The organism is Polynucleobacter sp. SHI8, from assembly GCF_027944005.1.
GTDB lineage: Bacteria > Pseudomonadota > Gammaproteobacteria > Burkholderiales > Burkholderiaceae > Polynucleobacter.
This window is the reverse complement of sequence record NZ_AP027204.1, coordinates 1,901,369-2,132,054: the sequence shown is the minus strand read 5'-3', so window position 1 is coordinate 2,132,054 and position 230,686 is coordinate 1,901,369. Positions and strand designations below refer to the sequence as shown.

Sequence of the window (230,686 nt, the reverse complement as noted above, 5' to 3'; positions counted from 1 at the left end):
AATCAAAACCATCTGTATTTGGCAAGTCCAAATCTAAAACAATCATTTGAGGCTCTAAGTTTTTTGTAAGAGTTAGGCAAGACTCACCATCATGTGCAAGTCCGAGAATATCGAAAGGCACTTGTTGGCTAAAAAGCGTTCGTAGAGCGAGTAACATCGTTGGATGATCATCTACTAGTAATACTTTTGTAAGCATTGTTATTTCCCATGGTGAATATTCTTTCTGGGGGAAGATTGAAATGATTGATTGAGTTGGCTAATCGTAATTTTTAAAAGTTGGTGTTTCGATACAGGCGGCATCATTAGTGGACCATAACAAAATTGAACCTCATTTTTATTTGCAAAGTTGAAATCATGAACTAAAGAAATACCCTCGACATAAGTATGGTGATTTTGACCCTTGCAAGTGATCATTAGATCATCGAATCTTTCTTTAGAAAGCGTCGTCATCATGGCTGCTCTGACAAAGCCAATGGAGATATGTACACCGCTAAAATAATTTGAATTGAGCCAAATCATTTCTGAATCGCTACCTGAAAAATTCTTAAGTTCTAAAATCAGTCCGAGACGTTGAAGTTGTTGTAATTGATTTTCCAGTAGTTTTAAGTTTAAATTTTTGTAGTCTAGAAAAGGCACTCTTATTAAACCAACTGGCAGTTGAGATGCCATTAAATTTTCCTCATACTCCAATAGAAAATCTTTACTTAATAACAAGGAGGTTGGTAGCGGTAAATATGTTGGTATTGCTCTTCCATGACAATGCCAATAGGCAATACTATCAAGGGCATTTTTAAATTGCTTTAAATATAAAGATGGATTATTTTGTAAAAGATCATTACATACTGCGCCAACGAATTTTTGAGATTGACATTCAAAAATAGGGTCAAGGTAAACGAGTTGCTCTTCAAAAGTTATGTCTTTATTTTGCGGCTGCTCAATATGCATTTTTTTTGTAAGCCAAAGTTTAAGATAATGGTAAATACCTTGATGATCTTTCATATGCTTCCTGAGTCGTGTTGATATAGGTCTTTGAGTCTAGACCACGAAACTATCCTCAGAAAAGAGGCGCATGCTGATAATTGGGTAGGTAAATTCTTAAAATAGACCTTATATTCACAATGGCTTTATGAATTACGTATGATTATATTTTTATATTTAGAGTTAAACAAATGAGTCAATATATTCTTGCAGCAGTAGTAGGCATTATGATTTTTTTTACTGTTGCGGTTGCACCAACAGTCTTTTCTGTTTTACCAAAAGAGTGGTCTAGCGCTTACGTCAGAAAATTTTTCCCCAAATATTATCTAATTTTGGGTTTACTTTGCTTGATTGCCGCACTTCTTAGTACGGATCAAATGATTACATTTGGTGCTTATGCCTGTAGCGTTTTATTTGCATTTTCATTATGGGTTTTAACCCCACGCATTAATCATGCCAAAGATAATGATTTAAAAAAACGTTTTGGTTATTTACACGGATTAAGCGTGGTAATTAATTTGATTCAACTAGTGGTTCTCATTTATATTTTGTTGAAGAATATGATCTAGTGGCTGGGCAAATAATTTTTGACTCCAATCTATTCTTCAATTTTTCCGATAAATTTAACTGTATCTTGAAGTTTTTTAACTTCGACTTTCCAAAAATTATTAAATTCATCTCCATCCAAATAATATTGGATGGAGTTACCCTTTAGCATTGCTTGTTTAAATTGCTCATCTTGTACAGCTTCCCTGACAGATTGGGTTATTTGTTGTTGTATTTGGGGTGGCAAATTGGCTGGAGCAAACAATGAGGTCCATAAAGAATATTCAACATTGATATTGCTCTCTTTTAATGTTGGGGTATCTAAAAACGGTGCTGATCTTTTGCTACCAGTTTGTGCAATGGGAATAAGTCGATTAGACTGAACTTGGGGGTAAGCTACGCTAGGTGCTGATGCTAATGCATTGACATGACCACCAATGGCTAAAGTAATTGCAGGTGCTCCCCCACTTGTAGGTATATGTTTTAATTTAATGCCAGTGGCATTTTCTAGCATTGCCATTGGTAAGTGCGTAGCCCCATAAGTACCTGAAGAAGCAATGGCGAGATGATCTTTGCTGGTTGATGCTTTTTTAATGAATTCTTGAATTGTTTTTACTCCGGTGTCTGGGTTAACCAAAATAATTGCTGGATCTGAAGTAATCTGAGCGATTGGAACAATTTTATTGAGTGAATAAGCTGCTGGACGATTAAAGAGAGCATCAATTGCAGGTTGAGTAGCTAGCGAAGGTGAGGTTAATAAGAGTGTATATCCATCTGGAGTGGCATTTGCGACGAAGGCATGCCCGATGGCACCATTTGCTCCTGGCTTATTAACAATGAGGACAGGTTGCTTGAGGGTTTTTTGTAACGCTACGGCAAGACTTCTTCCCACATTGTCAACAAAACCACCCGGTGGGTTGGGATTGATAATGGTAATTGGTTTATTGGGATAGGCTTCTTGGGCATTGACAGGTATATGTAAAGAAAGAATAAGAAATATAAAACTTAAAATATTTTTCATGAATGGCGTCCCCTTTTTTAAGTACTCAGGTATTTACCTTGCACTTTTTATTTAATTTGTCACAACATATTTAAAGTCATTTAAGATTACCACTACTGCTAGCTTATAGAGCATTCTTTTGTTTTAAAACTTTATCAACCCACGAATCGTCATAGCTTCCATTGAGAATAGCGGCAATAGTGATTTCTTCCTGTTTTTGTTTTTCTTTTCCAAGAAGAATAGCTTCTTTGGCTAAATGTCTTGGTATGGCGATAACACCATCGATGTCGCCAACAATAATATCCCCCGGATTTACCATCATTCCACCGATATGGACAGGTTGATTAATTGTTCCTGGGCCATCTTTGAAAGGACCTCTTAAAGAGATGCCTTTCGCCCAACATGGAAATGATTCGCGATCAAAGGCATCTACATCACGAACTGCACCATCGACGACTGCAGCTATCGCACCTCTTTTTTTGGCAACCGTCATGAGGATTTCCCCAAATAAAGCACGGTCCATTTCACCGTCACCCGAAATCACCAAAGCGTCGCCTGGCATGATCATTTGCAGCGCTTTATGAATCATTAAATTATCACCAGAGCGTACTTCTACAGTAAATGCGTTGGCGCAAATATGGAGTGGTTTTTTATTGATCGGTAATATTTGCTTCGCAACAAGATAACGTCCAAGACTATCACTTAGAATGGAGGTTGGAATACCTTCTAAAGCTTTGATTTCCTCGGTGAGGGCAGGAGTGCGATCCGCTATTGAATAACCGTTTGTCATGTCATCTTTCTTAATGAGTGATTGTGTTCATGATTAACCCATAACTGAAACTAAACGTCAATTACAAAACAAAGAAAATCATTGCATATTACGTTATATATTAATATTATTAAAAATTAATTTAATTTAATAAAATCAATGGTTTGTGATAATTAAGGGCGAAAAAATAAAGGTTCACTTGCAAAGATTTAAAAGTCTCTCTATACTTTGTTAGCAATCAACGAGGTAGAGTGCTAACAACATTCACTTAAGTTGATATCAGATTTGTATTATTTATTTTTTTAATTGAGGAGAATGCATGAACTTACGTCCTTTGCATGATCGTGTGATCATCAAACGTTTAGATAACGAAACAAAAACTGCTTCTGGAATTGTTATTCCTGACAATGCTGCAGAAAAACCAGACCAAGGTGAAGTTTTAGCAGTTGGTCCAGGAAAAAAAGATGACTCAGGTAAGCACATTAACGTTGACGTTAAAGTTGGCGACCGTGTGTTGTTTGGCAAGTATGCTGGACAAACTGTAAAAGTTGATGGCGATGAACTTCTCGTTATGCGCGAAGAAGACATCATGGCTGTTGTTCAAAAATAAGCATCATATTCAGTAGAGAGGAATTAACATGGCAGCAAAAGATGTAGTATTCGGAGATTCAGCACGTGCACGTATGGTTGAGGGTGTAAATATCCTCGCGAATGCAGTTAAAGTAACTTTAGGACCTAAAGGTCGTAACGTTGTTTTAGAGCGTTCATTTGGTGGCCCAATGGTGACTAAAGACGGTGTATCTGTAGCCAAAGAAATCGAACTCAAAGACAAGCTCCAAAATATGGGCGCTCAGATGGTTAAAGAAGTTGCATCTAAAACAGCGGATGACGCTGGTGACGGTACAACAACAGCAACTGTTCTTGCACAATCAATCGTACGTGAAGGTATGAAATATGTTGTTGCGGGTCACAACCCGATGGACCTCAAGCGTGGTATTGATAAGGCAGTGACTGCAGCGTTAGCTGAAATCTCTAAGTTAAGCAAGCCTTGCACAACAACAAAAGAAATCGCTCAAGTTGGTTCTATTTCAGCGAACTCTGATACAAGTATTGGCGATCGTATTGCTGAAGCAATGGAGCGTGTTGGTAAGGAAGGCGTAATTACTGTAGAAGATGGTAAGTCACTTGCTGATGAATTAGATGTTGTTGAAGGTATGCAGTTTGACCGTGGATATTTATCACCATACTTCATTAACAATCCAGAAAAACAAGTAGTTATTCTCGAAAACCCATTCATCTTGTTATTTGACAAAAAGATCAGCAATATTCGTGATTTGTTGCCAGTACTCGAGCAAGTTGCAAAATCTGGTCGTCCACTCTTGATCATCGCGGAAGATGTTGAAGGTGAAGCACTAGCAACTTTAGTAGTGAACAACATTCGCGGAATCCTCAAAACTTGTGCTGTTAAAGCTCCTGGTTTTGGTGATCGTCGTAAAGCAATGTTGGAAGATATTGCTGTATTGACTAAAGGACAAGTGATTGCTGAAGAAGTTGGCTTAACACTTGAGAAAGTAACTCTTGATGACTTAGGTCAAGCTAAGCGTGTTGAAATCGGTAAAGAAAACACAACCATCATTGATGGTAACGGTGATGAAAAGCAAATTGAAGCACGTGTAAAGATGATTCGTGCACAAATTGAAGAAGCGACTAGCGATTATGATCGTGAAAAACTCCAAGAGCGTGTAGCTAAGCTTGCAGGTGGTGTTGCTGTAATTCGTGTTGGTGCAGCTACTGAAGTAGAAATGAAAGAGAAAAAAGCGCGTGTGGATGATGCATTGCATGCAACTCGTGCTGCTGTAGAAGAAGGTATTGTTCCTGGCGGTGGTGTGGCTTTAGTAAGAGCAAAACAAGCTATTCTCACATTGAAAGGTGACAATGCAGACCAAAACGCTGGTATTGGTATCGTTTTACGTGCTATGGAAGAGCCATTACGCGTAATCGTAACGAATGCTGGAGATGAGGCGAGTGTAGTAATTAATCAAGTTGCTTCAGGAACTGGTAACTATGGTTACAACGCTGCTACTGGTGAGTATGGCGATCTCGTTGAACAAGGTGTGATTGATCCAGCTAAAGTAACTAAAACAGCATTAGTAAATGCTGCCTCAGTTGCTGGCTTATTGCTCACAACAGATTGTGCAATTAGTGAATCACCAAAAGAGGATGGCCCTTCAATGCCTGGTGGTATGGGCGATATGGGTGGTATGGGCGGTATGGGCGGCATGATGTAATTTGCCCTAAGGCTCTCATTAGAAAGGCACCTTCGGGTGCCTTTTTTTCGTCATAACGTTGATAATAAAACTAGTGTATATTGATTAACATGAAAAAAATCCAGACTGTAGTTTTCTCGTTATTTAGTCTATTGCCCATGACTTGTTTTGCCTCTGGGGCATCAAGACACCTTGAGCAAATCATTGCTGATTACTTGGTTTGGGTAGTCATATTAATCGTACCTGTTGCAGTGATTTACATATTTTGGAAAATACACATTCTTCCAGAAATTTACGCTGAAAAAGTGCATCATCCCCAAACAAAATTAATACAAGTCATTTGTATTATGTCAATTGTTTTTGGTGGAATTTTATGGCCACTTGCATGGATATTGGCGTACTCAAAACCTGTGTTACATAAAATGGCGTATGGCACTGATAAGTCAGATGACTTTTATTTAGATTCTGAGAGTGAGCATGCTGGGAAACCATTGACTCTGGCAGTTGTTGATGATGAGATTACCAATCTCAGAGAAAAGCTTCATGGACTTGAAGAGAAGAGACAAATAGTCATAGATCAAATACCAAACCAAGTTGCGAGGTCATAAAAGATGTTAGAAATCATACTTGGTGGTTATGCTGCGATTATTTGGTTTGTCTTCATTAAGAAAAAGTGGTTACCGTGGAATATTAAGTCTCAAATTGGATCTGCCATTGGAGGGATTGTATTGTTGGCAACTGTCGTTTTTACAGTCAATATTATTACTCCAGGATCAGAAGATGTAAGGGTGATTAATTTTGTGACCGAGGTGGTTCCTAGAGTTCAGGGTACGATTACCAAAGTAGCCGTTGAAGGAAATACGATGGTAAAAAAAGGGGATATTCTCATTGAGATAGACCCAAAGCCTTATCAATTAAAAGTTAGTCAACTCGAGGCCCAACTGGCTGATACCTTTGCTTCAGCCAAATCCTTACAGCAAAACTATGATGCTTCTAAGGCTAATACAGCAGCCGCTAAAGCACATTTAGATTTAATGAATAAGCGTCTGGCTGAATCAACAGAGTTAGCTAAAACTGGTGCAGGTAATCGATATGATGTTGAGTATTACCAGGCTGAGGTCTTGAAAGCTAAAAGTGCTTATGACGCCACTAAATCATCAGAAAATACTGCAAAATTAAAACTAAATGCAGTCGTTGGTGAAGATAATGCCAGTGTTGCACAAATTAAATCTCAATTAGAAAGTGCGCGGTACGATTTAGAGTCTTGCACAGTGCGTGCTCCAGCTGATGGTTATCCAGTAGCAGTTACTGTAAGACCTGGTAACTATGCTGTATCGATGCCTCTTCGTCCTTTGATGAGTTTTGTATGGTACGACCAACGCATCATCGCCTACTTTGATCAAAATGAATTACGTTTTGTTAAGCCAGGTGACGATGTTGAGCTGACATTGAAGGCCATTCCTGGAAAAATTATCTACGGTAAAGTCGACTCCATTATTTGGGCATCAAGCCAAGGGCAAATTGCGCAATCAGGAACTGTCCCAACAGCACCAGCAGAGATGTTACATGCCCCATTGCCTCTTAAGTATGCAGTTAAAATTACTCCCATTGAAATGGATGGAGAGCCAATACCTACCATGCCAATGGGGGCTCGAGGTATGGGTGGAGTCTATACCGAGCATTTGAAGCCACTTCATATTGTTAGGATGTTAGTCATTCGTTTACATGCAATCCTGAATAACTTGGTATTTAAGTTACCTTAGGAATGAAGATGAGTAACTATAAAAGCTTCATCGTTACGATTGTGGCTAGTGGACTACTAGTTGCATGTGCAAGCGATCCGCCAAAGCAATCAGACACTCTTTCCTTAGCTCTGGGAAAAACGGATGTTCTTCCGCAGTGGAGTAGCGGGTTTTCAGCGGGTAAGTTTGATGAACTGACTTTAGGATTTTCACTCGACCCTCAACTAAAAAAATTGATTCAAGATGGCCTTGTCAATAATTTAGATATTCGAATGGCGCGAACGAGAGTCGATCAAGCGAGAGGTGTTTTAACGGCTATCTCAGGTACACGATTACCGAATGTAGGCCTTGGTGGACAGTTAGGTACATCAACAATTCCAACAGCAACCTCGGGTATTTCTGGGGCAGGGCTGATAGCCAATTGGGAGTTAGACGTATGGGGCCGGATAGCATCAGCTTCGGGAGCTAGTCAGTCCCGTGTTGAAGCTTCAGAACTTGATCGCGTCTATATACAGCAAATTGTTGCGGCAAATGTCATCAAGTCTTGGATTGCTATTTCCGAGGCAAAGCAACAAGTTGCATTGAGCGAAAGCTTATTGGATTATGCGAAAAAACAAAATCAATATTTAGTGCAAGGCGAAAAGGTCGGTAGAAATACAGCCCAAGATGTCAGTATCAATGCTGCATCTATTGATATGTATCAAAACCAATTAATTACCAATCAATATCAACTCAATCAAGCGAAACGTGCGATGGAAATACTATTGGGTAGATATCCTGCCGCACAAATAGATGCAAGTAATGTTTTTCCAAATCCTATCACTGAGATTCCAGCTGGAATACCTTCTGAAATTATTTCAAGGAGACCTGACGTACTTGCCGCTCAGCAAAGATACAACGCAGCATTTTATGATGTTGAAGAAGCTAAGAAAGCTCGTTTACCATCACTTAGGATTTCAGGAGGGGTGGGTTATATACAAGATTCAGCGATTACACTCTCATCTGGAATTAATAACCCTATTAATAGTTTGACTGGATCTATTTTTGTACCACTCTTTATGGGTGGGCAATTAAAAGCTAATCAAGATATCAAGACTGCTAAGCAAGAGGAAGTTCTTGGGCAATATGCTAAGACCTCTCTCAATGCCTTGAGTGAGGTTGAGTCCACACTTGATAATGATTTAAAGCTCAAAAATCGTCAAAGCGCTTTAGCATCTCAAACGAATCATATGGCTAAATCGGTTGAATATGAGCAACAAAAATATCGGGTTGGAAAATCTGATCAATTTCAGGTTTTACAACAAGAAATTACGCTTGCAAACTCTAAGAGTAATCTTATTAAGATTTCAGCAGATAGACTCCGTAATCGCGTGGATTTACATCAATCGCTTGGCGGCCATTTTATCGAGGATGTATCTCGTTAAAATTTACTCATAATTTCAGGGCATTCGCCACCTGGGAACTGGATGCGTTTGAAATAAGCCTTCCAATCATTACTTAATTGTGAAATTCTGATTTTATTAATCTTCGCTTTTTCATCTGCGGATAGTTGGATAAAAGCCAACCATGCGCTTTGATGTTCATCAACCAAAATTGCATACGAACCTAAGTTTTTCATATTTAAATTAGCAACGTCTTTGTAGATAAAGCAACCCATATTGACTATATTTTTCTCTGATAAAAGACGAATACCACTGAGTGTATTGGGAGAATCAACAGATTTTTTCCAAGGAACTACATCATTTGCAAAACTAAGCTCTATATCTGAACCGCCATTAAATTGAGCGGTCGCATTAAACCGATCATCCTTAGACAAAAGGGCATTTCTGAAACTGCTAAGAACGGGCCCAATCGCATCTTTCCAATTTTGATAGGCGTTACCAAAACCATCTTGCACATCACCGATCACAAATTTTGGCTCGCCATCACCATATACGATATGTAAAAAGGCTTGCACATTAGGTGCTTGAGAAAAACATGCTTTCACAACATTAGGTTTTGAATACCAATCACCACCTTTTTTTGCTTCATCTAAAAACGACTTCATCACAATTGCGGTATCTAAATTATTCAGCCCTGAATTCTTTAATTTTTCAAAACCAATACTACAAGTGTTGGTCAAGGCATTACCTTCAGCAGAACTTAACAACTGTAAAAGACTTGGTGCCTTATCGTTAAGTAATTGCAAAAAGTTTTGATTCCCGCGTAAGGTGGGATGGTTTAAAACATTACTCGAAGAAAGTCCTTCCCTGTTTGGAAAGTCATTAATGCCTGAAGCTGAAGGGTCAAAGATCGACTTGGTATAGTTAAAAGATAGGTTAACTGTAAGTAACTTTGTTTTATCTGCTTTGGGATCCATCTGAATGGCTTGGATTTTTTTATCAGGAGTATTACCTAAAGTGCCTTCCGCCCGAAAAATAGGAATCTCAATCATTTCAATTCCGTTACGTATCTCAGGCCAACCAAAAGTCATCGGAACTTTGCCATTGAGACTGCCTTTTAGCATATCTTGCGTTCGTTTTTGCGCATCTGATAAAACAGGATTTGAAAGGGCAGATGTAGCACCAGCAATCGATGTTGCAGCCACACCCCCTGTTGCGAAAATAGCTGCCGCACCTAATAAAAACTGCGCCGAACCGATTAAATCATTATTGGTGTCAGTCGCGGTTTTGACGTTAACCACAAGAGAAAGGTTGCCCGGGTTTAATTTAGAAAAAGGTTTTAACAGCGAATTAGAAACAATTTTGAGAGGAATCGTACTCAGTGAAGCACATTGATTACCTTTATCTCGTCCATCAAATGTAGCGATCGGAATTTCGATTTCTTCGGATTGCCCGAAGAAGCCATTTCGAGTAACAGAGATGAGTAATTGAGTTTTCTCACTACCCCAGAAATTTTTATTAGCAAGTGACACACAGCTTGATACAGGTATTACTTCTGAGGTGATAGTGATATAGCCATCGTTTCCGGATCCATCCACCAGAAAAGCCGGAGCCTCTCTAGGGTAAAAAGTAGGATTAATATCTGGAAAGAAAAAAGAGGCAGCTGATACATCACGCACAATACCGAACAAATATATAGATATAAATAGTATTCGGAAACTCAGAAATTTCAACATGCGTTACAGAGCCCTTAAATTTTACATTCTAGAACTAATTTCAAATGAATAAATAATATTTTTTAACATTATTAGGTATGATTTATGACTTGAAATTTGTTTCAGACTAAAAGCAAAAAATGTAAACAGATCGTATCGGTTGGACAATCAATAGTTGATCTTAAAGTCGTCAAGAGTATTGGCACCAACACTCTTGACGTGAACTAGGCTAGTTAATTACTCGACAGCTTTTACCATATCTTCAATGACCTTCTTCGCATCGCCAAAGACCATCATGGTTTTATCCATATAGAAAAGCTCATTATCCAAACCAGCATAACCTGACGCCATTGAACGCTTGTTGACAATAACAGTTTTGGCTTTATAAGCCTCTAAAATTGGCATACCAAAAATTGGGCTACCAGGCGTTCTTGCTGCAGGATTTACAACGTCATTTGCACCAAGAATCAACACCACATCCGCTTGGGCAAATTCACCATTGATATCTTCCATCTCAAACACTTGATCGTATGGAACTTCTGCTTCAGCTAACAATACGTTCATATGACCAGGCATACGACCTGCCACAGGGTGAATCGCATATTTAACATTAACACCTTTGTGAATCAATTTTTCAGTCAGTTCCTTGAGGGCGTGCTGAGCACGAGCAACAGCTAAACCGTAGCCTGGAACAATGATCAAGGTTTCTGCATTCCCCATCAAGAAGGCTGCGTCATCAGCAGAGCCACTTTTAACAGGTCGTTGGGCTTGATCGCCAGCCGCAGTTGCAGTGGCTGCATCACCACCAAAGCCACCCAAGATGACGTTAAAGAAAGAGCGATTCATGGCTTTACACATGATGTACGAAAGAATCGCACCAGATGAACCCACCAATGAACCAGCAACAATCAACATCGAATTATTTAAAGAAAATCCAATACCTGCTGCAGCCCAACCAGAGTATGAGTTCAACATGGAAACAACAACTGGCATATCAGCACCACCAATTGGGATGATGATAAGCACACCCAATACAAATGCAATTGCCAACATAATTAAGAAAGGCGTCCATGCTGGTGTAGTTCCGTTGTCTAGAGCAAAATAAACGCCACAACCAAGCATCGTAATGGCAAGAATGAGGTTGATTAAATGCTGTCCTTTAAAGGTTACTGGCGCACCTTGGAAAAATCTAAATTTATATTTTCCGGAAAGTTTTCCAAAAGCAATGACAGAGCCTGAGAAAGTAATTGCACCAATGAAAGTTCCGATGAATAATTCAATACGGTTTCCAAACGGGAGTGCCTGACCCTTTTCCACGATATTAAACGCGTGTGGTTCAGAAACCGCCGCGATAGCAATACAAACCGCAGCAAGCCCAATCATGCTGTGCATAAAGGCTACTAGCTCAGGCATTTTTGTCATTTCTACACGTTTAGCCATAAATGCGCCAATACCGCCACCGACGACTAAACCACCTAATACATAAAGCAGGCCATCTGCCATAGAGGCACCGGCAAGTTTGTTAATTAGACCAATCGTGGTAAAAATAGCGATCGCCATACCAGTCATGCCGAAGATATTTCCACGAATCGATGAAGTTGGGTGCGACAAACCTTTTAACGCCTGAATAAAAAAAACAGACGCAATGAGATAAAGGAGGGTAATTAAATCCATACTCATGCTGATTCTCCTGGTTTAATTTTTTTCTCTTTTTTCTTAAACATTTCCAGCATTCGTTTGGTCACCAAGAAGCCACCAAAGATATTGACCGCAGCAAGAGCGACTGCCATATGGTTCCCATGACTTTACCTAAAGGACCCTCAGTCAGAGCAGCAGCAAGCATGGCGCCAACGACAATAATTGCTGAAATCGCATTCGTTACGGCCATGAGAGGTGTATGCAAAGCAGGAGTTACCGTCCATACAACGTGGTAACCAACGTAAATTGCAAGAACAAAAATAATAAGGTTATAAATGCCGTGACTAATTTCCATAAAATTCCTAATTAAGCGTTAGTTCGAATAACCTTGCCGTCTTGACACATGAGGCAGGCGGTAACAATATCATCATCTGCAGGAATCGCTAGACTACCTTCTTTTGTGACGATGAGTTTCATAAAATCTAAGATATTTCGAGCGTACAGAGCAGAAGCATCCGCTGCAACCATTGCGGGTAAATTACTCATACCAATAATGGTGACACCATGTTTGATAACAGTTTGATCAGCTTCAGTGAGCGGGCAGTTTCCTGAACCGTTTTCGCCTTTTCCTGCTGCCAAGTCAACAATCACAGAACCTGGTTTCATTTGCGCGACTGTTTCAGCAGCTAGCAACATTGGCGCTTTTCTACCAGGTATTAACGCAGTAGTAATCACGATATCGGCCTGTTTGGCTCGTTCGGCAACTAAAGCTGCTTGTCTTTGCATCCAAGCCGCCGGCATGGGTCTTGCATAACCCCCGACACCCTTAGCAATTTCTTTTTCTTCATCAGTTTCAAAAGGGACGTCAACAAATTTCGCACCTAAGGATTCAATTTGCTCTTTGGCGGCAGGTCGAACATCAGATGCCTCGATAACAGCCCCTAAACGTTTCGCTGTCGCAATGGCTTGTAAGCCTGCAACTCCAGCTCCTAGAATCAGTATTCGAGCAGCTTTAACAGTTCCTGCAGCTGTCATTAACATGGGCATAAAGCGTTGATATGCATTTGACGCCACCATAACCGCTTTGTATCCAGCAATGTTAGCCTGCGAAGAAAGAACATCCATGCTTTGAGCACGAGTTGTCCTGGGAGCGGCTTCTAAAGCAAATGCGGTGATTCCTTTGGCTGCCATTGCAGCGATCATGGCATTATCAAATGGATCAAGCATGCCGATAAGCACAGTACCAGCTTTTATTTGTGAGAGCTCACTGTCAGAAGGAGCTCTTACTTTAAGAACCATTTCACAAGCGAACACATCAGCGCTTGTTCCAATGGACGCACCAACGGCTTGATAGGCAGTATCAGGGACACTTGCCGCTACCCCAGCACTGGATTCAACGAGAACTTCATGACCCGCTGAAATATATTTTTTTACTGTTTCAGGAGTGGCCGCAACCCTAAACTCCCCTGATTTATTCTCTAAAGGAACACCAATTCGCATACGAATCCTCGTGATTTTTTTAAAAAAAACATCCATAAGTGTAAGGCAAAATGGCTTTTAACGACCGAGTTAGCCCAAATTAAACAATCAATCATACAATATCAGGGTGATGCAAGCATATTTTGAGCAAATTAAGACTTTCATGAACCTCGATATTCCATCTGGAGCCAAAATTGTAGTTGGCATGTCCGGAGGAGTAGATTCGTCCGTTGCCGCCTGGATTCTGAAAAACCAAGGATATGACGTCATTGGCTTATTTATGAAGAACTGGGAAGATGACGATGATTCTGAATATTGCTCCACTCGTCAAGATTGGATTGACGTTGTTTCTGTAGCTGATTTGATTGGTATTGACGTTGAAGCAGTTAATTTTGCAAACGAATATAAAGATCGTGTATTCGCCGACTTTTTGAAAGAATATTCTTCTGGAAGAACTCCCAATCCAGATATCTTATGTAATGCGGAGATTAAATTTAAGGCTTTTTTAGACCACGCTATTCATTTGGGAGCAGATGGTATTGCGACTGGTCACTATGCAAGAACTCGTAGAGTTGATGACAAAGTGCAATTACTCAAAGCGGTGGATTTATCTAAAGATCAAAGTTATTTTTTACACCGTTTAAATCAAGCTCAAGTAAGTAAAGTATTATTTCCTTTAGGTGAGATTCCAAAAACAAAGGTTCGAGAAATCGCCCAAGCCATCGGACTGCCTAATGCGAAGAAAAAAGACTCTACAGGGATTTGTTTTATTGGTGAAAGACCCTTTAGAGAGTTTTTGGGTAAATATCTTCCCACCAAGCCTGGTCCGATATTAACCCCAGAAGGTCATGTTATCGGAGAACATATCGGATTAGCCTTTTATACAATTGGGCAACGAAAAGGCATAGGGATTGGGGGAAGTCAGGACGGTAGCGGAGATGCTTGGTATGTGGCGGGTAAAGATATGGAAAAAAACACCCTGATTGCAGTTCAAGGGCATGATCATCCCATGCTGCAATTTTCTACCCTAAAAGCGCAAGATGCCTCATGGGTTTCAGGACAGGCACCAGAAGTAAGTAAGAACTTTGCAGCAAAGACAAGGTATCGTCAAGCTGATGCACCTTGCGAACTCATCGTTAGTCAGCAGCAAATAACTGACAAACAATTTGCATTAAATTTTGCCGAAGCTCAATGGGCGGTTACGCCAGGACAGTCTGCCGTTTTATATGATGGTGAAGTCTGTCTTGGCGGTGGAATTATTATTTGAAGCCTCAAGCTGGATGAGGAGTATCTTTAAATGATGGACGTTGACTAAGTTTTTCGTAAAAACTGGCTAAATTAGGATATTCTTCTTGCCAACGGATTTCTGGGAATCTAAATAATAAATAGCCACATACGCTACCGACAGCGATATCTGCAAGACTAAATTGATTACCATAACACCAAGCGTTTGATCCAAGCCCTTCTGACATGGATTTAAGCCCAGCGTTGATCTTATCTAATTGGCGATTGATCCACTCTGGACTTCTATTTTGCCCACGAGGTTCCCAATTTTTTTCTAATCGGGTGAGTACCGCAGCATCTAAAATACCATCACATAGAGCCTCCCATGTTTTAACGGCAGCCTTTTCTTTTCCGGCAGATGGTATTAAATGACCGACAGGACTCAAGGTATCTGCGTATTCAACAATCACACGTGAGTCATACATGACGCCACCATCATCCATTACTAGAGTAGGAACTTTACATAAAGGATTTAAGCTCGACAAAGTTGAGGCAGGATTCCAGACATCTTCGACCACAAAAGCCACATCAATTTTCTTTTCTAAAAATGCAATCCTTGTTTTTCTAACAAAAGGACTTGCAGGGGTACCAATTAATTTCATCATAACTTCCTGTTAAAAATAGAATAAGCCTATGATAAAGAATAAAATAGAGATAATTATTTCAACTTAATCATAAACTGTGACCAATACATTATCCACACTCTCTGCTTTATCACCCATCGATGGGCGTTATGCCTCTAAGACAGATGCCTTAAGACCTTGGCTTTCAGAAGCCGCTTTCATGCATCACCGCGTCAAAGTAGAAATTCATTGGCTGATTGCGCTTTCTCAAGCGCATTTAAAGGACATTCCAAGTTTTAGTTCAGCAGCAGAGAAAAAACTTCTGTTGCTTGTGGAAAACTTTAATGAGAGCCATGCACAGCGGATTAAAGAGATTGAATCCGTTACAAATCATGATGTTAAAGCAGTTGAGTATTGGTTAAAAGAGCAAGTAAAAGGTGATGCTGAGCTAGAAAAGGCCAGTGAATTTATTCATTTTGCGTGTACTTCAGAGGATATTAACAATACATCACATGGGATGATGCTCACAGGGGCAGTCAACCAAGTGATGCTTCCAAAGTTGGGTGAATTATTTCAAGTTCTAACGGATCTGGCGATTGCGAATGCTGAAGTTCCAATGTTGTCTAGAACGCATGGGCAGCCGGCATCCCCTACCACTTTAGGTAAGGAGATGGCCAATATCGCCAAACGTCTAGAGCGCGCTATCCAAAATATTGAAAAAGTGCGTATGACGGGAAAAATGAATGGCGCAGTAGGCAATTACAACGCCCATCTTTCGGCCTATCCAGATGTGGACTGGGAAGCATTTTCCAAGCAGGTAGTGCAAGAGCGCCTAGGTTTGGAGTTCAATCCTTATACGATTCAAATTGAGCCTCACGATGCGATGGCAGAGTTATTTGATGCATTTGCAAGAGCCAATACGATTTTATTAGATATGAACCGTGATATCTGGGGGTATATTGCATGGGGATACTTTAAACAAAAAACCAAAGAGGGTGAAATTGGTTCATCCACCATGCCACATAAAGTCAATCCAATTGATTTTGAAAATTCAGAAGGCAATTTAGGAATTGCCAACGCCTTATTGCGGCATTTATCTGAAAAATTACCGATTTCACGCTGGCAAAGAGACTTAACTGACTCAACCGTCTTGCGAAACTTAGGGAATGCCTTAGGACATACATTACTTGCCTATGACAGTGCTTTACGTGGTTTACGCAAATTAGAAACCAATCACGCTCGTCTTGCAGAAGATTTGGATGCTTGTTGGGAAGTTTTAGCTGAGCCAATTCAGACGGTCATGAGACGATATCAAGTACCCAACCCTTATGAGCAATTAAAGGAATTAACAAGAGGGAAGGTGATTACTAAAGACGGTATTCAGACATTTATTTTGGGCTTAGATATTCCGCAAAATGCTAAAGATGAATTACTTGCAATGACCCCAAGTAATTATGTAGGCAAAGCTGTTGAATTAACGCTTAGACTCCAGACGAAATAAGTTGTTGATTTAAACAATGACCAAAAACAATCAACCAATTTCTGGTGTATTTGTATTGGTGATTATTCTGTATCAATGCCTGTGGCATGTGGCGTTACCTTTTGTGCTGGTGAGACTTTGGTGGAAGGGGCGAAAAGAGCCTGGCTACCGAGCCCATATCCTTGAAAGATTGGGCTTTTACAGAGGTGAAGCGTTTACAGATGCAATTTGGGTACATGCCGTTTCGGTTGGTGAAACCAGGGCTTCAGCTCCTTTGATTCATGCTTTAGTTGCTAGTAATCACCGAATATTATTGACCCATACTACGCCTACTGGACGCAAAACTGGCCTAGACCTTTTTCAAAACTATATTGATCAAGGGATCTTAAAACAATGTTACTTGCCATATGATTTTTGTTGGCCGGTATCACGTTTTTTTCGTTATTTCAAACCAAGTAAAGGCCTATTGATGGAAACAGAGGTATGGCCAAGTATTTTATTTTTTTCCAGAAACAAACTACCTATCTATTTAGTCAATGGTCGTCTATCCTTGAAGAGTAGTCTAAATTTTGCAAAATTTGGCAGTTTAAGTAGAGAGTTATTTGGCTTATTTAAAAAAGTCTTAGCTCAAACTCCTAGAGACGCAGAGCATTACGCATTATTCGGGATTCTGGATTGCCCTGTTACAGGCAATCTCAAATTTGATGTGCAGCTTGATCCAACACAAATTATATTTGGACACTTATGGAAGAAGAGTTTTGGTAATCGTCAGGTAATAACCCTGGCGAGTTCCAGAGAAGGGGAAGAAGAAATAGTGATTCGGGCTTGGGCACAACTGAAAGACCCAAAGCCTCTGTTACTGATTGTTCCTAGACACCTACCAAGAACGATAGAAATTGAGAGATTTCTGAATCAACAAAACATTGCATTTACCAAGCGAAGCATAATCAATCCGCCAATTAATCTTACACAGGATGTATTGATTGGAGACACGATGGGCGAAATGGCGAGCTATTTATCGATGGCAGATTATGTTGTCATGGGAGGAACCCTCATGGAAACGGGGGGGCAAAACTTAATAGAACCCATCTCTCTTGGCAAGCCGGTAATTTTGGGACCCTCTACCTTTAATTTTGCAGATATTAGTCAAGCAGCAATAGATGCTGGAGTCGCTTGTCAATTAAAGCATTCAATGCCAATTCAACTTGAAAATGAGTTATCCAATATATTCCACGATTTTCAGAATCATCCCCAAAAGATTGGGAAGATGTCTCTTTTTTGCAGTGAGTTTGCAAAGCACAACCAAGGTGCGACTGCTAAAACCCTTAATTATTTAAATCTACCTTGAATGGCGATTAAAGTCGATTGAAGATTCTGTCAAGTTTTCGTACTCATGATATATTTTAAATTCTTAAAACGGAGATCGTATGCATATAACTATTATTGGCGCAGGCATTGGTGGACTTACTATGGCGCTAGCCGCTCATCATGCAGGTATTTCTTGCGATGTATATGAGTCAGTTCCAGAAATCAAGCCTATCGGGGTTGGTATTAATATTTTGCCCCACGCGAGTAGGTTTTTATGTGAATCTTTAGGGTTAGAACAAGAGCTTTCTAATAAGGGTGTTTTAACTAAAGAAGCGATTTTCTTTAATCGCTTTGGTCAAAAAATCTATGCTGAGCCCTCTGGTCGATTAGCTGGATATGCTTGGCCGCAATTTTCAATTCATCGCGGTGACTTGCAGATGGTTTTGTTAGAGGCCTTTTTACAAAGAGTTGGAAAAGAGCATTTACATTTAGGCTTAGATTGTACAAAAGTGGATGAAAAGTCAGGTATTGCTTACTTTAAAAAATCAAGATCAGATGACTTGACCGAGACCTCCGTTCAAGCAGATGCAGTCATTGCTTGTGATGGAGTGCACTCCACGATCCGTAAGCAACTTCACCCCTTAGAAGGAAAACCACTTTATTCAGGTGTCAATATGTGGCGTGGAGTTACGAAGTGGAAACCCTTCTTATCCGAGGCAAGCATGGTGCGTGCCGGTTGGTTAACCCATGGCAAGATGGTTATTTATCCGATCAGAAACAATATTGATGGACAAGGTAGCCAGCTCATTAATTGGGTAGCAGAACTTGAAACACCGAATCACCTAGAAAGAGACTGGAATAAACAAGGTCGTTTAGAAGACTTTATTGGAGCATTTGAAGATTGGCATTTTGACTGGTTAGATGTGCCTGCTTTAATTCGTGGCGCCGAATCTATTTTAGAGTTCCCGATGATTGATCAAGAGCCATTACCATTTTGGTCCCGTGGAAAGGTAACTTTATTGGGGGATGCAGCACATCCAATGTATCCTCGAGGATCTAATGGTGCGGGTCAGTCTATTCTTGATGCACAATCATTAGCAAAATTTTTGACTCAAGAGCGTGATGTAGAAACCGCACTCAAAAAATACGAAGATATTCGTTTAGAAGCAACTGGAAATGTGGTTCGCATGAACCGAGTAAATCCTCCCGATGCAATCCTGCGCGAAGTATGGGAGCGCTCAGAAGATAAACCATTTAATCATATCGAAGATATTATCTCTAACGAAGAGATGGAAGCTATTACACAGCGTTATAAAACTGTCGCAGGCTACGATAAACAAACTGTTGCGGCTTAAATGATGAAGATACAGTGGATTAAAAAACTCGTTCTAATTGGTGCATGTTTTACGCAAGTTGCATTTGGTCAAAGTGGCCCGCCAATACAAGGTGGCGCTCCGATTAAATTGGTGGTGCCATTTACTCCAGGTACAGGTCCGGATACGATAGCCCGTGCTGTAGCTCCTAAGTTATCTGAAAAAATGGGTCAGCCGGTGATTGTAGATAATCGTGCGGGCGCTTCCGGCAATATTGGTACAGAGGCAGTTGTAAGAGCCAAACCAGACGGCACCACGTTATTAGTAACCGTCAATACGATTGTGATGAATCGTTCCCTTTATCCTAAGGCAACTTTTGATCCATTAACTGATCTAGTCCCGATGACATTAGCAGCATATGGTGATTTGGTTTTGGTTGTGCCAAGTAGTTCGCCCTACAAGAATGTCGCTGAATTTTTAGCGGCTGCAAAATCAAATCCAGGAAAACTAACTTATGGCTCGCCTGGTATTGGCACTCCCCATCATTTAGGAATGGAAGCTCTTGAGCACATTACTGGAGTTAAGATATTGCATGTACCTTATAAAGGTACAGCCCCTGCAGTTACTGATTTATTAGGTAGTCAAATTGATTCGATGTTTCTTCCAGTTCACGTTGCTAATGGCCATATTAAATCTGGTAAATTGCGCGCACTTGCCATCGGGGCAAAAAAACGTAATCCAATCGCAAGCCAAATTCCGACATTTGCTGAGTTAAAAATTGGTGAGATTGATGTCTCTATGTGGTTCGGCATGATGGCACCTAAAGGAGTTCCTACCGACGATTTGAACCGTTTAAGTAATGCGTTGCGAGAAATATTAGTTGATCCTGAAATAAAGACAATTTTTGCAGCTCAAGGTCTAGATCCTGCAACTAGTAGTTCGCAGGCATTTAAAGAGATTGTAGAAAAAGATACGCAACGTTGGGCTAAGATCATTAAAGACCAAGGTATCACAGCTGAATAACAACAGAAACTCTAATGCTTTAGATAGGGTTCTGTTGTTTAAACCTTAGCACCGTAATTAGGATCGTCTTTTGTGATTTGATCTTTGTCTGATTTGTTATCGGATTTAATTAAATCTTCGCGCTGGACGCCTAACCACATGGCAATTGCAGCGGCAACGAACACAGAAGAATAAATACCAAACAAAATGCCGATGGTCAGGGCCACAGCAAAATAATGCAAGGTTGCACCGCCAAAAAATAACATAGCCAAAACCATCATTTGCGTACTTCCGTGGGTAATGATTGTTCGGCTCATCGTGCTGGTAATAGCACTATCAATAATGTCTGGAGTATTTAATTTACGGAATTTCCGGAAATTTTCTCGTATACGGTCAAATATCACAACAGATTCATTTACAGAGTAGCCTAGGACAGCTAGAACAGCAGCCAACACGGAGAGTGAAAACTCCCATTGAAAGAATGCAAAAAAACCTAAAATGATGACGACATCATGTAAGTTCGCTAGGATACCTGCAACCGCAAATTTCCACTCAAAACGAATGGACAAGTAAATAACAATACCAACGACTACAAATAATAGTGCTTTGATGCCGCCGTATAAAAGTTCTTCACCGACTTGAGGCCCAACGTATTCGACCCTTTGTAATTTAACTTGGGGATTAGTTTCTTTTAATTTACTCATAACAGAATTACTCTGATCCGTAGAGGACATCATGGTGCCATCGGCGTTTTTAATCAGAGGTAAACGAATCATGACATCTTTTGAACTGCCAAAGTTTTGAACATTCACCTCACCGTAACCAAGACTTGCAACACTATTACGAATTGTTTCTAAATCTGCGGACTGTTCATACTGAACTTCGATGACTGTACCACCAGTAAATTCGATAGAAAGATGAAGACCTTTTTGCCAAAGAAAAAATACTGCAGCAATAAAAGTGATCAAAGATATTGCGTTCAAAATGAGTGCATAACGCATAAAAGGAATATCTTTTTGGATGCGAAAAAATTCCATTTGTTTATCCTATAGAAACTGATTGAAGTTTTTTCTTTGCGCCGTACCAAAGATTAACTACGCCACGTGAGAAAAATACTGCCGAGAACATCGAAGTTAAAATACCTAAGCAATGAACGATGGCAAACCCTTTAATCGGACCAGATCCAAATGCTAGTAAAGCTAAGCCAGCAATCAAAGTTGTAACATTAGAGTCGAAAATAGTTGCCCAGGCTTTATCAAAGCCTGTAGCTATTGCTGATTGAGGACTAGTACCTTGACGTAATTCTTCCCGAATTCTTTCATTAATCAGAACATTTGAGTCAATCGCCATACCTAAAGCTAAGGCCATCGCAGCAATACCAGGCAAACTTAGCGTTGCTTGTAACATAGACAAGACAGCAATTAAAAGTAAGAGGTTGACCGCAAGTGCGATAACTGAAAATGCACCGAATAACATGTAGTAAGCAATCATAAAAATAGCGATAGCTAAAAAGCCATACATCAGTGATTTAAAGCCTTTTTCGATATTTTCAGCACCAAGACTTGGACCAATCGTTCTTTCCTCAATAATCTCCATGGGAGCCGCCAAAGAACCTGCTCGTAATAAGAGTGCTAAGTCATTTGCACTTTGAGTAGTTGGTTGCCCAGTAATCTGAAATTTGGAACCAAATTCACCTTGAATAGTGGCAATTGTAAGAACTTCGCCCTTACCTTTTTCAAACAGAATCATCCCCATTGGTTTTTGGAGATTCTCGCGAGTTACTTCCTGCATGGCGCGACCACCCGCAGCATCAAGAGTTAAGTTAACAGAAGGTCGCTGATTTTGATCAAAACCAGCACTAGCATCAATAATGCGATCCCCAGTAATGATGATTGATTTTTTAAAGACACCTTGACGATCACCAAACTTAAAAGCGTCCATGCCAAGAGGAGGGGATTCTTGCAAACCTATAGATGATTGAACCGGATCCGCCAATCTGGCTTCGAGAGTTGCGGTTCTACCGATAATATCTTTCGCTCTTGAAGTATCTTGAACGCCAGGAAGCTGAACGACAATGCGATCATTTCCTTGTTTTTGAATGACGGGTTCTTTTACAGCAAGCTCATTGACACGCTTATTTAACGTAATAATATTTTGGTTTAATGCATTTTCTTGAGTAGTTTGCAGCGCAGCAGGTTTAAAAGTACCTGTTAGTAAAAAGGAGTCAATTGATTTATCCAGCTTAAAACTCATATCTGGAATAGCATCTAATAAGACTGTATTTGCTTTATTCGCCTCATCGGCACTTGCAAATTTAATCACTAATTGACCACTTGATTTATCGATACTTTGATAGCGGATTGTTTTATCACGCAACCTACTGCGTGCATCACTTGCTAAGGCATTGAGTTTTTTTTCAATAGCGCCTTGCATATCTACTTTGAGTAAAAAGTAAACTCCACCACGAAGATCAAGACCTAGGGGCATTGGAAAGGCATTAACACTGGTTAAACTTTTTGGCGTATTGGACACTAAAGATAAAGCGACAATGTAATCAGGATTTTTTAGATCAGGATTAACTTCTTTTTCAATAATATCTTTTGCTTTTAATTGCGAGTCTGTATCGTTAAAACGAATTCTGATAACACCCTCAGCAGTCGATTCTTCAAAACCTGTTTGATTTTTAAGAAGATCTGCTTTTTGCAGAGCCGCATCTATTTTTTCATGTAATTTCGTATCTAATTTTAGACTTGAACGTGCAGGAGCAATTTGAATCGCTGGAACCTCACCAAAAAGATTAGGAACCGAATAAATAATTCCTATCAGTAAGGCAACTCCAATAACGATATATTTCCAGAGAGGGTAGCGATTCATGCGTAGACTTAGATAGATTTGAGAGTGTCTTTAGGAAGAACAGCTGCAATAGCTGATTTTTGCATTTTGACAGTTAAATTGGCAGCTAACTCAACACTAACGTATTGATCATTGAGTTCAGTAATTCTTCCCATCAGGCCACTAGCAGTAGAAACTTCATCACCCTTTGCCAAAGAATCGAGCATTGATTTTAATTCTTTTTGACGCTTCATTTGAGGTCTGATCATGATGAAATAAAGCACAGCAAACATGCCGACCATCATGATGATTGAAGAAAGACCACTATCAGCACCACCGGCACCACCGAATTGCGCATATGCATTGTTAATAAACATAAATAATCCTTAAAAGTGAGAAATTGGGTTGTCGTTAAATTTAGATAGATTTTAACGGACTTATGAATTTTTTCCGAAAGATTCTTAAGAGGGATTTTCTAGTATGCCAATTTGCCGGTCATTTTGAAATTGTTGAGTAAATTCTCGGAATTGATGATTTTCCAAAGATAAACGAATTTCAGACATCAAATTTAAATAATAATGAATGTTATGAATCGTATTGAGTTGTGCGCCGAGTATTTCATTTACTTTTTGCAGGTGGTGTAAGTAGGCACGACTGAAATTTTTACATGCGTAGCAGGAGCAAGTAGGATCTAAGGGGCGCTCATCGTTTTTATAGCCCGCATTTCGAAGCTTTAAGTCACCAAAACGTGTAAAAAGCCAACCATTTCTAGCGTTTCGCGTAGGCATTACACAATCAAACATATCGATACCTTGACCAACAGAAAAAACTAGATCTTCAGGCGTCCCAACTCCCATTAAGTATCTGGGCTTATTTGAGGGTAATTGATGACCAATAAATTTCAAAACCCTTTCAAAATCTGGCTTAGGTTCACCAACAGACAAGCCACCGATTGCCGTTCCATCAAATCCCTGTTCTGCTATCTTTTCTAAAGAATAACTTCTCAAGCTTTCAAACATACCCCCTTGAACAATTCCAAAAAGAGCATTGGTTTGATTTAGTTCTCGAAAACGATTGATGCTTCGTGCCCCCCAGCGTAAAGACAACTCCAAGGAAGTTCGAACTGTTTTTTCATCAGTAGGCACGCCATTCGTCTCATATGGGGTGCATTCATCAAATTGCATAGCAATGTCGCTATTTAAACCAGCTTGGATTTCCATAGAAACCTCAGGAGACATAAATAGCTTATCCCCGTTGACTGGCGAGGAAAAAGTTACACCTTCTTCTGAAATCTTTCGCAGAGCACCCAAGCTAAACACTTGAAAGCCACCTGAGTCCGTCAAAATGGGGAGATCCCATCCCATAAAACGGTGGAGCCCACCAAACGTTTTAATGACATCAAGACCAGGGCGAAGCCATAAATGAAAGGTATTGCCTAAAATAATTTGCGCCTTAGACTCATGTAAATCTCTAGGAGTAAGGGCTTTTACAGTTCCATAAGTTCCAACAGGCATGAACATGGGAGTTTGTAATTTGCCATGAGGCAATACAAAGCTAGCCCTTCTCGCGTGCGAATGAGCATCTTGGTGACTTACCTTAAATTGGAGACGATCCTCACTCAAGACGACGACCTTTTTAAAAACATTGCATCCCCATAACTAAAAAAACGATATTTATTTTCAATGGCATGCTGATATGCAATTTTCATAGTTTGATAACCACTAAAGGCACTAACGAGCATCAATAGAGTAGATTTAGGTAAATGAAAGTTTGTAATAAGAGCGTCCACGACTTTAAATTGATAACCTGGAGTGATAAATAAATTAGTATCGCCATTATCACCCATAGTCACTGAGGATTCTAGGGCTCGTAAAGAAGTGGTACCGACACAGATAATTCTTCTTTTCTCCATTTGTGCAGAATCAATTGCATTTCTTGTCTCTGCTGGGATGACATATCTTTCAAAATGCATTTTGTGGGAAGATAAATCCTCATGACGAACAGGGGAAAAGGTTCCGGAACCAACATGAAGCGTTAATTTTGCAATTTCTACGCCTTGTTCTTTTAATTGAAGAAGCGTTTTTTCATCAAAATGAAGTCCTGCAGTGGGCGCTGCTACTGCCCCAGGCTTGGAAGCATAAACAGTTTGGTAGCGATTTTCATCATCTGGATTTGCACTATGCTTAATGTAAGGTGGCAAAGGAAGTTCTCCTATTGCATGAAGCATCTCTAGTGCATTGTTGGGAAATTCGATGATGTAAAAAGGTGATATCTCTTCTTCATCGGTCATCGGGTGAATGATCGTTTGACGTTCAATCACAGTCACTTTGGTTGGAAAGCTCGGATTTCCCAATAATAAGGTAGCTCCCGACAAGATAGCCTTTGAAGACTTGATTTGACAGAGAACCTGATTTTCATTCAAAACCCGCTCGACTAAAATTTCTATTTTTCCACCAGTTGGTTTAAAGCCATGTATTCTTGCGGGAATCACTTTAGTATCATTGAAGACGAGTAAATCCCCTTTTTTTAAAAGGTGAATAATGTCCTTAAAATAGGCATCTTGGAGCTTTGGATTTGTCTGATTCTGGTCTTGATGAACAATAAGTAATCTACTCGCACTTCTACTAGGAAGTGGAAACTGAGCAATTAACTCTTGAGGAAGTTCATAGTCGAAATCAGAAAGTTGCATAAAAGGACAATAGTAAATGGAATATTCTAAACGCAATACGTAAACCAAATGGCAGAAAGTAAATCACCTTTATCTCGACTTGGGTTAAATACACCAGCTTCGCTTGCATTGCACCTGCCCATTCGATATGAAGATGAGACAGCACTTATATCGATTGCGCAAGCCACCTCAGGCATTAGTTTGGACCCAGTCCAAACACAGGGTAAAGTAATTCAATGTGAAGTGAAATTTCGTCCACGCCGACAATTAGTTGTGACGATTGCTGATGTCGAGGGTGAATTAATTCTTCGTTTTTTAAATTTCTACCCAAGTCAACAAAAGCAAATGGCGGTAGGGAATTTTCTGAGAGTTCGAGGTGAAGTCAAACCAGGATTTTTCGGCCCTGAAATGGTTCACCCTTCGGTGAAATCAGTACTACCAGAAACGCCCTTGCCAGACCAACTAACACCAATTTATTCAACGATAGCAGGGGTTAGTCAATTAACGGTACGACGGGCTATTGAAAAGGGTTTAAAAGATATTTCAGTCAAGAAATTTCTCAGGGAAATCATTCCCCTTCAGCAAATTGATCATGTTAAGTATGCCTTTTTAAAGGAACTCCCAAGCCTTGAGGAGTCAATTTTTACATTACATTATCCAACCCCACAAACGGATAAAAGCGCTTTATTAGATAGAACCCATCCTGCTTGGCGAAGAATTCAATTTGAAGAATTACTTGCCCAGCAAATATCTTTACAAAGAGCACACATTGAAAGAAAAAAGAGAAAGGCTGTACAAATGCCCTTGCAAGAGAGTGGCTTGGTAAAGGAACTTTTAAAGTTATTTCCATTTACTCTAACGAATGCACAGCAAAAAGTATGGTCAGAAATCGTACATGATTTAGCAAATCCTTATCCAATGAATCGCCTTTTACAAGGAGATGTTGGCAGTGGGAAAACCGCAGTTGCAGCTTTAGCTGCAGCGCATGCGATTGATCAAGGCTACCAAGTGGCTTTTATGGCTCCGACAGAAATTCTTGCAGAACAGCACTATCAAAAGTTGTTACCTTGGTTTTCGCAACTGAATGTAGAAATCACTTGGTTAACAGGAAGTTTGAAAGCCAAAGATAAGAAATTGGCTCAGGAAAAAATCAGTAGCGGAAAAGCGCAACTCGCGATTGGGACTCATGCCTTGATACAAGAAGGCGTTGAATTTTCTCATTTGGGACTTGCTATTATTGATGAACAGCACCGCTTTGGCGTACGTCAAAGATTGCAGTTTCATGGGCAGCAGGGGCAAGATGCAATTTATGCACATCAATTGATGATGTCAGCCACACCAATTCCCAGAACATTAGCAATGACTTATTATGCGGATTTGGAAGTATCTGTGATTGATGAATTACCACCTGGTAGAACACCCATTATTACAAAAACATTGAGAGACTCTAGACGTCCTGAGGTTGTACTCGGCATTCGTGAAGAGTTAAAAAAAGGGCGTCAGGCTTATTGGGTTTGCCCATTAATTGAGGAGTCAGAAGTGCTGCAGTTGCAGACAGTTGTGGATACCTATGAGGCATTAAGTCAAGAATTAGCAGAATTTAACGTTGGCATGATACATGGGAAGATGTCGAGCGAAGATAAGTCAACCATTATGCAAGAATTCAAACAAGGGACTCTTCAATTGTTGGTCAGTACAACCGTTATCGAGGTAGGAGTTGATGTTCCTAATGCAAGCTTAATGGTTATAGAACATGCGGAACGTTTTGGTTATTCGCAAATACATCAACTACGAGGCCGGGTTGGGCGGGGTAAAGTAGAGTCTGTATGTATATTGCTCTATGGCGAACAATTGTCGATGGCAGCGAAAGAACGGCTTAAGGTCTTACGAGAAAATACAGATGGTTTTGTGATTGCTGAGCATGACTTATTACTTCGAGGACCTGGGGAGTTATTGGGAGCTAAACAGTCTGGTGAGGCGATGTTGCGCTTTATAGATTTACAAAGGGATGCTTGGTTAGTATCTCTAGTGAAAGATTTTGCACATGATATATTGATCACATCCCCACAATTAGCAGAGCATCATTTGCAACGTTGGTTAGGGTCACGAGTAGACTATCTTAAAGCTTAATATGACGCTTACTGAACTTCGATATATTGTGGCTGTAGCAAAAGAAAAGCATTTTGGTCGTGCTTCACAAATATGTTTTGTTTCTCAACCCACGTTATCGGTAGCGGTTAAAAAACTAGAAGATGAACTTGGCGTACAAATTTTCCTAAGGCATTCAGGTGATGTTACATTAACCCCTCAAGGAAAATTATTAATTGAGCAAGCACATCGGGTTTTAGATGAAGCAAAGCATTTTTCAGAAATGGCAAAAATTGGCGTAGATCCCATGAAGGGCCCTATTCGTTTAGGAGCTATCTACACAATTGCACCTTATTTATTGCCAAGACTAGTGCGTCAGGCGAAGGATAGTTTGCCGGAAATTCCATTATTTTTATATGAGACATTTACAGCTTCAATTTTAGAAATGATCAAACAAGATGAATTAGACTGTGCAATCTTAGCGGAGCCCTTTAATTCATCTGGCTTGGAAGTCATTGAATTGTATGATGAGCCCTATTTAGTAACTGTCCCAGCTACACATGAATGGAAAAATCGCACATCAATTGAGCCTAATGAATTAGCATCACAAAATATGCTTTTATTGGGCGCAGGGCATTGTTTTCGGGATCATGTATTACAAGTATGTCCTGAACTCAATCGCGCAAAATTTTTATTTGAAGAAGGGCCTAAAAATTATGAAGGGTCTTCGTTAGAAACAATTCGACAAATGGTGATGGGTGGTATTGGAATTTCAGTATTACCACGTGCTGCTGTATCCCATCACGATCATAAAGAAACCCTTGTGAAATATATACCCTTTGTAGATCCACAGCCATCAAGACGGATTGTTTTAGTCCACAGAAAAGGACATGTCCGTACTCCAGCTGTTCAGGCACTTGCAAAAACCGTTAAGTATTGTGAATTAAACGATGTGAAGTGGTTATAAGATGAGCCTGAGTGATCGATTGATTCAATACGCATATTTGGTAAGACTTCATAAGCCAATTGGAACTGTTTTATTACTTTGGCCGACCTTATGGGCACTTTGGTTTGCCAGTCAGGGTCAACCGTCACTGGAGCATGTTATTATATTTTCACTAGGAACTTTGCTGATGCGAAGTGCAGGGTGTGCGGTAAATGACTTCGCAGATCGTGACTTTGATCGACATGTCAAACGAACTGAGCAAAGACCTCTTACCGCAGGCAAGATTAGTGGTAAAGAAACATTAATGGTGGCAGGAACATTAGCCTTGATAGCCTTTGCTTTAGTTCTTCGTCTCAATTGGTTAACGATTCAATTATCTTTTGTCGCATTATTAATTGCGGTGATTTATCCATTCACTAAACGATTTTTTTCGATGCCTCAAGCCATATTAGGTGTTGCCTTTGGATTTGGAATACCAATGACTTATGCTGCGGAATTAAATACCGTTCCATGGCAGGCCTGGCTGATGTTATTAGGTAATATCTTTTGGGCGATTGCCTATGACACTGCTTATGCAATGGTTGATCGAGATGATGATGTAAAAATTGGGATTAAAACCTCAGCGATTACTTTTGGTCAATATGAAGTAACTGCGATAGTGACTTGCTATATTTTATTTTTCTCAATTATGGCCTTTTTAGCTAGCCTAGAAAATTTAAATATATGGTTTTGGAGTGGCTGGGGAGGGGCGATACTTTGTGCAGTGTATCACTATACTTTGGTGAAAACGAGAGATCGTATGAAATGCTTTGCTGCGTTTAATCATAATAACTGGCTTGGCGCCATACTTTTTTTAGGTGTGGCTTTAGCTTATTATTTTAGATAGTCACTTCTTGCTAAACTCATCACCCATCTCCTTCGCTCGCTGAGAGGCTGCCTGAACCGCATCTTCTAGAGCCAAGCCCCAAGAGCGCTGATTGAGCACTTCCAGAGCCGCAAAAGTAGTACCCCCTTTTGAGGTAACTTTTTCTCTTAATTGACTGGCTGAGTCTGCAGAGCTAAGAGCTAATTGACCCGCCCCTATGACGGTCTGAGTTGCAAATAACTTAGCTTGATCCGCAGTTAGACCTAATTGAATACCACTGTTTATGAGATGTTCAATCATTGAAAAAACGTAAGCGGGACCACTTCCAGAAATCGCAGTAACGGCATCTAAAAGAACCTCTTGATTAACCCAGAGAGAAGATCCTATGGATTGACAAACTAAATCGATTAATTGAATGTCTTGTTGAGTGACATGTTGACCTGCGTATAAGCCGGTAATACCTTTTTGTATCAGTGCAGGGGTATTGGGCATTGCGCGCACAATTCGCGCATGACCTAATTGTTTGGCTATGTCAGCAATCCTAACCCCAGCAACAATGCTAAGAGTCAATATTTGCGGACCTGACAAATGGGCAAGACTGATATTCAATTGGGTAATTGCCTCTAAGAGCTGTTGAGGCTTGACACACAAAATAATTAGCTGGGATACTTCCAAAAAGTTTTCACATTGAGAGACATCCGTTGCAGTACGAATCTGAAATTGTTCACTTAAATAATTTCGTGCTGTTGGGAGTGGGTCTATAGCTAATAAATTATTAGGTAAAAATCCTTGCTGTAGGAGGCCACTAATCATGGCGCTAGCCATATTACCACCGCCTAAAAATGAAATTTTAATGTTTTCAGATGCTGTCATTGTTCGGTATTTAAGTCTTCCTGATCTTCTTCAATATTTCGGGCACCAAATATGGCAGTACCGATTCTAATCATCGTACTACCTGCTTGTATCGACTGTTCTAAGTCATCTGACATTCCAATTGATAAAGTATCAAATTGAGTCTTAAATTGATGTTTTTTTAAGTGCTGTTGTATTTCAATAAATAAATGATAAAACTCTTTCATTGATTGTAATGACGCACCAGGTTCAGGAATCGCCATCAATCCTCGAAGAGATAAGTTAGGCAGTTCAACCAAGTCCAAGCAAGTCAACAAAGCTTCCCTAGGAGAGACACCACTTTTTGACGCCTCACCAGAAATGTTGACCTGTAAGCAAATATTTAAATTCGTTAAGTCGCGCGGTCTTTGCTCAGATAGTCTTTGGGCAATCTTTAGGCGATCGATACTTTGAACCCAATCAAATGATTCGGCAATAAAGCGGGTTTTATTACTTTGGATTGGACCAATAAAGTGCCAAGTTATTCGTTGACGGATGTCCTGTAAAGCCTCAATTTTATCAACACCCTCTTGGACATAGTTTTCTCCAAAAGCCATTTGACCAGCTTCATATGCTGCCCTGACCATTTCTGCGGGGTGTGTTTTTGAGACAGCTACTAAGCTGACGTCTTTTTTGGTCCTTTTAGCTATTTCACACGCACGTTGAATGCGACTATTGACTTGTAAAAGATTTTCAGCGATAGCGTTCATGATTTTAGGCTGCTTTTGATATCAATTGATCAACAATTTCTATCCAATGAGTTACTGGAAGCTGATCATTTTGCAAGTGTGTAATACAGCCAATATTGCCTGAAACAATAAACTCAGATTGGTTAGTACGACATGCTTGCATAAGATGATCTAATTTTTGTTCACGTAATTGAGTTGATAAGGATTCTTGTAATATGGAATATGTCCCTGCAGAACCGCAACACAAGTGACTATCCTGACAGAGATTTATTTTGACACCTAATTGTGAAAGTATCCCTTCTACTTTTCCTTGGACTTTCTGACCGTGCTGAAGCGTGCAGGGTGGGTGATAAGTAACACCAGGCTTTGGGCTACTGCCAATTTTGGTTTGAAGTTGGCCGATGTAATGAGGCAAAATTTCACTAATATCCTTCGTTAAGGAGCTGATTTTTTGAGCTTTAACTGCATATTGAGGATCGTCACGTAACAGATATCCATAGTCTTTGACCATGACGCCACATCCAGAAGCATTCATGACGATTGCCGAGATATTTTCATTTTCAATGACTGGCCACCATGCATCAATATTTCTTCGCATCTCTTTTTGACCACCAGCATGATCATTTAAATGGTGCTTTAATGCGCCACAACATCCAGCAGTATTTGGAGTAATTAATTCAATCTGTAAAAATTGAAGAACTCGTTCAGTTGCTTCATTGATGTTTGGCAACATGCTTGGTTGTACACAACCTGCCAAAAATAACATTTTTTCTTTAAACTCTAAGGGCTGGTTATAGTGCGCTTGACCATTAAAAAAAGAGGTTGGTATTTTTTTCTGAAGTGATTTAGGTAATGCAGGTTTAATTGCTCGCCCAATTTTCATGGCAGGACCAAAAATTTCAGGCCTAGTTAATGTTTCTTTTAACAACCACCTGATCACACGCTCTTGAACTGGCCTTGCAGGCGTTTGCTCTTCCGCCCATTTTCTGCCAATATCTAAGAGGTGCCCATATTGAACTCCACTCGGACAAGTGCTCTCGCAATTTCTACAAGTTAAACAACGATCTAAATGAGTACGTGTTTTTTCAGTAGCGATTGCACCTTCCGCCATTTGTTTGATAAGATAAATTCGTCCGCGAGGACCATCAAGTTCATCGCCCAACAATTGATAAGTTGGGCAAGTAGCTGTACAAAAGCCACAATGAACACAATTGGATAAAAGCTTTTGTGCTTCTAATCCATCAGGATGATTTGTTAATAGTGGCGATAAATCAGTTTGCATAGATTAATAGGGCATTCTTCCTGTTTGAAAAATCCCATGGGGGTCAAAGGCATTTTGAACTCTTTTTTGCACAATAGCTAAGGGTGCCGTTAGAGGGTTAGCAGTAATAGGTGTAAATACACTACCAGAGTCATGATTATGATTTCGATATAAGGTTGCATATCCTTGGTTTTGAGCAGCAAGATTTTGAGCTTCTTCGCGACTTAGATTTCCTTTAATCCAACGTTGTCCACCAAACCATTCCATCATTGTTACATGGTCAGTTGCAAATGGCTCTGATAATGGATTAACAGCAAAACGCCATAAATTATCGTTTGAATTTGTAAAGAAAGAGTGCGTTTGTTCACGAATACTTTCCCAAAAGACATTAGCTTGTTGAGCGTCAATTATTTCAGACGGCAAAAGTTGTTGCATTTTTTGGATTGCCGAAACGACTGCGGCATTTGCTCCAGCGAGTCGTATCCATAGTTCACCGCTTTGCGAATTCCCTAACCAGGTACTTGCAGATAAGGGGAGTGGTTGACTAGCCCATGAATTCATTTGCACAATCGCTTGACTTGCCGGAATTTGAAACTTTAAAGTTTCAGTTCTTGCCGGAAGAGGTAAAACTTTAATAGACATTTCAAGGATCAGCCCTAAAGTACCTAAAGATCCTGGCATTAAACGTGAGACATCATAACCAGCAACATTTTTCATCACCTTACCCCCGAAGGATAAGATCTGGCCATTACCATCCATCATTTTGGTGCCTAGAACATAGTCTCTGAGCCCACCAAATTGGCCTCGACCTGGACCTGCTAAACCAGCTGCAACCATTCCACCAATCGTCGCATTTTCTCCATAATGCGGAGGCTCAAATGCAAAGTACTGATTTTTTGCAATTAATGCTGCTTCAACTTCCTTTAATGGAGTTCCAGCACATGCTGTAATAACAAGTTCTTCTGGTTGATAATCCAAAATACCGGAGTATTGAAGGGTGTTTAATACTTCCCCATTTGGAGGATCACCATACCAATTCTTTGTATTTCCACCGCAGATATTAATTTTTTTCTGCGTGGTAATAGCCGATTGTATTTGTTCTTTAAATTGATTCAGCACAACTTGCATAAGTGATAAGTATATTAAAAACGTTCTAATTCTGGATGAGGCATCACACCATTACTGATTCTGACCCGACCATATTCTGCACATCGATTGAGTGTTGGAATGGCTTTATCAGGATTTAATAATTTGAGGGGATCGAATGATTCTTTAATCGACCAAAATAAATTTCTCTCTAACTCAGAAAATTGAACGCACATTGAATTGATTTTTTCGATACCAACACCATGCTCCCCGGTAATTGTTCCACCTAGTTCAACGCAGGTTTCAAGAATTTCCGAACCAAAATCTTCCGCACGAAGCCATTCAGAATGATTAGCACCGTTAAACAAGATCAGAGGATGCATATTGCCATCGCCAGCATGAAAGACATTCATACATCTGAGCTGATATTTACTTTCCATATCTTTGATACGTTTTAACAATTCAGCAATTTGACGTCGCGGAATCGTTCCATCCATACAATAATAGTCTGGAGATACACGACCAGCGGCTGGGAAAGCATTTTTTCTGCCGCTCCAAAACCTTAAGCGTTCGGCTTCAGTTTCTGATACTTGAAGTCTAGATGCGCCACTAGCTTTAAGGACTAAACTCATTTTTTCAATTTCTTCAGCAACTTCTTCTGGAGTGCCATCTGATTCACACAACAAAATTGTTTTAGCATCAATGTCATAACCTGCATGCACAAATTCTTCAACAGCTTGAGTAGCTGGCTGATCCATCATTTCTAAACCGGCAGGTATGATACCAGCACCGATTACTGCTGCAACGGCATTACCGCCTTTTTCAATATCATCAAAGCTAGCCATAATCACTCTGGCCAGTTGCGGCTTTGGAACCAATTTCACAGTTACCTCAGTCACCAAAGCTAACATGCCTTCACTACCAATAAAAATAGAAAATAAATCTAAACCTGGACTATCAGGCGCCAGTCCACCAAACTCTACTACTTCGCCAGTAATCAATACAGCGCGTATTCGCAGAATATTATGAATCGTTAATCCATATTTAAGGCAATGAACACCCCCAGAGTTTTCACTTACATTGCCACCAATTGTGCAGGCGATTTGAGAGGAAGGGTCGGGAGCATAGTAGAGTTGGTGTTTCGCAACTGCCTCAGAGATTGCTAAATTTCTAACTCCGGGTTGGACCGTAGCGGTCCTAGCAAGAGGGTTAATATCGATGATTTTCTTCAATTTAGCTAAAGATAGGACAAGACCATCCGCAATCGGCATAGCCCCGCCCGATAAGCCTGTTCCGGCCCCCCTAGGGACAACAGGTATTTGATTGGCATGACAAATCTTCAAAATTTCAATCACTTGAGATTCTGTATGAGGAAGAGCGACAGCCAAAGGCATCTGCCTATAAGCCGCTAAGCCATCACATTCATAGGGAATAGTATCCTCTGGCTCCCATAGAAGAGAGTCTTCATCTAAGATTGGCTTTAATAGGCCAACGACAAAATCTTGACGACTTTTTAATAAAGGTGGAATTATGGCATTCATAGTGTAATTATCCCTCTATAATACATTTTATGGGAAATCGCCTTACACAAATTGCAACTCGAACCGGTGATGCTGGAATGACTGGCCTAGGTGATGGAACTCGTGTAGATAAAGCACATGATCGCATTTGTGCCATGGGTGATGTTGATGAATTAAATTCTCAAATTGGTCTTTTATTGACTGAAGAGTTCCCCAAATCAATTGATGATGCCATGAGGGGTTTATTTAATCAAATTCAGCATGACTTATTTGACTTAGGTGGCGAGCTTTGTATCCCCGGATATACCTTACTTAAGCAAGAGCAAATACTCTATCTTGATGAGCAGTTGGCTCTTTACAATTCGCAATTACCTAAACTATCAGAATTTATTCTTCCAGGCGGTACTCGTGCTGCAGCTCAAGCCCATATTTGCCGTACGGTATGTCGAAGAGCTGAGCGTTCGATTGTACAGTTAGGGTCTAAAGAAAAAATCAATGACACACCTAGGCAATACACCAATCGTTTATCCGATTTATTGTTTGTTTTGGCCAGGTATCTTAATGTAAGTGCTGGGGGTAAAGATGTTTTGTGGAATCATCATAAAACCCCCAAGCAATAATTAATTACGACGTTTTCTTACACCTTCGGCTAATATCTCAAGCGTTTTCACAGAGTCATCCCAGTTGATGCAGGCATCAGTAATACTTTGACCATACTGAAGTTTGTTTGGATCATCTTTGCCAGGAGTAAATTTCTGCGCCCCACCTTCAAAGTGACTTTCTATCATTACACCAAAGATTGACTTAGATTTTGCCTTCAACTGATCTGCAACATCTTGTGCCACAATCATTTGACGCTCATGTTGTTTACTAGAGTTTGCATGTGATAAATCAATCATTAAAGATGGATGTAGCTTAGAGGTCTGTAAGCTATCGCAAGCCTCTGCCACACTTTTTGCATCGTAATTAGGTGCTTTACCACCTCGTAAGATGACGTGACAATCCTTATTGCCACTAGTTTCAACGATAGCAACTTGACCATTTTTATGTACAGACAAAAAATGATGCCCTCGCGATGCTGCAAGTATTGCATCAGTAGCAATCTTAATGTTCCCATCAGTACCATTTTTGAAGCCAATTGGTGCTGATAAACCAGAAGCTAATTCACGATGAATTTGGCTTTCAGTAGTTCTGGCACCAATTGCACCCCACGAAATCAGATCACCAATATATTGAGGAGAAATAACGTCCAGGAATTCACTTCCTGCGGGCATTCCAAGTCGATTGATTTCAATGAGCAATTGCCTTGCGATACGAAGGCCCTCATCAATCTTAAAACTTTCATCTAAATAAGGGTCATTGATCAGACCCTTCCAACCAACAGTAGTTCTTGGTTTTTCAAAATAGACTCTCATGACGATTTCTAAATCTTTTTTAAAGTGCTCACGTTGCTCAAGAAGTCTTTTCGCATATGCAACTGCAGCAGAAGGATCATGAATTGAACAAGGCCCAATAATCACGAGCAAGCGGTCGTCGGTTCCATGAATAATATCGCGAATCTTTTTCCGTGATTGGGCGATGAGTTTTTCAATCGGAGTGTTGGAAATTGGAAAAAAACGAATCAAATGCTCTGGTGGCGGTAGAACAGTAATATTTTTAATCCGAGCATCATCCGTTAAGGATGTTTTGTCCATATTGGCATACCAGTTTTCGTGGGTACTTAGAGCTTTATCCGTCATATTAATCCTTACATGTTGCACAACTAGGTGAAAAAAAACCGCCTTTTTGGGGCGGTTGTTTTAGGAAATGTTTTTAAATCATTACCTCTCGACCGCCAAGTCTGAGATGAAAAAGTAAAAGAAGTAAAAAGAGTTCGTATACATAAATATTAATTTACCACAACTTCATGGAGATACTAATTTAGACACTTCCACCAACAACCATATTTTCAATTCTGAGGGTAGGTTGCCCAACTCCAACCGGCACGCTTTGGCCTTCTTTCCCACAAACTCCAACGCCATCGTCAAGACGCAAATCATTCCCTATCATACTAACTTGCTTCAAAGATTCAGGGCCATTACCGATAATTGTTGCCCCTTTTACAGGATATTGAATTTTGCCATTTTCAACCCAATAGGCTTCGGTTGCCGCAAAAACAAACTTGCCGCTAGTAATATCGACTTGACCGCCGCCAAAATTGACAGCATATAAGCCTTTTTTAATACTAGCGAGGATTTCTCCAGGATCCTTATCTCCCCCAAGCATATACGTATTTGTCATTCTAGGAAGAGGAAGGGCAGCATAGCTTTCTCGACGACCATTGCCCGTCAGTGGCATTTTCATGAGACGAGAGTTCATAGCATCTTGCATAAAACCTTTGAGTCGACCATTTTCAATCAGGGTTGTACACTGAGTTGGATTTCCTTCATCATCAACATTGAGAGAGCCACGACGCCCTGAAAGTGTGCCGTCATCCACTACTGTAACGCCTGGAGCAGCTACTTTTTGGCCCAATTTTCCAGCAAACGATGAGGATCCTTTACGATTAAAATCACCCTCCAAGCCGTGTCCAATAGCTTCATGTAATAAAACGCCTGGCCATCCAGGACCCATGACAACAGTCATTGGACCCGCAGGAGCAGGTTTAGACTCTAAATTAATTAATGCAGAAGTGACCGCCTTATCGACCCAACCATTAATTAAGTCATCGGTAAACATTTTGTAATTGAGGCGCCCACCACCGCCAGCATTAGCAGTTTCTCTCCGACCATTTTGTTCTACGATGATGCTAATTGAAACTCTAACGAGGGGGCGTATGTCGGCCACTAATTTACCGTTTCCTTTTGCCACTAAAATAACGTCGAATTCACCTGTCAGACTTGCCATAACTTGCACAACTCTAGGGTCTTTTGCCCTTGCCGTTTGTTCAATTTTTTCAAGAAGTTGGATTTTTTCTTCCGTTTTTAAGCTAAAGATGGGGTCCTCAGGGATGTAGAGTGCTTGCCCAGAAAATGTAGAAATCGGTTGCAGAATAATCTTCTTTTTACCACCCGATGGACCAATTACTCGGGTTGATTTTGCAGCTTGCATCAAAGTGTCAGCATTAACAACATCAGCATAAGCAAAGGCTGTTTTGTCTCCAGAGACAGCCCTTACACCAACACCTTGATCAATACTAAAGTTGCCAGATTTAACAATCCCCTCTTCAAGACTCCAGGATTCATAGCGAGTATGTTGAAAATATAAGTCAGCATCATCAAGGCGATGTAAATACATCTCACTGAGGGCCTTTTCAATCACGCGTTCATCAATCCCGCCAGGAGCAAGAAGCAGAGATTTAGCAGTTTGTATGGCATTATTTGAATGATTTTGCATGGTAGTATTTATTTAATTGTGCGATGCTGAAGGGCTGGTAATTTATTACGAACGTCGAGTATGTTGGATTTAAACATTTCTCCAGTAATGAGACCTTCTCCAACTTCTAATATAGAGTTGATTTCTCCCCAAGGGTGAACAATCATTGAGTGCCCCCAAGTTTGACGACCATTATCGTGAGTACCACCTTGAGCAGAGGCAACAAAGTAGCATTGATTTTCAATCGCTCGAGCGCGCAGAAGAATTTCCCAATGAACTTTACCTGTGGTGTAGGTAAATGCGGCTGGGAGAATATGGCAATCAACCTCACCCATGGCACGATACATTTCTGGAAAGCGAAGGTCATAACAAATACTTAAGCCAAAACGCCAATTTTCATCTTGATGAGTAATGACAAAGGAAGATAGGTTGGATCCTGCTTGAAGCACTCTAGATTCATCGTAACTCTCTCCACCAGATGAGAATGAAAACAAGTGAATCTTGTCGTATTGACAAATGATTTCCCCATCCGGATTAAAAACCAGGGTAGTGTTTAAAACATGATTAGGGTCATTGGTAGAGATAGGAATCGTACCTGCCACAATATGGATTCCAAATTTCTGGGCAGTGCTTGCTAATATATCTTGTATTGGGCCGTGACCAAGTGACTCTTGAATATCTAACTTATCTCGATCTTTTTTACCAAATAGACAAAAATATTCGGGTAAAACGGCTAATTGGCATTGTTGATCAGCCGCTTGTGCAATCAACTGTTGAGCGACGTGTAAATTGGTATCTAGGTCGGAAGAGGCGACCATTTGAAGGCTAGCAATTTTAATCATAGAAATAGGTTAGCATCTTTTAAGGATTGGTGTTTGGTGTTGGGTTGATTGGTGGAGCTTGTTTTTTTTCAGTTGGTTGTTTAACAGGTTCGTTTAAGAGGGATTTGCGACGGATACTTTTGAGGACCTCAGGGTCGACAGGTTTGCCATTTTGATCGAGAGGAATCACTTCCGGGTTTTTCCAGTCCCCTTGAATCAACAGATCGGTTTGGAAAGCTTTATTAATACCAGCACTAAATAGATATTGACCAATCATGGTGGTAATTCCAATAATAGGAGTTACAAAATAAAATGCCGCAAGTGAAGCGGAGCCAAAGTTAATTCGAGGGTAAATCGTCACTCTTAAATCTTGAGTTTCACGACTCAAATTAATAATACCTCTAGAAGTAATTCGAGCCAAAGTACTTGTCATTTCAAAATCATTCGAGCGGATATTACCTCTTCGAATCGTTGCGGTGGCTGTTACCTGATCAAACGGAGTTCCTGACTTAACCGTTTCGCCAAGGCTGCCATCAAAATTTAAGGTAGCAAATTTAAAAAGACTTTGAAGACTTAAGATGCCAAGCAGCTTTGCGGCTCCCGGATCAACTTGTAGGATCGTACCATTCTTAATTTCTAATTGAAGATCGCCATTAAGACTGAGTGTATTAAAGTCTATTGGGGAACCCTGCCAATTCAAATTGCCTTGAATGTTACCCTTACCACGATTAATCACGTTCTCTTTGACACCTAAAGAGGTTAAAAGATCACCGGCATCGGAAGTTTGAAGATTAATATTCATAGCAGTTTTGCCGATAAGATTTCCTGAGGGCAGTTCCCAATCTCCTTTCGCATTCATTTCGCCAAATTTTGTCTTTATTGAAAGTTGGCTTAGTTTCCATTCAACAGGTGTGGCATTAGCTTGAATTTGAACTGCACCAAGTTGCATATTTCCCAGTTGCAAATCTGCAATTGAAATATCCATACTCGGCAAAGATCTTAAGCTTGATTTTGATTGATTTTGGGAACTTGTCGTTGTTGTTGGAATGGGAGCATAAAGCTTACTAAATTTCGCAGAGATTAATCCAAATGGTAATTCAGAATTTTTGGGTAGCCAGTTAAATTTGCCATCGATATTATTTGCTTGAATAGTTCCACCCCAGGTATGGTTGTCCTCTTTGATGTCTACCAATAGGTTGTTAAATTCACGATCCAAAAACAATAGATGGCTTGATTTTCCTGCAACTGTAATAGGTAAGTTGGTAGTGGTTGGATTTGCATTTTTATTTACAAATCTTTCTGAATAGTTAGGATTTGCCTTGTCGAAATCATTGATTAGACTTAACCATTGATCTAGCTGTATCGTATGAACGTCAAAAGCGACATTAACTCCCTTAGCCATAATTGGTTGTGCAGCATTGCCAATGACAACTGTAGCCTTATCTAATTTTTGTTGGGATAATTGACCAGATGATTGAATCAATTCCCCGAGTTTGAGCTGCCAATCGGTCGTAGGGTTAGCGGTAGAAGAGTTGATATTTACCTTAAGAGTGCCTAATAAATTTTCTCCCACAGGCTTCATTAACGGTTTGGGTAAATTGATATTGGTTGACTTGAGATCTAAATTTAAATTTAACGTGGAGTCATTATTTTTTCTAAGAATATTGCCATGCAATCCAAGCTTGCCAGTCAAGATATTTGGATGAAAGTCGTGACTAAACTCTTGATCAGTTGCAAATAACTCAAGCAATAAAGCACCATCAACATCAGCATGAATATCGATTTGATCAGGATTTACAACATTGTTTTTTATGGACATCGGCCCTCCCATCCAGTCGCCATTGATATCCGCTTTTTGTAAGCCATGTTCATCGACCAAGAGGAAACCCTTACTGATTGTGCCTGGTAAATTTTTTCCCCAACGTATTTGATTTTTTTCAAGATTCACTTGAGCCAGAACTTTTGTGTTTTCTTTAGGACCAAATTGTTGTGTTAATTTGAGATCTAGTTGAGCATTCCCTGTCACGCTCATTTTCTTTAATTCTGGCTGCCATTTATAACCAATAGGGGTAGCCACTAAATACGTCAAAAAGTCAAAAAGTGACCCACTAGCCTTACCTTTCACTTCTAAAATATTAGGTACTTTAGTAACGTCCATTTCGGCAGTGATATCTTTGATCAGTACATTTTTAAATTTTCCTGATGAGGCGTCAACATAAAGAAGGTTGTTATCCATTTTGATGTTTGCATTGACTTTTTCAAGAGATGGCCATTCTCCTTTTATATTTTTATTGACAGCGACAGGTCTATAAATCCCATCTTTAATATTGGCATCTAATTGAAATTGATTTTTTGAACCTTTTGCAAATGGAATCTCATTAGTTGGACCATGAATTTTTAGAGACGAATTGGTGATCGTTCCACCTGAAATCGTTGACCTTAGATACTCCATCGTTGTGGGCGCTATGGTCTTTGGAATAGAGTTTAATAATTGAGTTGCCCCCATATTGACTAGTTCTAAATCAAGGTCTAATTGGTCAGAGCTTTTTTTGCTTTGTGTGAGATAAGAGCCCTGAGCTTGAATTTCAGTATTGTCATCTTTAATTAGCAATTGATCAAAATTAATTAACCACTGATCCTCTTTTTGGCGCCATTGAATTTTCCCTGAGGTATTTGGAAGAGCAATTCTTTTTTGGTGAAAATAATATGAAGACTCTAGAGCCAATTCAGAGGAATTGATCTGTAACGAGCCTTGATTGAGGGTGGATTCTATTTCTCCATTAATTCCTTTTATGCCCGGAATAGATTCTCCAACTGAGCCCCACCCAATGTTTTTTAATTGCCCTTTAATTTCGTATTCGCTGTGGGTTGGTGCTTGAGTTAAAAAACGTCTTTCTGGCTGACCGTTATGCCAAATAAAATGAAATTGCTCAAGATTTCCCTCAGGTTGAGCCTGTCTTAGAGGTTTATATATCTTCGCTGGCAAAGGAATGCTTTGGGCTAATAAAGCTAATTCTGTTAATGGAATATTTGGTGCGTTCAGTTCAATTTTTGATATTGATTCATTTGCTTGATTAGGTGTTACCCGCAGATTTAAATCATTGATGGCATGTATTTTTTGATTCTTCTCTTGAAATTGCCAATAAAAGTTTTTGAAGTCGACAATCTGAGTTGTATCTTTGGCGTATTGATTTATATCAATTTGTAGTTTGTTGAGATGTAAATCTGGTTGGTCATTAGCCCAAATTATATTGATTTCATTCGCATTTAAGTTAGCAGTACTCTCTTGAAATACACCATGATTGAGATTGACTTGCCCTTTAAACTCAATTTGACCAGAGCCAGATTTGATGGGCAATTTGGTTATTTTTAGTAAATTTGCCGCATTAATCTTTTGGATTTCACTCACAAAAGAACCTCGCCAATTTTTCCAATTGCTGACATCTGAAAAAGGTTTGTGATTAAAGTCGCCAGAAAAATTTAAAAGACCTTGGGTGGGTTTTACAAAGGAATTTAATTGAATCACATGATTTCTCATCTGATTTTTTAAGGAAAAATTTTCAATAGTAAATTCATTGATTGAACTTCCATCTAAATCATCTTTTACTATGACATGGAAATTTTTAGTATTGAGATTTCGCTCATTGAGAATCCAAGTTAATGTATTAGAATCACCACCGGTATTAGATACTGGGATACCCGCAAAATTCCATAAACCTTGTTGATCACGATAGGCAGTTAACCGAATATTTTCAGAATATAGATCATAAAATCGGGGAGATAATGACCAGAGTGAACTCCAAGCCAAGATACCTGTAATCTTTGGTACTTCAAGTACTTGATTGGTGAATGAGTCATCTCCCTTAGGATCTTTTTTAAAGCTGATATTGTTTATTTCAAAGCTAGGTCGAAAAGATTGCCAGCGGGCATGAATTTCTCCAATTTTGACATCCACCCCTAATTCTTTAGTAATAATTTGTTCAATTTGAGTTTTTCTTACCTCTAGTTGAGGCCAAATCAAGAATCGAGCAACTATTTGGGTAAGCAAAATAAATGTCAATAAAGTACCTATGACAGAATAAATAGCTATTCTTAGTGGCCTCGACTGGCCCATGCGACTATGAATTACTTTTAACATTCTGTTTTTTATGGATTTCTTGAATTTATGATTAGCAATTTACTCATTATCCGATATGGTGATGAAGTCTTTCAAATTTGTTACGATAAACAATGCAATCAACCATATCACTTGCCACGTCATTCTCCAAATTTATTGAGGAGAAATTGCTTGCAAAACCTAATTGGGCGGAGTGGGTACTTACCATTTGCGAACAACCTATTGATCGGATTAGCATTGAAAGAGTTTTTTACGAAAACTTAGACGCCAATTTTAAGCATCTCCCAGAGAGTGAATTTTTAGCCAGGTTGCGTATTGCTCGCCAAAAAATGATGTTAGCTTTAGGGGTGAGAGACTTGGCAATGCAAGCGCAAGTTGAAGAAATAATGAAGTCGATGACGCATATGGCTGAAATAGCGCTCCAGATGGTCGCCGATTATTATGCTGAGCAGCTCAGTTTGCTTTATGGAAAACCGTATTACCCAAATAAAGAAGAAATGAAATTATGGGTCATCGGCATGGGCAAATTAGGGGGCAAAGAGCTGAATGTCAGTTCGGACATTGATTTAATTTTTGTTTATGACTCCGATGGACAAACACAGGGTGCAAGTCGTTCTGTTTCTCATCATGAGTGGTTTACTTGGTTGGGTAAAAGAATCATTAAAGGGTTAACTGACTTAACTGCTGAGGGTTTGGTTTTTAGAGTCGATATGCGCCTAAGGCCGAATGGTGATTCGGGGCCTTTAGTTAGTTCAATCAAAATGTTAGAAGAGTACTTCCTCATTCAGGGGCGTGAATGGGAGCGTTATGCTTGGATTAAAGCCCGCTTGGTATACCCGCTGAGTGAGGATAATGGCTCTGGCCTCTCGCCCACTTTATTGGCTGTCGTAAAGCCATTTGTATATCGTAAATACTTGGATTATGGAATTATTGATGCTGTACGCAACTTACATCACCAAATACGTTATGAAGCCAATGTGAGGGCAAGTCAATTTCCTGATCGAGCTGCAGATATTAAATTAGGAGCAGGTGGTATTCGAGAAATTGAGTTTTTAGCGCAAATGTATCAATTAATTCGAGGGGGGCAGGAAAGTACTCTCAGGGTGCGTTCAACAGTAAGCACGTTAGAGACCATTCAAGCGCTATCGTTTATGCCGGCCTCTCAAGTAAGGGATTTATTGGCCGCTTACGACTTTTATAGAAAATTAGAGCATCGATTGCAATGGTGGCGTGATGCGCAAATTCATTATTTACCTATCGATCAAGAATCTTTAGATCGAGTAGCTAAGTCAATGGGCTTTGACAGTACGCAAGCCTTTATGAATACATTAAAGCAGCATCAAAATTTAGTGACAAAGTATTTTTCAGATGCGTTCACCGTTGATCAACAGGCCAACCAAGACTTTGTACAAACGCAAGATTTATTAGGAATATTTAACTTTTATCCTGATTTTAAAACGCGCTATGAGCACTTTCTACAAAGTCCAAAATATCAACTTTGTAATGATGTATCAAAAAAAAATCTAAATATTATTTTTTTACGCATCTCAGAAATACAACCGAATATATCTGAAAGTGTTTTGATTAAATTTTTAGATTTGATTGAAGTGATTATGCGCAGGGCGGTTTATCTCTCTTTACTAAGAGAGTATCCAATTGTTATTGAAAGTGTCATTACTTTATTAAAAGAATCTCAATGGGGGGGCAACTACCTCATTAGGCACCCACATCTTTTGGACGAGTTTATTCAAAATTATTCAAGCTCACAACCTGAAGATGATCCGCAGACGTATTGGGCTCATTGGAAGATACAGTTAAGAGCTAAGTTAAACCATATTGCATTGGAACAAGACGGTCAAGAGCTTGTATGGAACATCCTTAGAGATTCACACCATGCTGAGATATTTCAAACGCTGTTAGCTGATTTAGGGATTTCGCTAAAGCAAAAGCTGAGTGTCGAACAAGTGAGTGACCGCCTATCTGCCATGGCCGATATTGTTATTCAAGAAACGCTTGTAAGTACTTGGCTTAGTATTGCATTAAAGAATAATCAACTTCCAACTGATGTATTTGAAACTGGTTTTGGTGTTATTGCTTATGGCAAATTGGGTGGAAAAGAGCTTGGGTATGGATCAGATCTTGATCTGGTATTTGTCTATGATGACCAACACCCTCATTTTGATGAAGCCTTTATTGAGAGTTATCTGAAATTGGTTCGGCGTTTCATTATGTGTTGTACAACGGCAACTAGTTCAGGAGTCTTATTTGAAATTGATACAAGGCTAAGACCGAATGGCGTAGCTGGTCTAATGGTGACTAGCTTGAGTGCCTTCGAATCATATCAAATGCAACAAGGGTCGAATGTTGCTTGGATTTGGGAGCACCAAGCACTAACTCGTGCTAGGTTTTGTGCCGGCAGTGAGCCGGTGAGACTCAGATTTGAACAGATTCGAGCTAAAGTCATTGGCATGAAAAGAGAGCCTTCTTCCCTAAGAAAAAGCATCATAGATATGCGCTTAAAAATTCATGAGGGGCATCCAAATCGCTCTAATGATTTTGATCTCAAGCATGATGCAGGAGGAATGGTTGATATTGAATTTATGATTCAATGGATTGTATTAAGGTATGCCAATCTTTACCCTCAGTTACAACAAAATATTGGCAATATCGCATTGCTTAAAATGGCGGCTAACTTACAGATCATGAATCAAGAAGATGCCTTAGCCGTCTCAAATGCCTATCGCATATTTAGAAAAAAACAACATCAACTACGTCTAGATGGACTCTCAGTAGCAAGAGTTTCTTCAGCCGAGTTTGAAGAAGTTTTTGCCGAGCATCAAATCAAAGTGAAACAGGTATGGCAACAATTGATGTTGCTTGATCATTGATTCAGCAGTTCTCTTGCGTGACGCAAAGAGGTTTCAGTAATATCCGAGCCGCCCAACATTCTTGCGATTTCTTGAACTCTATCTTGCCGATTTAATACATGAATATGGCTAATCGTTTGCCCATGATCAACTAATTTTTGTACACGCCACTGATGATCTCCTTGTGAAGCTACTTGGGGCAGGTGTGTTACACAGAGTACTTGATGATCTTGTCCTAACTGTTTCAGGAGTTTGCCCACAGTTTGGGCAACGGCTCCACCAATACCAGCATCTACTTCATCAAAAATGAGCGTTGGAATTTGACTTGCACTACTTGCAATTACCGCAATGGCAAGACTTATTCTAGCGAGTTCGCCACCGGACGCAACTTTAGCAATAGGCCTTGGTTGAACCCCCGGGTGACCTGCCACTAAAAATTCAACATTCTCCAAGCCAAATTGATTTCCCTGCTCAAGAGGGCTTAATGCAACTACAAATTTTCCACCGGCCATGGCTAGACTTTGCATCGCTGAGGTGACTGATTGAGATAATTGTTCTGCTGCTTTTTGTCTAGAACTCGAAAGAAGTTTTGCTTGTTTGATATAAGCGTCCCATGCTTGTTTAAGTTCTTTTTCTAGTTGTTCAATATTTTGTGCGGCTTCAAGTGAGGCTAGTTCTTCTTTCAATTGTTCCCAAACTCCAGTGAGCTCATCTGGTTGACAATGATTTTTTTTGGCTTGCCGATGATATTCTTGAAGCCTAGTATCAACTAGACTAAGACGATCTGGATCTAAATCAAGTTTTTGTAAATAGCGGTTAATGGAATGAGCCGCCTCATCAATTTGAATAACTGCAGGCTCTAGCGCTTCTTTTGCGCCAGCAAGAGCTGCATCGATATCGACTAGATCATTTAATAAGTTTTGTGCTTTGGATAACTGGTCAACAAGAGCATTTTCTCCCTCACTTAAGAGGTTAATCAGTGTTTGTGATCCTTCAATCAGTTCCGCCGCATTAGATAAACGGCTATGTTCGTGTTCGATCTCTTGCCATTCACCAACTTTGGGAGCGAGTAAATCTAACTCGTCTAGTTGCCAGGTAAGGCGTTCTTTTTCTTTTGCCAAGTTTTGCCCAGCAGCTTTGGCCATCTTCATTTTTTTATCAATATTTAACCAATTCTTATAAGCTTGAGATACCTGTTCTTGAAGAGGTATTAAGTGTGCATGACGGTCAAGTAATTGTCTTTGCGCCCCGGGCTTTAATAACATTTGATGCTCATGTTGACCATGAATGTCTACTAATTGCTCTCCAATATCGCGTAATTGGCTTAGGGTAGCATTTTCTCCATTGATGAAAGATTTGCTTCTGCCGTTGGACTCGATGATGCGTTTGAGCTGAATCAAGTTACCTTCATCTTCAAGTGAGAAGCCATGTTCATCTAACCAAGGATTTAAGATTTCTTGGAGTGGCTTGGAGATGGTAAAGATTGCACAAATTTGTGCTCGTGTACAACCCTCTCGGATTTGTGAGCTGTCCGCTTTTTCACCCATGACAATCGCTAAGGCATCTAAAAGGATCGACTTACCAGCCCCAGTTTCTCCTGTAAGAACAGTAAAACCATGTGTCAGATCCAGTTCGAGCTCTCGAACGATCACAAAATCACGAATATCCAAACTTTGCAGCATCAGTTAAAAAGACGAAGGATATTCGTTCCAGTGTAATTTTTCCCGCAAGGTTTTGTAATCACTATGACCTTGAGGATGAAGGAGAGTGACTTGTTTTTGGGATTTTTTGACACTTACTTGATCCCCCACTTGAAGAATCGATAACGATTGCATATCAAAGTGAGCATTAACATCCTTGCCGCCCGCGACTTCTATAATAATTTCTACATCGTGGGGTAAAACAATTGGACGATTTGACAGAGCATGGGGTGAAATTGGTGTTAGAACAAACCCCTCAACTCTTGGATGCAGTATCGGCCCTCCCGAAGAGAGACTATAAGCGGTGGAGCCTGTCGGAGTTGCGATAATCAGCCCATCTGATCTCTGGTTATACATAAAACTACCATTTACTTTAACAGTTAACTCAACCATGCCTGTTAAGCTAGAGCGGTTAACAACGACATCATTTAAAGCTAAGCCTTGATGTGTCACATTGCCATTTCGGATGACAGAGGCACTTAATAAATGCCTAGAATCTGAATCATAATTTCCAGCTAACATTTTGGGCAGGATAAGAGCAACTTCTTGAATGGGAATATCTGTCATATATCCCAAACGACCCATGTTGATTCCGATTACTGGAATATCGGCACCGGCTAAATGTCGACCGACGCCCAAAAGGGTACCATCTCCTCCTATCACAATGACCACATCGATATTACCCATGATGTCCTTAATGCTAATCATCGGGCGATGTTGATTTTGGGTAAATTTAGCGGTTTCTTCCTCAATCCAAACAGAGCAGCCTTGTGACTTCACTAGATCAAAAATAAGATTTAAAACTTGACCTATGCCATCAGCCTGAAATTTACCAATTAAGGCAACTCGCTTAAAAATAGAAGGAGATATGTTTTTTGTCGTCATTCCCTGATTAAACCATAGCAAAAGAACAGTTTCAAACTAAACCTTCATCCAAAAGTCACAAGATTGGTTAGAATCACTACTTATATGGATAAAAGAGCGCGCGAACTTCTTAAAACTTTAATCGAAAGGTATATATCTGAGGGGCAACCTGTAGGGTCTAGAACCTTATCTCGCCATTCTGGCTTAGATTTATCTGCAGCCACTATTCGAAATGTGATGGCTGATTTGGAAGAGATGGGATTTGTGACTAGTCCGCACACCTCAGCTGGAAGAATACCAACCCCCCAAGGATATCGTTTATTTGTCGATACGATGCTAACCATGACGCCCATAGAGGATTTGGCATCTAGTGCAGCATTTGAGGAAATCCAGCCAGACTTGCCGCAAAGGGCCATTGCATCTGCCGCAAATGTTTTATCCAGCTTATCGCATTTTGCTGGCGTTGTGATGACGCCTAAGCGCTCGCATGTGTTTAAGCAAATCGAGTTTTTAAGACTCTCTGAAAAAAGAGTTTTATTGATTTTGGTATCCCCTCAGGGTGATGTGCAAAACAGAATTTTGATTACCCAAAAAGACTACTCTCCCACGGAGTTGATTGAAGCGACTAATTATATTAACGCTCATTATGCAGGGTTTGATTTTGAAGCTGTTCGTCAAAGGCTTAAACAAGAGTTAGTGGGTTTAAAACATGACATCACCTCATTAATGAGTCAAGCGGTTGAGGCTGGATCTGATTCATTAAAAGAGGATCAAGAGACGGTTATTATTTCTGGTGAGAAAAAATTATTAGAAGTAGGTGAGTTAGTCTCAGATATGGATAAAATAAAGCGCTTGTTTCAAGTATTTGAACAGCGAACAGGACTGATTCAGTTACTTGATGAATCTAGTAAGGCAAGTGGTGTCAAAATCTTTATTGGTGGGGAAAGTGACCTAGTGCCGATCGATGATATGGCAATTATTACAGCCCCTTATCAAGTTAACGGTATTATTGTGGGGACTCTTGGGGTCATTGGACCTACAAGAATGGCATATGAACGCGTTATTCCGATTGTGGATATCACGGCAAAATTACTCAGTAGTGCTTTGAGTCAAAAATCTTAATTTTGGAATTGTTTGGTGAATAAACAAATATTAGATCCCCGCGCGGCGCATGCTAAAAGCCCAAAGATCGGCGTATTGATTGTCAACTTGGGGACACCGGATGCTCCAACTGCAAAAGCAGTTAGAACATATTTGAAGCAATTTCTATCAGATCCAAGAGTTGTGGAAATTCCTCGCATTATTTGGTGGTGTATTCTCAATCTCATTATTTTGCCTATCAGGTCTGGTGCGTCTGCAAAAAAATACGCTTCGGTTTGGTTTTCTGGTGAAAAAAGTGGTTCCCCACTATTGGTTCATTCACAATCCCAAACACAATTATTGGCTCAGGCATTTAAACAAGAACCTAATCAAATGCTAATTGTTGATTTAGCCATGCGCTATGGCAACCCTTCGATTGAACATGTTTTGAAAAAAATGGATGATGAAGGAGTGGATCGTCTATTAGTAATGCCAATGTACCCTCAGTATTCCGCGACAACTACAGCTTCTACTTTTGATGAAATTTATCGAGTTTATAAAGAGTATAGAAATCCCCCTTCAGTAAGAACAATCAAACACTTTCATGATCACCCACTCTATATCAAAGCTTTAAAGGCACAAGTAGAAGACTTTTGGCGTGTTCAAGGGCGCCCCAATTTTTCTGCTGGCGAAAAGTTGATAATGTCTTTTCACGGAGTGCCTAAACGTACTTTAGATATGGGTGACCCATATCATTGTGAATGCCATAAAACTGGGCGTTTACTTCGTGAGTCTTTAGGGCTTTCGGAGCAAGAGGCAATGGTTAGTTTTCAGTCGAGATTCGGTAAAGCAGAATGGCTAAAGCCCTACACAGCCCCACTTTTAGAAAAATTAGGTCAAGCCGCCACATCAAGAGTTGATATTTTTTGTCCAGGATTTCCAGCAGATTGTTTGGAAACCCTTGAAGAAATTGCAATGGAAGGTAAAGAAATTTTTCAGCATGCAGGTGGAAAGGACTACTTTGCGATTGCGTGTCTGAATTCACATCCGGAATGGATCAATGCAATGCAACACATCGTTGAAGAAAATCTTCTCGGTTGGATTCGAACTCCGGAGTCACAGGAAGATCTATCTGAGCGCCTAGCCAGGGTCGAGTTGGTACAAGCATCCTTGCAATAAAGGTCTTTCAAAGAAATATTAATCATTTGCTCTTGAAATAACTGTTTATGCCTATAGGTAAAGTGTGTAAGACGCTTTTTATTTAACCTAAACCTTGTAAAGCATTGAAATGACACAAGAAAAAAATGATGCACCACATGTGGAGCAACACGTGGAATCAACTGATTCTGTTGCTCCTGATAACTCGCATGAGCAACAATTGATTCAATTAAATCAACTCTTAAGTGAAAGTAAAGATGCTTTTTTAAGGGCCAAGGCGGAAGTCGAGAATGTGCGCCGTAGGGCAGCAGACGACATTGCAAAGGCTCATAAATTTGCCATTGAGAGTTTCGCAGAGCATTTATTACCCGTTATGGACAGTATGCATGCTGCTCTTCAACATCACAACGAAGACCTCAACAAGTTAAAAGAGGGTGTTGAGCTAACTCTAAAGCAGTTATCGGGTGCTTTGGAAAAGGGGAAAATTGTTGAGATCAATCCCGAAGTTGGTGCCAAGTTTGATCCACACCTTCATCAGGCGATTTCGACGGTGGAATCTGAGCTAGAAGCAAATACAGTTGTTACTGTATTGCAAAAAGGCTATCTCATCGCGGATCGAGTTTTAAGACCAGCTTTAGTGATGGTAAGCCAAGCAAAATAAAACATGAATAAATATTGGCTCATCACTTGATAATTAACTGATGAGCCATATGTAAAGAATATACAGATCATTTAATAAGGAAATTAACATGGCAAAGATTATTGGAATCGATTTAGGAACAACCAATTCTTGTGTTGCAATTTTAGAAGGTAACACTCCAAAAGTGGTTGAAAATGCTGAAGGTGCGCGTACGACCCCTTCTATTATTGCTTACATGGAAGATGGGGAAATTCTTGTCGGAGCTCCGGCAAAAAGACAGTCTGTGACTAATCCAAGGAATACACTTTATGCTGTAAAGCGCTTAATTGGAAGAAAATTTGCTGAAAAAGAAGTGCAAAAGGATATTGATTTAATGCCCTACACAATTGCAAAGGCAGATAATGGCGATGCCTGGGTAGAAGTTAGAGGTAATAAATTAGCTCCGCCACAAATTTCAGCTGAAGTTTTAAGAAAAATGAAAAAAACAGCTGAAGATTACTTAGGTGAGGAAGTAACTGAGGCTGTAATTACTGTTCCTGCCTACTTTAACGATAGTCAAAGACAGGCAACCAAGGATGCTGGACGAATTGCAGGGCTGGATGTAAAACGTATCATCAATGAACCAACTGCTGCTGCCCTAGCTTTTGGTTTAGATAAGGTTTCTACAGGTGATCGAAAAATTGCTGTGTATGACTTAGGTGGTGGTACTTTTGACGTATCTATTATTGAAATTGCCGATGTTGATGGCGAAAAGCAGTTTGAAGTGTTATCAACCAATGGTGATACATTCCTTGGCGGTGAAGATTTTGACCAACGGATTATTGACTTCATCATTGCCGAATTCAAGAAAGAGCAAGGCGTTGACTTATCAAAAGACGTGCTCGCATTACAACGCTTAAAAGAATCTGCTGAAAAAGCCAAAATCGAGTTGTCCTCAACTGCTCAAACTGAAATTAATTTGCCTTACATCACTGCGGATGCCTCAGGTCCTAAACATTTAAATATTAAAATGACGCGCGCGAAACTAGAGTCATTGGTTGAAGACTTGATTGCTCGAACGATTGAGCCATGCCGCGTTGCGATTAAAGATGCAGGCGTATCTTTGACAGATATTCAAGACGTTATTTTGGTTGGTGGTATGACACGTATGCCAAAAGTTCAAGAAAAAGTAAAAGAGTTTTTTGGACAAGAGCCTCGTAAAGACGTTAATCCTGATGAAGCTGTTGCTGTTGGTGCAGCGATTCAAGGAGCTGTTCTCGCTGGTGATCGTACGGATGTTCTGTTATTAGATGTAACGCCTTTATCTCTTGGTATTGAGACCTTAGGTGGTGTAATGACGAAGATGATTAAAAAGAATACAACGATACCTACCAAATATGCACAAGTATTCTCAACCGCTGAAGATAATCAACCGGCAGTAACTATTAAAGTTTTCCAGGGTGAGAGGGAGATGGCATCCGCTAATAAAACCTTGGGAGAATTTAATTTAGAAGGCATTCCACCTTCAAGTCGTGGAACTCCGCAAATTGAAGTGAGCTTTGATATTGATGCTAACGGTATTTTGCATGTGGGCGCTAAAGATAAAGCAACTGGTAAGGAAAATAAAATTACGATTAAGGCCAATTCTGGATTATCAGAAGATGAAATCCAAAAAATGGTGAAAGATGCAGAAGAAAATGCGGAAGAAGATCGTAAGTTAAGGGAAGTTGTTGATGCACGAAATACAGCAGAGGCACTTGTCCATTCGACCAAAAAATCTCTTGAAGAGCATGGTGCTTCATTAGATGCTGCTGAAAAAGAGAAGATTGAAGCTGCGGTGAAAGCATTAGAAGAGGCTATTAAAGAATCAGATAAAGCTGATATTGAAGCTAAAACAGAGGAGTTGGGCAAAGTAAGCCAAACTCTTGGCGAAAAAGTATATGCAGCAATGGCTGAAAAAGCTAAAGCTGAAGGCGGCGCCACTTCACCGGGTCAGGCAGCAAAAGATGATAATGTTGTTGATGCTGAATTCAAAGAAGTTGATAAGAAATAATTTTTTGTAGTTTATTGAAGGAATAGCTTTGGCAACAAAAAGAGATTTTTATGAAGTTTTAGAGGTACCGAAAAACGCCACTGACGATGAGATAAAAAAAGCTTATCGGAAGATGGCGATGAAGTACCATCCTGATCGTAACCCAGATAATAAAGCTTCAGAAGAAAAATTTAAAGAAGCCAAAGAGGCTTATGAGGCTTTATCAGATCCTCAGAAAAAAGCCGCCTATGATCAATATGGACATGCTGGGATTGATCCCAGTATGGGTGGTTTTGGTGGCGCTGGCGCACAAGGCTTTGGTGGATTTGCCGATGCTTTTGGCGATATCTTTGGTGATATTTTTGGTGCAGGTGGTGCACGTGGTGGCCGAGCTGGCCCTCAAGTATTTAAAGGTGGTGATCTTCGATACAGTATGGAGATTTCTCTGGAAGAAGCCGCTAGAGGTCACGAAACACAAATACGTATTCCTGGTTGGACCAGTTGTGATCTTTGTACAGGAACAGGTGCAGAGCCTGGTAGTAAAGTTGAGACCTGTTCTACATGTGGTGGTCAAGGTCAAGTCAGAGTATCCCAAGGCTTTTTTTCTATGCAGCAGACGTGTCCAAAATGTCGTGGGAATGGCCAGTTCATAGCCAAGCCATGTAAAAAGTGTCATGGTGAAGGGCAGACTAAGCAGCAAAAGACTCTAGAAGTCAAAATCCCTGCTGGTATTGAAGATGGTATGCGGATCCGTTTAAGTGGTCATGGTGAACCCGGCATTAATCAAGGCCCCTCAGGAGATTTATACGTTGAGGTACATATCAAGCCTCATCCTGTCTTCGAAAGAGATGGGGATGATTTACATTTCCAAATGCCGATTTCATACGCAACGGCATGTTTAGGAGGCGAAGTCCAGGTCCCTACACTGGCAGGAAAAGCAAGTTTTGAAGTTGCAGAAGGAACTCAAACGGGCCGTACGTATCGACTAAGAGGAAAAGGTATTAAAGGTATTCGTTCTTCTGTGCCTGGAGATTTGTATGTTCATGTCCAGATTGAAACCCCTGTGAAACTTAACGACCAACAACGGAAATTAATTCAGGATTTAGAAAAAAGCTTGCAAGCCGATAGTCGTAAACATAATCCTCAGGAGCGAGGCTGGATTGATCGAGTGAAAGATTTTTTTAATTAATCTTTAAAACAATGTTCAGGTGCTGGAAATGCACCTGATTTCACCTCACTGATGTAAAGTTCAACGGCTTTTTCAATAGAGCCACTCTGGGCCAGAAAGTTCTTTACAAATTTAGGCTGTCTACCTGGAAATGCTCCTAGAGCGTCATGCATGACGAGCACTTGTCCTGAACAATCAGGACCAGCTCCAATGCCGATGGTGGGAATCTGAATAGATTCAGTAATTTTTTTCCCCAAAGAAGAAGGCACAGCCTCTAAAACCAACATTTGCGCGCCAGCTGCTTCGAGGTTTTTCGCGTCTTCAATCATCTGTTGCGCTTGTTGTGCTGATTTACCTTGCACTTTAAACCCGCCCAAAGTATTTACAGATTGAGGGGTTAAGCCTAAATGCGCACATACAGGAATACCTTGTGTCACTAGATGCTTAATCGTTGGGGCTAACCAAGTGCCACCTTCTAGCTTGACCATTTTGGCACCCGCTTGCATAAGAAGTGCTGCGTTTCGAAGAGCACTTTGTACATCCCCATATGAAGCAAACGGCATATCAGAAATTAAAAAGGTGCGCTGAAGATTTTTGCTCACACAAGCTGTGTGGTAAACCATGTCTTCAATACGGACTGGCAGGGTGGATGTATGACCTTGGATAACATTTCCAAGGGAGTCACCAACTAAAATAACATCAATTCCGATTTGATCAAAAAGAGTTCCAAAACTTGCATCATAAGCAGTTAAGGAGGTAATTTTCTCACCTTCAGCATGCATTTTAAGTAATGAGCTGGTGGTTAAAGCCTTAATTTCTTGATTAGATTGTAAATAAGACATATGAAGTGATTAAGCCAAAACTTGAATATACAGAAATTTTAGCTTAATGGGTATTATTTAAATCACCGCCGATGAAGCACTGTTGAGTGGGGAGCTTTTCAATCTTTTGCCAGGATAAATCAGAGATTTTATTTTTTAGTTTGCCGTGCAGAGGCAATTCAATTTCAGGTTCTAATTCTAATAAAGGCAAAAGAACGAACATACGTTCAGTCATCCGTGGATGCGGAACGATCAACTCAGGATCGTTACTGATGAGATCCTCATAGATTAAAACATCAATATCTAGCGTACGTGGAGCTTTTTCATAAGGGCGCTCTCTACCAAAATGTCTTTCAACAGCTTGGCAGGCATGTAGCAGAGATTTAGGCTCGAGAGTGGTTGAAATGGAAATCACATTATTAATGTAGTCATCTCCAGGAGCGTCTACGGGGCTACTAATATAAAAACAACTTCTCGCGTTAATTTGAATTGATGGTATTTGCGCAAGGCAAATGACAGCATCTGTCAAAATTTGCCTAGAATCACCCACATTACCACCTAAACCAATAAACGCCTTTGCCATTCGTCACCTTTTTTCTTGGCACTAATTAAGATACTTTAATCAATTTTTAGGAAGCTTGCTCAGGATCAAGGATTTTGATCTCATCACCTTGATTTTTAGGGGCTCTGCGCCTCCTTCGACGAGACTTTCCAGGAGTACTTGAAGAATTTAGTGGGGATTCTTCTTTGGCGCTTAATAACAATTTTTCACGTTCTGGTAAATCCGCTACTTGAAAATCCTCCCACCATTGAGAAAGAGATGAAGGGAGTTCACCAGCCAAGCATCGCAAACATAAAAAATCATAACCTGCTCTGAAGCGAGGTGACTCCAGCAGTCGATATGGCATTTTCCCACTTCTTTTTTCGAATCTAGGTTGTAGACTCCAAATTTCACGCATATCTGTTTCGAATCTTCTTTGGATGGCAAAAGTCTCGCGCTGATTTGCTAACACGGAGTCAATTGCTGCATGTAAAGCCGGGATAAGGGGTTTACCCGTATGCAGTTCATTTTGCCAGCCAAGGTCAACTTGATGCCAAAGCAATGTGGCAAATAAAAAGCCTGGGGAGATTGGTTTGCCCAGTTGTACTCTTTCATCAGTTCTGGCAAGCGCTATTTTGGCAAAATGACTGAGCTTGTCCTGCTCAAAAATAGCATCAATCATGGGCAATAGCCCTTGTCCCAAGCCAACATCTCGCAATGCTTCAAGAGATGCCCAAGCATGTCCTGACATTAAAAGCTTTAATATTTCATCAAAGAGTCGTGCACTAGGGACATCATGAATCAATGGAGCTAACTCTTGAATTGGAGCTAAAGTCTTGGCCTCAATAGCAAAACCTGTCTTTGCAGCAAAACGTACCGCCCTGAGCATCCGGATCGGATCTTCGCGATAACGCTTTTCTGAATCCCCAATCATACGTATGAGGCGTTCTTTCATGTCATACATGCCGCCATGATAATCAAGAACTACGCTATTACTAGGGTTGTAATATAGAGCATTGATCGTAAAGTCACGTCTCGCAGCATCTTCTGAGTGTGAGCCCCAGATGTTATCGCGTAAAATTCGACCACTTTCAGTAATATGTTCACCTTCGTCATTGACCATTGCCCGAAATGTAGACACTTCAATAATTTCCGGTTTATGGCCGCCATAAAAAGTGACATGAACAATTTGAAATCGTCGCCCAATTAAGCGTGATTTTCTGAATACAGCTTGGACTTGATCGGGTGTGGCATTTGTAGCAACATCAAAATCTTTCGGAACAATTCCGAGTATTAAGTCGCGAACTGCACCACCTACGATAAAAGCTTCATATCCAGCATGTTGGAGTGCTTGAGTTACTTTGATTGCATTTTTAGAAATATGATCTTGATTGATCTGATGATCTTGGAAGCCAATCTCTTTAGCAGCCTTGTTTTTAGGGGTACGTGAAGTCGATGAAGGTTTTTTACCTAAAATACGACGTATGATCTTTTGAATCATGCAAATAAATGAAGTATTTTCCAAGCTCTTTCTTGCGCAAGATGAGCAAGCCTTGGATCTGGATTGGTCGCAACAGGCACTTTGACTTTTTCCAGTAGTGGTAGATCATTCATTGAATCAGAATAAAAAATGCTATTTTCAGCATGATCTAAACTCAATCCTAAACTTTTGAGCCAGTTTTCAACATGGACAACCTTACCCGCCTGAAAATTGGGCAATCCTCGCACTTTCCCAGTAAATTCACCATCTGAGCGAATCTCTGGTTCAGTAGCGATGAGGTGTTGAATCCCAAAACGCGTTGCAATCGGCTTCGTTACAAAGCTATTGGTTGCCGTAACGATTGAACAAATATGCCCTAGATCAAGGTGTTGATTGACGAGTTCAATGGCTTTTGGATGTATTTGAGGCTCGATTTTTTTTTGCATGAACTCGTTATGCCATGTCTCAAGTTGCTTTCTTGGGTGGCTTGCGAGAGGCTTTAATGCGAAGTTCAGAAATTCATCAATATTGAGAGTACCAGCTTTATATGCCGCATAAAAACGATTATTGGCTTGCTCATATTCTTCTTGATTGACTACGCCCAATTCAACCAAAAAATGTCCCCAAGCATGATCACTATCGATCGGTAAAAGGGTATTATCTAAATCAAAAAAAACGAGAGTAGGAGAGTTAGTAGACATAAATTAAGCTTTATTTTTTAACAAGTCTCTTACTAAGGGTAGGGTGATAGAGCGTTTAGTTTGTAGGGAGTATTGATCCAGTGCTTCTACTAGAGAAATTAAGCTTGGCATATCACGGTGAAAATTATCCAACAGCCAAGGGGCTATATCTTCAGAGAAATTTAAGCCTTTTGCTGAAGCGAAATCTTGGATTGCTTTAACTTTCTCGCCATCTTGCAGTGTGTGAAGTTCAAAGTTAAGTCCAGAGGAAAGTCGAGAAGAAATATCGCTACGTAGGGAAAGTCCAGAAATAGATTGCGATCCGGTAGAGATGATAAGGATATCTTCATCATCTTTTGCCTCAATCAGCAATCGAAAAAAAGCCTTTTGTTCATTTTCTTTGAGATGGTCAACGTTATCGACCAAATAAAGCTTATGGACTAGCATATTTCCATAGTCAAGATAACTCCAGAGGGAGCTTCCGGATTCTAAGAAACAAGTGCTTAATTCATTTTCTTGGGCAATTCCATTTAAAGCCTTAAGGATATGAGTTTTGCCACAACCTTGAGAGCCCCAAAAGTAAAGTATCTCTAATTCAGGATTTGGGTTCGATTGATTTTCCCAATAAAGCTCTAAAGACTTTAAAACCGCGAGAATATTCACACCATTTGTTTTATCCTTTTTAGATAAAACAAAATTATCTAAAGTTGGCGGTGGCGATAATAAAATATCCAGAGTAAATTGTTGAGGTTTTTTGCTTGTCATTTAAGTATTACTATTGAACCATTGACTTGTAAGCAATTTGTTTTTGAAGTGGCGAATAGTAACAAGACAGATTGCAGACATAGGGAATGCAAGAAGAATACCAAAGAATCCAAAAAGTTGCCCAAATACCATTAAAGCAAAGAGCACCGCAACAGGATGAAGACCAATTCTTTCACCTACAAGTCGTGGTGTTAAAACGAAGCCTTCAAGCAATTGACCAACTCCATATAGGGCTAACACAGCGATTAGAGCGTTTCCTGGACCAAATTGCAGCAATGTGGCCAGTGCAGATAATATAAAACTAATTAAAAATCCAACATAAGGAATAAATGCAACCAGACCTGTAAACATGCCTAATGGAATAGCACTTTGAACACCAATCAAGAGTAATCCTAGACTATAAAAACAAGCCAAAACAATCATCAACAAGACTTGACCACGTAAATAATGGGAAAGTAAACCGTCAACCTCTTTAGTTAGCTTGAAGAATGTTTCACGAAATCGAACAGGGACAAGCTCTGCAATCATGCCCAAGAACGCATCCCATTCCAATAACAGATAAAAAAGAACAAACAAAACAAGAACCGTATTTGCGAAAAATCCCAAGATAGAACTTGATGATTTAATAATGGTTCCTACAGATTGAGTTACTAATGTATTGGCATTATCTGTAATTTGAGAGGTTATTTGAGACTGAACCACTTCACGAATAGCGCCCCAATCTAACTTCACATTAAACTTTGCTAGCGTTGGCTCTAGCCACTCTTGAATACTTTTGAGCCAAATTGGAAATTGAGCTTTAAAAAGTGGAATTTCATGTTGCAATAAATTAAGCAAGAGTAAAAGAATGACAATACTTGCGAAAATTCCAACAATCAAAGAAATAAATGCCGCTAGACTGCGGGGTAATTTGAGCTGTACCAAGCGCTTTGTTAGAGGCTCTAACATGTAGGCAAAGATAAAAGCTGCCAAAAAAGGCATCAAAATTTCAATCAAGCTCGAAAAAAAATCAGACATTGCCATCACCTTGAATTAGAATCTCCTCATTCTACTGAGTTCATAGGAATGATATGTCAAATTCGACAAGTAATGATTTAAATGTGAAAAATAATCTCCAAACCAAAGGTTTGTCTTATAAAGACGCTGGTGTAGATATCGATGCTGGTGATGCTTTGGTTGAGAGAATTAAGCCTTTGGCCAAAAAAACGATGCGCGAAGGCGTCCTGGCGGGTATAGGGGGCTTTGGCGCCCTTTTTGAGGTACCTAAACGATATCAAGAGCCAGTCTTAGTCTCGGGTACAGATGGTGTTGGGACAAAATTGAAATTAGCCTTTGAGTGGCAGATTCATGACACGGTAGGTCAAGATTTGGTTGCGATGAGTGTCAACGATATTTTGGTTCAGGGTGCTGAGTCCTTGTTTTTCCTAGATTATTTTGCTTGTGGTCACTTGACAGTCGATGTGGCAGCTACCGTTGTTGGTGGTATTGCGCAGGGTTGTGAAATCGCCGGCTGTGCTCTTATTGGTGGTGAAACCGCAGAAATGCCAGGCATGTACCCTGATGGTGAGTATGATTTAGCTGGATTTGCAGTAGGAGTTGTAGAAAAATCAAAAATTATCACAGGTAAAACCATCACTCCAGGAGATGTAGTCATAGGTTTGGCTTCTAGTGGAGCCCATTCCAACGGCTATTCTTTAATTCGTAAAATTATTGAGGTAAGTGGCGCTACGAGGAGTTTTGATATGGGCGGCAGACCACTCGAAGAGGTGGTAATGACTCCTACAAAAATTTATGTAAAGCCTGTATTAGAGTTATTGAACCTAGTCAATATTAAGGGAATGGCACATATTACAGGTGGTGGTTTAGTAGAAAATATTCCACGTGTTTTGCCTGATCATGTTCAAGCAGTCCTGCACCGGGATGCATGGCAAATGCCCCAATTATTTCAATGGCTATCCAAAGCCGGAAATGTAGATGATCAAGAAATGTATCGTGTATTTAATTGTGGTATCGGGCTAGCAATCATTCTGCCAGATCAAGATGCGAGTACCGCTATCGAATTTTTGAAAAAACATGATATCGAGAGCTTTCAGTTAGGTGAAATTGTTGAGCGCCCATCAGGAGCGCATCAAACCATTGTTATTTAAATGTTTGGAGATGTTCAAGGCAGACATTCATCGCTTGAGGTAAAAAGTCTGTGACGCTAGGATCGACGATATGACGGCTGGGCATCGCTCTTAACCAAGTAAGTTGTCTTTTACCCAGTTGCCGACTAGCCGCCAGTCCGGCCTCAACAAACTCTTCATAAGTGATGTCCTGATTGAAATAACTGATTGCTTGACGATAACCTACTGCCCTCATGGAAGGTAATTCTGGTTTGATGTTGGGGTTACTTAAAAGTAATTGAACCTCATCCAAAAAACCCTGATTGAGCATGAGCATAAAGCGTTGCCGAATTCGCTCATGAAGCCACCCACGATCTTGGGGCTCTAATGACACCAAACAATGTGCAAAGGATGCATCATCCCTTGACTCTGCGTAAGGTTGTAAAGCCAAAAAATGGGACATAGGTTGGCCCGTCATCGCATAAATTTCTAATGCACGAGAAACTCTTTGGGTATCTCCTGGTGGAAGTCTTAAAGCGGTTTGCGGATCAATCGCATGTAATTGGTCATGCATGGCATCCCAGCCAATTTCAGATGCCTCTAGAGCTATTTTTTCGCGAATCTCAGGGGTTGTTGCTGGTAAGTCAGTAAGTCCTTGCACTAAGGCTCGCCAATACAGCATAGTGCCACCCACAATAATTGGCACATGACCTCGAGACTTAATTTCATTTGCCCACTGAAGAGCATCCTTGGCAAATTGAGCTGCAGAATAACTTTGCCAGGGCTCTCGAATATTCAAGCCATGATGCGGAATCAATGCTTGTTCTTCAGGGCTTGGTTTTGCGGTACCTATATCCATGCCTTTGTATACCAGGGCAGAGTCCATACTAATAATTTCAATAGTAATCCCGCAAAGTTTGGCAGATTTTGCAAGTTCAAATGATAGGGTACTTTTACCGCTTGCTGTCGGGCCAACAATAGCAAGAATATTTTCTAAAGGATGTTTAGAAAATGACATATTTAATTTAGCGACCTCTTAAAAAGAACTTATCTAAATCTTGCACACTTAACTGAATCCAGGTGGGGCGACCATGATTGCATTGATCGGCTCGGTCAGTTGTTTCCATTTGTCTTAGGAGGGCATTCATTTCTGGAATAGTTAAGATTCGATGTGCGCGAACTGCTGCATGGCAAGCTTTAGTAGCTAGGCGTTCATGCTTAGCCGAATCAATAACGCCAGAAGATCCTACTTCATCTAAATCATTAATGAGTGAGCGCACTAACGCCGTAGGTTCTGCCTTATTTAAAAGGGCTGGAATCGATCGGATACAAATTTGTTCAGGACCCAATATCGTGATGTCAAAGCCTAATTCACCGAGAGCAGATTGATTGTCGTTGATTAGAGAAATTTCGAGAGAGCTCACATGCATGACAGCAGGAACTAAGAGAGTTTGTATGGCCACTTGACCTTGTAAATCAGTTTTTAATTTTTCATATAAAACTCGTTCATGAGCGGCATGCATATCAACCAGAACTAAACCATTTTGGTTTTGCGCCAGAATATAAATTCCAGCAATTTGCGCAATTGCATACCCCAGTGGGTAATGGTGATTTTCTTGAGCAGGAGATGAAAAGTTTGAAGAGGCCGATTCATTTCGATTCCTTTCACCCAATAGCTGAATCATTGATTCCTTGATAGAGTTGTTCGGGAGAGTAAATTGCATCGGTTGCTGATAACGAGGAGTTTGAGAGCTAACAAACGAGTTCTGATTTGTTAAAGAAGTGGAATTTGGAATAGGGCTAGTAACATAATTCATATTCGCAGTTGATGATGCTTGTGCTTGTCCTGCACCATGAGATAAACGATCTTTAATTGAATGGTAGACAAATTGATGGACTGCACGACTATCCCGAAAACGCACTTCAATTTTTGCGGGATGAACATTGACATCAACAAGTTCAGGTTGAATAGATAAATTCAGTAATAAGATAGGTTGCCGATCACCATGAAGAACGTCCTGATAGGCGCTGCGGATAGCATGATTAATTAATTTATCTTTAATGAATCGATGATTAACAAATATATATTGTTGATCTGCTCTGGCTCTACTTGCTGTTGGTGCGCCAATGAAACCATGGAGTTGAATCAGATCAGTACCAACTTCTAATGCTAACTTTGCTTCATGAAACTCGACGCCCAATATATCATCGGCTCTTTTATCTAAAGTACCGGAAGACCAGCGATGTAGAGGTTTACCGTTGTGCCATACCGAAAAACCGACATGAGGATTGGCTAAAGCGCAGCGTCGGATCGCCTCTAGGCAATGACCAAATTCAGTTGCCGAGGACTTTAAAAACTTACGTCGCGCTGGAGTATTAAAAAATAAATCTTGGACATCAATGCGCGTCCCAAAATCACCTGCAGCAGGTTTAATCTCAAGTGTGGAGTTACTGATTAAATTTGCATGCTCATCATTCGCAGTTCTTGTTGTCAGGGTGACATTAGCAACAGATGCAATGGAGGCAAGGGCTTCACCTCTGAAGCCCATAGTCATGACAGACTCTAAGTCCTCTAAGCTATAAATTTTACTGGTAGCATGACGTGTTAATGCAAGCTTAAGCTCTGGAGCCGGGATGCCCTGACCATCATCTGAGATGACAATTCTTGTAGTGCCACCTTCTTCAAGACGAATATCCAAAGCTGTTGCATGTGCATCGATGGCATTTTCAAGAAGTTCTTTCACAACGGCACTTGGTCGCTCGATAACTTCTCCAGCAGCAATCTGACTGATTAATTGATCTGGAAGTGTGCGAATTGGATTTCTCATGAATTCATTTTCTCATGATAATGTCGATTGTCGATTGAAACTGTTAAGATGTCGAACGTGGATCAATTAATTTCTTTATTTCAGTTTGTCATGCATATTGGGGACCATCTCGGCGAGTATGGGACCTTGGCATACGCTATTCTTAGCCTCATAATTTTTACTGAAACTGGTTTTGTTGTTTTTCCATTTTTACCAGGAGATACGTTGCTATTTGCCGCAGGCGCCTTTTGCGCTAGTGGTCAATTAAGCTTAGTCATCTTAAATCTCGTCATTATTATTTCTGCAGTACTTGGTAATACGGTCAATTTTTGGGTTGGTCACTATTTAGTAGACCGAATAGATATCACCAAGGCCAAATGGATTGATCAAACAGCTTTAGAAAAAACACATTTATTTTTTGAGAAACATGGTGGCAAAACCATTATTTTGGCGAGGTTTGTACCTTTAGTGAGATCCTTTGCCCCTTTTGTTGCTGGTGTTTCCCACATGGATCATCAAAAATTTCAGACCTATAACATCATTGGTGCTATTTTATGGAGTGGGATATTAACGGTTTGCGGTTACTTTTTTGGAAACTTACCTATCATAAGAGACAACCTCAATGAAATCGTTTTAGTTGGAGCTCTTGCAGCTATTATCCCCACAATTATTGCTGGTTTGTGGCGTTTTATACAGCCCTTATTCAAGAAAAAAATTAACTAGCTTTTAGGGATTTTTCTAAATCTTCAAGGTGCATTTTAATTTCAACAACATCTTTTGCTTCAGGATTTTTTTCTAAATAAAAGTGCAAATCATTAATTGCAGGACGAACGTAGTCAAGTTGTGCAAAGGCTAATCCACGATCACGAACCTCTTCAGTTTCACTTGGTAAAAGCAGGACCAATCTTTCTTGAATGCTAAGTAATCGCTCCCACCGATCTTGGTGACTATATACAGCTTTTAAATTCCTTAAAAAGCGTGACAAAATTTCTCTAGGGCTTGAGCTTCTTAAAAATAAACTAAGCGGCAAGGAAAGTTCTCCTCGATATCCTTTTGCATCTAAGTATGGGTCTAGCATGGCTTGTAACTCATTTTTAGATAAAGAAGAACCCGTTGTTGGGTCCATCACCACCTCACCTTGAGGGAGTGAAATTCGTACTAAAAAATGATTTGGAAATGAAATTCCGCGAATTTGAATATCAATTTGATTTCCAAACTCCATCAACAAAAGGGCTAAAGAAATGGGTATTCCTCGCCGATGTTCAATCAAACTGTGAAGATAAGAGTTTTCAGGGTCATAGTAATCATTGGTATTAAGACCAAAATGCATTTCCTGAAAAAAGAAATACTTCAGATATTGTAGTTTTTGTAAGTCAGTCGTTTCAGCAGTAAAACGAGACTTTAATTTGAGTACCAGTTGATCAATATCATCTAAAGTTTGTTGCACATCTAATGATGGATAGGCATGTTGACCAACAGCAATTGCAGCCTCTGTAAGTGGGAAATGAGCATCATCTGCAACAAGTGATTTGAAGTAGTCTAATTGTTTCGTTGGCATAAATTAATGAGTGTGACGGATGAATTCTTTGAAGCGAAATCCACAGACTTTCAGAACAAGAATATATATCATTATTGCAAAAATTCCCCATCCTAACATCAAGCCTATTCTTTTCAACGGAGCATCTGCAAGACTAATCCAATCATGATTTTGAGAACCCCAAAAAAGAATCACACCAAAAGCCAAAAGGGCAACAACGAGGCGTAAGAAAAAGGAAATCCACGCTTGATTGCTTGCTAGCATATGACCTTTTTTAGCGAGACCTATCCAAAGGAGTGCCGCATTTAAACAAGCACCAATGCCAATCGACAGTGCAAGACCTGCATGGGCAAAGTAAGGTACAAAAATTAGATTCAAGCACTGAGTAAAAATTAAAACAATCAGACCAATTTTTACTGGAGTACGGATATCTTGTTTTGCATAAAACCCAGGCGCTAAAATTTTAATCAGAATCAGACCAATTAAACCTACGCCATAGGCCTGTAAAGCCATCCGCGTCATATCGACATCATGGGCTGTAAATTTACCATAATGGTACAGACTTGCTGCCATCGGTGTCCCAAAGATAAAAAGCGCTATAGCTGCGGGAGTTGCCATTACAAAGGTTAAACGAATACCCCAACTCATTAGGTTTTTTGATTGTTCAAGATCGCCATTGGCATTTGCACGACTCAAACTTGGTAACAGGACTGTTCCAACTGCAACTCCAAGCAATGCCGTTGGGAACTCCATTAAGCGATCGGCATACGATAACCAAGAAACACTTCCCGCCTGAAGATGCGAAGCAATATTGGTATTAATAATTAATGAGAGTTGGCTTACAGAGACAGCAAATATGGCAGGCCCCATTAATTTTAAGATTCTGATTGCTTCAGGGTTTTTTAAAGCAGCACGGATGGTTTGAATGCCCAAGCCAATTTTGGGCATCATCCCGACTCGGAGTAATGCAGGTATCTGAATTGCTAATTGCAAAATACCGCCTAGCATTACACCAACACCAAGGCCATAAATCGGCGTAGAAAAATAGGGGGCAATAACGAGAGATCCAGTAATCATGCCTAAATTCAGCAAAACAGGAGTAAAAGCGGGAATTAAAAACTTTTTATGGGTATTCAGAATTCCTGCAGCAAGCGAAACCATCGAAATAAAGCCAATATAGGGAAACATCAAGCGTGTTAAAACAACGCTCATGGAGTATGTGTCGGAGGACTTAAAGCCAGAGGCAATCATGAGTACTAAATAAGGTGCAAAGACGACGCCAATGATTACAGCAATTAGTAAGCTCCAAAAAAGTAGTGTCGCAACAACGTCAATAAGCTCTTTTGTGGCTTTTTCGCCATTTTTAGCACTAACTTCGCCTAAAATAGGAACAAATGCTTGAGAAAAGGCACCTTCTGCAAATAGTCGCCTGAGTAAATTTGGAATCCGAAAGGCTACATTAAAGGCATCCGTCATTTCAGAGGCTCCAAAAGCCCTAGCAATAAGAGTTTCCCTCACGAGTCCCAAAACTCGGGAAAGCATAGTCATACTACTGACCTTTGCGGCGGCAGATAAAAGATTCACGTCTCTAGTTTCGTTGATTTAAAGGGGCTAGTCAAAATTTCTTTGTTCAGTTATAATAATGGATTATGTTTTTCAAACACCTTCGATGGATGTTCATCGGAATGTTAGGATAATTAACCTTAATAATAGTAATGAATGCCTTTAAATGCATTTGTTTTTGAAAAGAAATAGAGTAAAAATATGGCAAATACCGCACAAGCTCGTAAACGCGCTCGTCAAGCAGTGAAGCAAAACGCTCACAATTCTAGCTTACGTTCACGCTTAAGAACTGCAATCAAATCAGTACGCAAAGCTGTAACCGCTGGCGATAAAGAGGCTGCAGCTAAAGTATTTTTAGCAGCACAATCAACGATTGATCAAATCGCTGACAAGAAAATTATTCACAAGAATACTGCCTCACGTCAAAAGTCACGCTTATCTGCCGCTATCAAGGGCATGACAAGCTAATATTACTGTTGGCTTAGTAAAGAATCCGCCCTAGGCGGATTTTTAATTTTTAAAGGTCGTATTACGTATTCGAGCTTGGAAGTTCACAAATTTCGCTGAGAACCAAATCATTATCTTTTGCAAAGCCTAAGACAAAATCTAATGCCCTGGGATCAATATCACGAAGTCTTTCATCAACCATGACACATTTAACACCATTAATCATTTCAGGACGAACGTAGGGTGAGTGAGTGAACCTTGGGTCACCAAGGTCAGATTTAGGTCTAAAGGGGGCCATTACACCGCATAATCGATCAATCCAATCACTTGGCCTAAAAACCTTACCCTTAGATGTAAGACCTTGAATGAGAAATTGTTTATGTGTCAATTTGTGTAAATGAGAAGATTAGATGCATCATTACAGACTATAGCCGATAAAGATTGCTAAAAATATTTTTTAACAGGATTGATTGAATACAATACCTATTTAAATCATTCATAATTTCTTATGACTCAATTAAAAGTACCGTTGCGCCATTACCTTCAATTTGCAGACTTTAGTGCAGATGATTACGCTTACATTTTAAATCGTTCTAAAGTTTTGAAAGAAAAATTTAAGGGGTATGAAACATGGCATCCCCTGCATGACCGAACCTTGGCCATGATTTTTGAAAAGCATTCCACAAGAACACGATTATCTTTTGAGGCGGGTATGTTTCAATTAGGTGGTCATGCAGTTTATTTAAATACCCGAGACACCCAATTGGGTCGTGGTGAGCCTGTTGAGGATGCTGCACAGGTGATTTCCAGAATGACTGACATCATTATGATTCGGACCTTTGGACAAGATATATTGGAGCGTTTTGCTGCAAATTCTAGGGTTCCTGTTATCAATGGTTTAACTAATGAGTTTCATCCATGCCAAGTATTGGCCGATATTTTTACTTTCCATGAGTTAAGAGGAGATATTTCCGGAAAAACAGTGACTTGGATTGGTGATGCAAATAATATGGCTTATACCTGGTTGCAAGCAGCGCGAATTTTAAATTTTAAACTCCACTTTTCTGGACCTAAAAACTACCCGCTAGATATGAGCCGTGTTAGTTCTGCAGAGGAAAAACATTTAGACATTTTTGAGGACCCTTTAGATGCTTGTAAAGGCGCGCATTTGGTAACGACCGATGTTTGGACAAGTATGGGATACGAAAAAGAGAACCAAGAGCGTTTAAGCGCTTTTGAACGTTGGATTGTGGATGAACAAAAGATGTCAGTTGCCCAGCATGATGCGGTTTTTATGCACTGTTTACCGGCCCATCGAGGGGAAGAGGTTTCTAGTGGAGTTATCGATGGTCCCCAAAGTGTCGTATGGCAAGAAGCAGAAAACCGTTTGCATGTTCAAAAAGCGCTGATGGAGTTTTTATTGTGTGGAAAATTTAATTAATTGGTAAATAAAGATGGCAGATATAAATAAAGTAGTTTTAGCGTACTCTGGCGGATTAGACACCAGCGTGATTTTGAAATGGTTGCAAGATACCTATCAATGTGAGATTGTGACCTTTACTGCAGACCTTGGTCAAGGTGAAGAATTAGAGCCGGCAAGAGCCAAGGCATTGCAATTCGGTATTAAACCAGAAAACATCTTTATTGATGACTTACGTGAAGAATTTGTTAGAGATTTTGTTTTTCCCATGTTTCGCGCAAATACGATATACGAAGGTGAGTATCTTTTAGGAACTTCGATTGCAAGGCCATTAATTGCCAAGCGTCAAATTGAAATTGCACGTATGACTGGAGCAGATTCAGTATCACATGGGGCAACTGGTAAGGGCAATGATCAAGTTCGCTTTGAGCTAGGATATTACGCTCTAGAGCCTGGAATTAAAGTGATTGCTCCTTGGCGTGAATGGGATTTACTTTCACGTGAAAAATTACTTGCCTATGCAGAAAAACATGGCATCCCCGTTGAAATGAAGCATAAACAAGGCGGTGCGCCATATTCTATGGATGCAAATCTGTTACATATTAGCTTTGAAGGAAGGCATTTAGAGGATCCAAATGCCAAGGCCGAAGAGTCCATGTGGCGTTGGACAGTTTCTCCCGAAAAAGCTCCAGATCAACCGGAAGAAATTGAACTTGAATTTGCCAACGGTGATTTAGTAGCCATTGATGGACAGCGTATGGCGCCACATACATTACTTGCCAAGCTAAATGAACTTGGTGGTAAGCATGGCATTGGACGCTTAGATTTGGTTGAAAACCGCTTTGTTGGGATGAAGAGTAGAGGGTGCTATGAAACCCCTGGCGGAACGATTTTGCTTAAAGCGCATCGTGGTATTGAGAGTATTACCTTAGACCGTGAAGTAGCTCATTTGAAAGATGATTTGATGCCGCGTTATGCCAGCTTAATCTATAACGGATACTGGTGGTCCCCAGAAAGAATTGCATTGCAAACATTGATTGACCACACGCAACAAATGGTGAATGGATTTGTGAAACTGAAGTTATATAAAGGTTCAGTTTCTGTGTTGTCTCGCAACTCATCCAATACCTTGTTTGATCAAAACATTGCTACTTTTGATGATGACGGAGGAGCTTATAACCAAGCAGATGCAGGCGGATTTATCAAGTTAAACGCCTTACGTATGCGGATTGCAGAAATTGCAAGACGTAAAAGAATGACGAAGTAATTTGAAACATAAAAGGATAGAGCAAATGCAATTTGATCAAGTATCTGTAGGAAAAAAAGCAAATGTGTTTTTTGACGGTAAATGCGTGTCACATACCGTTACATTAGCGGACGGAACCCGTAAGTCAGTGGGCGTTATTTTGCCTAGTACATTACGATTTGATTTAAGCACAAAAGAAATCATGGAAGTTGTTGATGGGCATGCATTTGTTGCCATCAATGGCGGCCCAGAACTTACATTTACTACTGGACAGAGTTGGGAAGTAGATGCTGGCGGGTACTTTGAGATTCGTGTAGAGTCACCATTTCACTACGTCTGTCACTTTGGATAATTAGGGTTTCGGTAATCCCCCCACGAATTTACCCGCCCCGATTTTTCTTTGCTCAAACCAATTGACATTCATTTCTAAAGCATATCGAATTGGCTTTAAGGGGCAGTGGTTTTCCTCAGATTGAGGCTTCATTATTTCAATATTCACAATTTTGCCATCGTCATCAATAAATGCGATCGATAAAGGTAAAAGCGTGTTTTTCATCCAAAAACAATGCCCTGCTTTTTGCTCGAATACGAATAGCATGCCACTTTGTTCGGGCATGGACTTTCGGTACATCAAACCTAATTGTTGGCTTGGCGCGGTACTGGCAACCTCTGCTTTGATGATGTTTTTGTCAATCTTTAAGTCAATCACAGGTAAAGCAGAGCTGTAGGCAAAATATGGCCAGATTGCCAACACTGAGGTGATAAAAATTTTCAACATATGTCCTTAGAAATTGAAGTATTTAAAACAAAATGAATGGACTTAGAAATTAAATTATCTTAAATATCGTCTATTTATAAAGATTTTAGAAGACCAGCCATTTAATTTGTAATAATAAGACATTAAATTAATGAATGAGTGTTCATGTTGAAGAGAAATGCTAGACACGACATGTATTTAATTTAAAGACCTACAACACAACGAATTTAATAAATAAATTGATATCAATTAGGAGAGTTTTTTAAATGTATAAGCATATTCAGGTTCCAGCCGGCGAACAAATTACCGTTAATGCAGATTTTTCTATTAATGTACCTGACAATCCAATTATTCCTTATATTGAGGGAGATGGAACTGGCTTTGACATTACTCCTGTGATGATTAAGGTTGTTGATGCTGCTGTTGAAAAAGCATACGGCGGCAAAAAGAAGATTTCATGGATGGAAGTTTTCGCAGGTGAAAAAGCTACCAAAATTTATGGTCCAGATGTATGGCTTCCAGAGGAAACATTAGACGCTGTTAAAAAATATGTTGTGTCGATTAAAGGCCCATTAACCACTCCAGTTGGTGGTGGTATTCGTTCATTGAACGTAGCACTTCGTCAAGAGTTGGATCTTTATGTTTGTTTACGTCCAGTACGTTATTTCAAAGGCACACCTTCACCAGTTAAAGAGCCAGAAAAAACCAACATGGTGATTTTCCGTGAAAACTCAGAAGATATCTATGCTGGTATTGAGTGGATGTCCGGCACTGATGGCGCAAAGAAAGTCATTGATTTTCTCGTCAAAGAAATGGGCGTTAAGAAGATTCGTTTCCCAGATACTTCGTCTATTGGTATTAAGCCTGTTTCAAAAGAAGGCACTTTCCGTTTAGTGCGTAAAGCCATTCAGTATGCAATTGACAATGACAAGCCTTCTATGACTTTAGTTCACAAAGGTAACATCATGAAATTTACCGAAGGTGGATTCCGTGACTGGGGTTATGAAATTGCCCAAAAAGAGTTTGGCGCTGAACTGATTGATGGTGGCCCATGGTGCAAGATGAAGAATCCGAAGACTGGTAAGGAAATTATCATCAAGGACGTTATTGCTGATGCATTCTTACAACAAATCCTTTTACGTCCAAATGAATATAGCGTCATTGCAACCCTCAACTTAAATGGCGACTATGTATCTGATGCTTTAGCTGCTCAAGTTGGCGGAATTGGTATTGCACCAGGTGCAAACTTATCAGATACGATTGCCATGTTTGAAGCTACCCATGGTACTGCACCGAAATATGCCGGTAAGGATTATGTAAATCCAGGATCTGAGATTCTTTCCGCAGAAATGATGTTGCGTCATATGGGTTGGTTTGAAGCTGCTGACGCAATTATTCACTCAATGGAAAAATCTATTCTTTCCAAGAAAGTTACTTATGACTTTGCTCGCTTAATGGAAGGCGCTACACAAGTGTCATGCTCAGGCTTTGGCCAAGTCATGATTGATAATATGTAATGTACCTTTTGACAGTCCCGAAATAGGGGCTGTCAAATTTTCACAATACTCCAAAACAAAAAAACCCCTTAAAGGGGTTTTTGTCCAACATCCTATAAAGGATTAACTCAATTAAGCACCTTGAATATTGGTAGCTTGTTTGCCTTTTGGGCCTTGAGTAATATCAAAGGTAACTTTTTGACCTTCTTTGAGGGTTTTAAAACCCGCCATTGTAATTGCGCTAAAGTGAGCAAATAACTCTTCTTCGCCATCATCAGGTTTGATAAAACCAAAACCTTTTGCATCATTAAACCATTTTACGACACCGGTTGCCATTCGAACTCCGTTACATTTTAAAGAATCAATCTTGAAGCGTGAAAAACATTAAAGCCAACACATCTACAAGCCTCGTGTATAAAACTACTAATACACATACTATGGATTGTTTTCCTTTATCGGCATTATGTCAAGGTGTAATATGTCAAAAAGCATTAGTATTTGCCCTAAAAGAACACATTTTTTGTTAAATTATGAATAATGTGGCAGTTTTAAAGAAAATTTAATCTCTAAACACGTAAAAAAAACAGTAAATTGATCAAATGATTAGAATCTAGGTATGAACACGAAATTAAGCAAAAATACGATTCTAGCCATTAATCCTTCTTTACCCTTGACAGGTGATGATAGGGCTACTGTTTTAGATCGTGAGGTCAAAAAAGTTGAGCCTCCACCACTTTATAAAGTGGTTTTGTTAAATGACGACTTCACGCCTATGGAGTTTGTGGTGATGGTGATTCAAGAATATTTTCATAAAGATCAGGAAACAGCGACCAGAATTATGTTACAAGTACATATAGAAGGAAAAGGTGTATGTGGTGTTTATACACATGATGTAGCAGCAACAAAAGTAGCCCACGTAACAGAAATTTCCCGTAAATCGGGCCACCCTTTGCAATGCATGATGGAGGAAGTATGATTGCCCAAGAACTAGAAGTCAGTTTACATATGGCTTTTGTGGATGCGCGTGCTGCGCGTCATGAGTTCATTACGGTAGAACATTTATTAAGTGCCCTATTGGATAATGCCACTGCTGTTGAAGTTTTAAAGGCCTGCGCAGTTAGTATTGCAGACCTTCGTGCACAATTGAAGAACTTCATCAACGACAATACCCCCATTGTTCCTGGCACTGAGGAAGTTGATACTCAACCCACACTTGGTTTTCAGCGAGTCATACAACGTGCCATTATGCATGTTCAATCCACATCAAGTGGTAAGAAAGAAGTGACTGGAGCTAACGTATTAGTTGCCATTTTTGGTGAAAAAGATTCTCATGCTGTGTATTACCTTCAACAGCAAGGAGTAACCCGCTTAGATGTTGTGAACTTCATCAGTCACGGCATTCGTAAAGATCAACCAGACTCTCCAAAACCAGAGTCAGCTGGCACAGAAACAGATGATCCTAATAATGGTGGAAAAGATAGTCCACTAGAGCAATATACACAAAATCTCAATGTATTGGCTCGCCAAGGAAAGATAGATCCGCTCATTGGACGTGAACACGAAGTTGAGAGAGTGATACAAATATTGTGCCGTCGCAGAAAAAATAACCCACTATTGGTGGGTGAAGCTGGTGTAGGTAAAACAGCGATTGCTGAGGGACTTGCTTGGAGAATCACACAAGGTGAAGTGCCAGACATTTTAAAAGAAGCAATTGTGTACTCTTTAGACATGGGTGCCTTACTTGCTGGTACAAAATATCGAGGTGATTTTGAGCAACGCTTAAAGGCCGTCTTGAAATCATTAAAAGACAATGTGCACGCAGTATTGTTTATTGATGAAATCCATACCTTGATTGGGGCTGGTGCAGCGTCAGGTGGTACTTTGGACGCAAGTAACTTGTTAAAACCTGCTTTATCTAGTGGTCAATTAAAGTGTATTGGCGCTACGACATTTACAGAATATCGAGGTATCTTTGAAAAAGATGCAGCTTTGTCCAGAAGATTCCAGAAAATTGATGTTCTTGAGCCTTCAGTAGATCAGACTGTACAGATCCTGCGCGGACTCAAGTCGCGTTTTGAGGAGCATCATGGGGTCAAGTACTCGCAAAGTGCGTTAAGTGCCGCTGCAGAGCTTTCCTCGCGTTATATCAATGATCGTCAGTTGCCAGATAAAGCGATTGATGTGATTGATGAAGCTGGTGCGGCGCAACGTATCTTGCCAAAATCTAAACAAAAGAAAACGATTGGACGCTTAGAGATTGAAGATATTGTTTCTAAAATCGCTCGAATTCCGGCACAGTCTGTCAGCGTGGATGATCGCAGCAAGTTACAAACTTTAGACCGTGATTTAAAAAGTGTTGTCTTTGGGCAAGATCCTGCAATTGAAGCCCTTGCATCAGCGATTAAAATGGCTAGAGCTGGTTTAGGTAAGGTCGACAAGCCAATTGGTTCATTCTTATTCTCAGGACCCACTGGCGTTGGTAAAACTGAGGTTGCAAAGCAGTTAGCTTTTATTATGGGCGTTGAGCTCTTGCGTTTTGACATGTCTGAGTATATGGAACGTCATGCAGTGAGTCGATTGATTGGTGCTCCCCCAGGATATGTTGGTTTTGATCAGGGTGGATTATTAACTGAAGGCGTTAATAAAAAACCACATTGTGTATTGCTGCTAGACGAAATTGAAAAAGCTCATCCGGATATCTTTAATATTTTGTTACAGGTGATGGATCATGGCACTTTGACAGATAACAATGGGCGTAAAGCTGATTTCAGAAATGTCATCATTATCATGACAACTAATGCTGGTGCTGAGACGATGAATAAAGCCACGATTGGCTTTACAAATCCTCGTGAATCTGGCGACGAAATGGCAGATATCAAGAAGTTGTTTACCCCAGAGTTTCGCAATCGTTTAGATGCGATTGTTTCATTTAAAGCCCTTGATGAGTCGATTATTCTGCGTGTCGTCGATAAGTTCCTCATGCAGTTAGAAGAACAACTACATGAGAAGAAAGTAGACGCCACTTTCTCTTCGGGATTGCGCGCATATCTAGCTAAAAAAGGCTTTGACCCGCTGATGGGCGCACGTCCAATGCAGCGTCTTATTCAGGATACGGTACGCAAAGCCTTGGCTGATGAGTTATTGTTTGGCAAGTTAGTGAATGGTGGAACTGTGATGGTGGATGTCGATGCAGAGGATCAAGTGATTTTGGAGATTCATGCGGCAGCGGTCAAAGGTAAGGCAGCATCTACCGAAACTACTGAAGAATTGTAAGACGAAGAAAGCCTCGTTAAACGAGGCTTTTTCATCAATTAAACGTTCTTAACTTCATGTAATTTTGCATCGCGCTCTTGATCCATTAGTGCTGCATTTGCCTCAGCTTCTTCTTCAGACAACAAGCCACCTTCCCATTTTGCAACGACTGCTGAGGCGATTGAGTTCCCAACGGCATTGGTTGCAGAGCGCCCCATATCGAGGAAGGTATCTACCCCAAGAATCATTAATAAGCCTGCTTCAGGAATGTTGAATTGATTTAAGGTGGCAGCAATAACAACTAATGATGCTCTAGGAACCCCAGCCATTCCTTTTGAAGTTAACATCAAAATTAGGAGCATCGTGATTTGGGTACCTAATGAAAGATGAATACCATATGCTTGAGCAATAAAGAGAGAGGCAAATGTACAGTACATCATTGAGCCGTCAAGGTTAAAGGAATATCCAAGTGGCATTACAAAGCTGGATATTTTCCTTTTGACACCGAAGCGATCCAAACCTTCAAGAATTTTTGGATATGCAGCTTCCGAACTTGCTGTAGCAAAGGAGATTAAAAATGCTTCTTTGATGTTGAGTAAAAGTTTTTTGATCCTTGGACCAAGGAATATAAATCCAGCAAAAATAAGAACTGCCCAAAGGGTAAATAAAGCGATATAAAAATCAATCATGAATATAGCAAACTTAGCTAAGATAGCTAGCCCATTGATAGCAACTGATGATGCCATAGCAGCAAACACGGCTACAGGGGCAAACTTCATGACATAACCAGTAATTTTTAACATGACATGAGAGAGTTCATCGATGCTATGCAATAAGTATTTCGATTTTTCACCAATCGATGCCATTGCAATACCAAAAAACATCGAGAAGACGACAATTTGTAGAATCTCATTTTTGGCCATTGCATCAACAAAGGATTTAGGTATTAAATGTTTAATGAATTCTTGAAGGGTAAATTCACTCGTTGCTAAATTCGCACTTAAATGCGCATCTGGAAGAGCGAGGTTGAGATTTGCCCCTGGCTGCATAATATTTGCAAAGATTAAACCTAACACCAACGAAATTAATGATGCAGATAAAAACCACGCTAAAGATTTAAAGAAGATTCTACCTACAGAAGACGCATCACCCATATGAGCAATACCCACAACCAGAGTTGAAAAAACAAGGGGCGCGATAATCATTTTAATCAGAGTCAAAAAGATATCTGACAACATAGAAAAATAAGATGAAATTTCTTTTATTTGATCCGGATCATCAATTGAATTGTGAATGATGGCACCTACAGCTATGCCAATCACCATACAAATTAAAATAATGAGGGTTTGTGGAATGTTTTTCATTTTCTTGTCTCAAAGTTTGTTTTTCTTTAATTTAATATATACCCACAATATGACTAATTTGTTTAAGTTTTCCCAGTACTTCCAAAGCCACCTTCACCACGGCCTGAGGTTGCGAATTCATCAACAATTGACCATTCAATTTGCATGACTGGAACGATGACAAGTTGCGCCAAACGCTCCATAGGTTCTAATCGAAAGCTAGCATTGCCCCGATTCCAAGTGCTGACCATTAATTGCCCTTGATAGTCTGAGTCAATAAGTCCCACGAGATTACCTAGGACAATGCCATGCTTATGCCCAAGGCCAGAGCGAGGCAGGATCATAGCGCAGTACCGAGGATCATTAATGTAAATAGAAATACCTGTAGGGACAAGTAGAGTTTGTCCAGGAGCAATATCAATCGCTTCTTCTAAGCAGGCTCTTAAATCTAATCCAGCACTGCCAGGAGTAGCATATTGAGGAAGTTGAGAGCGCATCCGCTCATCCATAATTTTTACTTGAAGTTTTTGCATATGATTTAGTGTGATAAACGTTGCGCTACTTGAAAAATAATATCCCGCGCCAGAGAAAGCTTGTCAGAAGGACCAAGACTTAACTCCCCTTGAGTATCAATTAAGGTTACTTGATTGATATCTTCCCCAAACGTACTTGGCCCATGATTGGCAATCAATAAGGGGATGTTTTTTGCAATCAGCTTTTTTTTGCCATATTCGACAATATTTTCTGATTCTGCGGCAAAGCCTACACAGAAAGCAGTCTTACCAACAGGACTTTTAGCAAACTCAAACAAAATATCTGGATTTTGCACAAGTTCTAAAGAAAGAGTTTCTGATGCAGATTGCTTCTTTATTTTCTGAGGTGCCACTTGACCTACTCGCCAATCAGCTACAGCTGCAACACTAAAAAAGATATCGCAATGTGATTGCGACATCACCGCAGCATGCATTTCTGCAGCGCTTTGAACATTGACTCTTTGAATGTTTCCAAGATACGCTAAAGGAGTTTCCAGATGAACTGGGCCACTGATTAACTGAACTTGTGCACCAGCCTCAACTGCCGCTCTAGCAATGGCAAACCCCATTTTTCCTGAGCTACGGTTTGTAATACCCCTGACAGGATCGATCTCCTCAAAAGTGGGACCTGCAGTAATCAGGACTTTTTTGCCTTGCAGTAGCTTTGGTTGAAAAAAAGCAATTAAAGCCTCACAGATTTCAATTGGCTCTAACATGCGCCCCATACCAACTTCGCCGCAGGCCTGATCGCCACTTGCAGGGCCTAATAGGGTAACTTGGTCTTGCAATAAACGTTGCACACTTCTTTGTGTAGCCACATGCTCCCACATTTGACGATTCATCGCTGGTGTGATGAGAAGAGGGCATGGCGTAATTTCACCCCGTGACTCATGGCCTTTGGCAAGACACAAGGTACTTAATAAGTCATTTGCAAGACCTAAAGAAAGCTTCGCCATAAAATCCGCACTAGCAGGCGCGATCAAAATGGCATCGACATCTCTTGTGAGTTCAATATGGGGCATACCATTTGGGATACGAGTATCCCATTGACTTAAAAATACTGGATTTCCGGATACTGCTTGCATCGTGGTTGGAGTCACAAATTGAGTCGCTGCTTCAGTCATCACCACCTGGACTTGAGCACCTTGCTTAATTAATTGACGAACAAGTTCGGGAGATTTATAAGCAGCTATGCCACCTGAAATACCTAGCAGAATTTTTTTATTGTTGAGAGACATCATTGTAGAACTCTCCATTTTTAATCAACGGCGTTTGATTACACGTATTAGCTCATCAATAATTAATAAGCCCGTCCCCAAAGTAATGGCGCTATCAGCAATATTAAATGCAGGCCAGTGATACTGTTGATAATATACATCAATAAAATCGACAACTGCGCCATGGGCAAAGCGGTCTATTAAATTACCTATTGCACCACCTAGTATGACAGAGATTGAAAAACAAAAGATACCCTGATTAGCATGGCGTTTTAAAAGCCATAGCATCACAATTACTGCGAAGGATCCAATGCCAATAAAGAACCATTTTTGCCAACCACCTTCATTTGCCAAAAATGAGAATGCTGCACCAGGGTTATAAACAAGTACCCAATTCAAAAAAGAAGTTATTTTACGAGTACCATGTTCAGCAATTTGACTGAGAGTGATCCATTTAGTCGCTTGATCAATCAAGATGACCAATATGGCAATACACAACCACATGAAGAAATCATTTGATTTTTGATTTGAAAATGTAGACCTACCTTTAGCCATTACTTTACTCCTTAGTTTCTATGCATAATGTCGTTTTTCACCAGCACCATGAAGATTAATATCACATCTTTCGCAAAGCTCTGGGTGCGATGGGAGACTGCCTACTGCTGGAGTATAGTGCCAGCAACGGGTGCACTTTAAAAACGAAGAGGCTCTTACTGCAACTTGTAAAGGAGTACCGGAGGTCGTTGTAATTACCTCAGCCTGAGAGGTAATCAGTACAAACTTCAATTCAGGGCCAATACTTTTTAATATTGCAGCCTCTTCAGGAGGCGCATCAATGGTAATTTCTGCTTGCAGGGAAGAACCAACTTTACCAGCTTCTCGTTCAATTTCTATTGCCTTAGTTACATCTTGACGGATTTCACGAATGATTTTCCATTTCTGAAGTAATTCATTGGCTTGAGTGGAAGTAGGAACAGGTTGATATTGCGACGTAAAAATAGTTGTTGAATGTTGTTGATTATGATTAAACGATTGCCAAGCTTCCTCTGCAGTAAAGGATAGGAATGGTGCCATCCAATGCAACATAGAGTCTATGATGATATGTAAAACCGTTTGAGCACTTTTACGTGAACTTGCACTGGGTGCATTGGTATATAAACGATCTTTTAAAATATCTAAATAAAAGCCCCCTAAGTCCTCAGTACAAAATGACATGATGCGAGAAACTGCTGTATGAAACTCATACCGATCATATAGTGCCAAAAGCTCATCTTGGACTTGAGATGTTAAGGCGAGCATATATTGATCGATTTCGAGCAGTTGATTAATCTCAACTGCTTCCAGTTTTTGATCAAAATCACTGACGTTGGCCAGTAAAAAGCGTAATGTGTTTCTGATGCGACGATATGATTCAACCACTCTCTTTAATATTTCATCAGAGATGGTCATCTCACCAGAATAGTCTGTAGAAGCTGTCCACAAACGGATGATCTCAGCTCCCATCTTATCGGCCACTTCTTGAGGAGCAATCACATTACCTAAAGATTTACTCATTTTTCTGCCGTTACCATCGACAGTAAAGCCATGGGTTAGCAGCGCTTTGTAAGGTGGATTACCATTTAACATGACGCCAGTTAATAGTGAGGAATGAAACCAACCACGGTGCTGGTCTGAACCCTCTAAATATAAATCTGCCAAGCGATCACTGTCTGAATGTAATTCTTGACGGTGTGAACCACGAATGACATGCCAATGCGTACTTCCTGAATCGAACCAAACATCTAACGTGTCTTTATTTTTTTCATAAAGATCAGCATCTGCACCCAAGAAAGTCTGGATATCTAAGGTCTGCCATGCCTCTATACCCTGAACCTCAATTAGTTTGGCAATTGCTTCCATGTGCTCCAAGGTGTTGGGATGAAGCTCCCCAGTTTGCCTATGCACAAAAAATGCCATGGGGACACCCCATTGTCTTTGCCTTGAAAGAGTCCAATCTGGGCGATTAGCAATCATGCCATGAAGGCGTTGTTTACCCCACGCGGGATAAAAGTTAGTCGTCTCAATCCCGGCAAGTGCCATCTCACGCACACTGTGTGAAGTACCCGCAGGTTTGAAGTCCATGCTGGCAAACCATTGCGAAGTTGCCCTATAAATGATTGGGGTTTTATGCCGCCAACAATGCATGTAGGAGTGCGTAAACTCAATAGACTTGATGAGTGATCCTGCTTGAGATAAGGCTTGAACAATATTCGGATTTGCTTTCCATACAAATTGACCACCAAACAAAGGCAGATTATTCGCATAGACACCATTACTCATGACAGGACTAATAATGTCAGTGTCTTTTAATCCATGAGCCTTACAGGACTTATAGTCCTCTTCGCCGTACGCTGGAGCACTATGCACGATGCCCGTACCGCTATCCAAAGTGACGTATTGCGCACAATAAACAGGAGATAGTCGTTGATATCCAGAATCAAGTGAGGCTAAGGGGTGTTCGAAAGAAAAATTCTCAAGAGCTTGTCCAAGACAAACTCCCAGGACCTTACCCTCTAGGCCATAAGACTCCAGGCAGGCTTGCACCCTTTCTTTTGCCAAAATTAATAACTGCGAGCCAGTATCCACTAAAGCATATTCAAATTCTGGATGCACATTCAGCGCTTGATTGGATGGAATGGTCCAAGGAGTTGTGGTCCAAATAACAATGCGTCCATCCTTTTGAGGAAATTCAGAGATTCCAAATACTTTTGCAAGAGCAGTTTTTTGGTTTTCTGGAACACGAAACCCAACATCAATGGCAGGGTCTTTTTTATCTTGATACTCCACTTCAGCTTCCGCCAATGCAGAACCACAGTCAAAACACCAATTGACTGGTTTTAGCCCCCGGAAAACGAAGCCCTTTTCCATGATTTTTGCAAGGGCTCTTAATTCATTTGCCTCATTGGTAAAGTTCATGGTGAGATAAGGATTTTTCCAATCACCAAGAACGCCTAATCTTTCAAAATCTTTCTTTTGCTGCTCAATTTGCTCATTTGCATATGCACGAGCTTTAGCTTGAACTTCAGCTGTACTTAAGTTTTTACCGTATTTTTTTTCAATTTGGATTTCGATGGGCATGCCATGACAATCCCAGCCTGGAACATAAACTGCGTCAAAACCCATTAAGGTTTTACTTTTGACGATCATGTCTTTTAGAATTTTATTGACCGCATGCCCAATATGTATATTGCCATTTGCATAAGGAGGCCCATCATGCAAAATAAATTTTTTCTGACCAGATCTCGCTGCGCGAATCAGTCCATAAATATTTTTTTCTTGCCATTCTTTGACCCAGCGTGGTTCACGCTTAGGCAAGTCCCCTCTCATCGGAAAAGGGGTATCCAGTAAATTGACAGGGTATTGGTTATCAGACATATTAATTTTTAAAATAATTTCTTGCAGCGTTCGCATCAGCCTCAATTGCATTTTGCAAAGAGGTTAAATCAGAGTATTTTGCCTCATCTCTGAGCTTTTTCAAAAATTCTACTTGGATAATTTTCCCATACACTTCTTCATGAAAATCAAATAGGTGTGTTTCCAGCAAAACACGACCCGCATCCTCAACAGTAGGTCGATATCCCAAGCTAGCCACTCCAGAAATAGGGTTTTTTCCTAAACCGTGTACTTGAACTACAAAAATACCTGTCATTGCAGGAGGTCTTTGTTGAAAGCGATTGGTCATCGCCACATTTAAGGTTGGAAACCCTAAAGTTCGCCCCAATTTTTTGCCATGGATGACATGCCCTGAAATCATATAGGGGCGACCCAATAATTGTTTAGCAAGTTCAAGATCACCTTGATGTAAAGCATTTCTAACCGCTGTACTGGAAATACGTTGACTTTGAGAATCGTTGATCGTACTCAAAGCATGCACAGAGAAACCATATTGCTCCCCGACTATTTTTAAAGATTCGATATTTCCAGCCCTTTTTGCACCATAGTGGAAATCATCGCCAATTACGATGTGACGAGTATTTAAACCTTTTACTAGAATGTCATGGACAAATTCATCGGGGGTTTTTTTTGCAAAGTGGGCATTAAAGTGTTCAACGATGACTAAATCTACGTTGGTTTTTTTTAATGCATCCAACTTATCTCTAAGCCCTAAGATTCTCGCGGGAGCATGTTGGGGGGCAAAAAACTCTTTTGGATGAGGCTCAAAAGTTAACAAACAAGTCTGCAATTGATGCTGTTGAGCATAAGTATGTAATTCTGCGAGCAACGCCTGATGCCCCAAGTGCACACCATCAAAATTACCAATGGTTAACGCGCACGGGGTCCGAATTAAAGAGGGGGGTATTCCGCGGATAACTTTCACAACAATTTATCAATTATATTAGGGGTGATGAAAAAAATTGTGATTCTTATTTCTGGGCGCGGATCAAATCTTGCCGCAATCCTTGAGACCCAGCACGCAAGGGCTTGGGAAGCTCAGGTGATACATGTCATTTGTAATCAACCTGACGCCCCAGGAATTGCAATTGCCGATAAATTTGGCGTGCCAGTCACGATTATTGATCACAAAAGCTTTCCTAACAGGCCTTTATATGACCATGCTTTATTAGAAAAAACACGTAATCTGGAGCCGGATTTAGTTGTTTTAGCAGGTTATATGAGGATTTTATCAAGTGAGTTTGTCCAGCAATTTAGTGAGAAATTGATAAATATTCACCCCTCCTTATTACCTAGTTTTCCTGGCTTAAATACCCACCGCGCAGCCTTAAATGCAGGGGTTAAATGGCATGGGGCTACGGTGCACTTTGTTACAGAAGCTTTAGATGTTGGTCCAATCATCGCTCAGGGTATTGTTCCGGTTTTACAAAACGACACTGAAGAGATATTGGCGAGTAGGGTTTTTGTCATCGAGCATCTAATTTATCCACAAGCAATTGAGTGGTTTATTCGAGAACAACTTGTCTTAGAGCGGGGAAATGTTAGAGTAGAACCTGCGCAGCAACAATTTTTTATGTTGCCAACTACCCCTTAAGGAATCATTCATTCCAATGATGAATAAAAAAACACCTCCTGCAAAGAAAGTTTCAAGTAGGACAAGCTTACCTAAAAAAACACCCTACAACCCTGCGATTGCTAAAGCAAAGGCTTTACCAGTTCACTTAGAGCATCTCATGCGATTACTACCTGAGGTCTTAAAGTTTGATAGTCCTTCTGACATGGTAGTGAGTAAATACTTTAAAGATAATAGCCAACTTGGTAATCGTGATCGAGCTTTAATTGCGGAGTCTACATTTTCTGTATTACGACATAAATTAGAGTTACTGCAATATGCACAAAGTGGTCAAGGAGCTTTGTATAGAAGAATTGCTCTTTTAGGTTTAATGATTTCCTTATCTGAAGGGGGTTTGGGGACTAGCCATAAATTAGAGAGTGCATTAGCCGACTTAGCATTTGTCGCCCACCCTGGGGAAATTGATTGGCTACAACGATTTGTGAACTATCCTAGAGATAGCCTCACACCACCTGTGAGATTTAATTTGCCAGATTGGTTGTGGGAAGAATTGGAACAGCAAATTGGCTCTCAGTCTCGGGAGGAGTTAGCACTTGCTTTGTTAAAGCCCGCCGCCCTAGATTGTCGTGTGAATACGATGAAAGAAAAAAGAGAAACCTTGCTTGAAGAGTTAAATTTACTCGGAGGGCGCTATCAGGCCGTAGCCACACCTTATTCTGAATTAGGGGTGAGGTTACTTGGCAAGCCTGCATTACAAAATTTGCAAAGTTTTAAAGACGGTAAGTTTGAGGTACAAGATGAAGGTAGTCAATTACTGAGTATGTTGCTAGCCCCTAAAAGAGGGGAGATGGTCGTTGATTTTTGCGCAGGAGCTGGAGGCAAGACACTTGCAATGGGCGCCATGATGAAATCTATGGGTCGTTTATATGCCTTTGATATATCCGCAAGAAGACTTGCAAGATTAAAACCAAGAGTTGCCAAAAGTGGTTTGTCTAATGTTCATCCCGTATGGATTGATAGTGAAAATGATGCCAAAGTAAAGCGTTTAGCGGGAAAAATTGATCGCGTTTTAGTTGATGCGCCTTGTAGTGGTTTAGGCACGCTTCGGAGAAATCCTGATTTGAAGTGGCGACAGAGTCCTCAGGCGATTGAAGAGCTTCAGGCAAAACAATATTCCATATTGAATGCAGCAGCAAAATTATTAAAGCCCGGTGGAAGATTAGTTTATGCAACTTGCAGTATTTTGGAGCAAGAAAATCAAGTGATTGTTCTTGAGTTTTTAAAACAACATCCAAATTTCGTATTACTTGATCCAAAAGAGGTTTTAAAGGGATCATTCCCTCAATTAAATGATATCCCGGTTGGAGCAAGCTTGGATTCTTCCTGGTGGCAACTTTGGCCAAACCGTCACGAAACCGATGGTTTTTTTGCGGCCATTCTAGAGAAAAAAACAACGATTACTCAAACCCCACAAGAGGAAGTGCAAGAAACCCCCGTGAAAGAGGAGTAAAATAGAGGTTTAGGTCTAATAGAGCGAGTTTAATTTTGCAAGAGCTAAGTCAAGTTTTACCAGAGTGGTTGTTGGAGTGGATGTCTGGTGGAGTATTACAGTGGTCAGGATGGGCAGTTTTTTGGTACATCATCATCATGACCCACATTACCATCGCCAGTGTGACTATTTTTTTACATCGACACCAAGCGCATCGGGCACTAGATTTACATCCTGCCGTGTCACATTTTTTCCGTCTTTGGCTGTGGTTAACGACTGGAATGGTCACTAAAGAGTGGGCAGCAATTCACCGTAAACATCACGCAAAATGTGAAACTATAGATGATCCTCATAGTCCTCAAGTGTTAGGGATTCATACCGTTTTGTGGCGTGGAGCGGATTTATATAAATTAGAAGTCAATAATCAAGAAACCATGGATAAATTTGGTCATGGCACACCAGATGATTGGGTTGAAAATCACATTTACTCTAAATATCGTTGGCAAGGTGTTGGTTTAATGATGGCAATTAACCTTCTGCTATTTGGAGCTATTGGTGGATTTATTTGGGCCATTCAAATGATTTGGATTCCCTTTACAGCTGCTGGAATTATTAATGGCATTGGACATTTTTGGGGTTATCGAAATTATGACTGCGAAGATGCTTCAAGAAATATCTTACCCTTAGGCTTGATTATTGGCGGTGAAGAGTTGCACAACAATCATCATACTTTTGCCACAAGTGCTAAGTTATCAAGTAAATGGTATGAAATAGATATTGGTTGGTTATATATTTGCGCCTTACAAAGCTTGAAGTTAGCTCATGTCAAAAAGACGATTCCTAAAATGCGCCAGACTCAAGCTCAAGTCATCAATGAAGAGCTCGTAAAAACAGTCATCAAACATCGTTACGAGCTGATGGCACAGTATAGTAAGACCTTGAAAGAGGCCTTTAAACAAGAGGTCAGAGGCATGAAGGATTTAGCAAAAGAGTTTGCAGACAATCATCATTGGTTATGTAAGGATGAGAATAAATTAAGCTCACTGCATAAAATCCGCCTAGAAAATTTGATGAGTGCAAATGATCGCATGAAGCATTTGATAGAAATGCGCAGAGAATTAACTCAAATTTGGTCAAGATCTTCTGCGACTGGTGATCAATTACTGGAGCAGTTACATCATTGGTGCGTTAAAGCTGAGAGAAGTAATAACCAGTTCTTACAACTATTTTCTCAAAAACTAAAAACCCTGGCATAAAAAAACCGCACATCGTGCGGTTTTTTTATATTTAAAGAAATTACTTAATCTTTGTTTCTTTGTAAGAAACGTGCTTGCGAGCCTTAGGATCAAACTTCATAATCTCCATTTTTTCAGGAGTAGTTCTTTTGTTTTTAGTAGTGGTATAGAAGTGACCAGTACCTGCAGTAGATTCTAATTTGATTTTTTCGCGTCCGCCTTTTGCCATGATGGGTTCCTTAAGTTTTTATAGTTCACCACGAGCACGGATATCAGCCAAAACTGAATCAATACCGTTTTTATCAATGAGACGTAAGCCCGCATTAGTAAGACGTAAGCTTACCCAACGGTTTTCTGACTCAACCCAAAAACGACGATTTTGCAAATTAGGCAAAAAGCGACGCTTAGTTTTATTGTTTGCATGGGAAACATTGTTACCGACCATCGGCTTTTTCCCGGTGACTTGGCATACCTTAGCCATGACACACTCCTTCATATTCTGTACTAAAGACAATGATTATAGCATTTACAATTGGTAATTGCCAAGCGAATATAGAAAAATTTATTCTATTCGTCCAGACTAAGGTTTCCACCGTCTAAAAGTGAATAATAGGCATTTTGAGTGACGATGAGATGATCTAGGACATTGATTTCTATGGAATTTAATAATTTTCTGAGAGTTTTTGTTAAAGCAATATCTGCTTCACTTGGAAAAGCTAGTCCATTTGGATGGTTATGCGCCAATATAACTGCAGAACTATTTCTCTTCAGAGCCTCTTTTATCAATTCTCGAGGATAAATAAAAGTTTGGTGGAAATCCCCTCGAAAAAGAACCTTAAATTCAATCAAGTAACCCATTTGATCAAGAAAAAAGCAAGCAAAGACCTCATGATCCAAGGAGCCTATGCTTGTTTGTAAAAACTGTCTCGTCATTGCTTGGGACTGTAAAAGTGGCCGATCTTTTAACTGCTCAAGGCTTGCTCTTTTCACTAATTCTTGCGCAGCTTGGATTTGCGTCCACTTGGCAATGCCTAGACCCGGTATATCTTTAAAATCATCTAAAGAACTTGTTAAAAGATTTTGAAATCCTCCAAAATGTTGCAAAATATCAGAAGAGAGTTCTATTGCATTTCGATTTTTATTCCCAGTTTGAATAAAAATTGCCAATAACTCGGCATTACTTAATGATTGGATACCGAATTGTAAAACCCTTTCTCTAGGGCGCATTTCAACAGGCCAATTTCGAATAGATGAGCGATTTGGTGGTGCCATCGCTACAATAGGTACATTATGGAAAATATTGTAAAAAACGAATCTTTTTTGACTTTGCACTATCGCTTGAGCTTTAAGGATGGTGCAGACATTGCAAATACATTTACTGATAAACCAGCAACCGTTTTGATGGGGGCCGGTCAATTCGCTCCTGGATTGGAAAACGTCATGATGGGATTGTCTAGTGGCGATCATCAAACGTTTACGCTGAGTCCCGAAAATGCCTATGGATTGCGTAATCCTGAGTTGGTACAAAAAATATCTATACAAACCTTGCAACAAAATAGTGATCCAGAAGCAGATTATTCTCCTGGAGATATTGTTGAGTTTGAAGCACCGCACGGCGGTAAGTATGCTGGTACTTTGCAGAGTATGGATGAGACTGGCGCTTGGTTTGACTTTAATCATCCGTTGGCCGGTAAAGAGATGATCTTTGAAGTCAAAATTATTTCTGTTCTTTAAAACATGTAACCCCGCAAAATGAGTCAAGACAATCATCCATCTGCTGAAATTTTGTTGGCACAGCCAAGGGGATTTTGTGCTGGTGTTGATCGAGCCATTACGATTGTGAATCAGGCGCTGGAGCAATTTGGTGCACCAATCTATGTTCGTCATGAAATTGTTCATAACAAATACGTGGTGGATGATTTGCGTTCCAGAGGAGCCATTTTTATTGACGATTTGGCTACGGTTCCTGCAGGGGCAACACTGGTTTTTAGTGCTCATGGAGTTCCCCCAAAAGTAAAAGAAGATGCTCAAGCAAGAGGCTTTCGTGTTTTTGATGCAACATGCCCATTGGTAACCAAAGTACATGTGGAAGTGGCGAAGATGTATCGCGATGGACACTACATTGTGATGATTGGACATAAGGGTCATCCTGAAGTTGAGGGAACGATGGGGCAGGTAAAAGATCGGATTAGTTTGGTGCAAACAGTAGGTGATGTGGCGACCTTGGATTTACCACTCAATATGCCAATTGCATATGTGACACAAACCACTTTGTCGATTGATGAAACGGCAGATATTGTTGTTGCATTGACCAAAAAATTCCCTCACATCACACAACCTAAAAAACAAGACATTTGTTATGCAACCCAGAACCGACAAGATGCTGTCAAACTCATGGCGCCTCAAGTTGAACTTGTTATTGTCGTGGGTAGCCCTAATAGTTCGAACTCGAATCGGTTGTGGGAGCTTTCTGAAAAATTAGGTGTAAAGGCTTACATGGTGGATCACCCCTCTCAATTAAAAGAGGAGTGGTTTAAAGATATTAAGAGGGTCGGTTTAACAGCTGGAGCATCAGCGCCAGAGATTCTTGCGCAATCTATCATCGAAAAAATTAGAGAATTTGGTCCAAGAGCAGTTCGATCCTTGGATGGTGTGATTGAACACACTATTTTTCAATTACCTAAGGGATTAAATCCAAATTCAACGAGTAGAATAAAACAATAATTGCAAAACATTTAGTGAGTTCAATTCAGCAAAGGAGAATGAATATGGGTTACAAAACAAACAAAAATATCTTAGATTTAACGAAGCTTGTTGGTGCGGTGAGTTTGTCGGCCTTGATGTTGGTTTCCTGTGGAAAAAAAGAAAGTGCTTCTAGTTCATCGGACTCCATTGTTGTGAAAATTGGAAATGTTGCTCCTGTTACCGGACCTAACGCTCATCTTGGAAAAGATAATGAAAATGGTGCAAGACTTGCGATTGAAGAAGTGAATAAGCAAGGCCTTGTAATTAATGGTAAAAAAGTTACTTTAGAGTTTTTAGCGGAAGATGATGCATCAGATCCAAAACAAGGCACACAAGTTGCGCAAAAATTAGTTGACCAAAAAGTTGTGGCCGTCGTCGGACATTTAAATTCTGGAGTATCGATTCCCGCTTCTAAAATATATAGCGAAGCTGGCATTGCCCAGATTTCACCATCGTCCACAAATCCTGAATATACAAAACAAGGCTTTAAAACGACATTTCGCTTAGTTGGCACTGATGCACAACAAGGACCCGTATTAGCAAAATACACCTTAGAAAAACTTAATGGAAAAAGTATTGCTATTGTGGATGATTCAACACAATACGGTAAAGGTTTAGCCGATGAGTTTGAAAAAACAATTCTTGCCGCAGGTGGAAAAATAGTGATTCATGAAGCAACGAATGATAAGGCTACAGACTTTAAAGCGATACTAACCAATATTAAATCGAAAAAGCCAGATGTGATTTTGTTTGGCGGTATGGACGCTACGGGTGGTCCGTTCGCTAAGCAAGCAATGGAACTTGGGATCACTGCCAAGATTATTGGTGGTGATGGTATCTGTAGCCCAACACTAGCGCAACTAGCCGGTGACGCTGCAGTTAATGTGATTTGTTCGACTGTTGGTGTTCCAAAGGAAAGCTTAAGTAATGGCGAAGCCTTCTTAAAGAATTATCAAGAGCGTTTTAAATCTCAGGTAGAAATATACTCACCCATGGCATATGACGCTGTCATGATTATTGTTGATGCCATGAAGCGCGCAAATGCTACAGATGCTGCCTCTATATTGAACGTTTTACCTGCAACTAATTATGCTGGCTTGTCAGGAGAGATTACCTTTGATGCAAAGGGAGATTTAAAAGAAAGCGTTATTACTTTGAATCAATACAAAGACGGTAAAGTGGTGACACTTGAAGTTGTAAAAATGAAATAAATATCTAACGGCAGATATTCATCTGCCGTTTCATTATGGATATATTCTTACAGCAAATTCTGAATGGCTTAGTTTTAGGTAGCATTTATGCCTTGATTGCTTTGGGCTACACCATGGTCTATGGAGTCCTTGGAATTATTAATTTTGCACATGGTGAAGTATTGATGTTAGGGGCCATGATTGCTTTAACTTGCATGCAAGTGTTACAGTATTTTTTCCCAGAGTTGCCAGTAATTATTACTATCTTGATTGTTTTAGTTGTTTCAATATCATCATGTGCAGTGATTAGTTTTTATATTGAAAAATTAGCCTATCGACCCTTAAGATTTGCACCACGACTTGCCCCATTGATTTCCGCAATAGGCATGTCAATCCTGTTACAAACTATTGCAATGATGATTTGGGGAAGAACACCTTTGCGATTTCCGCAATTATTACCAACTCAAGCCATTCAAATTCCTTATTCGACTGCAACAATTACGACAAAGGAAATCATCATCATTGTTGTTTCATTGATTGTGATGCTCACTTTGCTAGTGCTTGTAAAAAAAACCAAGTTTGGTCGAGCTATTCGCGCCACCTCTGAAAATCCCTCGGTTGCAGGTCTAATGGGAGTCAATACTGATCGTGTGATTTCATATACATTTATGTTGGGTGGGGGCCTTGCGGCTTTAGCTGGTTTTATGATTGCTAGTAATTATGGATCAGCCCATTTTTATATGGGTTTTACCCCTGGCTTAAAAGCATTTACAGCAGCTGTTTTGGGTGGTATTGGCAATATCCCTGGTGCAATGCTTGGAGGCTTGTTACTGGGCCTAATTGAATCTCTAGGATCGGGATATATCAGTGAATTATCAGGTGGAGTATTTGGTTCTAATTATCAAGATATTTTTGCATTTCTTGTTTTAATTATCGTACTGATTTTTAGACCATCAGGTTTGTTAGGAGAAAAACAAGGAGACCGGGCATGATCCAATTCTCCCAAGATAAAAAAATGGCACAGTGGCTTTTTTTAGCTATTTTGTTGTGCATGACCCCCTGGTTGTGTCTATTTGCAGGTGGAAACTATTGGGTCAGAGTTCTTGATTTTGCTTTGTTATATGTGTTTTTGGCATTAGGTCTAAATATTGTCGTTGGATTTGCGGGATTGCTTGACCTAGGTTACATCGCTTTTTACGCTGTTGGAGCGTATTGTGCAGGATTATTAGCTTCCCCTCATCTACTCAATGCATTTGTGCACCTCAAAGAGGTGTTTCCTTTGGGTATTCATACTTCGTATTGGTTAATTTTGCCGATAGCTGCATTGATAGCTGGAGTATTTGGCATATTGTTAGGCACGCCCACACTTAAACTTCGAGGGGACTATTTGGCGATTGTTACTTTGGGTTTCGGAGAAATTATTCGTATTTTTCTAAATAACTTAGATCGCCCAATTAATTTAACAAATGGACCTAAAGGGATTAATGGTATTGATGCCGTAAATATGTTCGGTTTATATTTTGGGAAGAAGTGGAATATTGCTGGATTTACCATCCCATCAGTGATCCTTAATTATTATTTATTCTTAATTTTGGTCGTTGGGGTTGTGATCATTTGTGCCCGCCTACAAAACTCAAGGATTGGTCGAGCATGGGTCGCGATTCGTGAAGATGAAATTGCAGCCAAAGCAATGGGACTCAATACGCGTAACTTGAAACTCTTAGCATTTGCAATTGGCGCCTCCTTTGGCGGGATTTCAGGGGCATTATTTGCATCATTTCAGGGCTTTATCTCACCGGAATCATTCTCTTTATCGGAGTCAATCGTTGTCTTAGCCATGGTGGTTCTTGGCGGAATGGGGCATATACCCGGAGTTATTTTAGGAAGCTTATTACTTGCGGTATTTCCGGAGTTCCTGAGAGCCGTCTTAGTGCCACTACAAACGATGCTATTTGGGCATGTTGTGGTTGATGCTGAAATCATTCGTCAATTTTTATATGGATGTGCGCTTATCTTAATCATTCGGTATCGTCCTAATGGCTTATGGCCACAGATGAGAGTCTCCTGATGGCCTTATTAGAAATTACAGGCGTTAATAAACGATTCGGGGGTTTACAAGCCCTAAATGATGCTTATTTAACAGTTCCTAAAGGCTTGATTGTTGGGCTGATTGGACCCAATGGAGCAGGTAAAACCAGTTTTTTTAATGTGATGACAGGTTTATATCCTGCAGATTCAGGAGTTTTTAAGTTAAATGGCCAAATTTATAATCCAAGTGCTGTGGATGAAGTTTTAAAAGCAGGTATTGCTAGAACTTTTCAGAATATTCGGCTATTTAAAGAAATGACAGTTCTTGAAAATGTGATGGTAGGCCGACATGTGAGAACCACAGCCGGATTTTTCAGTACAATTTTTAAAACATCATCCCAAACCAAAGAAGAGAAACAAATTGTTGACGATGCTATGCGACTTCTAGCATATGTGGGGATTGAAAAAGAAGCATATCAAGTTTCAAAAAATCTCTCCTATGGATCTCAACGGCGTTTAGAAATCGCGCGTGCATTAGCAACGGAGCCTCTTCTATTAGCTTTAGATGAGCCTGCTGCAGGCATGAATCAAACGGAAAAAAAAGAATTACAACAACTCCTACAAAAAATCTGTGAGGATGGCACAACGATTTTGATGATTGAGCATGATGTTCGATTAGTGATGGGTATTTGTAGTGAAATCACAGTTCTTGATGAAGGACGAGTCATTGCGCAAGGTATACCCGAAATCGTAAGAAGAGACCCTGCGGTCATTGAGGCTTATTTAGGGTTAGCACATCATGGTTAGTGAGCATATTTTAGAAATCACCAATCTTGAAATCTCTTATGGGGGAATTAGGGCCGTAAAAGGTATTCATTTATATATTCAAGAGGGTGAGTTGGTCAGCTTAATTGGTTCTAATGGAGCAGGTAAAACAAGCACATTAAAAGCTATTTCAGGCTTATTGAAACCCAGTATGGGTAGTATCTTATTTCAAGGAAAGCTCAGCAACTATCAATCACACCAATTGGTCCAAGAAGGTCTTGCATTAGTTCCTGAGGGGCGCGGTATATTCACACGAATGACCGTTATGGAGAACTTGATGATGGGTGCTTATTTGCGAGATGACGAACTTATTGAGCAGGATCTCCAACAGATGTTTGAATATTTCCCTAGAATTTTAGAGCGTGCCCATCAGTTAGCAGGAACTCTATCTGGCGGAGAGCAACAAATGTTAGCGATTGCGCGCGCGCTCATGTCTAGACCTAAGTTACTGTTACTGGATGAGCCAACGATGGGACTATCTCCGTTGATGGTCGATAATATTTTTGAGGTCATTCGTAAAATATCTCAGCAAGGTATGACCATTTTACTCGTGGAACAAAATGCAAATATTGCTTTAGCAATGTCTGACCGAGCTTACGTAATGGAAAGTGGCGAAATAACCATCACTGGAACTGGCGAGGATCTTAGCCAAGATCCTCGAATTCATACAGCTTATTTGGGCGCTTGAGATAAAAAATCATCTAGCATCGAAATCATTTGATCGATTTCATCGCGACTAACGTTCAGAGCTGGCATAAATCTTAGTAAATTCGGACGAGGAGAGTTAATCAATAGTCCAGTAGGGTTATTGTTTCTTGCAGCTTCAACTAATTCTGGCCCAATATCACGCCCTAACTTAAGGGCACGCAATAATCCCTCACCCCTCTCACCATCCATCTGATACTTTTCTGAAAGCTGTAATAATTTTTCTTTGAGATAGTCACCTTTGGCTTGAACCTCTTCTAGGAAGCCGGGGGCAGTTAATTGTTGAATAACGCTGACACCCACCGCACACATCAATGGATTACCGTTATAAGTCCCACCTTGATCACCAGGCTCAAAGCAAGCAACCGCGTCAGTACACAAAAGTGCAGATAAAGGTACACCACCACCGATACCCTTACCTAAAGTCATGATATCTGGCTCAACATCGAAGAGTTGATGGGCAAATAATTTACCAGTACGGCCACAACCAGCTTGAACTTCATCAACAATTAATAAGATGCCTTTGTCGTTAGTTAGCTTGCGTAGCGCCTTCATAAATTCCTGGGTGGCTGGAATGACGCCTCCCTCACCTTGGACGGGCTCCAACATCACAGCAACAGTTTTTTCATTGATTAATTTTTCAACTGATGCCAAATCATTTAAATCAGCTTTTGGAAAACCATCTACTTGAGGGGCAAAAATAGTATCCCAACCTGGTTTACCTGAGGCGCTCATGGTTGCAATTGTTCGCCCATGAAAACTATGATCAAAAGTAATAATTTCATATGCTGAATTTTTATGGATCTTACCCCATTTACGCGCAAGCTTGATTGCCCCTTCATTGGCTTCCGCACCACTGTTTGCAAAAAAGACCTTATCAAAACAGCTGTTTGCAGTTAGAAGATCAGCGAGCTCAATCATCGGTGAGTTATAAAACGCTGGGCTTGGATTGATTACTTTGCGTGCTTGGGTATCCAAGGCTGCAATCATCCCAGGATTGCTATGACCTAAACAGTTCACCGCCCAGCCCTGCATAAAATCTAGATAGCGTTTACCGTTGTTATCCACCAACCAAGAGCCATTACCTGAAATCATTTCAATTTCAGGTCTTTTGGTGATGAACATGACTGAATGTGGATCGTGCATAGCGTTCTCGATAAATAAGTGAATGTTAAATTATTTTAAGTTTTAAAGATGACAAGATATTTTCAATTGGCAAGATCAGCCGCTGAGGTAAATGAATCTGCATAAAACTCATCTTCAGGAAGTTGGCATTTACTTATAAAGTCTCTTTGAGCAGAAGTAATGACGATGGGGGCACCACAGGCATAAACTTGATATCCACTCATATCTGGAAAGTCATCAACCGCTGCTTGATGAACAAATCCAGTTCTACCTTGCCAAGCATCTTCCGGTAGCGCATCTGAAATCACCGGAATATATTGAATATGAGGGTGCTCGTTGGCCCAAGTTAAACATTTTTCATGTTCGTATAAATCACTTGGACGGCGTCCGCCCCAATAAAGATAGATTGGCCTTGTCATTTTCTCATGTATGGTGTGCTCAATAATGGCTTGGATTGGGGCAAAACCAGTCCCAGATGCGATAAAAATCATCGGCTTATCAGATGCCTCTCTTAAAAAGAAACTGCCTAACGGGCCTTCAAATCGAAGAATATCTTTCACTTTCATGACGGCATTAGGATTAGCACCAAACACATGATCAGTAAATAAGCCACCAGGCATATGACGAATATGAAGCTCTATTGGGCCTTCCTCATGAGGAGGGGTGGCAATGGAATATGCTCTACGTTTACCATCTTTGAGTAAAAATTCAACGTATTGACCAGCGCGATACTGAAAACGCTCCGTAGAAGGAAGTTGCAGTTTTAAGACCATGACGTCACTTGCAACCTGCACTAAATCCGCTACTCGGCAAGGGATTTTTTTGATTGGAATCTCACCAGCTTCAATTTCTCGAGCTGAAACCAAACAGTCGCTTAAAGGGAAAGAACAGCATAGTAAAGCTACTTTACGTTGCTCCTCTTCTTCAGTGAGTGTGGATGCATTATGAGGACCCATACGGACTTCACCACCTAAAATCTTTCCTTTACAAGAGCCACATGCACCATTTTTACAGCCATAGGCTAGAATGATTCCAGCTTTTAGAGAAGCATCTAAAATGGTTTCATCTGGTTGAACAGAAAAGCTTTTGCCACTTGCTTGAAGGGTTACTACAAAACTTGCGCTAGAATCCAAAACACGTCCTTTCATAAAACATTTACTATTTATCATGTCTGTTACTTCATCCTCCATTGCAAATCAACCGAGAGTTCTGATCATAGGTTGTGGAGATGTTGGTATGAGATTACTTCCTATTTTAGTCAAAACTCACAAAGTATATGTATTAACCACTCAAGAGTCGAAAAAAAGCCTTTTAAGAAGCATGGGAGCCGTTCCCATTATTGGTAATTTAGATCAACGGCAAACCCTAAAAAAAATAGCACATTTAGCCCCATATGTGATTCATCTTGCGCCGCCAAATCAAGAAGGCCCAAAAGACCTGAGAACAAGAAACTTATTGCACACACTCTCCCGTGGAGGAAAAACACAACGTTTGATTTATGTCAGCACATCGGGCGTTTACGGAGACTGCAAAGGAGACTATGTTTCAGAAACAAGGACTTTAGCACCTACCAGTCCTCGGGGACAAAGAAGAATGGATGCTGAACAACAGTTACGAGCATGGGCAATTCATCATCAGGTTCAAGTGAGTATTCTGCGCGTACCGGGTATTTATGCCGGCAATCGCTTACCAATCGAACGATTAAAGGCCGGGACTCCTGCTTTAAAACATGATGAAGATGTATTTACAAACCATATACATGCAGATGATTTAGCGAGAGTCATTTTGTACGCCTTTTATCGCGGCTTACCTCAACGAGTTCTCAATGCGAGCGATTCGAGTTGGCTCAAAATGGGTGAGTACTTTGACTTGGTGGCCAAGACCTTTGCACTTCCTAGTTCAAAACGATTAACGTTTGAAGAGTTAAGAACACAAGTTAGTTCGCAACTGTTAAGTTTTATGAAGGAGTCTAGACGACTACAAAATGAGCGTTTAAAAGAATTAGGATTCCATTTCTTGTACCCAACGGTTGAAGATTTTCTAAAGCAACAAAAAGAGAAACAAGGCACTCTTTTTTAGATTATTTTTTCCATTGGTCTTTTAATCCAACTGCAAAGTTAAATACAGGTTGGTTCGACGTGTAATCAACGCGATCAGCGACAAAATAGCCATGTCTTTCAAATTGAAAGCGCTGTTCTGCATTAGCAAGAGCGAGACTAGGCTCAACAAAAGCCTTTAAGATTTTTTTTGAGTCTTGGTTAAGTAGGGTTAAAAAATCTTTATCGCCACTTGCTGGGTTTGGATCTGTAAAGAGTCGGTCATACATACGGATTTCCGCTTGAATCGCATGACTCACACTAACCCAATGAATATTTCCTTTGACTTTATAGTCCGCTGAGCCTGGTGTGCCGCTTTTGCTATCGGGAAAATATTTAACGCGAACGGCGATTGGATTGCCTTGCTCATCAGTATCAAAGCCCGTACATTCAACCACAAAACCGTAACGTAATCTGACTCGATTACCCGGTTGTCCATCTTTAGGGGGATACAACCTGAAGAAACCTTTCACGGGCTCCATCATGAAGTCATCTGATTCAATCCAAAGTTCTTTCGTGAGCGCGAATTCACGACGTCCCCAATCCTCATGATGAGGGTGCTTGGGCGCAGAGCACCATTCCAAATCACCCTCAAAGTTTTCAATAATCAGTTTAAGGGGAGATAAAACAGCAGTACCTCTTTCAACTTTAGGATCTAAATCATCTCTGAGGGATTGTTCTAAAACACTCATATCGATCCAACTATCTGCCTTGGAGACACCAATTCGTTCACAAAACAGCTGTAAAGATTCAGGGGTATAGCCTCTTCTTCGAAGCCCAACAATCGTCGGCATACGAGGGTCATCCCAGCCATCAACATAATTTTCTTGAACAAGTTGCAGTAATTTACGCTTACTCGTTAACGTATAGGTTAAATTTAACCTAGCGAATTCATATTGATGTGGCAGAGGTGACTTGAGAGCCCCAGTAGATTCAAGTTCATGAAGGATCCACTCATATAAAGGACGATTATTCTCAAACTCCAAGGTACAAATAGAATGAGTAATATTTTCCAGCGCATCAGAAATACAGTGCGTAAAGTCATATAGCGGATAGATGCACCAGGTATTGCCCGTGCGATGGTGGTGTGCGTGTCGAATACGATAAATAACGGGATCACGCATCACCAGGTTTGGGTGAGTCATATCAATCTTTAAGCGCAGAACGTGTTCACCATCAGCAAATTTATCAGCGCGCATATCCCTAAAGAGGGTTAAGTTTTCCGCAATACTTCGATTTCTAAAGGGGCTATCTTTACCGGCTTGCTGAAAGTTACCTCGATTGATTTGGATATCTTCCGCACTTTGACTATCCACATACGCTTTTCCAGCAGAAATTAATGTTTCTGCGAATGAATACAGGGTTTCAAAGTAATCACTAGCATAAAACTGGTAGGATTTACCCGAGTGATGCCAATCAAATCCAAGCCACTGCACTGCGTCCAGAATACTATCGACGTATTCGGTTTCTTCTTTTGCAGGATTTGTGTCATCAAACCGCATGTGACATCTCGCACCATTTGCTAAATGGGAGTAATCCTTAGCGAGACCGAAGTTCAGGCAGATGCTTTTTGCGTGACCAATGTGCAAATAGCCATTTGGCTCAGGTGGAAACCTAGTAATGACAGAAGGTAGGCTATTGCCACTGCTATCTAGACGATGAGCATAAGTGCCATTGGCACAGTCGTGATCAATAATCTGCCGTAAAAAGTTAGAAACCTCGGTATTTGCCGAGGTTTCTGGGGAGTGTTTTATTTCTTTAGACATAGACACATATTGTAATGTGCCTTGAGGAACTTACATCATTCTTCTACGAAAGCTTCTTCACGCGTCTTCTTAAATGCAGGGAGTAACACGATTACCACTAAGAAAGCAGCAGCAGCTAAGAGCGATGCTGAAAGTGGGCGTGTAACGAATACAGAGTAATCTCCACGTGACAATAAGAGAGCACGGCGGAAGTTTTCTTCCATCATAGGTCCTAAAACGAAACCTAACAATAATGGAGGGGCTTCACACTTAAACTTCATGAAAATATATCCAAGAATACCGAAACCAGCAGTCAAGTAGATATCGAATACTGTGTTGTTCACAGAGTAAACACCAATACAGCAGAATACTAAGATCGCTGGATAGAGGTGTCTGTATGGGATTGTTAACAACTTAACCCAAACACCAATCATTGGCAAGTTCAAAATAATCAACATTAAGTTACCAATCCACATTGAGGCGATCAGTCCCCAGAAGAGAGCTGGATTGCTTGTCATCACCTGTGGACCAGGTTGAATATTATGAATCGTCATTGCACCAACCATCAACGCCATCACAGCGTTTGGCGGAATACCTAAAGTTAATAGTGGGATAAAGGATGTTTGAGCAGCAGCATTATTTGCACTTTCAGGAGCAGCAACGCCCTCAATAGCACCTTTACCAAACTCATGACCATACTTGGATACTTTTTTCTCTAAAGAGTAAGCTCCGAAAGCAGCAAGAGCGGCACCACCACCTGGCAGAATACCTAAAACAGAACCCAATGCTGTTCCACGTAAGATTGGCATGACCATCCGCTTAAAGTCTGCTTTGGTAGGCCATAAATTAGTAACTTTATCCAAGAACGTTTCACGGTTTTCTTTTTGCTCAAGGTTTGCCATAATCTCAGCAAATCCAAACACACCCATCGCCACAGCAACGAAGCCTAAACCGTCGGTCAATTGAGGAACATCAAAAGCATAACGTGACGTACCAGAGTTAACGTCAGTTCCAACGAGACCTAATAAAAGACCAAGAATGATCATGGCAATTGCCTTGATCAAAGATCCAGAAGCTAAAACTACAGCACCAATTAAGCCCAATACCATTAATGAGAAATATTCAGCAGGACCGAATTTGAAAGCTAACTCTGATAATGGTGCAGCAAAAGCGGCTAAAACTAAAGTGGCTACACAGCCTGCAAAGAATGATCCCATACCAGCAGTAAATAAAGCTACACCTGCTCGACCGTTTCTAGCCATCTTATAGCCGTCAATCGCTGTAACGACCGAAGAAGACTCGCCCGGGATATTAATCAAAATAGCCGTTGTTGAACCACCATATTGTGCGCCGTAGTAAATACCGGCAAGCATAATTAATGCGGCAATTGGGGGGAGGGCGTAAGTTGCTGGAAGCAACATCGCAATGGTAGCAATTGGCCCAAGTCCAGGTAAAACTCCAATAAGAGTTCCAAGAACGCAACCAATAAAGCAATAGGCTAAATTTTGCAGAGTAAAGGCTGTAGCAAAGCCTAGGGAGAGATTACTTAACAGATCCATTTGAGAGTTCTTTCTTTAATAGGTATATGTTTGAATGGATAGAGAAATTAGCCGACTAAGAATGGAGGCCATACAGGGAATTGAAGTTTGAGACCCCAAACAAAAGCTCCGTAGCAAATTGCAATCAAAATCAGTGAACTCAGTAAAGTTTGCTTCCAATTAAATTCATGACTAGCTAAAGCAGAGAAAAATACTAAGATGATGATGGACAAAATTAATCCGAGGTATTGAAGAATTACAGCGAATAAAACAACAGCACCAGTTATCCAAAGTAGGGTTTTCCAATCCCACTTTTCAAGTGCATGTTCTTCACTGTTAGTAGCTAAAGACTTCGCTAAAATAACTAAACCAAGCAAACCAAGAAGTACGCCCAACCAAAATGGAAAGTAGCCTGATCCCATTTTTGCCGCCGTTCCCATTTGGTAGCCACGAGCAAGTATTGCGAAAAATGCTCCAAATGCGATAAACATTAAGCCTGAGGCAAAATCTTTTTTATCTTTTATTCTCAATTCCAACTCCTAAATAATAGTTTTAATAATGATGTGTGATTGTAAGTTTAATCTCGCAGATACACCCTAAGGGTTTCCCCTTAGTACCCAGATTAAACCACATATATAGTATGAGTTTTTGGCAATTCGCACCAAAATGAGATAATACACTTTATGAAAGTAAATGAAATTAGACAAAGCTTTTTGGATTTCTTTGAATCCAAGGGTCATCAAATCGTTACCTCAAGTCCAGTTGTTCCTGGAGATGATCCGACATTGTTGTTTACCAATGCCGGAATGAATCAATTCAAGGACGTCTTCTTAGGGTTTGATAAAAGGCCTTATACAAGGGCCACCACCGCTCAAAAATGTATTCGTGCAGGTGGCAAACACAATGATTTGGATAATGTTGGCTACACAGCTAGACACCATACTTTTTTTGAAATGTTGGGCAACTTTTCTTTTGGTGACTATTTCAAAGAAGATGCTATTCAGTTTGCTTGGGAATTGCTAACCGAAGTTTTCAAACTCCCGAAAGATAAGTTATTAGTTACCGTTTATCAAGATGATGACGAAGCATACGATATCTGGACAAAAAAAATGGGTGTGCCACCAGAGCGTGTAGTTCGAATCGGCGATAACAAAGGATCTCGATACGCATCAGATAATTTTTGGATGATGGGTGATACGGGACCGTGTGGGCCGTGTACTGAGATTTTTTACGATCATGGCGAAAATATTCCTGGCGGGCCTCCAGGTAGTCCTGATGAAGATGGTGATCGCTTTATCGAGATTTGGAACAATGTATTCATGCAATTTAATCGCGATGAACATGGCGTGATGCACCCATTGCCGAAGAAAAGCGTTGATACAGGTATGGGCTTGGAGAGAATCTCTGCCGTTTTGCAGCACGTGCACTCCAATTATGAAATTGATTTATTTGTTAACTTGATTGCTGCAGCTAAGTTGAATGTTGAATCATCTGGTGGTCAAGATGTTGATATAGCGAGTCCTTCATTAAGGGTCATTGCAGATCATATTCGTGCATGTAGTTTTACCGTACTTGACGGAGTCATTCCTGGAAACGCTGGCAGGGGATATGTTCTTAGAAGAATCACGCGTCGTGCTATACGTCATGGCTATAAGCTTGGCGCACGAACTCCATTCTTCTATCGTCTTGTGTCTGCATTAGCAAAAGAGATGGGGCAGGCATATCCTGATTTGTTAGCTCAGCAAGACAAAATTACAGAAATCATCAAACAAGAAGAAGAGCGTTTTTTCCAAACCATTGCCAATGGTATGGAAATTTTGGAACAAGCTTTATCAGAGTTAGGCACAAACTCTTTGAGTAACTCATTAGACGGCGCGATTGCCTTCAAACTGCATGATACCTTTGGATTCCCTCTCGATTTAACAGCGGATGTGTGTAGAGAAAGAAATCTTCAAGTAGATGAAGCTGGCTTTGATGTGGCAATGAATCAACAACGAAGCCTAGCTAGAGCCGCTGGAAAATTTAAAATGGCACAGGGATTGGAATATAAGGGCATCCCTACCGAGTTTTTGGGTTATGACCAATTGTCCATCGAAAAGGCAACCGTTCAAGCCATCTATATTGACGGCTCACAAGTAACTGAATTAAAGAGTGGAGAAGACGCTGTCATTGTTCTCGATCAAACGCCATTTTACGCGGAGTCTGGTGGACAAATTGGTGATCAAGGGGAGTTAAGAAATCCTTCAGCACTGTTCCAGGTTGACGATACGATGAAAATTCAGGCGGATGTATTTGGTCATCAAGGCCGATTACTGGAGGGCACACTCAAGCTTGGCGATGCACTTCATCCCAAAGTAGATCAAACAGCGCGTGTTGCAACCACGCGCAATCATAGTGCTACGCATCTCATGCATAAAGCATTACGGGAAGTTTTAGGAGCGCATGTTCAGCAAAAAGGTTCTTTGGTCGATACTGAAAAAACACGTTTTGACTTTACTCATAATGTGCCCGTTACTCGTGATGAAATAGTCAGAATTGAGCAAATCGTCAATGCAGAGATTTTGTTAAATGCTGCTAGCTCTGCCAAATCAATGAGCATTGATGATGCGCAAAAAACAGGTGCCATGATGTTGTTCGGGGAAAAGTATGGCGATGTGGTCCGCGTTCTACAGATTGGTAGCTCAAAAGAATTATGTGGTGGTACGCACGTCGATCGTACAGGGGATATTGGTTTATTTAAGATTGTTTCTGAGAGTGGTGTGGCAGCAGGCATCAGGCGGATTGAAGCTATTACTGGTGAAAACGCACTCAACAGAATGCAAAAAATAGATCAACAAATTCTTCAAATTGCCGGGTCTTTAAAAACCCACCCTGAAGAAGTGCAACATCGTATTGAACAGTTGCAAGAGCACGTCAAGCTGTTAGAAAAAGATCTTGAGCGCTTTAAATCGAAGATGGCTGCGAGTCAGGGTGAAGAACTACTTTCACAAGTAGTTTCCATCAACAAGGTGAGTACCTTGGTCGCAAAACTAGACGGCTTAGATGTTAAGGCGTTGCGTGAAACTCTAGATCAAATTAAAAATAAGATTCATTCAGGAGTTGTAGTGCTAGCAACGGTTCAGGATGACAAGGTACAAATTGTTGCTGGTGTAACTCAAGACTTAATTCATAAAGTAAAAGCTGGCGATTTAGTGAATCATGTTGCTACGCAAGTTGGCGGTAAGGGCGGTGGTAAGCCGGATATGGCAATGGCAGGCGGTAATCAGCCCCAGCAATTACCAAAAGCATTAGCAAGTGTTGAGGAATGGTTAAAGGAGCGCTTATGATCCCTGGACAAATCGATAAAGAGTTAGACTGCATGGGCATGATTTGCCCTTTGCCTGTACTTCGTACTAAGAAGGCATTAGCCGATATGCAAACGGGTCAAGTATTAAAAGTAGTCGCGAATGATCGTGGCGCAGAACAGGATATTCCGATGTTTGCAAAACAAACAGGTAATGAGTTGCTTGCTTCAGAAAAGCAGGAAGAAATCTTTACTTTTTATTTAAAGCGTCGCTAAAGTGTTAACGATTTTTTAAAAAGTAGGCAAAATCAGCGCCAACTTCAGGATGATTTAAAGCAAACTCAACGGTTGCCTTTAAGTAACCTAACTTACTACCGCAGTCATAGCGAATACCTTCATATTCATAAGCTAATACTTGTTCTTTTTGGATTAAAGACTGTATCGCATCCGTTAACTGATATTCACCACCAGCGCCTGGAGATAAATTTCTAATATGACTAAAAATATTTGCGGTCAAGACATACCTTCCAACGACACCCATGTTTGAAGGAGCATTTTCTGGGGCAGGTTTTTCTACGATGCTACTGAGTTTATAGATATTTTCATCCCATTTTTTACCTTCAATCACCCCATAAGATCGACTTTGTTCTTTAGCAATTTCTTCGACGCCAATAATCGAGCAACGATAGTGATTAAATAATTGGATCATTTGATCCATGACCGGTTGTTTACCCGTTAATAAATCATCTGCCAAAATGACGGCAAAAGGATCATCACCAACTAACTTTTCAGCACATAAAATTGCATGACCTAAACCAAGGGCTTCTGCTTGTCTGACATAAACACAATCAACATGACTTGGTTTGATGTTTTGCACAATCTCTAGTAAATCTTTTTTATTTTTTTGCTCGAGTTCGTTTTCTAACTCATAAGCTTTATCGAAATGGTCTTCAATCGCTCTTTTGGATCGTCCAGTGACGAAAATAAGTTCAGTAATGCCAGCTGCGATTGCTTCTTCAACCGCATATTGAATCAACGGTTTATCAACAACCGTTAACATTTCTTTCGGCATCGCCTTAGTAGCTGGTAAAAAACGGGTACCTAAACCGGCGACAGGAAAGACTGCTTTAAAGACATTAGTTTTCATATTATTTTGATTTTAGGAGGATTGAAGACGTTCTAATTGAAGGCGTAGCTTTTCTATAAGGATATTAAAATCATGTAAGCGTTGCTGTTCTTGTGCGACAACTTCTGGAGGGGCCCGATCCACAAAGCTCTGATTACTTAGCTTGGCGTTGGCTTTTCCTATTTCTGATTCTAAACGAGAAATTTCTTTTCCAAGCCTAATTTTTTCTGCCGCAATATCAACTTCAACCTCTAGTAACAAACGGTGGTTGTTGATGATGACTACTGGAGCATGTGAAGCTTTTTCATCAATCAAAGCTCCCGTTGAGTCGAATACGACATTGGAGAGTTTTGCCAAACTTAAAAGATATGGAGTGTAGGCCTTCAGCTGCTCTTCATTGCCTTGAACAATCAAGGGTACTTTGGTGGCTGGTGAGATTTGCATTTCACCCCGCAGGTTTCTGCAAGCGTCGACGAGCTGTTTTAGTTCTTTCACCCACTGTTCACTGGTCTCGTCAATTTTCTCCAACTGAGCCTTGGGGTATGGTTGCAGTGCAATCGATTGTTGTGGACAAAGGGCTAAATCTTTACCCGATTTTGGCGCTACGGTTTGCCAAAGTTCTTCAGTAATAAATGGAATCAATGGATGAGCTAGGCGCAAAATTGTCTCTAAAACACGCAGTAATGTTCTACGAGTGCCACGTTGATTCGCTGCAGAGCCATGTTGGAGTTGTACTTTTGCTAGTTCTAAGTACCAATCGCAATATTCGTCCCAAACAAATTGATAGAGAGAGGCGGCTATTAAATCAAAACGATACTCTTCAAAGCCGCGCTGGATATCTGCTTCAACTCTTTGCAACTCAGACACAATCCAACGATCCGCAGGAGAGAAGTGAAGATATCCATCAGGACCACAATCACCGATGCATGGGGCGAAACCATTTTCTTCTAGACCATCAGGGCAATTCATCAGAACAAAGCGGGTAGCATTCCATAATTTGTTACAGAAATTCCGATAACCCTCACAGCGCTTTTGATCAAAATTGATGTTTCTGCCTAAGGTCGCCATGGAGGCAAAGGTAAATCGCAAAGCATCTGTACCAAATGGAGGAATCCCTTCCGGAAATTCTTTTTTTGTTTTTTTTGTAATGGATTCAGCTTGCTTGGGGTTCATGAGCCCTTGAGTCCGTTTTTTCAATAACTCCTCAAGGGTAATACCATCAATGAGATCTAATGGGTCCAAGGTATTGCCCTTAGACTTACTCATTTTTTGACCCTCTGAGTCACGGACTAAGCCATGAACATAGACTTTCTTGAAGGGCACCTTGCCCGTAAAGTGGCAAGTCATCATCACCATTCGGGCTACCCAAAAGAAGATGATGTCAAAACCAGTCACTAATACTGTGGAAGGTAAAAAATGATCCAATAATTCAGTTTTTTTAGGCCACCCTAATGAAGAAAAAGGAACCAGTGCAGAGCTAAACCAAGTGTCAAGAACGTCCGGGTCTCTTACTAATTTGCCCGTGTATGATTCTAGCTTCGCTTTTTCTTGAGCCTCTTCTAAAGATCTAGCCACAATAAAAGAGCCATCCTCTTTGTACCATGCTGGTATTTGATGGCCCCACCATAATTGCCTTGAAATACACCAATCTTGAATATTTTCCAACCAACCACTATAGGTACTATTCCAGTTTTCAGGAACTAAAGCAATGTCACCATTCTTCACAGCTGCAAGAGCAGCACTTGCAATGGATTCACCCGGCATATATTGATTATCAGGGGATGGTTTTGACATCGCTACAAACCATTGGTCAGTTAACATTGGTTCAATGACACTTTGTGTACGATCACCACGAGGCACCATTAAAGTATGGGGTACTACAGCCTTTAAAAGTCCTGCATCCTCTAAGTCAGAGACAATTTTTTTACGAGCATCAAAACGATCAAGACCCCTGTAGGCCTGAGGAGCTTCATTATTGATTTTTGCATCTAAGGTCAAAATATTGATCAGTGGTAATTGATGGCGATTACCAACAGCGTAGTCATTAAAGTCATGTGCGGGAGTTACTTTGACCACCCCCGTACCAAAACTCATGTCCACATAATCATCGGCAATGATGGGAATAGTTCTATTGCATAAGGGCAACATCACCTTTTTGCCAATCAAATGTTGATACCTCTCATCATCAGGATGAACCATAACAGCCACATCGCCTAGCATCGTTTCTGGCCTTGTTGTGGCAACAGTCAGACTGCCTGACCCATCTTCTAGCGGGTACTGTATTTGCCACATAAAACCTTGCTCTTCAACACTTTCAACTTCAAGGTCGGAGACTGCAGTGCCTAAGACTGGATCCCAATTAACTAATCTTTTGCCACGATAAATGAGCCCTTGCTCATGAAGAGTGACAAAAACCTCGATGACAGCTTCAGACATCGCCGGATTCATGGTGAAATATTCATGATTCCAGTCGATGGATGCACCCATGCGCCTAATTTGGCCTGTAATGGTTGAGCCTGACTCCTCTTTCCACTCCCAAACTTTCTCAAGGAACTTTTCACGTCCTAAATCATGGCGAGATATTTTTTGGGCATCTAATTGACGTTCAACTACGATTTGGGTCGCAATCCCAGCGTGATCCGTTCCTGGAACCCAAAGGGTATTTTTCCCCTGCATGCGGGCATGCCTAGTAAGGCCATCCATAATGGTTTGGTTAAAAGCGTGCCCCATATGCAAAGTACCTGTAACATTAGGGGGTGGCAGTTGGATACAAAAATTATCTCGGTCAGCTTGAATATCAACTGCACCGATATTTTTTTGTGCCCAGATTTTTAAAAGGCTTTCTTCAACCTGATGGGGTTCAAAAGCTTTTGCTAAATCAGCGGTTGGTTGCTGAGAACTATTAGGACTTGTATTTTCATTTATAGACATATGTCTCAAATTATAATTTGGTATTTAGATAAAGTTACGTGAACGATTTATTAGACAACTTAAACCCCGAGCAATTAGAGGCTGTAACACTAAGCGCTGACCCTTCTGAAGCATATTTACCTTCAGCCCTTATTTTAGCCGGAGCGGGAAGCGGAAAAACCAAAGTTTTGACGACTCGTATTGCTTGGTTGATTCAAACTGGACAAGTATCACCAATTGGTATTTTAGCAGTTACTTTTACCAATAAAGCTGCAAAAGAAATGTTGACCCGATTATCTTCCATGTTGCCGATTAACACTCGCGGCATGTGGGTTGGTACGTTTCATGGATTGTGTAATCGACTCTTAAGAGCGCACTTTCAAGATGCGGGCCTGCCATCAACATTTCAAATATTAGATACCCAAGACCAACTCTCAGCCATTAAACGGCTGTTAAAAGTACTGCAAGTGGATGATGAAAAATATCCGCCAAAACAATTGCAATACTTTATATCGCATGCGAAGGAGAAAGGACAACGCCCCAAGGATTTATCTCCTTCTGATGATTTTCAGGCAATGTTAATCAAGTTATATGCAGCTTATGAGGAACAATGTAATCGAGAAGGCGTAGTTGATTTTTCTGAGTTATTGCTTCGCTCCTATGAATTACTTAAGCATCATGAACCAATTCGTAGGCATTACCAACAAAGATTTCGACATATTTTGGTCGATGAGTTTCAAGATACCAACGCACTTCAGTACGCCTGGTTAAAGTTATTGTCCAATCATGGTGGACAGACGCCATCAGCTGTTTTTGCAGTTGGTGATGATGACCAAAGTATTTATGCTTTTCGTGGTGCAGATGTTGCTAATATGCGCCTGTTTGAGAGGCAGTTTAAGCCAGTGATGGTGAAGTTAGAGCAAAACTATCGCTCCCACGGACATATCTTAGATACTGCCAATCATCTCATAGCCAACAATACAGAGCGTTTGGGGAAAAATTTAAGAACAGATGCAGGTCATGGAGAATTAGTTCGCCTTTATGAGGCCGGAAGTGATGGTGCCGAAGCCGGTTGGTTGATAGATGAAATTCGCGGGTTGATTAATGACGGTTATGCCCGAAGTGAAATTGCAATTTTGTATCGGAGTAATGCGCAGTCACGAATAATTGAACATGGGCTGTTCTCCGCTAGTATTGCATATCGCGTGTATGGTGGATTACGCTTTTTTGAAAGAGCAGAGATTAAACATGCCTTAGCATATTTACGCCTTTTGGAAAACCCCAATGACGACACATCATTTTCTAGGGTGGTGAATTTTCCAACAAGAGGTATTGGGGCAAGATCAATTGAAGCATTACAGGATATTGCCAAAACTCAACGGTGTTCTTTATACACAGCAGGTAGTTTTTTAGAAGGTAAATCAGGTACAGCGATTAATGGGTTTATCCGATTGATAGATTACATGCGTGATTCAACTAAAAACAATACCTTGCCAGAGTTAATTGATTTTGTTTTACAACATTGTGGCTTGATACAGCATTACTTGACTGAAAAAGAAGGTCAGGACCGAATTGAAAACTTACAAGAATTAATCAACGCCGCAACTGCGTTTATTGCTGAAGAAGGGATTGGTCAAGATACAAAAGCACTAACTCCGATGGAGTTTAATACTAGTATTCCAGTTGAACCCTTATTTGAAAATCAAAGCATCAATCAAACCATTTCAGAAATGTCACCACTCGCAGCATTTTTATCGCATGCCTCACTAGAGGCGGGAGATAATCAAGCGCAAGCTGGACAAGAAGCAGTGCAACTAATGACAGTCCATGCCTCGAAAGGTTTGGAGTTTAAAGCGGTATTTATTACAGGCCTTGAAGAGGGTTTATTTCCGCATGAAAATAGCTTAAATGAGGATAAAGGACTAGAAGAGGAGAGGCGATTAATGTACGTCGCCATTACTCGAGCGAGAGATCGCCTATATATTTCTCATACGCAATCACGGATGTTGCATGGTCAAGTGAGATACAACTTACCCTCACGTTTTATAGAAGAGTTACCTAAAGAGAGTGTTAAATTACTGACACCCAAGCAAAAAGACTCTGTATGGTCATCACATTCTAGGCAGGTCAATCCTAGTTGGGGTCAGGCTAGTCTTGGGGATGATCGTCGAAGCACTTCACACAATGCATCTTCAATTTTAGTTAGTCATACCCGAGCGAAAGATGAGCATGGTTTTCATGTTGGTCAAAATGTATTCCATAGTAAATTTGGTGAAGGTCGCATTCTTAATTTTGAAGGAAATGGTACAGACACCAAAGTACAAGTTAGTTTTGCCAGGCATGGAACGAAGTGGTTGCAATTGAGTATTGCAAAACTATCGGCAATTTAGAGTTGAGAGGGGATGTTTTCGGCGTTATCGATAAAGCATCCCTTCCACGTAGCAAAAAAAGTGCAATATAAAACAGTAATAGCTGCCATGCTCAAGGGGGTAATAACAAAAGAGGCATATTCCCCGAGTTGAATCGCTTCGAAGAAGGCCCCCAAAAACAAGGGAATCGCAACGAGGATGATGCCCCAGGTACTGAAATAAACAAAAAAAGCACCTTTATTTAGCCAAAAAGCCATCCAACTACCAAATAGTGCTTTAGGAATCGTGAGATTTTTCCAAGCAACCAATTGTGGAGAAAACCACATTAGCATAGCGATGGGGAGGTAGAGTATGACTGCTACGCTCATCGCAAGGTACATTTCTTTCACTAACGCCGGCCCTGTTAATTTACCTTCGGTAAGGAGAGGAATAATTTTTTCAACATCTACAAATTGAGCAGCGACCACACTAAGCAATACGATGAATAATGTATAAATTGACCCTAATTGAATAAGTCGAGTTCGAATGGGTCCCGCATAATCTCGTAAAGGGCTTAAATAAATCGTTGGCTTAACCACTTCTTTACGGATCACTTTTTGGCAAGCAGTTAAAAATCCCACAGAAAGTACAGGGCTTAAAATAAGCACGATGACAAATCCCACAATGGGGATAAACATCGACATTTGTACAACAAAAATATATAAAAATACGAGCATCAAAAAAGTAAAAGGACTTTGTTTAAAAAGCCAAATCCCTTGCCTAATCCATGTATATCCTGTTGAAGATGGGACGCGATTAATTTGTATCATCTTTGATTCTTAAACGAAGAATGGTTTCAAAATGGGTTGGATTATGAGGCGTTAGTAATTGCGCATTTCTAGGAATATAAAAATCCCATAACCGTGAAATCCAAAATCGTAGCGCTGCGGCTCTTAGCATCAATTGCCAAGAGTTTTTTTCATCAATAGTCAAAGGGCGAACTTCTTCATAGGAATTAAGAAGTGCTTGTAACCTTGCCTGGTCAAATACACCTGTTTCAAGATTGATGCACCAATCATTTGCAGTAACGGCAAGATCAAAAAGCCATTTATCAGTACCCGCAAAATAAAAATCAAAAAAGCCACTAAGTTCCTCATTATCTTTAAAAAGTACATTATCTCGAAACAAGTCGCAATGACAAGCTCCCGCAGGGAGCTTAGAAAATACTGGGCTATTAAAGAATATATCTTGAATTTCAAGTTCTGATTTTAGTAAGACCTGTTTGGCATTATCGATGAACGGCAAGATTTCTTGGGTAGCTGACTTCCACCAGGGCAAACTTCTTAAATTTTCTTGGATGTTGGGATAAGACTTGCCAGCCAAATGCATTTTGGCGAGCATTTCTCCAACTTGAGAACAGTGGTTAGGTAAAGGATTAAGGCGGGCGGAGCCTGCTAGCTTACTAACGATGACAGCTGGCTTATTTGCGAGACTTTGAAGGATGACGCCATCCCGATTGGGGTATGGCGTTGGCACTTTAATATCATGAGCAGAAAGATGCGCCATTAAATTTAAATAAAAAGGAAGCTGCTCTCGCTCAAGTCGTTCAAATATTGTTAGTACATATTGTTTGCTGAGATTGTCACGAGTAACATCTAAAAAATAATTTGTATTTTCGATACCACCGCTAATACCTGTTAGATGCGTTAACTGACCAAGGTCAAACGTCTGACTTAGCCAATTTTGTGCATCTTCGAAAGCAATGGTTGTATATACAGCCATGAAAATTAAAATGGCAGATTGATAGATGGCACGCGATTAATCGTTTGCCTAGTGGAATCGAGATCTTTATCTAAAACAGGACTCATTTGATAGTGAGTTCCCATGCCAGAATCGACTTGGATTTCAGTGTTTTGCCCAACATCTCTGAATTCTTGAACCCTTGTGCCGCTATCTTCTTGATAAGAAAAACTGGTTTCTCTCTTTTGAACGCCTTGAACACCGTCTGAGGCATACACTTTTGGGGCAATCGGTTGACGGTTAATTGCATCTAACTCTTGTTGGTTCAATATTTGTGACTTAGATGGCCCCGTTGAGTTGGATGCTTGGGCATGACTGAAATTAGGCGTTAGTAAAATTAGGGTGATAATAGTCCCTAAGAAATATCGAAAAAATAAATTTAAAATGTTATTCATGGGTCAATTGTACGATTAAGGTATGACTAAAGAATTATTACTACTAGTTGACGGTTCTAGCTACCTATATAGGGCCTTTCATGCAATGCCTGATTTGCGCAATCCCAAAGGAGAGCCAACAGGTGCCATTTATGGCATGATTAATATGTTACGCCGATTACGTACTGAGTTACCAACTTCTCATATAGCTTGTGTTTTTGATGCCAAGGGCCCTACATTTAGAGATGAATGGTACCCTCAATATAAAGCTAATCGTTCGCCAATGCCAGAGGATTTGGTTAAGCAAATTGAGCCTATTCATGCAGTTGTAAAAGCTTTGGGTTGGCCTGTAATTATGGTGTCAGGTGTCGAAGCTGATGACGTCATTGGAACTTTGGCGAAAAAGGCCACAGCCGTGGGTTGGAAAACAGTGATTTCTACGGGAGACAAAGATCTCGCGCAATTAGTCGATGAGTCAGTCACGTTGATCAATACCATGACTAACGAAAAACTAGATATACAAGGCGTGATTGATAAATTTGGCATTGCGCCACACTTAATCGTCGATTATCTAACGATTATTGGGGACACTGTGGATAATGTTCCAGGCGTTCCCAAAGCGGGCCCTAAGACTGCCGTGAAATGGTTGACTGAGTTTGGTGATTTAGATAGCGTGATTGCACAGTCTGACCAAATTAAGGGCGTCGTTGGTGAAAATCTCAGGAGTTCTCTTGAATGGTTAGAGCAAGCCAAGCGCTTACTGACTGTGAAAGTAGATTGTGAACTGGATGAGCACTTAAATGATCTTTCAGAATTACAAGTTCAACCAGAAAACCATGAGGAATTAAAGCAATTATTTATTCGTTATGGATTTAAAACATGGTTAAAAGAATACGAACCAAATAATCAAGGTTTTGAGCAAGAAAGTGCGGGAAGTTCTCAGCAAAATCAATTATCTTTTCCTTCTCAACCAGTTATTACAAGTTATGAATCGGTTACCAGTAAAGAGCAACTGACTGTTTGGCTTGATAAAATAAAATCTGCTTCTTTAACTTGCGTCGATACGGAAACGACTGGATTAGATCCTATGCGTTCTCAATTAGTAGGGATATCTTTATCAGTTGAGGCGGGAAAGGCATGCTACATACCACTCAAGCATATGACGAATGAAGATCAGTTGGATCGCGAAGAGACACTTGAAACTTTACGTCCCTGGTTGGAGGATCCTCAAGCACCTAAACTAGGCCAAAACCTCAAATTTGATTGGCATATATTGGCCAATCATGGAATTACGCTTCGCGGAATTGTGCATGACACCTTATTACAATCGTATGTGTATGAATCACATCGCTCTCATGATATGGATAGTTTGGCGCAACGTCATTTAGGGGTGAAGACAATCACATTTGAAGAGGTTTGCGGCAAAGGAGCGTCACAGATTGGGTTTGATCAGGTCGATATCGCTACCGCAACGCAATATGCCGCAGAGGATGCCGATATTACGTTACGACTCCATCAACATTTATGGCCCATGATAGAGTCAGATCAACCATTATGTTATGTCTATCAAGCCATTGAAATACCAACGATGTTGGTCCTTGCACGTATGGAGCGTAATGGCATTTTGATTGATTCTGCAAAATTAGCCCAACAAGGACAGGTCATCGGCCTGCGACTATTGGAGTTAGAAAAAGAAATCCATACTTTGGCGGGACAACCTTTTAATATTCAATCGCCAAAACAAATTGGTGAAATTCTCTTTCAAGTTAAAAATTTACCCATTATTAAAAAAACTCCTGGCGGGGCACCCTCTACAGATGAAGAAGTATTGCAAAAATTATCAGAGAATTATCCTTTGCCCGCGCGGATTTTGGATTATCGATCGTTAGCAAAATTACAATCAACTTATGTTGAAAAATTACCAAGAATGGCTGACAGTAAAACGGGTAGAGTCCACACTAATTATGCTCAAGCAGTTGCAGCGACAGGTCGATTAGCCTCTAATGAACCTAACTTACAGAATATTCCAGTACGTACTGAAGAGGGTAGAAAAATTAGAGAAGCATTTATTGCTAGACCTGGATGGCAGTTGATTTCTGCAGATTACTCTCAAATTGAATTAAGGATCATGGCGCATATTGCCCAAGATGCTAATTTACTGGAAGCTTTTGCGCAGGGGCGAGATATCCACCAGGCAACCGCAGCTGAGATTTTTGGCGTTCCGCTTGAGGGGGTGACCCCTGAGCAGCGACGTTATGCCAAAGTTATTAATTTTGGCTTAATTTATGGCATGAGTGCTTTTGGTTTAGCTAGCAATTTGGGAATTGAGCGTTCCGCAGCTCAAACGTATATTGACACCTATTTTGGGCGTTATCCCGGAGTTGCTAAGTACATGGCTGATACCCGTGTTTTAGCGAAAGAAAAAGGCTATGTTGAAACCATTTTTGGAAGAAGATTATGGCTCCCTGAAATTAATAGCTCTAATGGTATGAGACGCCAAGGAGCTGAACGTGCTGCGATTAATGCTCCTATGCAGGGCACTGCTGCAGATTTAATAAAGCTCTCTATGATTGCAGTCCAATCCTGGCTAGAAGCCCAAAACTTACAAACGCAAATGCTCTTACAGGTTCACGATGAATTGGTTCTAGAGGTTCCGCCAGCCGAGCTAGAGCTCGTTAAAATGAATCTTAGAAACTTAATGACACAAGTAGCAACTTTAAGAGTTCCTCTTGAAGTTGGAATCGGTGTTGGCACCAACTGGGAAGAGGCGCACTAGCCGTGGATAGTCATAGCGTATTAATTTGGATCATATTAGCGACATTGTCGGCAGGGATAGTCAGCATTTCTGCAGCAGCCACTTTATCTTTTAAATTTTTAGGTTCTATCGTTGAGAATATGGTGAGTTTTTCCGTTGGGCTATTGTTAGCAACAGCTTTTTTACATTCTTTGCCAGAAGCCTTTCAAGATTCGGAAACATCTGCGACGTATTTATTTTCATTATTGTTAGCTGGTATCTTATTTTTCTTTATGCTCGAAAAAGTGGCACTTCTAAGACATAATCACCATCATGAAGGTGACGGTCATGACCACCATGTTGGCCATGATGCAGAGGAAGCTGGTAAAAGTGGGTGGATGATTTTAGTTGGTGATGGCGTACATAATTTTGTTGATGGCGTATTAATAGCGGCGGCATTTATTGCCAATCCAGAAGTGGGCGTGTTGACTGCAATTGCTATTATTGCCCATGAAATACCTCAAGAAATTGGGAATTTTATGGTGTTACTGAACGCTGGATTTAGCAAGAAAAGAGCATTGGTCTACAACATGGTGTGTGGATTATTGGCTGTTGTTGGAGGCATATTGGGATATGCATTTTTAGAGCAATCTATCTCTTGGATACCCTATTTACTTGTATTTGCTTCGAGTAGTTTTATTTATATTGCTGTGAGTGATTTAATGCCGCAAATGAATCGACGCATACAAATCAAAGAATCAATTAAACAAATTACGTTGATTTTGCTTGGAGTAGGCCTAGTTGTAGGCCTCTCCATTTTCCATCATTGACATCGTCCCAGTCCGAAAGGATGGAGATCTCTTTGTTAAAACTTCATTGCTGTGCGATACCACTCGTGGAAATGTTGCATGCCATCTTCCATGGGGCTTTGATAAGGCCCAACTTCATTTTGACCTCTAGCTAAAAGAGCGGCACGTCCGGCATCCATCCGTTGTGCGATTTCATCATCCTCGATACATGTCTCCATGTAGGCAGCTCGTTCAGCATCAATAAATTCTCGCTCGAACCAAACGATTTCCTCAGGGTAATAAAACTCGACAATATTTCTCGTTTTGTTAGGACCTAAAGGTTGAAGGGTTGAAATACAAAGCACTCCTGGGTACCATTCAATCATGACGTTCGGATAATACGTTAACCAAATAGCGCCACAGTCAGGTAATTTGCCACCATGGTGACGCAGCACAGCATCATGCCACTTAGCATATACATGTGAACCAGGTTTTTTGAGTTGATTATTTAAACCCACCTTTTGCACGCTATACCAATTACCGAATTCCCAAGATAAATCATCGCAGCTTACAAACTGTCCTAAGCCGGGATGAAATGGGCCAACATGATAGTCTTCAAGATAGACTTCAATAAAGGTTTTCCAGTTGTAATTACATTCGTGAACCTCGACATGATCAAGTAAATAACCCTGAAAATTCAGTTCATCTTTTAAGCCTAATTTTTCTAAATCAGCATGAACGTCTCTTGGTCCTTCAAAAAGCAAACCTTGCCAATTTTGAAGCGGACTTTTACCAAGGTGTAAACAAGGATTCTCACCGAAATGAGGAGCGCCTAAAAGTTCACCCTGTAGATCATATGTCCAGCGATGCAATGGACAAACGATATGATCAACTTGACCTTTGCCGTTGAGCATAATAGCTTGGCGATGCCTACATACATTTGAGAGTAGCTCGATGCCTCGCTCATTACGAACGAGAACACGGCCTTCATTTTCGGTTCGGAGAGTTTGATAGTCGCCAATCTCTGGAACCATCAGTTCATGACCGATGTATTTTGGACCATTTGCAAATAGCAAGGCCATTTCTTTATTAAACAACTCAGTGTCAAAATACGCACTGACAGGTAACTGCAAATTGGACGGCGCAAGCTGCTGCGCGGTAGCCAGATTAGTCATTCTCCCCACCCCCGAAAAAAAGTCAGCCGAAGCTAAGCGGAATAACCAATCCAACCATCGACATGTCGATATTGGAAAGGAATCTAGCATTATACTAAAAGTGAAATTTGAAGTCCATATAATTCAATCAATTGATTAAATGTTAATTTTTTATTAAAGGTCTTAATTGCATGCCATCTGCCAAAGGAAAAGAATCCAAAATGGATGAAGTAAAAGTCGGTATACAAGAACCCAACTATGAGCAAGCTGTTGCTGAGTTAGAAAAATTAATTCAAGAGATGGAGTCTGGGAAGATGTCTCTTGAAGAGAATTTGGCGTCGTACAAACGTGGCGTTGAATTGATCAAATTATGTCAAAAGCTATTAGATCAAGTTGAGCAGCAAGTAAAAGTTTTTGAGGCCGAATAATGTTTGATTGGAAAGCTTGGCGAACAGAATACGCACAGCGAATTGAATTAGCACTCGTACATGCCATTCCTTCTGTCGAGGATGGCTTAGATCAGTTGTATCCTGCCATGGCTTATGCCGTTCGAGCGGGCGGTAAAAGAATCCGTCCATTACTGATTTATGCGGCATGGCAATTAGGCCAAAAACCAGACATGCAAGATATTACTCAGGTCGATGAAGTTGCCGTAGCAATTGAATTAATACACACTTATTCTTTAGTGCATGATGATTTGCCATCGATGGATAACGATGACCTACGTCGCGGCAAGCCTACAACCCACAAAGTATTTAATGAAGCTACGGCTTTGTTGGTGGGTGATGCACTTCAAGCTCAGGCATATGTCATTCTTGCCAAGATGCAAATACCCGCAAAGTTAAAAATAGAACTCATTCAAGAGTTAGCAATGAGTTCAGGCATGCATGGCATGTGTAAGGGACAAGCAATTGATTTAGCAAATGTTGGAAAAATATTAAATCTAGAAACACTAGAAAAAATGCATCGACTTAAAACGGGCGCATTACTTAATTGCGCAATTCGTATGGGAGCCATCCTGGGTGGCGTTGATCTTGAAAAGAGAAAAATTTTGGATCAGCTTGCGCAAGATGTTGGTTTAGGATTCCAAGTAACAGACGATATTTTGGATGCAACAGAAAATTCTGAAACCTTAGGTAAAACAGCCGGCAAAGATGAGCAGGCAGATAAACCTACTTTTGTCAGCTTTATGGGTCTTGAGGCATCTCAAGCTTATGCAAAAGAGCTTTTGGATCGATCCTTTGATGCTTTAGATGCATGGGGTAGTGAAGCAGACCCACTACGCGCAATTGTGCAGTGGGCATTTGTCCGGAATTCCTAAACGAGGTAAGCGGTTTACATCTTTGATAGAAATGCAAACCTGATAGATAATAGAGGTTTTCTCTTTCTTCGCTCGAAGATATAAAGCGATTTGAACGATTTATTTATGAAGCAAGACAATTTACTGCAACACATTGAATCTCCAGATGATTTAAAAAAATTATCTCGTGATGATTTACCGCAGCTAGCCAATGATTTAAGAGCTTTTATTCTCCATTCAGTATCGAATACTGGAGGTCATTTATCGTCCAATCTTGGGACAGTTGAGTTGACCATTGCTTTGCATTATGTGCTCGATACTCCAGATGATCGTTTAATTTGGGATGTGGGTCATCAAAGTTATGCCCATAAAATTCTGACGGGTAGGCGGCAGCTCATGCATACCTTAAGAAAATTAGACGGTATTTCTGGCTTTCCTAGGCGTTCTGAAAGTATTTACGACACATTTGGAACGGCCCATTCTTCAACGAGTATTTCAGCAGCGATGGGCATGGCTCGTGGATTGCAAACTAAGCATGAAAAACAAGTTGCTGTTGCTGTCATTGGTGATGGTGCCATGAGCGCGGGTATGGCATTTGAAGCCTTAAATAATGCTGGGGTTTATGAAGATTTACCACTCATTGTGATTTTGAATGACAACGATATGTCGATTTCTCCTGCAGTGGGAGCCCTGAATCGTTATTTGGCAAGATTAATGAGTGGTAGTTTTTATGCAAATACCAAAAAAGGGATTGATTCCGTATTATCTTTAGCGCCACCTTTAAGAGAATTTGCGAAAAGGCTTGAAGAACACACTAAAGGCATGGTTGTTCCCGGAACTATTTTTGAAGAATTTGGCTTTAATTATATTGGACCCATTGATGGTCATGACCTAGATTCATTAGTCCCGACATTACAAAATGTGAAGAAACTAGCCCTGTCGGGCGAAGGACCTCAGTTTTTGCATATTGTGACGAAAAAGGGTCAAGGTTACAAGATGGCTGAAGTTGACCCCGTTCTTTACCATGGGCCTAGTAAGTTCGATCCTAGTAAAGGAATTCAAAGCTCAAAGGCACCTGCGAAACAAACCTTCACTCAAGTATTTGGTCAGTGGTTGTGTGATCAAGCAAAAGCTGATGAGCGTTTGATTGGCATTACACCCGCTATGAGAGAAGGCTCTGGACTTGTTGAATTTGAAAAACAATATCCAGACCGATACTATGATGTGGGCATTGCTGAGCAACATGCTGTTACTTTTGCGGCAGGTTTGGCTTGTGAAGGATTGAAGCCCGTAGTCGCAATTTATTCAACATTTTTACAGCGCGGATATGATCAGTTAATTCATGATGTGGCATTACAAGATTTGCCCGTTGTGTTCGCCTTAGATAGAGCTGGAATTGTCGGCGCAGATGGCGCAACGCATGCAGGTGCATTTGATATTCCCTATCTCAGATGTATCCCTAATATGGTCATTATGACTCCAGCAGACGAGAGAGAGTGCCGACAGTTATTATCAACTGCGTTTAGTTTGAATCATCCAAGTGCCGTGAGGTACCCTCGAGGTGCTGGTGTTGGAAATACACCTATGCAAGAGCTAGATACACTCCCCGTCGGGAAAGCGAAGATTGAGCGATTATCCCAACAATCCATAGGTAACAAAATTGCGATGCTTTGTTTTGGCACCTTGTTATTTCCCGCTTTGGAAGTTGCCAAGCGTATTGACGCAACCGTGGTCAACATGCGTTTTGTAAAACCGATTGATGAGGCTTTATTACTTCAACTGAGTCAAGAATATGATGGCTTTGTCACCCTAGAAGAAGGCGTCATTGCTGGTGGTGCCGGTAGTGCATGTATCGAGTTTTTAATGAAATCGGGTAGTTGTAAGCCTTTTTTACAGCTTGGATTACCCGATAAGTTCATTGACCATGGTGATCCACAAATACTGATGTCTCAATGCGGCTTAGATGAAACTGGTATAGAACAGTCTATTCGAAAATATTTCGAACGAATGGATTTTCCTAAGCCGTCTTAATTAAAGGTTCGACAAACCTCACCATACATCGCGAGTAAAGATAGAGTAGAGGGCACGCCCTAGACACTATGCTGATCATCAGGTGTAAAGCTTTGCTATGCTTAGATCTTACGATGTGAGGTGGTCTAGTGGCCAGCGAGGCTTGACATCAAAAGACAAAGTCGACTCAGCCAAACTTGGATTTTTGAGAAGTTTGATGGCCCCGGCAAAGGCAATCATTGCACCATTATCAGTACATAAATCAAGTGGTGGATATAAGACTTGAATGCTTAATTTTTGCGCAATCAGATTTAACCCAGCCCTTAATTGTTCATTTGCACCAACTCCCCCCGCAACAACGAGCGTTTTGCAGTTCGTTAATTGAATCGCATCTTTGACCTTTTTACAAAGTACCTCAACGACTGCCTCAACAAATGCCAAAGATAAATCTGCTTTAAATTGCTCATCAAAATCCTGATTTGTTGCCATTTTTAATTTTGTTTGAGTCAATACAGCAGTTTTTAGACCTGCAAAAGAAAAGTCCAGATTTTTTGAGTGCATGAGAGGTCGTGGAAGAATAAATTTTCCGGGAGTACCTTGTTTTGCAAGTAACGATACAGCTGGACCACCTGGGTAGCTTAACCCCAGCAATTTTGCTGTTTTGTCAAAGGCTTCGCCAGCAGCATCATCTAGAGTTTCACCAAGAAGCTCATAAACCCCAATATCCCTCACTAGCATGAGTTGAGTGTGCCCCCCTGACACTAAAAGTGCCAAAAATGGGAAAAGGTCTTGTGTGTTAGAACTTTCTATATTGGGTGATAGTAGTGGCGAGAGTAGATGACCTTCTAGGTGGTGAATGCCTATAATTTTTTTAGAAAGAGCAAATGCCATAGACTTCGCAATGGAAGTACCTACTAACAAAGCGCCCGCTAACCCTGGTCCTTTCGTGTAGGCAATGCCATCAATTTCTGAAATATTTAAACCAGACTTTTTTAAACAATCGTCAATTAAGGGTAATCCCAGTCGAATATGGTCACGAGAGGCTAATTCAGGTACTACACCCCCATAAATCTCATGCATTTTGACTTGAGAATATAAACTTTGCCCTAAAAGTCCGTGGTGAGCAGATTGATTCGATTCCCAAAATTGGGAATCGTAGACAGCGACCCCTGTCTCATCGCAAGAAGTTTCTATACCTAATATGTACATTTTTTGATTTTCTCATGATATACTTATAGTCTTTAGTTTATTTAGAAAATTTAACGCATGACCACTATTCGCCTTCGTGAAAATGAGCCATTTGAAGTAGCTCTCCGCCGTTTTAAACGCACTATTGAAAAAAATGGTTTGTTAACGGATTTACGTGCCCGTGAGTTTTATGAAAAACCAACGGCAGAACGTAAACGTAAAAAAGCTGCTGCTGCTAAACGCCACTACAAGCGTATTCGCAGCCAAATGTTGCCTAAAAAACTATACTAATCTAATACCATTAATCTTTACATGGGCATGTTTTATTACATGCTCTTGGATTAATTAAAATAGAACCCACCATCATGTGTATGGTGGGTTTTCTTTTTGTCTCACATGATCAAGAAAAATGAAAAAATCTTGTCATAATGGAGATAAATAATTTGCTGACTGAGGAAAATATGAGCTTAAAAGAACAAATTACGACAGATATGAAAAACGCGATGCGCAGCAAGGAAACTGAGCGTTTAAATACCATTCGTTTATTACTAGCCGCAATGAAACAAAAGGAAGTTGACGAACGTATTGAACTGACAGATGCCCACATTATCGCAATCATTGAAAAAATGATAAAGCAACGGAAAGATTCTATTACTCAATATGAAGCGGCAAAACGAGATGATTTGGTAGCAAGTGAAACTTTTGAGTTAAAGCTCTTACAAACCTATTTGCCAGAACAGTTATCCGAGGAAGCAGTATTAGAGGCGATTCATAAAGCCATTCAATCAAGTGGTGCCAGTGGACCACAGGATATGGGCAAAGTGATTGCATTACTAAAGACAGAATTAGCCGGTCAAGCTGATATGGGTAAAGTATCTGGATTAGTCAAATCAGCTTTACAAAAGTAATAAGGACTTCGTTTGATACCTCGTGCTTTTATTGATGAAGTTTTAAATCGAGTTGATATTGTTACGATCATCGGTCAATCGGTAACTTTAAAAAAAGGAGGGGCGAATTTACAAGGGCTGTGCCCCTTTCATCAAGAAAAATCACCATCATTTACAGTTTCAGAAACAAAGCAGTTTTATCACTGTTTTGGCTGTGGCGCTCATGGCACTGCAATTAGTTTTTTAATGGAATATGCGGGCTTAACTTTTGTAGATGCCATTGAAGAATTAGCTAAATCGGTTGGTTTAACCGTTCCTAAGCAGGCTCATGAGGCTGTAAAAATGGTGGATCAACAGCAAACCACCATGCTTACCCAAAGTATGGAAAAAATCATGGACTGGTATCAAGAGCAACTAAAAAAAACCCCACGTGCCATCCAGTACTTAAAAAACCGAGGCTTATCAGGAGAAGTAGCAAAACGTTTTGGTATGGGGTATGCGCCTGATGCTTGGCAAAATTTTGAACCAGTGTTTGGTAGCTATGAAATAGAAGCCACAGCAAAAGTATTAGCCGAGTCTGGAATGATGATTCAGTCCGAGGTTGAAGGATCAGTCCGCGTCAAAAGATATGATCGCTTCAGAGATCGGATCATGTTTCCGATTCGAAATTTGAAGGGGCAAGTCATTGGTTTTGGTGGGCGCATTATCGATAAAGGTGAGCCAAAATATCTTAATTCTCCAGAAACAACTTTGTTTAAAAAAGGTAGTACCTTGTATGGCCTATTTGAGGCCAGAAAATATATTCGCGAAAAAGGATTTGTATTAGTTTGCGAGGGTTATATGGATGTGGTTGCACTTGCTCAAATGGGCTTTGCTAATGCAGTTGCTACTTTAGGAACTGCTTGCACTGACCATCACATTCAACTGCTTTTGCGACACACAGACAAAGTGGTATTTTCTTTTGACGGTGATTCAGCTGGCAGAAAAGCTGCAAAAAGAGCGTTTGAAGCTTCCATTCCTCATTTAGCAGATGATAAAGAGATTCGATTCTTGTTTTTACCGAAGGAGCATGATCCAGACAGTTATGTCAGGGAATTTGGTGAGGAAGAATTTCAATCACAAATACAAAAAGCGCAACCCTTATCTCGGTTTTTTATTGATGTAGTTGGAGAAGATATCGACTGGTCAAGCGCAGAAGGTAAGGCTCAGGTGCAAAATATTGCAAAAGAATATTTTAAAAAAATGCCACCTATTGCACTGCGAGTTCAAATTCTTCGTGATTTAGCAAAACGCCTTGGATCAACGCAAATTGAGTTAGAAAAATTTTACGGTTTGCCAAGCACTCAGGAGATTGAAGTTGTTGTACCTCAGAAAAAGACAGAAACAAGTTTTAAAAAGGCTGTTGGAAAAGAAGACTGGAAGAAAAAAACAGAATTACGCGCTTTAGAAAACCTTGCAAAGCAACAGCCAGTTGCGCCAACCAAACTTGTTATACAGATGATGTGGATATTAATTCAACATCCACAGCTAGGAAAAGCTCTCAACCCAAGCCAAAGGACACTTTTAGAAAATATTGCTTTGCAGAGGTCAGAGAAAGCAAAATTAGTCATGCAGCATTTATTAGATTTGTGTCAAGAGGTACAAGAAGAGACCAATTTTGCTGTTTTTCAGCATACTTTAATGAGCTCTGATCTAGCTAGTGACTATGAGGCTTTAATCAAAAGGGTATTTGAATCTGAGTTTAGTCGTGAAGAGGCAAAAATGCACCTTGATGGGGCTCTCAAAAAACTTGAAATTGAGCTTGCAAAAAACGAAATGCAAGAAATTACCCAAAAGATTGAGCAAAACACGCATCAACCGGAAGATTTGATTCGATATCGTGAGTTAGGGCTCAAACTCAGATAGTCCTGAAGAAACTTTGGATATAAAAAGTACTACAACATTGAAAAATACATCAATTTGGCAGTATAATAGAGGGCTATCAAATATATATTGAATTCAAAGACTTGCCTGAGTTAGGGGTTTTAAAAACCCACCAGGGATTTCATTATTGCAAGAAAAGTTGTGATTTAAGTAAAACTCCTATAATTTTTAACATCTAGCGAATATGCCAAAGACCATCCCAGTTAAAAAAACCACTTCCAAAAATGTCGTCGCAAAAAAGTCGACACCTGCAAAAGCAGTGAAGAAACCAGTTATCGTCACTAAGAAGTCAGCTGCAACACAAAATGCAAAAAAACCTGCAGTGAAGGTTGTTAAAGCTATGCCTAAAAAACCAACTAAGCCAGTTAAAAAAGTGGTGGTTACTAAGGGCGCAGTAAAGGGTGTTGTTAAAAAAGTAGCTACAAAGACTCCTACAGGCAAGATTGTTGCTAAAAAAGTTATTGTTGCAAAAGCGCCAGCAAAAAAAGTCGTTAAACCTGTTGCTAAAGCCCCTGCCCAAAAGGTTGTGAGTAAGCCAACTATCAAAACTTCTCCTAAAGCAGTTGCTAAAGTTCCCGCCAAACCAGTTAAACCTGTGAAGGCAGATGTGACTCCAATTAAAAAATCAGTACCAAAAGCTAAAGAAGTAGAGAAGAAGGTTGAAGAAGTTGAAGAGGTGATGGCTCCAGTTGTCTCAGAAGTTGCTGCTGATGTTGAGCAACCTGTTAAAAAGACACGCGGAAGAAAACCAAAGCCAAAACCAGAAGTTGATCCGAATGCAGATATTAGAACGGATCGCCAAAAAGCTCGTGATCGTAAAGCAAAAGAAAAGGCCTTATTACTCGAATTTAATGCAACAAAATTAGGTAGTGAAGAGCAACTCGAATTACGTCGTGCAAGATTGAAGCATCTTATTAAGATGGGTAAATCACGTGGGTATTTAACTCATGGTGAGATTAATGACGTCATGTCCGATGAATTGTCTGACACAGATTCCTTAGAGACCTTAATTGCGTTATTGAGCGACATCGGTATTATGGTTTACGAGCAAGCGCCTGATGCTGAAACATTGATATTGAATGAGAATGCCATTACTGCATCTTCAGATGAAGAAGCCGAAGAAGAAGCAGAAGCCGCTCTTGGAGCTGTTGACTCTGAGTTTGGTAGAACAACGGATCCAGTACGTATGTATATGCGTGAAATGGGAACTGTAGATCTCTTAACTCGCGAAGATGAAATTGTTATTGCCAAGAAAATTGAAGCTAGTTTAAAAGATATGTTGATGGCTTTGTCCGCATGTCCAGTAACCATTGCGGAAATCATTGAATTAGCTGATCAGATTAATTCTGGGACTATCCAGGTAGATGATTTTGTCGATGGTTTAGTAGATCCAAATGCTGAAGATATTCCAATGGCATCAGCAGCCGTTGAAGAAATCGATTTAGATGAAGAATCTGATGAAGGGTCTGAAGAGGATGATGAAGATGGTGGCGGCGGTGGAGCAGCAGCTTCAGCCGCGTCAGCAAAACAACTGGAAGAACTTAAGCAACTTTCTTTAGAAAAGTTTGTGATTATCCGTTCACAGTTTGATAAGATGCGTCGTGCTTATGACCGCGAAGGTTATAACTCGGTGAACTATACAAAAGCGCAAACCCTGATTCGTAATGAATTGTTGGGCTTTAGATTTACAGCGAAGAGCGTTGAGCGTTTATGTGACACGATTCGTACTCAGGTAAATCAAGTATGGGGGACAGAGCGCGCAATTTTGAATATTTTAGTCGACAAAATTGGTATTCCACGCTCTGAAGTTTTAGCGCAGTTGCCGAAAAATACAATGAATTTGCAATGGACAGATGCTTTATTAAAAGAAACTAAGCCATATTCCGCACTTTTAGAGCGAAATGTTCCAGCCATTCAAGAGTTACAACAAAAATTAATTGATTTACAAAATAAAGTAGTTATTCCATTACCTGAGTTAAAAGAAGTCCATAAGCAAATGACGGCAGGCGAAAAGCGTGCACGTGAAGCGAAGCGTGAAATGACAGTTGCTAACTTACGTTTAGTAATTTCGATTGCGAAAAAATACACCAATCGTGGTTTACAGTTTCTTGATTTGATTCAAGAAGGAAACATTGGCCTCATGAAGGCGGTTGATAAGTTTGAGTATCGTCGTGGATATAAGTTTTCTACATATGCAACATGGTGGATTCGTCAAGCGATTACAAGATCCATTGCTGATCAAGCAAGAACTATTCGTATCCCAGTGCACATGATTGAAACGATTAATAAGATGAACCGTATTAGTCGTCAAATTTTGCAAGAGACCGGAATTGAGCCAGACGCGGCTACTCTTGCAGCGAAGATGGAAATCCCAGAAGATAAGATTCGCAAGATCATGAAGATTGCTAAAGAACCAATTTCGATGGAAACTCCGATTGGTGATGATGAAGATTCACACTTAGGTGATTTTATTGAGGACGGAAATACTCTAGCTCCAGCTGAGGCAGCTTTGCATGATTCAATGCGTGATGTTGTGAAAGATATTTTAGATTCCTTAACACCGCGTGAAGCTAAAGTTCTCAGAATGCGTTTCGGTATTGAGATGAGTACAGATCATACGTTAGAAGAAGTTGGCAAACAGTTTGATGTGACTCGTGAACGTATACGACAGATTGAAGCTAAGGCTCTACGTAAGATGCGTCATCCTAGTAGAAGTGACAAGTTAAAGAGCTTAAAAGAAGATTAATCGCCTACCAGGGCCGTTAGCTCGGTTGGTTAGAGCAGAGGACTCATAAGAAAGAAGCCCTAGGGGTCTTGTAACTAAGACCTCAATAGATTCAAGAGGTTAGTGGTGAATTAGGTGGTCAAAATTGCTTACACACCGCTTACACACCAAGGCAAAAACCGAGGTGTGTAGTAAATGCGGTTTTAGTGTGGTTTTGAAGTAGTTAAGTAGTGCAAAACAGCATGTAAAGATTAACGGGCCTATAGCTCAGTTGGTTAGAGCAGAGGACTCATAAGAAAGAAGCCCTAGGGGTCTTGTAACTAAGACCTCAATAGATTCAAGAGGTTAGTGGTGAATTAGGTGGTCAAAATTGCTTACACACCGCTTACACACCAAGGCAAAAACCGAGGTGTGTAGTAAATGCGGTTTTAGTGTGGTTTTGAAGTAGTTAAGTAGTGCAAAACAGCATGTAAAGATTAACGGGCCTATAGCTCAGTTGGTTAGAGCAGAGGACTCATAATCCTTTGGTCCCAGGTTCAAGTCCTGGTGGGCCCACCAGAAAAGCAAACCCTCATCAGGAATGGTGGGGGTTTTGTCTTTTGAGCGTTACTTTAAGTAAAGCTTGATGATTTTAAAAGTTGAAATTAATTGGGTATATATTAATGAAATACATCATTAATAATATATATGGCAAAAATATCAACACACCCTATCGCGCCAATATTGGAAACAGCTGATCGCTGGAAGAGAGATTGCTTAATAGGTGATGGATCTTTATTTTCCAAATCCCATCTTTGGACGCTCGATAACATAAATCAATTCAAAAACTATTATCAGTTCACAAGACCTGCAAGTGCTACCGTACTGGCGCTGCTCATTAATAAATGACGTCGAGTTTGATTATAAAATTTTGTCATAGTTATCTTTCTTTGAAAAAGGCTTTTAGTTGAAAAATGCAACCACTTTAAATTTTTAATGTAATCTCAATTACGATGTTTTTAAACCAACTCACACTCATATTATCAGTTTCTACAAAAAACTTAAATCTTTATAAATTAGATAACTAAAGCCATGTAATTCAATTTATTCTTACAGAATTCGTCAGTTCTATAAAGAATATGCCACTATTTGTGAAGTTAGCTTGCTTCACTTATAAGCCTAATTTACTCGCAAGACCAATACGTTGTAGTTTTCCAGTCGCCCCTTTTGGAATTTCATCCATAAAGATAATTTTTTTAGGAACTTTGAAATCAGCTAGTTTTCCAGCAGCAAAACTACGAATATCTTTTTCTTCAGCAGATTTACCTTCACGAAGAACAACTACAGCGCCAACTTCTTCACCAAGTTTTTCATGAGGAATAGCAAAAGTAACCACCTGCAAAACTGCTGGGTGTTCCATTAAAATTTCATCGACTTCTCTTGGTGAAATTTTCTCACCACCACGATTAATAATTTCTTTTAAACGGCCAGTAATCGTCACGTAACCATCAGCATCAATTGTTCCCTGGTCACCGGTCCTGAACCATCCTTTTGTAAAATTCTCGGCATTTGCCTTTGGATTATTTTCATAGCCCTTGGTCACGTTTGCCCCTTGAATCACGATTTCACCGGTTTCGCCCACTCCCAAAAGCTTACCATTCTCATCCATAATGGCCACACGAGGACCTGCTGCAACCCCAACAGTTCCAGGTTTACGCTGGGCAGGTGGCAGTAAGTTACTGCACATTTGATGTGAGGCTTCAGTCATGCCGTAAGACTCAATCAGTGGAGCCTTAAAGCAGGCTTCTAGTTCTTCAATTACCTTCATAGGCATTGAGGAGCTAGAGGATCTAATAAAACGCAGTGGGTTATTTTGAATAATCGCTTGATTATTGTTGGCTCTTGTCAAAATAGTTTGATGCATCGTTGGCACAGCGGTGTACCAAGTTGGTTTAATTTGATCCATCCATGAGAAAAACTTCAGTGCATTAAAGCCTGGGGTACATGACACATATGCACCTGCCGAAAGTGGCGCCAAAATGCCAGCTATTAGCCCATGAATATGGAATAAAGGCATAATATTTAGACCACGATCTTTAGCGGTAAAAGCAAGCGTGTTTCCTATATTACCTGCAGATGCACAAACATTACTTTGCGACAAGGGCACAATTTTTGGCCTCGAAGTTGTTCCTGAGGTATGCAAAATCAATGCTACATCATCAGCTCTAGCCCAACCACCTTCTTTAAGAGTCATCTTTTTCTTGCTACGTAAGCTAAGGGTAAAGGTTCCGGCTCCACACTCTGGAGTAGGGTGTAAATCAATAATCGCAACACCTAATTTTTGGGCTACAGCTATAGCAGGAGACTCAGAGCCAGCTTTAACAACAATGGCTTTCGCTTTGAGGTCTTCTAAATAAAACTCAAACTCGTCAGCACGATACCCTGCGTTCAGTGGAGCGGAGGTTGCACCACTTGCGATAGACATAAATGCCAAAGCCATCTCAGGACCATTATCTAAAACGATTGCTACACGATCATTTCTACCGATACCAAAGTTGTTCAGTTGAGCAACAGTATGAGTGATGAACAGTCGTAAACTTTTGAAAGTTAAATCCAACTGATCAGGAGCGCCAATTGCTGGTTGGTCGTCATTACCTAAAGATAACAATTCTGGCAGAGTCGTACAGTAGTTCATAAAAGTTTTCCTCTTGATTAATAGGGGGTAATTTTTAATTGACCTTTTTGATCGGCCAAGATTTTAGAAAGCAGACTGATGCACGCAAAGACTGCATCAATGTGTGGAGTGGGTAAATTAACGATCTGGCCAAGTTCAATCACTGAGCCAATCAAAGCATCTTTTTCAATGGTACGACCAGCTTCAATATCTTGTAACATGGATGTTTTGTGGGCACCAACAGCTTGTGCGCCGGCGATTCTTTTTTCTAAAGAGACCCGAAATTGAATGCCGAGTTTTTCTCCAACATCTTGCGCTTCCTTCATCATTTTTGCGACTAAATCTCGTGATATAGGAAGTTCACAAATATCGACGAGGGTTGCATGCGTTAGGGCACTGATGGGATTTAGACTCAGATTACCCCATAGTTTCGTCCATAGTTCAGAGCGAATATCAGAAATTACTGGCGCTTTAAAACCTGCTTCTTTGAGAGTTTTCGAGAGGAGCTCTATTCTAGGTGTAGATGTGTTATCGATTTCTGCAACAGAGAATCGATTTCCTTCAATATGTTTAAGAACGCCCGGTTGGATTATTTCGGCAGCTGGGTAGACAACTGTTCCAACGACTCGTTCGATCGGTAGATTGGAAGCAATGATACCGCCTGGATCAACGCTTTCTAGGGTGCGACCTTCATATTCACCACCATGTTTGAAGAAGTACCACCAAGGAATTCCGTTTTGGGCAGTTAGCACCATAGTTTCTTCATGATACATAGCAGGTAATTCATGGACAATTGCAGCCACTTGATGCGCCTTCATTCCTAAAATTACCAAGTCCTGTGGCCCAGCTTCACTGATGGAGTTTAGGGCGCGAAGGTTCGTGACGGATTCGTTACCATCTTCAGTGATCAACTTAAAACCATTTTCCTGAATCGCTTTAAGATTTGGACCTCTTGCAATTACGGTTACATCGTTTCCTGATTGGGCAAGTTTAATTGCCAATAGCCCCCCAATAGCCCCAGCACCTACAACACAAATTTTCATAATGTCACCAAGTAAAATAAGATTTAACTACAAATCCATTTTGTTTGTAGCTTCACCCAAAACAGCTTTTATTAAATATCTTGAACTGTATTAACCAATTTACCAATACCTTCAATCTCTACTTCGATAAGTTGACCACCCTTGATAGGAAGAACTCCTAAAGAAGTTCCACAAGCGATAACATCTCCTGGATACAAAGTCATATCAAATGACAAATAGCTTAATATTTGATAAGGATTAAAAATCATATCAGAACATGGATAGCTTTGGCGTTCTCGACCATTGATTAAAGTCTTAACCGTTAAGTTCTCATAAGACACGTCAGTCTCAATCCAAGGGCCAAAAGGTCCAAAGCTATCGTAGCTTTTAGCCCTTGTCCATTGTTTAAAAGATTCATCTTTTGTAAGAATCTCCAAAGCTGTGACATCATTAACGCAGGTATAACCAAAAATATAATCTTTCGCATCTGCAACTGAAATTTCTTTTGTGATCTTACCGATGACGATGCCCAACTCGCCCTCATAAATAACCCTTCCGACAGGACCAGTGGAAGTTTTTGGAAGCTTGATGGCACCTCCTGGCTCTAAAAAAGAATTGTTAGACTTAATAAAATATAGAGGCTCAAGTGGAATCGAATTATTTTGTTGAGCAGCTGCCGCGTGATAGTTATTCCATAATCCGATCATCTTCGTAGGCTGGCAAGGATAACTAAGTTCAACATCATCCAAAGACAAATAGTCACCAGTCATTTCGTAATCGGCAAACAAATTCCCAGAGATGGTTTCGATCTGTATACCATCTTGACTGAGTTTGCCATACGTCATTTCTGCAGTTTTTTTATTGATAAAGCGACACCATTTAGCCAAGATTATCTCCTTTGCCTAAGAACATTTTTTAGATATTAGCTTTTATACTTAATTTGCACAAAATGTAAAAACGATCATTTTTACATTTTCATGTAATTAACTTCATATTTACCCATACAGCGACATTGACCGATTGTAGAGCCCCATCATTTGGAGATCCATAAAGGCATAAGTCCTTAGAGCTAAAATATAGCTTACTTTACTTAGATAAATATATTGTTGCTTGAGAAGGGCTGAAGTTCTCTTGGACTTTTAGGAAAGTAAAACCCTCGTCAGAATTGGATAGAGTTTTTTTGAGCGAGAAAAGTTTTAATACTTTTTGTAGCCATTCATCCAGATGCCAGTTTTCTCGTATCTTGAAGCATTCCAAGGGTAATTGTTCTCACTTCAATCTAGCTTTGTTATATATGAGTGAGCTTTTGATAATTTTTGACCTACAGTAGTTTTTTTAGTCAAAATAGCTTTAACGATTTGAGTATGCTCATCGTAGGTAGTATTAACGCAATCAATTTTAGTTAAATTTAGCCGCCTAACAATTTTGATTGATGCAGTTTTGCCGGACATATGGTTTACACTTTGAACTGAGTACATACTTTAAATTTTATATTAGACACATTCCGATTACTTTGGAACATTCATGCTTCAAACAATGCAAATTATAGAAGTCAAATATGGGCTTGCCCCCCTATTTTTTTTCATCGCAATAATCATATTTATGTTGATTGGTTCTTGGTTTGGTAAATGGAGGTTAAAAAAAATCTCCAAGGATAAGGGCCCAGCCATACATGATGACTTTTTAACCGCAATTTTTGGCATATCTGCTTTATTAATTGCGTTTAGTTTTTCAATAGCGACCGAACATTTTAGTCAACGACAAAATGCAGCCTTAAAAGAGGTAAGGGCTATTTCGTCAGCATATCAAGTTACACAATTACTCAATGAGACTGACCAATTAAAACTCCAGAACTCAATTCTCGATTTTTTGGATCATGAAATTATGCTATACGACGATTGGCAAAATTTACAAACTTTAAATGCACGTATTAATGATCAACAAAAACGCCTTAACAAAATTAAAGCTCAAGCGATAGATGCAATCATCGATGCGCCATTAAGGACGCGTGATCTTGCGAAGAATAATGTCTTTGCAAGTATTGAAAAGATGAATGAATCTTTTGGGGATCAGGTGTTATTAATGAAGGTGCATCCCCCCATCTTAATTCTGCAATCACTTTTCATTTTAATAGCCATAGTATCTTTTTTAAGTGGCTATAGTATGGTGATTAAGAAAGAGAATGATTGGGTGCTAGCATTCTTATTTGCCTTCATCATGATGGGAGCAATGTTTGTAATTCTGAATTTAGAATACCCAAATGTTGGATCACTTCATCTGAATAACTATAAAAATGAACTGATGGAATTACGTAAGTTAATGCAATAATTAATTGCAATGATTTTAAAAGTTGTAAGGTAATAGATATATTCAAATGGAGATTGGGCTTAATATACTAATTATGTGGGGAAAAGAATTGTCTAATTTAGCGTTCACAAAATATGTTATGAGCCGTGTCGGTGCAGTTATTTTTGTAATGCTGACTTTCTCAATAGTTGTTCATGCACAGATAAATTCTAAAGACCTTCGGGCGTCAAAAAAGATGGCACTTATTGCAGAGGGACCTTTTACTATGGGATCCAATGTTGGTCCCGATGATGAAAAACCAGAACATACGATTTATGTGAAAGCCTTTTATCTAGACATTCTTCCTGTGAGTAATAGTGATTTTGCACAATTTCTTAATTCCCAAGGCCTCCAAAATCAGCGAGGTGAGAGTTTTTATGATGATGACGATAGTGATGCCAGAATCCATCGGCAGAATTCATTATGGCGAGCTGATCTTGGTTATGAATCACATCCAGTGAATGAAGTGAGTTGGGTTGGAGCACGCGACTATTGTGCTTGGTTAAATAAAAGATTGCCTACTGAATCAGAATGGGAAAAAGTAGCGCGTGGCACAGATGGTCGGAAATACCCATGGGGAAATGCAGCACCGAATAATAAGCTCGCTCATTTTGGAGCTCCCTTTAACTCATCTGCGCCAGCTGATGCATTCCCAGGCGGAGCAAGTCCATATGGAATTTTAGATATGGCGGGAAATCAATGGGAGTGGGTATCTAGTGCCTATCAACCCTATCCATACAAATCTGATGATGGAAGAGAAAACCAAAATACGGGACCGGTCCGATCTACACGAGGTGGGGGACATGATTCACCTCCTCAGGAAATTACGACTACACAACGTGGTAAATATTTATCCCGTAACCCAAAAGCAGGCCACCATAATATTGGCTTTCGCTGCGCAGCTTCCTGATGGTTCACCAATAAATAAAATATCCATACCAACAACCAGCCTTTTTAAATTTTGTAGTATTACAAATTGAAAAGGAAAAGCATGAGTAGAAGTATAAGAAAAACACCCATCTATGGGATGACAAACTGTAAGAGTGAAAAAAAAGATAAAAAGATTTGGCATTCTCGTTGGCGCTGTCATGAAAGAATGGCTATCAATCAAATAACTTTTTCTAATTTAGATAATTATCAGACAATTCCTAAAAATCAAATTAGTAGTACTTGGGATATGGGAAAAGATGGTCGACAATATTGGACACATGAAAGCCAAAATGTAATAGCTCATATGTTGGCAACAAAGTTAACTAAGTCCCCAAGAGAAATAAAAAAAATAAAAGAACGTCTACTTCATAAGTGGAATTCAAAGTAGACCGAAAGCCAAAAAATGTCCTCATCTCGTAAAAAATAACTAAGCTTACTTTAGATGATGAAGTATTTCATGATTGGTAAATTGATAGTGCTTTATTAGGTGCTTTACAAAGTGTTTTTAAACGGGCTATTATTGGCCTGTTTAAAACTATTTAATTTAGAGAATACTTATGACTAATATGATCCTCAGTAATATGTCAGCGAGTGTTACAGAACTAAAGAAAAATCCAATGCTAACAGTGGCGTCTGGGGAAGGATTTCCTGTTGCTATTTTAAATAGGAATGAGCCTGTCTTTTATTGTGTGCCTGCTAAAGCTTATGAAGCGTTGATGGATTATTTAGAGGATTTGGAACTGAACGCAATCGCCGATTCTAGAAAAGGACAAGCAACCATTCGAGTGTCCTTAGATGACCTATAAACTTGATTTTTATCATAAAAACGCGTCACAAAACCCCTTGCTTTAGCTGGGGGATAAGTGACGTAACATGATGTAAATGTTGATATTTAAGGTTAGTACTGTTAAAATATACAGTATATGGTGATGACAAAAACCCTTTCATTACGCGTTAAGGATAAGCACGCAAAATTCCTACTTTCTCAAAGTAAGGAAGTTAATTTCGTATGGAATTTCGTTAATGACTTGTCCTATACTCATACCAAAAAAACAGGCAAATTCTTTTCAGCTTACGATTTAAATCAATACACTACTGGTTCAACAAAAGAGGGCTTGAGTTTGCATAGCCAATCAGTCCAAGCGGTTAATGAGGAATTTGTAACGCGCCGAATTCAGTTCAGAAAAGTAAAATTGCGATGGAGAAAATCTCATGGTTCTCAACGCTCACTAGGATGGATACCATTCAAGAAGTCTGCTATCAAATATAAGAATGGACAGGTTCACTACCAAGGTAAAGCAATCAGTCTTTGGGACTCCTATGAATTGTTCAATTACGAACTTGGTACCGGATCATTCTGTGAAGATTCTAGAGGTCGTTGGTATTTCAATACAACAGTGAAAGTCAAACTAAAAACCAATGAGGCAACTAAATCAGTAGGAATTGACTTGGGACTCAAAGAGTGTGCTGTTACAAGCGATGGCGCACGCTTAGAGGGTCGTAACTATCGCAAGTTAGAGGGGTCATTAGGCAAAGCTCAACGAGCGAATAAGAAGTTAGAGGTAAAAAACATTCATGCGAAGATTAAAAATCGTCGCAAGGATGAGTTACATAAATTTAGTACCATGCTCACACAAGAATACGGTGCAATATTTGTGGGGAATGTATCAAGCAGTAAATTAATAAAAACAAAGATGGCTAAATCTACGCTAGACGCTGGCTGGTCATCACTCAAAACCATGTTGGAATATAAAAGCCGTCAGGCTGGCGTGATATTTGAGGAAGTGAATGAAGCGTATTCAAGCCAAATCTGTTCGAGTTGCGTGGAAATCTCCGACAATAGTCCGAAAGGTAGAGCTGATTTGAATAAGAGAAGTTGGAAGTGTCATTGTGGATCTGTTCACGACAGGGACATCAATGGAGCTCTCAATATTCTTGCGTTCGGACATGAACGTCTAGCAGTAGGAATCCCCGTCCTTTAGGGCGGGGAGGATGTCAAGATCAAGCTTTGAAAGAATGGAAGAGTCTTGATGAATCTGTTCGGCAGCAATTTAAACACAAACTTGTAGAACGTCTTGAAACACCACATATAGCTTCTGCAAAACTAAGGGATAGCAAAGATCGCTGTAAGATAAAGATTCGTTGAATTGGCTATCGCTTGGTCTATGAAGTTAACGACAAAATAGTTACAGTTGTAGTCGTTGCAGTTGGCAAGCGTGATAGGAGCGAAGTTTATGAGAAGGCTGCTCAACGTTTAATTAAAGATATCGTTAAGAAGTAAATCATCATTAGAGTGTTTTAAAAACATTCATAACATGTAACTCTTACCTCTTGTGAGGGTTCCGATCTCATTATCCTTTGCATTGTTGTTTAAGTCTCTGAAGGAGAGTTTGAATTAAGCACTTGCAATACATTAGATTAGAAAATAATAATCTTATGCGAAATTGTTCAAAAAGTCTTAAACTTGCATTGTGCCAAAATTTCATCCAAAAACACTCTCTGAGTCTGATAAATCTCGCCTGATTGAAATGGCTTGGGAAGATCGCACTCCATTTGATGCGATTGAGCAATCGTTTGGCCTATTAGAGTCGCAAGTGATTCAACTCATGCGTCATGAGCTTAAACGGAGTTCCTTTGAAATGTGGCGCAAGCGCGTCACTGGAAGAGCAACAAAGCATGTCGCACTTCGAAGTAAGTTAGTTGACCGCGCATATTGTCCAACACAATACAAAAATAAATGAAAAAACTCATCCTCATCTTGGGTGACCAGTTAGACATCAAGAGTGCAGCCCTTAGAAATTTTGATTTCAAGACGGATGAAGTAATCATGATTGAGTCAATGCATGAAGCCAAGTATGTTTGGACTCATAAGGCGAAAATAGCCTTGTTTTTATCGGCGATGCGGCACTTTGCTGACAATCTGAAAGAGCAAAATTATCCTCTTACATATGTTCAAAATTCACCTCTTACGATTGTTGCTGCTTTAAAAGAAAAGCTACTCCAGAAAAAGTTTACCCACTTAGTCTGTGTTGAACCTGGTGAATGGCGCTTAAAGCAGCAAATAGAAGAGTTAGCAAAAGATGTATCGATCAGTCTTGAGATGCGTGAAGACGAGCATTTTTATTGCTCCCATCAAGAGTTTATAGAGTGGGTCGGAGATAAAAAAGAGTTAAGACTAGAATACTTCTACCGCCTAATGCGCAAAACCCATCATATTTTGATCGACTCTGAAGGAAATCCTGAGGGAGGCCAGTGGAATTTTGATCAAGATAATCGGAAGCCATATCCAAAAAAAGGCCCTGGAATTATTGAGGATCCTGCTTTATTTGAACCTGATTCAATTTCCAAAGAAGTAATTGACTTTGTCAATACAACATACTCAGATCATCCTGGATCACTAGATCATTTTCGGTGGCCTGTCACTCGTACCCAAGCATTAGAGGCGCTTAATTATTTTGTGGAATACCGTTTAAGAAATTTTGGTGTGTTTCAAGATGCGATGTGGACAGATACCCCCTTTGGTTGGCATTCAATTCTGTCGAGTTCGCTCAATCTGAAGTTACTCAATCCAAGAGAAGTGATTCAGTCGGTCTTACTTGCTTGGAAAAAATATGAACTAGATCTATCAACAGTTGAAGGATTTATTCGGCAAATTGTAGGTTGGCGAGAATTTGTCCGTGGCATGTATTACCTAGATATGCCGCAGATGGCTCAAGACAACTATTATGATCATCAAAGAGCACTACCTAAGTGGTATTGGAATGGTCAAACCAACATGGCCTGTATGAAAGATGCCATAGGTCAGACGCTCAAGTATGGCTATGCACATCATATTCAGCGTTTGATGGTGACTGGCAACTTTGCGCTATTAGCTGAAATCTTGCCATCCGAGGTGTGTGCCTGGTATTTAGCTGTCTATGTAGATGCGATTGAATGGGTAGAATTACCTAATACAGCTGGCATGGCGCTCTTTGCCAATGGCGGAAGATTTACGAGTAAGCCCTATATTGCCAGTGGCGCCTATATCAAACGCATGAGTAATTACTGTAGTTCATGTAAATACAAGCCTGAAGTTCGTTTCGGTGAAACCGCATGTCCAGTGACCACACTCTATTGGAATTTTTTGATCAAGCATCGCACCCAATTTGAATCAAGCCCACGCACCAGGTTGATGACAGCTAACCTCAATAGAATTAGTCTTGAAGATCAGAAGTCGATTCAAGAACATGCGCAGTATGTATTGAACCACTTGAATGAGCTCTAGAGCTTCATATGAGTACTTCATTTAAAGGTAATAAAAGTTTTCTACCAAGTAAAACCTGTGTCGTTTGTAAAAAAGAAATGACGTGGAGAAAGTCTTGGGCGAAAAATTGGGAAGCGATTAAATACTGCTCTGATGCATGTAGGAAAAGTGCGCCCAAGACGCTGACCTAGATTAACCAATCACTTTTTACCAGGGTAATTTTTCACCTGAGTAAGAAACAAAACTTCCCGAATCTTCTTTCGTCAGGTTTTCAATGACAGCAAACATGTCTCTTACAGCATCAAGAGGAGGCCTGCCAATTTGCTCACCTTTAAAAGGTTTTGAGAGTCTTGAGTTCACAGTGCCTGGATGCATGGCGATTAATGCAACATTTGGTTTTGTCCGAGCTAATTCAATAGACGCAGTTTTGATTAACATATTGAGTGCAGCCTTTGATGCACGATAGCTATACCAACCACCAAGTCGATTATCTTCAATACTTCCCACCTTGGCAGAAAGTGTGACCATGATTCCATAGTTACGATCAAGAAGTTTAGAGAAGTGTTGAATGCTGAGAGCTGGACCAATAGCATTTATTTTCAAGAGTTCCATTAATTGCTCAGCATTAAGATCATCTAGTTTCTTTTCCGGCATCCAGTCGCTAGTATGTAATACCCCAATTGTATTAATAATCAGTTGAAATGATCCACCACCAGAAAGTGAGTTAGCACAACTCTCAATCGATGCAGGGTTTTTATAATCCAATGGATATTCTGCATGGCGATGAACACCAACAACTTCTGAGCAGGAAGGATTACTTTGGAGAAGTTCTACAAAAGCAGATCCGATGGTGCCGGAGGAGCCAATAATCAAAGCACGAAAGGGATTTGGAAGTATTTTCAAAAGAATCAAATTAATGAGAGGATTACAGCAAGTTTATTGAATAAGTCATAAACTTGCTTGATGACTAATCATTTACAAAAACTGACTCTATTTTACGATGGTGCTTGCCCCTTATGTCAGGCTGAAATTTTATTCCTTTCTGGCCGGAATCAAGAGGAACTCCTCGACTTCATTGATATCAATTCAGAACGTTATGACCCTATATCAGTTGGTGTGTCATGTGAGCAAGCTTTGGCTTCCATGTATGGTCAATATGCAGATGGTGGGTTAATTCATGGGGCGATTGTATTTCCAGAAGCCTATCGCCGCGCTAATCTGCCATTTTTAGCTTGGCTATTTTCTAGAGAAATCTTGCAACCCATTTTGCAATTCGGGTATCGATTTTTTGCAAAAAATCGACATCAGATCTCCAAACTTTTAGGACCTGGTGCTTTATGGTTAGTAAAAAAACAAAAAAGTCCCATGCATATAAACAAATAGAATTTAAGTGGATACCAATATTCTCAAAGCATTGTGACTCTGGACCGATAAGCTATTTGATTTAAAGTGTAGATTCACTATCAATAAATTGCAATTTAGCCAAGTTGGAATATAAGCCACCTTGCTGGATTAAGCTGGCATGGTTACCTGTTTCGATAATGTGTCCATGATCGAGAACAATGATACGATCTGCCTGTTTGACCGTTGATAGACGATGCGCTATCACCACGGTTGTGCGGTTTCTCATGGCCACGTCGAGAGCTTGTTGAACAAGGTGTTCAGATTCTGCATCGAGGGAACTCGTTGCTTCATCAAGCAATAAAAGAGGAGGATTTTTTAGTAAAGCCCTTGCAATGACGATACGTTGTTTTTGACCACCTGAAAGACGCATGCCCCTGTCACCTAAAAAAGTATCATAGCCCTTTGGTAAGCGTGTAATAAATTCATCCGCAGCGGCCAACTTAGCCGCTTGAAATACTTCTTCGTCACTTGCGTCTTCTTTGCCGTAACGAATATTTTCCATTGCGTTTGTTGAAAAGATGACTAAGTCTTGAGGAACAATACCGATTAATTTTCTTAAATCATGTAGTTGTAAATCTCGAATATCGACACCCTCTAACTTAATTGCTCCTTGTTGAGGCTCATAAAAACGTAAAAGCAATTGAAATAAAGAGGTTTTACCTGCCCCGGATGGTCCTACTATGGCCACTCTTTCTCCGGGCTTGATAATAAGATTCATATCGGATAGGACTTGATGTGAATTAGAAGGATAGTGAAATGAAAGATTTTCAATCTCTAATTGAATACCTTGCGCTGGAACCACTTTTACAGATTTTGGAGAGCTAGGATTTATGATATTCGAGTTGAGTTGAAGAAGCTCTAAAAGCCTCTCACTTGCCCCGATGGCACGTTGTGTATCACCAATGACCTCGGCAACAACGGCAATTGCCCCAGCTACGATCACCGTATACAAAATAAATTGAGTGAGTTCACCACTAGAGAGCTCATTGCGCGTAACCGCGTAGGCACCCAACCAAAGAATCAGAATGATGCTAGAAAATCCAAGTAAAATTGCGATAAATGTCAGATTTGATCGCGCTAGATTTCTGTGTTTCGCTGTTACAAATGAGGTTTCAATCAATTGATTAAAAAATTTCGATTCGTTAGCTTCTTGAGTAAAAGATTGTATGGTTGAAACGGTATTAAGTTTTTCACCAGCAAGTGCGGAGGCATCAGCGATTTTATCTTGAGAGTTTTTTGATAATTTACGAACCCTCCGTCCAAGAAGCACCGTTGGAATGACGGTTAATAACAATAGGGTAAAGATCAAAATCGATAATTTAACACTGGTGATAAACATCATGACAAGGCCACCAAGTAGTAAAAGCGTGTTTCTAATGGCCATAGAAACACTTGTTCCAACCAGTGTTTGAATCAGTGTGGTGTCCGTGTTGAGTCGAGAAAGAATTTCGCCACTTTTTGTTACTTCGAAAAATTCTGGGCTTTGATAAAGAACATGGTCATATACTGCTTTTTTGATATCAGATGTAATTCTTTCCCCAAGCCAAGAGACCATATAAAAACGTAGTGCCGTTGAAAACGCTACTACGGATGCGATCAAAAATAACTGAATAAACGTTGAATTAATCTGTGCACTACTAGAAGAGGTGAAGCCTAAATTTATAATTTCTCGAAAGCTAAACGGTACCGCTAGAGTAGCGCTTGCTGCTAAAACTAAACTAAAAATAGCAATTAGTAATTGCTTTTTATAAGGCTTTACAAACGGTAGTAAAACTTTTAGAGAGCCAATATGAGAAAGCTTATTTTTTGTCATTGGCGAAGTAAACGGGTACTATGCATTAGCGACTGATCATGGCTAAAGGTGATACACCAATAAGCCACTGATGTAACCCGAAGATAAATGCAAGCCAAAAAACCACTCCTAAAAAGATAGCGCTGATCGTTGCTTTTACGCTTACGACTTGAGTATTTTCTGAAAGATTTGGACGATTTCTCGCGGACCGAAAATCAAGTACTGCCCAAATTAAGAATGACCCGAATAAGATCACATCGACAAGGGATCCATTAGCTAGAAGATGCGCTATCGCCCATACTTTTACGCCCAAAATCATAGGGTGTTTTAGTTTTAACCGGATTGCATTGTTATTACGCGCACTACTAGCCAAGAGGATAAAAGTAAATAGATTGAGTAACACAGCTAGATGTGTCAAAAAAACTGGCGGTTGCCATATCATGATGGTGTTTTGTCTAGCTTGACCATAGCCAATGATGAGCACAATAAATCCAAATAACGAGATAAGGGTATAAAGCCCCTTCCATTTTTTTTCGCCTAATCGCTCAATCATGCTTGTGCGCCAAGGATCAGCAAAGATGCGAACGGAGTGGCTACCTAAAAATAAAATGACTCCAATGATAAAAATGGCCATGTTGTAATCCTTTAGTTATCGTTTGATTGTATAGACCTATGGATTTATACGCCATGAAAATGATCAGTAATGGATTTTTTGAATATGGCAGATATGAGGGCACCATTTTCTAATTTAAATCAGAAAAGGCCATTACAGAGGATATAATAGCCTTTACTTTTAAAGTGGCCCGACAGCGAAAATATTTCTTTTAGCCCTTATGCAAACATGCTTAGCAAGGATGGAATAATAAGCCTTATTTTTTATTAAGAGATTTCTGGGTCAACATGCCAGCAATAATGACGCCAAAAATAATAGCGGCAACCCACACACCAAAAGATCCTAGCGAACCAGCTGGCATTAATAAACGAAATATAACAATAGAAATAATACCGATAATGGCTAAGCCAATATATTGTGTAATTTTTGAGCGTTCAAATTGCATTTGTATCCCCTAAATGAATTCCAAGAAATGATATTAATCTTATTAATTAATACCTCTTTCGGGTGCTAATTTTTACTTCTTCGGTGTTTTATCTTTATTAAAATAATTAGCGAGCATAAAAAAGACGATAAGAAACCAAAACATAAGAAATAGTTGGTAAGTTTTCAATTCTGTTCTCCTCAGTGAGTAAATGTAATTAAATCATACGATAAAACTGATGCTGATTCTTAAATCTTCTAACTATTGTAAAACTAAACCTTTACGACTTGATTCGTATTGCGAGCTTTTATTAGAGGCAACATTGCAATTATTGTCATGGCTAATAAACAAATCTCAATGGCATAAACAGTTGTATATCCAATGAGTGAGGAGTTGGTTTGATGGGCAACCACATCTCTGATGATTCCTCCAAAGGTAATTGCTAAACCTGCTGCGGAGGCTTGAACTGCACCCCATGCTCCAAGTGCTAAGCCGCTTTGACCATTTGGCGTTAGATTCATCGTGGCGGTTAATGTGCCGTGACCAAAAAGTCCCGCACCAAAACCAATGAACATGGTCCCGAGGGCAAATAAAATAGGCTCACTGATTTGTCCTGACAGAATCACTGCCATGAAAGCCGGGATGCCAATCACAGCTCCAAGGCTTGCCATTTTAAAAGGATCGGCGCCTTTACTAAGAATATGAGAAGCCCAAGCAAAGCCAAGAAGCCCACCACCTGCTAGAGCTGCAGTTAGACTTGTTGTTTGTGAAACCGTTAGTTTCAGAATATCACCACCATAGGGTTCGAGTAAAATATCTTCCATCGAGAAGGCCATTGTGCCTAGGCCAATAGCAATCAAACGACGTTTCGCATCATTTCCTTCTAGGAAAGCATCCCAAGATTCCTTAAATGTTTTGGCTTTGGGCGGGGCGGGGTAGAGATGTGCTGGTCTTCTAGCTTCTTGTTTCCAAAGGGCAATGACATTTAGAACAAGCGTCATTACGGCAGCACCTTGAATCACTTGAATCAATCTACCAGGACTAAAGTCACTTAACAAAGTACCAAAAATAAAAGCACTAACAATCATACCGATTAACAGCATGACATACATCAGTCCAACTACTTTAGGTTGGGATTCTGGAGGGACTAAATCATTGGCGAGTGCTAAGCCAACGGTTTGGGTAGTGTGGAGTCCAGCGCCAACAAACAGGAAGGCAATACCTGCTCCGAGTTGACCAATCCATTGAGGAGCATTACTAGCTTGCCCGGCACCAGATAAAACGAGAAGACCAAAAGGCATCATGGCAAAACCACCAAACTGAACTAAGGTTCCCATCCAAATATAGGGAACTCTTTTCCAACCTAGGGCAGATCGATGATTATCGGATCTAAAACCAATCACCGCTCTAAATGGAGCAAAAACAAGGGGAATTGCAATCATGATGGAAACTAGTGATGCAGGTACCTTTAGTTCCACAATCAAAACTCTGTTTAAGGTGCCAATCAGCATGACTAAGGCCATGCCGACTGACACCTGAAAAAGCGACAATCGAAGTAAGCGCGTTAGAGGAACATCAGGAGTAGCGGCATCTGCAAAAGGCAAAAATCGCGTACCAAGCCTAGACCAATTGCTAATTAATTTTTGGCTAATCGACGTCATCTTTATTTAATTATTGTAGTAAAGAGTTTAGGAGAAAATCAGGATGAAATTCATCCTGATTTACTCTTTTTACCATCTACTGCGTCTTCGGCGCTTCTTTTGCAACTGCAGCAACAGGAGCATTTCCATTTAAAAAAGCTTTAACCCATGAGGTATTGTTTACTAATTGCAAGTGAACATTGAATGAAGCAAATGCCACGGCAGCAATAATAATTGGAATACCAACAGAAGGCTTAACTACACACCACAATTTTCCGTAAATCATTTTGTGTTCCTTCCGTTATTTGAGCCAAGGTGAATAAATGTAAGCCAGCAAGTGAGCTAACGCAGCAATTAAACCAAAGAACTGAGTTCCTTGAATTAAGTGTCTGTGGATCTCTTCTGACTCTGCCTCAGTTAGACCTGTCGGCCAAACTTTATTTGGATCTGACATTGTGATATCTCCTTTTGAAAGATCTTTTCGTGCAAAGCCCGCACGTGGGCTATTCGTGACCAAAAATATCTAAAGATAATTTTTAACCACTCCTAGTAGTAATTTAAATTAGACACTACAATATGTCAAATAATAGTTACACTTTAGATATATGCTGTTGTAATTATTTAAGCAATTGATTTATATGTATTTAATACTTTTTTTGGCCTATAAAGCCGATTTTTTGTAAAAAAATTTGTATTTTTAAATGTTTTACACAAGTTTTTTCTTCATTTTGGCGTGACGAATGAAAAAAATTGAAGGTGTAAGAGTAAAAAATTATTCATGAAGCGATTTTGAGAGTTTATTTTCTTTAAAAGGACAGATATGACAGACAATGAATCTAGAGTTCTAATGGGGTTTTTAAGACAACTCATTCAAACACGAGTTAGTTTTACAGACACATTGGCGCAGAACAAAATTAATGAGGCACTTTCAGTACAGCCCAATGCGAGTTATCTATTAGTACAACGCGCGATATTTTTAGAAAATGAGTTAGAAAAAACAAAAAACTCATTAGCCTCATTACAAGGACAAGCCCAAGTTGCGACTAATCAAAGCGCAGAGCAAGTATTTTTAAATGTATCTATAGACAGTTGGGGTAAGAATCAAGAAGTTCGTAGCAGTCAAGAAGGTACTCCTAAAAAGAAAAAGTATTTATCTTTAGAAGATCGTGGACTTATTTTTCTGATGAAAAATACCAATAAGCTTTTAGCATTAATTATTGTGTGTTGGGCTATTGCGTACTTTATGAAAAAGAATGCTTTATGAAAAAGAACGTATAGCCAAAAAAGTTATCAAGCTAATTTATTTTAGTTTGGGAAGATTTTGTATGATCGTGGCAGCGCCTTGGTTGAGAAGGTCCTTTGCAAGAAGGAGTCCTAAGGCCTCTGCTTCATGCACGTTCTTCACCGGTGCGTTACCATGCGCACGACAAATGGTTTGACCATCTAAGCTTGCAACAAACGAGTTTAAGTCGATATGGTCATTTGCCCATACAGCATGGGCTGCAAGAGGAACTTCACACGAGCCACCTAATTGACGGGAGATCATGCGTTCTGCAGACACAGCTAATAATGTGGGTAGATCGTTGAGTGGTTCAAGCCACTTTTTTATATGAGGATTATTCGTTAGGGTTTCAATACCAAGCGCCCCTTGACCAGCCGCAGGAGTATAAGTATCTAAGGCCAAACAGGATCGAATCCGATGTTCCAGTCCTAAACGTTTTAAACCTGCTGCTGCGAGAATAATTGCTTGGTATTGACCTTTATCAAGTTTGCTAAGGCGAGTATCTAAGTTGCCGCGAAGTGGTTCAATTACCAGATGCGGAAAGTGGGCTTTTAAAATTGATTCGCGCCGAAGGCTAGATGTACCAACAACAGCACCCGCAGGCAACTCCTCTAGACCAACAAAGTCATTCGAAACAAAAGCATCTCTAGCATCTTCTCTCGACATAACACAAGCTAGTTCAAAGCCCTCTGGCATTACCATGGGTACATCTTTCAGAGAGTGGACTGCCAAATCGGCGCGGCCTTCCAGCATGGCGGTTTCTAGTTCCTTAACAAAGAGTCCTTTACCACCAATCTTCGAAAGAGCTTTATCTAAAATTTGATCCCCGATAGTTGTCATTCCTAAAATCTGCACATCACACTGAGGATAAAGTTTTTTTAAGCAATCTCGGACATGCTCAGCTTGCCACATCGCTAAACGGCTTTCACGAGACGCAATGATTAGGCGGGTCGGTGAAGGGGTAGAAGTCATCATTGATTTAATCTTACTTGAGTGGAAGATTTTCTGACAGCCTCGATTAAGGTTTGTACATTTTCTGGAGGAGTAGCAAGATTGATGCCGTGCCCTAAATTAAATATATGGCCATGCAAAGGATTGGCGTTACCGATATTAGCCTGCGCAAGATTCGTCATACTTTCATGAACTCTTTTTTCTATTTCTTGAGGGTTGGATAATAGGATCAGCGGATCTAGATTTCCTTGAATCGCTATCTTTTTCCCACTGGCACTTAAAGTTTCTCTAGCAACCTTGAGATCAATCGTCCAGTCAAGACCCAAGACATCTGCATTGGATGAGGACATCGCATTCAGCCAGCCGCCCCCACCTTTAGTAAACAGAATAGTGGGTATTGACTCATATTTTTTGTTGGATTTAATGTTTTGTATGATTCGAGACATTGGATCTAAAGAATATTTTAAATAATCTGGGGTACTTAACATACCACCCCAGGTATCAAATATCATCACAGCTTCTACACCAGCATCAATTTGTAGTTGGAGGTATTTGGTGACTGACTGAACATTAATATCTAAAATTCTTTGCAATAAGTCAGGACGGTTATAAAGCATTTTTTTGGTATTAACAAAATCCTTTGAGCCACTGCCCTCAATCATGTAACAGGCTAGTGTCCATGGACTTCCAGAGAACCCAATGAGAGGAACGCGTTGTTTGCCATTTCGTTGCAATGATTTTTTAATTGTTTTGACTGCATTGAAAACATAGTCTAGTTGACCCATATCGGCTTCAGCAAGATTATTGACAGCACTTTCGGATTGCAAAGGATGAGCAAATTGTGGGCCTTCACCATTTACAAAAGTCAGTCCTAAGCCCATGGCGTCAGGTATGGTTAAGATGTCAGAAAATAAAATAGCAGCATCTAAGTCATAGCGATCTAGCGGTTGAAGAGTTACTTCAGCAGCATAATCAGGATTTGTGGCTAAACCCATAAAGCTTCCAGCTTTCGCTCGGGTTTTTTGATATTCAGGTAAATATCTACCAGCTTGCCTCATTAGCCAGACAGGGCTTCTGTCGGTTTCTTCGTATTTACAGGCTCGTAAAAAAAGATCGTTTTCTAAATTCATGATGTCTACACTATGCATTGTTATTTTTAAAATTATTTCATACTTTGAAAATGAAATAAAAACTGATAAGAAATATGGTTAGTCAAACAATTGTAGAGATATATTGTTGTATAGGTAAAAACCTTAATAAGATCAACCATCTTAAGGTCTCGGGACAAGAATGAAGAACCTAGATCACTACTTGAGAGCTCTCTATCTGTCTTGCTAAATGTTCTAATCCTTGATGAACAGAATATGCCGGCTGATAATCTAATTGTTGGATTGCTTTTTCGATAGATACAGTAAATGGCAGGCCAGTTAGCCTGACAATTTCTCTAGTAATCGGTGGGATACCTTTTAAGGGCAAATACTTCCAACCGTTTTCTGTAAATCTAGCTAAGGGCCAGGCAAGCTTGATAGGAATCGATAAGCTAGGTATTGGGAAGCAGCTGATACGTAGCCTTTCGCTCATAAATATCCTAAAACTGACAGCTTCACCATCAGAAACAAAATAAGCTTCACCAAATCGATTGGACGTGATTGCTTTTGAGACCGCTTCATAAAGATTCTCGATGTAGCAGGTTGAGTATAAATAGTTGCCTTGATTAAACCAGCCAAACTTGCCATCTTTTGCAGATTGGCCAATTTGACGATCGATAATATCTCCTTTACCCCAAATAAAAGCAGGACGAAGGGCAATAGTCTTAAAGTTTTCAGTAGCCGCTTTTAAAACTTCAGCTTCAGCTAGGGCCTTGGATGTTACATAGGGAAGTTCATCCCGATTCGTTAAGAGGAGAGATTCGGAAATACTTAAAAGAGCTTGTCGTTGCTGCATCACGACAGATGCACAACTTAAGAAAATAAATCGTTGCACGCCAGCTTGTTTGGCTGATTCTAATAATGATTTTGTTACTAATACATTATTTTCATAAAGGGTTTCTGGGGAACTCCAGGTACTCACAAGAGCAGCGCAGTGAATTACCGTATCGACATCACTAAGGACATCTAGTATTTCATGGTGATTGAGAAGATTCATGTGACAAAATTTTCGACCGAGAGGATCAATAGAGTCTTTAGGCGTATGCAAATGTCCGATCACGTCATGACCTTGATTCATAAGAAAAGCCATCAAGTTTTTGCCAACGAATCCCGATGCCCCAGTAAGAAATATTTTCATTTTGCAGTAAGCTAGTAATTAGATGAATATAAGCGAAAACTAAACACACAGCCTTTTACCAGATGAAAAAAATCCTACGAAATCTTTTATTGCTCATAAGCATAATTGCATGCTTAGCAATCATTATTATTTGGAGATCAGATCTTTCAGAGGATTATTTAGTAAAAAAATATAGTAACGCATCTTCACAGTTGATTGAAGTTAAAGGTAGTCGAATACATATTAGAGATACTGGCAACCCAAAGGGACCAGTCATTGTTTTTGTGCATGGTTTTGGTGCTAGCTTACATACTTGGGAAGATTGGTCAAAAGAATTAGAGAAAGATTTTCGTGTGATTCGTTTCGATTTACCAGGATCTGGTTTAAGTGGACCTGACCAACAACTGAATTATTCAGATGAAAGAAGTGTTCAAATCATTCTAGGTCTTTTGGAGGCCTTAAAGGTTCAGAAAATAAATGTGGTGGGAAATTCGATTGGTGGAAGGATTGCTTGGTATTTCACAGCCATGCATCCAGAGCGAGTTGACAAGCTGGTTCTGATATCTCCAGATGGGTTTAAAAGTCCTGGGATGAACTATAACAAGGCTCCAGAGATTCCTAGCTATTTAAGTATGATCAACTATATTTTCCCGAAATTCATCTTTAGAGAAAATTTAGAGTTCGCCTATTTCAATAAATCTGTTTTAACTGATCAATTATTTGATCGATATTATGAATTAGCCCTCTATCCAGGTAATCGACAAGCGATGATTGATCGAATGCGTCAGACAGTGTTAAAAGATCCAGCCCCATTCTTAAAAAAAATTCACTGCCCAGTTTTACTTTTATGGGGTGAGCGTGACGGGATGATCCCTGTGCAGAATGCTCAGGACTATTTAGCTTTAATATCACAAGCTGAATTACACGTTTTACCCAATATAGGGCATTTACCTCAAGAAGAAGACCCTCAAAAAAGTCTTCCGTATCTGCTTCAATTTTTGCAGACTACGCAGAATATGAAACTTGAATAGAGTTGCGGATAAAAAGATCTATCCACTAATGCCAAATAGTTTTCTTTAAAGATTCGTATATTTGTATAGGTTTGAGGATTTTAGGAGCAGGTGCAAAAGTCATATCTAGAATATCTTGCTTTAATTCACTAGAGATATTGCAAATTAAGTCAGCACCTACATGTTCGAAGTTTTTCGATAGCTTTGAAAAGCCACGACCTTTAATGATGACTTTTATCTTCGAGTTGAGAGAGTTCGTATGAATATTCTCAATGAGTATTTTTAATCGAGGTAATTGATCGTTCTTAAACTGTGTCGGACTTTGGGATAAATCTAAAATATCAATGTTGTTATTACGGATTAAATGAATGAGTTCCTCATCTGTTCTTGGGAAATGAAGAGATACATTCATACCCGCTTGCCACAAAATTTCATAGTCGATAACGCTTGAAATAATCTGGTTTTCCCCTGGCATATTGATGATGTTCACTATCGGGGAGATACCATCAAAAGTTTGTGAGTTGCGGTTCCGCAATTTTCGAAAAAAACACAGTACGCGATGAAGGGCAATAGTTACTTCAAATTCATTAAATACATCTTCAGCACTTAAATCACCTAAATGACTTGCTAAGGGACCAATGACAAAAGAATAGTATTTATCTAACGCATAGTGACAGTTTTTATAATACGAGTTTAAAAGTTGCTCTGGAAGATCAGATGGATCTTTCACTAAAAGGTGAGCTAATTTATCTATTTCATAAGCATCACTGTTGGTGCTGGAGAGATGAAATTCAAACTTTTTTGATATCTCAGGCCAGATGTCATTGTTGACGATATTCAATAACACATCAGAAATTTGATTGTTATTGGTGACAATTTTTTTGCCTTTAGATGGACCGTATTTATCCTTAAAAAGCCTCATATTCCAACCAGAGTACATTCTGATTGATGAAAAACTGAGAGGTTGAACCTCGGTAATGGAGTGCCTGTTATCCGCTAGAATTTTCGACCAAACTTTTTCTAGTGAGTCTGGAGGACCTTCTATTGATTGGAAAAAATCACCATTACTGTATATAAAAACCCCAGTAATACCAAGTTTCTTATTTGTGCTGGCGGCGGCGATTTCGAGTTCATGCAAGTCATGGTCATTAAACTCTTGCAGTGCGGCACTGCGATAGGAGAGATGAGCAAACCTTGCATGGTCTTGCGGATCTTTTACACCAATAAGAGATTTGGCTTTAGACAGAACTTGAATCACAGCATCTCCGAATGATTTAATCTTTTATATCACCCAAGATGATATTTTCACACCCTTATTTGGGCTAGCTTTCCTAGCAATTTATTAAAAACGAAATAAAATGTCAATAAAAATTTACGCTTAAAGTGTAAAACTAGGGAAATTACTGACATTTAAATTTTACAGTTTGTAATCTAATATCTCATGCTATCCCATGTTAATCATCATCTAAATCATTGGTTAGTATTGGTTAAATGAGATTTAACTTCAACAAGTCTATTTATTAATGTTTAATATAACAATGTTTACATCACAATAAAGAAAAGAAAAAATGGCTTTTAATTTCCCTTTTACAGCAATTGTTGGTCAGGAAGAGATGAAATTAGCAATGATTTTATCCACCATTGATCCCAGTATTGGAGGCGTCCTCGTTTTTGGTGATCGTGGTACAGGAAAGTCGACCATGGTGAGGGCCTTAGCGGCCCTGTTGCCACCGATGAAGGCCGTAGAAGCATGCCTGTATCACTGCGATCCCTCGAGTAGTAATCTCTGCAGTAATTGTCTCGCTTTAACCCAAGGTGGAAAAAAGCTAAAAGCACAAACGATGAGTGCGCCTGTAGTCGATTTGCCATTAGGGGCTACAGAGGATCGCATTGTTGGCTCACTAGATATTGAAAAAGCCTTATCTCAAGGTGTGAAGTCATTTGAACCTGGTCTTTTAGCAAAGGCTAATCGTGGTTACTTATATATTGATGAGGTCAATTTACTGGAAGACCATCTGGTCGATCTATTGATCGACGTTGCGGCTTCTGGTGAGAACGTTGTAGAGCGTGATGGCTTAAGTATTAGGCATCCTGCAAAATTTGTTTTGATTGGCAGTGGCAATCCAGAGGAAGGTGAATTACGTCCACAGTTATTAGACCGATTTGGTCTGTCGGTAGAGGTTAAAACGCCCAGAGAAGTCATGACTCGGATTGAAATTATTAAACGTCGTGAAATGTTTGAGCGTCAACCAGAAGCATTTATTGAGCAGTGGTCGGTAGCCCAAAAAGAATTACAAAATCAAATTATTTCTTCCCGAACACGTTTGTTAAAAGTCTCGGTTAGTGATGAATTATTGATTCAAATATCGGAATTATGTGCTCATCTTGGGGCGGATGGATTACGCGGTGAGTTGACGATGATGCGAGCGATTCGAGCGTTGTGTGCATTTGAAAATAAGAAAGTAGCGACGCTGGATCATCTGAAAAGAATTTCTCCCTATGCATTAAGACATCGCTTGCGAAGAGATCCTCTGGACGATACGGGATCCACGGTTCGCATTGAACGAGCTTTAGAAGAGATATTCGTAAAATAAATGGATTTAATCATGGAGCAATCGCAACTAGACCAAACACGTTGGTTAGATGCGTGTTTGATTGCTAGGATGATTGCTGTTGATCCCTCCGGGTTGGGAGGTGTTTGGGTTAAATCCCAAGCCGGCCCGGTTAGAGATATTTGGCTAAAAGGCTTGCAACAACTGATTCAAGGCCAAGTAGCTTTAATCAAAGTTCCAAGTAACGCAGATGAAGGGGCTTTGATTGGCGAGCTAGATTTATTAAAAACCTTGGCACTACAAAAAAAAGTGTATTCCCTGGGAATATTAGATCAGGTACAAACGGGGCTACTTTTACTCCCAATGGCTGAACGTATGCAATCCCACGCAGCGGCTTTATTAACCCAAGCATATGATTTGAAATCTCAATTTGGCATGGTTGCTTTTGATGAAAGTCTTGCTGATGAAGATCAGCATTTATTACCGCGTTTTGTTGAGCGCTTGGCTTTTCAGATCAATTTAGAATCACTATCTTATCGGGACTGTCACTTTGCCTGTGAGCAACTTGATTTTCTAGAAATTCGAAAACAACTACATCATATTGAGTTTCCGATGGAAGCCCTAGAGGCTGTCATGACTGCGGCGCAATCTTTGGGCGTCGACTCCTTAAGAGTTGGCTTATTTGTTGCTCGCGCATCACGAGTTTTGGCCGCATTACGAGGTAGTGACCAGCTTGAGCAAAGGGATATTCAGACGGCAACACGTTTAATTTTTGCTCACCGCATTACCAGACTGCCGCAATCTAAAGATTCTAGTCTAGAGGAAGATTCTTCTGAGGAAAATCAGATGCCGCCCCAGAATGAGAATCAACCACCACCTCCTTCAGAGGATACTTCATCGAACTCAGATGAAATGCAAACTCAGGATGCTCCACAGAATGCGCCAGCCCCTCTGCGTCAAGAAGATTTAGAAGAGATGATTATCGAAGCTAGCAAAGCAAATTTATCTCAAAACCTTTTAGATTCTTTCGATCAACACAAAAAAATCATCAAAACTAATAACAATTCACAAGGTAAGGTAGGACAGCTTCAAAAAGGATTGTTAAGTGGTCAAGCCCTTCCATCTCGAAAAGGCAGGCCTAGTTATAAGCACAAAATTGATATTTTAAAAACAATACAAGCGGCTAGTCCTTGGCAGAAAATTCGCCGACTTGAATCCCCAAACGAATTTACTTCTTCACAAAGAATTATTGTGAAGGCCGATGATATTCATTTAAAACAATTTGTGCAACGAACGACTACGATTACGGTATTTGTTGTGGATGCATCAGGCTCATCAGCGATGGAGCGCTTATCAGAGGCCAAAGGTGCCGTTGAACTATTGTTGGCGCAATGTTACATCCGGCGCGATCAAGTTGCCCTGATGACGTTTCGCGGGAAGCGAGTTGAATTGATATTACCTCCTACACGATCACTCGTGCGAGCAAAGCGCTTATTAGCGGGAATGCCAGGTGGCGGCGGAACGCCGCTAGCTAGCGCGATTCGAGATTCAGCACAGTTTGGTAAAAAACTAAAGTCCAAGGGTCAAACTCCGTTGATTATTTTATTAACGGATGGCAGAGCGAACGTAAGTATTGACGGCATCGGTGGACGAGAAGACGCCTTTAAGGATGCCTTATCTTGCGCGAATCAGGCGCGCTTAGAGCAATTACAAATACTGTTTATAGACACCTCACTGAAGCCTCAAGAAACCAATCAACAAATTGCTCATCATTTAGGAGCGCATTATTTGCCACTGCCCCAAGGTAAATCTGCTTCCGTGGTTCAGGCAGCCAAGATGTTAATGGATTAGTTGTTATCTGACTGATCTGTTTTGTGGATTTTATTGAGCGTTTCATTGCCAAGATGATAGGCTCTCATAAAGAGTCCCACGCCAAAAATACCAAGAACTACACAAATAATTGTTAGCGTCGTGTTCATTTCATTGACCTCCTATTTTGTATTTATATTTTCGAGTACAGATTGAATAAATTCGATCTCACTTTAAGTGTTTACCCTAATTAAACCCCATTATATTGACATTAATACCCCAAGTGTCTATATTTGTTTACATATTAAGTGAATAAATTATTTTACACAATTCGTCATTTCCTAGATGAAGGAGCCAATATGTCACCTAAGTTGCTGATTGAGAAAGCTTTAGAAAGTACCTTGAGTTCCTATGAAAATCAGGGGGGGCCTAGCTTATTAAACCAAGCGATTCGCCATGCGGTGATTCCTGGTGGAGCAAGAATTCGACCACAGTTATGCCTAGCTGTGGCTGCTGCATGTGGCAATGATGATCCTAGCTTAGCAATGGGCGCTGGAGTTGCTTTAGAGCTGTTGCACTGCGGCTCTTTGGTGCATGATGATTTACCGTGTTTTGATAATGCAGACTTACGTCGTGGCATACCTTCCGTGCATAAAGCCTATGGCGAACGCTTAGCTGTTCTGGCTGGAGATGCGTTAATTGTGATGGCCTTTGAAGCGCTCTTACATTCCGCCGAACAGTCCTTAAATCGTTTAGCGCCGGTCATGAAAATAGTGATGCAAGGTGTGGGTGTTCCTCACGGCATTATTGCTGGTCAGGCTTGGGAATGTGAGCCAAAGGTATCACTTCATACATATCAAAAGGCCAAAACGGGCGCCTTATTTTCTGCGGCTACAGCTGCCGGAGCTGCTGCTGCTGGAGGCAATCCTAAGGTATGGCTGACGTTGGGCGATAGTTTGGGTGAGGCTTATCAAGTTGCCGATGATATTCGGGATGTGCTTGGGGATATGCAGAGTTTAGGTAAGCCAGTGGGTAAGGATGAGGAGTTAGATCGTCCAAGTGCTACAAGGCAATTTGGTTTAGATGGCGCGGTGGAATATTTCGATGAGTTGGTTGCACGTGCAATCAGATCCATACCCGATTGCCCTGGGCAAGACATGCTCAAGAAATTAGTTTTATCTGAATCAGAGCGCTTAGTGCCAAATGCTCTTTATGACAGAGTTTTAAGAGAGCAACGTACTCAATCAGTCAAGCAACTGATTGCTTAGTTTTATGGCAAATTCTTTATCTGATATGTTGTCATCCCAAAAGGAAAAGTATTCCCTTTGGGATAAGTTCTTCATCTGGAAAGATCGCTTAATTTCGAGTCGTCAGTTCCAACGAGATGTGAGCCGGATTCCGCTTCTTAGTTCTATTTCTCAACATCGGGCTAAAGGCGTTTTTGACTTAATGGCAGGGTTTGTATATTCCCAAATTTTGTTGGGATGTGTGCGTATTAATTTGTTTGAGCATTTAGCAAATGGACCTTTGACCATAGATGAATTGGCCACAAAAGTCGACTTGCCATTTAAAGGGTTAGAGCGCTTATTGCTTGGTGCACAGGCTATCAACCTCATCGAGACACGCCAGGGACGATTTGCCTTAGGAACGCTGGGAGCGCCCCTGGTTGGTAATCAAGCTTTGCTGTCCATGATCGAGCATCATAGTGCTTTATATCAAGATTTGCGTGACCCAATTACCTTATTGCGAGGTGATTTAAAAGAAAAAGCCCTCGAAAGCTATTGGCCGTATATCACTGATCACAGCGAGGAATTAAAGAGTCTTTCTGATGTGGAAAAGGTGGCGCAATATTCTGAGTTGATGTCAGCCTCACTACCCTTAGTTGCTGATGAAATCATTGATGCATATAACTTCAATCAACATCAATGTTTGTTGGATATTGGCGGTGGTCAAGGGACCTTTATTAGTCTACTCAGTCCGCATGCTAAAAATCTACAATTTAAATTATTTGACTTGCCGGGTGTGGCCACTTTAGCTCAAGAAAAGCTGAATACTCGGTTAGGTCAAGGACGTGTCCAATGTATTGGAGGGGATTTTTTTAATGATCCAATCCCAACTGGAGCCGACATTGTGACTTTAATTCGAGTGATCTTTGATCACGACGACAGTCGCGTCAAGCAACTCTTGAAGTCCATTTATCAGTCTTTGCCCGTTGGCGGCAAGCTTTTAATTGCAGAGCCGATGGCAGATACCCCCGAATTACCAGCTATGGGTCAGGCTTATTTTGGATTTTATTTATTGGCAATGGGGCGTGGCAGGCCAAGAAGTATTCAGGAAATTACAAATTTTTTATCAGAGGCGGGTTTTAAAAAAACCAAACCGATAAAAAATATGATGAAAATCAATGCTCAAATTGTTATAGCGGAAAAGTAAGTAAAAATCCTTAAGGGTTTTTACTGATGCAGTGATAGATAAAAGTGTATAAATTAGTTTACAGTTATGGTGTAACTTTAATAAAACAGGGTGAAAATAGTGGAAGCGCATGCAGTAGTAATTAATCAACCCAAACACGTTGCTTTGACTAAGCTTCGCATTGACGAACTTGGCCCCGAAGATGTCGCTGTTGAAATGGAATACAGTGGTATTAGCACAGGTACGGAAAAATTAATTTGGAGTGGCGCCATGCCACATTTTCCAGGCATGGGTTACCCATTAGTTCCCGGTTATGAATCTGTCGGTCGTATTACTCACACTTCTGAAAAAGCTGGCCTACAAGTTGGCCAACGTGTGTTTGTTCCTGGCGCTAAATGTTACGGTGAAGTAAAAGGATTATTTGGTGGAGCTGCATCACATGTTGTGATTGCGCATCAACGTCTCACTGTTCTTGATGAGGATTTTGGTAAAGAAGCCATTCTCCTAGCCTTAGCAGCCACAGCCTATCATGTCACCGAAGGCAAGACTGAGGCACAACCTGATTTGATCATTGGTCATGGCGTCGTGGGGCGTTTGTTAGCGCGTATTGCTATGTCTAAAGGAAAAACTCCAACCGTTTGGGAAACAAATCCGATCAGAATGTCGGGTGCAACAGGTTATCAAGTGGTCAACCCAAAAGATGATGACTATCACCAATATGGCGTCATTTGCGATGCCAGTGGTGACGCCAGTTTAATCAATACATTAATTACTCGTTTACGTCCGCAAGGAGAAATTGTTCTTGCTGGCTTTTACGACCAAGCTATTTCCTATATGTTTGCCCCAGCCTTTATGCGCGAAATGAAAATGCGTATTGCGGCCCAGTGGCAACCTCAGGATATCCAAAATGTATATCAACTCATTCGGTCTAAGCAATTAGCGTTGGATGGATTGATTACACACAACAGCAATCCTCAGGATGCTGATTCAGCCTATCAAACAGCTTTTAATGATATGCAATGCCTAAAAATGACTCTAGATTGGAGACAGTGATATGAACAGTCCTATACCAGCTGAAGCAACAGTACAGTTTATGAATTTAAAAAAAGAAGCAGCGATTGAACCGGATCCGGTTTCAACAAAGCCTGTGACAAAAGAGACACAAATTATTGCGATTTATGGCAAGGGTGGTATTGGTAAAAGTTTTACCTTAGCCAATTTGTCCTACATGATGGCACAGCAGGGTAAAAAAGTTTTACTCATTGGTTGTGATCCAAAAAGTGATACGACATCTTTACTATTTGGTGGTAAGGCATGTCCGACCATTATTGAAACATCATCGAAGAAAAAACTAGCTGGCGAAGCTGTAGAAATTGGTGATGTATGTTTTAAACGTGATGGCGTTTTTGCGATGGAGTTAGGTGGACCAGAAGTCGGTCGTGGTTGTGGTGGTCGCGGAATTATTCACGGCTTTGAAACTTTAGAAAAATTAGGCTTCCATGATTGGGGATTTGATTATGTTCTCCTCGACTTCTTAGGTGATGTGGTTTGTGGTGGTTTTGGCTTGCCGATTGCACGTGACATGTGTCAAAAAGTGATTGTTGTAGCGAGTAATGATTTGCAATCTTTATATGTCGCCAATAACGTTTGCTCTGCAGTGGAATATTTCCGCAAATTAGGCGGAAATGTTGGTGTAGCTGGCATGGTCATTAACAAGGATGACGGTACTGGTGAAGCGGCTGCTTTTGCAGAGAGAGCCGGCATACCTGTCTTATCAGCGATTCCGGCAAATGAAGATATTCGTCGCAAGAGTGCGAATTACGAGATTATTGGTAAGCCAGATAGCGAGTGGGCCAGTTTGTTCGATCAATTAAGCGAGAACGTAGCGATAGCGCCACCAGTAAGACCAAAACCTCTGACACAGGATGAGTTACTCGGATTATTCTCCGGAGATCAAGTTGGACGCCATGTTGTTCTTGAGCCAGCGAGTTTGTTCGATATGGTAGGCAAGCATGAAGTCCATAAAGATTCTTTAGAAGTGATCTACGACAAAGCCTAAAAAAATGACTGAAAAAATCATTCCAATACTCGCCAATTCGCAGGCTGTCTCAGTCGATGGATTAGGCTGTCATTCAGGGGCAGAGCAAATGATTGAAGCTGCTAAAGCAGCCAATAAATCAGAAGTGCTACAACGTTACGCAAAAGATTATCCCAAAGGCCCTCATGATCAACCGCAAAGTATGTGTCCAGCATTTGGCTCTTTGCGCGTCGGGCTTAGAATGCGTCGCACTTCAACGATATTGTCAGGATCTGCATGTTGTGTCTACGGACTCACATTTACTTCACACTTCTACGGTGCAAAAAGAAGTGTTGGCTACGTACCATTTAATTCAGAATCATTAGTTACCGGTAAATTGTTTGAAGATATCCGTGAAGCTGTGTTTAAAGAAGCTGATCCTGAAAAATATGATGTTGTGGTGATTATTAATTTATGTGTACCCACAGCGAGTGGTGTACCTCTGCAGTTATTGCCCAAAGAAATTAATGGTGTACGAATTATTGGTATCGATGTACCAGGCTTTGGAGTACCAACGCATGCTGAGGCGAAAGATGTATTGGCCGGTGCCATGCTGAAGTATGCAAGAAATGAAGCTGAGGCTGGTCCAGTAACGGCACCTCGCCAAGGAGTCTCCGATAAACCGACGATTACACTTCTTGGTGAAATGTTTCCGGTCGACCCTGTAGGAATTGGCATGATGCTAGAGCCAATGGGTCTTGCTGCTGGTCCAGTAGTTCCTACTCGTGAATGGCGTGAGTTATATCAAGCTCTCGACTGTGCGGCAGTCGCGGCAATCCATCCTTTTTATACAGCAAGTATTCGGGAGTTCAAAGCAGCAGGTAGAAACATTATTGGTTCGGCACCGATTGGTTACGAAGGAACAGCCGCTTGGTTAGAAGCAATTGGTAAGTCCTGTAATGTTTCAGCCGACATGATTGCTGCGGCACAAAATAAGTTCTTACCAATGATCAAAGGTGCGCTTGCAAGTAAACCGATTCAGGGACGTATTACCTTAAGTGGATATGAGGGTTCTGAGTTATTGGTAGCTCGTCTTTTAGTTGAGAGTGGAGCTGATCTGCGTTATGTGGGTACCGCTTGTCCGAAGACAGAGTGGAGTGCTGACGACAAGGCTTGGCTAGAGTCCAAAGGAGTACGCGTGCAATACCGCGCTTCCTTAGAAGATGATTTAGCTGCAATCGATGAATATAAACCTGATCTTGCTATTGGAACAACACCAGTTGTCCAAAAAGCTAAACAATTAGCAATTCCATCCTTGTACTTTACCAACTTGATTTCTGCAAGACCATTGATGGGAGTTGCAGGTGCAGGTTCTTTGGCGCAAGTCATTAATGCTGCGATTGCAAATAAACATCGTTTTAATGAGATGGAAGAATTCTTTGAAGGTGTTGGCACAGGTCATGCAACTGGCGTTTGGGATGAGGTACCTGTTGATCGCCCAGATTTTAAAGCTGATGTTCGCCGTCGTTTAGACAAAGCAGCTAAAAAACGCAAAGCAGAGGAGATGGGCTAATGTTGATATTAGATCATGATCGCGCTGGTGGATATTGGGGAGCAGTTTATGTCTTCACCGCAATTAAAGGCTTACAAGTCGTCATTGATGGGCCTGTTGGTTGTGAAAATTTACCAGTAACTTCTGTATTACATTACACCGATGCTTTGCCGCCTCATGAGTTACCCATTGTTGTGACAGGTCTTGCTGAAGAACAGCTTGGACGTGAAGGGACGGAAGAGTCCATGAAACGTGCCCATAAAGTTTTAGATCCTGACTTGCCGTCTGTTGTTGTTACAGGCTCTATTGCTGAGATGATTGGTGGTGGTGTCACTCCAGAGGGAATGAATATTGCTCGCTTCTTACCAAGAACCATTGATGAAGATCAATGGCAAAGTGCGAATCGTGCCATGTATTGGTTATGGACTGAGTATGGTGTCAAACACATTCCAGAAAGACCACCCCGTCAAGAAGGTGAAAAGCCACGGGTCAATATTATTGGACCAGCCTACGGTACTTTTAATATGTACAGCGATGTTGCTGAGATCAAGCGTTTAGTCCAAGGTATTGGTGCAGAAATCAATATGGTGTTTCCACTAGGTTCTCATCTTGCAGATATTCCTAAATTAGTAGATGCAGATGTCAATATCTGTATGTACCGTGAATTTGGAAGACTATTGTGTGAGAACTTAGATCGTCCTTATTTGCAAGCACCCATCGGGATGCAAAGTACGACACAGTTCCTGCGTAAGTTGGGGGAATTATTAGGCATTGATCCAGAGCCATTTATTACTAAAGAAAAAAATACTACCTTAAAACCTATTTGGGATTTGTGGCGTTCTGTTACACAAGATTTCTTTGGTACAGCGAGTTTTGGTATTGTTGCCAATGAAACGTATACCCGAGGTATGAGGAGTTTCTTAGAAGATGAGATGGGTTTGCCATGTAATTTTGCGATTCCAAGAAAACCTGGTGATAAAACCAATAACCAAGAGATCCGGGAATTAGTACAAAAGAAAACTCCCCTGATCTTATACGGAAGCTATAACGAAAGGATGTACGCTGCAGAAGTAGGTGGAAGAGCTGCTTATATTCCCGCGTCATTCCCCGGAGCAATTATTAGACGCCATACTGGAACACCTTTTATGGGGTATGCAGGAGCGACCTACATCATTCAAGAATTCTGTAATTCCTTATTTGATGCATTGTTCCATATTTTGCCTTTAGGTACTGATCTCGATAAGGTAGAAGCGACATTAGCGAAAGCGGGTCAATTAGACAATCTTCCTTGGGATGAAAAAGCGCAAGCCATCTTAAATCAGATTGTTGCAGATCAACCTGTCCTCACACAAATCTCGGCAGCAAAACGTTTGCGAGATCGTGCTGAACGTGAAGCTCGTTTAGCAGGGGCAACACGTGTGACAGAAGAATTATTAAACCGAATCCAAGCTTCTGCTGGTGCAGGAGTGAGCTCATGAGTAAGCAGTTAAAGATTACTCTGAGTAAAAAGAATATGACGGCTTATCGTTATATCCCAAAGCTACACGGGGTGAGTGTAGTAACAGCAGTATGTAATTTTGAGGAGTAATCAACATGAGTGAAAACAGATCTCTATCTGGTTTGACAGATGATGAAGCAAAAGAGTTTCATACATTTTATGTTCAAGGACTAGTTGGCTTTACGTCAATTGCCGTCGTTGCACATATTCTTGTATGGGCTTGGCGTCCTTGGTTCAATTGATTTTTTATTAACAAAAAATAAAGGAATTACCATGCAAGAGAAAACAGAATCTATATCAAAACTGATGAAGAGTGACTCCGTGTCATTCAAAACTATTTTTATTTTATGTTTTGCAATTTTCTTTATGGTGGCCTTATTTGCGTTATTTCTCCCGATGCAATGGCGTGGATGGTTGCCGGGCTCTGAAGGGGATAAATCATTTTTTGAATCAGTAAATGTAGGTGTTTATAGCTTTATGTCTTACTTAACATAGGAGAAGCATTATGTGGAGAATTTGGAAACTGTACGACCCATTACGGGCGATGGTAGCTCAAGGCGTTTTTCTCTTTGCATTGGCAGCTATGATTCATTTGGTTTTATTGAGTACCAATCAATACAAATGGCTCGACGGTATGTCACAAGCGCAGTATATGCAGTCTCGCGCTGCAAAGTAAAAAGTTTTACCAAGCCTTGGAAGTGGTTGGCAACAATTTTCTTCCAAGCATAAATTCAGTAGTTGTTTAATTTTATGAAATAGGAGAGCACATCATGGCGATGCTCAATTTTGAAAGAAAGTATCGGGTTAGAGGTGGAACCTTAATTGGCGGAGATTTATTCGACTTTTGGGTTGGTCCGTTTTATGTCGGATTTTTTGGAGTAACCACCCTCTTTTTCAGTTTTTTAGGAACTGCCATGATTTTGTGGGGTGCTGCGCACCAGGGTACATTTAATGTGTGGACCATTAACATTGCACCACCAGATCTAAAGTATGGATTAGGGCCAGCACCGATGATGGAGGGCGGTTTATGGCAAATTATCACGATCTGTGCTCTTGGTGCTTTCGGTTCTTGGGCCTTACGTGAAATGGAAATCGCTCGTAAATTGGGTATGGGGCTCCATGTACCCTTTACCTATTTAGCCGCAGTATTTGCTTACTTTTCATTGGAAGTGATTCGTCCAGTAATGATGGGTGCTTGGGGTCACGCATTCCCATACGGCATTATGAGTCATTTAGACTGGGTCTCTAATACGGGTTATCAATACCTGCATTTTCATTACAACCCTGCACACATGATTGCTGTATCACTTTTCTTTGGAACAACATTAGCACTTTCATTACATGGCGCATTAGTGCTGTCTTCTACCAACCCAGGCGTTGGACAAACCGTCAAAACTCCAGAGCATGAAGATACTTTTTTCCGTGACTTAATTGGTTACTCCGTGGGTACTCTCGGGATTCATCGAGTTGGAGTCTTTCTCGCCGTTGCCGCCGTATTTTGGAGTGCAGTATGTATCATTTTAAGTGGACCTTTCTGGACTCGTGGATGGCCAGAGTGGTGGACATGGTGGTTAAACATGCCTATTTGGCACTAACAGAATAGGAGATTATAAAAATGGACTATCAAAACTTATTCACTCAAACCCAAGTCGTTGGCCCTGAAAATCACGGGGTGCCAATTAACTCCTATGACCAACGTGAACGTTCAAAAGGTATAAGGTTTAATTATTTACTAGGAAAAATAGGTAATGCCCAGTTAGGCCCCATCTATTTAGGTCGGCTTGGTGTAGCATCCATCATCTTTGGAGTATTGGCATTCAACATCATTGGTTTTCATATGCTAGCTCAAGTGAACTGGAGTCCAATTGAATTTGTACGTCAGTTATTTTGGTTATCGTTAGATGCTCCATCGCCAAAGTATGGATTACGTTTAGCACCTTTAAGTGAAGGTGGTTGGTGGAATATCTGCGGATTATTCCTAACAATTTCTATTTTATTGTGGTGGATGAGAACTTATAGAAGAGCGAAAGCTTTAGGTATGGGAACGCATATTGCCTGGGCCTTTGCTGCAGCCATTTGGTTATTTTTGGTTTTAGGTTTATTCCGCCCTGTCCTCATGGGTAGTTGGAGTGAGGCAGTTCCATTTGGCATATTCTCTCACTTAGACTGGACAGCTGCCTTATCGATTCGTTACGGTAATTTGTTTTATAACCCGTTTCACATGTTATCTATTTTCTTCTTATATGGTTCAGTGCTCTTGTTCGGGATGCATGGTGCAACCATTCTAGCTGTAGGTCGCTATGGTGGTGAGCGAGAGATTGAGCAAATTGTAGACCGTGGAACAGCATCAGAGCGTGCAGCATTATTCTGGCGTTGGACAATGGGTTTTAACGCAACGATGGAATCGATTCACCGTTGGGCTTGGTGGTTTGCAGTTTTATGCCCAATTTCTGGTGGTATTGGAATCTTGTTAACTGGAACCTATGTAGATAACTGGTATGTTTGGGCAATGAATCATGGTATGGTTCCTTCCTATCCACTCACCAATGTTATCGACCCTGCAATTGCTACTCCACCATTCAACCCTCCAATGGAAGGAGTTAAATAATGAAAAAAGCAAATTTTTCATTCATCGTATTACTAAGCGCGATGATGGTTCTATCCGGATGTGAGAGACCAGCTTTTCAGAAAGCCCAAAATGGCTTTCGTGGAACAGCGATGGTCGATATTCAAAATCCTCGGATTAATGCAGATAAAGCGAAGTTAAATGAATTACCACCTTCTACAGGTGCTGCACCTGCAGAAGGGGATAAAGCATCGAAGGTTTACCAGAATGTACAGGTATTAGGAAATTTAAGTCAAGCACAGTTCACGACATTTATGGTGAGTATGACAAATTGGATTGCGCCAAATCAAGGTTGCGTCTATTGCCATAACCCAGCGAATTTTGCAGAAGACTCTAAGTACACCAAAATCGTCTCACGTCGAATGATTCAGATGACACAAAACATTAATGTGAATTGGAAAGATCACGTACAGGGAACTGGCGTAACGTGTTATACCTGTCACCGTGGAAATAATATTCCGCAAAATGTTTGGTTTAAAGAGAATCCTCAAAATGCAACTGGAACAGCACTTGGTAATCGTAATGGACAGAACCAGGCTTCTGAGAGCGTTGGATATGCATCTCTAACGTATGAGCCATTCTCAAAATACCTCTTAGCAAGCAATCCAGCCCGTATTCAGGGGAAAGATGGTTTACCGAATGGTAATGTGCACTCCTTGCAAGAAACTGAAGATGTTTATGGTTTGATGATGCATTTCTCTAAATCATTGGGCGTTAATTGCACGTATTGTCATAACTCAAGAGCTTTTTCAGATTGGTCTCAAAGTACTCCGCAACGCTCTCAAGCTTGGTATGGCATACAGATGGTGAAGGATGTTAATAACACGTATATGAACTCTTTATCTGGAGTATTTCCGCCACATCGATTAGGCAAAGAAGGTGATGTTGCGAAGACTAACTGCTTGACTTGTCATCAAGGTATAAATAAACCCCTATATGGCAAAAGTATGCTTGCTGATTTTCCGTACTTAGCACAAACTTACCCAACAACTGTAGCAACTGAGAAAAAAGTTGCTGCTAAATAGGTGTATTGGTGTTGTAGCGCTGTTTTATGGCGCCTCCGGGCGCCACTTTTTTTATTAAAGGTCATTGTAATGGATACTCAAGTGGATCGTTTTAAAATTCCATTTCTTACGAGTGATGATAGGGCTCAACCAGAAAACAATCGAGTAATTGTGTTGGGCACTGGTTTTGGAGGTTTAGCTGCGGCCATTCGATTAGCAGTAAAAGGCTATGAAGTCACTGTGCTTGAAAAACTTGATTCTCCAGGTGGTAGAGCGTATGTTCATCGACGCAATGGCTATATCTTTGATGCAGGACCAACCATCATTACTGCGCCATTCTTATTGGAAGAATTATGGACGCTATGTGGTAAGAAAATGAGTGATGATATTGATTTGCGATTAATGGATCCCTTCTATCAAGTACGTTTTAATGATGGACGAATTTTTAATTACACTGGCGATCCTGAAAAAATGCGCGCGGAGGTTGCAAAATTTTCACCAAGTGATTTACCTGGCTATGAAAAATTTCTAAAAGAAGCGGAAAAGTGCTACAAGCTTGGTTTTGAAGATTTAAGCGCGGTTGCCTTCACCAAATTAACTGATTTATTAAAAGCCTTACCAAGCATGATCAAAATGAAGGCCTGGGAGAGTATTTACCAACTCGTGGCCCGATACTTTAAAGATCCCCAGTTACGTCAAGTGATGAGCTTTCATCCATTATTAATTGGTGGAAATCCATTTTCTGTAACCGCTGTTTATGCTTTGATCAATTCTTTAGAGCGTAAATGGGGTGTTCATTCTGTTATGGGTGGAACTGGGGAATTAATTCGTGGGATGGTAAAGCTCTTAGATGGATTGGGAGTCAAAATTCGTTATGAGAGTGAAGTAACAAAAATTAATATTCAAGAAAATAAAGTTAATGGTGTAACTTTGGCTAATGGTCAAAAGCTCTATGCTGATCATGTAGTTTCCAACGCAGATTCAGCATGGACATATCGTTATTTGGTAGAGGAGAAGTATCGTAAACACTGGACCAACCGTAAGGTTGAGAATGGTCGATACTCCATGAGTTTATTTGTTTGGTATTTTGGTTCGAAACGACAATATCCAGAAGTACCACATCATATGATGTTATTGGGTGATCGTTATGAAGCCCTCCTCACAGATATCTTTAAAAAACATCATTTAGCTAAAGACTTTAGTTTATATTTGCACAGACCCACAGCAACTGATCCATCTCTGGCTCCTGAGGGGCATGATACTTTTTATGTGTTATCTCCAGTACCGCACCTCGATGCAGGAGTGGACTGGTCAGAGCATATGGAGTCATATCGTCAGTCTATACAGACATATTTAGAGCAGACCGTATTGCCTGAGTTGGGTGAGCATCTCACCGAATCTTTCTGTATGACTCCACAAGACTTTAAAGATCGTTTGTTGTCGTACAAGGGAGCTGCTTTTGGATTAGAGCCCTTGTTACTTCAAAGTGCATGGTTTAGGCCACACAACATCAGCGAAGATGTTCAGGGTTTATATATGGTGGGTGCAAGTACTCACCCAGGAGCTGGGATTCCAGGAGTTTTATCATCAGCAAAGGCCTTAGAGAGTGTTATGCCTACAGTAAATACAAGGAGTAAGTATGTTTTCTAAATTACTTTTAAATCCAACTATTTTCTTGCAAAAAAGTTCTTTAATGGCACATAGCTCTGCTAGTAGCCCATCGGATACCATTCAGTGTGAAGAACTCATGCGTGGTGGGTCTAAATCATTTTTTGCGGCTTCTCGAGTACTTCCCAAGCGTGTCCGCAATCCAGCAATTGCATTGTATGCTTTTTGCCGTTTGATGGATGATATCGTCGATGAAGGCGGTGAGGATATTCGAATTATTCAAACCCTCAAGCAACGACTGGATTTGATTTATGAAGGTAAGCCATTAGACGTCCCCGCTGACCGAGCTTTATCCCTGGTGGTTGCTCAATATAAGATTCCAAAAACCTTACTTGAGGCATTATTAGAAGGTTTTGAATGGGATAAGATGGGCCGGCGCTATAACACCATTGAAGATTTATATGCCTATGCTGCACGTGTAGCTGGAACAGTTGGCGCAATGATGTCTTTAATCATGGGGACGCGTCAGCAGCTACCACTGACTAGAGCTTGTGAACTTGGCTTGGCGATGCAACTGACCAACATTGCTCGTGATGTAGGTGAAGATGCCAAAAATGGTAGATTATATTTACCACTGGATTGGATGCGTGAAGAGGGTATTGATCCAGAATCATGGTTAAAGGATCCTATATTTACTCCACAAATTGCACGTGTGGTTGATCGACTTTTGAAGACTGCGGATATGTTGTATCAAAGATCTCAAAATGGGATATCGCAACTTCCGAGGGACTGTCGTGCGGCAATTTATGGCGCAAGGTTAGTGTATGCTCAAATCGGTCGTCAAATCGAAAAACAAGATTTAGATTCTGTATCACAGAGAGCAATAGTTTCCAGCGCCAAGAAAAAACTCTTGATGTTAAAAGCCTTATCTGCAACGATTCACGTGGGTCAAGTCAAGATTGATTTAGAGCCGATTGAAGCGATTCAATATTTAGTGGAAGCAGTGCCTTATGAGGATCCATATGCGCACTATGCAGGAAGCTTTGAGCAACGCATGGTTTGGGTCATCAATACCTTAGAAAAAGCTGAGAGACATCGTTTAGCTCGGATGTAGCCGATCCACTCCTTAAGTGATCCGAGGCATTCTCCAAGGGAGCATCATTTGTACTGCTGTTGAGGAAAATCGTGGCACATTCAAAGTCTCGTGCATACAAACGAGATTATCTTCCCCTAACCAGTCTGCCTGCAAAATTGAACGACTATAAAAAGGCGTATCTTCTAGATCTTGGATAACCATAGGCTTCGTTCTATCGGAGCGTAAATGCCTTTTAATTTTCCACATAGTTGGTGGCAAAGAGAATCTATTGCCAATGTCAAAGTTATCCACCGTGCCATCACGGTTGAATTTGATTGCTAGTAAATTTTCAGTACCATTTTTTTCTCGAACATCATAAATAACTGCCGTACTTTGATCTTTTAATAAAGCACGAGCCCAGTCCCACTCATGGAAAGGGCGGTTAATTGGCTCATCACCTTCATTGGAGTCTAGGTAAGCATGACCAGACCAATGAAGATTGGGCTCGGAGAAATCTACTTCAACTCTAGACGTTGGCGCTAGAGGCCCCCAACGATGTTTACCCTGTTGATCTAAGGGGACTGAGTAATTAAATAATTGTTCTGGATGAACTGTTACTTTACCAATCACCTTTTGCCCGAATGGGACAGCACGTTCTTTGATGTTGATGACGAGTGACTTGCCATTCCAATGTAAGTCACTTGGTCCAATTTGAAAATGAGTTGCATCACGCTGCACAAAACGTTTACCACGCTCTGTCATCGTCCAGCGTTTTTTCCCAGGACTATAAATAGCGACATTCAGACAACAGTAATGATTAGGGTCTGCAAGTTGTTTACGATTTGCCCATAAATAATAGGGTGAAAACACACTTCCAACAAAAGCGATGATCGTAATACCATGCTTACCATCATCACTGATGCCATCTACATACCACCACAAGTACCCACCATTTGGAACTAGCTGGTCAAAGGCAGGCGATCCATCAGGGTTGCGGCCGCCAGTCTTCCTGACAGAGCTGCCATCGGCACTCCTGGTCCCGGATGAACGCTCCCACCCGCTAGGAATAGATTCTTGATGTTGGAGATTGAGCTGGGGCGTTGAAAAGAGCTCATCCAGCCGTGGGTTGCCATGCCGTAAAGGGCTCCACCCGTTGCTGGAAATAGTTGATGAAAGTCTTGAGGTGTCGTGCGCACCATTTGCCATGTGCTTGGATTGATTTGAAAACCACTCTTGCCAAGTAGTTGAAAGACGTGGTTTTGACATGACTCGATCTCCTTAGAAGATTGGGGTTGGTTGCCATTAGCAGGGGCATTGACGAGTAGTAAATATTTTTCGGTTGATTGATTAATCTGCTCCGTATGGATTCTACTTTGTGCGCAGAGATACACCGTTGGTTTTTTAGGAAGTTGATGCTGATCAAAGATGTCAGTAAACTCAGATACATAATTTTCATCAAAAAATACATTATGATGACTGAGATCAAATTGATTACTTGGTGCTTCAACCGACCAAGTAACTGCAGATAGTGATGGAACGGTTGGTATTGGTGGAGTTGCTGACTGAGTTGCGCTCCCTAATAAACCAGATCTCAAGGCGGCAATATCGCCATTAAAGATGACAGCATCTGCCTGAATAATTTCCCCGGTGAAGAGTTCAACTTGAGAGACCTTATTGCTAGATACGATGATTTGTTTGACCTCGGTATTACAAAGAATTGAAGCACCTCTTGATCTTGCTAACTTCGCTATTGTTTGGGGAAGTTGTGTCATACCCTCTTGAATTGACCAAACGCCAGCCATTTCCACGTGAGCAATTAACATCAATGTGGCAGGTGCTAAAAACGGGGAGGAACCGCAGTAGGTGGCATACCTTCCAAACAGTTGTTGAAGCCTTGGATCAGGAAAAAATTTCTCAAGCGATTTCCAAAGACTTTTAAAAGGGCCAATACCCATTAATGTTTTGGTGCCCGTTAGTCCCAATTGACTCATCATACTGGGCATCGTTGGGCGTCGCGCTCGGATGTATGGAGTTTCTAGCGACTCATATACTTTTTTACTCACACGACAAAATTCTAAAAATAAATCTGCTTGTTTTTTTCCAGAAAAATCTTCAATCGCTTTGGCGCTTAAGTGTTGATCAGCAAAAAGATCGAGTTGCTCTTTACCCCAAAAGTGTCGCGCTAAGACAGGCAAGGGCGTCGTGGAGATATATTGATTAAAGTTTTCATCACATTCACGAAACAGCTCCTCAAAAACCCAGCGCATCGTAAAAACAGTTGGACCTGAATCAATCGCAGAAGAGCCTGCGCATACGGTTCTGATTTTTCCTCCAACTTGATTCTCTTTCTCTAGGAGGGTAACGTCATATCCTTGGTGAGCAAGTTTTAAGCAAGCACATAGTCCAGCGATACCACCACCAACAATCACGATCTTTTTTTTAGCCATATGTTTTACCCCGCCATACACCATGGGGATTGATCGGAATAAATCGGGTGAACATCGACTCAGAAAAAAACTGCCCTTGATAGGCAGTTTGAATCGCTTCTAGATGGGCACCACTTCGGGCGTAAAGATCCATAGCACTCGTCGACTCCCACATCGTGAAAGTTGCTTGACGAAGGTAGGGTGCTTCACCTAAGCCTGCGGCTAACAGACAACCAGGAGCTTGTTCAAGAGATGCTTGTGCTGGAGGGGCTTTTCGCCAAAATGAAGGCGCTTTAGAAAACTTGATAGATGCTCTCGTAATACCTGCAATCGGTCCACTTAAAGGAGCTTCTTGCGTGACTTCAATTGTATTTTTTGACCAAGTCCCTTTTGAAGAATAGGCTTGGAGGATCACAGAAAAATATTCACTTGAGTGATCTTGGTAGGCTTGGAGTATAGGTGAATGCTCTAAAAAGTCTTGCGCTTGTTCTAAAGTATCAAAGACACAAAAAAGTCCTTGTTTATTAAAGCTTGGCTTGAGGTCAAACCCCCCATGCCTGCCAGAGCCAAGCACTTTAACAAATTGCAATCCAGGGATGTTTCTAAAAGGATATTGACCGATCACTAAACGCGATATCCCCCAAGGTAAAGAGCTTTTTTGGTAGTTCACCAGACTCAGTACCGCAGTTTGTTGCGTCATAAAATCGAATTAGATATCTTCTGATCCGTTAGGGTCGGTAATACCGAAACGGCGCATTTTAATGTAGAGACTTTGTCTAGATAGGCCTAACATTTCTGAGGCTGATACGCGATTATTCATCGTTAATTCTAGAGCAGACATAATGCACATTTTTTCGATCATATCTGTGGTTTCACTCACAATATCTTTGAGTGGCACACGGCCTACAAGTTCAGTGAGCTTAGTTGCAGTTTGTTTGAGATCGCTGGTTGCTTGACTTCGTTGTGAAAGGCGTTGACCAATATGACGAATACTAAAGCCGATGTAAGACTCGAGATCATTCACGACTTTGACGGCCGATACTTCAACTTCCATCCCGCTAGAATTACCATGTGGAACAATGCTAGTAATGTAATGTTTAATGGAATTTTTATCTTTTAAGTTATTGAGTATGACGCGTAAATCGATACTTGATCTTCCTAGCCAGTTATCAATTGGCTCATCTTGTAAATCAGAAGCTTTTTCTACTTGAGTCATTTCCAGGAAGGTCTGATTGCTTGTGATAATTTTGCCATCTAAATCCGTAATCACAAAAGCATCCGTAGAGAATTGAATCGCATTTAACATGCGCTCACTATTCGGGTCTACTTTAAAGTCCTCACGAATTTGTGAAAGCGGCATGATGTTAATAAGAAATACGGTTTGATTTTCTTCTCTTAAAAAATTGACAGTTATCTCGGCAAGCGTACCATTTTTTGCTAACTTTACCCCAGCCTTTTTAGGAGTATTAATGTTCCTAGAGGCATTGAGTAATTCTTGTAATTGTGTGAAATCATTCATATCGACAAACTCAGCCATCGAGCGACCAAGCATACGACGACCTTTTTCTGCCATCAAGGTTTGCGCAACAGAATTTGCTTCAATGATTTTAAAAGTGCTGCCATCAATAATGACGTGCGCATTAATACTTAAATCGAATAGTTGGCGGTAGCGTGCTTCTGCAAAGCGTAAGCGCAAGTAATCTGTTTCGATAGCCTGCTGAGCCTCAACTAAGCGTTGTTGAAGATTAGCTAAATTTCGAATATCGCGACCAATGCCGAGAATTTTGTTATCTTTTGTCAGGTGCAATACGGAGACCATCAAAGGTAGGTCAGGATTATTTGGAATTGAAAGATTAATTTGACGCCATTTTTGTTGATTTTCAGATTCCTCAGGTGACAGTAAGGCCTCAATCTTTTTCCGACTTTCAGGAGTTGAGCTTTCAATCCAAGATTTACCAATTAACTGTTTTAAATGGCTAAATCCAGGGGTATGGGTATTTAGAACATCTTCAATTATTCCGTTTTGATCCATGACAAGAACCGTATCAGCGACATGGCTCACTAAATCCGCTGCCATCGCAGAATCTATAGAGTCAATTGAATTGGACGTGTTATTGGGTTGGGTATTCATTTTGAATAACTAAGTGTAAATTTTCTTAAACTTAAATTGTAATATTCTTTTAACTGAGTCTTCAATTAATTTAATCCCATGTTCTTTTTTTGGCCAACGATGATTTCCGCTTGCCGAATAGCATCATTGGCATCATAAGACTTAATCTCTGCTTGAATATCATCGAATAATTCGGGATTAGATGAATACAGAGGGCCGCCAACCATAAAGGCAACATTAGGATTCATCGATCTGGCTTTTAAGGATGAGATGAGTTGGTTAACCCCCTCGAGTTGCCCACTATACCCAATTGATATACCAATCACATCAAACCATTGAGAAAATATCAAATTATTAATTTGCTCCAGGGATAAATTCGGTTCACCCCAAACTCGCCAGCCTGCTTTTCTGAAAAATTCAGCAACAATAAATAGCCCAAGTGTATGTTGCGACTTTGGTGCTGGAATCAATAATGCATTTAGGTTATCAATCGGTAGACTATGCTTTTTCTGAAAATCCTTCGTTAAATCATAGAGGATATGCTGAAGGCGCCATAAGCCAATGGTGACATCAGTAAAAGTACATATATCTTGCTCCCAAAGTACTCCGAGTTTTCTGGCGGTCAGGGGGATTAGATCCAGGTATATTGATTCGATAGAGACTTGTTTACCCATGAGTTTTTTGATGAAGTCCATGCAAGTATCTTGAGTGCCATTGACGCTTAAGCTAACTAGAAGATCAATTTCTTGATGATGAATTTTTCTTTGACCAGGGGTAGCCAGTTCTTCTATAGGAGAATTTGCTTGATGACTCACTAAGAGCCTAGGGATAATATCCTTATCCAACATTTGAATCAGGATATCGACTGATCCTTGGGCGGAAGCATCACTATTGCTTTCGGTTTCGAGACAGTTTTCCTCTTGAGTAAAGCTTGAGCTGGTGTTATGTCTCATTAACATCTCCAAATGTTTAATTTTAATGGTTTCTAGAGACTTCACCATACTCCGCTCCGGGTTAATTGAAATTGGGGAAAATACCGTCAAGTTGAATTTACGCCCATTTAATCAATATGTCTAATTAATTTTACATATACTAGGGAAAGCCCTATATTGTGTAAATTGTTTTAAGCGTAAACTTTAGTTGACAGTTGCAGTAAATAATACCAACAGGCCCATAAGATGAGTGAGAAGAGCAAACTTCTTTATACACCAGAACAGCGTATCAAGCGAGACAATTCGGTTTGGACACTCGTTCAAGGTGTATTGGCTCCTTTACAGTTTTTAGTGTTTTTGGTCAGTATTACGCTTGTTATTCGATTTCTATTGAGTGGAAAAGATTATGAAATTGCCAATTACTCCATCTTGCTGAAGACCTTTTTTCTTCTAATCATCATGATTACGGGCTGTATTTGGGAAAAAGTGGTGTTTGATAAATACTTATTTGCGGAGGCATTCTTTTGGGAAGACGTATTTAGTATGCTCGTAATCTTCTTACATTTGTCGTATGTGTATTGTTTATTTACACAGATGCTCAGCCCACAATCGTTGATGATTTTAGCCTTGTGTGCTTATGTTGCTTATTTCATTAACGCTGCGCAGTTTATTTGGAAATTGCGTGTTGCGCGTAAAGAGTATGAAGTATTGCAAAAAACATCTACTTATCAATCACCAGAAGTCTTTCATCAAGGTTATGCATCATGAACGCAGTGATTCCTATCCAACAATTACAGTCAACTGGTTGTGGCACACCTCCAGAAGTTATTCGTGAGCGTGGCCAACGCGAGGTATTTTGTGGTTTGACGGGAATCATTTGGATGCACCGCAAGATACAAGATGCATTTTTCTTAGTGGTTGGTTCCAGAACATGTGCGCACTTAATCCAGTCCGCAGCTGGAGTGATGATATTTGCTGAACCGCGTTTTGCTACCGCTATTATTGATGATCGTGATTTAGCAGGGCTTGCAGATGCAAATGCTGAGCTAGATAAAGTAGTGCAAAAATTACTCACGAGAAGACCCGACATTAAGTTACTTTTTTTGGTTGGATCATGTCCTTCAGAAGTAATTAAATTAGATTTACACCGTGCCGCAGGCCGTCTAGATAAGCAGTTTGGACCTAATGTAAGGATTCTGAATTACTCTGGCAGTGGAATTGAGACTACCTTTACCCAAGGTGAAGATGCTTGCTTAAATGCACTCGTTCCGCAGTTGCCACAGACACAAGAAAAATCTTTGATGGTAGTAGGTTGTTTACCTGATATCGTGGAAGATCAGTTTTCACGCCTGTTTAAAGAGATGGGTATCCATCAGGTGAGTTTCTTCCCCCCAAGAAATTCAAGAGCATTACCTGCAATTGGTTCTAATACGCAATTTATTCTGGCGCAACCATTTTTAGGCGACACCGTCAGATCGTTAGAGTCTCGTGGCGCAAGCATGCTCAGCGCTCCATTCCCATTTGGTATTGAAGGAACTACCGCCTGGTTATTAACTATTGCTAACGCGATGGGAGTTGATCAAGAATTATTTGAGAAAGTTGTAGCCCCAAAGAAGGCTCGAGCTGAAATGGCCTTAGCGCCACTAAAAGAAACATTGCAAAATAAAAAGATATTCTTTTTCCCAGATTCACAACTAGAAATACCACTGGCTAGATTTTTAAATCGTGAGCTAGGTATGCAGCTTACAGAAGTGGGAACACCCTATTTACATAAGCAAATTTTAGAAAAAGAATTAGAGTGGATGCCAGTAGATGTGCAGTTATCTGAAGGACAGGATGTAGAAAAGCAATTAGATCGTTTGAAGTTGGCTGATCCAGATATGGTGGTTTGTGGATTAGGCCTTGCTAATCCACTAGAGTCAGAGGGTTTCACGACTAAATGGGCAATTGAATTAGTCTTCAGTCCGATTCATGGCTATGATCAGGCTGCCGATTTAGCAGAGCTATTTGCAAGACCACTTCGCAGAAAAGCGAAGCTACAGTTCAATACGGAGGTCCTATGCAACTAACTTTATGGACCTACGAGGGGCCACCACACGTTGGTGCAATGCGCATTGCAACCGCCATGAATGATTTGCATTACGTGCTTCATGCTCCACAGGGGGATACCTATGCGGATCTTCTGTTTACGATGATTGAGCGCCTCCCCAAAAGACCGCCAGTTACCTATACAACGTTTCAGGCACGTGATTTGGGTGGTGACACAGCGAATTTATTTAAAAATGCCGCTAAAGAATCTTTTGAGCGCTTTAAACCACAGGCGATGATTGTTGGAGCCTCTTGTACTGCTGAATTGATCCAGGATGATCCGGGAGGATTGTCAAAAGCCCTAAATTTACCAATACCTGTCATTCCCTTAGAGTTACCTTCTTATCAGAAGAAAGAAAACTGGGGAGCGTCTGAGACCTTTTATCAAATTGTGCGTCACTTGACAGTGCAAGATACAAAAATATCTGCCGCAACCCATATTAGTCAGCGTCAAGAAAAAATAGCTGCGGGTAAAAAGCCGAGTTGTAATATTTTAGGACCTACAGCACTAGGTTTTAGACACCGTGATGATATAAAAGAAGTTACTAAATTGCTCACGATGTCGGGAATTGAAATCAATGTGGTAGCTCCACAAAGTGCAAGCCCAGCAGATATTACTAGAATTCCGCAAGCGGACTTCAATGTAGTCTTGTACCCTGAAATTGCGCAATCAACAGCATCTTGGCTCTCAAGAATGTATGGCCAACCGTTTACTAAGGTAGTTCCAATTGGTGTCAATGCCACGATAGATTTCATGAAAGAAGTTGCTACTCTAGCGGGCATTTCTGAAGAGAAGGTTCTCAAAGAAATCAAGTCAAACTCATCTTGGTATGCACGTTCAGTTGATTCTACATATTTAACGGGTAAGCGAGTCTTTATTTTTGGGGATGCGACCCATGTGATTGCAGCAGCCAGAATCTCTCGAGATGAAATGGGATTCCAAGTCGTTGGTATGGGCACTTATTCGCGTGAGTTTGCCAAGGACGTAAGAGAAGCAGCTAAATCTTACGGCTTAGAGGCCCTCATTACGGATGATTATTTAGAAGTAGAAGAAAAAGTCGCCGAACTCTCTCCAGAGCTCGTGCTTGGCACACAAATGGAGCGTCATATCGCCAAACGTTTGGGTGTGCCATGTGCAGTCATCTCTGCTCCAGTACACGTGCAAGATTTCCCAGCACGATATGCGCCGCAAATGGGTTTTGAGGGTGCAAACGTCATGTTTGATACCTGGATTCATCCATTGATGATGGGCTTGGAAGAGCATCTCATCATGATGTTCAGAGAAGATTTCGAATTTAATAGTAATGTCCCAGCATCACATTTAGGGCATGTAGGTGGTGCGCAAACGAGCACAAATGCTGTGCCCGACTCGCCAGCCTATTTTGAAACAGAGGTGCCAGTGATTCATCAAGAGCAGCATGAACAAGAAGAAAAGCTCTCATCGCATGAACAGGTTACAACGCAACAAATCATCGTGGATGGACAGGCTCCATGGTCAGCAGAAGCCTTAAAAGAATTAGGGAAAATTCCATTTTTTGTCCGTGGTAAGGCTCGTCGTAATACAGAAAAATTTGCACAAGAGCATGGCATGCAACAAATCACTTTGGAGACGCTTTACGATGCAAAAGCCTATTACAGTCGTTAATAAAACGTCGCTCAAGTTTGTGCTGATTACGATGGATACCCATCTGATGAGTGCTAGCCAAAAAGCAAATTTCGCGTTAAAACGCGAAATGCCAAACTTGGAATTTAAAATCCATGCAGCAGCAGGGTGGGCAACTTCTCCAGAAGATTTAGAAGAATGTAAAAAAGATATTGCAACTGCCGATATTATTGTGACAACGATGTTGTTTTTAGAAGATCACTTTAAGCCAATTTTAGAGGATTTAAAGGCTCGCAGAAACCACTGTGATGCAATGGTTTGTGCTATGTCTGCCGCTGAGGTAGTGCCTCTAACGAAGATTGGTGATTTTGATATGAGTAAGCCAGCCAGTGGTCCACTTGCTTTGCTCAAAAAAATGCGTGGTTCGAAAGAAAAAAATACCACCGGCGGTGCCGCGCAAATGAAGATGTTGCGTCGCTTACCAAAGATTCTTAAATATATTCCAGGAACAGCTCAAGACGTGAGAGCTTATTTTTTAACCCTGCAATATTGGTTAGGTGGATCAGAAGAAAATATGTACCACATGGTTCGCTTCCTCATTCAAAAATATGCAGCGGGTCCAAGATCTTCTTTAAAAAATATGAAGAGCAAAATTGTTGAGCCGGTGATGTACCCTGATTTAGGGGTTTATCACCCACGCTTAAAAGGCCGGATTAGTGAGGATATTAGCCAAGTGCCAAAACTTGTGCCAGATAGTAAAGCAAAAGGAAAGATTGGTATCTTGTTGTTAAGGTCGTATGTCCTGGCAGGCAATACAGAGCATTATGATGCTGTTTTTGCAGCTCTTGAGGTCCGTGGCTATCAGGTAGTTCCAATCTTTGCGGCAAGTTTAGATGCAAGACCTGCGATTGATCAATATTTCTTCAAAAATGGTCAGTGCACTGTGGATGCAATGATTTCTCTCACAGGATTTTCATTAGTAGGTGGACCTGCGTATAACGATGCTAAGGCAGCTGAACAAGTGTTGGCTAAGCTTGATGTTCCTTATATTGCAGCTCACCCGGTCGAGTTCCAAAGCTTAGTTGAGTGGGGTAGTTCTGATCGTGGTTTATTGCCTGTCGAGAGCACTCTTATGGTTGCAATCCCAGAGTTAGATGGCGCCACAAATCCGATGGTCTATGGCGGGCGTTCAGGCGCTCCGGGGACAACTTGTACTGGTTGTCACCGAGCATGCACATTCACAGAAAAAAATAATATGAATGACATGTTCACCTGTGTAGAGCGAGTCGATATGCTTGCCGCCAGAATGGATAAGTTAATCCACTTGCGTAAGTCAGCTCTTCATGACCGTAAAGTTGCGCTGGTGATTTTTAATTTTCCACCGAATGCTGGTCGTGTAGGTACTGCCGCCTATCTGGGTGTGTTTGAGTCCATTTTTGAAACAATGTCAAGAATGAAGCGCGATGGTTATCAGGTCGAGTTGCCAGAAAGTCATGATGCTTTACGGGAATCAATCTTGCATGGTAATGCTCAGGATTACAACACTGATGCTAATGTACATGTGAAGATTCCAGTGAATGATTACATCCGTCGTGAACCTTGGTTAAAAGAGATTGAAAAACAATGGGGACCAGCTCCAGGTAAGCAATTGAGTGATGGCTCTGGGATTTATATTTTAGGTAAACAGTTTGGTAATGTTCTTCTGGTCGTTCAGCCGGGCTTTGGTCATGAAGGTGATCCAATGCGCCTTCTGTATGAGAAGGGGGTGACACCAACCCATGCCTTCTCAGCATTCTATCGCTATATCAGAGAAGATTTCGGTGCTGATGCAGCCCTTCATTTTGGAACCCATGGCGCTCTCGAATTTATGCCTGGAAAGCAAACGGGACTTTCTGGAAGTTGTTGGCCGGACCGACTGATTAAAGATATACCCAATATTTATTTATATGCATCCAATAACCCATCTGAGGGTGCAATTGCAAAAAGACGTGCTGGTGCGACGTTAATTAGTTATTTAACTCCGCCGATCGCGCAAGCAGGACTTTACAAAGGTCTAGCAGATTTAAAAGCATCGGTAGAACGTTATCGCGCTTTATCTAGTGATGAGCAAAATACAGCAATCGTTCATGAGAGACAACAACTGAGTGAATTAATCCTAAGCCAGGCAATTGCGATTGAAGTGATTCCGACTACAAGCTCATGGGCTGAAATGACCCAAGTTCAAATTGACAAAGAAGTATTGAAATTAAGTGAAGAGTTATTGGAGTATGAATACGCTTTAATTCCAGAAGGACTGCACATTATTGGCAAGAAAAAAGAGTTACATCATCGTTTAGATATGCTCAAGAGTATGGCGAAATTTAGTGTTGAGCTAGAACTTGACCATGAAGTATTTGTGGATATTGCAACAGGATCTTTGCCAAAGGAAATTATCTTACGTAATCAATTGGGTTCAGTAGACAATATAGAAAAAGTCATTACAGATTTGCAAACAGCAGATCAATTAATGCAAATGGATAGTGAGTTAGATGGAATTATGCGAGCCTTAGATGGACGTTATATTCATCCTGCTCCAGGAGGAGACGTTTTACACAATTTAGATGTATTGCCAACGGGTCGCAACTTGCATGGTTTTGATCCTTTCCGTATACCAAGTCAATATGCAGTGCAAGATGGAGCTCAACAAGCGCAGCGCATGTTAGATCGTCATTTTGCTGATACCAAAGAGTTACCAGAGTCCATTGCCTTAGTTTTGTGGGGTACTGATAACCTCAAAACTGAAGGAGCACCAATCGCGCAGGTTCTTGCGCTCTTGGGAGCACAGCCCCGGTTTGATAGTTATGGACGTTTAGTTGGAGCAACCCTCATAGCATTAGAGAAATTAGGAAGACCTCGTATTGATGTCGTGGTATCAATTTCTGGAATATTTAGAGATTTAATGCCATTACAAATTAAATTGCTTGCTGAAGCTGCATTGATGGCAGCAAGTGCAGATGAGCCAATTGAACACAACTTTGTACGTAAGCATGCATTAGATTATCAAGCCAAAATGGGCTGTAATATTGAGACTGCTGCATTAAGAGTCTTTGGTAATGCCGATGGCACCTATGGTGCAAATGTTAATTTACTCGTCGACAATAGTAAATGGGAAGATGAAAACGAGTTATCGAATACTTATCTGAAGCGTAAAGGATTTGCATACGGAGTGAGTGGTAAGCCTGTACTGCAAAAATCAGAGTTACTGAATAGTATTTTTGCTGATGTGTCTTTTACCTATCAAAATTTAGATTCAGTTGAGTTGGGTGTTACTACGATTGATACTTATTTTGATACTTTAGGCGGTATCAGTCAGGCAGTAAAAAATGCTAAAGGTGGAGTAACTACCCCTGTCTATATTGGCGATCAGACTTCAGGTAAAGGGACAGTAAGAACTTTACAAGAACAAGTAACTTTAGAGACCAGAACCAGGATGCTAAATCCTAAATGGTATGAAGGTATGTTGGAGCATGGTTTTGAGGGCGTCCGTCAAATTGAGACTCATCTGACGAATACCTTTGGTTGGTCTGCAACGACTGGTCAGGTACAGCCATGGGTTTATCAACAGATTACCGACACATTTATTTTAGATGATCAAATGCGGAACCGTTTGGCAGAGTTAAATCCAGCCGCATCATCAAAAGTAGCTAATCGCTTGCTTGAAGCAAGTGAGAGGCAGTACTGGAAACCATCCGCACAGGATCTTGCGAAGTTGCGTCATTTTGCTGAAGAGTTAGAGGATAGACTCGAAGGCGTTTACCAAGGAGTAGCTATTTCATGAACACAGTATCAGTCCCTATCTCAGTATTAAATACTGCAAAACCACCTGATGGAGATGGAAGCGTTCAAGTCCATCTTGATCCTAATATTAAAATTGGCAATGCTAAAGTATTTGCCATTTACGGTAAAGGTGGGATTGGAAAAAGTACAACCTCTTCCAATTTGTCCGCAGCATTTTCTAAATTAGGCAAACGTGTACTACAAATTGGATGTGATCCAAAGCATGATTCCACATTCACATTAACAGGTACCTTGGTTCCCACGGTGATTGATATTTTAGAGACAGTTGATTTTCATGCTGAAGAGCTAAAGATTGAGGACTTTGTTTATCCTGGTTATAACGGCGTGATGTGTGTAGAAGCTGGTGGCCCTCCAGCAGGAACTGGCTGCGGCGGATATGTAGTTGGACAGACTGTCAAATTGCTCAAAGAACATCATTTACTCGAAGATACTGATGTCGTTATTTTTGATGTGCTTGGTGATGTGGTTTGTGGTGGTTTTGCAGCACCATTGCAGCACGCTGATAGAGCCCTAATCGTGACAGCAAATGATTTTGACTCGATCTTTGCGATGAACCGTATTGTTCAGGCGATAGCAGCCAAAGCTAAAAATTACGATGTACGTTTAGGTGGTGTGATTGCCAATCGAAGTGCTGGGACTGATCAAATTGATAAATTTAATCAAAGAGTTGGTTTAAAGACCATGGCGCATTTTCCTGATTTAGACGCGATTCGTCGTAGTCGTCTAAAGAAGTGCACTATTTTTGAAATGGAAGAAACCCCTGAAATCCTAGCAGTGCAAAACGAATATTTACGTTTAGCAGCTTCTTTATTAGAGGATCTACCACCGATAGAAGCAGAAAGCTTGAAAGATCGTGAAATCTTTGACTTATTAGGATTTGATTGATGACAACGATAGGATACGAAAAAAAACGGAGTGAGTTAGAGGAGTACTTTGACCGGACTGCAGCTCAGGCTTGGGCAAAACTAACCTCTGATGCACCAGTTAGCGGTATTCGTGCCACAGTTCGTGCGGGTAGAGAGCAAACCCGTGATATTTTGCTGAGTCGTTTACCGCAAGATTTATCTGGTACTAGAATCTTGGATGCAGGTTGTGGCACTGGTGCTCTTGCTATTGAATTAGCAAAACGTGGGGCACATGTGATTGCCGTTGATTTATCCGCCACCTTAATTGATTTAGCAAAAGAAAGAATTGATCCGTCACTTGCTCATTTAGTCGAGTTCCATGCAGGTGATATGTTAGATCCAAAGTTTGGCTATTTTGATTATGTTGTTTGTATGGATTCAGTGATTCATTATCAGGGCGGAGATAAGGTTTCCGTCTTGAGTCAATTGGCAAATAATACCCAGAAAAAAATCATATTTACGTTTGCCCCTAGTACATTTGCTCTTGAAATGATGATTCGAACAGGAAAGCTTTTCCCTAAAAAAGATCGCTCACCATTTATTGTGCCGATTGCTGAGCAGCGAATCCGTAAAGATATTGCCAATGCCGATGATTTACATGATTGGGAAGTTACCTTTACGCAAAAAGTTTCAAGTATGTTTTATAAATCACAAACGATGGAAATTACTAAAAAATGAAATTGCCATTTACCGTGAACAAACAAACTTGGAAAGCGGTAAGCCCTAAGTTGCTCCCATTTGCGGATGTGGTGACTGGCGACTTACCTTTATCTAGGTTGCTGCGACTGTCATTATTTCAGGTAACTGTAGGTATGGCTGCCACACTGTTAATTGGTACATTAAATCGCGTGTTAATTTTGGAGATGGGGGTTGCCGCCTGGTTAGTTGCACTCATGGTGGCTTTACCATTAGTATTTGCCCCCCTTAGAGCATTAGTAGGTTTTAAATCTGATCAACATCGATCTGTTTTGGGTTGGAGACGAGTTCCTTACATATGGATAGGGACATTATTACAATTTGGTGGTTTATCCATCATGCCATTTGCATTGATTCTATTATCAGGTGATACGCATTGGCCTTTATGGTTTAGTCATGTAGCAAGTGCCTTGGCATTCTTACTCGTTGGTGCTGGAATGCAAACCACTCAAACTGCCGGGCTAGCTTTAGCAACAGATATAGCATCTGAACAATCACGTCCTCGTGTCGTGGCTTTAATGTATGTGATGTTACTTGTAGGGATGGTTATCAGTGGGATTATCTTTAGCTTCTTTTTAAATCCTTTTTCACAGTTTCAATTAATCCAAGTCGTGCAAGGTGCCGCTACCGTCACTATTGTGTTAAATATCATTGCGCTTTGGAAGCAAGAGGCAAGACAACCACATCTGACCCATCCTGCAAAGGAAAGACCCAACTTTAAAGAAAGTTGGAGTAGTTTTGCGAGTCAGAAAAAGATGAAGCGTTTCTTAATTACCTTGGGTTTAGGAACAGCGGCATTTAGTATGCAGGATATTATTCTTGAGCCTTACGGTGGAGAAATTCTGCACTTGAGTGTTTCACAAACGAGTTTATTAACAGCGTTGATGTCCGCTGGGGCACTATGTGCTTTTGCTCTTGCTGCGCGTTGGCTATCTAAAGGTATGGATGCATATCGTATTGCAGGACTTGCTTTAGTCATTGGCCTTATGGCATTTTCTGCCGTAATCTTTGCAGAACCGATGGACTCCCCTTTGCTGTTTAGATTTGGCGCCACATTCATTGGATTTGGCGCAGGCTTATTTTCTGTAAGTACTCTAATTATTGCGATGCAAATGGAGAATTTAGGAATGACTGGTATGGCAATAGGTGCATGGGGAGCGGTCAACACGATGGCTTCTGGTATAGCGATTTCAATCGGTGGTTTGATTCGTGATGTTGTTTCCGATCTTGCACAAAAAGGGTATTTAGGTGATGCCTTGGAAAATCCAGCGATTGGATATATGTTTGTTTTTCACCTAGAGATTTATTTAATTTTTGCAACCCTGATTGCCCTTGGACCTTTGGTGGTTTATCAAAGAAAAAGGGCAACAATTTCGAAGTTTGGATTAGCTGATTTGCCAGGCTAATTATCTATAAGGAGGAAGTGATGAGTGGATTTGGAGCAATTACAGCGGGCTGGGATGTAGCGTCACTGCTATTTACGATATTTATCCTATTTTTTATTGGTTTAGTCGTGCATTTGACATTAGAGAGTAAGCGAGAAGGCTTTCCTCTTGAGTCAGAGCGATTTGGACAGATTACCAATGAAAGTGGCTTAATCATGATGCCAAAAGCAAAAGTTTTTCATACAGAATCTGGACAAGACTATCTTGCACCTTTAGCAAAGGCACCTGCACCCGAAGTCTTGAATGCTGAACCTGCACATTATATGAATGGTGCTCCCCTAGTGCCGATTGGCAATCCTTTACTTGCAGGAGTTGGTCCTGGCTCATATGCGAATCGTGCTGACGTGCCTGATGTCGGCTTACATGGTGAACCACGAATCGTTCCATTATCTAAATTACCAAGCTTTAAGATACATGCTAAAGATAAAAGTCCGATTGGTATGACAGTTTTTGGCGCTGATCAACAAGCAGCTGGCACCGTAAGTGATGTCTGGGTTGATCATATGGAATCGATGATTCGTTATTTAGAGGTTCGTTTGCCGCAAGGTGACCATGTCTTAGTACCGCAGAATTTTGCTTTGAATAAATCGGATGGTGTGAAGGTTCATGCGATTTTAGCGGAGCAATTCACGCTTGTGCCAAAGACAAAAAGTAACGAACAAATTACCTTGTTGGAAGAAGAAAAAATCATGGCGTATTTTGGAGCAGGTCTTATGTATGCCACTCCTGAGCGTCAGGAGCCGTGCATATGAGAACCCAGCTCAATAATGGCCGTGAATATGAGTTAGAAGCTCAATATGGATTGCCAGAGAAGCTTCCAGAGGGAGAGCAAGTTCTTTGGCAGGGATCACCTGATATTTGGCGAACAGCAAAAGATGTATTTTTTATTCGTCCTATTATTGGGTACTTTGTTTTTTTGGTTTTATTTAGAATCTATGATGGCATAGCATTAGAGCATAGCTTTCGAGCAATTTTAATATCAACAGCCTGGATGTTGGCATTAAGTATTGTTTGTATTGGTTTGGTATATTGCTTGGCATATCTTACTGCGTCGGCTACTGTCTACACAGTGACTAATCGACGCATTGTAATGCGTATTGGCATAGCTCTAACCTTATCTTTTAATTTACCGTATAAAGAAATTATTAACGCTGACTTTAAGCAAAAGAAAGATGGCTATGGAAATATTCCACTACGGATAAGCCCACATACAAAAATTTCCTATTTTCATTTATGGCCACATGCTAGACCATTTCGTATTAACAATCCTGAACCTATGCTGAGAAATATTGCAGATGTTAAGGCGGTTGCAACATTAATCGCTAACGCCTGGGCAACTGAAAATCAAGTGTCGCTAGTTCAGGTTGCAGCGAAATCCCCAATGAGTTCACCGGATCGTGTTAGGTCAGGTTTAGGAGTTGGACTTTCTAATGATTTAAGTCTAACCTAAAGAGACTCTGATGAGCTACGCATCCATTCAACCTAAATTATCCGCATCATTTAAAGCTGCAATTATTTGCTGCATGATCAGTCTTTTTGGTTTCTTATTAAATAAGTTTTTTTTAAATGAGAAAAGTCAAAATTTTGATACACGTCCGGCGCAAATGAAAGTACTTAAATTTGAAGATCAAGAGGATGGTGGTGTGACGGTAATTGATGCAAATACGAATCAAGTCATTGATGTAGTCCAAGGTGAGGCAGGTTTTGTAAGAGGCGTTTTACGCACGATTGCACGTGAGAGACGAGTTCGAGGAGTTAGTAAGGATGAACCGCTCTATTTAATATCGTTTGCTGATGGCCGGTTAATTTTGCAAGATACAAAGACCAATACCAACATTGATTTAGAGTCTTTTGGATCGACCAATGTTCAAAGTTTTAGAGTTTTCTTAAAAAATAACGAGTCATAGGATACATGATGTCAAGACAAGTCAATTACTCATTAGAAATGGCCAACACCTGGGAAGATTTGTATGCTCATGTCGATGTTGAGGGCGTTGATATTGGACCAGGTGATGCTATCAAGTTGCATCAGGTCCCCGTTGAGTTGCCCTACGGTCAAAAAAGATTCGTAAAGGGTAAGGCATCCTATTTTAAAGCCAGTGCTATGAAAAGATGGTTTATTAAAACTTTCTCCCGCTTTGAGATTACGATGTTATATGAAGTAAGTTTTTCATCCACCAGATTTTCCAAACAGCGCCACGAGCAAATCAATCAACATATAGAAAATAAAAGGAGAATTTCATGAATACATTAGCTCCCGAGTTTCAAAATGCACACCCTATTAACCTTTCAACAGATAGAGCTTTAGAGAATACCGTATTAAGTCCGCGTTTTTATACCACTGATTTTGAAGAATTGGATGGTATGAAAATCGATAGCATGCGTCAAGAATGGGATAAATTAATGGCTGAATTTGCCGCTGATCCTAACCAAGCCCATTTTCAACGTCCCGATGATATGGTTAAAAATTATGCTCAGTTACCTGATGGTTTGTATCAGGAGTTTTTGGACTTTTTAATTAGTTCTATTACCTCCGAGTTCTCAGGTTGTGTGTTGTATGCAGAAATTAAAAAGAAAGTAAATAATCCAGATTTAAAAGACCTATTTGGTTATATGGCTCGCGATGAGAGCCGTCATGCTGGATTTATTAATCAATGGCTAAAAGATTTTGGTATCGGCGTTGATTTAGGATTTTTGGCAAGAACAAAAAAATACACATTCTTCAAACCAAAATTTATTTTTTATGCAACCTATTTGTCAGAGAAGATTGGTTATGCAAGATATATCAAGATCTTTAGAATCGTTGAAAAAAATCCAGAGATTCGTTTTCATCCGATCTTTTTATGGTTTGAGAGATGGTGTAACGACGAGTTTCGTCATGGCGAAGCCTTTGCTGTTTTAATGCGTTCGGATCCTAAATTGTTATCTGGTATCAATCGTTATTGGATTCGTTTCTTTTTGTTAGCGGTTTATGCCACGATGTATGTTAGAGATCATTCGAGAGTTGAGTTTCATAAGGCATTGGGTGTTTCTCCGACGCAATATGACAAAGAAGTACTGCAATTAACTTCTGAAATTAGTAAGCAAGTATTCCCATTCACGATTGATTTAGATAATCAAAAAGTTTGGGATAAATTTGCGCGCTTAAAAGAAATCTCTGATCGCATGGAAGAACTGAAAGAGCATCCTGGAATCATTTCTACAATGAAGCGTTTTGGATGTGGACTAAAAGCTGGCGCAACTTTTGTAAGTTTATATTTTATTCCGGTAGTTCCGAATGAATTAAAAGTAAATTTCCGACTCAAGCCTGTTTGGTAAATAGTAATGACGATAACAGGAGCCTTAATTCCATTTTTATTCACCATATTTATATGGTGGTTTAGTACGGGATTTATTTTATGGCTCGATCGCTTATCCCCAAAATATTTTAAATGGATTATGGCATTTAGTACGCTAGTACTTTTAGCTTCATTTTGGGGTCTTTATATTAGTGGACAAACGAGTAGTACAGCAAGTGCCTATTGTGCTTTTACGTGCGCATTACTTATTTGGGCTTGGCAAGAGATTGCATTTTTACTCGGTTATGTAACTGGCTCAAGAAGGACCCCTTGTCCGGAAGGTGCTAGAGGTTGGCAGCGGGCTCGCTATGCTTTTGAGGCACTCAATCATCATGAGTTAGCCTTGTTGCTTCTATTTGTGGGTGTGGTGATTTGTAGTTTTAATTCTCAGAATATGACCGGGCTTTGGACATTTATTATTTTGTGGATCATGCGTCAGAGTGCGAAGTTAAATATTTTCTTTGGCGTACTTAATTTAAATGAAAATTTTTTACCAAAGCACTTAAAGTATTTACAAACCTATTTTCGTCGCCGCTCCATGAATTATTTGATGCCGATTTCAATTTTTTCTTCTTGTTTAATCGTGATTCCATTATGGAGTGATGCATTGATAGATGGTCCTCAATCCTTTGACATGGTATCCAAAACCATCTTGGCTACTTTATTAACGCTTGCAATTATTGAGCATTTATTTTTAGTTTTACCATTCCAAATCGAGTTTCTTTGGAAGTGGGGCTTTCGTCAAGAAGGATAAAACATGGGACACCTAGAAGCGGATATTTTATTGGCTCAGCCTCGAGGATTTTGTGCTGGAGTTGATCGAGCAATACAAATTGTTCAGGAAGCACTAAATCGTTTTGGTGCTCCCATTTATGTTCGGCACCAAATTATTCACAATGCTAGAGTGATTGCAGAGCTGAGTGCACAGGGCGCTATTTTTATAGATCAATTATCAGAAGTTCCAGATGGTTCTACCCTCATTTTTAGCGCTCACGGTGTATCTGCAGAAATAAAGTATCAAGCGAGCTTACGTAATTTACAAATTTTTGATGCTACCTGCCCATTGGTGACTAAAGTACATGTTGAAGTACGTCAATTACATGCAGCAGGTATTCCGATTGTGATGATTGGTCATCAAGGTCATCCAGAAGTTGATGGAACGATGGGACAAGTAAAGAGCGATATTTATTTAGTTGAGAAAGTAGCAGACGTTTCACAATTACCTTTAGACGAAGATAAGCAAGTTGCTTACGTTACGCAAACAACCCTTTCTATTGATGAAACGAAAGAAATCATTGCTGCTTTAAAGATCAGGTTCCAGAATATTGTTGAGCCCAAAAAACAAGACATTTGTTATGCAACCCAAAATCGACAAGATGCCGTAAAGGAGCTAGTTCCCTTAATAGATATCATGATTGTAGTTGGCAGTGCAAACAGCTCTAACTCCAATCGTTTAAGAGAGTTAGCTGCGCGTATGGGGGTTGATGCCTATTTAGTAGACGATCCTGCTCTCGTTGAACAAGAGTGGTTCTTCAATAAAAAAAGAGTTGGGGTTACTGCTGGAGCTTCTGCGCCTGAGGTCTTAACTCAAGAAATCGTCACTAGGATTAAAAGCCTTGGTTTAAAAGTAGTTAAAACTTTGCCGGGCATTGAAGAAAAGATTGTTTTTTCGATGCCTAAAGGTTTACAAGTTTAAAGCTGAATGCAGAGCTTTTTTACTGCAAAATCAATAGAAAAATACTGCACTAGGGAAAATACCTAGAATTTTCAAGCATTTAATCCCATTAATAGTGTCTAATTTAGTTGACACTATTTTAAGTAAATGTAAAAATACATTTATGAAATTACCCGCATTTATCGAGCTTTTAAAACCAATTACGTGGTTTCCACCCATGTGGGCATTTTCGTGCGGAGCGATTAGTTCGGGTGAGCCATTAAGTGAAAATTGGCATATTGTTTTATTAGGAATTATTTTAACTGGACCATTAGTTTGCGCATCAAGTCAAGCAGTCAATGACTGGTTTGATCGCCATGTTGATGCGATTAATGAACCGAATCGTCCAATTCCATCTGGTCGGATACCTGGCAGGTGGGGGCTATATTTGGGCATTATTTGGTCATTGCTTTCATTAATCGTAAGTTCATTTCTTGGAACATGGGGATTTTTTGCGACCCTGATAGCTATTATTTTTTCATGGGCTTACAGCATGCCACCGATTCGATTAAAACAAAATGGTTGGTATGGAAATCTAGCTTGTGCAGTGAGTTACGAAGGGCTTGCGTGGATCACTGGAGCGGCTCTATTGTCAACAAGTAATACCCCAAGCAAATCATCATTATTATTTGCAGGTCTTTATAGCGTAGGTGCGCATGGCATCATGACTTTGAATGATTTTAAAGCGATTGAAGGCGATAAAAAGATGGGGATTAGATCACTCCCTGTGCAGTTAGGAGCAAGTTTGGCTGCTAAAGTGGCATCCCTCATTATGCTACTTCCTCAATTAGTAGTTTGTGTATATTTATATTCTGTCGAGCAAGTATGGAATAGCCTTGCTATTTTAATTTTGATTCTTATTCAAATTGGACTGATGAAGTATTTCATCGACAAACCAGTTGATCGAGCGCTTTTTTATAGTGGTTTTGGTGTTCCATTATTTGTCAGTGGCATGATGATTGCGGCATTTGGCATCCGTCATTTAGGAGCTTAAAGATGTTTATGACGAGTGTATCCTCTACATCAACCTCACCAGCGAAGATAAAAGATGCATCGTTAGGATGGTTCGGGATCATCCGTCTGGGACTTGTGCAAACGTGCATTGGTGCAATTGTCGTCATGACAACATCAACCCTGAATCGCATCATGGTCGTGGAATTAAGTTTGCCAGCATTGATTCCAGGTTTATTAGTTGCACTCCATTACTTTGTTCAAGTCATTCGTCCTAAGATGGGTTTTATATCGGATCAAGGAAAACATAAAACACCATGGATTATTGGCGGGATGAGCGTCTTAGCAGTTGGTGGGGCAGGGGCTTCATTTGGTACAGCATTAATGGGTATTAATCTGATACTAGGTTTAGTAGTTTCATTTATCGCATTTGTCATGATTGGTATCGGTGTCAGTATCAGCGGAACTTCTTTATTAGCACTTTTGGCAAAAAGTGTAAATGATCAACGTCGAGCAGCGGCAGCAACGATTGTATGGTTAATGATGATCTTTGGGTTTGCCATTACGAGTGTCATGATCGGTAAATTGATTGATCCATATACTCCTGAAAAAGTAGTCATGATTGCCTGTGGCGTGTCATTGATTGCCGTGTTACTAACAGTAATAGCCTTATATCGCTTAGAGGATAGCGTCAGTCAATATATCCAAAATCAACCAGAAATTAAAAAAGACAACATACCATTTAAAGAAGCCTTAACCCAGATGTGGAAGGATAGTGATATCCGTCATTTCACACAATTTATTTTTATTTCGATGTTGGCATTTAGTTCACAAGATTTGATCTTAGAGCCATTTGCAGGAATTGTATTTAATTACACAGTTGGTCAAACAACCAGCTTATCGGGGCTTCAGCATTCCGGAGTATTGCTCGGGATGTTGCTTGTGCCACTCAGTGGAATTAGTTTTTTACGCAAATATGTGGGATCTTTAAATTTGTGGGTAATCTATGGTTGTATTGCCTCGGCAATCGCAATGGCCGGTCTATGCATAGGCGCCATCATTGGCCCAGCATGGCCACTCAATCTAAATGTTTTTGTGTTAGGTATTGCAAATGGCGCATTTTCGATCGCAGCGATTAGTACCATGATGCGTCTCGCGGTAGCCGATGGACTTGGTAAAGAAGGTGTCAGGATTGGTTTATGGGGTGGTGCTCAAGCCATTGCATTTGGCTTGGGGGGATTGCTTGGCGCGATAGCAAGTGATGCAGCACGGTTACTCATCGCAGATACAGCGCATGCGTATTCTTCAGTTTTTGCAATAGAGGCGTTTTTATTTATAGTGTCGGCTAAATTTGCCACGCGTATTCAACGATAAAAGTGTAAGGGTATAAAAATGGAAAAAGAAATTTTTGATGTTGTGGTTGTAGGTGGTGGACCTGCTGGCGCAACTGCAGCGCAGACATTAGCCAAACAAGGTAAACATGTTCTATTATTAGATCGTCAAGGCAGAATTAAACCATGTGGAGGAGCAATTCCACCGCGCCTCATTAGAGATTACGCAATTCCGGATGAACTATTGGTTGCTAAAGCAACCTCAGCGCGCATGGTGTCACCAAAAAACAATAAGGTCGATATTCCTATTGATAATGGCTTTGTTGGTATGGTAGATCGTGGGGTATTTGATGAGTGGTTGCGTGAGAGAGCAAAGCAACATGGAGCAATTCGTCGTGTAGGTAACTTTACTGATTTGCAACAAGAAGGAGATTTAGTCAAAATTTCCTATCGCTTGAGAACAAAAGGTGAGATTGGCGAAGGCGTGCTTTCACATGTTTATGCAAAAGCAGTGGTTGGTGCAGATGGCGCAAAATCAGGGGTTGGAAGAGCTGCAGGTGTACCTGGATGTTCTGAGGCAAATTATGTTTTTGCTTATCACGAAATTATTCGTAAACCAGAAAATACAAATGCTGACTATGATGGTTCAAGGTGTGATGTTTTATATCAGAAAGATATCTCCCCAGATTTTTATGGCTGGGTATTTCCGCACGGCGATACATTAAGTATTGGCACAGGGAGTGCCGATAAAGGATTCTCTTTACGCAATGCCGTTGGAAAATTACGTGAAGACATTGGTTTGGCAGATGCCGAGTTAATTCGTCATGAAGGTGCTCCTTTACCAATGAAGCCACTCAAGCGTTGGGACAATGGTAAGAACGTCATTTTGGCCGGTGACGCTGCCGGAGTTGTTGCTCCAGCATCTGGCGAAGGTATTTACTACGCCATGTTAGGTGGACAACTTGCTGCTGAAGCGATTGGAGAATTCTTAGCAACCAGTCAGGCGAGTAAATTACGACTTGCTCGTAAACGTTTCATGAAAGAACATCGTTTGCCATTTATTGTTTTAGGTGTCATGCAATATTTTTGGTACACCACTAATAAACGGCGTGAAAGTTTTGTCAAAATGTGTGAGGATAAGGATGTTCAAAAATTGACCTTTGAAGCATATATGAATAAAAAGTTAGTCCGTAAAAAACCAATGGCTCACGTCAAAATATTTATTAAAGACATGGGGCATTTGTTGGGAATGACGAAAGTTTCATGAAGACTTCTTTTTACAAACAGCCTCATATTATTGCTGCAGCAATTTGGCTGTTGATGGTCATCATGTCCGGTAGATTATTCACGGATATTGGCCCATGGTACTTTGCCTTAAAGCAACCCGATTGGAAGCCACCAGATTGGGCTTTTGGCTTGATTTGGACGACCATATTTTTACTCGCTTCATTCTCTTGGCATTTTGCATGGCATGGGTCTTCAACGAAAAAACAAAAAATCATCTTATCCGTTTTGTTTATTGCCAATGGGCTCCTCAATGTACTTTGGAGTGTGCTTTACTTTCAATGGCATCGACCAGACTGGTCATTGATAGAAGCTCTATTCTTATGGCTTTCTGTTTTTGCAATTATTACGTTTACATGGAGATTTAGTAAATTTGCCGCTCTATTTATATCGCCTTACATCATTTGGGTAAGTTTAGCAATTTTGCTTAATTTAGAGACTATTCGTTTAAATGGTCCATTTCAATAATATGAAACCATGTTAAATCTTTTAAGCATTGGCATCAATCACCAAATAGCTCCTGTTGATGTTAGGGAAAGAGTAGCATTTGGTGTGGATTTATTACCTGACGCTTTAATTGATTTGCGACAGTATTTAAATCATATGGATCAACAGACGAATTCAGAAGTGGCGATTTTATCTACCTGTAATCGTACCGAAATCTATTGTGCAGCAAATGATCAAATTTTATCCCCGGATACATTACAAGCTAAGGCAATCGATTGGCTATCGTCTCAACAGGGTATTCCACAAAGTGAAATCTCTGAATTTGTACAAACAACGATTGCTTCTGATGCTGTAAGACACGTATTTCGAGTGGGCTGTGGCCTTGACTCGATGGTTCTTGGGGAGACACAAATTCTCGGGCAAATGAAACAAGCCGTACAAACTGCACAGCAAGCTGGTTCAATGGGGACTTATTTAAATCAATTATTTAATCGTACCTTTGCAGTAGCAAAAGAAGTGAGAACCAACACAGAAATCAGTGCACATGCAGTATCGATGGCAAGTGCAGCGGTGCGGTTATCGAATCGTGTCTTAGGTGATATCAGTCAACAACGAATTCTATTTATTGGTGCTGGTGAGATGATTCATTTATGCGCCGTTTATTTTCTAGGAAAAAAACCTGCTTCAATTACGATTGCCAATCGCACTTTGGAAAGAGGTGAGGGTTTAGCGAAATATATTTCAGACCAAGGCTATGCTTGTGACTCTATACCTTTATCTGAGGTTCCAGAAAAACTAGCGCAGTTTGATATTGTGGTTTCATGTACGGCAAGTTCCTTACCAATTATTGGTTTGGGCATGGTCAATACAGCATTGAAAAAAAGACGCTTTTCGCCAATGGTCATGATTGATCTTGCAGTACCTAGGGATATCGAACCTGAAATAGGTAATTTAAGTGATGTGTATTTATATACGGTCGATGATATTGGTGATGTTGTACGCGAGGGGGTTGAGCTGCGTTCAAATGCTGTAAAGAGTGCAGAAGTGATTATTGATTTACAAGTCAATAATTTTATGCAGTGGTTGCAACAGCGATCTTCAGTACCGTTAATCACAAGTTTGAAGCAGCGTAGTGAAGAACTTCAACAATTAGAGTTAGAAAAAGCAAAGAGAAAAATACAGCGTGGCGATGATCCATTAGAAGTGATGGCAGAACTTGCAAGAGCTTTGTCAAATAAGTTTTTACATGGATCTTTGCACACCTTAAATCATTCGGAAGAATTTAGTATTGATGAGTGCCAAAAACTCGTATCAAAAATATTTATAACTACAGGACGCAAGGGCTGACTATGTTAAAAATGACTAACTTATTAAAAACGATCCAAGCACCTTCTGAGCTTCGCGAGTTGGCGCGTTATCAATTGCCACAACTCGCCGAAGAACTGCGAGAATTTATTATTGATTCAGTCTCAAAAACAGGCGGACATTTATCCTCCAATTTGGGTACTGTGGAACTTGCTATTGCGATTCATTATGTTTTTAATACCCCAGAAGATAAGTTGATCTGGGATGTAGGTCATCAAAGTTATCCACACAAAATATTGACAGGAAGACGTGATCAAATGTCAGGGCTGCGTCAATTAGGAGGTATTTCTGGATTTCCTAAGCGTAGTGAAAGTATCTATGATGATTTTGGTACCGCTCATTCTTCCACGAGTATTTCTGCAGCAACTGGCATGGCACATGCTTCCTTGTTACAAGGTAAGGAGAATATTTCGATTGCTGTGATTGGAGACAGTGCAATGACCGGTGGTATGGCTTTTGAAGCGATGAATCATGCCGGTGTTACACGAAACTTACCATTGATCGTGATTTTGAATGATAACGATATGTCGATTTCTCCTGCCGTAGGATCCCTAAATAAGTATTTAGCTAGACTGATTAGTAGTCCTTTTTATGAGGCAACTAAAAATGGGGTTGGCAATGTCTTATCCATTGTGCCGCCATTACGTGAGTTTGCAAAACGATTAGAAGCTCAAGCCAAAGGGATGGTGGTACCTGCAACTATTTTTGAAGAATTTGGCTTTAATTATATTGGTCCGATTGATGGGCATGATTTAGATTCGTTGATACCTACCTTTGAAAATATCAAAAAAATGGCATTGGAAGGTGATGGACCACAATTTATCCATGTTGTGACCAAAAAAGGTAAGGGCTATGAAAAGGCTGAGTCAGATCCTATTAAATATCATGGACCAGGAAAATTCGATCCAAAAGTTGGCATATTACCGACAGAGCCTAGCCCTAAAAAAACCTTCACACAAATCTTTGGACAGTGGATTTGCGACATGGCCAAAGCAGATGAAAAATTAGTTGGCATAACACCAGCGATGCGAGAGGGCTCTGGCCTAGTTGAGTTTGAAAAAAACTTCCCCAATCGTTATTATGATGTGGGTATTGCAGAACAACATGCGGTCACATTTGCCGCAGGTCTTGCTTGTGAAGGTTTAAAACCTGTCTTAGCAATTTATTCAACATTCCTCCAGCGAGGTTATGACCAATTGATTCATGATGTGGCATTACAAGATTTGCCAGTCATGTTTGCCTTAGACCGTGCTGGCATTGTTGGGGCTGATGGACCAACCCATGCGGGAGTCTATGATATTGCTTATTTACGCTGCATTCCGAATATGGTCATTACGACCCCGAGTGACGAAAACGAATGTCGTCAATTACTTTCTAGTGCTTATTATGCAGGTCATCCCAGTGCCGTGAGATATCCGCGAGGTAATGGAGTAGGTGCGATTGTTTCATCGAGTCTTGAAGGATTCCCACTTGGTAAGGCAAATATCAGAAGACATACCTCGCAAATTGGCGGCAAGCGTTTTGCAGTATTAGCTTTTGGAACTTTATTACACCCATGTTTAGAAGTAGCGGAAAAATTAGATTTAACCGTGGTGGATATGCGCTTTGTTAAACCGCTTGATGAAGCGATGTTACAACAGATTGCTGATACACACGATGGTCTGATTACCATCGAGGAAGGCGCAATTCAGGGTGGAGCAGGAAGTGCTTGTGTTGAGTATCTGCACTCCATCAATCTAACATTACCGACTTTACATCTTGGATTACCAGATGATTTTAGTGATCACGGTGATAGTGCTAAATTATTAGCAGGGTATGGCTTAGATTCAAGTGGCATTGAACAATCAATCGTGAAGAAATTTTTCAATGAAGCTCAGGCTTAATTGTTAGGATTACTTGATTGAGCAGGCGTTAACTTATTGATTTCTTCTTTGTTTGGGGAGAGTCCATAAGGTTCCACCAAATTCCAAATATGATTGGGTACCATGGAGCCCATTTTTGCCGGATGCTCTCTTCGTAAGTGAATAACTGATTCAATCGCTTTCATTTCAACACGCGTTCTAGCAAACTCAAGCCCACGAGGACCTACTTTAGGTATTAACCAGCCGACGATAGGTCGTAACCAATTAGGCATTTTTCGAAGTGGTAGACCACCGGCAGCAAGTTCCACATTTTTCATAAAGCCGACAACTGCGGAGTGACGTTTACCAGCAGTGCCCGGTGTGGAGAGCAGTACCTCATCACGCAGTAGATCGAGTAATTCCTCACCCCGTTGATTGCGAACAATCAGCCATTGTTCACCTTGACCACCCATGTATCCGACAGTGATATCGGATAACACGTTCGTGTAATCGACACAAGTTTTGCAAGTAATGGGAAAAAAATCATTAGGAAGAGTAGACAGGGGTAATTGTAAAAAAGGAATTTCTTTTTTCTTACCATTTTTAAAGCGTACTTCCACATGATAGTCAGCCCTAAATTCAAGATAATTAATTTCTTCTGGCTCTGTGCTGATGAGAGATAAAAAATGATGAAAGTTTTCCGTTGTTGTATTGTCTGAACAAGGAGTCCCAATGACATATAATTTTTCTAAACCTAATTCTTTTTCTAGAGCCCGAAGAGCATATACCTGACAGGGTATACCAATGACACCAATTTTCTTATAGCCTTTAGCGATTGCAGGTTCTAATAAAGAAAGTAATGGCGCATAACCCATGCGCATGCCACGGCATTTAGCCATATCACTAGCGCGATCAATAAGAACAGGTAAGGGTTTCCAAGAGTCGTTAGGATCTTGGGTCATGGTCAGGATAGCGTCGACAGCTTTTGTTTCTAAAAGCCGCTCACCGATACGCGTGGTAATTCCGGTCCATTGCGCGCCAGTACTTGGATTCTTTAAACTCGCACGATGCATTTGGATAAAAGGTCCAAAATGTAATTCATCAGGACGGTTGAGATCTCTAGGTCTGCCGTGAACTCTAGTTTCAAGATGAGGATAGTTAGGCTTTATAAATTGACACGCTGCACCACAGCGCTTGGGATCACTTGTTCGAGAAATGCCACAGTCAGTACATAGCGCACGATATGGCGCCTGATCTAAATTCACATCATCCTTTTGAATGGATTACTTCTACAACGATTAAAAATTAATTGCTGAAAGAAACCATAAACAAATAGAGATGGTGGTGAAAACGCCAACAAAAACAACAATGCCATTACGGTAGAAAATTTTTGCTTTATCACGTGCTTCAACTGCGCGTTCCTGATTCATATTGTCTCCTATGCAAAATTTAATTTTATATGAAAATTCGAGTGAAATGAAGAAAATTACTGTATGTACTCAGCCTGAAAACAACTGTTTAGAATCAAAATGTAGATGTTTATGAAGAGAACTAAAAATGAGATATATTTTCAGGTTAGATAAATCAGAATTCATATGCATTATTCCATTGTTAATTAAGCCTAGCCGGAATATTTTTTAAGAACGTCACGAAAAGTAGCCATTGTGAAGGTCAAATTAACATGTTAAAATGCATGATATTTTATAAAAAAATCATGCAAAATAACTCATCAAATACAACTTTAATTGGTAAATATAAGGCAGATGAGGGAGCCTTGGGAAGACTTCGTTCACATTTAAAAAAAGGGCAAGTTTACAGAAGGGAGGATTTTTTGAGAGACTCTAATGCTGTCGATCGTCACTTAAAGCAATTGGTTAATGCTGGTTATTTGGAGAAGATCGCACAAGGACTATATTACTCTCCCAAATATTCCACCTTTGGTAAGGTGCCTCCAAAAGATAAGGATTTGGTAAGAGCGTTTTTAAAAGATGATAATTTTTTATTATTTTCACCTAATATTTACAATTCTTTGGGTTTAGGAACAACCCAACTGTATAACAAGACAGTTGTTTACAACCATAAGCGGCATGGTGTCTTTCAATTAGGTAATAGAGATTTCGAGTTCCATATGAAACCACGGTTTCCAAAGAAACTAGATAAAGAGTATTTATTTGTGGATTTATTAAACAACCTTGATTTATTAGCAGAAAATAAGGTTGAAGTATTAACTAATGCAGAGCGACAGTTAAGAAAGTTCGAAGTTTCTAAATTAGAAAAAATGGTTAAATTTTATGGTGCAGGAAGAACCAAGAAAAGAGTTTTTTCTTGGCTACAAGAGTTTCAGAAAGCGAGTTCTTGATGCTTTTACATGAACATAATAATTTTAAAGATTTAATTTCCGCAGTGTCTGGAGAGATGGGGATTGATCCTACTTTGGTAGAAAAATATTATTGGATCATGCATTGTTTATGGGGATTACAACAACAGGGATTCACATTCGAATTAAAGGGCGGAACTTCCTTATCCAAAGGGTTTGGACTTATTCATCGATTTTCGGAAGATATTGATATCAGAATTGATCCACCGTTAGGAATGGATGTTAAGACTAGAAAAAATCAAAATAAAGAAGCACACATCAAATCTCGATCTGATTATTATGAATGGGTAGCGAATAATTTGAGAATTTCGGGAATTCAAAATGTCGAGAGAGACTATACATTTGATGATCAAGACAAAATGCGCAGTGGGGGAATTCGACTAAATTACACCTCCCATGTATTAACATTAAGTGGCTTGAAAGACGGTGTTCTATTAGAGTTGGGCTTTGACGAAACAGCGCCAAATCAAGCCGTAAATATTTCATCATGGGCGTTTGATTATGCTACTCAGTATGTAAAAGATATTGAAGATAATAGGGCAAATAATGTATTGTGTTATTTGCCTGAATATACGTTTGTCGAAAAGCTTCAAACTATTTCTACAAAATATCGTCAATACAAAAAAGGGAATGGATTTCCTAAGAATTTCTTAAGGCATTACTATGACGTGTATTGCCTCCTAGAGTATCGGCCTGTCCTAGACTTCATAAATACTGATCAGTATCAAAAGAGAAAACAAGAGAGATTTCCCAAGTCTGATATCTCAATTATTTCTCAGAATCCAGCTTTTATTTTCATCCGAATATCGAAAAGTATCAAGCCTTTACTTCAAAGGGCAACCGAGCATTGATGACGTATTAAATAAGCTTAGTAAGTATTTAAAAGTTTTATAGCTCTTAAATCCTATTCGCTTTGATATTTTAAGTAGAGTTGAAGCTTGCTTAAATAAATGAAAACCTCCAATTTAACAAGTTTGAAGGTTTTCAAGCCAACTGTATAGATATTAAAAGATATTTATGCGGCTAGTGCTTTTTCTGTTTCTGGAACAGAGGATCTAATTAAATAATCAAAGGCTCCGAGAGATGCTTTGGCACCTTCACCCATTGCAATGATGATTTGCTTAAAAGGAACTGTTGTACAGTCACCTGCTGCAAAAACGCCGGGTAAAGAAGTTTCACCTTTATGATCAATCACAACCTCACCATGCTTAGAAAGCTCCAAGGTTCCTTTGAGCCAATCCGTATTTGGAAGTAAGCCAATTTGTACAAAAATACCTTCAAGTTCAAGACGCTGCTCAGTTGCATTAACACGATCTTGATAAATCAATCCATTTACTTTTGTGCCATCACCTAAAACTTGTTTCGTTAAGGCACTCTTAATGACTGTGACATTTGACAGACTATTTAATTTAGTTTGTAAAACAGCATCAGCACGTAACTTACTATCAAACTCAATTAAAGTTACATGGCTTACGACACCAGCTAAATCAATTGCAGCTTCAACCCCAGAATTTCCACCACCAATGACAGCGACCATCTTCCCCTTAAACAAAGGACCATCACAATGGGGGCAGTAAGCTACACCTTTGTTGCGATATTCTTGCTCTCCTGGAACATTCATCTCTCTCCAGCGTGCTCCAGTACTAATGATGACGGACTTACTTTTTAGAATGGCGCCATTCATTAACTCTACTTCAAGGCCATGACCAGATTGACGTAAAGCTTTCGCACGTTGCAAATTCATGATGTCAACTTCATAGCTTTTTACGTGTTGTTCAAGAGCCTGCACTAATTTAGGACCCTCAGTTTCTTTCACAGAAATAAAGTTCTCAATCCCTAAAGTATCCATCACTTGACCACCAAAACGTTCTGAGATGACACCCGTTTTAATCCCTTTACGAGCAGCGTAAATCGCTGCAGAAGAACCTGCCGGGCCACCACCAATGATCAGCATATCAAACTCAGGCTTGGCATTAAGTTTGGCAGCATCTTTTTGTGGACTGTTTGTGTCGAGTTTGGTAATAATCTCTTCGACACTCATCCTGCCTTGACCAAAAACCTCGCCATTCAAAATAACAGTAGGGACAGCCATGATTTGATGTTGATCCACAATATCTTGGAACCAAGCGCCGTCTATCATTTCATGTTGAACATTAGGATTGAGAGCTGCCATTAAGTTTAAGGCCTGAACTACATCTGGGCAGTTATGGCAGGATAATGAAATAAAGGTTTGGAAATGGAAGTTTCCTTCCAAGCCACGAATCTGTTCAATGATTTCATTTTCCACCTTTGGTGGGTAGCCACTTGCTTGCAAGATCGCCAAAATAAATGAGGTCAATTCATGCCCCATGGGTAAGCCAGCAAATGTGATTTGGGCTACTTCACCAACTTTGCTAACCGTAAAGCTTGGCACCTTATGACTATTTCCATCTAGCTTTACAGTAATTTTGTCCGATTGCTCCGCTACCTCATTTAAGAGCTCGAGCATTTGCAAAGATTTTGCAGAGTTATCCACCGTTGCAGTTAAAACGATTGGCTGAACAATTTTTTCAAAATAAGCTTTTAACTGTGATTTGATGTTGGTATCTAACATGGTATTTCCTTTCAATTCATTAAGGGTGAGTCTATTGGGCAAGAGTTTGATTTCTTCTCCAATAGACTCTCCAAAGAGAGTCTGGTTGGTTTTTTCAAAGAATTAATTAAATCTTGCCTACGAGGTCTAAAGAAGGAGTTAATGTTGCAGCGCCTTCTTGCCATTTAGCTGGACATACTTCACCTGGATGAGCGGCAGTGTATTGAGCAGCCTTGAGTTTACGCAGAGTTTCTGAAACATCTCTTGCAATTTCGTTTGAATGAATCTCCGCAGTCTTGATCATACCTTCAGGATTGATAATGAAAGTGCCGCGAAGTGCTAAGCCAGCTTCTTCAATATGTACACCAAAACCACGCGTTAACGTATGTGTAGGGTCACCAACTAAGGGGAACTTTGCTTTACCTACTGCTGGTGAAGTTTCATGCCAAACTTTGTGTGAGAAGTGCGTATCGGTTGTTACGATATATACCTCAGCACCCATCTTTTGAAACTCAGCATAGTTATCAGCAGCATCTTCAATTTCGGTAGGGCAGTTAAAGGTAAATGCTGCAGGCATAAAAATGAGAACTGACCATTTGCCTTTTAAGCTCTCGTCAGAGACTGTAATAAATTTTCCGTTATGAAATGCTTCGGTTTTAAATGCTGGCACTGCCGTGTTGATAATGGACATAGTGTTTCCTTTTAAGATAAATGATTGACAACAGGATGTATTGTGAAGAGTTTTGTTTAATCAGTCTAATGAATTATAATGATAATAATTATCGATTAATTAGATTACCAAAATGAGGTAAATCATGGCATCTCTACCAACCATCAAGCAACTACGTTATTTGATTGCTATCAGTGAAACCCTCAACTTTACTAGGGCGGCAGAGGTGTGTTTTGTTGGGCAATCCACTTTAAGTGCAGGGCTTAAAGAGTTAGAGGATTCTCTTGGTGTTCAGTTAGTTGAGCGCGATAAGCACTCAGTATCATTAACCCCAATTGGACAGGGGGTGGTAGAGAGAGCACAGCGATTAATCGTGCAAGCAGATGATTTAGTGGATTTTGTTGAGGGATCAGCTGGTAACATGATGGGCGTCATTAAGTTAGGTGTAATACCCACAATCGCACCATTTTTATTGCCATTATTTTTACCTAAAATGAGAGCGCAATTTCCTAATTTAAAAATTGTTTTGCGAGAAGATTTGACTGCAAATCTCATCGACAAATTAAACCATCATGAACTAGACTTTGCTTTAATTGCGTTACCCTATGAGACCAAGGGCTTTCTGATGAAAGAGTTATTCAATGATGAGTTTTGGTTAATCGGCAAAAAGGATGACCCCAGTCTCAAAAATAAAGAAATACAACTTACCAACCGTCTGATAGATCGAATTTTGTTCTTAGAGGAAGGTAATTGTTTACGCGACCATACCTTGGCGGCTTGTAAGAAAACAGAAATTGCCAGTCAAAGTGGCATTGAGGCAACGAGCTTGTTAACCTTGGTACAGATGGTAGAGTATGGCCTAGGGATGGCTCTCATACCTGAAATGGCAATTAAATCAGGGTTATTAAAAAATACGAACTTAATTGCCAGACCCCTAACAGCCCCAGCTCCTAATCGAAAGATTGCTTTAATCGCTAGATCTTCCACAGCACGGATTGAAGAATTTAATGCTTTAGTCCAAGTCATTAAAAAATAAGTCAAAAAATGAATAAAAAAATACCAACCGAAGTTGGTATTTTAATGTGACTATCCTTTGAATTACTTCATCCAGTGGATAAATTTCTCACTAGGATTTCTGACCTTAGCAACTTTAGATAACCAGTCTTCATCCGCATTTCTATAACCTACGGACATGATGACGCAACTACGTAAGCCTTTTTCTTTCAGATTCAAGATTTCATCTACAGCAGCTGGGTTAAAGCCTTCCATTGGTGTAGCGTCTACTTCTTCTTCTGCAGCGGCAATTAATCCAGTTCCAAGACCAATGTAGGCTTGCTTTGCAGCATGATGGAAGTTAAATTCAGCATCTCTTGCAGGGAAGTTCTTTAAAAGCATTTGACGATAAGCAGCGCCAGCTTCAGTTCTTAAGTTACGAATACTTTCTGTCATATCAAAATTGGCATTGATACGATCAGCTGTATAGTTATCCCAAGCAGCAAAAACGATTACGTGAGAGCAATCAACGATTTGAGGTTGATTATTCGCTGCAACTCTGATTTTTTCACGAATTTCTTTATTCGTGATCACGAATAATTCATATGGTTGGAGACCACTTGAAGTTGCTGCCAATCTGATTGCTTCTACAATACGCTCAATCTTCTCCTGTGGAACTTCTTTTGTAGTGTCGTATTTTTTTGTTGCGTAGCGCCATTTCAATTTGTCAATTAAGCTCATTTGTTATTCCTTTTGGTTAGAGTTTTCAAAATTTATGAAATCAGTTTAAAACATTTATAAGTATGAAGAAGTAAGATCTAAATTTTTAGGACTAAAACAAGCAATATCAAGAATTTAATTTAGATTAAATATCTATTTTAATCAATTGGTTAAATCTAATTATTTATTTAAATAAAAATAATTTAGAGATTGTTTAAGCGGACTCAACAAAGCAAGCCACTTGTTATAAGTAGTAATAAACACGCATAAGCTAAAACTTGACTAAAATAGTAATAAAAGGTAACAAATGTAATTAAGGATTGATATGAATCAACAACGAAGAAATTTACTGAAGCATTCTGTAGTGTTTAGTTTGATGGCGTCTGCTGGGCTAATTAGTACCAGTCAAGCACAAGAATGGAGTAAAGCTGCCTTTGAAGGTAAGAGTTTAGATGAGGTGTTTAAGGCACTAGGTACACCGTCCCCTGAAAAAACTACTGCTATTACTCTAACAGCGCCAGATATTGCTGAAAATGGAGCTGTTGTCCCAGTTGGACTAACGACCTCATTAAAAGCAGAACAAGTTGCGATTTTGGTAGAAAAAAATCCTAATACCTTGGCTGGTCAATTATATTTTCCAGCAGGAACTGAAGCTTTTGTAACGACACGTATCAAAATGGCGCAAACCTCAAATGTTTATTTTTTAGTGAAAGCTGAGGGTAAGTGGCTCATGACGATGAAAGAAATTAAAGTGACTTTAGGTGGTTGTGGTGGCTAATCATATTGCCCTAACACCATCAACTTACTAACTATAGGAATTAATATGCCAGATCCAATGCGTATTCGAGCAACAGAAAAAGACGGAATCGTAGATGTAAAAATTTTAATGAGACACGATATGGAGACTGGTCAGCGTAAAGACGCTGCTGGTAAGACAATCCCTGCTTGGTTTATTAATCAAGTGAATGCGAAGGTTCAGGGTAAGGATGTTTTTAATGCTAATTTTGGTTCTGCTATCTCCAAAGATCCTTTTCTGAATTTTAAATATAAGGGATCTAAAGGTGATAAGTTGACGGTTATCTGGACAGATACCAAGGGCGAAAAAAGAACTGATGAAATATTGGTCTCCTAAAAGACAACTGACCTCCTCATGAACTTTATCTCAAAATCTTATGTTCTTTTTGCCCTAGTGGTGATTTCTTTTCACAGCTATGCCCAATCGACTGCAGATGAAATCGCAAAATATCGCGAGATGATTGCTGACGGAAATCCTTCAGAGTTGTATGAGATGGCTGGCGAAGAGTTATGGAAAAAATCTGCAGGACCCAAAAATACCAGTCTTGAGAAGTGTGATTTAGGCATGGGACCTGGTGTAGTTGATGGCGCTGCGGCAAGGTTGCCCAAGTATTTTAAAGATACCAACCGCGTGCAGGATCTTGAGTCGCGACTCATGACTTGTATGGAAACCTTGCAGGGGATTTCTGCGCAAAGTGTCATTGATGCGAAATTTGGAGTAGGACCTAAAAAAGACATGGATGCCATTGTTGCTTATGTAGTAACTAAATCCAAAGGCAAAAAAGTCAATGTCAGCATGGCTCACCCTAAAGAAAAATTGATGTATGAGATGGGTAAGAAAGCATTCAACTTCCAGGGTGGTCCTTATGATTTTTCTTGCGCATCTTGCCACAATGCACCTGGAAAAAGAATCCGCCTGCAAGATTTACCAAACTTAACCACCCAAGAGGGTGCTATTGCAGGATGGGGATATTGGCCAGCTTACCGAGTATCTAGTGGGCAATTTTGGACCATGCAACAACGGATTAACGATTGTTTACGACAACAACGCTTCCCATTCCCTATTTATGGTTCGGACTTTACGATTGCTGTCTCGATGTACATGGCAGTCACTGCCAATGGTGGCATCATTCAGACACCAGGGTTAAAGAGATAATGATGAAACGAACTATCAAGATGCCCCTGAAAAATTTATTCATCCTCATCGCCATGATGATTGGTCTGTGTTGTTCAGTCGTATCAAATGCACAGTCCACCGTATTTGATAAAACATTTACTGAAATGATGAAAAACAGTTTTCGGACTGAAGGAATCGCTGACATTAGCCGTATTAATCAAGATGCTAATCAAAAGCTCTGTTCTGATCAAAAATTTTATATGACAAAAGCCGGCGAAAAACAAGCTCGCACAATTGAAAAAAAGAACATGGCTTCGATTTTGCAACCAACAGATGGTAACTATATCGGTGATTGGAAAAATGGTGAGGCCATTGCACAAAGCGGTCGCGGGGCAACCTGGACTGATACCGCCGAATTACCGGTTGGTGGAGGGTGTTATAACTGCCACGAAATCAATAAAAAAGAGCTCTCTTATGGCAATATTGGACCAAGTTTATGGAACTACGGAAAAAATCGTGGGAATTCAAAAGAATTAATTACCTATACCTGGAATCGTATCAATAACTCAAAAGCCTATAATGCTTGCAGTAATATGCCGCGCTTTGGACATTTCAAGCTACTTACCGAAAAACAGATTCAAGATGTCATGGCTTTGTTATTAGACCCAAATTCGCCGGTTAATCAATAACGGGATCTGACTAATGAGTATCCATCGTCGAGAGTTTTTACAAACTCTTGCTATAGCATCAGTTGGTGGATTAGGACTGCATTCCCAATATGCACAAGCGCAAAAATCAGCGAATACTTTCTATGATCTTCCCAAATTTGGTAATGTGCATTTATTGCACTTTACCGATTGTCATGCCCAACTATTACCCATCTATTTTCGTGAACCGAGTGTTAACTTAGGCATTGGTTCCCTTGAAGGGAAAGCGCCCCATCTCGTTGGCGATTATTTCCTAAAAGCAAACCGAATTCAGGCAGGTTCTAGAATGGCTCATGCTTTTACAGCCCTCAACTTTACAGAAGCCGCTAAAACGTATGGACGTATGGGAGGCTTTGCACAAATAGCAACTTTAGTGAAGCAACTCAAAGCCTCAAGACCTGGGGCCTTGTTATTAGATGGTGGCGATACCTGGCAAGGATCTGCCACAGCTTTGTGGACTAAGGGCCAAGATATGGCAGACGCCGCCTTAGCGCTTGGCGTAGATGTGATGACCGCCCACTGGGAGATGACGCTGGGCGAAGAGCGCGTTCTAGAAATTGTGAATCAAGACTTCAAAGGCAAGATTGACTTCATTGCCCAAAATATTAAAACTACTGATTTTGGCGATGAAGTATTTCCAGGTTATACCTTACGTAATATGAATGGCATTTCAGTAGGGATTATTGGTCAAGCATTCCCTTACACACCGATTGCAAATCCTGGTTATTTAATTCCTAATTGGACCTTTGGTATACAAGAAGAAAATTTACAAAAAACTATTCAGGAAGTCAAAAGTAAAGGCGCAAAACTCATTGTTTTGTTATCTCACAATGGCATGGATGTCGATTTAAAACTAGCATCACGGGTGACCGGATTACACGCCATTTTAGGAGGTCATACCCATGATGGTGTTCCAACACCTGTATTGGTAAAAAATCCTGGCGGTCGAACTCTGGTTACTAATGCAGGTTCTAACGGCAAGTATTTAGGCGTTTTAGATTTTGAGGTAAAGAATGGTGAAGTAGTGGATTATCGTTATAAGTTACTGCCGGTATTTTCAAATCTCATCCATCCAGATCCAAGCATGTCTGCATTGATTCAATCCATTAGAAAACCATTTGAAGCGAAGCTGCAAGAGCCTTTAGCAAAAACGGACACCTTGTTATACCGACGTGGAAACTTTAATGGTAGTTTTGATCAATTAATTTTGGATGGCTTGATGGCACAAAAAAATGCTGAGATTGCATTTTCTCCAGGCTTTCGTTGGGGTACTACATTATTGCCTGGTCAAACCATTACGATGGAACACCTGATGGATCAGACCGCGATTACTTACCCTTACACAACGGTCAACATGATGACAGGTGAGATGATCAAAACCATCCTAGAAGATGTGGCAGATAACCTATTTAATCCAGATCCTTATTATCAGCAAGGTGGTGATATGGTTCGTGTTGGAGGTTTGCAGTATCGTATTGACCCAACAGCTTCCATGGGTAGTCGTATTTCAGAGATGCGCCTTCAGGGCAAATTATTAGAAGCCCATAAGACATATAAAGTCGCCGGTTGGGCACCTGTAAGTGCCGCAGCGAAAGAAGTTGGTGGAGAGCCAATTTGGGATGTGATTGCAAGGCATTTACGCGATATGAAAATCGTTAAGTCGACTCGAATTAATGAACCAAGTATGGTGGGTATTTCTAAAAACCCTGGATATCAAAAAATCTAAAATGAGTAAAAAATGAAAAAAATAAATCAAGTTATCAAGAACATATTCATAGTAATGTTAATGCTACTTGGAGGAATATTATCCCTTCAAGCGCAGACAAATCAAGCTACTTTGGTGGCGTATCACATTGATGACGCTCAAACTCAGGGGTTAAAAGGGTTAAGAAATATTCGTAATCATTTAGATGTATCTCCCACAACGAAAATCATTGTTGTTACCCATGCCGATGGAGTTGATCTCTTAATGGAAGGTAGTCGTGATAAGAAAAATAACACAGAATATGCCCCTTTAGTTAGCGCCCTAAAGTCGAGGGGGGTTATTTTTGAAGTATGCGAGATTACACTGAAGAATCGAGGTCTCAAGAAAGACCAATTCATTCTTGAGGCCGATTACACACCTTCAGGCGTGGTGCGTTTAGCAGATTTACAGTACAACAATCACTTTGCTTATATTAAACCGTAGATTTATTATTCAAGTAATAAAGCAATATCAAACACAAATACTTTTTTTAGAGCAAATCTATAAGTGCATGAAACGCATTCTAAGTAGTTTATTATTAAGTATAGTTACAAATTCATAAACAGGGGATCAGTATGGATAATCAAGATAATTTTTCACGTCGAAATGCCATTAAACTTGGGCTTGGAACAGCAGCAGCTAGCTTAGTTACAAATAGTGCGTCAGCGGCAAAGTCTGTCGACTCAAAAACGATGTTTACCGTTCCTCAGGTGTTCATTCCTATCGCGGATCAAAAAGAGCAATTTCCAGTTCGAAGAATTTACTGTATTGGCAGAAATTATGCGGCACATGCTATAGAAATGGGATCTGATCCAACGCGTGAGCCACCATTTTTCTTCCAAAAGCCAACAGATGCTATTCAGTATGTTGCACCCAATACAGTTGGCGATCACATGTATCCGACACTCACCAAAAATTATCACTATGAAGTTGAGTTAGTAGCAGCCCTTCATCGCGGTGGTAAAGATATTAAAATCGAAAATGCTCTTGATCATATTTGGGGTTATGCCCTTGGCTTAGATATGACAAGAAGAGATTTGCAGCGCGCCATGGGCGATCAAAAAAAGCCTTGGGAAATTGGTAAATCGTTTGATCATTCAGCACCGATTGGACCATTATTTCCGGTATCGAAAGTTGGACACTTTAAGGAAGGCAACATTCAGTTGTCTGTCAATGGTGTTGTGAAACAAAAAGCAGATTTAAAGCAAATGATTTGGTCTGTAGCAGAACAGATTGTTAAACTTTCAGAAGCTAACGAATTATTCCCTGGCGATATTATTTATTCAGGAACTCCAGAAAATGTAGGACCTGTTGTTCGAGGTGATGTGATTCGTTGCCAGATTCAGAAGTTGCCAGACCTTGTGATTAAGATTGTTTAATTAAAACTTGTCATCATGCATGACAGCATTTGAAGGTAAAGCTTTAACTTAATCTGTAAGGTACAGGTTAAGTATGAAAGTTAGCCTACTTGAGCGGGAGATTTATCCGATTTTTTTCTTTGGAAAGATTCAGGCTGTTAAAGCGGCGGACGGTATTGCCATATTGATCTAAGCCAGTGTTGAAGTAACAGGTCTGCAACAATCCCTAAAATTAGGGATAATATATATATTGTTAATAATTTCCAAGGATATGCCATGCGAATTGAAGATACCGATCCAGCAAGACATGCTGCCATTGAGTATCCCATGGAGGTCAGCGCTCCGGTATTTGCGCCGATTAAAGTCGTTGAAGAAAAAGATAAGGCAGTCAATATTGCTAGGCAAAATGCTCAACTAGAATACGATCGCATCATGGAGCAAGCCGCAGTTTTGGTCAAACAGGCCAAGGCATTGCAAGCAAGGCTTGATGCAACGGAAATGGTCCATGCGGCAAAATTTAGTTTCAATCCGATTCATGGCAAGATTTATCACTTATATGTGGATGAAAAAAACCAATCTAATATATTGATTCAGAATGGGCCGAATGATTGGAGTTGCGGCATTCCACAACACTGGACGTATTCTTACGCTGTCAAAAAATTAGGCGATAGTACCTGGGCCATTGTTGATGAATCTTAACTAGCTAATCACCATTTCGCCATAGCTAGCAAAATATCTACCCGTATTGATTATTTGTTATAGTTGAATCATTACAACGATAGATAGAGAGACAAAATATGACGCATCCTATATTGCAATGTGAAGAACAACGCCGTACGGCAATGAATCAAACCGATTTGAATGCATTTCGCCACTTCTGTGATCCAGCGATGACTTATCGCCACAGCACAGGTGCTGTAGATGATTTAACTCAATATATTCATAAACTTGAAAGTAATCAGGTCAAGTATTCCAATGTTGAATTTAAAGACATGACGGTCATACTTCCACAAAGTGGCGATCAAAAAGTTGCTTTGGTGATGGGGCATATGTTTGCTGATGTGACAAAACCAACTGAAAATATCAAAATCAGTAGTCACTTTCAGACCACTTGGACATTAGTAGGTAATGAGTGGAAACTTCTCGCTGTACATAGTGCTTCCATAGCTAAATAATCTAATCAGCGATCCTTCATCGGGTTCACTAGATGAGTAACTTTACAGATATTCTTTACTCTGAGCATCAGGGCGTTGCGACGATTACCATCAATCGCCCGGAAAAATATAACGCTTTTCGTGGTAAAACTTGCGATGAACTGATTCAGGCCTTGCACCTTGCAGGATGGAATCAGAGTATAGGCGTTATTGTCCTCACTGGTGCTGGCGAGAAAGCGTTTTGTTCTGGCGGAGATCAGTCAGCTCAAGAAGGCGGATATGATGGCCGAGGCATGATTGGGCTTCCTTTGGAAGAGCTGCATAGTCTCATACGTGAAGTTCCAAAACCAGTGATAGCGCGAGTCAATGGTTATGCAATTGGTGGTGGCAATGTATTAGTGACTTGCTGCGATTTGGCAATTGCATCTGACAATGCTATTTTTGGACAAGTAGGTCCAAGAGTTGGCTCAGTCGATCCAGGATTTGGTACTGCATACCTCAGTCGGGTCATTGGAGAAAAGCGAGCCCGTGAGATTTGGTATCTCTGCCGCAAATATAGCGCACAGCAAGCCTTGGAATGGGGACTTGTGAATGCCGTCGTTCCACTCGTCGAACTAGATCGTGAAGTGGATCAGTGGTGTCAAGAAATTATTGCTCTGAGCCCTACAGCAATCAGTATCGCCAAGCGTTCTTTTAATGCTGATTCAGATGCCATTAAAGGCATTGGTTCTTTAGGGATGCAAGCCCTTAAATTATTTTATGAAACTGATGAATCTAAAGAGGGTGTAAAAGCTTTTTTAGAAAAACGTAAGCCTCGATTCAGAAAATAAATCCTTAACACTTTAGTTTGAATATGTTTTCAAAATCGCCAATGTATCAGGACTTAGCTTGATACCCAAATGACGTTGCTCTTCCATTTTGGTAAGTTCGATCATTCCGGGTACTATCACAGGTTTAGATGCATCTGCAGGAGGACTCTCAAGCAGGATGCTCGCAAAATCTTGCATGCGTTCTGATAACCACTGTGAAGAGCCAAGTTTTTTCGTATCTAAAAGGATAAAGAAATGACCTAAGTTCTGTGGTTGATCAGGAGCATCTTGCCAAGATTGAATATGAGTTAAATAAGCAGCATTGGAAAGTAGTCCTGCAAATAAATCGACCATTAACGCTAATCCATAACCTTTATGACCTCCAACCGGCAGTAAAAAGCCATCTAAAGCCGCTTTTGGATCGGTGGTTGGAAATCCTTTTGCATCAGTACCCCAAGTATTTGGAATCTCTTTACCTTGTTTAAATGCATCTCTGATTTTTGCGCGCGCGACTACGCTCATTGCCATATCAAGTAAAAAAGGCTGACCGCCAGGGTTTGGAACACCAAAGCCAAGAGGGCTATTACCTAAGCGGGCATCAGACCCACCCCATGGCGCAATCGTAGTTGTAGCATTACTACCAATCATGCTCGCAAAACCTTGTTCAGCAGCAATCAGGGCATAAGGCGAGATTGGGCCAAAGTGATTACTGCCACGTGTAAGGGCAACCCCAATCCCACATTCTGAAGCAACCTGCATGGCAGCTTCAAGAGAACGCATGCCAACAACAGGGCCAACACCATTGTCTCCATCCACTTTGATCATTGCAGAAGCAACTCGTTCGACAGTAATCTGTGGGCGCGGGTTAATACCACCAATTTTTAAACGATCACCATACGACTCTAAGCGACTCATACCATGCGTTGAAAGACCAAAAAGATCTGCCATGACGAGTACTTTAACAACATCGGTAGCATCTTGAGTAGGCAGGCCTAATTGACAAAATGCAGCAATCCCTAAGCGGGTTAATTCTGACTCACTAATACGTGGAGATTCCATCGAGATACCTATGTAAATTGAATGATTTATTCTGACAAGGCATTATTATGCCCCAGCCCATAAATATTGAACTTTAGATAAAATTGAAGTGTTTTGATTTGCTGTTAAATAATTGAATATTTACATTTTTGATTTATTATGAATGTATATAAAAGAGAGACATCATGAATACATTTCAATACCATAGTGCCAATCGTGCGACCAATGCCAAAGAAATTTTTTCACAGCATGAAAATGCCAAATTTCTTTCTGGCGGAATGACTTTATTGCCTTCCATGAAACATGGCCTTATTCAGCCGGATCACTTAATTGACCTCAGCCGGATTCCTGATTTGCAAGGAATAAAAGATAACCATGAATTCTTAAGTATTGGTCCTACAACAAAGCACAAGGACGTTGCTGCAAGTGATATTGTGCAAAGATCAATTCCAGGCTTGGCCTATTTAGCCAGTCAAATTGGTGATCCACAAGTAAGAGCTAGAGGAACGATTGGCGGATCCCTAGCAAATAATGATCCTGCCGCTGATTATCCAGCAGGTGCTTTAGCGCTCAAGGCGAAAATGATTACAGACCGACGCGAAATTGCGGCGGATGACTTTTTTACAGGCTTTTATTCCACAGCATTAGAGGAAGGCGAAGTGATAACGGAGATTCAGTTGGCAAAGCCGCTCAAGAGTGCTTATGCCAAATGCAAACAATCAGCATCAGGTTATGCACTAGCCGGTGTATTTATTGCTGTATTTCCAAACCAAGAAATTCGGGTTGCAGTCACTGGTGTGGGTGCTGGAGTATTTCGTTGGACTGAGGCAGAACAAGCATTCTTAAGCGGCCAATTCAAACCTGACTTACAACGCGATGATTTAATTAGCGATTTACATGCCCCAAGTGAATACCGTGTCAATATGGCTCAGGTTTTATTTAAAAAAGCTGCTCAACACATTCAAAATAATTAAAGGTTTTATATGCAAATCACCGTTAATGGTCAAACCCAAGATTTGTCAATCAAGGACAATACGCTTCTAATTGATGTCATTCGTGATCAATTACAACTGACAGGCACGCATAGTGGTTGTGATACCACCCAATGTGGTTGCTGTACAGTTTTGATGGATCAAGTTGCTGTGAAGTCTTGTACTATTTTGGCCAGACAAGCTGAAGGAGCCTCTATCCAAACGATTGAAGGTTTAGCAAAGGATCATTTGCATCCTGTGCAAGAGGCTTTCTCAGAAGAGCATGGCTTGCAATGTGGATACTGTACTCCGGGCATGATTATGAGTACAGTTTATTTACTACAAAGTCATCCCAATCCTACCGATGAACAAATTAAAGAAGGTTTAGCTGGTAATATTTGCCGTTGTACCGGTTACGTCAATATCGTTAAAGCTGTCAAATCAGCTGCGAAAAAGATGCAGGAGACACATGTATGAATGCGCCACAGGACTTACTCCGTAAAGAAGATTTAAGACTCATTACCGGCCATGGCAAATTTACTGCCGATTGGTCTTATGATGGAATGTGCTATGGGTATGTGATTCGTTCACCGTATGCGCATGGACTGATTAAGTCGATCAACTATCAAGAAGTATTATCTGCACCAGGCGTCATTCGGGTGATTACTGCAGAAGATATTGCAGCTGCTGGCATGAAAACCTTGCCTACAGGCGCAACAATGCAAAACCTTGATGGGCAGAATCAAATACTTGCACCAATGCCAGTACTTGCGATTGATCGAGTCCGCTTTGTTGGTCAGCCTATAGCCATGGTCATTGCAGATACGTATGAGAATGCCAAACACGCAGCTGAACTTGTCCAAATGGATATCGAGGCTCTTGAGGCAGTTACAGATTATGACTCTGCTCGAGCCGTCGGTGCTCCGCAATTACATGCGCAAGCAAATGGTAATTTATCGATTCACTATATTCGTGGTGATCAAGCGGCTACAGAAAAAGCCTTTGAGCAGGCTACATTTGTGAGTTCTATGGGTGTGAAAAGTCAGCGTTTAATTGGCTCCCCCATGGAGTTGCGTGCAGTTCTTGCTAAATACGATGCAAGTAGTGACACATACATTATGCATTCGCCCAATCAGGGGATGTTGGGAATGCTAGGGGCATTAGAGCACGTCACTGGAATACCTAAAGCACAAATTGATTTACAAACTCAGGATGTCGGTGGATCTTTTGGAGTTCGAAGCGGAGCATTTAGTGAGAGTGCTTTAGTGATGCTTGGATCTAAGTTGATCGGTAAGCCTGTGAAATGGATGGGTACACGTTCAGAAATATTTTTATCCGATTGGCATGGTCGTGGACTAGAGCTCAATGGTTTTATAGCGCTAGACTCTCATGGAAAAATCTTGGGATTACGATTTGAGAATACAGCTGACCTTGGCGCGTATACCTGTTATTTTGGATCATTCATTGGGGCGCGTAATGTATCCATTACGATGAATGGGGTATATGACATACCTGCATTGTCCATGTCTTCCGAATTGTATTTCACGAACACAGTTCCTGTATCAGCATACCGTGGAGCAGGACGTCCAGATATTGCTTATGCGATAGAAAGACTGATTGATCATGCTGCGTATGAACATGGGTTTGATCCTATTGAACTGCGCCGTAAGAACTTTATTCAACCGAACCAATTTCCGTATGACAATCACATTGGCTCGGTGTACGACTGTGGAGAGTTTGATCGCTTACTCAATCGCGCATTAGAGATGAGTGACTACAAAAACTTTGAGCAGCGCCGCCAAAAGTCCTTAAAAAATAATAAATTAAGAGGTATTGGATTAGCTTATTTCTTAGAAGCATCTGGTGCTGGAACTGCCCCTAAAGACCAAGTGATTGGTCAATTTACCGAAGACGGTAAATTACGTATTTTTGCTGTAACTGGAGCTTCAGGTCAAGGACATGAAACATCTTTCTCGCAAATTGTCCATGAAAAAATTGGCCTAGCCAATGATCATGTTGAATTTGTTGCCGGGCAGTCTGACAAAATGATGATTGGTAGTGGTACAGGTGGTTCAAGAACTTTATATGGTGCAGGAAGTGCGGTGATGAATTTATGTGAGCAAATTCTTGAAAAGAGTAAGCCACTTGCGGCACAAGTACTCAATACAGAGGAAAGTCAATTGGAGTTTAGTCATGGTGTTTGGAAACATACTGGAAGTAATCAATCCTGTACTATTTCGCAACTCGTACAAAAAACCTTTACTCAAGGCCAACCCCATCCTTTGAACCTGACTGGCGAGGCTTCATCAGGTGCGACCTATCCGAATGGATGTCACATTGCAGAAGTAGAAATTGACCCTGATACTGGCGTTACCGAAATTATTCAATATACCGCCGTAGATGATGTTGGAGTGGCGATTTCTCCTGTCTTAGTTCAGGGACAGATCCATGGAGGAATTGTGCAAGGAATCGGCCAGGCATTTTACGAACAAGCCATTTATGATGCATCTGGGCAGTTATTGACAGGTTCATTTATGGACTATGCCATGCCTAAGGTGGGTTGCTTGATGAATATTCAAACAGAAAAAATTGAAGTACCTACTAAAAACAATATTCTTGGTTCAAAGGGTGTGGGTGAGTCAGGATGTTCCGGATCTTTACCAACTTTATCGAATGCAGTCATTAATGCACTGCGTCCAAGAGGTATCACTGAAATGGACATGCCTTATACGCCTGCAAAAATTTGGCAGGCGTTACAGAATCAATAATTATTCGTAGTTGATATTGGCAGACTTAATGACTTTGCCCCAGCTATCTAAATCTTGAGCAATTTGCTTTTGCATTTGAGCTGGGGTCATCGAAATTAAGTCATACCCTTCTTTACGAATGGCATCTTGTACAGACTGTTCTTGAAGTGCTGTATTGAATGCGGGCACTAACTTATCTAGTACAGATTGGGGAAGTTTGGCTGGTCCAACTACTCCAAACCAAATACTGGCATCAAAATTCGGGTAACCTGACTCAGCTAAAGTTGGGACATCTGGGAACATGGAACTGCGCTTAGGCGAAGTCACCGCTAAAGCTTTGATTCGCCCAGCTTGAATATGTGCAGATGCTGCGCCAAGTGAGGAAAACAAGAGTGGCACATGACCGCCGATGAGTTCAACAATCGCAGGGGCACCTCCTTTATAAGGAACATGAGTCAACTTCGTATTTGTAACAATTTGAAATTGCTCAGCGGCAAGATGACCAACACCGCCGATACCTGATGTGCCATAACTCCAAGTACCTGGTTTGTCTTTCATCAGTTCAATTAGTTTTTTAACATTAGTTGCTGGTGAATTTGCTGGAGTAACCAATATCACCCCACCTGAACCAACCATCGCCAAAGGACTAAAGTCTGTTAAGGGGTTATAAGCGGTTTTTTTCATCTTGGGTACGATAGTCATCGGACCTGAATCAGTAATGTGAAGCGTATATCCATCAGCAGGAGCCTTCGCTAAAATATCCGCAGCAATGGCACCACCTGCACCTGGGTGATACTCCATCACGATGGATTGTCCTAGTATTCTGGTTAAACGATCTGCTAGTGGTCGAATCAAATTATCTGCAGCCCCACCTGGAGAATAGCCAACAATCATTCGAATTGGTTTTTCTGGATATTGGGCAAATGACAGTAGGGGTAGTCCAGATAAGGCAAGATACAGAACCATTTTGAACAAAGATCTTTTAGAACTAATTATTGGTTGAAGCATAGATTCCCCCTCACTCTTTTGCAAATACAGATTGTTGTTGATGAATACCTTTAATTTCGATGGCATTGCCAGAAGGATCAAAAACAAGAAAAACATCTTGCTCTCTGGCAGTTCCTTGAAAAATCGTTTGTGGAGGCATTGCGAATTCAATCTGATGTTCTTGAATTCGCTGCAAGATCGTTTGATATTTTTCCAAGTTCACCACAATCCCAAAATGTCTCAGAGGGTAGCGATTTGGTAGAGTGCCGATATAGACACTTTGATGTGCCGCTTCTTCAGGCGATAATTGGGCGACTAAATGATGTTCGAAAAAATCAAAATCAATCCGATCCTTGGCAATACGAGAGGCGGGACAACCTAATATTTCGCCATAAAAGAATAGCGTTTCTGAGATTGAGCTAATAGGTATTGATAGGTGGATCATGATTTATGGAATCAAAACAATTGCGCCTTTGGTACTTCGACTCTCAATCATCGTGTGGGCTTTTACCGCTTCTTTTAAAGGAAGTACATCTTCAATATCAAGCCTAAAAGAAGGGTCCTCTAAAATTTCGAAGGCTTCTTTTGCCATGGATTGCAGATCATTTTTGTCTGCGATATAAGTTCGCAGAGTTGGCCGACAGATCCAAAGCGACTTGGCATGAAGGGTTTGCAATGCAAAATTTTCCACTTGTCCAGAAGCAGTTCCAAAGTTAATCGCAAGGCCCTTTGGCTCAAGACATTCCAAAGACCCCATAAACGTATCTTTGCCTACTGACTCAAAAACCACCTTAACACCTTTGCCACTCGTCATTCGATTCACTTCAGCCACAAAATCTTGCGTCTTATAATTGATGGCGTAATCAGCACCTAATGATTTTACAAAGGCAATCTTTTCATCTGTACCTGCAGTAGCAAAAACTTCAAGACCGAGTCTTTTAGCCCATTGCACTAAAACTTGCCCCGTTCCTCCAGCTGCTGCATGGATTAAGACTTTATCTCCAGAGAGAAGAGGGCGCATTTGTTTTAATAAGTATTGCGCTGTCATTACGCGCACAAATCCTGCGGCGCAACGCTCATCAGAAACTTTTGGGGGTACCATAACTAATCGATCTGATGCAACTGCGACATGCGAGCAGTAGGTTCCAACACCGGCATTGGTGAACGTTACACGATCACCTACTTTTACTTCAGTCACATCTTTTCCAATTGCTAGGACAATCCCAACACCATGCACTCCAGTGATAAAGGGTGGTTCAGGATTGTGGGCATGAGACTGACCTGCTCGTAAATAAATATCAACAAAATTAACACCAATAGCGGTTTGCTCAATCAGTGCTTCATAATCTTTAGGAACTGGCATATCCATAGTGGCATAAGCCATCACATCAGGACCGCCAAGTTTCGTCACAATCATGGCATAGCAAGATTGATTCATATTGTCTCCAACTCATTATTTTGATTTAATCTATCATAATTTAAAAATCAAATACACTAAGGGCAGTAGATACCCTAATGAATTACCTCTATTTTTATGAAGAGTTCGCTCTTATTTCAAATGCCTTCCAATTATTGATTGAAGCTAGAAAGGCTGAATGACAACTTCGTACCCACATATCCATTGGGAACACCATGGTGTTCACTTACAAAGTCTTTGGTATTCTGAGGCAGACTTAGCGCCCCCCAAAGAAATCATAGTGATTGATGACACTTTGCCAGCAAATAAAGCGATCGAACTTGCAAAGCAAGGTAAGGGCCTTCTTTGGAGTGGTGATTATCAAAATGGTAGAGAGTTACTTCGTGCCATAGCACGCCGATTAGATAAACCACCACGAGTGGGATCTCAAAAAAAGTTAGAGGATCCCGCCGAAATTTTTGCCGCTCATCGTCAACAGCAAGGCTTGAAGGCTCAAGTAATGGGAAGTGTTTTGATTGCATTATCAAAAGAATTTGTGATTGAGCTGCGTCGGGGACAAGATGTGGCGCAAGCTTGTTTAGAAGTTATAGGAACGATTAATGAGGGTATCGTGATGCCCTTGAAACAATTATTAGCAATCGTTAGCGCACATGAATGGCGTAAGAAAAAAGTTTTTATTCCGGCGTTAGAGCAGCACATTACTCCTCATTTCGGAGTGTATTCTCCCCTTCGTGGTGAGTATCTTGATTCAGTTAAAAAAGCACCTTTAGCAAAAGAGTGTCAAGTGGCATTTGATATTGGGATAGGAACTGGTATCTTGTCGATTTTGTTGGCTCAGCGAGGCATCCCAAAAATCATTGGCACAGACCTAGATCCAAGAGCAATTGCTTGCGCACAAGAAAACATCCATACTCTAGGGCTCCAAGAAAAAATTGAGATACATGAAACTAATTTGTTTCCTGTGGGACGAGCCGATTTGATTGTTTGTAACCCGCCATGGCTTCCTGCGACTCCCACATCGCATATTGAACATGCTATTTACGACCCGAACTCTCAATTTTTAAAAGAGTTTTTAAGTGGATTAACATCCCATTTAAATGCCCAAGGACAGGCATGGCTAATTATTTCTGATCTGGCAGAGCATTTGGGATTACGAACACGACAAGAATTACTTGATTGGATTGCCAAGGCAGGATTAAAAATAGTACATCAAATGCAGATCAAGGCAAATCATCCAAAAACTCGAGATGATAGTGACCCTCTTTATTTTGCTCGCGCAAAAGAAGTCACCACCTTATGGGTTTTAGAAGTCGAGTAAACCAAGCTATTTACGAAAATGCATTAATCCAGTTTGATATTGGCCGATTTAATGGCTTTTGACCACGAGCTAATCTCTTGATTGAGGAGCTTAGTCATCTCTGCTGGAGGAAGATAGCGTAATTCCACACCTGCAGCATCCGCTCTTTGCTTGACCTCTGGGACCTCTAGACCAGCTTTTACGCTACTGCTTAACTTATCAATAATTGCTGGAGGAGTACCCGCAGCAACATATAAGGCCACCCAAGACTCAAGAGAAAATCCAGGAAGTCCAGCTTCGGCAACTGTTGGAACAGTTGGCATGAGAGGGTGACGAGATTTACCAGTGACCGCAAGCGCTTTGAGTTTGCCGGTTTGAATATGGCCAATAACGGAAGGTGGAGTTGTGATGAAGACTTGAACTTGACCCGCTAAAACATCTTGGATCGCAGCGCCAGAACCCTTGTAAGGGACATGGACCATATCTACCCCAGTTTGTTGTTTAAAGATTTCGGTACCGATATGAGAGACGGAGCCATTGCCCTGTGAAGCATAATTGAGTTTACCGGGGTTGGCTTTGGCATATGCGATGAGTTCTTTGAGATTATTGACTGGGATAGAAGGGTGAACAGTAATGACATTTGTCGCAACTGTAATTAATCCAATCGGGGTTAAGTCATTTAAAGTCCAAGGAAGTTTGTCTTGCAAAATTGGATTGGCGATATGGTAACCAGAATAGGACACTAAAATCGAGTACCCATCTTTTGCGCCCTTTGCTACTTGTTGATAGGCGATATTGCCACTTGCACCACCTTTATTTTCAACAATAACAGTTTGCTTCAAGATATTGCTTAAAGGATCACTAACTAATCTGGCCGAGGTGTCGACAACTCCACCAGGAGGATTAGGAACCACTAAAGTAATAGGGCGATCAGGGTATGCAAAGGCTTGATTTAGATTGCATAAAAATAGAACAAAAGTTACTAATGTGGATCTTAATAATTGTTTCATGATCATTTTTATGCCCATCCATTGAACTGAAGAAAAAGTAAATTATTATTACATAATCAGTACGGGTATATTAATTATTGAAGGAGTTCTTGTGAGTTGTTTGAAAGGGATCAAAGTCTTAGAGATGGGACAACTGATTGCCGGTCCATTTGCTGGTAAAACATTAGGTGATTTTGGTGCAGAGGTCATCAAAGTGGAAACTCCTGTAACTGGCGATGCTTTACGAAAATGGCGCCTACTAAAAAACGGCACCTCAGTCTGGTGGCAAGTTCAGTCGCGGAATAAAAAATCTATTTCATTAGATTTAAAGAGTGAACAGGCTCAGGAAATTATTCGATCTTTGGTGGCTGAGTGTGATGTCATGATTGAAAATTTTCGACCAGGCACACTTGAAGAGTGGGGGCTTGATCCCCAGGATTTATTAAAAATCAATCCAAGATTAATCATTCTTCGAATTAGTGGATATGGACAAACGGGGCCTTATCGTGATCGACCAGGATTTGGGGTTGTTGCAGAGGCGATGGGTGGACTGCGTCATTTGACTGCAGAGCCTGGACGCGTACCTGTTCGGGTTGGCGTCAGTATTGGCGATACTTTAGCCGCATTACATGGTGTGATTGGTATTTTGATGGCATTGCATGAACGCCATCAAAGCGGGCTCGGACAAATTATTGATGTTGGTTTATATGAGGCAGTATTTAATTGCATGGAAAGCCTCTTACCCGAATACAGTGCATTTGGTGAAGTTCGTCAAGCAGCTGGAAGTGCATTACCCGGAATAGCACCGTCCAATGCCTATATTTGTAAAGACGGGGGATATGTTCTCATTGCAGGTAATGGCGACAGTATTTTCAAGCGGCTCATGAATGCCATTGATCATCCAGAAATGGCAAATAATCCTGAATATGCTGACAATACTGGTCGCGTGAAGCATATCAAGTTGATTGATGAAATCATTGGTCAGTGGACTCAGTTACATCAAGTGGCTGAAGTTTTAGAAGTATTAGATAAAGCCAAGGTACCTGCTGGAAAAATTTACACTGCCGCGGATATTGCTCAAGATCCTCATTTTTTGGCAAGGGAGATGATTGTCACGCAAACTGTTGATGATGGTAGTGAGTTATTAGTGCCTGGAATCGTGCCAAAATTATCAAGAGCACCGGGGAAAATTCAACGATCAGCACCACACATTGGGCAAGATAATGAGCAGGTGTTGCGAGATATTGGTCTTTCAGCAGAGCAGATTGCGCAGCTTTATGAGCGCGGTATTATTTGGTCAGAAAAGCAGGATAATTAAACTTAAGAAGATTGAATGATTGAGATTATTTGAAATTTCAAACTTCCAATTTAAACCTAATCAATTAATAACAAATACAAGAGACAAAAAATGCCAAAAAAAACAAATGGAAGTTGGGTTCTGAGTGCAAATGTAGAGGGCTGTGATTTTCCCATTGAAAACTTACCCTATGGATGTTTTCGTATTCTAGAAGACTCTTCTAATAAGTCCCTGATTGGAGTTGCGATTGGTGATCAAATTTTGCCACTGACTGGCCTTACAGAGAAAATTTCAATACCACCTCATTTAAAGGAAGCCTTCATAGCATTTGATGCAGCTCACTTGAATGCCATGATGGCATTACCTGATTTCATACAAGAGGGATGCCGAAGTTTTTTTATTGAATTGCTCCAAAAAAATAGTGGGCTTCAATCGCAACTAGAGTCGTGCTTAATTGCGCAAAGTGCTGTTGAAATGATGATACCTTGCCAGGTGCCTGACTTTACTGACTTTTATTCAGGCATCAATCATGCAAGAAACGTAGGTTTGATGTTGCGCCCTGATCAACCTTTAGCGCCAAATTACCAATGGATACCCGTTGGTTATCATGGCCGTTCATCATCGATTATTCCATCTGGCAAAGGAGTCGTTAGACCGATAGGGCAAACTCGTGCAAGTGAGGGCAAGCCACCTTATTTTCAGGCATCTAGGAAGTTGGATTACGAATTAGAGTTAGGTGTATTTATTGGCCAACCAAACCCACAAGGTCGTCCGATCTCCATGGATGATGCTGAGGAACACTTTTTTGGTATGTGCCTGTTAAATGACTGGTCTGCTCGAGATATTCAAGCATGGGAGGCAGCACCCCTAGGACCATTTCTTGCAAAAAACTTTGCCACAAGTATTTCTCCATGGCTTGTGACGCGTCAGGCTTTAGCGCCTTTTAGAAAATCTTGGACAAGGAGCGAAACAGATCCTCAACCATTACCCTACTTAGAGTCACAGGGTAATCGTCAGCAGGGCGCCATTCAAATATTTTTAGAAGTTGAATTATTGACTCAACAGATGGTAAAGGAAAACATCCCGCCCCAGAAAATTGCCAATTCAGAGTTTTCCGAAGCTGCTTATTGGACCATCGCACAATTAATTACGCACCACACCAGTAATGGCTGTAATTTAAGTGCTGGGGATTTGCTGGGGACTGGTACTTTATCTGGTGAAAAGCCTGAGCAAGCCGGATCCTTATTAGAGTTATCTCAAGGTGGAAAAAAGCCAATTGAATTCAATCACGGTGAAAAAAGAACCTTTTTGGAAGATGGCGATACAGTTATTTTGAGAGCGTATTGTCAAACCGAGGACGCCGTTCGTATAGGTTTTGGCGAGTGCCGCAATACTATTTTTCCGGCATTTACTTCTTGATATATTCTTCAACTTCTTGCTGAGAGGCAATCCAAGCGTTTTCGAAATGATTGGCGAGTTGAATTAAATCGGGAGATTCTTTACTTTGTAAAGTTTCATTGATATGTTGACAAGCATCATAGATGCTTTGCATACCTAAGAAAGAGGAAGATCCTTTAATAAAATGGGCATTTTTTTGAATGCCCTCAATATCTCGATTTGTAAATGCAACCAAAAGTGCATTTTTCCCTGAGGTGATGGGATCGAAAAATTTTTGGAGTAAGTCTGATAATTGATCTTTATTCATAAAACCACATAATTTGTCAAATTGTCCTAAATTTATGTGATTCATGTAAGAATAATGGAGTAATATAATTAGTTAAATGATTACATAATTAATATACTACATTTTCAAAGTCCACACTGCATATGCCCTCGGAAAGTGATTCTTATAATAAATCTTTTCGCCGAGCGATATATTCCGTTCTTTTTTCCGGCATTTTAATTTCAGGTTTGATCGCGTTTACTGTATTTAAAACACTATCAAACCGCATTAGTGTCACGGCTCAATATGTTGTCGATATAAAGGCGAATATAGTTCAAGAAAGGTTAATTCTTCAGAATAGCCAATTAATTTACTTATCTAGAATAAAAATCATTTCTGGGATACAAGAAGTAAAAAATATAATGAAATATCATCTGCTCGATCAGGTAAAAAAAGAGCAACTTGGTTTGTATTGGGTACCATCCTTTGCACTCAAAAAAAATACGGATGTAGTCGTCATCGACAAAATATTTGAAGCAACACAATATTCATCTCATCAGCATTTACAAATTGAATCTTCGATTAAAAAAATAATGAAGGAGAAGATTAAACACATTGACAACAAACAAGGCATTACCTACTTAGATTCAATAAACATTTCAAATGAAGCTGCAGAATCAAAGCCAATGCTTATCATGTTCTTAGCCGCATACAAAGATGATAAGACTTCAAGTTTGGATGGAGTTTTAGTCAATATTGTAGATTTCAACCAATTATTTTTGACTGATGAGCGTCACAACAAATCAACTGATGTATTTGGCTTTAAGGAAATGTCAGATAAAGAAAGTTATTTTATTAATCAAATTACATTTGAAGATAAGACCCCTATTTCGCAAAGCAATCAGTCCGATCCTTCTTTTTTTCAGGGGGAGCTTGGTAAAAAATTAATAAGACATATTCATTCAGCGTTTCGCTTTAATAATGCAAATGTTGCTATTCGGAACAGCAGTATTTTTATCATCCACCAATTAAAAATTTCATTTTTTGTATTCTTTCTTGGAATAACATTTTTCAGTTTACTAGCTTTTTTGATTGTTAGAGGAATCAAAATTCAACATCAAGCAAGTCAGGAAATCAACTATCGGAAAAATCAAATTGAAAAGAGTCATTTCTTTGATACATTAGCACATGAACTAAGGACTCCATTGAATGGAGTTTTAGGTATGGCAAATCTACTTTTAAAGTCCAAACTAGATCCCTCGCAATACCATTATTTGAGTGCGATTAAGCAATCTGGATATTTAATGAATTTAATGGTTGACCAAACTCTTACAGCCTCAAGAATGGAAACGTATGACATCAAAATTGTGGATGATGCGTTCATTTTTAACGAATTATTAGAGCAAATTATGGATGGATTAGGCCCATTAGCGGATATTAAAAAAATAGACTTTAGCTATGATTTGCCGAGAAGTGTGAATGGCGTTACTTTCTATGGTGATGAGCTTCGATTACGGCAGGTATTAATTAATCTCCTAGGAAATGCCATTAAATTTACAGATGAGGGATATGTCAGGTTAACCATATCTCATGAACAAAATTCAGAAGATCCGCTCAAGCCATTCATCCGATTTGAAGTAAGCGATAGTGGCGTTGGACTTAACAGCGATGATCGTAATACATTATTCAAAAAATTTGGTCGAGTTAATAAAAATAAATTAATCAGTGCCTCTGAGGGTGGTTTGGGCTTGTATATTTCTCAGAAAATTATCAGATTAATGGGAGGTAATCTTGAATTTGAAAGCACTCCTGGATTGGGTAGTAATTTTTATTTTAAAATTCAGATGAAGATTCAGGATAATCCCGTTGACCAACATGCTCAATTGAGCGCCTTAACAGGTAAGCACATTCTTATTGTAGGAAATCAAAATCACGAAAGCACCTTGCAACTTAAAGAACTATTGGAAAAACGTGGAGCAATTACCTATGGGTTTGATAACTATTTGGCAACTAAAAAACATATCCTTGCGCAAAAGCGTCAATCTCTTATTCCTGATTTAATTTATATACATCCAAAGGTGGGTGATGTTGCAGGCACTATGTTCTTTAATGATATTCAGCAATGGCTTAATTTAGACCTGTCCTCTAGAATCATCTATTTATATACTTCCACAAAAAGTATTGATCGATTCCACATTATTTCTGCAGGGGTTCAACATACTCACCTCATTCCAGTAGACCCAAAATATTTACTTATTCAAGCAGAAAAAGTGTTAGAAAGGAACCAAAATAGATTGCCTAAAAAGCTGATTACCCAATTTTCATCAGGTCAAAAATCGATTTTTGATAATAATTTCAATATCTTAATCGCTGATGATAATTTGGTGAATGTAGAAATTATTACCATCATGCTGCAAACTTTAGGTCATCAAGTAAGTGCTGTGAAAAATGGCATTGAGGTACTTGATGCCTTAGAGAAAGAAACCTTTGATGTTATTTTGATGGATATTAATATGCCTGAATTAAATGGTATTGAAGCAACCATGCAAATTCGTAATTCGGATAGACCCTATAAAAATATACCTATTATTGCGATGTCGGCGAATATTGGAGAAAAATTTGCAGGCTTGTGTATTGAAAAAGGGATGAATACTTATATAGCAAAGCCAATTGAAATCGAAGCTCTTGACAGAAAAATTATGGAGATTCTTTTATCCCAGCAAGGATCTTGATAGCGACCCTTCGATTGCGATAGCGTCCTTCTTCACTATTGTTTGATTCGATGGGTTGATTTGCAGCATAACCTATTGCAGTCAGCTGGCTTTCTTGTACTCCATATGAAATAAATGCACGTACGACACTACTTGCCCTGGCTGACGATAGTTCCCAATTGGATGGGTACATACCAGTATTGATCCGATTATTATCGGTATGACCTTCTACCTGAATTTGATTCGGGTATTTTTTTAAGATATCGGAAATTTGTAGAAGATCTTTCTCAAAGCTTGGATCAATTTGCGCCTGACCTGATTTAAACAAAAAGCTGTCATTGATCACGATACTAATACCGTCTCTTACCTTAATAATCTTAATTTTGTTTTGAGCAATTAATGGCGCTAAATCATTTTGTAAGGTAGTATTAATTTCGGAGATTTGAGATTCTCTTGTATGAATCTGCTCAATCATGGAATTAGTTTTATCAGAGATAAAATTATTATTTTTTGATTCAGTATTTTTAACATTTAAAGCAATACTTAAAGACTCAGACAATGATTTAAATTTAGACTCTTCCACATTGGATACAGAGTACATCACAACAAATACGGCAAGTAAGAGTGTGATGAAGTCAGCATAAGGGAGAAGCCAACGGTTGGCATCATCATCCTCATCATCAATGGGATTTGATCTTCTTCGTAGATTATTCTTCATCGGAATACCAATGGCTCTTAATATGCTCTTTAATGATAGAAGGGTGTTCCCCTTGGGTGATCTGATAGAGGGCTTCTGCAATCATTTCGCGCTTTAAGATTTCATGTTGTAATGAATACTTTAATTTATTGGCTATCGGTAAAAATACCAAATTAGATAAGCCCACACCGTAGAGAGTTGAAACGAACGCAATTGCAATACCACTGCCCAATAATTCAGGCTCATTTAAATGACTCATCACACGAATAAGCCCCATCACAGCACCTAAAACGCCAATCGTAGGCGCATAACCGCCCGCTGCTTCCCAAACTTTAATGGCTAGCTTGCTCGCTCGCTCATAACTCATAATATCCATTTTTAGAATTTCTAAAATTTGCGATCTGGATTTAAAGTCGGCAAGTAGCAAAAGTCCACGTGACATAAAAGGCTCGGCAGTTTCATCTAAGTGCTTGTCTAGTTTATGAAGTCCTTCTGTTTTGGCGGTACTGGCCCAAAGATCAATTGAGGCTAACAAATCATCGCAAAAATCTTGATCAGGTGTAAAAGCCCTTTTGATGAGACGCATCGAACGAATCACCCTTGGCATACCAAATTGAAGAATCACGGCTCCCGCTGTACCACCGATCGTTACCAAAAATGCAGTTGGCTGGATGAGTGACTGGATTAAACCACCCTCTAGAAGATGACTGGCGATGATTGCAATAATTGCAATCATCAAACCAATTAAGCTACCCCAGTCCACTTTTGGGCCCTCAAAATACCACGCATCCGTGCGATGGCTTGGCTATGTAATTGTGAAACTCGTGATTCCGTAATGCCCATTACAGCCCCAATTTCTTTTAAATTGAGCTCTTGTTCATAATAAAGACCCATGAGTAATTTTTCACGTTCTGGTAAGTTGTCAATGGATTTAATCACCGCGGCCCTAAAGCCCACATTGATTAAAGCTTGGAGTGGGTCTTGGGAGGTATCAGAATAAAAACGATCTAAGAAGTGGTCTGCACTATCCCCATCACTATCATGAAAATCATCAAAATAAATGAGTTGGTGACCCGCGCCATCAGTTAAGATTTGTTGATATTCGGTTAACGAGAGTTGCATCTTTTTTGCAGCTTCTGTTTCTGTTGGAGGCCTAGCTAATTCTTGTTGAAGTTCATTAAGAACCATTTCCACTTTCCGCATGTTTTTGCGAATACCGCGTGGCATCCAATCACTTTCACGGAGTTGATCAAGCATTGCGCCACGTATACGCTGTACCGCATAAGTTTCAAACTGAGCTAAAGCAGTTTCTTCATATTTGGATAAAGCATCTAATAGACCAATCATTCCGGCTTGAATCAAGTCATCAACTTCCACATTAGAAGGAAGCTTTGCTTTGAGTTGATGGGCTAATTTTTTCACGAGATGCATGTGTTCTTTAAAAACAAGATCACGATCTGCACGTCCTTTAGCATCGTACATTTTAGTGCTCCAATACAATCGGTTGGGAGTTAATCGATTTAGCTACAAAATGCTGGTGTAATTTTTGATCAATCAGAATTTCAGTAATCGATCGAAAAGCTTGGGACGACTTGGATAGTGGGAATGCATCGATAATCGATTTACCTAGCATGGAAGATTTAACGAGATAGTCATCTTCAGGAATATGACCCAAGTAACTTAGTGGAATTGATAAATAGTTTTTAGCTGCAGTTGCGATGTTTTTATATACTAATTGCGCTTGAGACTCTTCAGCATGATTGACCAATAAAGCCACTCTTCGACGTCCAACGGTATTTGCGATATTTTTCAATTGGCCATAGCCGTTTTTTATGGACGCTGCAGTACTTGAAACAATGAGTATGACTTCACTTTCAGAAAACTCCGGAATTAAGAACGGATTATCCATTTTTAATTCAGTATCAATGAACCAAATATTAGAATCATTTGATAAGTTTTGAAGCGTTTTTGATAAAAGTTCTAATTTGGAAGTGTGATGAATGATTTGAGAGGTAGGAATGCTTGCTAATTGACTAATACGACCGCCTTGCATAAATTCATAAAACCCTAAATGCATTGGTTGATTCGTGATAGAAAGATCCCATAAATTAGATTTTAGTTGTGTTTTGAGACGAGAACTAATGCCTGATTGATCCATCCTCGCATCTATCAAGTGTGAGCTATTGCCCGCATGAATAACTGTAGAGGCCAAATTGAATAGCAAGGTGTTCTTGTGTGTGCTAGGGATAGCTGAGAGAACGATAAAGTTCTTCGTCGAAGGCTTGCCAAGCATCCTTCGCAGTCCTGCAGCTTGATCTTCCATCATACTATGCAACATAAATACCCCTCACACTCGCATCCTCACGAGCTGATTTCGTTGACATCAATGTTGAGAGCTCTGAATCTTCGAATTGATTGGAGTCAGAGTTCTCTAACTTTTTAAATGAACTTTCTACTAAAGACTTGGCATTTGCCACTTCAAGATCTTCTGGCACGCGTTGTCCTGTACCTACATAGAATAAACGCAATTTTTGACGAAGCACTACATCAATGGCATTGCTTAATACAGCAGCTTCATCCAGCTTAGTTAGGATACAGCCTTCAACACCAGAACCACGATAAGAGGAGACTACTTCATTGAGAGTTTCAATATTGCTCGTCGTATTTAGACATAGCAAGCGTTTAACAGGAAATTTAGTGCCATTGAGCATCGAAATTTGTTCAGTAACCATTTGATCACGCTGACTCATACCAACAGTGTCAATCAAAACCATATGTTTTGACTTCAATTCCTCTAGGGCAATACGCAGATCAACTTCATCTTTGACCGAGTGCACCATGACACCTAAAATCTTGCCATAAATACGTAATTGTTCATGAGCACCAATTCTGTAACCATCCGTTGTAATCAGAGCAAGATTTTTAGCACCATGACGCATCACATAGCGTGCTGCTAATTTTGCTGTTGTGGTTGTTTTACCAACACCAGTAGGACCTACTAAGGCATACACACCGCCATCATCTAAAAACTGGTTATCGCTATTAATCGCCGTTAAATTACGAATCAAGACATTTTTGGACCACTGCAAGCCTTCTTCAAGATTCATTTGAGCGGGAGCATTTTCTGATAAATAACGAGACAAACTAGCGCTAAACCCTAAATTAAGAAGTTCTCTTAATATGCCATTTTTAGCAGGTGTTTTATCTCGATTACCCACCCATGATATCTCCGCAATCTGGGACTCTAGAGAGTTTCTCATTGCTCTTAATTCACCCATTAACTCAGAAATATCGGGCATCACTTTAGCTGGAGGAGGAGTATAGGCTTGAGTTAATCTAGGTTCAGCACGAACGACAGGCGATGAGGAAACTCCTTGATCAGAACTTTCAATAATGCCGTTAAAGTCTTGAGAGCTGCAAGCGAGGATTTCAATACC

Annotated in this window: 214 protein-coding genes, 1 tRNA gene and 2 pseudogenes (2 of these 217 cut by a window edge); 122 read left to right on the top strand and 95 right to left on the bottom strand. The window is 40.3% G+C overall.

Going from position 1 to position 230,686, the window contains the following annotated elements:
* Positions 1-196: the beginning of a response regulator transcription factor gene (locus QMN06_RS10635; protein WP_281970095.1), read on the bottom strand. The gene continues 425 nt to the left of window position 1, outside the view; the window shows 196 of its 621 coding nt (coding positions 1-196); its start codon is at positions 194-196; its stop codon lies beyond the left edge, outside the window.
* Positions 197-198: 2 nt separating this feature from the next.
* Positions 199-999 carry a hypothetical protein gene (locus QMN06_RS10630; RefSeq protein WP_281970094.1) on the bottom strand — a complete coding sequence of 267 codons (801 nt, stop codon included), beginning with the start codon at positions 997-999 and terminating at the stop codon, positions 199-201.
* Positions 1,000-1,169: 170 nt separating this feature from the next.
* Between QMN06_RS10630 and QMN06_RS10625 the strand changes: the two genes are divergently transcribed.
* Positions 1,170-1,547 carry a DUF4149 domain-containing protein gene (locus QMN06_RS10625; protein ID WP_281970093.1) on the top strand — a complete coding sequence of 126 codons (378 nt, stop codon included), beginning with the start codon at positions 1,170-1,172 and terminating at the stop codon, positions 1,545-1,547.
* Positions 1,548-1,576: 29 nt separating this feature from the next.
* On the opposite strand, the gene QMN06_RS10620 is transcribed toward QMN06_RS10625, so the two are convergent.
* Positions 1,577-2,545: a tripartite tricarboxylate transporter substrate binding protein gene (locus QMN06_RS10620; protein ID WP_281970092.1), complete on the bottom strand. Its 969-nt coding sequence runs from the start codon at positions 2,543-2,545 to the stop codon at positions 1,577-1,579.
* Positions 2,546-2,648: 103 nt separating this feature from the next.
* Positions 2,649-3,314 (bottom strand): RraA family protein, encoded by a 666-nt coding sequence (locus QMN06_RS10615; protein WP_281970091.1) that lies wholly within the window; start codon positions 3,312-3,314, stop codon positions 2,649-2,651.
* 298 nt (positions 3,315-3,612) lie between these two features.
* Between QMN06_RS10615 and groES the strand changes: the two genes are divergently transcribed.
* The 5 genes from groES to QMN06_RS10590 all read left to right on the top strand — a co-directional run bounded on the left by groES (position 3,613) and on the right by QMN06_RS10590 (position 8,726).
* The gene (gene groES / locus QMN06_RS10610; protein ID WP_281970090.1) at positions 3,613-3,903 is read left to right on the top strand and encodes a co-chaperone GroES; all 291 of its coding nucleotides are present in this window, start codon (positions 3,613-3,615) and stop codon (positions 3,901-3,903) included.
* Positions 3,904-3,931: 28 nt separating this feature from the next.
* Entirely contained in the window at positions 3,932-5,581 is a 1,650-nt protein-coding gene (groL, locus tag QMN06_RS10605; protein ID WP_281970089.1) for a chaperonin GroEL, read from the top strand.
* A gap of 89 nt (positions 5,582-5,670) precedes the next feature.
* Positions 5,671-6,168 (top strand): DUF3302 domain-containing protein, encoded by a 498-nt coding sequence (locus QMN06_RS10600; protein ID WP_281970088.1) that lies wholly within the window; start codon positions 5,671-5,673, stop codon positions 6,166-6,168.
* Positions 6,169-6,171: 3 nt separating this feature from the next.
* Positions 6,172-7,323 carry an HlyD family secretion protein gene (locus QMN06_RS10595; RefSeq protein ID WP_281970087.1) on the top strand — a complete coding sequence of 384 codons (1,152 nt, stop codon included), beginning with the start codon at positions 6,172-6,174 and terminating at the stop codon, positions 7,321-7,323.
* 8 nt (positions 7,324-7,331) lie between these two features.
* Positions 7,332-8,726, top strand: a complete 1,395-nt coding sequence (locus tag QMN06_RS10590) for a TolC family protein (protein ID WP_281970086.1) — start codon at positions 7,332-7,334, stop codon at positions 8,724-8,726.
* On the opposite strand, the gene QMN06_RS10585 is transcribed toward QMN06_RS10590, so the two are convergent.
* The 4 genes and pseudogenes from QMN06_RS10585 to QMN06_RS10570 all read right to left on the bottom strand — a co-directional run bounded on the left by QMN06_RS10585 (position 8,723) and on the right by QMN06_RS10570 (position 13,537).
* Entirely contained in the window at positions 8,723-10,420 is a 1,698-nt protein-coding gene (locus tag QMN06_RS10585; protein WP_281970085.1) for a hypothetical protein, read from the bottom strand. The genes QMN06_RS10590 and QMN06_RS10585 overlap by 4 nt on opposite strands.
* 216 nt (positions 10,421-10,636) lie before the next feature.
* The gene (locus tag QMN06_RS10580) at positions 10,637-12,079 is read right to left on the bottom strand and encodes an NAD(P)(+) transhydrogenase (Re/Si-specific) subunit beta (protein ID WP_281970084.1); all 1,443 of its coding nucleotides are present in this window, start codon (positions 12,077-12,079) and stop codon (positions 10,637-10,639) included.
* Positions 12,076-12,392, bottom strand: a pseudogene (locus QMN06_RS10575) (NAD(P) transhydrogenase subunit alpha). The gene QMN06_RS10580 and the pseudogene QMN06_RS10575 overlap by 4 nt, the downstream one beginning before the upstream one ends.
* An 11-nt stretch (positions 12,393-12,403) precedes the next feature.
* On the bottom strand, positions 12,404-13,537 hold the full coding sequence (locus QMN06_RS10570) for a Re/Si-specific NAD(P)(+) transhydrogenase subunit alpha (protein WP_281970083.1): 1,134 nt from the start codon (positions 13,535-13,537) through the stop codon (positions 12,404-12,406).
* A 142-nt stretch (positions 13,538-13,679) separates the two neighbouring features.
* Between QMN06_RS10570 and mnmA the strand changes: the two genes are divergently transcribed.
* Positions 13,680-14,783 (top strand): tRNA 2-thiouridine(34) synthase MnmA, encoded by a 1,104-nt coding sequence (gene mnmA / locus QMN06_RS10565; RefSeq protein ID WP_281970082.1) that lies wholly within the window; start codon positions 13,680-13,682, stop codon positions 14,781-14,783.
* A 4-nt stretch (positions 14,784-14,787) separates the two neighbouring features.
* Here mnmA and QMN06_RS10560 read toward each other — a convergent pair whose 3' ends face one another.
* Positions 14,788-15,402: a glutathione S-transferase N-terminal domain-containing protein gene (locus QMN06_RS10560; protein WP_281971773.1), complete on the bottom strand. Its 615-nt coding sequence runs from the start codon at positions 15,400-15,402 to the stop codon at positions 14,788-14,790.
* A 79-nt stretch (positions 15,403-15,481) separates the two neighbouring features.
* On the opposite strand from QMN06_RS10560, the gene purB reads away from it, so the two are divergent.
* The 4 genes from purB to QMN06_RS10540 all read left to right on the top strand — a co-directional run bounded on the left by purB (position 15,482) and on the right by QMN06_RS10540 (position 20,487).
* Positions 15,482-16,864, top strand: a complete 1,383-nt coding sequence (purB, locus tag QMN06_RS10555; protein WP_281970081.1) for an adenylosuccinate lyase — start codon at positions 15,482-15,484, stop codon at positions 16,862-16,864.
* Between the two features lie 16 nt (positions 16,865-16,880).
* Positions 16,881-18,191 (top strand): 3-deoxy-D-manno-octulosonic acid transferase, encoded by a 1,311-nt coding sequence (locus QMN06_RS10550; protein WP_281970080.1) that lies wholly within the window; start codon positions 16,881-16,883, stop codon positions 18,189-18,191.
* 79 nt (positions 18,192-18,270) lie between these two features.
* On the top strand, positions 18,271-19,506 hold the full coding sequence (locus QMN06_RS10545; RefSeq protein ID WP_281970079.1) for a flavin-dependent oxidoreductase: 1,236 nt from the start codon (positions 18,271-18,273) through the stop codon (positions 19,504-19,506).
* A complete protein-coding gene (locus QMN06_RS10540; RefSeq protein ID WP_281970078.1) occupies positions 19,507-20,487 on the top strand; it encodes a tripartite tricarboxylate transporter substrate binding protein in 981 nt (326 codons plus the stop codon). It begins immediately after the preceding gene.
* A 38-nt stretch (positions 20,488-20,525) separates the two neighbouring features.
* Here the strand turns inward: QMN06_RS10540 and secF are convergent, their stop codons facing one another.
* From secF to queA, 5 genes are all read right to left on the bottom strand, one after another.
* On the bottom strand, positions 20,526-21,503 hold the full coding sequence (secF, locus tag QMN06_RS10535) for a protein translocase subunit SecF (protein WP_281970077.1): 978 nt from the start codon (positions 21,501-21,503) through the stop codon (positions 20,526-20,528).
* 4 nt (positions 21,504-21,507) lie between these two features.
* Positions 21,508-23,340, bottom strand: a complete 1,833-nt coding sequence (secD, locus tag QMN06_RS10530; protein ID WP_281970076.1) for a protein translocase subunit SecD — start codon at positions 23,338-23,340, stop codon at positions 21,508-21,510.
* A gap of 8 nt (positions 23,341-23,348) precedes the next feature.
* On the bottom strand, positions 23,349-23,675 hold the full coding sequence (gene yajC, locus QMN06_RS10525) for a preprotein translocase subunit YajC (protein ID WP_281970075.1): 327 nt from the start codon (positions 23,673-23,675) through the stop codon (positions 23,349-23,351).
* 84 nt (positions 23,676-23,759) lie between these two features.
* Positions 23,760-24,920: a tRNA guanosine(34) transglycosylase Tgt gene (tgt, locus tag QMN06_RS10520; protein WP_281970074.1), complete on the bottom strand. Its 1,161-nt coding sequence runs from the start codon at positions 24,918-24,920 to the stop codon at positions 23,760-23,762.
* The gene (gene queA / locus QMN06_RS10515) at positions 24,917-25,987 is read right to left on the bottom strand and encodes a tRNA preQ1(34) S-adenosylmethionine ribosyltransferase-isomerase QueA (RefSeq protein ID WP_281970073.1); all 1,071 of its coding nucleotides are present in this window, start codon (positions 25,985-25,987) and stop codon (positions 24,917-24,919) included. The genes tgt and queA overlap by 4 nt, the downstream gene beginning before the upstream one ends.
* Before the next feature lie 48 nt (positions 25,988-26,035).
* On the opposite strand from queA, the gene recG reads away from it, so the two are divergent.
* From recG to ubiA, 3 genes are read left to right on the top strand one after another with little or no spacing between them, the layout of a single operon-like run.
* Positions 26,036-28,096 carry an ATP-dependent DNA helicase RecG gene (recG, locus tag QMN06_RS10510; RefSeq protein WP_281970072.1) on the top strand — a complete coding sequence of 687 codons (2,061 nt, stop codon included), beginning with the start codon at positions 26,036-26,038 and terminating at the stop codon, positions 28,094-28,096.
* Position 28,097: 1 nt separating this feature from the next.
* A complete protein-coding gene (locus tag QMN06_RS10505) occupies positions 28,098-29,021 on the top strand; it encodes a LysR substrate-binding domain-containing protein (protein ID WP_281970071.1) in 924 nt (307 codons plus the stop codon).
* A gap of 1 nt (position 29,022) precedes the next feature.
* Positions 29,023-29,886, top strand: coding sequence for a 4-hydroxybenzoate octaprenyltransferase (gene ubiA, locus QMN06_RS10500; RefSeq protein WP_281970070.1), 864 nt, complete (start codon positions 29,023-29,025; stop codon positions 29,884-29,886).
* Here ubiA and proC read toward each other — a convergent pair whose 3' ends face one another.
* From proC to QMN06_RS10475, 5 genes are read right to left on the bottom strand one after another with little or no spacing between them, the layout of a single operon-like run.
* Positions 29,887-30,738, bottom strand: coding sequence for a pyrroline-5-carboxylate reductase (gene proC / locus QMN06_RS10495; protein ID WP_281970069.1), 852 nt, complete (start codon positions 30,736-30,738; stop codon positions 29,887-29,889).
* Entirely contained in the window at positions 30,735-31,466 is a 732-nt protein-coding gene (locus tag QMN06_RS10490) for a YggS family pyridoxal phosphate-dependent enzyme (protein WP_281970068.1), read from the bottom strand. The genes proC and QMN06_RS10490 overlap by 4 nt, the downstream gene beginning before the upstream one ends.
* A 4-nt stretch (positions 31,467-31,470) precedes the next feature.
* On the bottom strand, positions 31,471-32,727 hold the full coding sequence (gene glcF, locus QMN06_RS10485) for a glycolate oxidase subunit GlcF (RefSeq protein ID WP_281970067.1): 1,257 nt from the start codon (positions 32,725-32,727) through the stop codon (positions 31,471-31,473).
* A 3-nt stretch (positions 32,728-32,730) separates the two neighbouring features.
* A complete protein-coding gene (gene glcE / locus QMN06_RS10480; RefSeq protein WP_281970066.1) occupies positions 32,731-33,834 on the bottom strand; it encodes a glycolate oxidase subunit GlcE in 1,104 nt (367 codons plus the stop codon).
* Positions 33,835-33,848: 14 nt separating this feature from the next.
* Positions 33,849-35,333, bottom strand: a complete 1,485-nt coding sequence (locus QMN06_RS10475) for an FAD-linked oxidase C-terminal domain-containing protein (protein WP_281970065.1) — start codon at positions 35,331-35,333, stop codon at positions 33,849-33,851.
* Between the two features lie 29 nt (positions 35,334-35,362).
* Here QMN06_RS10475 and QMN06_RS10470 point away from each other — a divergent pair, with 29 nt between their 5' ends.
* Entirely contained in the window at positions 35,363-35,932 is a 570-nt protein-coding gene (locus QMN06_RS10470) for a cob(I)yrinic acid a,c-diamide adenosyltransferase (protein WP_281970064.1), read from the top strand.
* On the opposite strand, the gene QMN06_RS10465 is transcribed toward QMN06_RS10470, so the two are convergent.
* The 4 genes from QMN06_RS10465 to QMN06_RS10450 form a co-directional block, all read right to left on the bottom strand.
* Positions 35,933-37,051 carry a 3-deoxy-7-phosphoheptulonate synthase gene (locus QMN06_RS10465; protein ID WP_281970063.1) on the bottom strand — a complete coding sequence of 373 codons (1,119 nt, stop codon included), beginning with the start codon at positions 37,049-37,051 and terminating at the stop codon, positions 35,933-35,935.
* 181 nt (positions 37,052-37,232) lie between these two features.
* Positions 37,233-38,687 (bottom strand): metalloprotease TldD, encoded by a 1,455-nt coding sequence (gene tldD, locus QMN06_RS10460; RefSeq protein WP_281970062.1) that lies wholly within the window; start codon positions 38,685-38,687, stop codon positions 37,233-37,235.
* 8 nt (positions 38,688-38,695) lie between these two features.
* Entirely contained in the window at positions 38,696-39,508 is an 813-nt protein-coding gene (locus QMN06_RS10455) for a carbon-nitrogen hydrolase family protein (RefSeq protein ID WP_281970061.1), read from the bottom strand.
* Positions 39,509-39,527: 19 nt separating this feature from the next.
* Positions 39,528-43,625 (bottom strand): AsmA-like C-terminal region-containing protein, encoded by a 4,098-nt coding sequence (locus tag QMN06_RS10450; RefSeq protein WP_281970060.1) that lies wholly within the window; start codon positions 43,623-43,625, stop codon positions 39,528-39,530.
* 92 nt (positions 43,626-43,717) lie between these two features.
* Between QMN06_RS10450 and glnE the strand changes: the two genes are divergently transcribed.
* On the top strand, positions 43,718-46,492 hold the full coding sequence (glnE, locus tag QMN06_RS10445) for a bifunctional [glutamate--ammonia ligase]-adenylyl-L-tyrosine phosphorylase/[glutamate--ammonia-ligase] adenylyltransferase (RefSeq protein WP_281970059.1): 2,775 nt from the start codon (positions 43,718-43,720) through the stop codon (positions 46,490-46,492).
* Here the strand turns inward: glnE and recN are convergent.
* Both recN and QMN06_RS10435 read right to left on the bottom strand, forming a co-directional pair.
* Positions 46,486-48,153: a DNA repair protein RecN gene (gene recN, locus QMN06_RS10440; protein WP_281970058.1), complete on the bottom strand. Its 1,668-nt coding sequence runs from the start codon at positions 48,151-48,153 to the stop codon at positions 46,486-46,488. The genes glnE and recN overlap by 7 nt on opposite strands.
* 3 nt (positions 48,154-48,156) lie before the next feature.
* Positions 48,157-49,056, bottom strand: coding sequence for an NAD kinase (locus QMN06_RS10435; RefSeq protein WP_281970057.1), 900 nt, complete (start codon positions 49,054-49,056; stop codon positions 48,157-48,159).
* An 84-nt stretch (positions 49,057-49,140) separates the two neighbouring features.
* Here QMN06_RS10435 and hrcA point away from each other — a divergent pair, with 84 nt between their 5' ends.
* The 5 genes from hrcA (at position 49,141) to dnaJ (ending at position 55,113) form a co-directional block, all read left to right on the top strand.
* Positions 49,141-50,157, top strand: a complete 1,017-nt coding sequence (hrcA, locus tag QMN06_RS10430; protein WP_281970056.1) for a heat-inducible transcriptional repressor HrcA — start codon at positions 49,141-49,143, stop codon at positions 50,155-50,157.
* 15 nt (positions 50,158-50,172) lie between these two features.
* A complete protein-coding gene (hemH, locus tag QMN06_RS10425) occupies positions 50,173-51,294 on the top strand; it encodes a ferrochelatase (RefSeq protein ID WP_281970055.1) in 1,122 nt (373 codons plus the stop codon).
* A gap of 109 nt (positions 51,295-51,403) precedes the next feature.
* On the top strand, positions 51,404-51,934 hold the full coding sequence (gene grpE, locus QMN06_RS10420; RefSeq protein ID WP_281970054.1) for a nucleotide exchange factor GrpE: 531 nt from the start codon (positions 51,404-51,406) through the stop codon (positions 51,932-51,934).
* Between the two features lie 88 nt (positions 51,935-52,022).
* Positions 52,023-53,945, top strand: coding sequence for a molecular chaperone DnaK (gene dnaK / locus QMN06_RS10415; RefSeq protein ID WP_281970053.1), 1,923 nt, complete (start codon positions 52,023-52,025; stop codon positions 53,943-53,945).
* A gap of 28 nt (positions 53,946-53,973) precedes the next feature.
* Complete coding sequence (gene dnaJ / locus QMN06_RS10410; RefSeq protein ID WP_281970052.1) at positions 53,974-55,113, top strand: molecular chaperone DnaJ; 1,140 nt, start codon at positions 53,974-53,976, stop codon at positions 55,111-55,113.
* Here dnaJ and panB read toward each other — a convergent pair.
* From panB to QMN06_RS10380, 6 genes are read right to left on the bottom strand one after another with little or no spacing between them, the layout of a single operon-like run.
* On the bottom strand, positions 55,110-55,934 hold the full coding sequence (panB, locus tag QMN06_RS10405; RefSeq protein WP_281970051.1) for a 3-methyl-2-oxobutanoate hydroxymethyltransferase: 825 nt from the start codon (positions 55,932-55,934) through the stop codon (positions 55,110-55,112). The genes dnaJ and panB overlap by 4 nt on opposite strands.
* 43 nt (positions 55,935-55,977) lie before the next feature.
* Positions 55,978-56,496, bottom strand: a complete 519-nt coding sequence (gene folK / locus QMN06_RS10400; RefSeq protein WP_281970050.1) for a 2-amino-4-hydroxy-6-hydroxymethyldihydropteridine diphosphokinase — start codon at positions 56,494-56,496, stop codon at positions 55,978-55,980.
* 46 nt (positions 56,497-56,542) lie between these two features.
* Positions 56,543-57,955 carry a polynucleotide adenylyltransferase PcnB gene (pcnB, locus tag QMN06_RS10395; RefSeq protein WP_281971772.1) on the bottom strand — a complete coding sequence of 471 codons (1,413 nt, stop codon included), beginning with the start codon at positions 57,953-57,955 and terminating at the stop codon, positions 56,543-56,545.
* Entirely contained in the window at positions 57,952-58,635 is a 684-nt protein-coding gene (locus QMN06_RS10390; protein WP_281970049.1) for an HAD family hydrolase, read from the bottom strand. Before QMN06_RS10390 ends, pcnB begins: the two co-directional genes overlap by 4 nt.
* A 3-nt stretch (positions 58,636-58,638) precedes the next feature.
* Complete coding sequence (locus QMN06_RS10385; RefSeq protein ID WP_281970048.1) at positions 58,639-59,379, bottom strand: DnaA/Hda family protein; 741 nt, start codon at positions 59,377-59,379, stop codon at positions 58,639-58,641.
* A complete protein-coding gene (locus tag QMN06_RS10380; protein WP_281970047.1) occupies positions 59,380-60,396 on the bottom strand; it encodes an AI-2E family transporter in 1,017 nt (338 codons plus the stop codon).
* A 53-nt stretch (positions 60,397-60,449) separates the two neighbouring features.
* Here QMN06_RS10380 and purM point away from each other — a divergent pair, with 53 nt between their 5' ends.
* Entirely contained in the window at positions 60,450-61,526 is a 1,077-nt protein-coding gene (gene purM / locus QMN06_RS10375; protein ID WP_281970046.1) for a phosphoribosylformylglycinamidine cyclo-ligase, read from the top strand.
* Here purM and miaA read toward each other — a convergent pair.
* Both miaA and mutL read right to left on the bottom strand, forming a co-directional pair.
* Positions 61,519-62,502 carry a tRNA (adenosine(37)-N6)-dimethylallyltransferase MiaA gene (gene miaA / locus QMN06_RS10370; protein ID WP_281970045.1) on the bottom strand — a complete coding sequence of 328 codons (984 nt, stop codon included), beginning with the start codon at positions 62,500-62,502 and terminating at the stop codon, positions 61,519-61,521. The two genes, purM and miaA, sit on opposite strands and share 8 nt — an antisense overlap.
* A 7-nt stretch (positions 62,503-62,509) precedes the next feature.
* Positions 62,510-64,312, bottom strand: coding sequence for a DNA mismatch repair endonuclease MutL (mutL, locus tag QMN06_RS10365; protein WP_281970044.1), 1,803 nt, complete (start codon positions 64,310-64,312; stop codon positions 62,510-62,512).
* A gap of 48 nt (positions 64,313-64,360) precedes the next feature.
* Here mutL and QMN06_RS10360 point away from each other — a divergent pair, with 48 nt between their 5' ends.
* Positions 64,361-65,014 carry a VTT domain-containing protein gene (locus QMN06_RS10360; protein WP_348649150.1) on the top strand — a complete coding sequence of 218 codons (654 nt, stop codon included), beginning with the start codon at positions 64,361-64,363 and terminating at the stop codon, positions 65,012-65,014.
* Here QMN06_RS10360 and QMN06_RS10355 read toward each other — a convergent pair.
* Positions 65,007-65,849, bottom strand: a complete 843-nt coding sequence (locus QMN06_RS10355) for a tetratricopeptide repeat protein (RefSeq protein WP_281970042.1) — start codon at positions 65,847-65,849, stop codon at positions 65,007-65,009. The two genes, QMN06_RS10360 and QMN06_RS10355, sit on opposite strands and share 8 nt — an antisense overlap.
* 3 nt (positions 65,850-65,852) lie before the next feature.
* The gene (gene murJ / locus QMN06_RS10350; RefSeq protein ID WP_281970041.1) at positions 65,853-67,412 is read right to left on the bottom strand and encodes a murein biosynthesis integral membrane protein MurJ; all 1,560 of its coding nucleotides are present in this window, start codon (positions 67,410-67,412) and stop codon (positions 65,853-65,855) included.
* A gap of 180 nt (positions 67,413-67,592) precedes the next feature.
* Between murJ and rpsT the strand changes: the two genes are divergently transcribed.
* Entirely contained in the window at positions 67,593-67,859 is a 267-nt protein-coding gene (rpsT, locus tag QMN06_RS10345; protein ID WP_281970040.1) for a 30S ribosomal protein S20, read from the top strand.
* A 61-nt stretch (positions 67,860-67,920) separates the two neighbouring features.
* Here the strand turns inward: rpsT and QMN06_RS10340 are convergent, their stop codons facing one another.
* Entirely contained in the window at positions 67,921-68,226 is a 306-nt protein-coding gene (locus QMN06_RS10340; RefSeq protein ID WP_281970039.1) for a DUF3579 domain-containing protein, read from the bottom strand.
* A gap of 120 nt (positions 68,227-68,346) precedes the next feature.
* On the opposite strand from QMN06_RS10340, the gene argF reads away from it, so the two are divergent.
* Genes argF through QMN06_RS10325 form a run of 3 tightly spaced genes read left to right on the top strand, consistent with a single transcriptional unit; the run spans position 68,347 to position 70,856 of the window.
* On the top strand, positions 68,347-69,279 hold the full coding sequence (gene argF / locus QMN06_RS10335; RefSeq protein ID WP_281970038.1) for an ornithine carbamoyltransferase: 933 nt from the start codon (positions 68,347-68,349) through the stop codon (positions 69,277-69,279).
* Between the two features lie 13 nt (positions 69,280-69,292).
* Positions 69,293-70,525 (top strand): argininosuccinate synthase, encoded by a 1,233-nt coding sequence (locus tag QMN06_RS10330; protein WP_281970037.1) that lies wholly within the window; start codon positions 69,293-69,295, stop codon positions 70,523-70,525.
* A 25-nt stretch (positions 70,526-70,550) separates the two neighbouring features.
* Complete coding sequence (locus tag QMN06_RS10325) at positions 70,551-70,856, top strand: pyrimidine/purine nucleoside phosphorylase (protein WP_281970036.1); 306 nt, start codon at positions 70,551-70,553, stop codon at positions 70,854-70,856.
* On the opposite strand, the gene QMN06_RS10320 is transcribed toward QMN06_RS10325, so the two are convergent.
* Positions 70,857-71,282 carry a DUF192 domain-containing protein gene (locus QMN06_RS10320; protein ID WP_281970035.1) on the bottom strand — a complete coding sequence of 142 codons (426 nt, stop codon included), beginning with the start codon at positions 71,280-71,282 and terminating at the stop codon, positions 70,857-70,859.
* Positions 71,283-71,527: 245 nt separating this feature from the next.
* On the opposite strand from QMN06_RS10320, the gene icd reads away from it, so the two are divergent.
* Complete coding sequence (gene icd / locus QMN06_RS10315; protein WP_281970034.1) at positions 71,528-72,778, top strand: NADP-dependent isocitrate dehydrogenase; 1,251 nt, start codon at positions 71,528-71,530, stop codon at positions 72,776-72,778.
* A 111-nt stretch (positions 72,779-72,889) separates the two neighbouring features.
* Here the strand turns inward: icd and QMN06_RS10310 are convergent, their stop codons facing one another.
* Positions 72,890-73,093 carry a cold-shock protein gene (locus QMN06_RS10310; protein WP_281970033.1) on the bottom strand — a complete coding sequence of 68 codons (204 nt, stop codon included), beginning with the start codon at positions 73,091-73,093 and terminating at the stop codon, positions 72,890-72,892.
* Between the two features lie 280 nt (positions 73,094-73,373).
* Between QMN06_RS10310 and clpS the strand changes: the two genes are divergently transcribed.
* Positions 73,374-73,733, top strand: a complete 360-nt coding sequence (gene clpS, locus QMN06_RS10305; protein WP_281970032.1) for an ATP-dependent Clp protease adapter ClpS — start codon at positions 73,374-73,376, stop codon at positions 73,731-73,733.
* Positions 73,730-76,030 (top strand): ATP-dependent Clp protease ATP-binding subunit ClpA, encoded by a 2,301-nt coding sequence (gene clpA / locus QMN06_RS10300; protein WP_281970031.1) that lies wholly within the window; start codon positions 73,730-73,732, stop codon positions 76,028-76,030. The genes clpS and clpA overlap by 4 nt, the downstream gene beginning before the upstream one ends.
* A gap of 38 nt (positions 76,031-76,068) precedes the next feature.
* On the opposite strand, the gene QMN06_RS10295 is transcribed toward clpA, so the two are convergent.
* The 6 genes from QMN06_RS10295 to QMN06_RS10270 all read right to left on the bottom strand — a co-directional run bounded on the left by QMN06_RS10295 (position 76,069) and on the right by QMN06_RS10270 (position 83,459).
* The gene (locus tag QMN06_RS10295; protein WP_281970030.1) at positions 76,069-77,373 is read right to left on the bottom strand and encodes a dicarboxylate/amino acid:cation symporter; all 1,305 of its coding nucleotides are present in this window, start codon (positions 77,371-77,373) and stop codon (positions 76,069-76,071) included.
* Positions 77,374-77,435: 62 nt separating this feature from the next.
* Positions 77,436-77,885, bottom strand: a complete 450-nt coding sequence (gene dut / locus QMN06_RS10290) for a dUTP diphosphatase (RefSeq protein ID WP_281970029.1) — start codon at positions 77,883-77,885, stop codon at positions 77,436-77,438.
* A 5-nt stretch (positions 77,886-77,890) separates the two neighbouring features.
* A complete protein-coding gene (gene coaBC, locus QMN06_RS10285) occupies positions 77,891-79,123 on the bottom strand; it encodes a bifunctional phosphopantothenoylcysteine decarboxylase/phosphopantothenate--cysteine ligase CoaBC (protein WP_281971771.1) in 1,233 nt (410 codons plus the stop codon).
* A 24-nt stretch (positions 79,124-79,147) separates the two neighbouring features.
* Complete coding sequence (lspA, locus tag QMN06_RS10280; protein WP_281970028.1) at positions 79,148-79,657, bottom strand: signal peptidase II; 510 nt, start codon at positions 79,655-79,657, stop codon at positions 79,148-79,150.
* 18 nt (positions 79,658-79,675) lie between these two features.
* Positions 79,676-82,516, bottom strand: a complete 2,841-nt coding sequence (gene ileS, locus QMN06_RS10275; protein WP_281970027.1) for an isoleucine--tRNA ligase — start codon at positions 82,514-82,516, stop codon at positions 79,676-79,678.
* 1 nt (position 82,517) lies between these two features.
* Positions 82,518-83,459, bottom strand: coding sequence for a bifunctional riboflavin kinase/FAD synthetase (locus QMN06_RS10270; protein ID WP_281970026.1), 942 nt, complete (start codon positions 83,457-83,459; stop codon positions 82,518-82,520).
* 27 nt (positions 83,460-83,486) lie between these two features.
* Here QMN06_RS10270 and purN point away from each other — a divergent pair, with 27 nt between their 5' ends.
* From purN to QMN06_RS10255, 3 genes are all read left to right on the top strand, one after another.
* Positions 83,487-84,128 (top strand): phosphoribosylglycinamide formyltransferase, encoded by a 642-nt coding sequence (purN, locus tag QMN06_RS10265; protein ID WP_281970025.1) that lies wholly within the window; start codon positions 83,487-83,489, stop codon positions 84,126-84,128.
* A gap of 16 nt (positions 84,129-84,144) precedes the next feature.
* Entirely contained in the window at positions 84,145-85,617 is a 1,473-nt protein-coding gene (locus tag QMN06_RS10260) for an RsmB/NOP family class I SAM-dependent RNA methyltransferase (protein WP_281970024.1), read from the top strand.
* Positions 85,618-85,697: 80 nt separating this feature from the next.
* Positions 85,698-86,852 (top strand): fatty acid desaturase, encoded by a 1,155-nt coding sequence (locus QMN06_RS10255; protein ID WP_281971770.1) that lies wholly within the window; start codon positions 85,698-85,700, stop codon positions 86,850-86,852.
* A 40-nt stretch (positions 86,853-86,892) separates the two neighbouring features.
* On the opposite strand, the gene rpmG is transcribed toward QMN06_RS10255, so the two are convergent.
* The 3 genes from rpmG to radC form a co-directional block, all read right to left on the bottom strand.
* Positions 86,893-87,060 carry a 50S ribosomal protein L33 gene (gene rpmG / locus QMN06_RS10250; protein ID WP_281970023.1) on the bottom strand — a complete coding sequence of 56 codons (168 nt, stop codon included), beginning with the start codon at positions 87,058-87,060 and terminating at the stop codon, positions 86,893-86,895.
* 18 nt (positions 87,061-87,078) lie between these two features.
* On the bottom strand, positions 87,079-87,312 hold the full coding sequence (gene rpmB / locus QMN06_RS10245; protein WP_281970022.1) for a 50S ribosomal protein L28: 234 nt from the start codon (positions 87,310-87,312) through the stop codon (positions 87,079-87,081).
* 86 nt (positions 87,313-87,398) lie between these two features.
* Entirely contained in the window at positions 87,399-88,103 is a 705-nt protein-coding gene (radC, locus tag QMN06_RS10240) for a DNA repair protein RadC (RefSeq protein WP_281970021.1), read from the bottom strand.
* 18 nt (positions 88,104-88,121) lie between these two features.
* Between radC and QMN06_RS10235 the strand changes: the two genes are divergently transcribed.
* From QMN06_RS10235 to QMN06_RS10205, 7 genes are all read left to right on the top strand, one after another.
* Entirely contained in the window at positions 88,122-88,565 is a 444-nt protein-coding gene (locus QMN06_RS10235; RefSeq protein ID WP_281970020.1) for a peptidylprolyl isomerase, read from the top strand.
* An 18-nt stretch (positions 88,566-88,583) separates the two neighbouring features.
* A complete protein-coding gene (ispH, locus tag QMN06_RS10230) occupies positions 88,584-89,555 on the top strand; it encodes a 4-hydroxy-3-methylbut-2-enyl diphosphate reductase (protein ID WP_281970019.1) in 972 nt (323 codons plus the stop codon).
* 116 nt (positions 89,556-89,671) lie between these two features.
* Positions 89,672-90,787 (top strand): branched-chain amino acid ABC transporter substrate-binding protein, encoded by a 1,116-nt coding sequence (locus tag QMN06_RS10225; protein ID WP_281971769.1) that lies wholly within the window; start codon positions 89,672-89,674, stop codon positions 90,785-90,787.
* Between the two features lie 35 nt (positions 90,788-90,822).
* A complete protein-coding gene (locus QMN06_RS10220) occupies positions 90,823-91,758 on the top strand; it encodes a branched-chain amino acid ABC transporter permease (RefSeq protein WP_281970018.1) in 936 nt (311 codons plus the stop codon).
* Between the two features lie 23 nt (positions 91,759-91,781).
* Positions 91,782-92,834, top strand: a complete 1,053-nt coding sequence (locus tag QMN06_RS10215) for an ABC transporter ATP-binding protein (RefSeq protein ID WP_281971768.1) — start codon at positions 91,782-91,784, stop codon at positions 92,832-92,834.
* Positions 92,834-93,601, top strand: a complete 768-nt coding sequence (locus tag QMN06_RS10210) for an ABC transporter ATP-binding protein (protein ID WP_281970017.1) — start codon at positions 92,834-92,836, stop codon at positions 93,599-93,601. The genes QMN06_RS10215 and QMN06_RS10210 overlap by 1 nt, the downstream gene beginning before the upstream one ends.
* Complete coding sequence (locus QMN06_RS10205; protein ID WP_281970016.1) at positions 93,594-94,307, top strand: ABC transporter ATP-binding protein; 714 nt, start codon at positions 93,594-93,596, stop codon at positions 94,305-94,307. Before QMN06_RS10210 ends, QMN06_RS10205 begins: the two co-directional genes overlap by 8 nt.
* On the opposite strand, the gene QMN06_RS10200 is transcribed toward QMN06_RS10205, so the two are convergent.
* Positions 94,292-95,470, bottom strand: coding sequence for an acetylornithine transaminase (locus QMN06_RS10200; RefSeq protein WP_281970015.1), 1,179 nt, complete (start codon positions 95,468-95,470; stop codon positions 94,292-94,294). The two genes, QMN06_RS10205 and QMN06_RS10200, sit on opposite strands and share 16 nt — an antisense overlap.
* A 62-nt stretch (positions 95,471-95,532) precedes the next feature.
* The gene (locus tag QMN06_RS10195) at positions 95,533-96,597 is read right to left on the bottom strand and encodes a CDP-6-deoxy-delta-3,4-glucoseen reductase (RefSeq protein ID WP_281970014.1); all 1,065 of its coding nucleotides are present in this window, start codon (positions 96,595-96,597) and stop codon (positions 95,533-95,535) included.
* Between the two features lie 19 nt (positions 96,598-96,616).
* Here QMN06_RS10195 and QMN06_RS10190 point away from each other — a divergent pair, with 19 nt between their 5' ends.
* Entirely contained in the window at positions 96,617-97,528 is a 912-nt protein-coding gene (locus QMN06_RS10190; protein ID WP_281970013.1) for an SDR family oxidoreductase, read from the top strand.
* Between the two features lies 1 nt (position 97,529).
* Here QMN06_RS10190 and QMN06_RS10185 read toward each other — a convergent pair whose 3' ends face one another.
* From QMN06_RS10185 to QMN06_RS10175, 3 genes are read right to left on the bottom strand one after another with little or no spacing between them, the layout of a single operon-like run.
* Complete coding sequence (locus QMN06_RS10185) at positions 97,530-99,311, bottom strand: glutamine--tRNA ligase/YqeY domain fusion protein (RefSeq protein ID WP_281970012.1); 1,782 nt, start codon at positions 99,309-99,311, stop codon at positions 97,530-97,532.
* Between the two features lie 35 nt (positions 99,312-99,346).
* Positions 99,347-100,849, bottom strand: coding sequence for a tripartite tricarboxylate transporter permease (locus QMN06_RS10180; RefSeq protein ID WP_281970011.1), 1,503 nt, complete (start codon positions 100,847-100,849; stop codon positions 99,347-99,349).
* Between the two features lie 47 nt (positions 100,850-100,896).
* Positions 100,897-101,358, bottom strand: coding sequence for a tripartite tricarboxylate transporter TctB family protein (locus QMN06_RS10175; protein WP_281970010.1), 462 nt, complete (start codon positions 101,356-101,358; stop codon positions 100,897-100,899).
* Between the two features lie 153 nt (positions 101,359-101,511).
* Between QMN06_RS10175 and alaS the strand changes: the two genes are divergently transcribed.
* Both alaS and QMN06_RS10165 read left to right on the top strand, forming a co-directional pair.
* Entirely contained in the window at positions 101,512-104,154 is a 2,643-nt protein-coding gene (gene alaS, locus QMN06_RS10170) for an alanine--tRNA ligase (protein WP_281970009.1), read from the top strand.
* Positions 104,151-104,387, top strand: a complete 237-nt coding sequence (locus tag QMN06_RS10165) for a sulfurtransferase TusA family protein (RefSeq protein WP_281970008.1) — start codon at positions 104,151-104,153, stop codon at positions 104,385-104,387. The genes alaS and QMN06_RS10165 overlap by 4 nt, the downstream gene beginning before the upstream one ends.
* A 4-nt stretch (positions 104,388-104,391) precedes the next feature.
* Here the strand turns inward: QMN06_RS10165 and galU are convergent, their stop codons facing one another.
* Together galU and QMN06_RS10155 are read right to left on the bottom strand one after the other, a co-directional pair.
* The gene (gene galU, locus QMN06_RS10160; protein ID WP_281970007.1) at positions 104,392-105,258 is read right to left on the bottom strand and encodes a UTP--glucose-1-phosphate uridylyltransferase GalU; all 867 of its coding nucleotides are present in this window, start codon (positions 105,256-105,258) and stop codon (positions 104,392-104,394) included.
* Between the two features lie 12 nt (positions 105,259-105,270).
* Positions 105,271-108,168, bottom strand: a complete 2,898-nt coding sequence (locus QMN06_RS10155) for a valine--tRNA ligase (RefSeq protein ID WP_281970006.1) — start codon at positions 108,166-108,168, stop codon at positions 105,271-105,273.
* A gap of 38 nt (positions 108,169-108,206) precedes the next feature.
* On the opposite strand from QMN06_RS10155, the gene QMN06_RS10150 reads away from it, so the two are divergent.
* Complete coding sequence (locus tag QMN06_RS10150; RefSeq protein ID WP_281970005.1) at positions 108,207-110,537, top strand: UvrD-helicase domain-containing protein; 2,331 nt, start codon at positions 108,207-108,209, stop codon at positions 110,535-110,537.
* Here the strand turns inward: QMN06_RS10150 and QMN06_RS10145 are convergent.
* The 3 genes from QMN06_RS10145 to QMN06_RS10135 are packed head-to-tail and all read right to left on the bottom strand — an operon-like array spanning position 110,534 to position 112,690.
* Complete coding sequence (locus tag QMN06_RS10145) at positions 110,534-111,325, bottom strand: BPSS1780 family membrane protein (protein WP_281970004.1); 792 nt, start codon at positions 111,323-111,325, stop codon at positions 110,534-110,536. The genes QMN06_RS10150 and QMN06_RS10145 overlap by 4 nt on opposite strands.
* Positions 111,312-112,277 (bottom strand): homoserine kinase, encoded by a 966-nt coding sequence (locus QMN06_RS10140; RefSeq protein WP_281970003.1) that lies wholly within the window; start codon positions 112,275-112,277, stop codon positions 111,312-111,314. The genes QMN06_RS10145 and QMN06_RS10140 overlap by 14 nt, the downstream gene beginning before the upstream one ends.
* Before the next feature lie 5 nt (positions 112,278-112,282).
* Positions 112,283-112,690 carry a hypothetical protein gene (locus QMN06_RS10135; protein ID WP_281970002.1) on the bottom strand — a complete coding sequence of 136 codons (408 nt, stop codon included), beginning with the start codon at positions 112,688-112,690 and terminating at the stop codon, positions 112,283-112,285.
* Positions 112,691-112,712: 22 nt separating this feature from the next.
* On the opposite strand from QMN06_RS10135, the gene polA reads away from it, so the two are divergent.
* Positions 112,713-115,445 carry a DNA polymerase I gene (polA, locus tag QMN06_RS10130; RefSeq protein ID WP_281970001.1) on the top strand — a complete coding sequence of 911 codons (2,733 nt, stop codon included), beginning with the start codon at positions 112,713-112,715 and terminating at the stop codon, positions 115,443-115,445.
* 2 nt (positions 115,446-115,447) lie between these two features.
* Entirely contained in the window at positions 115,448-116,233 is a 786-nt protein-coding gene (locus QMN06_RS10125; protein ID WP_281970000.1) for a ZIP family metal transporter, read from the top strand.
* Positions 116,234-116,268: 35 nt separating this feature from the next.
* On the opposite strand, the gene QMN06_RS10120 is transcribed toward QMN06_RS10125, so the two are convergent.
* On the bottom strand, positions 116,269-117,366 hold the full coding sequence (locus QMN06_RS10120; protein WP_281969999.1) for an aromatic ring-hydroxylating dioxygenase subunit alpha: 1,098 nt from the start codon (positions 117,364-117,366) through the stop codon (positions 116,269-116,271).
* A gap of 170 nt (positions 117,367-117,536) precedes the next feature.
* Between QMN06_RS10120 and xseB the strand changes: the two genes are divergently transcribed.
* From xseB to dxs (QMN06_RS10105), 3 genes are all read left to right on the top strand, one after another.
* Positions 117,537-117,773, top strand: coding sequence for an exodeoxyribonuclease VII small subunit (gene xseB, locus QMN06_RS10115; protein ID WP_281969998.1), 237 nt, complete (start codon positions 117,537-117,539; stop codon positions 117,771-117,773).
* Entirely contained in the window at positions 117,773-118,666 is an 894-nt protein-coding gene (locus QMN06_RS10110) for a polyprenyl synthetase family protein (protein WP_281969997.1), read from the top strand. The genes xseB and QMN06_RS10110 overlap by 1 nt, the downstream gene beginning before the upstream one ends.
* 105 nt (positions 118,667-118,771) lie before the next feature.
* The gene (dxs, locus tag QMN06_RS10105) at positions 118,772-120,676 is read left to right on the top strand and encodes a 1-deoxy-D-xylulose-5-phosphate synthase (protein WP_281969996.1); all 1,905 of its coding nucleotides are present in this window, start codon (positions 118,772-118,774) and stop codon (positions 120,674-120,676) included.
* A 108-nt stretch (positions 120,677-120,784) separates the two neighbouring features.
* Here the strand turns inward: dxs (QMN06_RS10105) and tsaD are convergent, their stop codons facing one another.
* A complete protein-coding gene (tsaD, locus tag QMN06_RS10100) occupies positions 120,785-121,864 on the bottom strand; it encodes a tRNA (adenosine(37)-N6)-threonylcarbamoyltransferase complex transferase subunit TsaD (RefSeq protein WP_281969995.1) in 1,080 nt (359 codons plus the stop codon).
* A 57-nt stretch (positions 121,865-121,921) separates the two neighbouring features.
* Between tsaD and rpsU the strand changes: the two genes are divergently transcribed.
* From rpsU to QMN06_RS10075, 5 genes are all read left to right on the top strand, one after another.
* Positions 121,922-122,134, top strand: a complete 213-nt coding sequence (gene rpsU / locus QMN06_RS10095; protein ID WP_084282717.1) for a 30S ribosomal protein S21 — start codon at positions 121,922-121,924, stop codon at positions 122,132-122,134.
* A gap of 170 nt (positions 122,135-122,304) precedes the next feature.
* Positions 122,305-122,751 carry a GatB/YqeY domain-containing protein gene (locus tag QMN06_RS10090; protein WP_281969994.1) on the top strand — a complete coding sequence of 149 codons (447 nt, stop codon included), beginning with the start codon at positions 122,305-122,307 and terminating at the stop codon, positions 122,749-122,751.
* 12 nt (positions 122,752-122,763) lie between these two features.
* Positions 122,764-124,635 carry a DNA primase gene (gene dnaG / locus QMN06_RS10085; protein ID WP_281969993.1) on the top strand — a complete coding sequence of 624 codons (1,872 nt, stop codon included), beginning with the start codon at positions 122,764-122,766 and terminating at the stop codon, positions 124,633-124,635.
* 697 nt (positions 124,636-125,332) lie between these two features.
* Positions 125,333-127,399: an RNA polymerase sigma factor RpoD gene (rpoD, locus tag QMN06_RS10080; protein WP_281971767.1), complete on the top strand. Its 2,067-nt coding sequence runs from the start codon at positions 125,333-125,335 to the stop codon at positions 127,397-127,399.
* A 460-nt stretch (positions 127,400-127,859) separates the two neighbouring features.
* Positions 127,860-127,936 (top strand) — tRNA-Ile (locus tag QMN06_RS10075).
* A gap of 592 nt (positions 127,937-128,528) precedes the next feature.
* Here the strand turns inward: QMN06_RS10075 and QMN06_RS10070 are convergent.
* The 3 genes from QMN06_RS10070 to QMN06_RS10060 all read right to left on the bottom strand — a co-directional run bounded on the left by QMN06_RS10070 (position 128,529) and on the right by QMN06_RS10060 (position 131,940).
* On the bottom strand, positions 128,529-130,052 hold the full coding sequence (locus tag QMN06_RS10070) for an acyl--CoA ligase (protein ID WP_281969992.1): 1,524 nt from the start codon (positions 130,050-130,052) through the stop codon (positions 128,529-128,531).
* Between the two features lie 17 nt (positions 130,053-130,069).
* Complete coding sequence (locus QMN06_RS10065; RefSeq protein ID WP_281969991.1) at positions 130,070-131,074, bottom strand: 2-dehydropantoate 2-reductase; 1,005 nt, start codon at positions 131,072-131,074, stop codon at positions 130,070-130,072.
* Between the two features lie 71 nt (positions 131,075-131,145).
* On the bottom strand, positions 131,146-131,940 hold the full coding sequence (locus tag QMN06_RS10060; protein ID WP_281969990.1) for a fumarylacetoacetate hydrolase family protein: 795 nt from the start codon (positions 131,938-131,940) through the stop codon (positions 131,146-131,148).
* A 637-nt stretch (positions 131,941-132,577) separates the two neighbouring features.
* Between QMN06_RS10060 and QMN06_RS10055 the strand changes: the two genes are divergently transcribed.
* From QMN06_RS10055 to QMN06_RS10015, 9 genes and pseudogenes are all read left to right on the top strand, one after another.
* Complete coding sequence (locus QMN06_RS10055) at positions 132,578-133,381, top strand: hypothetical protein (protein ID WP_281969989.1); 804 nt, start codon at positions 132,578-132,580, stop codon at positions 133,379-133,381.
* Positions 133,382-133,469: 88 nt separating this feature from the next.
* Positions 133,470-134,309, top strand: coding sequence for an SUMF1/EgtB/PvdO family nonheme iron enzyme (locus QMN06_RS10050; RefSeq protein WP_281969988.1), 840 nt, complete (start codon positions 133,470-133,472; stop codon positions 134,307-134,309).
* A gap of 81 nt (positions 134,310-134,390) precedes the next feature.
* Entirely contained in the window at positions 134,391-134,717 is a 327-nt protein-coding gene (locus tag QMN06_RS10045) for a hypothetical protein (protein WP_281969987.1), read from the top strand.
* Between the two features lie 169 nt (positions 134,718-134,886).
* Positions 134,887-135,135: a type II toxin-antitoxin system Phd/YefM family antitoxin gene (locus tag QMN06_RS10040; RefSeq protein ID WP_281969986.1), complete on the top strand. Its 249-nt coding sequence runs from the start codon at positions 134,887-134,889 to the stop codon at positions 135,133-135,135.
* Between the two features lie 123 nt (positions 135,136-135,258).
* Complete coding sequence (locus QMN06_RS10035; RefSeq protein ID WP_281969985.1) at positions 135,259-136,311, top strand: transposase; 1,053 nt, start codon at positions 135,259-135,261, stop codon at positions 136,309-136,311.
* A gap of 26 nt (positions 136,312-136,337) precedes the next feature.
* A pseudogene (locus tag QMN06_RS10030) lies at positions 136,338-136,610 on the top strand (type II toxin-antitoxin system RelE/ParE family toxin).
* 190 nt (positions 136,611-136,800) lie between these two features.
* Complete coding sequence (locus QMN06_RS10025; protein WP_281969984.1) at positions 136,801-137,070, top strand: TIGR03643 family protein; 270 nt, start codon at positions 136,801-136,803, stop codon at positions 137,068-137,070.
* Positions 137,067-138,593 (top strand): cryptochrome/photolyase family protein, encoded by a 1,527-nt coding sequence (locus QMN06_RS10020; RefSeq protein WP_281969983.1) that lies wholly within the window; start codon positions 137,067-137,069, stop codon positions 138,591-138,593. The genes QMN06_RS10025 and QMN06_RS10020 overlap by 4 nt, the downstream gene beginning before the upstream one ends.
* Positions 138,594-138,601: 8 nt before the next feature.
* Positions 138,602-138,763, top strand: coding sequence for a DUF2256 domain-containing protein (locus QMN06_RS10015; protein ID WP_281969982.1), 162 nt, complete (start codon positions 138,602-138,604; stop codon positions 138,761-138,763).
* Positions 138,764-138,779: 16 nt separating this feature from the next.
* Here QMN06_RS10015 and QMN06_RS10010 read toward each other — a convergent pair whose 3' ends face one another.
* Positions 138,780-139,475: an SDR family NAD(P)-dependent oxidoreductase gene (locus tag QMN06_RS10010; protein WP_281969981.1), complete on the bottom strand. Its 696-nt coding sequence runs from the start codon at positions 139,473-139,475 to the stop codon at positions 138,780-138,782.
* A gap of 60 nt (positions 139,476-139,535) precedes the next feature.
* Here QMN06_RS10010 and QMN06_RS10005 point away from each other — a divergent pair, with 60 nt between their 5' ends.
* On the top strand, positions 139,536-139,955 hold the full coding sequence (locus QMN06_RS10005) for a DUF393 domain-containing protein (protein WP_281969980.1): 420 nt from the start codon (positions 139,536-139,538) through the stop codon (positions 139,953-139,955).
* 61 nt (positions 139,956-140,016) lie between these two features.
* Here the strand turns inward: QMN06_RS10005 and QMN06_RS10000 are convergent, their stop codons facing one another.
* The 6 genes from QMN06_RS10000 to pufB (QMN06_RS09975) form a co-directional block, all read right to left on the bottom strand.
* Entirely contained in the window at positions 140,017-141,789 is a 1,773-nt protein-coding gene (locus tag QMN06_RS10000; RefSeq protein WP_281969979.1) for an ABC transporter transmembrane domain-containing protein, read from the bottom strand.
* Between the two features lie 25 nt (positions 141,790-141,814).
* The gene (locus QMN06_RS09995; RefSeq protein ID WP_281969978.1) at positions 141,815-142,402 is read right to left on the bottom strand and encodes an NnrU family protein; all 588 of its coding nucleotides are present in this window, start codon (positions 142,400-142,402) and stop codon (positions 141,815-141,817) included.
* 235 nt (positions 142,403-142,637) lie between these two features.
* Positions 142,638-142,826 (bottom strand): hypothetical protein, encoded by a 189-nt coding sequence (locus tag QMN06_RS09990; protein ID WP_281969977.1) that lies wholly within the window; start codon positions 142,824-142,826, stop codon positions 142,638-142,640.
* 251 nt (positions 142,827-143,077) lie between these two features.
* Entirely contained in the window at positions 143,078-144,466 is a 1,389-nt protein-coding gene (locus QMN06_RS09985; RefSeq protein WP_281969976.1) for a PucC family protein, read from the bottom strand.
* 76 nt (positions 144,467-144,542) lie between these two features.
* On the bottom strand, positions 144,543-144,731 hold the full coding sequence (locus tag QMN06_RS09980) for a light-harvesting protein (RefSeq protein ID WP_281969975.1): 189 nt from the start codon (positions 144,729-144,731) through the stop codon (positions 144,543-144,545).
* A gap of 15 nt (positions 144,732-144,746) precedes the next feature.
* Positions 144,747-144,899 (bottom strand): light-harvesting antenna LH1, beta subunit, encoded by a 153-nt coding sequence (gene pufB, locus QMN06_RS09975; protein ID WP_108648778.1) that lies wholly within the window; start codon positions 144,897-144,899, stop codon positions 144,747-144,749.
* 366 nt (positions 144,900-145,265) lie between these two features.
* Here pufB (QMN06_RS09975) and QMN06_RS09970 point away from each other — a divergent pair, with 366 nt between their 5' ends.
* Entirely contained in the window at positions 145,266-145,709 is a 444-nt protein-coding gene (locus QMN06_RS09970) for a DUF2076 family protein (protein ID WP_281969974.1), read from the top strand.
* 36 nt (positions 145,710-145,745) lie between these two features.
* Here QMN06_RS09970 and hemC read toward each other — a convergent pair whose 3' ends face one another.
* The 3 genes from hemC to QMN06_RS09955 form a co-directional block, all read right to left on the bottom strand.
* A complete protein-coding gene (gene hemC, locus QMN06_RS09965; protein ID WP_281969973.1) occupies positions 145,746-146,702 on the bottom strand; it encodes a hydroxymethylbilane synthase in 957 nt (318 codons plus the stop codon).
* Positions 146,699-147,811: a uroporphyrinogen decarboxylase gene (gene hemE, locus QMN06_RS09960; protein ID WP_281971766.1), complete on the bottom strand. Its 1,113-nt coding sequence runs from the start codon at positions 147,809-147,811 to the stop codon at positions 146,699-146,701. The genes hemC and hemE overlap by 4 nt, the downstream gene beginning before the upstream one ends.
* A gap of 166 nt (positions 147,812-147,977) precedes the next feature.
* On the bottom strand, positions 147,978-148,964 hold the full coding sequence (locus QMN06_RS09955) for an NAD(P)-dependent oxidoreductase (protein WP_281969972.1): 987 nt from the start codon (positions 148,962-148,964) through the stop codon (positions 147,978-147,980).
* 89 nt (positions 148,965-149,053) lie between these two features.
* Between QMN06_RS09955 and QMN06_RS09950 the strand changes: the two genes are divergently transcribed.
* Positions 149,054-149,974: an alpha/beta hydrolase gene (locus tag QMN06_RS09950; RefSeq protein WP_281969971.1), complete on the top strand. Its 921-nt coding sequence runs from the start codon at positions 149,054-149,056 to the stop codon at positions 149,972-149,974.
* 25 nt (positions 149,975-149,999) lie between these two features.
* On the opposite strand, the gene QMN06_RS09945 is transcribed toward QMN06_RS09950, so the two are convergent.
* Positions 150,000-151,211: a BLUF domain-containing protein gene (locus QMN06_RS09945; protein ID WP_281969970.1), complete on the bottom strand. Its 1,212-nt coding sequence runs from the start codon at positions 151,209-151,211 to the stop codon at positions 150,000-150,002.
* Between the two features lie 310 nt (positions 151,212-151,521).
* On the opposite strand from QMN06_RS09945, the gene bchI reads away from it, so the two are divergent.
* Complete coding sequence (gene bchI / locus QMN06_RS09940; protein WP_281969969.1) at positions 151,522-152,547, top strand: magnesium chelatase ATPase subunit I; 1,026 nt, start codon at positions 151,522-151,524, stop codon at positions 152,545-152,547.
* Between the two features lie 12 nt (positions 152,548-152,559).
* Positions 152,560-154,356, top strand: a complete 1,797-nt coding sequence (locus tag QMN06_RS09935) for a magnesium chelatase subunit D (protein ID WP_281969968.1) — start codon at positions 152,560-152,562, stop codon at positions 154,354-154,356.
* Here the strand turns inward: QMN06_RS09935 and QMN06_RS09930 are convergent.
* Entirely contained in the window at positions 154,353-154,484 is a 132-nt protein-coding gene (locus QMN06_RS09930; protein WP_281969967.1) for a hypothetical protein, read from the bottom strand. The genes QMN06_RS09935 and QMN06_RS09930 overlap by 4 nt on opposite strands.
* A gap of 189 nt (positions 154,485-154,673) precedes the next feature.
* On the opposite strand from QMN06_RS09930, the gene QMN06_RS09925 reads away from it, so the two are divergent.
* The 14 genes from QMN06_RS09925 to QMN06_RS09860 all read left to right on the top strand — a co-directional run bounded on the left by QMN06_RS09925 (position 154,674) and on the right by QMN06_RS09860 (position 168,145).
* A complete protein-coding gene (locus QMN06_RS09925; RefSeq protein WP_281969966.1) occupies positions 154,674-155,582 on the top strand; it encodes a polyprenyl synthetase family protein in 909 nt (302 codons plus the stop codon).
* A 4-nt stretch (positions 155,583-155,586) separates the two neighbouring features.
* The gene (locus QMN06_RS09920) at positions 155,587-156,747 is read left to right on the top strand and encodes a methyltransferase (protein ID WP_281969965.1); all 1,161 of its coding nucleotides are present in this window, start codon (positions 155,587-155,589) and stop codon (positions 156,745-156,747) included.
* Positions 156,748-156,846: 99 nt separating this feature from the next.
* On the top strand, positions 156,847-157,779 hold the full coding sequence (gene bchC, locus QMN06_RS09915; RefSeq protein WP_281969964.1) for a chlorophyll synthesis pathway protein BchC: 933 nt from the start codon (positions 156,847-156,849) through the stop codon (positions 157,777-157,779).
* Position 157,780: 1 nt separating this feature from the next.
* Positions 157,781-158,785, top strand: coding sequence for a chlorophyllide a reductase iron protein subunit X (locus tag QMN06_RS09910; RefSeq protein ID WP_281969963.1), 1,005 nt, complete (start codon positions 157,781-157,783; stop codon positions 158,783-158,785).
* A 4-nt stretch (positions 158,786-158,789) separates the two neighbouring features.
* On the top strand, positions 158,790-160,316 hold the full coding sequence (bchY, locus tag QMN06_RS09905; RefSeq protein ID WP_281969962.1) for a chlorophyllide a reductase subunit Y: 1,527 nt from the start codon (positions 158,790-158,792) through the stop codon (positions 160,314-160,316).
* Positions 160,316-161,773: a chlorophyllide a reductase subunit Z gene (bchZ, locus tag QMN06_RS09900; RefSeq protein WP_281969961.1), complete on the top strand. Its 1,458-nt coding sequence runs from the start codon at positions 160,316-160,318 to the stop codon at positions 161,771-161,773. Before bchY ends, bchZ begins: the two co-directional genes overlap by 1 nt.
* 115 nt (positions 161,774-161,888) lie before the next feature.
* Positions 161,889-162,035: a light-harvesting antenna LH1, beta subunit gene (gene pufB / locus QMN06_RS09895; protein ID WP_281969960.1), complete on the top strand. Its 147-nt coding sequence runs from the start codon at positions 161,889-161,891 to the stop codon at positions 162,033-162,035.
* A gap of 31 nt (positions 162,036-162,066) precedes the next feature.
* Positions 162,067-162,288, top strand: coding sequence for a hypothetical protein (locus tag QMN06_RS09890; protein ID WP_281969959.1), 222 nt, complete (start codon positions 162,067-162,069; stop codon positions 162,286-162,288).
* Positions 162,289-162,298: 10 nt separating this feature from the next.
* On the top strand, positions 162,299-162,469 hold the full coding sequence (gene pufA / locus QMN06_RS09885) for a light-harvesting antenna LH1, alpha subunit (protein ID WP_281969958.1): 171 nt from the start codon (positions 162,299-162,301) through the stop codon (positions 162,467-162,469).
* 94 nt (positions 162,470-162,563) lie between these two features.
* Positions 162,564-163,388, top strand: a complete 825-nt coding sequence (pufL, locus tag QMN06_RS09880) for a photosynthetic reaction center subunit L (RefSeq protein ID WP_281969957.1) — start codon at positions 162,564-162,566, stop codon at positions 163,386-163,388.
* A 20-nt stretch (positions 163,389-163,408) separates the two neighbouring features.
* Positions 163,409-164,401 (top strand): photosynthetic reaction center subunit M, encoded by a 993-nt coding sequence (gene pufM / locus QMN06_RS09875; protein ID WP_281969956.1) that lies wholly within the window; start codon positions 163,409-163,411, stop codon positions 164,399-164,401.
* Positions 164,401-165,444, top strand: a complete 1,044-nt coding sequence (gene pufC / locus QMN06_RS09870; RefSeq protein ID WP_281969955.1) for a photosynthetic reaction center cytochrome PufC — start codon at positions 164,401-164,403, stop codon at positions 165,442-165,444. Before pufM ends, pufC begins: the two co-directional genes overlap by 1 nt.
* Positions 165,445-165,525: 81 nt before the next feature.
* A complete protein-coding gene (locus QMN06_RS09865) occupies positions 165,526-167,073 on the top strand; it encodes a phytoene desaturase (RefSeq protein WP_281969954.1) in 1,548 nt (515 codons plus the stop codon).
* Positions 167,063-168,145 carry a phytoene/squalene synthase family protein gene (locus tag QMN06_RS09860; protein WP_281969953.1) on the top strand — a complete coding sequence of 361 codons (1,083 nt, stop codon included), beginning with the start codon at positions 167,063-167,065 and terminating at the stop codon, positions 168,143-168,145. Before QMN06_RS09865 ends, QMN06_RS09860 begins: the two co-directional genes overlap by 11 nt.
* A gap of 12 nt (positions 168,146-168,157) precedes the next feature.
* Here QMN06_RS09860 and QMN06_RS09855 read toward each other — a convergent pair whose 3' ends face one another.
* The 5 genes from QMN06_RS09855 to QMN06_RS09835 all read right to left on the bottom strand — a co-directional run bounded on the left by QMN06_RS09855 (position 168,158) and on the right by QMN06_RS09835 (position 173,595).
* Positions 168,158-169,048: a carotenoid 1,2-hydratase gene (locus tag QMN06_RS09855; protein WP_281969952.1), complete on the bottom strand. Its 891-nt coding sequence runs from the start codon at positions 169,046-169,048 to the stop codon at positions 168,158-168,160.
* A 17-nt stretch (positions 169,049-169,065) separates the two neighbouring features.
* Positions 169,066-170,553 carry a 1-hydroxycarotenoid 3,4-desaturase CrtD gene (gene crtD, locus QMN06_RS09850; protein ID WP_281969951.1) on the bottom strand — a complete coding sequence of 496 codons (1,488 nt, stop codon included), beginning with the start codon at positions 170,551-170,553 and terminating at the stop codon, positions 169,066-169,068.
* Positions 170,546-171,232 carry a spheroidene monooxygenase gene (locus QMN06_RS09845; protein WP_281969950.1) on the bottom strand — a complete coding sequence of 229 codons (687 nt, stop codon included), beginning with the start codon at positions 171,230-171,232 and terminating at the stop codon, positions 170,546-170,548. Before QMN06_RS09845 ends, crtD begins: the two co-directional genes overlap by 8 nt.
* 9 nt (positions 171,233-171,241) lie before the next feature.
* On the bottom strand, positions 171,242-172,663 hold the full coding sequence (ppsR, locus tag QMN06_RS09840) for a transcriptional regulator PpsR (protein ID WP_281969949.1): 1,422 nt from the start codon (positions 172,661-172,663) through the stop codon (positions 171,242-171,244).
* 65 nt (positions 172,664-172,728) lie between these two features.
* Complete coding sequence (locus QMN06_RS09835; protein ID WP_281969948.1) at positions 172,729-173,595, bottom strand: cobalamin B12-binding domain-containing protein; 867 nt, start codon at positions 173,593-173,595, stop codon at positions 172,729-172,731.
* Between the two features lie 225 nt (positions 173,596-173,820).
* Here QMN06_RS09835 and bchF point away from each other — a divergent pair, with 225 nt between their 5' ends.
* From bchF to dxs (QMN06_RS09735), 20 genes are all read left to right on the top strand, one after another.
* Complete coding sequence (gene bchF, locus QMN06_RS09830; protein WP_281969947.1) at positions 173,821-174,342, top strand: 2-vinyl bacteriochlorophyllide hydratase; 522 nt, start codon at positions 173,821-173,823, stop codon at positions 174,340-174,342.
* Positions 174,339-175,643: a ferredoxin:protochlorophyllide reductase (ATP-dependent) subunit N gene (locus tag QMN06_RS09825; protein WP_281969946.1), complete on the top strand. Its 1,305-nt coding sequence runs from the start codon at positions 174,339-174,341 to the stop codon at positions 175,641-175,643. Before bchF ends, QMN06_RS09825 begins: the two co-directional genes overlap by 4 nt.
* Positions 175,634-177,307, top strand: a complete 1,674-nt coding sequence (bchB, locus tag QMN06_RS09820) for a ferredoxin:protochlorophyllide reductase (ATP-dependent) subunit B (RefSeq protein WP_281969945.1) — start codon at positions 175,634-175,636, stop codon at positions 177,305-177,307. Before QMN06_RS09825 ends, bchB begins: the two co-directional genes overlap by 10 nt.
* Positions 177,282-181,082: a magnesium chelatase subunit H gene (locus QMN06_RS09815; RefSeq protein ID WP_281969944.1), complete on the top strand. Its 3,801-nt coding sequence runs from the start codon at positions 177,282-177,284 to the stop codon at positions 181,080-181,082. Before bchB ends, QMN06_RS09815 begins: the two co-directional genes overlap by 26 nt.
* 17 nt (positions 181,083-181,099) lie before the next feature.
* A complete protein-coding gene (gene bchL, locus QMN06_RS09810; RefSeq protein ID WP_348649149.1) occupies positions 181,100-181,987 on the top strand; it encodes a ferredoxin:protochlorophyllide reductase (ATP-dependent) iron-sulfur ATP-binding protein in 888 nt (295 codons plus the stop codon).
* Positions 181,987-182,685, top strand: a complete 699-nt coding sequence (gene bchM / locus QMN06_RS09805; RefSeq protein WP_281969942.1) for a magnesium protoporphyrin IX methyltransferase — start codon at positions 181,987-181,989, stop codon at positions 182,683-182,685. The genes bchL and bchM overlap by 1 nt, the downstream gene beginning before the upstream one ends.
* Entirely contained in the window at positions 182,682-184,109 is a 1,428-nt protein-coding gene (locus tag QMN06_RS09800) for a BCD family MFS transporter (protein ID WP_281969941.1), read from the top strand. The genes bchM and QMN06_RS09800 overlap by 4 nt, the downstream gene beginning before the upstream one ends.
* A gap of 20 nt (positions 184,110-184,129) precedes the next feature.
* Entirely contained in the window at positions 184,130-184,900 is a 771-nt protein-coding gene (gene puhA, locus QMN06_RS09795) for a photosynthetic reaction center subunit H (protein WP_281969940.1), read from the top strand.
* Positions 184,897-185,598 (top strand): photosynthetic complex putative assembly protein PuhB, encoded by a 702-nt coding sequence (gene puhB / locus QMN06_RS09790; RefSeq protein ID WP_281969939.1) that lies wholly within the window; start codon positions 184,897-184,899, stop codon positions 185,596-185,598. Before puhA ends, puhB begins: the two co-directional genes overlap by 4 nt.
* A gap of 10 nt (positions 185,599-185,608) precedes the next feature.
* On the top strand, positions 185,609-186,055 hold the full coding sequence (gene puhC, locus QMN06_RS09785; RefSeq protein WP_281969938.1) for a photosynthetic complex assembly protein PuhC: 447 nt from the start codon (positions 185,609-185,611) through the stop codon (positions 186,053-186,055).
* Between the two features lie 5 nt (positions 186,056-186,060).
* A complete protein-coding gene (locus QMN06_RS09780) occupies positions 186,061-186,393 on the top strand; it encodes a hypothetical protein (protein ID WP_281969937.1) in 333 nt (110 codons plus the stop codon).
* Positions 186,390-187,466, top strand: a complete 1,077-nt coding sequence (gene acsF / locus QMN06_RS09775; RefSeq protein ID WP_281969936.1) for a magnesium-protoporphyrin IX monomethyl ester (oxidative) cyclase — start codon at positions 186,390-186,392, stop codon at positions 187,464-187,466. Before QMN06_RS09780 ends, acsF begins: the two co-directional genes overlap by 4 nt.
* 6 nt (positions 187,467-187,472) lie before the next feature.
* Positions 187,473-188,240 carry a putative photosynthetic complex assembly protein PuhE gene (puhE, locus tag QMN06_RS09770; protein WP_281969935.1) on the top strand — a complete coding sequence of 256 codons (768 nt, stop codon included), beginning with the start codon at positions 187,473-187,475 and terminating at the stop codon, positions 188,238-188,240.
* Between the two features lie 3 nt (positions 188,241-188,243).
* A complete protein-coding gene (gene ispH / locus QMN06_RS09765; RefSeq protein WP_281969934.1) occupies positions 188,244-189,182 on the top strand; it encodes a 4-hydroxy-3-methylbut-2-enyl diphosphate reductase in 939 nt (312 codons plus the stop codon).
* A gap of 142 nt (positions 189,183-189,324) precedes the next feature.
* Positions 189,325-190,194: a chlorophyll synthase ChlG gene (gene chlG / locus QMN06_RS09760; protein WP_281969933.1), complete on the top strand. Its 870-nt coding sequence runs from the start codon at positions 189,325-189,327 to the stop codon at positions 190,192-190,194.
* A 2-nt stretch (positions 190,195-190,196) separates the two neighbouring features.
* The gene (locus tag QMN06_RS09755; RefSeq protein WP_281969932.1) at positions 190,197-191,525 is read left to right on the top strand and encodes a BCD family MFS transporter; all 1,329 of its coding nucleotides are present in this window, start codon (positions 190,197-190,199) and stop codon (positions 191,523-191,525) included.
* Between the two features lie 18 nt (positions 191,526-191,543).
* Complete coding sequence (locus tag QMN06_RS09750; protein ID WP_281969931.1) at positions 191,544-192,749, top strand: geranylgeranyl diphosphate reductase; 1,206 nt, start codon at positions 191,544-191,546, stop codon at positions 192,747-192,749.
* Complete coding sequence (locus tag QMN06_RS09745; protein WP_281969930.1) at positions 192,746-193,234, top strand: TspO/MBR family protein; 489 nt, start codon at positions 192,746-192,748, stop codon at positions 193,232-193,234. The genes QMN06_RS09750 and QMN06_RS09745 overlap by 4 nt, the downstream gene beginning before the upstream one ends.
* A gap of 9 nt (positions 193,235-193,243) precedes the next feature.
* Entirely contained in the window at positions 193,244-194,560 is a 1,317-nt protein-coding gene (hemA, locus tag QMN06_RS09740) for a glutamyl-tRNA reductase (protein WP_281969929.1), read from the top strand.
* Between the two features lie 11 nt (positions 194,561-194,571).
* Positions 194,572-196,461 (top strand): 1-deoxy-D-xylulose-5-phosphate synthase, encoded by a 1,890-nt coding sequence (gene dxs / locus QMN06_RS09735; RefSeq protein WP_281971765.1) that lies wholly within the window; start codon positions 194,572-194,574, stop codon positions 196,459-196,461.
* Here dxs (QMN06_RS09735) and QMN06_RS09730 read toward each other — a convergent pair.
* Positions 196,458-197,684, bottom strand: coding sequence for a Coenzyme F420 hydrogenase/dehydrogenase, beta subunit C-terminal domain (locus QMN06_RS09730; RefSeq protein ID WP_281969928.1), 1,227 nt, complete (start codon positions 197,682-197,684; stop codon positions 196,458-196,460). The genes dxs (QMN06_RS09735) and QMN06_RS09730 overlap by 4 nt on opposite strands.
* A 33-nt stretch (positions 197,685-197,717) precedes the next feature.
* Positions 197,718-197,849 (bottom strand): hypothetical protein, encoded by a 132-nt coding sequence (locus tag QMN06_RS09725; protein ID WP_281969927.1) that lies wholly within the window; start codon positions 197,847-197,849, stop codon positions 197,718-197,720.
* A gap of 284 nt (positions 197,850-198,133) precedes the next feature.
* On the opposite strand from QMN06_RS09725, the gene QMN06_RS09720 reads away from it, so the two are divergent.
* The gene (locus tag QMN06_RS09720) at positions 198,134-198,778 is read left to right on the top strand and encodes a DUF6088 family protein (RefSeq protein ID WP_281969926.1); all 645 of its coding nucleotides are present in this window, start codon (positions 198,134-198,136) and stop codon (positions 198,776-198,778) included.
* Positions 198,745-199,647, top strand: coding sequence for a nucleotidyl transferase AbiEii/AbiGii toxin family protein (locus QMN06_RS09715; RefSeq protein ID WP_281969925.1), 903 nt, complete (start codon positions 198,745-198,747; stop codon positions 199,645-199,647). The genes QMN06_RS09720 and QMN06_RS09715 overlap by 34 nt, the downstream gene beginning before the upstream one ends.
* Before the next feature lie 164 nt (positions 199,648-199,811).
* On the opposite strand, the gene ahpF is transcribed toward QMN06_RS09715, so the two are convergent.
* Positions 199,812-201,389 (bottom strand): alkyl hydroperoxide reductase subunit F, encoded by a 1,578-nt coding sequence (gene ahpF, locus QMN06_RS09710; protein ID WP_281969924.1) that lies wholly within the window; start codon positions 201,387-201,389, stop codon positions 199,812-199,814.
* 106 nt (positions 201,390-201,495) lie between these two features.
* Positions 201,496-202,059: an alkyl hydroperoxide reductase subunit C gene (gene ahpC, locus QMN06_RS09705; protein WP_281969923.1), complete on the bottom strand. Its 564-nt coding sequence runs from the start codon at positions 202,057-202,059 to the stop codon at positions 201,496-201,498.
* Between the two features lie 124 nt (positions 202,060-202,183).
* On the opposite strand from ahpC, the gene QMN06_RS09700 reads away from it, so the two are divergent.
* A complete protein-coding gene (locus QMN06_RS09700; RefSeq protein ID WP_281969922.1) occupies positions 202,184-203,074 on the top strand; it encodes a hydrogen peroxide-inducible genes activator in 891 nt (296 codons plus the stop codon).
* A gap of 62 nt (positions 203,075-203,136) precedes the next feature.
* Here QMN06_RS09700 and QMN06_RS09695 read toward each other — a convergent pair whose 3' ends face one another.
* Positions 203,137-203,772: an NAD(P)H-dependent oxidoreductase gene (locus QMN06_RS09695; protein ID WP_281969921.1), complete on the bottom strand. Its 636-nt coding sequence runs from the start codon at positions 203,770-203,772 to the stop codon at positions 203,137-203,139.
* 304 nt (positions 203,773-204,076) lie between these two features.
* On the opposite strand from QMN06_RS09695, the gene soxY reads away from it, so the two are divergent.
* The 10 genes from soxY to QMN06_RS09645 all read left to right on the top strand — a co-directional run bounded on the left by soxY (position 204,077) and on the right by QMN06_RS09645 (position 211,456).
* Complete coding sequence (soxY, locus tag QMN06_RS09690; RefSeq protein ID WP_281969920.1) at positions 204,077-204,529, top strand: thiosulfate oxidation carrier protein SoxY; 453 nt, start codon at positions 204,077-204,079, stop codon at positions 204,527-204,529.
* 45 nt (positions 204,530-204,574) lie between these two features.
* A complete protein-coding gene (gene soxZ / locus QMN06_RS09685; RefSeq protein WP_281969919.1) occupies positions 204,575-204,883 on the top strand; it encodes a thiosulfate oxidation carrier complex protein SoxZ in 309 nt (102 codons plus the stop codon).
* 18 nt (positions 204,884-204,901) lie between these two features.
* On the top strand, positions 204,902-205,702 hold the full coding sequence (soxA, locus tag QMN06_RS09680) for a sulfur oxidation c-type cytochrome SoxA (RefSeq protein WP_281969918.1): 801 nt from the start codon (positions 204,902-204,904) through the stop codon (positions 205,700-205,702).
* Positions 205,702-206,352 carry a sulfur oxidation c-type cytochrome SoxX gene (soxX, locus tag QMN06_RS09675; protein WP_281969917.1) on the top strand — a complete coding sequence of 217 codons (651 nt, stop codon included), beginning with the start codon at positions 205,702-205,704 and terminating at the stop codon, positions 206,350-206,352. The genes soxA and soxX overlap by 1 nt, the downstream gene beginning before the upstream one ends.
* A gap of 13 nt (positions 206,353-206,365) precedes the next feature.
* Positions 206,366-208,096, top strand: coding sequence for a thiosulfohydrolase SoxB (gene soxB, locus QMN06_RS09670; protein ID WP_281969916.1), 1,731 nt, complete (start codon positions 206,366-206,368; stop codon positions 208,094-208,096).
* A 60-nt stretch (positions 208,097-208,156) separates the two neighbouring features.
* On the top strand, positions 208,157-208,558 hold the full coding sequence (locus QMN06_RS09665) for a DsrE family protein (protein WP_348649148.1): 402 nt from the start codon (positions 208,157-208,159) through the stop codon (positions 208,556-208,558).
* Between the two features lie 248 nt (positions 208,559-208,806).
* The gene (locus QMN06_RS09660) at positions 208,807-209,493 is read left to right on the top strand and encodes a fumarylacetoacetate hydrolase family protein (RefSeq protein WP_281971764.1); all 687 of its coding nucleotides are present in this window, start codon (positions 208,807-208,809) and stop codon (positions 209,491-209,493) included.
* A 255-nt stretch (positions 209,494-209,748) separates the two neighbouring features.
* The gene (locus QMN06_RS09655) at positions 209,749-210,171 is read left to right on the top strand and encodes a DUF2452 domain-containing protein (RefSeq protein WP_281969914.1); all 423 of its coding nucleotides are present in this window, start codon (positions 209,749-209,751) and stop codon (positions 210,169-210,171) included.
* Positions 210,172-210,269: 98 nt separating this feature from the next.
* Positions 210,270-210,647: a nuclear transport factor 2 family protein gene (locus QMN06_RS09650; protein WP_281969913.1), complete on the top strand. Its 378-nt coding sequence runs from the start codon at positions 210,270-210,272 to the stop codon at positions 210,645-210,647.
* A gap of 32 nt (positions 210,648-210,679) precedes the next feature.
* Complete coding sequence (locus QMN06_RS09645; protein ID WP_281969912.1) at positions 210,680-211,456, top strand: enoyl-CoA hydratase-related protein; 777 nt, start codon at positions 210,680-210,682, stop codon at positions 211,454-211,456.
* A 12-nt stretch (positions 211,457-211,468) separates the two neighbouring features.
* Here the strand turns inward: QMN06_RS09645 and QMN06_RS09640 are convergent, their stop codons facing one another.
* Positions 211,469-212,494, bottom strand: a complete 1,026-nt coding sequence (locus tag QMN06_RS09640; protein WP_281969911.1) for an Ldh family oxidoreductase — start codon at positions 212,492-212,494, stop codon at positions 211,469-211,471.
* 164 nt (positions 212,495-212,658) lie between these two features.
* Here QMN06_RS09640 and QMN06_RS09635 point away from each other — a divergent pair, with 164 nt between their 5' ends.
* The 3 genes from QMN06_RS09635 to QMN06_RS09625 are packed head-to-tail and all read left to right on the top strand — an operon-like array spanning position 212,659 to position 216,212.
* A complete protein-coding gene (locus tag QMN06_RS09635; RefSeq protein ID WP_281969910.1) occupies positions 212,659-213,447 on the top strand; it encodes a xanthine dehydrogenase family protein subunit M in 789 nt (262 codons plus the stop codon).
* Between the two features lie 9 nt (positions 213,448-213,456).
* Positions 213,457-213,921: a (2Fe-2S)-binding protein gene (locus QMN06_RS09630; protein ID WP_281969909.1), complete on the top strand. Its 465-nt coding sequence runs from the start codon at positions 213,457-213,459 to the stop codon at positions 213,919-213,921.
* The gene (locus tag QMN06_RS09625) at positions 213,918-216,212 is read left to right on the top strand and encodes a xanthine dehydrogenase family protein molybdopterin-binding subunit (RefSeq protein WP_281969908.1); all 2,295 of its coding nucleotides are present in this window, start codon (positions 213,918-213,920) and stop codon (positions 216,210-216,212) included. Before QMN06_RS09630 ends, QMN06_RS09625 begins: the two co-directional genes overlap by 4 nt.
* On the opposite strand, the gene QMN06_RS09620 is transcribed toward QMN06_RS09625, so the two are convergent.
* Genes QMN06_RS09620 through QMN06_RS09610 form a run of 3 tightly spaced genes read right to left on the bottom strand, consistent with a single transcriptional unit; the run spans position 216,213 to position 218,616 of the window.
* Positions 216,213-217,199: a tripartite tricarboxylate transporter substrate binding protein gene (locus QMN06_RS09620; protein WP_281969907.1), complete on the bottom strand. Its 987-nt coding sequence runs from the start codon at positions 217,197-217,199 to the stop codon at positions 216,213-216,215. It abuts the gene before it with no gap.
* 10 nt (positions 217,200-217,209) lie between these two features.
* A complete protein-coding gene (locus QMN06_RS09615) occupies positions 217,210-217,623 on the bottom strand; it encodes a VOC family protein (protein WP_281969906.1) in 414 nt (137 codons plus the stop codon).
* Between the two features lie 3 nt (positions 217,624-217,626).
* Positions 217,627-218,616 (bottom strand): quinone oxidoreductase, encoded by a 990-nt coding sequence (locus QMN06_RS09610; protein WP_281969905.1) that lies wholly within the window; start codon positions 218,614-218,616, stop codon positions 217,627-217,629.
* Between the two features lie 157 nt (positions 218,617-218,773).
* Between QMN06_RS09610 and QMN06_RS09605 the strand changes: the two genes are divergently transcribed.
* On the top strand, positions 218,774-219,913 hold the full coding sequence (locus QMN06_RS09605) for a class I SAM-dependent methyltransferase (RefSeq protein WP_281969904.1): 1,140 nt from the start codon (positions 218,774-218,776) through the stop codon (positions 219,911-219,913).
* A 23-nt stretch (positions 219,914-219,936) separates the two neighbouring features.
* On the opposite strand, the gene QMN06_RS09600 is transcribed toward QMN06_RS09605, so the two are convergent.
* Entirely contained in the window at positions 219,937-220,902 is a 966-nt protein-coding gene (locus QMN06_RS09600) for a tripartite tricarboxylate transporter substrate binding protein (RefSeq protein ID WP_281971763.1), read from the bottom strand.
* A gap of 91 nt (positions 220,903-220,993) precedes the next feature.
* On the opposite strand from QMN06_RS09600, the gene QMN06_RS09595 reads away from it, so the two are divergent.
* On the top strand, positions 220,994-222,199 hold the full coding sequence (locus QMN06_RS09595) for a CaiB/BaiF CoA-transferase family protein (protein WP_281969903.1): 1,206 nt from the start codon (positions 220,994-220,996) through the stop codon (positions 222,197-222,199).
* A 90-nt stretch (positions 222,200-222,289) separates the two neighbouring features.
* Entirely contained in the window at positions 222,290-223,597 is a 1,308-nt protein-coding gene (gene fahA, locus QMN06_RS09590) for a fumarylacetoacetase (protein ID WP_281969902.1), read from the top strand.
* Here the strand turns inward: fahA and QMN06_RS09585 are convergent.
* On the bottom strand, positions 223,587-223,883 hold the full coding sequence (locus QMN06_RS09585; protein ID WP_281969901.1) for an Hpt domain-containing protein: 297 nt from the start codon (positions 223,881-223,883) through the stop codon (positions 223,587-223,589). The two genes, fahA and QMN06_RS09585, sit on opposite strands and share 11 nt — an antisense overlap.
* 122 nt (positions 223,884-224,005) lie before the next feature.
* Here QMN06_RS09585 and QMN06_RS09580 point away from each other — a divergent pair, with 122 nt between their 5' ends.
* A complete protein-coding gene (locus QMN06_RS09580) occupies positions 224,006-226,573 on the top strand; it encodes a response regulator (RefSeq protein ID WP_281969900.1) in 2,568 nt (855 codons plus the stop codon).
* Here QMN06_RS09580 and QMN06_RS09575 read toward each other — a convergent pair.
* The 5 genes in view from QMN06_RS09575 to flhF are tightly spaced (at most 1 nt apart) and all read right to left on the bottom strand, a layout consistent with a single transcriptional unit that may run on beyond the window.
* Positions 226,539-227,270 (bottom strand): OmpA family protein, encoded by a 732-nt coding sequence (locus tag QMN06_RS09575; protein ID WP_281969899.1) that lies wholly within the window; start codon positions 227,268-227,270, stop codon positions 226,539-226,541. The genes QMN06_RS09580 and QMN06_RS09575 overlap by 35 nt on opposite strands.
* Positions 227,260-228,012 (bottom strand): flagellar motor protein, encoded by a 753-nt coding sequence (locus QMN06_RS09570; protein WP_281969898.1) that lies wholly within the window; start codon positions 228,010-228,012, stop codon positions 227,260-227,262. Before QMN06_RS09570 ends, QMN06_RS09575 begins: the two co-directional genes overlap by 11 nt.
* The gene (locus QMN06_RS09565) at positions 227,994-228,731 is read right to left on the bottom strand and encodes an RNA polymerase sigma factor FliA (RefSeq protein WP_281969897.1); all 738 of its coding nucleotides are present in this window, start codon (positions 228,729-228,731) and stop codon (positions 227,994-227,996) included. The genes QMN06_RS09570 and QMN06_RS09565 overlap by 19 nt, the downstream gene beginning before the upstream one ends.
* 1 nt (position 228,732) lies before the next feature.
* Positions 228,733-229,587 carry a hypothetical protein gene (locus tag QMN06_RS09560; protein WP_281969896.1) on the bottom strand — a complete coding sequence of 285 codons (855 nt, stop codon included), beginning with the start codon at positions 229,585-229,587 and terminating at the stop codon, positions 228,733-228,735.
* Positions 229,577-230,686, bottom strand: the 3' portion of a protein-coding gene (gene flhF / locus QMN06_RS09555) for a flagellar biosynthesis protein FlhF (RefSeq protein ID WP_281969895.1). Its footprint extends 108 nt past the window's final position; 1,110 of the gene's 1,218 nt are visible here — the last part of the coding sequence; its start codon lies off the right edge, out of view; the stop codon is at positions 229,577-229,579. Before flhF ends, QMN06_RS09560 begins: the two co-directional genes overlap by 11 nt.

Excerpts from the sequence above, each read along its gene's own strand:
- ppsR (WP_281969949.1), bottom strand. The coding sequence starts at position 172,663 with ATGAATACCCAACCCAATAACACGTCCAATTCAATTGACTCTATAGAT.
- puhB (WP_281969939.1), top strand. The coding sequence starts at position 184,897 with ATGAGAACCCAGCTCAATAATGGCCGTGAATATGAGTTAGAAGCTCAA.
- QMN06_RS10155 (WP_281970006.1), bottom strand. The coding sequence starts at position 108,168 with ATGTCTATAAATGAAAATACAAGTCCTAATAGTTCTCAGCAACCAACC.
- QMN06_RS10055 (WP_281969989.1), top strand. The coding sequence starts at position 132,578 with ATGCTTCAAACAATGCAAATTATAGAAGTCAAATATGGGCTTGCCCCC.
- groL (WP_281970089.1), top strand. The coding sequence starts at position 3,932 with ATGGCAGCAAAAGATGTAGTATTCGGAGATTCAGCACGTGCACGTATG.
- fahA (WP_281969902.1), top strand. The coding sequence starts at position 222,290 with ATGCCAAAAAAAACAAATGGAAGTTGGGTTCTGAGTGCAAATGTAGAG.
- QMN06_RS09625 (WP_281969908.1), top strand. The coding sequence starts at position 213,918 with ATGAATGCGCCACAGGACTTACTCCGTAAAGAAGATTTAAGACTCATT.
- tldD (WP_281970062.1), bottom strand. The coding sequence starts at position 38,687 with ATGCAAAATCATTCAAATAATGCCATACAAACTGCTAAATCTCTGCTT.
- QMN06_RS09655 (WP_281969914.1), top strand. The coding sequence starts at position 209,749 with ATGCGAATTGAAGATACCGATCCAGCAAGACATGCTGCCATTGAGTAT.
- secD (WP_281970076.1), bottom strand. The coding sequence starts at position 23,340 with ATGAATCGCTACCCTCTCTGGAAATATATCGTTATTGGAGTTGCCTTA.
- QMN06_RS10165 (WP_281970008.1), top strand. The coding sequence starts at position 104,151 with ATGATCCCTGGACAAATCGATAAAGAGTTAGACTGCATGGGCATGATT.
- QMN06_RS09720 (WP_281969926.1), top strand. The coding sequence starts at position 198,134 with ATGCAAAATAACTCATCAAATACAACTTTAATTGGTAAATATAAGGCA.
- groES (WP_281970090.1), top strand. The coding sequence starts at position 3,613 with ATGAACTTACGTCCTTTGCATGATCGTGTGATCATCAAACGTTTAGAT.
- QMN06_RS10435 (WP_281970057.1), bottom strand. The coding sequence starts at position 49,056 with ATGACGACAAAAAACATATCTCCTTCTATTTTTAAGCGAGTTGCCTTA.
- QMN06_RS09585 (WP_281969901.1), bottom strand. The coding sequence starts at position 223,883 with ATGAATAAAGATCAATTATCAGACTTACTCCAAAAATTTTTCGATCCC.
- ispH (WP_281969934.1), top strand. The coding sequence starts at position 188,244 with ATGGGACACCTAGAAGCGGATATTTTATTGGCTCAGCCTCGAGGATTT.
- argF (WP_281970038.1), top strand. The coding sequence starts at position 68,347 with ATGACTCAATTAAAAGTACCGTTGCGCCATTACCTTCAATTTGCAGAC.
- QMN06_RS10325 (WP_281970036.1), top strand. The coding sequence starts at position 70,551 with ATGCAATTTGATCAAGTATCTGTAGGAAAAAAAGCAAATGTGTTTTTT.
- pufL (WP_281969957.1), top strand. The coding sequence starts at position 162,564 with ATGGCGATGCTCAATTTTGAAAGAAAGTATCGGGTTAGAGGTGGAACC.
- QMN06_RS10450 (WP_281970060.1), bottom strand. The coding sequence starts at position 43,625 with ATGTTAAAAGTAATTCATAGTCGCATGGGCCAGTCGAGGCCACTAAGA.
- QMN06_RS10320 (WP_281970035.1), bottom strand. The coding sequence starts at position 71,282 with ATGTTGAAAATTTTTATCACCTCAGTGTTGGCAATCTGGCCATATTTT.
- QMN06_RS10035 (WP_281969985.1), top strand. The coding sequence starts at position 135,259 with ATGACAAAAACCCTTTCATTACGCGTTAAGGATAAGCACGCAAAATTC.
- QMN06_RS10540 (WP_281970078.1), top strand. The coding sequence starts at position 19,507 with ATGATGAAGATACAGTGGATTAAAAAACTCGTTCTAATTGGTGCATGT.
- queA (WP_281970073.1), bottom strand. The coding sequence starts at position 25,987 with ATGCAACTTTCTGATTTCGACTATGAACTTCCTCAAGAGTTAATTGCT.
- crtD (WP_281969951.1), bottom strand. The coding sequence starts at position 170,553 with ATGGCTAAAAAAAAGATCGTGATTGTTGGTGGTGGTATCGCTGGACTA.
- dnaK (WP_281970053.1), top strand. The coding sequence starts at position 52,023 with ATGGCAAAGATTATTGGAATCGATTTAGGAACAACCAATTCTTGTGTT.
- yajC (WP_281970075.1), bottom strand. The coding sequence starts at position 23,675 with ATGTTTATTAACAATGCATATGCGCAATTCGGTGGTGCCGGTGGTGCT.
- hemC (WP_281969973.1), bottom strand. The coding sequence starts at position 146,702 with ATGATGACTTCTACCCCTTCACCGACCCGCCTAATCATTGCGTCTCGT.
- QMN06_RS10190 (WP_281970013.1), top strand. The coding sequence starts at position 96,617 with ATGTCTGTTACTTCATCCTCCATTGCAAATCAACCGAGAGTTCTGATC.
- QMN06_RS09935 (WP_281969968.1), top strand. The coding sequence starts at position 152,560 with ATGGAGCAATCGCAACTAGACCAAACACGTTGGTTAGATGCGTGTTTG.
- QMN06_RS09835 (WP_281969948.1), bottom strand. The coding sequence starts at position 173,595 with ATGAGACATAACACCAGCTCAAGCTTTACTCAAGAGGAAAACTGTCTC.
- lspA (WP_281970028.1), bottom strand. The coding sequence starts at position 79,657 with ATGGCTAAAGGTAGGTCTACATTTTCAAATCAAAAATCAAATGATTTC.
- QMN06_RS10600 (WP_281970088.1), top strand. The coding sequence starts at position 5,671 with ATGAAAAAAATCCAGACTGTAGTTTTCTCGTTATTTAGTCTATTGCCC.
- QMN06_RS09890 (WP_281969959.1), top strand. The coding sequence starts at position 162,067 with ATGCAAGAGAAAACAGAATCTATATCAAAACTGATGAAGAGTGACTCC.
- QMN06_RS10550 (WP_281970080.1), top strand. The coding sequence starts at position 16,881 with ATGACCAAAAACAATCAACCAATTTCTGGTGTATTTGTATTGGTGATT.
- soxB (WP_281969916.1), top strand. The coding sequence starts at position 206,366 with ATGAGTATCCATCGTCGAGAGTTTTTACAAACTCTTGCTATAGCATCA.
- recN (WP_281970058.1), bottom strand. The coding sequence starts at position 48,153 with ATGCTGCAAAGTTTGGATATTCGTGATTTTGTGATCGTTCGAGAGCTC.
- QMN06_RS10210 (WP_281970017.1), top strand. The coding sequence starts at position 92,834 with ATGGCCTTATTAGAAATTACAGGCGTTAATAAACGATTCGGGGGTTTA.
- QMN06_RS10225 (WP_281971769.1), top strand. The coding sequence starts at position 89,672 with ATGTTGGTTTCCTGTGGAAAAAAAGAAAGTGCTTCTAGTTCATCGGAC.
- QMN06_RS09560 (WP_281969896.1), bottom strand. The coding sequence starts at position 229,587 with ATGTTGCATAGTATGATGGAAGATCAAGCTGCAGGACTGCGAAGGATG.
- ubiA (WP_281970070.1), top strand. The coding sequence starts at position 29,023 with ATGAGCCTGAGTGATCGATTGATTCAATACGCATATTTGGTAAGACTT.
- bchY (WP_281969962.1), top strand. The coding sequence starts at position 158,790 with ATGACTGAAAAAATCATTCCAATACTCGCCAATTCGCAGGCTGTCTCA.
- QMN06_RS09605 (WP_281969904.1), top strand. The coding sequence starts at position 218,774 with ATGACAACTTCGTACCCACATATCCATTGGGAACACCATGGTGTTCAC.
- QMN06_RS10390 (WP_281970049.1), bottom strand. The coding sequence starts at position 58,635 with ATGTCTACTAACTCTCCTACTCTCGTTTTTTTTGATTTAGATAATACC.
- QMN06_RS10455 (WP_281970061.1), bottom strand. The coding sequence starts at position 39,508 with ATGATTAAAATTGCTAGCCTTCAAATGGTCGCCTCTTCCGACCTAGAT.
- QMN06_RS10595 (WP_281970087.1), top strand. The coding sequence starts at position 6,172 with ATGTTAGAAATCATACTTGGTGGTTATGCTGCGATTATTTGGTTTGTC.
- pufB (WP_281969960.1), top strand. The coding sequence starts at position 161,889 with ATGAGTGAAAACAGATCTCTATCTGGTTTGACAGATGATGAAGCAAAA.
- galU (WP_281970007.1), bottom strand. The coding sequence starts at position 105,258 with ATGAAAACTAATGTCTTTAAAGCAGTCTTTCCTGTCGCCGGTTTAGGT.
- hrcA (WP_281970056.1), top strand. The coding sequence starts at position 49,141 with ATGGATAAAAGAGCGCGCGAACTTCTTAAAACTTTAATCGAAAGGTAT.
- bchB (WP_281969945.1), top strand. The coding sequence starts at position 175,634 with ATGCAACTAACTTTATGGACCTACGAGGGGCCACCACACGTTGGTGCA.
- QMN06_RS10040 (WP_281969986.1), top strand. The coding sequence starts at position 134,887 with ATGACTAATATGATCCTCAGTAATATGTCAGCGAGTGTTACAGAACTA.
- QMN06_RS09930 (WP_281969967.1), bottom strand. The coding sequence starts at position 154,484 with ATGAACACGACGCTAACAATTATTTGTGTAGTTCTTGGTATTTTTGGC.
- bchZ (WP_281969961.1), top strand. The coding sequence starts at position 160,316 with ATGTTGATATTAGATCATGATCGCGCTGGTGGATATTGGGGAGCAGTT.
- purN (WP_281970025.1), top strand. The coding sequence starts at position 83,487 with ATGAAAAAAATTGTGATTCTTATTTCTGGGCGCGGATCAAATCTTGCC.
- pufA (WP_281969958.1), top strand. The coding sequence starts at position 162,299 with ATGTGGAGAATTTGGAAACTGTACGACCCATTACGGGCGATGGTAGCT.
- QMN06_RS10140 (WP_281970003.1), bottom strand. The coding sequence starts at position 112,277 with ATGGCTGTATATACAACCATTGCTTTCGAAGATGCACAAAATTGGCTA.
- rpsU (WP_084282717.1), top strand. The coding sequence starts at position 121,922 with ATGACCACTATTCGCCTTCGTGAAAATGAGCCATTTGAAGTAGCTCTC.
- QMN06_RS09620 (WP_281969907.1), bottom strand. The coding sequence starts at position 217,199 with ATGCTTCAACCAATAATTAGTTCTAAAAGATCTTTGTTCAAAATGGTT.
- QMN06_RS09985 (WP_281969976.1), bottom strand. The coding sequence starts at position 144,466 with ATGACGTCGATTAGCCAAAAATTAATTAGCAATTGGTCTAGGCTTGGT.
- QMN06_RS09565 (WP_281969897.1), bottom strand. The coding sequence starts at position 228,731 with ATGTACGATGCTAAAGGACGTGCAGATCGTGATCTTGTTTTTAAAGAA.
- pufC (WP_281969955.1), top strand. The coding sequence starts at position 164,401 with ATGAAAAAAGCAAATTTTTCATTCATCGTATTACTAAGCGCGATGATG.
- xseB (WP_281969998.1), top strand. The coding sequence starts at position 117,537 with ATGCCATCTGCCAAAGGAAAAGAATCCAAAATGGATGAAGTAAAAGTC.
- acsF (WP_281969936.1), top strand. The coding sequence starts at position 186,390 with ATGAATACATTAGCTCCCGAGTTTCAAAATGCACACCCTATTAACCTT.
- puhA (WP_281969940.1), top strand. The coding sequence starts at position 184,130 with ATGAGTGGATTTGGAGCAATTACAGCGGGCTGGGATGTAGCGTCACTG.
- glcE (WP_281970066.1), bottom strand. The coding sequence starts at position 33,834 with ATGCAAGTTGTGCTGAATCAATTTAAAGAACAAATACAATCGGCTATT.
- clpS (WP_281970032.1), top strand. The coding sequence starts at position 73,374 with ATGAACACGAAATTAAGCAAAAATACGATTCTAGCCATTAATCCTTCT.
- QMN06_RS09580 (WP_281969900.1), top strand. The coding sequence starts at position 224,006 with ATGCCCTCGGAAAGTGATTCTTATAATAAATCTTTTCGCCGAGCGATA.
- QMN06_RS09925 (WP_281969966.1), top strand. The coding sequence starts at position 154,674 with ATGTCACCTAAGTTGCTGATTGAGAAAGCTTTAGAAAGTACCTTGAGT.
- QMN06_RS10090 (WP_281969994.1), top strand. The coding sequence starts at position 122,305 with ATGAGCTTAAAAGAACAAATTACGACAGATATGAAAAACGCGATGCGC.
- QMN06_RS10200 (WP_281970015.1), bottom strand. The coding sequence starts at position 95,470 with ATGCACGATCCACATTCAGTCATGTTCATCACCAAAAGACCTGAAATT.
- QMN06_RS10120 (WP_281969999.1), bottom strand. The coding sequence starts at position 117,366 with ATGACTAATCTGGCTACCGCGCAGCAGCTTGCGCCGTCCAATTTGCAG.
- QMN06_RS10020 (WP_281969983.1), top strand. The coding sequence starts at position 137,067 with ATGAAAAAACTCATCCTCATCTTGGGTGACCAGTTAGACATCAAGAGT.
- QMN06_RS09645 (WP_281969912.1), top strand. The coding sequence starts at position 210,680 with ATGAGTAACTTTACAGATATTCTTTACTCTGAGCATCAGGGCGTTGCG.
- QMN06_RS09700 (WP_281969922.1), top strand. The coding sequence starts at position 202,184 with ATGGCATCTCTACCAACCATCAAGCAACTACGTTATTTGATTGCTATC.
- secF (WP_281970077.1), bottom strand. The coding sequence starts at position 21,503 with ATGGAATTTTTTCGCATCCAAAAAGATATTCCTTTTATGCGTTATGCA.
- QMN06_RS10465 (WP_281970063.1), bottom strand. The coding sequence starts at position 37,051 with ATGACGGATAAAGCTCTAAGTACCCACGAAAACTGGTATGCCAATATG.
- bchF (WP_281969947.1), top strand. The coding sequence starts at position 173,821 with ATGAGTGAGAAGAGCAAACTTCTTTATACACCAGAACAGCGTATCAAG.
- QMN06_RS09800 (WP_281969941.1), top strand. The coding sequence starts at position 182,682 with ATGAAATTGCCATTTACCGTGAACAAACAAACTTGGAAAGCGGTAAGC.
- bchM (WP_281969942.1), top strand. The coding sequence starts at position 181,987 with ATGACAACGATAGGATACGAAAAAAAACGGAGTGAGTTAGAGGAGTAC.
- QMN06_RS10260 (WP_281970024.1), top strand. The coding sequence starts at position 84,145 with ATGATGAATAAAAAAACACCTCCTGCAAAGAAAGTTTCAAGTAGGACA.
- QMN06_RS09725 (WP_281969927.1), bottom strand. The coding sequence starts at position 197,849 with ATGAATCAGGAACGCGCAGTTGAAGCACGTGATAAAGCAAAAATTTTC.
- QMN06_RS09980 (WP_281969975.1), bottom strand. The coding sequence starts at position 144,731 with ATGATTTACGGAAAATTGTGGTGTGTAGTTAAGCCTTCTGTTGGTATT.
- QMN06_RS10000 (WP_281969979.1), bottom strand. The coding sequence starts at position 141,789 with ATGACAAAAAATAAGCTTTCTCATATTGGCTCTCTAAAAGTTTTACTA.
- puhC (WP_281969938.1), top strand. The coding sequence starts at position 185,609 with ATGAGCTACGCATCCATTCAACCTAAATTATCCGCATCATTTAAAGCT.
- QMN06_RS09970 (WP_281969974.1), top strand. The coding sequence starts at position 145,266 with ATGACAGACAATGAATCTAGAGTTCTAATGGGGTTTTTAAGACAACTC.
- QMN06_RS10110 (WP_281969997.1), top strand. The coding sequence starts at position 117,773 with ATGTTTGATTGGAAAGCTTGGCGAACAGAATACGCACAGCGAATTGAA.
- bchI (WP_281969969.1), top strand. The coding sequence starts at position 151,522 with ATGGCTTTTAATTTCCCTTTTACAGCAATTGTTGGTCAGGAAGAGATG.
- QMN06_RS10570 (WP_281970083.1), bottom strand. The coding sequence starts at position 13,537 with ATGCGAATTGGTGTTCCTTTAGAGAATAAATCAGGGGAGTTTAGGGTT.
- soxZ (WP_281969919.1), top strand. The coding sequence starts at position 204,575 with ATGCCAGATCCAATGCGTATTCGAGCAACAGAAAAAGACGGAATCGTA.
- QMN06_RS10580 (WP_281970084.1), bottom strand. The coding sequence starts at position 12,079 with ATGAGTATGGATTTAATTACCCTCCTTTATCTCATTGCGTCTGTTTTT.
- icd (WP_281970034.1), top strand. The coding sequence starts at position 71,528 with ATGTATAAGCATATTCAGGTTCCAGCCGGCGAACAAATTACCGTTAAT.
- mnmA (WP_281970082.1), top strand. The coding sequence starts at position 13,680 with ATGAACCTCGATATTCCATCTGGAGCCAAAATTGTAGTTGGCATGTCC.
- polA (WP_281970001.1), top strand. The coding sequence starts at position 112,713 with ATGACTAAAGAATTATTACTACTAGTTGACGGTTCTAGCTACCTATAT.
- QMN06_RS09920 (WP_281969965.1), top strand. The coding sequence starts at position 155,587 with ATGGCAAATTCTTTATCTGATATGTTGTCATCCCAAAAGGAAAAGTAT.
- purM (WP_281970046.1), top strand. The coding sequence starts at position 60,450 with ATGTCAAATTCGACAAGTAATGATTTAAATGTGAAAAATAATCTCCAA.
- rpmB (WP_281970022.1), bottom strand. The coding sequence starts at position 87,312 with ATGGCTAAGGTATGCCAAGTCACCGGGAAAAAGCCGATGGTCGGTAAC.
- mutL (WP_281970044.1), bottom strand. The coding sequence starts at position 64,312 with ATGAGAAATCCAATTCGCACACTTCCAGATCAATTAATCAGTCAGATT.
- soxX (WP_281969917.1), top strand. The coding sequence starts at position 205,702 with ATGATGAAACGAACTATCAAGATGCCCCTGAAAAATTTATTCATCCTC.
- QMN06_RS09995 (WP_281969978.1), bottom strand. The coding sequence starts at position 142,402 with ATGGCCATTTTTATCATTGGAGTCATTTTATTTTTAGGTAGCCACTCC.
- QMN06_RS09910 (WP_281969963.1), top strand. The coding sequence starts at position 157,781 with ATGAACAGTCCTATACCAGCTGAAGCAACAGTACAGTTTATGAATTTA.
- QMN06_RS09695 (WP_281969921.1), bottom strand. The coding sequence starts at position 203,772 with ATGAGCTTAATTGACAAATTGAAATGGCGCTACGCAACAAAAAAATAC.
- folK (WP_281970050.1), bottom strand. The coding sequence starts at position 56,496 with ATGGCAAAGGCGTTTATTGGTTTAGGTGGTAATGTGGGTGATTCTAGG.
- QMN06_RS10005 (WP_281969980.1), top strand. The coding sequence starts at position 139,536 with ATGACTAATCATTTACAAAAACTGACTCTATTTTACGATGGTGCTTGC.
- QMN06_RS10380 (WP_281970047.1), bottom strand. The coding sequence starts at position 60,396 with ATGTCTGATTTTTTTTCGAGCTTGATTGAAATTTTGATGCCTTTTTTG.
- QMN06_RS09640 (WP_281969911.1), bottom strand. The coding sequence starts at position 212,494 with ATGGAATCTCCACGTATTAGTGAGTCAGAATTAACCCGCTTAGGGATT.
- QMN06_RS09660 (WP_281971764.1), top strand. The coding sequence starts at position 208,807 with ATGTTTACCGTTCCTCAGGTGTTCATTCCTATCGCGGATCAAAAAGAG.
- QMN06_RS09750 (WP_281969931.1), top strand. The coding sequence starts at position 191,544 with ATGGAAAAAGAAATTTTTGATGTTGTGGTTGTAGGTGGTGGACCTGCT.
- QMN06_RS09650 (WP_281969913.1), top strand. The coding sequence starts at position 210,270 with ATGACGCATCCTATATTGCAATGTGAAGAACAACGCCGTACGGCAATG.
- ispH (WP_281970019.1), top strand. The coding sequence starts at position 88,584 with ATGAGTCAAGACAATCATCCATCTGCTGAAATTTTGTTGGCACAGCCA.
- clpA (WP_281970031.1), top strand. The coding sequence starts at position 73,730 with ATGATTGCCCAAGAACTAGAAGTCAGTTTACATATGGCTTTTGTGGAT.
- QMN06_RS10180 (WP_281970011.1), bottom strand. The coding sequence starts at position 100,849 with ATGGATCTGTTAAGTAATCTCTCCCTAGGCTTTGCTACAGCCTTTACT.
- QMN06_RS10545 (WP_281970079.1), top strand. The coding sequence starts at position 18,271 with ATGCATATAACTATTATTGGCGCAGGCATTGGTGGACTTACTATGGCG.
- miaA (WP_281970045.1), bottom strand. The coding sequence starts at position 62,502 with ATGTCATTTTCTAAACATCCTTTAGAAAATATTCTTGCTATTGTTGGC.
- QMN06_RS09635 (WP_281969910.1), top strand. The coding sequence starts at position 212,659 with ATGAATACATTTCAATACCATAGTGCCAATCGTGCGACCAATGCCAAA.
- QMN06_RS10185 (WP_281970012.1), bottom strand. The coding sequence starts at position 99,311 with ATGTCTAAAGAAATAAAACACTCCCCAGAAACCTCGGCAAATACCGAG.
- alaS (WP_281970009.1), top strand. The coding sequence starts at position 101,512 with ATGAAAGTAAATGAAATTAGACAAAGCTTTTTGGATTTCTTTGAATCC.
- QMN06_RS10385 (WP_281970048.1), bottom strand. The coding sequence starts at position 59,379 with ATGACAAGCAAAAAACCTCAACAATTTACTCTGGATATTTTATTATCG.
- pufB (WP_108648778.1), bottom strand. The coding sequence starts at position 144,899 with ATGTCAGATCCAAATAAAGTTTGGCCGACAGGTCTAACTGAGGCAGAG.
- radC (WP_281970021.1), bottom strand. The coding sequence starts at position 88,103 with ATGGCACCACCAAATCGCTCATCTATTCGAAATTGGCCTGTTGAAATG.
- QMN06_RS10070 (WP_281969992.1), bottom strand. The coding sequence starts at position 130,052 with ATGAACTACTGTACGACTCTGCCAGAATTGTTATCTTTAGGTAATGAC.
- QMN06_RS10360 (WP_348649150.1), top strand. The coding sequence starts at position 64,361 with ATGTCGAACGTGGATCAATTAATTTCTTTATTTCAGTTTGTCATGCAT.
- QMN06_RS09860 (WP_281969953.1), top strand. The coding sequence starts at position 167,063 with ATGTTTTCTAAATTACTTTTAAATCCAACTATTTTCTTGCAAAAAAGT.
- pufM (WP_281969956.1), top strand. The coding sequence starts at position 163,409 with ATGGACTATCAAAACTTATTCACTCAAACCCAAGTCGTTGGCCCTGAA.
- proC (WP_281970069.1), bottom strand. The coding sequence starts at position 30,738 with ATGACAGCATCTGAAAACATTAAAATTTCATTTTTAGGCGGTGGTAAT.
- glnE (WP_281970059.1), top strand. The coding sequence starts at position 43,718 with ATGCAATCAACCATATCACTTGCCACGTCATTCTCCAAATTTATTGAG.
- QMN06_RS10255 (WP_281971770.1), top strand. The coding sequence starts at position 85,698 with ATGTCTGGTGGAGTATTACAGTGGTCAGGATGGGCAGTTTTTTGGTAC.
- QMN06_RS10310 (WP_281970033.1), bottom strand. The coding sequence starts at position 73,093 with ATGGCAACCGGTGTCGTAAAATGGTTTAATGATGCAAAAGGTTTTGGT.
- QMN06_RS10475 (WP_281970065.1), bottom strand. The coding sequence starts at position 35,333 with ATGAATGCCATAATTCCACCTTTATTAAAAAGTCGTCAAGATTTTGTC.
- QMN06_RS09600 (WP_281971763.1), bottom strand. The coding sequence starts at position 220,902 with ATGAAACAATTATTAAGATCCACATTAGTAACTTTTGTTCTATTTTTA.
- QMN06_RS10615 (WP_281970091.1), bottom strand. The coding sequence starts at position 3,314 with ATGACAAACGGTTATTCAATAGCGGATCGCACTCCTGCCCTCACCGAG.
- QMN06_RS10045 (WP_281969987.1), top strand. The coding sequence starts at position 134,391 with ATGAGTAGAAGTATAAGAAAAACACCCATCTATGGGATGACAAACTGT.
- QMN06_RS10630 (WP_281970094.1), bottom strand. The coding sequence starts at position 999 with ATGAAAGATCATCAAGGTATTTACCATTATCTTAAACTTTGGCTTACA.
- glcF (WP_281970067.1), bottom strand. The coding sequence starts at position 32,727 with ATGCAAACTGATTTATCGCCACTATTAACAAATCATCCTGATGGATTA.
- QMN06_RS10215 (WP_281971768.1), top strand. The coding sequence starts at position 91,782 with ATGGCACAGTGGCTTTTTTTAGCTATTTTGTTGTGCATGACCCCCTGG.
- QMN06_RS09615 (WP_281969906.1), bottom strand. The coding sequence starts at position 217,623 with ATGATCCACCTATCAATACCTATTAGCTCAATCTCAGAAACGCTATTC.
- dxs (WP_281969996.1), top strand. The coding sequence starts at position 118,772 with ATGAAGCAAGACAATTTACTGCAACACATTGAATCTCCAGATGATTTA.
- QMN06_RS09630 (WP_281969909.1), top strand. The coding sequence starts at position 213,457 with ATGCAAATCACCGTTAATGGTCAAACCCAAGATTTGTCAATCAAGGAC.
- QMN06_RS10195 (WP_281970014.1), bottom strand. The coding sequence starts at position 96,597 with ATGAAAGGACGTGTTTTGGATTCTAGCGCAAGTTTTGTAGTAACCCTT.
- QMN06_RS10330 (WP_281970037.1), top strand. The coding sequence starts at position 69,293 with ATGGCAGATATAAATAAAGTAGTTTTAGCGTACTCTGGCGGATTAGAC.
- coaBC (WP_281971771.1), bottom strand. The coding sequence starts at position 79,123 with ATGTCTCTCAACAATAAAAAAATTCTGCTAGGTATTTCAGGTGGCATA.
- QMN06_RS09745 (WP_281969930.1), top strand. The coding sequence starts at position 192,746 with ATGAAGACTTCTTTTTACAAACAGCCTCATATTATTGCTGCAGCAATT.
- QMN06_RS10015 (WP_281969982.1), top strand. The coding sequence starts at position 138,602 with ATGAGTACTTCATTTAAAGGTAATAAAAGTTTTCTACCAAGTAAAACC.
- QMN06_RS10590 (WP_281970086.1), top strand. The coding sequence starts at position 7,332 with ATGAGTAACTATAAAAGCTTCATCGTTACGATTGTGGCTAGTGGACTA.
- QMN06_RS10620 (WP_281970092.1), bottom strand. The coding sequence starts at position 2,545 with ATGAAAAATATTTTAAGTTTTATATTTCTTATTCTTTCTTTACATATA.
- hemA (WP_281969929.1), top strand. The coding sequence starts at position 193,244 with ATGTTAAATCTTTTAAGCATTGGCATCAATCACCAAATAGCTCCTGTT.
- recG (WP_281970072.1), top strand. The coding sequence starts at position 26,036 with ATGGCAGAAAGTAAATCACCTTTATCTCGACTTGGGTTAAATACACCA.
- rpmG (WP_281970023.1), bottom strand. The coding sequence starts at position 87,060 with ATGGCAAAAGGCGGACGCGAAAAAATCAAATTAGAATCTACTGCAGGT.
- QMN06_RS09825 (WP_281969946.1), top strand. The coding sequence starts at position 174,339 with ATGAACGCAGTGATTCCTATCCAACAATTACAGTCAACTGGTTGTGGC.
- QMN06_RS09780 (WP_281969937.1), top strand. The coding sequence starts at position 186,061 with ATGATGTCAAGACAAGTCAATTACTCATTAGAAATGGCCAACACCTGG.
- QMN06_RS09990 (WP_281969977.1), bottom strand. The coding sequence starts at position 142,826 with ATGCAATTTGAACGCTCAAAAATTACACAATATATTGGCTTAGCCATT.
- QMN06_RS09815 (WP_281969944.1), top strand. The coding sequence starts at position 177,282 with ATGCAAAAGCCTATTACAGTCGTTAATAAAACGTCGCTCAAGTTTGTG.
- panB (WP_281970051.1), bottom strand. The coding sequence starts at position 55,934 with ATGTCTTATTTACAATCTAATCAAGAAATTAAGGCTTTAACCACCAGC.
- QMN06_RS10470 (WP_281970064.1), top strand. The coding sequence starts at position 35,363 with ATGGGAAATCGCCTTACACAAATTGCAACTCGAACCGGTGATGCTGGA.
- QMN06_RS10490 (WP_281970068.1), bottom strand. The coding sequence starts at position 31,466 with ATGAACGCTATCGCTGAAAATCTTTTACAAGTCAATAGTCGCATTCAA.
- QMN06_RS10220 (WP_281970018.1), top strand. The coding sequence starts at position 90,823 with ATGGATATATTCTTACAGCAAATTCTGAATGGCTTAGTTTTAGGTAGC.
- dxs (WP_281971765.1), top strand. The coding sequence starts at position 194,572 with ATGACTAACTTATTAAAAACGATCCAAGCACCTTCTGAGCTTCGCGAG.
- pcnB (WP_281971772.1), bottom strand. The coding sequence starts at position 57,955 with ATGATTCAAAAGATCATACGTCGTATTTTAGGTAAAAAACCTTCATCG.
- QMN06_RS09955 (WP_281969972.1), bottom strand. The coding sequence starts at position 148,964 with ATGAAAATATTTCTTACTGGGGCATCGGGATTCGTTGGCAAAAACTTG.
- dut (WP_281970029.1), bottom strand. The coding sequence starts at position 77,885 with ATGCAAAAACTTCAAGTAAAAATTATGGATGAGCGGATGCGCTCTCAA.
- QMN06_RS10585 (WP_281970085.1), bottom strand. The coding sequence starts at position 10,420 with ATGTTGAAATTTCTGAGTTTCCGAATACTATTTATATCTATATATTTG.
- QMN06_RS10355 (WP_281970042.1), bottom strand. The coding sequence starts at position 65,849 with ATGCCAACGAAACAATTAGACTACTTCAAATCACTTGTTGCAGATGAT.
- QMN06_RS10295 (WP_281970030.1), bottom strand. The coding sequence starts at position 77,373 with ATGAAAAACATTCCACAAACCCTCATTATTTTAATTTGTATGGTGATT.
- chlG (WP_281969933.1), top strand. The coding sequence starts at position 189,325 with ATGAAATTACCCGCATTTATCGAGCTTTTAAAACCAATTACGTGGTTT.
- QMN06_RS10065 (WP_281969991.1), bottom strand. The coding sequence starts at position 131,074 with ATGAAAATTTGTGTTGTAGGTGCTGGGGCTATTGGGGGGCTATTGGCA.
- ahpC (WP_281969923.1), bottom strand. The coding sequence starts at position 202,059 with ATGTCCATTATCAACACGGCAGTGCCAGCATTTAAAACCGAAGCATTT.
- rpoD (WP_281971767.1), top strand. The coding sequence starts at position 125,333 with ATGGCTCCAGTTGTCTCAGAAGTTGCTGCTGATGTTGAGCAACCTGTT.
- QMN06_RS10205 (WP_281970016.1), top strand. The coding sequence starts at position 93,594 with ATGGTTAGTGAGCATATTTTAGAAATCACCAATCTTGAAATCTCTTAT.
- puhE (WP_281969935.1), top strand. The coding sequence starts at position 187,473 with ATGACGATAACAGGAGCCTTAATTCCATTTTTATTCACCATATTTATA.
- QMN06_RS10235 (WP_281970020.1), top strand. The coding sequence starts at position 88,122 with ATGGAAAATATTGTAAAAAACGAATCTTTTTTGACTTTGCACTATCGC.
- QMN06_RS10505 (WP_281970071.1), top strand. The coding sequence starts at position 28,098 with ATGACGCTTACTGAACTTCGATATATTGTGGCTGTAGCAAAAGAAAAG.
- QMN06_RS09755 (WP_281969932.1), top strand. The coding sequence starts at position 190,197 with ATGTTTATGACGAGTGTATCCTCTACATCAACCTCACCAGCGAAGATA.
- QMN06_RS10560 (WP_281971773.1), bottom strand. The coding sequence starts at position 15,402 with ATGAAATTAATTGGTACCCCTGCAAGTCCTTTTGTTAGAAAAACAAGG.
- QMN06_RS09845 (WP_281969950.1), bottom strand. The coding sequence starts at position 171,232 with ATGACGCAACAAACTGCGGTACTGAGTCTGGTGAACTACCAAAAAAGC.
- tsaD (WP_281969995.1), bottom strand. The coding sequence starts at position 121,864 with ATGTACATATTAGGTATAGAAACTTCTTGCGATGAGACAGGGGTCGCT.
- ileS (WP_281970027.1), bottom strand. The coding sequence starts at position 82,516 with ATGTCTGATAACCAATACCCTGTCAATTTACTGGATACCCCTTTTCCG.
- ahpF (WP_281969924.1), bottom strand. The coding sequence starts at position 201,389 with ATGTTAGATACCAACATCAAATCACAGTTAAAAGCTTATTTTGAAAAA.
- QMN06_RS10145 (WP_281970004.1), bottom strand. The coding sequence starts at position 111,325 with ATGATACAAATTAATCGCGTCCCATCTTCAACAGGATATACATGGATT.
- QMN06_RS10135 (WP_281970002.1), bottom strand. The coding sequence starts at position 112,690 with ATGAATAACATTTTAAATTTATTTTTTCGATATTTCTTAGGGACTATT.
- grpE (WP_281970054.1), top strand. The coding sequence starts at position 51,404 with ATGACACAAGAAAAAAATGATGCACCACATGTGGAGCAACACGTGGAA.
- soxA (WP_281969918.1), top strand. The coding sequence starts at position 204,902 with ATGAACTTTATCTCAAAATCTTATGTTCTTTTTGCCCTAGTGGTGATT.
- rpsT (WP_281970040.1), top strand. The coding sequence starts at position 67,593 with ATGGCAAATACCGCACAAGCTCGTAAACGCGCTCGTCAAGCAGTGAAG.
- QMN06_RS09665 (WP_348649148.1), top strand. The coding sequence starts at position 208,157 with ATGCTACTTGGAGGAATATTATCCCTTCAAGCGCAGACAAATCAAGCT.
- QMN06_RS09575 (WP_281969899.1), bottom strand. The coding sequence starts at position 227,270 with ATGAAGAATAATCTACGAAGAAGATCAAATCCCATTGATGATGAGGAT.
- soxY (WP_281969920.1), top strand. The coding sequence starts at position 204,077 with ATGAATCAACAACGAAGAAATTTACTGAAGCATTCTGTAGTGTTTAGT.
- QMN06_RS10625 (WP_281970093.1), top strand. The coding sequence starts at position 1,170 with ATGAGTCAATATATTCTTGCAGCAGTAGTAGGCATTATGATTTTTTTT.
- QMN06_RS09610 (WP_281969905.1), bottom strand. The coding sequence starts at position 218,616 with ATGAATCAATCTTGCTATGCCATGATTGTGACGAAACTTGGCGGTCCT.